Raw genomic sequence first — 226,609 nt, 5'->3', positions numbered from 1 at the left:
TGAGTCACCGGGCGCTGATCCACCGGGGGCTCCCGGCACCGCGATGCCGCGCCGCCCCCTCGCTCCGCCGGAGCGGAGGGGGCGGCGGGCTGTACGGGCTCCCGGCGCGATCGCGGTACCCGCCGTGGGCGACGAGCCGTCCGCCCCGGGGTTCGGCGCGCCCCCGCGGCGGTTCCGCTCCGCATGCGGCCCCGGGCCGCCCGCCGGACGGCATCCGCCGGACGGCATGCTCCGGCCCCGGGACACACGGGCCCGGGCCCGCTGCGGCCCGGCCCGGCCCCCGGCCGGGGAACCGGCCGACGTCCGTCCGCGGCGGAGCGGCGGTCGTACGGCCCGGCGGGCACGCCCGCGCCGGGCCGTGTCCTCGCGGCGTGGTGCGAGCGGGCACCGCCACAGCCGCGGCGGTCCGGGTTCCGCTCCCCGGTGCGGCCCGGGGCTCAGCGCACCGAGCGCGGTCCCGTCACCTCGGCGCCCAGTGCCGTCACCCGGGCACGCAGCCCGCGGTCGGCGGTGACCACCACACAGCGCCGCCCCGGCCCCTCGGCCGCCACCACCGCCACGATCGCGTCGTCCCCGCTGCCCGGGGCGGGCACCACCCGTACGCCCGGTACGGAGGCCACCCCGCGCGCCGCGCCCTCCACGACCAGCACGATCTCCTCCCCGTGCTCCCCGTGCTCCGCCCGGGACACGAGGCGGTCCCGCAGCCGCTCGGCCGCGCCGTGCCGGTCCCGCCACCAGCCGTCGGGTACCGATCCGACGACGTTGGCGGCGTCCACGACCAGGAGAGTGCGCTCGGGCATGCGCCCAGGGTGGCACGGGCGTCCCCGTCCCCGTATACGGGGACGGGGACGCCCGTCCGCACGGCGTCGTGCGGACGGGCGTCCCCAGGAGTGAGTGGGACGCGGCCGGTACGGCTCAGCGCGGCTCAGCGCGGAACACTGGCCACCCCCGGCTCCAGGAACCGCCTGCCGGTGACGCGCTCGGAGACGCCCTCGCGGTCCAGGTACGGCGTGATGCCGCCCAGGTGGAAGGGCCAGCCCGCACCGGTGATCAGGCACAGGTCGACGTCCTGGGCCTCGGCGACCACGCCCTCGTCCAGCATCAGCCGGATCTCCTGGGCGATCGCGTCCAGGGCGCGCTCGCGGACCTGCTCCTCGGTCAGCACGGTGTCCCCGGTCTCGAAGAGCGCGGCGACCTCCGGGTCCAGCTCCGGCTTGCCGGAGTCGTGGACGTACAGGCCGCGCTTGCCCGCCTCGACGACCCGGCCCAGGTTCTCCGAGACGGCGAAGCGGTCCGGGAACGCGGTGTGCAGGGTGCCCGCCACGTGGTGGGCGACCGCCGGGCCGACCAGCTCCAGCAGGACGATCGGCGACATGGGCAGGCCGAGGGGGGCCAGCGCCCGGTCGGCGACCTCGACGGGGGTGCCCTCGTCGATGGAGCGCAGCACCTCGCCCAGGAAGCGGGTGAGGACGCGGTTGACGACGAACGCCGGGGCGTCCTTCACCAGCACGGCCGTCTTCTTCAGCGACTTGGCGACCGCGAAGGCCGTCGCCAGCGAGGCGTCGTCGGTCCGCTCGGCGCGGACGATCTCCAGCAGCGGCAGCACGGCCACGGGGTTGAAGAAGTGGAAGCCCACCACCCGCTCGGGGTGCTTCAGCCCGCTCGCCATCTCGGTGACCGACAGCGAGGAGGTGTTGGTGGCCAGGATGGCGTGCTCCGGCACGACCGCCTCCACCTCGGCGAACACCTGCTGCTTGACGCCCATCTCCTCGAAGACGGCCTCGATGACGAAGTCGGCGTCACAGAAGGCCTCGGCCTTGTCCGCGGTGCCGGTCACCAGGGCCTTGAGGCGGTTGGCCTTGTCCTGGTTGACCCGGCCCTTCAGCAGCAGCTTGTCGATCTCCTCGTGGACGTAGCCGACGCCCTTGTCGATCCGCGCCTGGTCGATGTCGGTCAGCACGACCGGCACCTCCAGACGGCGGACGAACAGCAGGGCGAGCTGGGAGGCCATCAGGCCGGCGCCGACGACGCCGACCTTGGTGACCGGGCGGGCCAGCGACTTGTCGGGGGCGCCGGCCGGCCGCTTGGCGCGCTTGTTCACCAGGTTGAAGGCGTACAGGCCGCTGCGCAGCTCGTCGCCCATGATCAGGTCGGCCAGGGCCTCGTCCTCGGCGTCGAAGCCCTGCCCCGGGTCGCCGTTCTTCGCGGCCGCGATGATGTCCAGGGCGCGGTACGCGGCCGGGGCCGCGCCGTGCACCTTGGCGTCGGCGATGCCGCGGCCGCGGGCGACGGCCTGGTCCCAGGCCTCGCCGCGGTCCACGTCCGGCCGGACGACCTCGAGCTCGCCGCGGAGCACCGCGGAGGTCCAGAGCAGGGACTGCTCCAGGAAGTCCGCTCCGTCGAAGACCGCGTCGGCGACGCCCAGCTCGTGGACCTGCTCGCCCTTCAGCTGCCGGTTCTGGTTGAGCGAGTTCTCGATGATCACCGAGACCGCGCGGTCCGCGCCGACCAGGTTCGGCAGCAGGGTGCAGCCGCCCCAGCCGGGCACCAGCCCGAGGAAGACCTCCGGCAGGGAGAAGGCGGGGATGGCCCGGGAGACGGTGCGGTAGGTGCAGTGCAGGCCGACCTCGACGCCGCCGCCCATCGCCGCGCCGTTGTAGTACGCGAAGGTGGGCACGGCCAGGGACGACAGCCGCCGGAAGATGTCGTGGCCGCCCCTGCCGATGGCCAGCGCGTCCTCGCGGCGCCGGATGACCTCGACGCCCTTGAGGTCGGCGCCGACGGCGAAGACGAACGGCTTGCCGGTGATCCCGACGCCGGTGATCTCGCCCTTCGCCGCCTCCGCCTCGACCTGGTCGATCGCCCGGTCCAGGTTGCCCAGCGACTGCGGGCCCAGGGTGGTGGGCTTGGTGTGGTCGAAGCCGTTGTCCAGGGTGATGAGCGCGAAGCGGCCGGCCCCGGCGGGGAGGTCGAGATGGCGGACGTGGGCGCTGGTGACGACCTCGTCGGGGAAGAGCTCGGCGGCGCCCTTCAGCAGTTCGGCGGTGGTGGTACTCACTTGTCGGCCCCCTCGAAGTGCGGGTTCTCCCAGATCACGGTGCCGCCCATGCCGAAGCCGACGCACATGGTGGTCAGGCCGTAGCGGACGTGCGGCTGCTCCTCGAACTGCCGGGCCAGCTGGGTCATCAGCCGGACGCCGGAGGAGGCCAGCGGGTGGCCGTAGGCGATGGCGCCGCCGTACTGGTTGACGCGCGGGTCGTCGTCGGCGATGCCGTAGTGGTCCAGGAAGGCCAGCACCTGGACGGCGAAGGCCTCGTTGATCTCGAACAGGCCGATGTCGCCGATCGACAGCCCGGCCTTGGCCAGCGCCTTCTCGGTGGACGGCACCGGGCCGATGCCCATGACCTCCGGCTCCACGCCCGCGAAGGCGTAGGAGACCAGGCGCATCTTCACCGGCAGGCCCAGCTCCCGCGCCACGTCCTCGGCGGCGATCAGGGAGGCGGTGGCGCCGTCGTTGAGACCGGCGGCGTTGCCCGCGGTGACCCGGCCGTGGGTGCGGAAGGGGGTCTTCAGACCGGCCAGCTGCTCCAGGGTGGTGCCCGGGCGCATCGGCTCGTCGGCGGTGGCCAGGCCCCAGCCCGTCTCCCCGCCCTCCGGGCTGGTGCGGCGCACCGAGATGGGCACCAGGTCGGCCTGGACCTTGCCGTCGGCGTACGCCTTGGCGGCCTTCTCCTGGCTGCGCACCGCGTACTCGTCGGCGCGCCGCCTGGTCAGGTGCGGGAAGCGGTCGTGGAGGTTCTCCGCCGTCATGCCCATGAACAGGGCGGACTGGTCTACCAGCTTCTCGGAGACGAAGCGCGGGTTGGGGTCCACACCTTCGCCCATCGGGTGACGGCCCATGTGCTCGACCCCGCCCGCGACGACGACGTCGTACGCGCCGAAGACGATCGACCCGGAGGTGGTCGTCACGGCGGTCATGGCGCCGGCGCACATGCGGTCGATGGAGTACCCGGGCACCGTGGTGGGCAGGCCGGCCAGGATGCCGGCGGTGCGGCCGAGGGTGAGGCCCTGGTCGCCGATCTGGGTCGTCGCGGCGACGGCGACCTCGTCGATGCGCTCCGGGGGCAGGCCCGGGTTGCGGCGCAGCAGCTCACGGATGCACTTGACGACCAGGTCGTCGGCGCGGGTCTCGTGGTAGATGCCCTTGGGGCCCGCCTTGCCGAACGGGGTGCGGACGCCGTCGACGAAGACGACGTCCCTAGCGGTACGAGGCACGTTGGCTCTCCTCCAGATGCGGCCAGGGGTCCGGGGGCCCACGGCCCCCGGGGAAGCGTGCGGTCGCCGTGCGGCGTCTTCCCGCCCTCAATGCTACCGGTGGGTAACCATTTGCGGGCAAGGGGCTCTCCGAAGGGAGGGGCGCACGTCACACGCGGACCGGCCGCCCGGCCGCCGCGGACCGTGCGGAAGCCCCGTCTCCGGGCGGTGCGCTCCTCCGGGCGGCGAGCCCCGGAAGGGGCGGGCTCAGCCCGGCTGCGCGATCGCCGCCAGCGCCGTGGTGAGCAGCTCCGCGGTCTGCTCGATCTGCCACTCGCGGGCCCCGTACCCGCGCAGCGCCCGCGCCACCCCCTCGGCGGTCGGCTCCGCGGGCGGCTCCCAGCACAGCCGCCGGACCGTGTCGGGGGCGAGCAGGTTCTCCTGGGGCAGGTCCAGCTCCTCCGCCCGCGCCGTCACGGCCGCGCGCGCCGCGGTGAGCCGGGCGGCGGCGACCGGGTCCTTGTCGGCCCAGGCGCGCGGTGGCGGCGGACCGTTCGGCGCCAGGGTGGGCTGGGGCAGCTCGGACTCGGGCAGGGCCCGGGCCCGCTGGATCGCGGCGTGCCACTGCTCCAGCTGCCGCCGCCCCATGCGGTGCCCGTACCCCGGCAGCGCGGCCAGCGCGGGCACACCGGAGGGCAGGGCGAGGGCGGCCTCCACGATGGCCGCGTCGGTGAGCACCTTGCCCGGGGAGACGTCGCGCCGCCGCGCCACCTGGTCGCGGGCGTTCCACAGCTCCCGCACGACCGCCAGCTGCCGCCGTCTGCGGATCTTGTGCATGCCCGAGGTGCGGCGCCAGGGGTCCTGGCGGGGAGCGGGCGGCGGGGCCGCGGCGATGGCGGCGAACTCCTGATGCGCCCAGCCCAGCTTCCCCTGGCGGTCCAGCTCCTCCTCCAGGGCGTCGCGCAACTCGACCAGCAGCTCCACGTCCAGCGCCGCGTACCGCAGCCAGGGCTCGGGCAGGGGACGGGTGGACCAGTCCACCGCGGAGTGCCCCTTCTCCAGGGAGCGGCCCAGGACGTTCTCCACCATCGCGCCGAGGCCGACCCGGGCGAAGCCCGCGAGCCGCCCGGCCAGCTCGGTGTCGAACAACCGGGTCGGGCGCATCCCCGTCTCGCGCAGACAGGGAAGGTCCTGGGTGGCGGCGTGCAGGACCCACTCGGTGTCCTGGAGCGCCTCTCCGAGCGCGGACAGGTCGGGGCAGCCGACCGGGTCGACCAGGGCGGTCCCCGCGCCCTCGCGGCGCAGCTGGACGAGGTAGGCGCGTTGCCCGTAGCGGTATCCGGACGCCCGTTCGGCGTCCACCGCCACGGGGCCCCGGCCCGCGGCGAAGGCGGCCACGACCTCGGCGAGAGCCTCGGGGGTGGCGGTCACGGGCGGAATGCCCTCGCGTGGTTCCAGCAGGGGGACCGGCGCCGGGCCCGCGTCCGCACCCTTCGGGAGGGGCTGGGCTGCGCTGCTCATGGCGGTTTCTCGGGCGTCGGTCACGCGTCAAGGGTATCTGTGAGCACGCAGTGCGCAGCGCCCGCCGACGGAACGTCACGTCGGCGGGCGGCTCGCACGGCGGGTCCGGGAGCCGGGGCGGGGATGGAGTCAGGGCCCCGGGCCCGGGCCGGACGGGTGGACGGATGGGGTGGGGGGTGGGGGTGGTCTCTCAGGTGTGAGGGGGGCGGAAGGCGGGGGATCGAGGGGGGAGTGGGGGTGGGTGACGGGAGAAGGGCGTGAAGGAAGCGGGGAAGCGGGGAAGCGGGGGAGCGGGTGCTCAGTGGATGATGCCGGTGCGCAGGGCGACCGCCACCATGCCCGCCCGGTCGCCGGTGCCCAGCTTGCGGGCGATCCTGGCGAGATGGCTCTTGACCGTCAGGGCGGACAGGCCCATGGACACGCCGATGGCCTTGTTGGACTGGCCCTCCGCCACCAGCCGCAGCACCTCGATCTCCCGGCCGGACAGCTCGCGGTAACCGCTGTGCTGGCCGGGTGCGCCCGGCGGGCGGCGGTGCATACGGGCGGCCGCGGTGGCGCCGATGGGAGTGGAGCCGGGGCGGCCGGCGTGGCCGGGGTGACCGGGGTGGCCGGGGTGACCGTGGGCACCGCGGGTGCCGGTGACGACGTACCCCTTGACGCCGCCGGCGAGGGCGTTGCGGACCGCGCCGATGTCGTCGGCGGCGGACAGGGCGAGACCGTTGGGCCAGCCGGCGGCCCGGGTCTCGGAGAGCAGGGTCAGGCCGGAGCCGTCGGGAAGGTGGACCTCGGCCACGCAGATGTCGCGCGGGTTGGTCACACGGGGGCGGGCCTCCGCGATCGAAGACGCCTCGATCACGTCCCTGACACCGAGCGCCCACAAGTGGCGGGTGACAGTGGAACGGACCCGGGGGTCGGCGACGACGACCATGGCCGTCGGCTTGTTCGGGCGGTAGGCGACCAGGCTTGTGGGGTGCTCAAGAAGAACGGACACCGGGCCTCCTGGGGAGTGGAGAGCGGACGGAAGCCGACTATGGGGGGAGTCGGGATGGACCCCGGGAGGGGTCACAGAGTCCTTCGGCAGCTCTCCGGTCCGGCTTTAGGGAATGATCACGAATGAGTGAGTGGAAATTTCCGGCAAACCGGACGTAAACCCGTTCCGGGGAACCGTCAGAGTGGCTGCGGGCCACGGCGCTGCGGCAGTGGTACGACGGCCGCACCCGTCCCGTCCTCGGGCGGCAGCCCCGCGCACTGGGACAGCAGGTCGCACCAGGCGTACAGATGCCCGCCCGCCGTGTTCCCGGGCAGCTCACCGAGCTCCCGGGGGGCCCTGGGGCTCCCGGGGTCCCTCGCCTCGCGCGGCGTCCAGGAGGCGCGGATCTCGATCTCCGAGTGCGGTGCCTGCCCCGCCAGCTCCCCGAAGGAGTGTGAGCTGGCCCGCGTCACCGTGCCGCCCGGTTCGGCGTACGCCGCGCGCCGGGCCTGGAGGGCACCGGTCAGCCACGCCCAGGTGACCTCCGGCAGCAGCGGGTCCGCGGCGATCTCCGGCTCCAGCTCCGCGCGGGCCAGGGTCACCACCCGGAAGGTGCCCTGCCAGGCCTCCTGGCCGGCCGGGTCGTGCAGCAGCACGAACCGCCCGTCGGCCAGCTCCTCGCCGTCCACCTCGACCGCCGCCTCCAGGGCGTACGCGAACGGGGCCAGCCGCCGGGGCGCCGGCAGCGGGCCGAGCCGTACCTCCGGCCGCGGCCGTACCTCCGCCAGGGCCGCCACGGCCTGCCGGAAGGGACGCGGGGCCTCCTCACCGCCGGAACCCTCCATGCCGTCCGCCAGGTGTGCTCGCGCCGCTGCCATGGGCCGCAGCGTAGGCGGAACGGGGGCGCCGGGCGGGTAGGGACACGTGCGAGACTTCTGGTTGTGACCGCCGACGACCACAGCCCCGCCCAGAACCCCGCCGCCGACTCCGCGTTCCTGCGCGCGTGCCGCCGCGAACCCGTGCCGCACACCCCCGTGTGGTTCATGCGGCAGGCCGGCCGCTCCCTGCCGGAGTACCGCAGGGTGCGGGAGGGCATCGGGATGCTCGACTCCTGCATGCGCCCCGATCTCGTCACCGAGATCACCCTCCAGCCCGTCCGCCGGCACCGGGTGGACGCGGCGATCTACTTCAGCGACATCGTCGTCCCGCTCAAGGCCATCGGCGTCGACCTGGACATCAAGCCGGGGGTCGGCCCGGTCGTCGGCCGCCCCTTCCGGACCCGCGAGGACCTGGAGCGGCTGCGGCCGCTGGAGCCGGACGACGTGGCGTACGTGACCGAGGCCGTCGGCATGCTGACCGGGGAGCTGGGCGCGACCCCGCTGATCGGCTTCGCCGGGGCGCCCTTCACCCTCGCCAGTTACCTGGTGGAGGGCGGGCCGTCGCGCAACCACGAGCACACCAAGGCGATGATGTACGGCGCCCCGGAGCTGTGGGCGGACCTGCTGGACCGCCTCGCGGACATCACCGCCGCCTTCCTGAAGGTGCAGGTCGAGGCGGGCGCCTCGGCCGTCCAGCTCTTCGACTCCTGGGCCGGCGCCCTGGCCCCCGAGGACTACCGGCGCTCGGTGCTGCCCGCCTCCGCGAAGGTCTTCGGGGCGGTCGCGGGGTACGGGGTGCCCCGGATCCACTTCGGGGTCGGCACGGGGGAGCTGCTGGGGGCGATGGGCGAGGCGGGCGCGGACGTCGTCGGCGCCGACTGGCGGGTGCCGCTGGACGAGGCCGCCCGGCGGATCGGGCCGGGCCGGGCGGTGCAGGGCAACCTCGATCCGGCGGTGCTGTTCGCGCCGCGTGAGGCGGTGGAGGCGCAGGCGCTGCGGGTGCTGGAGGCGGCGCGGGGGCTGCCGGGGCACGTGTTCAACCTCGGGCACGGGGTGCTGCCGGACACCGATCCGGACGCGCTCACCCGGCTGGTGGAGTTCGTGCACGAGCGGACGGTGCGGTAGGGCGGGTTTGCGGTACGGCGCGGTGCCGGGTGCCGACCCGGTGCGGGTGCGCCCGGGGGGCGCGGGCGCGGTGGGTGCCGGGTGCGGGGCCGGTCCGGGGCGGGTACTCCGGACGGCATTATTTACGGCCGTGACCGTGCCACGTTTCCTGAGCCGCTCATTGGCCGCAAATAACGCTTGAGTGTCCGGAGCACCCGCCCCTCCCCGTCCCCTCCCGTCCGTCTCCCGGCTGCGGGCCGCGCGGCGTACGGCTCGCGGTGTGCTCGTCGACGGCCGGCCCCTGTTCAACGGGGCCGGCCGTCGGGTGTCCTACTTGGTGTCGTCGGCCGGGGTCTGGGCGGTGACCGGGGGCGGGGGCGTCACCGGGGCCGGGGGCGCGGGGCGGGTACGCAGCCGGGGGGCGGGCAGGAGGCGGGGGCGGACCGTCCGCCACAGCAGCCACAGCAGCAGGGCCGTCGCGGCGAACGGCAGGGCCGCGCCGAGGACGATGATGATCCAGCGCAGGGTCGCGGTGAAGGCGTCCCAGCCGCCGGCCAGGGCGTCGCCGATGGTGGTCTCGTCGTTCTTCTCGGGTGCGGGTTTCGCGTCCGGCTCGCGCAGGGCCAGGGTGACGGTCGCCATTCCGGTGCGGGACTCCAGGGACTCCAGCCGGGCCTGGAGGGCCTCCAGGTCGGCCTGCCTGCTGCTCAGCTCGGATTCGAGGGACACGACGTCGGACAGGTCCGTGGCCGAGTCCATCAGCTCGCGGATCCGGTCGACGCTGGCCCGCTGGGTCCTGATCCGGCTCTCCACGTCCACGACCTGGTCGGTGACGTCCTTCGCCGAGACCTTCCGCTCCACGGGTTTGCCGAGTCCGGCCAGGTCCTCGAGGAGGGCGTCGTACTCCTGCGGCGGCACCCGCAGTGTGAGGCGGGAGCGCTCGTTGCCGTCGGCGTCCCGGTCGGTGGTCTCGTCGGCGACGTAACCGCCGGCGGTCTCCACCGCGGTGCGGGCCTCGGCCAGGGCGCCGGGGACGTCGTCGGCCGTCACCGTCAGGGAGGCGGTGCGGATGATGTGGGTGGGGGCGGGAGCGGGGTCCTCCGCTTTCGCGGTGTCCTGCTGCTGGACGCTGCCGGCCTCCCGGTCCGCGGCCTCGGGGGCCGCGGCGTTCCGGTCGCTCCGGGTCGCCTTGCTGCCGTCACCGCCGCCGGAGCTGCAGCCGGTGAGGGCGAGGGCGGCGGCCAGCAGGGCGGTGGCCAGGAGTGCTGGGCGTTTCGCGGTCATCGTGGGTCCCCCCGACACGATCGTGGATGTCGGGGGTTGGACGGACGGTGCGGCGGTCCGGTTGCCGGTTCCGGTAGCGAGGGGATCACGGTCCGGACTCGGCTGGATCACCGCCGGAGGGATCCGGGTGGGGGTGGCGGAGTACGGCCGGGGAGGGGTGGGGTGTCTGGAAGAGTGGGGGCATGCACGTCATCGTCGTCGGCGGCGGTATCTCCGGGCTCGCCGCCGCTCACCAGTTGTTGTCGGACGGCGCGCGCGTGACCGTCCTGGAGTCCTCCGGCCGGCTCGGGGGCAAGCTGCACGCGGGGCGGATCGCCGGTGTGGCGGTGGACCTGGGGGCCGAGTCGATGCTCGCCCGCCGCCCCGAGGCCGTGGACCTGGCCCGGGCGGCCGGGCTCGGTGACGCCCTCCGGCCGCCCGCGGCGGGCACGGCCGCGGTCTGGACCCGCGGTGAGGTGCGTCCGATGCCCACCGGGCACCTGATGGGAGTACCGGGCGACCCCGCCGTGCTGGCGGGAGTGGTCTCCCCGGAGGGCGTCGCCCGGGCGGCCGAGGACGAGCGGCTGCCGCGCACCGAGGTCGGCGAGGACGCGGCCATCGGTACTTATGTGGCCGAGCGGCTCGGCCATGAGGTCGTGGACCGGCTCGTGGAGCCGCTGCTGGGCGGCGTCTACGCCGGGGACGTCTACCGGATCTCGATGCGCGCCGCCGTGCCCGCGCTGTACGAGGCGGCCCGGGCGGAGCGCTCGCTGCTCGCCGGGGTGCGGGATGTGCTGGGACGCGCCGCGGGGCGGGGGGACGGTCCGCTGTTCCTGGGGGTAGAGGGTGGAATGGGGCGGCTGCCCGAGGCCGTCGCCGAGGCCTGCCGGGCGGCGGGCGGGCGGGTCCTCACCGGTGTCCCGGCGACGGAGCTGCGCCGTACCGGGCGGGGCTGGGCCGTGACCGCGGGCGGGCGGGTCCGGGAGGCGGATGCGGTGGTGCTCGCCGTGCCGGCGCCGGTCGCCGCGCGGCTGCTGGCGCAGGAGTACCCGGCCGCCGCGGCCGGGCTGGGGGAGGTGGAGTACGCCTCGATGGCCCTGGTGACGATGGCCTTCCGCCGCGGTGATCTGGGGCGGGTGCCGGAGGGCAGGGGCTTCCTCGTCCCGTCGGTGGACGGGCGGAGCATCAAGGCGTCCACCTTCTCGTCCGCCAAGTGGGACTGGTGCGGAGCGCAGGACCCGGACCTGTTCGTCCTGCGCACCTCGCTCGGCCGGTACGGGGAGGAGGAGGTGCTCTGGCGGGAGGACGCCGACCTGGTGGAGCTGTCCCTGAAGGACCTGGGGGCGGCGGTCGGACTCACCGCCCGGCCGGTGGACACCGTGGTCACCCGCTGGGAGGACGGGCTGCCGCAGTACCCCGTCGGCCACCTGGAGCGGATCGCCCGGGTGCGGCGGGAGCTGGGCGCGCGGGCGGGGCTGGTGCTGTGCGGAGCGGCGTACGACGGGGTGGGCATCCCGGCCTGCGTCGCGAGCGGGCGGGCGGCGGCGGAGGCGGTGCTGGGGGCCCGGGGGCGGGACGCGGTGGAGGGCGGGGGAGAATAGTGCCATGACTGCTGAACTCCGCAGGACGCCCAACGCGGGCAAGAAGGCCAAGGACCTCAACGAGGTCATCCGCTACACGCTGTGGTCGGTCTTCCGGCTGCGCGAGGCGCTCCCCGAGGACCGCTCCGGTCACGCGGAGGAGGTCCAGGAGCTGTTCGACCAGCTCGCCGCCAAGGACGTCACCGTGCGCGGCACCTACGACGTCTCCGGGCTGCGCGCCGACGCCGATGTGATGATCTGGTGGCACGCGGAGACCGCCGACGCGCTGCAGGAGGCGTACAACCTCTTCCGGCGCACCCGGCTGGGCCGCGCCCTGGAGCCGGTGTGGTCCAACATGGCGCTGCACCGCCCCGCCGAATTCAACCGCTCGCACGTCCCGGCCTTCCTGGCGGACGAGGAGCCGCGCGCGTACGTGTGCGTCTACCCCTTCGTGCGCTCCTACGAGTGGTACGTGCTGCCGGACGAGGAGCGCCGCGAGCTGCTCGCCGAGCACGGGAAGATGGCCCGCGGCTTCCCGGACGTGCGCGCCAACACCGTCGCCTCCTTCGCGCTGGGCGACTACGAGTGGCTGCTGGCCTTCGAGGCCGACGAGCTGCACCGCATCGTCGACCTGATGCGCCACCTGCGCGGCTCCCGGGCCCGGCTGCACGTCCGCGAGGAGATCCCGTTCTACACCGGGCGCCGCAAGCCGGTGACCGAGCTGGTGGCCGGGCTGGCGTAGGGGGGCGGGGCCCGTTCGTCCGGGGAGGGGGGTGGAGTACGCCCGGGTGCCGCGGTCGAGTGCTCCGGGTGGCCGGGTCTCCGCCGCGGCGGTGTCGGAGGGCCGTGGGAGGGTGGCCGTATGACGCTGGAGGACCTCGTCCGGCTGCGCCGGGCCCGTGACCTGATGGACCGTGACTACGCGGAGCCGCTCGACGTCCCGGCGCTGGCGCGCTTCGCCCTCATGTCGCCGGGCCACTTCTCCCGCAGCTTCCGGGCGGCCTTCGGGGAGACGCCGTACGGCTATCTGATGACACGCCGGATCGAGCGGGCCAAGGCGCTGCTGCGGCGGGGCGACCTGACGGTGACGGAGGTCTGCTTCGCGGTGGGGTGCACGTCGCTGGGGTCGTTCAGCTCGCGGTTCACCGAGCTGGTCGGCGAGAGCCCGAGCGCGTACCGGGCGCGCCGGCACGAGCAGGGGGCGGCCATCCCGGCCTGCGTCGCCAAGGTCTGCACCCGACCGGTCAGGAACGGAGAAGCGGAACCCGCCCCCCGCCCCTAGCGTGGGGCGCATGGACATCAAGCTCTCACAGTGCTTCATCGCCGTCGACGACCATGACAAGGCGCTCGCCTTCTACCGGGACGTGCTCGGCCTGGAGGTGCGCAACGACGTCGGGTTCGAGGGAATGCGCTGGGTGACGGTCGGCTCGCCCGCGCAGTCCGATGTGGAGATCGTGCTGGAACCGCCGCTGGCGGACCCGAACGCCTCGCCGGCCGACCGGCAGGCCATGGCGGAACTGCTGGCCAAGGGCATGCTGCGCGGCGTGATCTTCTCGACCGAGGACTGCGACGCCACCTTCGAGCGCATCCGCGCGGCGGGGGGCGAGGTGCTGCAGGAGCCGGTCGACCAGCCGTACGGCGTCCGCGACTGCGCCTTCCGCGACCCGGCCGGCAACATGCTGCGCTTCACCCAGCCCCGGGGGCAGTGAGCCCGGCCCGCCGCCGCTCGGTGAGCCTCGCGCCGTGTCCGGGCGCGGCGCGAGGTGAACGGGCCGCCGGCCGTGAGCCGGTGCGTGGTGGCAGCCGGTCGGCCGTCGCATTACCCGACCCGCCCTCCGTGCGCCGGGCCGCCGTGAGCGCGGTTCGGCCGCTGGTGACGATCCGAAGCCGGAGGAGCCGGCCGGGAGGGTCCCGTATCGCCCTCCTACGGATCCGGGAGATCAGGGCGGAGAATGTCCGGGGAAGCTCGTCGAGCGGGCGCGGGACAGCGGTCCGGACGGGGCGACGCGCAGAGGCCCTTGGGGACAGGCCCGGTAGGACATGGGCGGAACGATCGCATCGGCGGCGCGGGAAATGCTTGGTTGACTGAGTTCACGCAACGACTGTGCGTATTCCGCCACTCCGGACGGGACAGGTCTCTAGGCTGACCCCGGCCCCGCCCGCCCGCGATCCGAGGACGCCCATGCCCCGACTCGCCCTCTCCGAAGACTTCGTCGCGGACCTGGTCTCACTCCAGAGGCCCGTCCAGAAGGAGGTCAGCGACGCGATCCAGATGTTCCGGAGCATGACCGTCCCCCAGCTCCACGCCAGCAAGGGCATGCACCTGGAGAAGCTGGAGGGGGCGCGCGACCCCCGGATCCGCACGATACGCATCACGAAGCTCCACCGGGGCGTCCTCCTGGCCCCCGACGACGGAAGCGACCTGTTCACCCTGCTGCGGGTCGCGCCCCACGACGACGCGATCAACTGGGCCTGCAAGCGCGCCTACTCGGTCAACGGCGCCACCGCGGCCCTGGAGGTGCGCAACGTCGAGATGCTGGAGCAGATGGAGAGACACCTGGAGACGAAGGCGGACACCACCCCCGTCCGCCTCTTCGCGGGGCACTCCGACACCGTGCTGCGCGACCTCGGCATCGACGACCAGGTCCTGCGCCTGGCCCGGGTCTGCGTCACGGCCGACGACCTGAAGGTCATGGTCCCGCCCACGATGCCCGCCGACCAGTACGAGGCGCTGGAGTACCTGGCACTCGGCTACTCCGCCGAGGAGGTGTGGGACCAGCTGATCGCCCCGCGGGGGCAGACCGTGCGCACCGCCCAGGGCCGGCCGGAGGTCACCCTCACCGAGGCGATCCTCAACACACCCGACCGCATCGTGGAGGTGACGGGCCCCGGCGAACTGGAACGCATCCTCACCGAGGACCTCGCCCGCTGGCGCGTCTTCCTCCACCCCGCCCAGCGCCGATACGCCTACCACCCCGGCTTCACCGGCCCCGCCCAGGTCACCGGCGGTCCCGGCACCGGCAAGACGGTCGTCGCCCTGCACCGGGTGCGGCATCTGCTGCGCAGCGGCCGCGCGGGCGACCGGATCCTGCTCACCACCTTCACCAACGCCATGGCGGCCGCCCTGCGCGACAGCCTGGCGCTCCTGCTCGGCGACACCGACGCCCACCTGCTGGAGCGCGTCGACGTCACGACGGTGGACTCCCTGGCGGCCCGGGTCGTCAGGGAGGCGCGCGGCACCTCGCCCAGACCCCTGTCGGCCGCCGCCGAGAAGAGCGCCTGGACCCGCGCCGTCGGACGCGAGGAGGTGCCGTGGACGGAGCGGTTCCTGTCCCAGGAGTACCGCAACGTCGTCCTGGCACAGGGGCTGCGCACCCCCGAGGAGTACCTGCGCTGTGCCCGCAGGGGACGCGGCACACCGGTCGGGCGGGTGCAGCGGGCCCGGCTGTGGCGCGTCATGGAACAGTTCGCGGCGGACCTCGCCTCACGCGGCTCGGCGACGTACACCCAGCTGTGCGACCAGGCCGCCCGCGTCCTGGCCGGGACGGGGCCGCGCTACCGCCATGTCGTCGTGGACGAGGCCCAGGACCTCCACCCGGCGCAGTGGCGGGTGCTGCGCGCCTGCGCCGCTCCGGGGGCCGACGACATGTTCCTCGTCGGCGACCCCCACCAGCGCATCTACGACTCCCGCGTCTCGCTGCGCTCGCTGGGCGTCGACGTCCGGGGGCGCTCCTCCGTGCTGCGCCTGAACTACCGCAGCACGGAGGAGATCCTGCGCTGGTCCGCGTCCCTCCTCGACGGGCAGCCCGTGGGCCGGCTCGGAGAGGACGACGACGAGGACGGCGGTGGGGACGGCGGCCGGGACTCGCTGCGGGGCTACCGCTCCCAGCTCCACGGGCGCGTCCCGGCGGCACGCGGACACGCGAACCAGGACGAGGAGCTGCGGGCCCTGGTCGGGCAGGTGCGGACCTGGATCGACCAGGACGGCGTCAAACCGTCCGAGGTGGCGGTGTGCGCCCGGTTCAACACGCTGGTCGACGCGGTCATCGCCCGCCTGCGGCGGGAGGGCGTGCCGGCGGTCGCGGTCAAGGACGACCCCGGGCCGGAGGTGTCCGGTGTGCGGGTGGCCACCATGCACGCGATGAAGGGGCTGGAGTTCCGGTGCGTGGCGGTGGTGGGCGTGACCTCGGGCGTGCTGCCCTTCGCCCCGCAGGTGACGCCGGTCGAGGTGGACCCCGTCCAGCACCGGTCGGACCTGCTGGCCGAGCACTGCCTGCTGTTCGTGGCCTGCACCCGTGCCCGCGACGCGCTGGCGCTCTCGTGGAGCGGGGAGCGCAGCCGGCTGCTGGACCCGGTCGCCGGGTGAGACGGCGGGGCGGGACCGGACATCCGGACCGGCCCCGCCGCCCGAGCACTCAGGCCCGGATCTCCCGGACGACGACGGTGCGCGTCTTCTCCGGGGAGACCTCGTAGGGGATCTCCCGCCCCGGCGGCTGCCACATCAGGGCGTGCCCCAGCGGGGACGACGGGGAGACGATGTCCGCCTCGTCGGCGGACAGTTCGGCGACCGTGTAGAGGGTGTCCCCGTCGGTCCGCCCGTCGAACTCCAGGACGAGCAGCGCGCCGGGGACCACGACCTCCGGGGCTGCCTCCGGGCCGACGCGGACGGCGTCGAGGAAGCTCCGCAGGAAGCCGATCCGCCCGGTGCGCCGCTCGCGCCGGTCGGCCTGCGTCTTCCGGAGGAAGGCGAGGTTCGCCGCGTCCACGCCCTCGGGGGTCTCTTCCGGGGCGTCGACGGCGGCCTGTAGTTGATGCATCTCGCGCACCAGCCGCTGGAAGACGGTGGCGGGGATCTCCTGGACCGGCAGCGGACCGCGGGCGGTCCGGGGCGACATCTGTGCCCGCTGTGCCGGGGCCGCGGTACGTGCGGCGGTCCCGGCCGCCACCACCGGATCCCCCGCGGCGGCCGGGGTCGGTGCGTACGGGGCTGCGGGGCCGGAGGCGAGCGGTGCCGGCCGGGCCGGGGCGCCGGCCGAGGGGAGTCCGGCCTGTGTGTCCCCGGCGGGCTCCGCCGGGGACACAGCCTCCCGGGGCCCCTCGGAATCCTCCCGGACCGGCTCGATCCCCTGCTGCTCCAGTGCCGCCCACAGCGGCGCGAGTGCCTGCTCGCGATCGAGGTGGAACCGGCTGCCGCGGATGCGGACGAAGGTCCAGTCGACGCGCTCCAGATCACGCTGCCGGGCGGCCGCGGTGGACGCGTCCTCGCCGTCCGTGAAGGCGTCGCCGTCGCAGGCGACCGCGAGCCTGCGCGTTCCGCCCTCGACGACCAGGTCGATCGTGTGGCGGCCGACGCGGTACCCCGGCCGCACCCGGTAACCGCGCGCGACCAGCTCCAGGTACACCTTCTGCTGGAACAGGCTCTCGAACGCCTCGTGCCGCACGCCGGGCAGCACCTCCCCCTCGGCCGCGGCGGCCTCCTCCTCCGCGGGCCGGGTGAGGTGGTCGAGCCACCGCCGCCGCAGATCGTCGGCGTGGAACTCCTCCACCCGTGCGCTGTGGAACACCCACAGCTGGTCCTGGGCCCGGGAGGCGGCGACGTTGAGCCGCTGCTCGTAGGCCTTGCCGTTGAAGCCGCCCCGCACCGTCCCGGCGGCGGTGGTGGCCGAGTCGACACAGGAGACGAACATGATGTTGCGCTCGTCGCCCTGGAAGTCCTCGGCGTCGCCGACCCGCAGACGCCGCGCCGCGCGCTGCTCGTAGTCGAGGCGCTCGGCGAGCAGGTTCTCCAGCTCCGCCAGGTGCGCCCTGCTGCCGCGGAGGCTGATGACGCCCATGGTCCTCCCCTCGTACGCGGGGTCGGCGCAGCAGCGCACGACCGCGTCGACGAGCGCCTCCGCCTCGGCGGGGTTGACCAGCCGGGCGCCGGTGCCGACGGCCTCGCCGCCTTCGACGTGCACGGTGCGGACCGGCGGTAGCCGGTCGGCACCGTACTGCCGCAGCGGCTGGAGCCGGCCGTCGTAGCACAGCTCGTTGGAGAAGGAGATGATCTCCGGCATGCACCGGAAGTGCTCCTTGAGCATGAGTGTGCCGCGGCCCGCGGAGAGCGCCTCGGTGAGGTCGAAGAAGCTGGAATCGGGGCCGAACAGACTGCGGACGTCCGGCTCCAGCGCGGTGAGCAGCCGGTCCCGCAGGTGGAAGTGCTCGTCCTGCTTGAGTCCGACGTTGGAGGGGCTGACCTGCCTGCTGTCGCCGACGACGACCATCCGGTCGGCGAGCCAGCTCAGCAGCATGGCCTCCAGGCCGGACTGGCTGGCCTCGTCGACGATGACGACGTCGAACAGGCCGGGCCGGTCCAGGGGCACGGTCTCCGCCACCTGGTGCAGCGGCATGATCCAGGCGGGCACCGCCGTCTGCGCCCTGCGTAGCGCGGCCTGCGCGTCGCGCCGGTAGCGGTGCTGGTACTTGCCCTTGATGCGGCGGACGGCCTGCTGGTACGCGCTGAGCGCCCGGGACTGGTCGCCGGTGAGGAGCCCGAGGCAGCGGTGCCAGGCGCGGGCGGCGGCCAGCCGTGCGAGCACGATGCGCGCCTCGCCGTCGGCCTCCGTCAGCCGCCCGCGCAGGGCGTGCTCGGCCTCCGGGTCGGTGAGCCGCTCCATGCGGTCGCGCCACGCGGACCAGGCCCAGGCCTCGGCGAGACGAGGCAGCCGGGTGTCCCAGGCGGGCTCCCCGGGCGCGTCGGTGATGCGCTCGGCGAGGGCGGGGAACGCCTCGCGGACGCGGGTGAGCGCCGTGTGCTGCTCGGCCCGCAGCCGGGCCGCCTCGCGCACCTCGGCGATCTCCCGGCTGAACTCGCGGTAGCCGTCGGGGTCCTGGGCGCGCACGGTGTCGAGCGCGCGCTCCACGGCGGGGGAGACACCGGGCCGGTCGGCCCAGGCCCGCAGCAGTTCCTCGGTGTCCGCGACGACCTTGCGCGAGCGCTCGGCGGCGCGCAGCGTGGTGGCCGCACGCAGCAGGGCATGTACGGCGTTCTCGACGGCCGGGTCGTGCCAGGCGGCGACGGCCAGCTCCGGCGCGGTGGCCACGGCGGCCGCCACCTCGATGCGGGCGGCGGAGACGGCGAGCAGCGCCGTGAGGACCTCGGCCTCCTGCCGCAGCCGGGCGACCCGCGGGCCGTGCCCCTGCCAGGGGCCGGCGGGGGCGCCCCACTCGGACTCGGTCTGCGCCAGGCGCAGCTCCAGCCGGACGCGGGCGAGGACGACGGCCGCGGTCGCGGCGTCCTCCGGGGCCCGCCCGTCGACCCGGACGGCCTCCACGAACGCGCCGACGTGCTTGGCCAGCTTCGAGCGGATACCGAGCGGCCCGCGCAGCCGCTGCCCCTGGACGAGCCCGTCGTGCAGGGCGGTGGCCCGGTCGAGCGCGTCGGCCGGGGCGTACTGCTCCAGACCGCTGACCAGCGCGGTGCCCAGTGCGGCGAGCGAGGTGTCGACCGCCGCGAGGGCGTCGGTCACGGCGGCCTGCCGGCTGCGCGCCTGCCAGTCCTGTCCCTCGGCCACCTCCCTCAGCAGGGCCGCGGCCCACTCGCCGACCGGCCCGGCCAGGGCCGCGGCGCGGACCCGGGCGGTGGAGAACGCGTCCAGGGCCGCCGAGAGCCGCCGCTGTCCGTCCTCGCCGAGACCGCGCACGGCCGTGTCGTACGTCCGGCTCAGCGGGTCCTGACGCACCGCCGCGTGTGCCTCCTCGGCCGCCCGCACGGTGGCGACGGCCTCGGCGAAGTCGCCGGGGGACGGCAGTTCGGCGGGGCCGGGCACCTCGGCGGCCAGCGCCCGGTGGTGCGGGTTGAAGGCGCGGGTGGTGTGCAGCAGGCGCAGCGCGTCGTCGGCGCCCAGGGCGGGCTGCTCGCCCGGGACGGGGCCGATCCACTCGTACCGCTCCGCCTCGGCGGCCAGGCGCCCGGCGATCTGCTGGAGGCTGCCGCGGTAGTCGCCGATCTCCGCCTCGAAGCGGTGGGTCTCCTGCTCGCGCAGGGCGGCCAGGTCGCGCAGCAGGGTCTGCTGGTCGGTCCGGGCCCGGGCGAGCCGGGCCTGGAGGGCGCGGATCCCCTGCCGGGAGGTCTCCGGGGTGAAGCCGGTGTACTCGCCGAGGATCCGCTGCACGGACGCCTCCAGCTCCCGCTGGGCGGCGGCGCCGTCCTCGGTGCGGCTGACGCACAGGTCGCGGACGGAGGGCGGCAGCTTGTCCCGCAGGACGCGCAGCGCGCGCGGGGTGTGGCTGGTGATCAGGACCCGCTTGCCCCGGGCGAGCAGGTCGGTGACCAGGTTGGCGATGGTGTGCGTCTTGCCGGTGCCGGGCGGGCCCTGGACGACGACGAGTCGGTTGGTCCGCAGGCGTTCGGCGATCGTGCGCTGCTCCTCGTTGGCGGGAAGCGCGAAGAACACCTCGCCGCCGCTGTCCCCGCCGTCCTCGGCCGCCGCGAGATCGGCGGCGGTCAGCGCCCCGTCGCGGCCGGCGATGTGGGCGAGCAGCTCGGTGGGCGGGGTACCCGTGTCGATCTGTCGGGCGATGGTCTTGAGGGCGTCCAGCACCGACCGGCGGCTGCGCTCGCGCAGCACGAGCGCGGGTGTGAACCCCACCTGCGGCACGTCCGAGGTCCGCGGCCTGACGCGCTCGACGGACGGCAGGTAACTCCCGGCGCTGTGCGCGGCGTTGACCCAGCTGCGCAGGGCCCGGTGCAGGGGGTCGAGGTGCGCGGGGTCCGTCACGTCACCGGCGTCCTCCAGCACCCGGACGATCCCCTCCCGCACGGGACCGGGGACGTGCTGGGCGCCGTCCAGCATGCCCTCCTCCAGCTCCAGACCGGGGCCGGCCGGGTCCGGGGCGGCGGTGAGGGTGCCGGTGGCCGGGTCGAGCCGGATGGCGGCCCGGTGGGTGACCAGGTGCCGCTCCACCCGCTGGCCGTCGGTCGTCTGCCAGGTCAGACGCCCGAAGCCGAGGACGAGTTCGTACGCCTCGCCGAGGCTGGCGGCGTCCTCGTGCATCTTGTGCAGCCGGTCGTACAGCCGGACGGCCGGGTCGATCTCGCGGCGCCGTCCGGCCCAGGTGAGCCACTCCTGCTCCCAGGCGGAGTACAGCTTCTCGATCTTCTCCCGCTCGGGGTGCTCGTCCAGCTCGTGGTAGGTCTTCTCCAGCGGAATGCCGCGGGAGAAGTCGGGGAACTGCGGCTCGATCCGGCGGCGCAGGTGCGGGGCGCGGGGCTGCCGGAAGTCCCGTACACGGCCCTCGTCCACCCAGGGGGCGAGCAGGGGCCCGGGGCGCGGGGCGTCCTCGCGCTCGGGACGTGCGACGGTCAGCCAGGCCGGGGCGTCGTCACCGAGCGCCCCGTCGAGCATGACCTCGACGCCGGGGGAGTGCGGCAACTCCTCGAACCACACGAGGCCGGCCGCGCTGTCCAGCGTGCGCACGGGCCGGGCCCTGGACTCCTCCGCCTCGGCGAGGAACCGGAAGATCTGCCGTACGCGCGCGGCGTCGGTCCCGTCCGCCGAGGGCTCCGGTGCCGGGGCGGGCGCGGTGCGCCGGGCAGCGGACGGTTGCGGCGGTACGGCCGCAAGCGGTGCCCGGCCCGTGGACGTGTGCCCGGACCCGGCTGTGCCGACGGGGCCGCTCGCGGCCATGGTGAAGGTGACGCTCTCGCGCCCCTGGTGCGAGGAGGGGAACCGCACCTCGATGTCCAGCTCCGCCGCGGTCCCCGCGGGAACGCTGTAGGCCCAGGTCGCCGACATCCCGCGGCCCGGGCGCAGGGTGCCTTCGAACTCGTCGTCGAGCACGTCGCCGCCGTGGTCGTGGACTTGGCGGGCCGTCTTGCCGTGCGGACCGCCCCGCACGAGCAGGCCGATGCCCCCGGCGTCGACGGGCCGTCCGGTGCCGTTGCTCAGGTACAGGGTGCACCGCACCAGGTCGTCGCCCTGTCGGTAACCGGAGACGTCCCCGGGATCGGCGGGCTCGTACGGCACCACGTCATCGACACGCACGTGCAGACCGTCGTCGTACCCGTAGTCGGAACCGATCGGCAGCACACCGCCGTTCAGGCCGCTCCCGCCCACGCCCACCCCCACTGGTGCCGGAGGCCACCCGGTGGCCCCGCCTCGCGAAGTCCCACTCCCGTCCACCCCGAACCCGGAGAGACACATCCCCATGAGCCAGATTGTATGTGAACTAAGTGCACAGTTTGAAAGTATCAGGCTCCGTTCGGTTCAGCGCGCTGCGTGGCGAAGTTGTTACACAAAGCCGTCACGACTCCCGGAATTTACCGATGAATCCCCGTTTCGGCGGCCCTGCGGGGGGCTCGGTCGTCCGTCTCGGTTCTCCGAATGACTCGGTGAACACCATTGATGGTTGACGCAGTTCACAGCAAAGGGGCAGGCTTGGCTCGGCTTCCCCGTACGAGCTCCCAGTGCTCCCGGAGAAAGGAACACGTGCCGTGCACATGGAAGCGCTCGACGTCTCGCCCCCGTCGGCGGCCGGGTGGCTCACCCGGAACACCGACAACCGCCCGCTCGGCAAGGGCGCCGGGCGGGAGCCGCGAGGCGCCGAGCCGGTCCACCCGTGCGGCGGCTCCGGAACCTGCGTGGACAACCTGAAATGCGAGTAACGTTCCTCGGAGGGGAGCACCACCCATGCGACTGTTGAACGATCTCAAGCTGTCGCGGAACAAGGAAACGCGCGCAAGGAGGACGGGCGCGACCTGCTCCGATGAACCATCCGTCACACGCCCCGTCGAGTGGAAGCTGAGCGTCCCCGGACGCCCGACGCTGACGGTGCACGACAACCGCTGGGAGAACGGCGAACGGGACCTGACCCTCTACCAGCCGACAGTCGTCCCCGAGATGCCCGCAGCCCTCTCCAACCTGCACAACCGGCTGCGCTCCGGGATCGCGGGCTCGCGGGGCCGTGCGGAACTGCGCATCATGCTGTACCCCACATACGTCGACGGGCGGGGGAGACCGCGGATCAAGAAGTCCCTCACCACGGAGGAGCTCGTGGGCTGGGTGGGGCTGCGCCCCCTCCGGAAGCTGACCGAGCGCGAGGGCGTCACGCTGGAGCCCGCGTTCGACCGGCCGGGTCTGCCCGACGTCGATCTGGAGAAGCCGCAGGACGAGAAGCCGCTTCAGCACGCCCTGTTCTTCCCCGCCGAGGACGACAAGACGCCGGTGACCGCCTTCGTCCACTTCCGGATCGTGCCCGTCCTGCGCCACATCGGCTGGTTGCGCCCGGACTGGAGCCGGCCCGAGGGGGAGGAGTAGCCATGGCAGGCCGACAGTGCGACGGCAGGGTCCACGGTCTCAGGGGACAGACGGTCTGCTTCACGGGTCATGCTCCCGTCGACGGCGAGTGGACGTTCAGGGACCGTTGCGCCGAGAGAGCCGAACGGCTCGGTGCGGCCGTCAAGAACGACTTCTCCGGCAAGGTGACCCTCCTTGTGTACGGTGATCTTGCGAGCAAGGCCGTGACCGACACCCGTCGGGCCTACAGTGGGAAGCTCGTGAAAGCCGAGAAGCAGCGCCGCCAGGGGCGGCATGTCTGTGTGGTGGACGGAGAAGGGTTCTCGGACCTCCTCCGCGGCCGCTCCGCTCCTTGCCTGGAGTTGCGCCCGGTCAGACCAGGGGACGTCCGTCCGGTGGCGCCTCCCGGGCACGGCGGGGCGACCGGTGCACGTTCGCGACCCTGACCAGGGACCCCGTCGGCCTTGACGAACCAGGGAGGCACACGCGGGCACCTCCGGACAGAGTGGCCTCTGCCCGGAGGCGGCAGTGGTGGTTCAGCGAGCGGAGTCGGCCGGGTTCTCCTCCTCTTCCTGGGAAGGCCGGACAGCCTCATAGGTGCGCGGGACCGCCGACCCGGGAGACCGGCCGCATGAGACGTCGGTTTCCATCCCCCTCCGGGAGGGGGAATTCTCCCGTCACGGCTCCACCCAGCGGGCGCCACCCGACCCGGGCGCGATCGGAAGAGCTCAGTACTCGGCCGACGATGCCCGGTACGCTCGGAAGCGTGAGACGCGGGCCTGTTCGGCAGTGAATGAGATGTTTTCGCCGACTCCGGACACCCGTACGTCGACGGAGCCCTGCGGATTCCTCGACAGTGTGACGTGGCAGTCCAGTTCCCTTGCCCACCCGTCGATCCTGAGGTCCCGCACACGAGTGAATTCGAGTGAGATCTCAAACGCATTGAACTGCTGCTCGGCCCACTCCCGCGGGGCTTCTTCGGGGGGAATTGAGAAGTCGAACCCCATCGCGACCACGGCACTTCCGTCGCGATCATCGACATGGAGACACGAAAGCGCCCTTCCGCTCAGGTCGGGAGGGGATGCAAAAGTATTTCTGAGTTCTTCCGATCCATCGAAGGCGAGTCGCCAGTCCGCGTCACCCATAAAACGTCCTTTCGTCGGTCCGAGGAAGTTCGTCGGTGAACCTTCTGCGGTCCAACGGGCTGGCGAAGAAGTGTCTTTCCTGCCCTTTGTGCGAGCGGTAGGCGCTCACATGTCTGACTGTGAGTGAGTCGTTGCTCGTGAAACCGCACCGCATCGCCTCCCCCTCCGCCTGGATGCGCAGCCGCCGCGGCTCAAGGGAGGTCACCGTTAGTTCCCCCTCACCCGCCCCGGCCCAACGTTCCAGGCGGAGATCTGCCACGTCCAGGAAGACGACGTGGCACTGGACGCGGTCGCAGCCGGCCTCGGCCCATTCCGGGCGCGGGGAAGCGGGGAATTCCGTCAGATCCAGGCGCATGACGACGGTAGGCCCTCGCCGGTTGAGATTGACCGAATGAAAGACCACAGGGCCTGAGGGGATGCCATCGGGATAGAACTCGGCCAGTACATTTGAGTTCCTGACGAATTCACCCCAGTTTCGGGTCGTAGTAATAGTGTTCCTCGCAACCGGGAATTTGACCGTTCCGTGGGTCGTCGAACGGCCTCACGTGTACATGGGGAGGCTGGTAGCCGGGCTCACCCGGCTTCTGGTGACCGAACCAGTGGTCCTGGTAGACGATCAGGTCGCCGGAAGGCGTCTCGTAGTACTCCTCACGGTAGTAGATCGGCTGGTGGTTGTCGTCCAGCAACTGCTTGCTGCCTTGCCACTCGGGACCGGTGGCGGGCACCCAGTCGTCCACGTCGATGGGCTCCGCCCCTTCCGGAATGCCGGCGTCCCTCAGCGCCTGGGCCTGGGCGTCCCCCCGCGTCCGCTGGACGTATTCGGGTGCGAGACCGAGGGGGTCGGTCCAGGTGTGGGGGTTGTGGGGGTAGGTGGCGGGGTTGGGGGCGGGTGCGAGGCCGAGGGGGTCGGGGGTTGCGTAGCGGGCGGTGGTGGGGTCGTAGTAGCGGAAGTAGTTGTAGTGGAGGCCGGTTTCGGGGTCGTGGTACTGGCCGGGGAAGCGCAGGGGTGTGTAGGTGGTGGCGTCGCGGTTCCAGGTGGTGGTGCCCCACAGGGTGGTGCGGGTGTGCCAGGCGAGGTGGCCTGATTCGTCGACGAGTTCGGTGGGGGTGCCGACCAGATCGGTGATGATGGCGAAGAAGCGCTGGTCGATCTCGGCCTGGGTGGCGTCGTCGGTGAGGCGTTCGGTCTGGGTCAGAGGCGTGAAACCGTCGTGCTCCCAGGTGAGGGTGACCGGGTGGGGGAGGTCGGGTGCGGTGGTGGTCTGTTCGATGAGGACCGGGCCGTCCCAGGTGAAGTCCACCTGTTCGGCCACGGTTTCGCCGCCCGGGGCGAGCCGTTGTTTGGCGATGCGGCGGCCCAGCGGGTCGTACAGGTAGCGCCAGACGGTGCCGTCCGGGGTGACCACCGAGGTGAGGCGGTCTTCGGTGTCCCAGGTGTAGTGCCAGGTGTCGGGCTTCTTCGACAGGCGGGTGCGTCGGCGCAGGGTGAGGCGGCCCGCTGGGTCGTGTTCGTAGCGGATGCGGCCGGCGCGGGTGAGGCGGGTGCCGGTGTAGGTGCGCTCTCCGGTGGCGTCCGCGGCTGCGTGGGTGGTGGGCCAGGCGGCGGAGGTCTGGTTGCCGGCGGCGTCGTAGGCGTAGGTCTCGGACCAGCCCTGGGCGTGGACGGCGGTGACGCGACCGGTGGCGTCCAGGTCGAGGACCCGGTGGCCGGTCAGGAGGTCGTCGACGGCGGTGAGGTAGCCGTCCGCGCGGTAGTGGTAACTGCGCTGCTGGACCGGGGCGCTGGGGTCGGGGCCGGTGAGGGTCTGATCGGTGAGGCGGCCCGCGGGATCCCACAGTTGGGTCAGGGTGAGGTCCTCGCCGATACGGCGGGCGGTCTCGCGGCCGATAGCGTCGTGGGTGAAGTCCAGGGTGTGGCCGCCGGTGGTCAGCGTGGTGCGGTTGCCCGCCGCGTCATACGCGTAGGTGGTGGTCGCTCCGGTAGGGGTGGTGCGGCGGGTGCGGCGGCCCAGCGCGTCGTAGGAGAACGTCAGGACCCGGCCATCCGCCATTTCGGTCTTGGTCCGGCCCAGCTTGTCCCGCTGCCAGCGCACCTCCGTGTCCGGGCCGATGGCCTCCACCGGGCGCCCCAGGGCGTCGTAGGCGAAGGTGGTGACCCGTTCCCCGGCCTCCTTGCGGACCAGTCGGCCCAACTCGTCCCGCTGGTAGGCGATGGTCTCGCCGAGCGGGGTGGTGCGGGCGGTGAGCTGCCCGGCCGGGTCGTGGGTGTAGGTGACGGTGCGGTCGTCGAAGTCGGTCTCGGCGGTCAGGCGCCCGGCCGGGTCGTAGACGTAGGACCAGGTCAGACCCTGGGGGTTGGTGACCTGGGCCAGCCGCAGTTCGGCGTCGTGGGCGAAGGTGTAGCGCGCCCCGTCCGGGCCGGTCCTCGCGGTCAGCAGGTCGAAGTGGGTGTACTCATAGGTGGTCACGCCGCCCGCCGCGTCGGTGTGGCGGACGCAGTTGCCCTCGCCGTCGTACTCCCAGCCCTCCTGTACCCCGTCCGGGTCGACGCGGCGGGCGAGCTTGCCCTCGGTCGTCCAGGTCAGGCGGGTGACCGCGCCCAGGGGATCGGTGAGGGCGATTGGGCGACCGAAGTTGTCGCGTTCGTAGCGAAGGACCGCGCCGAGGGGATCGGTGATCTCCACGGGTAGGCCGGCCGCGTCGCAGCGGACGCGGGTGGTGTCGCCCAGGGCGTTGGTGACCGAGGTCAGATGGCCATGGGTGTCGTAGGTGTAGCGGGTCGTCGCGCCCGCCGGGTCGGTGGTGGCGGTGCGGTTGCCGCGTTCGTCGTACGTGTGGCGCCACACCGAGCCGTCCGCCTCGCGGACCTCGGTCGGCAGGCCCAGCTCGTTGCGGGTGACGGTGATCTCCCGGCCGTCCGGACGGGTGACGGAGACGATGCGGCCGTGCTCGTCGTGGGCGTAGGCGACCGTGCGGCCCAGCGGATCGGTCTGGGAGACCAGCCGGTCGCGCTCGTCGTAGGCGAAGCGGGTCGTGTGGCCCAGCGGATCGGTGGTGGCGACCGTGCGGCAGCGGTCGTCGATCACATGGCGGGTCGCGTGGCCCTGGGGGGTGGTCAGCGTGGTGACCTTGTGACCGGTGGCCGGGTCGGTGCCGTCGTAGGTGATGCGCACCTGCATGTGGCCCTCGGTGCCGCCCTCGCCGATGCACCGGTGCAGGTTGTCGTAGACGTAGTCGTAGCGCCGGCCGTTGGAGTCGACCCAGGCGATGACCCGCGCCTCGTCGTCGTACTCGAAGCGCAGCGGACGGCCCGCGGAGTCGGCCACCTCGGTCAGGTGGCCGTCGGTGTAGCCGTAGCGCTTGATCACCTGGCCGGCCAGGGACAGGGCGGTGACCCGGCCGTCCTCGACGGTCAGGTGCAGGGTGTAGCCGCCGCTGTGCTCGATGCGGGCCGGGGCGCCGGTGGCCTCGTCGTGGACGAAGACGATCTGGTGGCCGGCCCGGTCGGTGAGCTGCTCCAGCAGCGCGGTGCCGTCGCCGCCGGGCTCCGCCCCGGCCGGCGGGGCGAAGTGCCGTACGTGGCCGGTCTCCGGATCGGTGAGGGTGTAGCCGCCGTCCGGGGTGCGCTCCAGCGGCATCCGCGCCGATCCGGCAGACGGCAGGGTCGGCACCCCCGGCGCGGGGTGCGGATAGGCCAGCAGCCGCCCGTCCTCGGCGACGAACACCACGCCCTCGGCGTCGATCTCCAGCCGCTGGTCGACGGTGGAGGCCCAGGACGGCCCGAACCACCGCCCGGCGGTGTAGCCGGACTCCACGTGCCGCCGGAAGACCAGCGGCAGGGCGCCGGGCAGGGAGACGTCCGTCTGCGGCAGGAACATCCTGCCCGTGGCCAGGTCCACCGGGTCCGTGCCGCCGGAGTTGCGGTCCCCGGGCTCGGTGCCGTGCTGCTCCGGGCCGTCGTTGTCGAGGGCGCGGCGGCCCCGGTTGGCGTCACTGGCGAGGTCCGCGGCCTCCGCCGCGATCCGGACGCCCCTGACGCCCGCTCCGGCGCCGCCGGTCGCGACGGTCAGCGCCACGTCGGGCGCCAGCCGCCCCAGCCCCTCGGCCGGGTCCTTCATGAAGTCGCTGACCATCTGCCGGCCCGTGCCCCACGGGTCGTTGGCGACCTGGACCAGTCCGGCGACCGTGCTGTTGAGGGTGGTGAGGTACTCGGCCGGGTGCGTGATGTTGTACGGATCGGTGGGGTTGATGCTGCGGGCGAAGGAGACCAGCCCGGTCGTGCCCTTGATGACCCCGCCGTAGAAGTGGGTGAGGTCCGTCCCCACCCCGATCACGCCGTACTTGGCCTGCTCGGCGTAGGACGGTTTGGCCGGTGCCGCGTCCCTCGCCGCCTGCACCGCCGTACGGGCCTTCTCCGCGGCCTCGTTGCGCTGCTTGCGGGCCTCGGCCAGGATCTCCTCGGCCGCCTCGGCCTTGGCCGGGCCGGGGTCCTTGAACTCCCCCGGCGGGGTCGGCTTCGCGCCCGGGTCCTCGCCCGCCTTCACCTTGGCGTTGTAGGCGTCGGCGGCCTTGTTGTACGCGTCGACCTTGCCGTTGTGCTCCTTTCGGGCGTCCTCGGAGGCCTTGAGGGCGGCCTTGTACTTGGCGATCGCCTCCTTGGCGCGGCCCTGGGCCCACTCCACCGTCGAGGCGAAGTCCTCCAGGGCGCCGGCGGCCTTCTCGCAGGCGTCGGCGGCCTTGAACCACCTGGGCGGCTCCTCGGCCGCCTTGGTCCGGAAGGCTTCTGCCGCCTCGCCCTCCAGACCTGAGGAGTCCAGCCCCTTGATGCCCTTGCCGACGTTGTCGAACGCCTGTCGGAAGTCCTTCAGATGGTCGGCCGTCGAGCGCAGCTTCGAGGCGCTGCCGTAGATCAGCTTCTTGGGGTCCTCGGTCTGCCCGAGCTGGAGCTCGTCGACGTCGGCGCCCAGGGCGTTGGCGGCGGAGCGGGACTTGTCCCGCACCCAGTCCGCGCCGCTCTCCCAGCCCGCGTCCTCCAGCAGGTCGGCACCGACGTCACCCAGTTCCTCGATGCCCTCGCCGACGAGTTCGACGCCCTCCTCGACCTTGTCCTCGATGACGTCGGGTACGAAGTCCCGCCAGCCCATCAGCCCTCACCCCCGCCGCCCTGCTGTGCCCGTTCCTCGGGGGAGGGACCGAAGGCCTCGTCCAGCCCGCGCTCGAACGTCTGGTCGTCGATGCCCAGGGCGTCGTTCATCAGGTCGGAACGCATTCCGCCCGCGCCCTCGGTCAGTACGGTGCGCCCGGTGTCCTTCCAGGTCTGGAGTGCCTCGTCACCGGCCTGCCGGAACGACTCGGCGCTGTAGTCGGGCCGGTAGTTCTCCAGGGAGACCAGCTCTCCCCACTCCCGCTCGGTGATCTCGTCCTCGGACAGGTGGGGGTTCCCGACGAAGGCGTTGGCCGCGACCTTGAAGGTGCCCTCGATGTACTGCTCCTCGGAGTAGACCAGCCCGGCCGCCAGGCCGAGCCGGGCCGCCAGCCCGTTGGCGTCCATGATCAGGGCGCGTACGCCCCACTCCCAGTCCTCGCAGAACCCCTCGAAGTCCTTGGCCAGCCCGGAGTGGCCGGCCTCCATGTTGCTCAGCGCCAGCTCGCCGAAGCCCGAGCCCTGTATGGAGCCGGTCGACGAGCCGCCCACCGCCTTCAGCTCGTCGATCGCCCCGTTCAGGCCCTTGGTGATGAGGCCCAGCGCCTCCTTGGAGAACTTCAGGTCCCCGTCGCCGCTCACCGCGCACCCCCGTCCGCATCGGTGTCCACGTCCACGTCCACCGCCGCCGCGTCCGGCACGACGCCCTTCACCGGCGGGAACAGCATCGAGCCGTCCTCGTCCGCGACGTTCACCGCCACCCCGGCCGGGCCGTCCGCCCCGGGGATCACCGCGTCCAGCAGCCGGGCGCCCAGCACCGCCTCGTACTCCCACTCCTGGCCCGGGGCGGCGTCCTTCGCCCGGGCGAAACGGGCCATCGCCGGCTCGTCGGTGAACGCGTAGATCCACCGGATCCCGCCGAAGACCCCCGTCAGCAGCCCGCCGTCCACCACCGGTACCAGCACGGCGGTGCGCCGGAACTCCCCCAGCATCGCGTGCGGGTTCCCCCGGCCCGCGCGCACCGCGGCTATCTCCTCGACGAGATCCACCCCGAACCCCCGTTCGACGCACTGTCCGGCACAGTCGGCAACACCATAAGTCCGTACGGCAGTCGGCCGCCCGGATTATGGCGATGCTGTTGCGACACCATGACACGGCACGGCCGAGAACCGCATGGCATGGGGACTCGGGCCTGCCGGGGATGAAAGGCCCTCATTTACGCTGGCAGCGATGACAACGGGGTGGGCCGCGGCCCGCCGCGGGGGAGGGGACGGGAGCCCGATGAGTCTGCGTCAGTTCGAGTACGCCCTGGCCGTCGCGGAGGAGGGCTCGGTGACGGCGGCGGCGGAGCTGCTGCACGTCGCCCAGCCGTCGGTGTCCCAGCAGATCCGCGGTCTGGAGCGGGAGCTGGGCGTGACACTCTTCGCCCGCACGCCGACCGGGCTGGTGCCCACCACGGTCGGCCGCGCGTTCCTGCGGGAGGCGGAGGCCGCGGTGAGCGCGGCGCGGCGGGCGCGGGCGACGGCGCGGGCCGGTGCGGACGAGCCGGCGGGCGAGCTGGTGGTCGCGGCGCAGATGGGTCTGGGCGCGCGGCAGCTCCCGGGCGCGCTGAGCGCGCTGCGCCGCCGCTTTCCGCGGCTGGACGTCACCGTCTTCGAGGAGCGGAACCCCGCCGAGATGGAGCGGCTGGCGCGCCGGGGCGTGCTGGACTTCGCCCTGACGGCCGCGCCGTGCGAGGAGGACGTGTACGAGGAACACCACCTCGGCGACGAGGAGTTCGTCGTGGTGCTGGGTGCCGGGCACCCCCTGCTCGCCGCGGATCGGATCGGCCTGCGCGACCTGGTGCGGGAGCCGTGGGTGCGGTTCGACCAGGGCAGCGCGCTCGACGACGTGCTGCTGGACGTACTGCGGGACAACGGGCCGGCCCCGGCCACGGTCGCCCGTGTGTCCCAGACGGCGACGGCCGTGCGCTGGGCCGTCCACGGGCTGGGGGTGGCCCTCGTCCCGGCCTCCGCGGTGCCCCACAACCACGAGCACCTCACGCGCCCGGTGTCCCCGGCCGTGTCCCTGCCCGTCGTCGCCGTGTTCCGGCCCGGCGCGGGCCCGGCGGAGACGGCCCTGCTCGAACTCCTGCGCCAGGAGGCCTGGTACAGGTCCCCTGCCCCCGTCACCGCCCCCGCCCCCGCCTCCGTGCCGGTGGTCTGACGCCGGGACCGCGGCACGGCGGCGGGACCGGCTCAGAGCTGGGTGCGGCCGCCGTCCACGGCGAGTTCGGCGCCGGTGGTGTACGTGGCGTCGAAGGCGAGGAACGCGGCGGCCCGGGCGATCTCCCCGGGGCTGCCGAAGCGCCCCATGGGGTTGTCCGCGAGCACCTGGGCCTTGAACCGCCCGGCCTCCTCCTCGGTCATCGTCTTCTCCAGGATACCCGTGTCGATGGGGCCGGGGCTGATCGCGTTGACCCGGATCCCGCGCGGCAGCAGATCGCGGGCGAAGCTGCGGGCCATCGAGCGCAGCGCCGCCTTGCCCGCCGCGTAGCCGCTGGTGTCCGGCATGCCGATGACGTTCGCGGCCGAGGTGGTGAAGACGATGCCGGCGCCCGGGTTCAGCAGCGGGGCGAGCTTCTGCACGGTGAAGTAGGCGCCCTTGACGTTGACCGCGAACAGTTCGTCGTACACCTCCTCGGTCGTCGCCTCGAAGGGTGTGGTGAGTGTGATGCCGGCGTTGACGAACAGGGCGTCCAGGGTGCCGAGTTCGCCCTTCACCCGGTCGGCCAGGGCGTCCAGGTCGGCCAGTGAGGACACATCGCCCCGGACGGCCGTCGCGTTCTCGCCGAGCCGTTCCCGCGCGGCGTCGAGCGCGGCCCGGGAGCGGCCGGTGATCACCACCCGCGCTCCGCCGTCCGCCAGCAGTTTCGCCACCGCGAACCCGAGGCCGCTGCCGCCGCCCGTGATCACCGCTTTCTTGCCGCCGTACTTCTCCATGCCGGTGTTTCCTCGTTGCTTTCTCTTGGAAGTCGGTGAGCTGTTTCGCCGGAAACGGCGTTCCGGAATCCGTCGGTGTCAGGCCCGGGGGAATTCGCCGCCGTCCACGACAAGATTGCTCCCGGTCAGCCAGTCCGCCCGGTCGGACACCAGGAACAGCACCGTGTGGGCGAGGTCGTCGGGCCGCCCGTCGCGTCCCAGCGGCACCGGGCCGCCGTCCTGGCTCTGCGCCTCCTGGCTCTGCGCCGGGTCCATGCGCGCCCACTGCTCCCGCGTCCGCACACCGCCGGGGGTGGTGACCCGGCCGGGACTCACGGTGTTGACCCGGATGCCGAACGGGGCCAGCTCCAGGGCCAGTCCCCGGCTGTAGTTCTCCAGCGCCGCCTTCGCCGCCGTGTAGTGCAGGAACGGTCCTCCCGGGGTGCGGACCGCGGCCGTGGAGACGTGCACGATCGCCCCCGAGCCCTGCTTCCGCATCCCCGGCACCAGCAGCGAGTCCAGCCGCACCGACGCCAGGTAGTTGAGGTCCAGCGAGTCCTGCCACACCTCGTCGGGGATGGCCGAGGTGCCCTCGTACGGCCGCGCCCCGCCCACGTTGTGGACCAGGACGTCCACCCCGCCGAGCGTCTCCCGTGCGGCCTCGGCGATCGCCGCCGCGCCGGCCCGGGTCCGTACGTCGGCCGCCACGAAGGCGGCACCCTCCGGCACCGTGTCCGCCGCCGTCCGGGCGGTCGTCAGCACCTCGGCGCCCGCGTCCAGGAGCCGGCGCACGACGGCCGCCCCGATTCCCCGGGAACCACCCGTGACCAGGGCCCGCTTTCCCGCGAGCTCCGGCTTTCCCGATCCGTTCTCGGTCGTGGCCATGCCACCGGTCCTCTCGACAACGTCTTCGTCCGCTCGACGGAAGAAAGGCGATGTGCGCAGCGCGCGAATCCCGGAGAAAACGAGGTGATCGCCCTTGTCGAGCCATTTGACGGTACGTCCGGGAAAGAGCGAGAGGCAAAGACGAAATATCGGCAGGGGGTATAGGGGATTCCTATGGCCCCGGCCGGCGGCCCGGTCCTTCCCACTCGTGGTCGGCGCGGCTCCGTCGTCCAGGACGACGCGGACGGTACGGCGGACGTCGCCGGAGCCGGCCCCGGCCAGTTGGGCCCGTGTGCGGCCGTAGACCCTGAGTGCCCTTCAGCGGGGTGATCTCCCGAACGCCTGGCCCCCTGCCTGCGAAGTGGCGGGCCGGGGGGCGGCGGATGCCGGACGATGACACGCGTCCTGGAGACCGGCCGCACCCGCACCACGCTGTGCCACGGCCCCTGACCGGAGGGGACGCCCCCTTGGCGAAGACCACGCAACTGCGCACGTACACCGTCCGGGACGGCATGCTCGACGCGTGGGTGGAGCGGTGGCGGAGAGAGGTCGTCCCGCTGCGTCCGAGGCTGGGGTTCACGGTCGACGGGGCCTGGGCGGACCGGGAACGCAGCCGGTTCGTGTGGCTGCTCTCCTACGACGGCCCGGGTACCTTCGCGGAGCGCAACGCCGCGTACTGGGCGTCCCCCGAGCGCGAGGCCATGGACCTGGACCCGGACGACTACCTCCTCCACACCGACGACCGCGTGGTCGAGCGCGTCCGCTGAGCGCACCGGGGACGCGAACGCCGGGCGGGCCCCCGGTCCGCGAGGGCCGTCAGCGGTGGCTCAGCACGTTGACCACCCGTCCGCTCGGGTCGCGGACGAAGAACCGCCGCACGCCCCACTCCTCGTCCTGCAGGGGATGGACGATCTCCGCGCCGCTCTCCCGCACGGCCGCGTAGGCCGCGTCCACGTCGTCCACCTCGACACTCATGTCGGGCACGACGGGAGCGGTCCTGTCGTCGGTCATGACACTGATCTGCGCCGCCGGGCTGGACGGTGAGGCGAGCGTCATGATCCAGCCGTGGTTCATGACCTCCTCGAAGCCCAGCAGGCCGTAGAACTCCCTGCTCTCCCGGACGGCCTCCGACCGGATGTTGGGCACGACACGGCGCACAGTCATCGACGACTCCAAACGAGAACGGACCTGTCTTCGCAACCTTCAGGAGTACTACGGCACGCCCGCCGTCGCACACGCTTTCGGTACATGCGCCGGTCGGGCGGCGGAAGGCACCGGCCCCTGGTCCCGCCCTGTGGTGGGTCCCGGCGACCGCGAACCGCGCGGCGGGCCGGGGTCACGGGACGGGGGTGGGCAGTGCCACCTCCGCCCAGACGGTCTTGGTGTACGCGTCGTGGACCTCGCACCCCCAGCGCCGGGCGTAGACGGCGACCAGGAGAAGCCCCCGCCCCGACGTCGGCTCGGCGGGCGGCGGCCCGGCCGCCGGGTGGCGGGGGAGACGGTCCGGGCGGGTGTCCGTCACCTCGATGCGGACGACGGGTTCGGGCGGCCGGTGCGGCAGGAGCAGCGTCACCCGGATGTCCCGGCCGGGCAGGCTGCCGTGCGTGACGGCGTTGGCCGCCAGCTCACCCGTGACGAGGGCGACGGCGTGCGCGGCGTCGCAGCCGTGTGGCAGCCCGGTCCACTCGGCGAACTGCTGGACGGCGAGCCTGCGCGTCAGCCGGGCGCCCCGCCCGGTGCCGCTGAACCGCAGGATCGTGTGGTGGGCGGGGGCGCCGGGCTCGCCGGCGGTCTGTCGGTGTGTCACCTCGCCAGCGTGGGCGGGTGGACGCGCCGCCGAACAGGGACGACGGCCGTACGACGTGGTCGTGGTACGGAGCGCGCCGGTGTCCGGCCGCCCCGGTTGTACGGCGGTTGTACGGGGCCGCGTCCGTGTCCCCGCCGTTCCGGGCCGCGTTGGACATTACCCCGCCGGTACGGGGGCGCAGCCGGAACGGAAGGACGTGAGTGGGGTGCGGGACGCGCGGAACAGTCGCACGGCGCGGAAGAAGGAGGGGAACGAGGACCTGCCCGGGGTGTGGGTGGCCTACGGCACGCTGCTCCAGCACCTGCGCAATCGGGCCGGGCTGAGCCAGCCGGAGCTGGGGGAGGCCATCGACTACTCGCTGGACCAGGTCGCCTCGGTCGAACAGGGACGGCGGCCGGCGAAGGCGTCGTTCACGGCGGGCGCGGAACGGGTGCTGGCGGCCGGGGGAGTCCTGGAGGTGCTCCAGGACGAGGTGGACCGGGCCAAACTGCCGCGCTTCTTCCGCGACTTCGCGCTCATCGAGGCCGAGGTGCTCAGCCGCTTCTCGTACGACCCGCTGCTGGTGGCGGGGCTGTTGCAGACGGAGGGCTACGCGCGGGCGCTGTTCGCCGGGCACTGCCCGCAGCTCGACCAGGAGACCATCGACCAGCACACGGACGCGCGGCTCGGCCGCCAGAAGTTGCTGATGCGGGTGCCGATGGCGGAGCTGTCGTTCATCATCAGCGAGGAGGCACTGCGCGATCCCGTGGGCAGCCCGGAGGCGATGCGCGAGCAGTATCGGCGGTTGCTGGAGGTGGGCACGCTGCCGAACGTGGAGGTGCAGGTCATGCCTGCTCGGCGAGGGCTCCACCTGGGCAGGAACGGCCCGTTCGTGGTGGTGGAGACGGAGGAACACCGGCGCATCGGATACTTCGAGTCCCAGGGCGTTGGGCATGTTGTCCGTAGCCCGGCAGAAGCCAGCACCTTCGGGCTGCGGCATGGCAAGTTGCGATCGCAGGCCCTGAACGCCGAGGAGTCTGCGCGACTCATCGAACGGATGGTAGGAGAGGCATGACCGTGGAGCGGATAACCGAGAACGTGGACGGGCTGCGTTGGTTCAAGAGCAGCTACAGCGGCTCGGACGGCGGTGACTGTGTGGAGGTGGCTGCCGGTTCGGGTGCTGTGTACGTGCGGGACTCGAAGGCTGCCGGTGACGGGCCTGTGCTGCGGATCGGCCGGGACGGGTGGGCCGCGTTCATGGAACGCGTGAGGTGAGCGAGTGCCCCGGAAAGCTGCATCGGATCAAAGTGACTGTGTTGCTTTCCGGGGGCACCGTTTGAGAGTGAGGGATCTCGTGGGGTGATCGGTCTACGACTCGATTTCCTCCACCTCTCTCAGGTATTTCTGATTGGTCTCGATGAGATGGTCGAGCGCGGACCTGGCGGCAGTAAGACTGTCCATCGCGAAGGACAGCCGGGCTCGCTCGTGATTCATTACTTCCAGAGCTTTCTGAGCCTTTTCCCTGCTGGGCTCCGCCATGCAGGGAACCATCGCGGCGATGCTGCTGCTGGACACGCCCGCGGCCAGGAACGCCTGTATGAGCCGGACTCGCCGGACATGCCCGTCGTCGTAGTGGCGCTGCCCGCTGGCGGAGCGTGAGCTGACGAGCAGGCCCTGGTCCTCGTAGTAGCGCAGCGACCGACGGCTGACTCCTGTCCGGGCGGACAGCTCACCGATTCGCATCCCGACTCCCCGCTGTGTACTGGGTCACAACGACTTGCCCCTCACATCGATGTGAAGGTCTAGGTTAACTCCTGCGGTTGCCTGTCATGCCACTTCGTGTCCAGTGCTCGGTGTGGCTCTGCGACAAGGGAGAAGTCGTTGATCAAGCTTGCCTTCATGATCAATCGTGTCGGGGGAATGTCCTTCGAGCGGTTCGTCGAGTATCACCGGGACCGGCACGGTCCGCTGTTCACCTCCATTCCGGAGGCGCGGCGCTACGTGCGGAAGTATGTCGTGTCGCACCCGGTGCCCGCCGAGAACTACCCGGGTCCCGCCTATGACGGCCTGACGGAGATCTGGTTCGACGACTGGGAGGACCACAACGCCTTCTTCTCCTCCGAGAACTACAGGAAGCTGGTCAACCCGGACGAACCGAAATTCATCGACATGAGCACAGTCGCGGTCATGGTCACCGAGGAGAAGGCCATGATCTGATCCGGATTTCGGTGGGCGGCGCTCAGGCGCCGGTCAGCAGGCGGCGCAGCAGGCGTCCGGCGGGGCCCCACCCCCGACGGGCCCCGCCGGAGCGCTCGCGGTACCAGCGGCGCAGCTCCCGCCGCTCGGTACGGGACGGGGTGCCGGACGCCAGCAGGTGCGCGGCGAAGCGCAGGGCGTCCTGGCGGTGGCCGCCGGTCAGCGGGCGGCCGTCGGCGTAGGAGGTGAACGCCGGGCGGTAGCCGTCACCCAGGATCCGGGGCAGCTCGGGCGCGACCCGGGCGACGACGGCGGCGCGCTTGGCGGTCAGCGCCCGGGCCTGGACGCGCAGCCGCTCGGGGTCGAAGCCCTCGGGCGCCGGTGCGCCGGCGGTCAGCGCCGCCAGCAGGGCGGTCTGGGCCGCGGCGAGGCGCCGCCGGGCCGCCTCGGTGTCGGGTACGCCGACGGCACCGGGGGTGGTGGTGCGGGCGGGGATGTCAGGCACGAGCCGTCGCCCCCTCGAAGACGGCGCGGACCGCGGACAGCTCCGCCGCCAGCTCGCGGCCGGGCGGAAAGGCGTCGTCGCGCTCCAGCAGCACCCCCGGCGGCGCGGTGCGCGCGCACAGCTCGGCCAGGATGCCCAGCACCGGCTCGGGCACCGGATGGGCGTGGCTGTCGTGCCACACCCCGTCCCGCTCCACCCCGCCCGCCACGTGCACGTACGCCAGCGCCTCCAGCGGCAGCCCGGCCAGGACAGCGGACGGGTCCTCACCGCGGTTGACGTGGTTGGTGTGCAGGTTGGCCACGTCGATCAGCAGGCCGACCCCGGTGCGCTCCACCAGTTCGGTGAGGAACCGCGCCTCCGTCAGTTCCTCGCCGGGCCAGCGGACCAGGGCGGCGATGTTCTCCAGGGCCAGCGGCACGGGCAGGGCGTCCTGGGCGACGGCGACGTTCTCGCAGAGCACGTCCAGCGCGTCGCGGGTGCGCGGCACCGGCAGCAGGTGCCCGGCCTCCATCGCGGGCGCGCCAGTCCCCGGGCCGCCGACCCGGACGAACGCGATGTGCTCGGTGACCAGCGGCGCGCCCAGCACCTCGGCCCGCCGCGCCAGCGTCGCCAGCCGGGCCGGGTCCGGACGGTGGGCGCCGCCCAGTCCGAGCCCCACCCCGTGCGGCACCACGGTGGTGCCGCGCTCGCGCAGCCGCAGCAGGGCCTCGGGCAGATGGTCCGGGCAGACGTTCTCCGCCACCACCTCGACCCAGTCGACGCCGGGCAGCGCGTCGATCACGTCGGCGATCTCCGGCCGCCAGCCGATGCCCGTGCCCAGCCGTGTCACCGCCTGCCGCATGGCCGCGCCCCCTCTCCGGCTCCTCCCGCCCCGCGGGTGTCATCTCCGGAGGGAGAGGACGCCAACCGCGCGGTGGCGGTTTCAGAGCTTCATTTGAGCTTGTCCGGTCGGGATGTGTCCTGTTCCGCGTGTTCTTTCCGCCTCCGGGGCCAGAAGGGAACAGAATCTGCTGACCCCCCACAGGAGACTTCCATGCTGGAGAAACTGCAGCGAAGGCTCGGCCTCCGCACCGATTCCGTCATCTTCTTCACCTCCGCGGCGCTCACGGTCGTGTTCGTCGTCACGGCGATCACGCTGACGGAGCAGGTGGACCGGACCTTCGCGGCGGCCTCGGACTGGCTCCTCACCAACCTGGGATGGTTCTACATCCTCGGGGTGACCTCCTTCGTGATCTTCCTGCTGTGGACGGCCGTCGGACGGTACGGCCATGTGCGGCTGGGAGGGCAGGACGAGCGTCCGGAGTACACCACGCGGGCCTGGTTCGCGATGCTGTTCGCCGCCGGGATCGGCACGATCCTGATGTTCTGGGGGGTCGCCGAACCCATCAGCCACTTCGCCGTACCGCCGCAGCAGGGCGTCGAGCCGCAGACGGTGGAGGCGGCCAGGATGGCCATGGCCTACTCGCTGTACCACTTCGGCCTGCACACCTGGTCCATCTTCTGCCTGCCGGCCCTGACCTTCGCCTACTTCGTCTACGTGCGCGGACTGCCGTTCCGGGTCAGCTCCGTCCTCCAGCCCCTGCTGGGCGACCGCATCAACGGCACCGCGGGCCGGATCGTGGACATCACGGCGGTGATGGGCACCCTCTTCGGCGTCGCGGTCTCCATCGGCCTGGGCACCCTGCAGATCAACAGCGGACTCGCGCGGCTGTTCGGTCTGCCGGAGAACTCCCTGGTCCAGGTCCTGCTGATCACCGTGATCACGGCCATCGCCACCACCTCGGTGGTCTTCGGCCTGGACAAGGGGATCCGGCGGCTGTCGAACATCAACATCATCATGGCCATCGGGCTGATGGTCTTCGTGTTCCTCACCGGGGCGACGCTGTTCCTGGCCAAGGGCGTCATCGAGAGCGTCGGCATCTACCTGTCCCAGCTGGTGTCCCTGGCGTTCTGGAACGACACCTTCGCCAACACCGGCTGGCAGGGCAGTTGGACGGTGTTCTACTGGGCCTGGACGATCACCTGGTCGCCGTTCGTGGGCATCTTCATCGCCCGGATCTCCAAGGGGCGCACGATCCGGGAGTTCGTCATCGGTGTCCTGGGCCTGCCGACGGCCTTCACCATCGTCTGGTTCAGCATCTTCGGACTGTCCGCCATCGACCTGGAGCTGGACGGCGAGAGCGAGCTCGTACGGACGGTCGTCGTGGAGGGCGACGTCCCCGGCGCGCTGTTCACCTTCCTGGAGAGCTACCCGCTGACCACCGCCGTCTCCGTCCTGTCGGTGCTGATCGTGGTCATCTTCTTCACCACCTCCTCCGACTCGGCGTCCCTGGTGGTGGACATGCTCTGCGCCGGACAGCGGGGCGAGGGCGGACCGACCCGGCAGCGGGTCTTCTGGGCGATCACCGAGGGCGTGGTCGCGGGCACCCTGATCGCCGCCACCGGCAAGAGCGGCCTCGACGCGCTCGCCGAGGTGATCACGGTCTTCGGCCTGCCGTTCTTCGTCCTGGCCTTCCTGATGATGTACGCGCTGCGGCGCGCGCTGCGCACCGACTTCCCCGAGCTCGCCGGCCCGCCCCCGGCGCTGCGCAAGCGGGCGGAGCAGGAAAAGGAGCAGGAGCGGGACCGGGCCGGGAACGGCGGGACGGACCGCGGGCCGCGCGAACAGGGGACGGGCCGGCTCAGCAGGCTGCGGGACCGGCGGACGGGCGGCACCGGGAAGAGGTGAGCGAGACCGCCTCACCGTTTCCCGGTGCCGGGCTCAGCGGCGCAGCGCCGGGTGGTCGGCGACGACCGTGGCCGACCCCGGGGCGATCTCGGTGAACCCGGCGTCGCGCACCACCGGCAGCCCCGCGGCCGTCAGCTCCGCCCACCGTCCGGGCGGGGCGGTACGGACGGCGAGCGGGAAGCCGGCCGCCCGCCAGGCGGTGCGGGCACCGTCGTCCAGCGCCCACCAGACGAACTGGGCGCCGTGCCCGGCCTGCGCCATCGCCTTGCCCGCGGACATCTCCAGCGCCGGGTTGAGCCACAGCACGGGCGTCCCGGGGGCGGGTGCGGCGGGCGGTGCGGGGTCGGTCAGCTCGGTGCCGGAGACCTGGAGCCGGGCCAGCTCCTTCGGCCAGCCGTCCAGCGGTACGGGCGGGAACACCCGCACCTCGGCCGGGGCGGTGCTCCGGGTGCCCTCGGTGCTCCCGCTGCTCCCGGCGCCTTCGGCGTCCACGGCGCCGGAACCGGTCACCGTGAGGCCCGGCAGGGCCTGGACCCGCCGCCACTCCGCGCCCCGCGCCCGCCGCACCACCTTGCGGATGCGCCCGTCCTGCCAGGCGCGCACCAGCGGGTGCCAGTCGCCGCCGGGATCGGCCGTCCGCTCGTCGGACAGCAGGGCGAGCACCGCCCGCGCCGCCGTCTCCAGCGCGTCGGCACGGGCCGGGGGGCCCGGCGGGACGGCCCGCTCGATCCGGACGACGAGCGGCAGGACGTACTGCGGGGCGGCGTCCCGGTCTGCGGGCGCGCGGTCGGCGAGGGGGGCGGGGGCGGCGAGGGAAGGGGCATCGGACGTGGTCACGGGGCCAGTGTGCCAGCCGGCATGAAGGGGGCCTTATACGTTCCTCAAGCGGGGGAAAGGGTTCCGTGAAGCGCGGACGGGGCCGCGGACCGGCGGCTATGGTCGGCCGTCATGAGACTGGAAGCCGTCGGCCGCCGCTACGGCATCGGCAAACCGTGGGTGCTGCGCGACGTGGACCTGGAACTGCGCCCGGGGACGCTGGTGCGGATCGAGGGGGCCAACAGCAGCGGCAAGTCCACCCTGCTGAGACTGCTCGCCGGGATCGACGCGCCCAGCGCGGGCCGGATCACCGGCCGCCCGCGCACCGCGTACGTGCCCGAGCGCTTCCCCGCCGCGCTGCCGTTCACCGCGCTCGGCTATCTGACGCACCTGGGCCGGATCCACGGGATGCGGCGCGGTCCCGCGGTCACCGCCGCCCGGCGGTGGCTGGAGCGCTTCGGCGCCGGAGGGCTGGCGGACATGCCCCTGGCGGAGCTCTCCAAGGGCGGCTGCCAGAAGGTCGCCCTCGCCCAGGCACTGCTGGCCGGGCCGGAGCTGCTGGTGCTGGACGAGGTGTGGACGGGACTGGACCGCCGGGCGAGCGCCGAGCTGGACCGGGCGGTCGAGCTGATCCACGGCGCGGGCGGGGTGGCGGTCTTCGCCCATCCGCTGGCCGCACAGTGCCGGTACTTCGTCACGACAACCGTGTGGACGTGCATGCGGAAGACGCGGTGACGGCCTGTACGGATGTTCTCATCGACGCTCATGGGCCAGCTGCGTAGCGTGATCGGTGTGCAGCTTCGGTACAGCTTTCGCCTGTACCCGAGCGCCGGCCAGCGCACAGCGCTGGCGAGGGCGTTCGGGTGCGTGCGGGTGGTCTACAACGACGCGCTGCGCGCTCGGGAGACCGCCCGCGGCGCCGGGCTGCCGTTCCCGAAGACCGGGGAGTTGTCCAAGCGGCTGATCACCGAGGCGAAGAAGACCCCGGAGCGGGCCTGGCTCGGCGAGGTGTCGGCGGTGATCCTCCAGCAGTCCCTGCGGGACCTGGACACCGCGTACAAAAACTTCTTCGACGGCCTCCAGGGCAAGCGCCCGCGGATGGGCGCACCGAGGTACAAGTCCCGCAAGGACACCCGGCAAGCGGTCCGGTTCACCGCGAACGCCCGCTGGTCGATCACCCCGGGGCACAAGCTGCGTCTGCCGAAGATCGGCGACGTCACGGTGAAGTGGTCCCGCGCTCTGCCGTCGCTGCCGTCCACGGTGACCGTGGTCAAGGACAGCGCGGGCCGGTACTTCGCGAGCTTCGTCGTGGAGACCGGGCCCGGGGAAGTCCTGCCCAAGGTGTCGCCCGAGCTGGGCATCGATCTCGGGCTCGGGCACTTCGCGGTTCTCTCCGACGGCACGAAGATCGACAGCCCGCGCTTCCTGCGCCGGGCCGAGAAGCGCCTGAAGAAGGCGCAGCGCGCCCTGTCCCGCAAGGAGAAGGGCTCCCGCAACCGGGACAAGGCCCGGGTCCGCGTCGCACGGGCGCACGCCCGTGTCGCGGACGCGCGCCGCGAATTCCACCACCAACTCTCCACCAAGCTGATCCGCGAGAACCAAGCGGTGGCCGTGGAGGACCTGGCGGTGAAAGGACTCGCCCGCACCCGCCTGGCCAAGTCCGTGCACGATGCCGGATGGTCGGCGTTCGTCGCGATGCTGGAGTACAAGGCCGCCCGGTACGGGCGCACCTTCATCCGGATCGGCCGCTTCGAGCCCACGTCTCAGGTGTGCTCGCAGTGCGGCGTCAAGGACGGCCCCAAGCCCCTGCACGTCCGTGTGTGGACCTGCCCGGCATGCGGGGCCGTCCTGGACCGGGACATCAACGCGGCGGTCAACGTCGCCAAGGCGGCCGGACTGGCCGTGACAGCCTGTCGAGCGCGAGTAAGACCAGGACTCCTCCCGGCACCGCGCGGCGAAGCAGGAACCCACCCGACACCGCAGCCACAGACGGCACGGTAGGCGAGAATCGCCGTCCCTCAGGGCGGCGAGGATGTCAAGAGACCTCCCTGCTGCTGCGCTCGCGCCGCTGGCTGCCGCCCCTGCTGCTGTACGCAGCCGCCCTGCTGGTCGGGGTCCGGGGCGGGGAGCCGGTCCTGGACTCGCTCGGCTACGCCGCCGCCGTGCTGCTGCCGGTGGCCGCCTGGCTGGCCAGGGCCTGTGTCACCGGCGAGCCGCCCGCCGCCCGCTGGTGCGCCGCGGCGGCGGCCGGTCCGGGCGCGGTCCAGCTGGCGTCCCTGCTGGGCGCGCTGCTCGTCTCGGCGGCGCTGGGCGCCGCCGGCGCGGTGGCCGTCGCCGTGATCGGCGGCCCGCACGGCGGCGACCGCGCCACCGCCGTACCGCCGGTGCCCGCGGCCGGTGCCGGGCTGCTGGCCGTGCTCACCTGCGCGCTGCTGGGCACGGCGGTGGGGGCGCTGTGCAACCGGCCGCTGCTGCGCGGCACCGGGCGGGCGGTGCCCGCCACCGTGCTCGCCTCGGTGGCGGCGCTGGTGGTCCCGTGGTCGCCGGCCAACGCGGCGGTCGGCGCGCTGGTCACCGGATCGCGCACCGCCGACGTCTCGGTGCCGCTGCTGCCGTGCGCGGCGGCACTGCTGGTGGCCGCCGGGGCGGTGGCGGTGAGCTGCCGGGCCGCCGCCCGCCGGGGGTAGCGCGGCGCTACGCTCGTCGGTATGGAGAACGAACCGGAGGACCGCGCCGGTCGTGCCGAGGGCGCCGGGCGCGAGGAGCGCGCCCGCTGTGTGCGGTGCGGCGAGCCCACCGAGTATCCGGCGAGCACGCCCGGCGCCACGCTGTGTCCGGTGTGCGGCTGGCAGGAGGCCGAGCGGGTCGCCTGCTCCGGCTGAGCCCGCCGCCGGGCGGACGGGCCGGGCGGACGGGCCGGGGGCTCAGCGGGACGAGGCGGGGGACGGGGCGGGCGCCCGGCCCATGGCCGCCGCGACGAGTTCCGAGACGTGGACGAGGCGGTAGCCGCGCCCGCGCAGTTCCGGGACCAGGCGGCCGACCGCCGCGGCGGTGGCCGGTGCCCGCTCGCGGTCCCAGCGCAGGATCACCACCGAACCCGGCCTGATCTTCTTCAGTACCCGCCCGGCGAGCTCCTCCGGATCGGACGCGCCGGTGTCCGCCGCGTCCACGTCCCCCGCCACCGCGGTCACCCCGGCCGGTGCGACGGCCCGCCGGGACCGGTCGTCGTGGCAGCCGCCGGGAAAGCGGAAGTACGGGGTGGGCCGCGCCACGCCCGCCGCGCGGATCTCCTTCAGCCCCTCGCGCACCTCCGCCAGGTGCCGGTCCGGGGCCAGGGCGGGCAGGTCCGCGCAGTCGGGGGTGAAGGCGTGGTGGGAGAGGGAGAGGCTGCCGACCTCGAACAGCCGGTCGCGGCCGATGGCGCGGGCCCGGTCCCGGTGGGTGCGGGCCCACACCCCGGTCATGAAGACGGTGGCGGGGGCCTTCGCACGGCGCAGGGCGGTGAACAGTGCCGGGTTGTCGTGGCGGACGCCGTCCTCGGCCGCGCGTTTCGCGTCCTCGGGTGACAGGGCGGCGTCGAAGGTCAGCGCCACCACCCGGTCCCCGGACGTCCGGCCCGCCGTGCCGCCGGGGCCCGCCGCTCCCTTCCCGCCCTCCGAGTACCGCGGCCCGTGCCGGAGGACGGGGACGCGGCCGCTGGCGGACAGCGGCAGGGTGAGGTATCCGCCGGGGGCCGGGGTGGCGGTGCCCGCGGAGCGGGAGGCGGAGGGCCGGGAATCCGGCTGGTCGGTGTCCGGGTCGGTGTCCGGGTCGGTGTCCGGGGTGGTGTCCGCCGCGCCGGGGGAGGGCGCGGCCCGGCCGCGGCCGTCGTCCGGTGCGCCGCAGCCCGCCACCGCGGTGGTGGCCAGGACGAGGGCGGTCAGGGCGGTGGCGGCACGGCGCACGGAGACGGTCGTGATCGGCATGAACGGAACATATCGGAACATAACGGCGTTCCGGTCCGTCCGCGCGGCACGCTGCTCCCGTCGGGCTACCGCCGCCCCCGGCCGGGGTGACCGGGCACCGGCCGGGGGACGGCGGCGGTCAGTGCCGCCACGGCCCGGTGACGGCGAACGTGGTGCCCGGCTCGTAGCAGTTGACGTACATGGTGCGGCCGTCGGGGGCGAAGGTGACGCCCGCGAACTCGCCGTACTCCGGCCGCTCGGCGGTGCCGGTGTTCTGCGCGTTGCGCGCCAGGGCGTACACCCGGCCGTGCCGGGTCAGGCCGTGAACGTACTGGGCGCCGCCGCCGTCCTCGCACACCAGCAGGCCGCCGCCGGGGGCGAGGCAGATGTTGTCCGGCGACTCGCCGGGCAGGTCGGTGCCGGTGTCCGGGCCGAAGACCACCACCAGGGTCAGCCGGCGGCGGGCCGGGTCGTACCGCCACACCTGGCCGCAGTGGTCGGCGGCCGAGCCCTCCAGGGCCCGTGCGTAGCTGGAGACGAAGTACACCGAGTTCCCGGCCCAGTAGCAGCCCTCCAGCTTCTGGCCGCGGGTGACGCCCGCCCGGCCGAAGTCCTGCAGCCGGACGGGGGTGCGGCGGGCCAGGGGGTCGGGCACCGGCACCCACTCGACGTGCTCCAGGACGGTACCGGGCTCCCGGACGGCCGACAGGTCCGGTACACCGCGCACCCGCAGGGCCTGGAGCTCCCCGCCCGCGCGCAGCGAGCCGAAGCCGCCCCGGGGGCGGCGGGGCAGGAAGCGGTAGAACAGGCCGTAGGGCGGGTCGAAGGCGTCCTCGGTCTCGTAGACGGCCCCGGTGCGCGGGTCGACGGCGACGGCCTCGTGCTGGAAGCGGCCCAGCGCGGTGAGCGGCTCGGGGACGGTGCGCCGGCCGGGGCCGGGATCCACCTCGAAGACGAAGCCGTGGTCCCGTTCGTAGCCGTTGGTCCCCGCCCGGTCCTCGTTCTCCTCGCAGGTCAGCCAGCTTCCCCAGGGAGTGGGACCGCCCGCGCAGTTCACGGCCGTGCCCGCCAGGCCGACCCGTTCGGAGAGCACCCGCTCCGCGGGCGGCGCCCCGTGCGGGGCGCGGTCCCGGGCGACCTCCAGGACGGTGCAGCCGCCCGTGGCACCCGGGTCGTACACCAGGCCGGGCACCGGGGGGACCGGGACCGGGGTGTCGTCCGGCTTGTTCTCGTGGTTGCGGACCAGCCACAGCCGCCCGGGGCGCGCACCGGGCAGGGCGGCCATGCCGTCGTGGTGGCCGGGCACCGGTCCCTGGCCGGAGAGCATCGGCTCGCCCTGGCGCGACAGCACCCGGTAGCGGAAGCCGGGCGGCAGGTCGAGCAGGCCGGCGGGGTCGGGGACCAGCGGGCCGTGACCGGTCCGGCCGGCGGCGAGCCGCGCGGCGGCGGGGCCGGTGAGCAGTTCGGTGACGGCGCCGGTGAGGGCGATGCCCGCCCCCACGGCGCCGGTTCCGGTCAACAGGCCCCCCAGGACCTGGCGGCGGGTTGCTGACATGGGCGGCTCCGGCTCCCTGCGGCGGACGGGCTGAGACCGGGACGTGTGTAACACGCGGTACGCCCGGGCCGGGCCGGGCGCGGCCGGGGCGGTGTCCGGCGCGACCCGTCCGGCGTACGGCGGGGCGGTCCACCCGGGGGCGGCCGGGCCGCCGTACGCGGGCCGAACGGGGTCCGTCAGGCGGTCCCGGACTCCGGAGCCCGGTCCTCGTCCCCGCGCCCGTGACCGCTGCCGTCCGCCCCGGCGGTCCTGTCGGTCCCGGCGGTCCCGTCCGTGGGCTCCCCGGTCAGCCGCCGGGCGTCGCGGGCGAGCGCGGTGAGCCGGGAGATCGCGCGGAAGTACTTCTTGCGGTAGCCGCCCCTCAGCATGTCCTCGCCGAAGAGCCGGTCGAAGGGCACCCCGGAGGCCAGTACCGGCACCTCGCGGTCGTAGAGCCGGTCGGCGAGGACGACCAGGCGCAGTGCGGTGGACTGGTCCGGCACCGGGCGGACATCCGTCAGACAGACGGCCCGCAGCCCGTCGCACAGCGCACCGTAGCGGCTGGGGTGGACCTGGGCGAGGTGCTCCAGGAGGGAGGGGAAGTGGTCGAGGGAGGTACCGGGGGTGCGGTGCGCGACGCCGGTCACCGTCGCCTCGTCGGCGGGCGGCGGGGCCTCGGGCAGGCCGCGGTGCCGGTAGTCCTCGCCGTCGATGCGCAGCGCGTGGAAGTGCGCGGCCAGCCCCTGTATCTCGCGCAGGAAGTCGGCGGCGGCGAAGCGGCCCTCGCCGAGCCTGCCCGGCAGGGTGTTGGAGGTGGCGGCCAGCGCCACGCCCGCCTCGACCAGGCGGCCCAGCAGGGTGGAGACCAGGACGGTGTCGCCCGGGTCGTCCAGCTCGAACTCGTCGATGCACAGCAGCCGGTGCCCGCCGAGCGTGTCCACCGTCCGCTGGAAGCCGAGCGCGCCCACCAGGTTGGTCAGCTCCACGAAGGTGCCGAACGCCTTGCGCTCGGGCGGCGCGTCGGTCGCGTGCCACAGGGAGGCCAGCAGATGGGTCTTGCCGACGCCGTAGCCGCCGTCGAGGTAGACCCCGCGGGGACCGGACGGCCGGGCGGGCCGGCCGCCTCCCCGGCGGAACCAGCGGCGTATGCCGCCTCCGTCGCCGTCCGCCGCCGGGTCGCCGATCCCGGCCGCGAACCCGCTCAGGACCCGTACCGCCTCGGCCTGGCCGGGCTGCTCCGGGTCCGGGTGGTAGTTGCCGAAGCGCACCGAGTCGAAGCGCGGCGGCGGGACCAGCTCCGCCACCAGCCGCTCGGCCGGGACGTGCGGGCGGCGGTCGCACAGGGACAGCGGGGCGGTCTCGTCGGTCGTCGGGCGTATCGAGGCGGTGGAGGACGGCACCCTACCCACTCTACGGGGCGTGGCGAGGTGCGAAGCGCGTCCGTGAGCCGTGCCACACTGCGCGGTATGCGACGTCTGTTCCCTGTTCCGGCGCCCCTGCCCGACGCCTCCCCCGGCTCCCCCGCGGCCGGTCCCCGGTCCCCGGGCGCCGGTGCCGCCGAGGGCCGGTGGAGCCTGGACGAGCTGGCCGACGCGTACGCCTACCCGCCCGCCGCGGGGCCGGGCGGGCCGGACCGGCCGGTGCCCTGGCTGCGCGGCAACATGGTCTCCTCGCTCGACGGCGCCGCCCACCACCGGGGGCGCTCGCAACCGCTCTCCTCGGACGCCGACATGCGGGTCTTCGGGGTGCTGCGGGGGCTGGCGGACGTGGTGGTCGTCGGTGCTGAAACGGTACGGCAGGAGGGCTACCGGCCCGCCCGCGCCCGCGAGGCGTTCGCCGCCCGGCGCGCGGCGGCCGGACAGGGGCCGGCCCCGGCGGTCGCGGTCGTCAGCGCCGGACTGGAACTGGACTTCTCCCTGCCGCTGTTCACCGGGCCGTTGGTGCCCACCCTGGTGATCACCGGCGCGGACGCCCCGGCCGGACGGCAGGCGGCGGCGCGGCGGGCGGGCGCCGTGGTGCTGCACGCGGGGGAGGGCGCCGCGGTGGACCCGGCGCGGGTGCCGGGGGTGCTGGCGGAGCGGGGCCTGACCCGGCTGCTCACCGAGGGCGGGCCGCGGCTGCTGGGGCAGTTCGCGGCGGCGGGCGTGCTGGACGAGCTGTGTCTGACCCTCTCGCCGCGGCTCGCCGCCGGGGACGCCGGGCGGATCGCCGGCGGCCCCGGTGTCCCCGGTCCCGAGGTGCCGCTGGCGTACGAGCTGCTGTCCCTGCTGGAGGAGGAGGGGTTCCTCTTCACCCGCTACGGCAGGGTCGGCACCATGACGGGACGACAGGAATGATCCGCCGATACCGGGAATCCGTACCGGAAGGTGTGACATGCACAGAATGAGATACGCAGAGTGAAATGCACGGTCCCCGCACGACGCGGGACGGGATGGTTTCGCACGGGTCACCGGACCCGCCAGGAGGAAGGGCGCCCGCAGTGTTCACGAGCGTATTGATGATCGAGAAGCCGCTGGTGCCCGCGGACGTGGAGCTCGTCACCACCCTCCACGGGGAGGAGCCGGTCTCCTTCGTGGTGCTGATGCAGCCGCGCGGCGACCAGGACCGGCTGCTGCGCGCCCTGGACGACGTGGCGCTCGGCGAGCTGGACGAGGCCGTGCGCGAGGCCGCCGGGGAGGAGGAGACGACGGCGGAGGACGGGCCGGTCTCCCCGGCCGAGCGCTCCCTGGAGCACTCGCTGGAGGCGCTGCGCGCCGCGGGGGCGGACGCCGTGGGGCAGATCGTCAGGAACCACCCGATCGATCTGCTCACCTCCGTGGTCCGCGAAACCCGGGCGGACGAGGTGATCGTCCTGACCGCGCCCCATCTGGTCGAGGAGTTCTTCCACCGTGACTGGGCCTCCCGGGCCCGCCACCGGGTCGGTGTCCCGGTGCTCAAGCTGTTCGCCCACAACGACTGACACCCCGCCGCCCCGCCGGGGCGGCGATTCCCGCCCGCCGCACCGTCCGCGGCCGCGGTGCCGGGCGGGTTCCCGTCTCCCCGCGCGGTGCCGGGGAGTGTTCCGGTCCCGCCTCGCGCCCCGTGCCCCGCGGGCCGTCGCGGCGGGTCCGGCCGCCCCGGCGATGCCAGCCGCCGCGCCGGGGTCCCGGCCGGGAGCGGCCGGGAGCGGCCGGGAGCCACCGAGGGCGCGGAGCCGGGGGCGGTGCGCCGGGCGCGTGGGCTGAGGACACCCCCGGCCCTCGCATAGGGTGGTAACGCGAGCCTCCGGTGGGTGCCGGCGTGCCGTGATCCGTGGAACACGTATGCCTGCGGGGCGCGGCACCGGGTTCCGGGAGCACTCCCGGGTCTCCGCGGGAGGTTCGGGCCGGGGACACCCCGGCCCCCGGAAGAACACCTCCCGGACACCCGGGCCCGAAAGGACACCGCATGGCACCCGGTCTGCCGCCCGTGCTGGAGCGACCCCACTTCATCGGCATCGGCGGCGCCGGAATGTCCGGCATCGCGAAGATCCTCGCCCGGCGCGGCGCCCGGGTCGCCGGAAGCGACGCCAGGGAGTCCGCCACCGCCGGCGCGCTGCGCGCCCTCGGAGTGAGGGTCCACATCGGCCACGCCGCCGGACACCTGGCCGTCGACGCCACCGCCGTCGTCGTCTCCAGCGCCATCCGCGAGGACAACCCCGAGCTGGCCGCCGCCCGTGAGCGCGGCATCGAGGTGGTGCACCGCTCCGACGCGCTGGCCGCCCTGATGGACGGCCTGCGCCCCCTCGCCGTCGCCGGCACCCACGGTAAGACGACCACCACCTCGATGCTCGCGGTCGCCCTGCGCACGATGGGCCTGGACCCCTCGTACGCGATCGGCGGCGACCTCGACGGCCCCGGCACCAACGCCCACCACGGCGAGGGGGAGATCTTCGTCGCCGAGGCCGACGAGAGCGACCGCAGCTTCCACAAGTACGCCCCCGAGGTGGCGATCGTTCTCAACGTGGAGCTGGACCACCACGCCAACTACGCCTCCCTGGCGGAGATCCACGAGTCCTTCGAGACCTTCGCCGACCGCCTCCGCCCCGGCGGCACCCTGGTGGTCTCCGCCGACCACGAGGGCGCCCGCGAGCTGACCGCCCGCCTCCGCGCCCGCAAGGCCCCCGGCGAGCCGCGGATCGTCACCTACGGCGAGGCGGCCGACGCCGACGCGCGGGTCCTCAAGACCGTCCCCCGCGGCCTGACCAGCGAGGTCACCGTCCGGCACGAGGGGGTGGAGCTCACCTTCACCGTCTCCGTCCCCGGCCGCCACTACGCCCACAACGCCGTCGCGGCGCTCGCCGCCGGAGCGGCCCTGGGCGTCCCGGCCGACCGGCTGGCCGCCGCCCTCACCTCGTACACCGGCGTCAGCCGCCGCCTCCAGCCCAAGGGCGAGGCGCGCGGCGTGCGGGTCATCGACTCCTACGCCCACCACCCCACCGAGATGGCCGCCGACCTGGAGGCCGTCCGGGACGCGGCTGAGGACGGCCGGGTGCTGGTGCTCTTCCAGCCCCACCTGTTCAGCCGCACCCGGGAACTGGGCGCCGAGATGGGCCGGGCCCTGGCCCTGGCCGACTCCTCGGTCGTCCTGGAGATCTACCCCGCCCGCGAGGACCCCGTCCCGGGCGTCACCAGCGCCCTCGTCGTGGACGCCGCCCGCGCGGCGGGCGCCGCCGTGCGGGCCGAGTCCGACCCGGAGCGGGCCGTGGCGGCGCTCGCCGGAATGACGGAGCCCGGTGACCTCGTTCTGACGATGGGGGCCGGCGACGTCACCGAACTCGGCCCGGCCCTCCTCGACCGGCTGGCGAAGTGACAGGAGGCACCCCCATGGCGTACGAGATCGACAGGACCGAGGAGCAGTGGCGGCAGGAGCTGAGCCCCGCTGAGTACCACGTGCTGCGCGAGGCGGGCACCGAGCCCGCCTTCACCGGCGAGTACACCGACACCAAGGCCACCGGGGTCTACCAGTGCCGGGCCTGCGGGACCGAGCTCTTCCGCTCGGACACCAAGTTCGAGTCCCACTGCGGCTGGCCCAGCTTCTTCGACCCGGCGGACTCCTCGGCCGTCGAACTGCGCGAGGACCGCTCCCACGGCATGGCCCGCACCGAGGTCCGCTGCGCCCGCTGCGGCTCCCACCTGGGCCACGTCTTCCGCGGCGAGGGATATCCCACCCCGACCGACGAGCGCTACTGCATCAACTCCATCTCCCTGCGGCTGGTGCCGGAGGAGAACTCCGGCCCGTGAGGCCGGCCCGGGCACGGCCGGATTCCGGCCTGCCGGGGGAGCCCGGACCGGAGCGCGCGTCCCGGCGCCCGCGCCGGCCCACCGCGACCCCTGTCGGCGCTGCGGGCGGCCCGTTCGGCCGGCTGCTGTGCCTGCCGTGTCCGGAGCGTGGGCGGGCCGCACCGTCTGGCCGGCCGCGCGGCCGTGTGCCGCCGTCCGGAGCGCGTCTCCGGTGCTGTCGGTACGCCCCCGGCCCGTGACACGAGGACCGCCGCCGGGCTCCGGTGGGCCCTGGGCGGCCCAGAACATCCACGCGGGAGCGTGTCTACCGCAGCACCGCCGCCGAGTGCGGGCCCAGTCGCAGCAGGCCGTCGCCCCGCGGGGGCTCGCACACCCCCCAGGAGGCCAGTTCGTCGGCGGTGTGCACCGTCAGGGGGATCTCGGCCGTGCCCTCGGCGGCCAGGTGCACCGCCAGGTGCAGCCCGCCGTGGCGCAGGTACAGCCAGCGCCGCTCCTCGTCGAAGGAGACGTGCACGTCGGCCGGTACCGTACGGGGCGAGACGTGGGCGCGGCGCAGCGCGATCAGCGCCCGGTGCCAGGCCAGCAGGGCGGCGTGCGGCTCGCGGCGCGGCTCGTCCCAGTCCAGACAGGACCGCAGCCGGGTGGCCGGGTCCTGCGGGTCGGGCACGTCCTCCTCGGCCCAGCCGTGCGCGGCGAACTCCCGCCGCCGCCCGCGCCGTACCGCTTCCGCCAGCTCGGGGTCGGGATGGTCGGTGAAGTACTGCCAGGGGGTGCGCGCCCCCCACTCCTCGCCCATGAACAGCATCGGCGTGTACGGCCCGCACAGCACCAGCGCCGCCGCGCAGGCCGCGAGACCGGGGGAGAGGTGGGCGGCGAGCCGGTCGCCCCGGGCCCGGTTGCCCACCTGGTCGTGGGTCTGGGCGTAGGCCAGGAAGCGGCGGGTCTCGGCGGCCGTACGGTCCACCGGGCGGCCGTGGCGGCGGCCCCGGAAGGACGAGTACGTGCCGTCGTGGAAGAACACCCCGGTCAGCGTCTTGGCCAGGGCCGCCAGCGGGGCGCGGGCGAAGTCGGCGTAGTAGCCCTGGGCCTCGCCGGTCAGCGCGGTGTGCAGGGCGTGGTGGAGGTCGTCGTTCCACTGGGCGTGGAGCCCCAGCCCGTTGGCGGCGCGCGGCGCGGTGGTGCGCGGGTCGTTCCGGTCGGACTCGGCGACCAGGAACAGCGGGCGGCCCAGCTCGTCCGCGAGCGCGTCCACGGCCGCCGACAGCTCGGCCAGGAAGTGCTCGGCGCGGTCGTCCACCAGCGCGTGCACCGCGTCCAGGCGCAGCCCGTCCAGCCGGTAGTCGCGCAGGAAGGCCAGCGCGCTGCCGATGAAGTACGCCCGCACCTCGTCCGAGCCGGGCGCGTCCAGGTTGACCGCCGAGCCCCACGGGGTGTGGTGGCGGTCGGTGAAGTACGGGCCGAACTCCGGCAGCCGGTTGCCCGAGGGGCCCAGATGGTTGTGCACCACGTCCAGGACGACGCCCAGGCCGTGCGCGTGCGCGGCGTCCACGAAGCGCTTGAGGCCGTCGGGCCCGCCGTAGGGCTCGTGCACCGCCCACGGCGCCACCCCGTCGTAGCCCCAGCCGTGGGTGCCGGGGAAGGAGTTGACCGGCATCAGCTCGACATGGGTGACGCCCAGGCCGGCCAGGTGGCCCAGCCGCCCGGCCGCCGCCTCGAAGGTGCCCGCCTCGGTGAAGGTGCCGACGTGCAGCTCGTACAGCACCGCGCCCGCCAGGTCCCGCCCGGCCCACTCGTGGCGCCAGGAGTACGCCCCGGTGTCCACCACCGCGGCCGGGCCGTCGGGCCCGTCCGGCAGCCGCCGGGCGCGGGGATCGGGCAGGACGGGCCCGCCGTCGAGCGAGAAGCCGTAGCGGGTCCCGTGCCCGGCGGACGCCTCGGCCCGCCACCACCCGGCGCGCTCCGGATCGCGCGCCATGGGGAACTCCTCGCCCCCCGTGTGCAGCGCGACCTCGCGCGCGTCCGGTGCCCACACCTCGAACAGCACTGGCGTCTCCCTGTGGCCGACGGCACGTCAGAGATCCAGCATGCCCGCTCGGGCGCCGTTCACCGCGGACCTCACGCGGGCACCGCCCGGCGTTCCCCGCCGCGCCGGGGCGCTTCAGTTGACGCAGACGCGCACCCGGCGGCCGGGGACGTGAGTACCGCGCGGACGGCCTTGCCGCCGGACGGGTGGTGGACGGCCTTCCCGTGGTCGGAGAGAGCGGTCACGAGCGCCGGGTCGCACCGGTCGGGGCGGACTGCGCCGGAATTCCGTATCCGTCGTGCCGCCGCCCGCCACCGGCGATACTGGACGCATGGACCCGATGACCACCGCCCCGCGCGCCGAGGTGCTGCGGGACCGCTACCGCAACCGGCTGCCGGAGCGCCTGCGGGAGCTGGCCGGCCCCGCCGAGGGCACCGTCGATCTGCCGCTCCACATCGCCTGGTCCGGGCGCACGAGCTACAGCCTGGACCGTCCGAAGTCCCGTATGACGCTCTATCGGACCGTCCTCGCGGAGGGCCTGCGCGAGGACCTGGAGGCATTCCTCCACCACCGGCTGCTCACCGAGCAGTGGCCCGTTCTGCGCCGCCTGGTCAGCCCGTACATCCGCGAGGTCTGGGAGGACGCCTTCCCCGAGCTGCCCCGCACCGCCCCGGCCGACACGACCGCCGCGACCGCCGCGTGAAGCTCACCCCGCTCCACCGGCGCCTCCTCGCCGACATCATCGACCTCGGCTCCCCCTACCCGCTGGTCCTCACCGGCGGATACGCGGTACAGGCCCACGGCCTGGTCGAACGCTTCAGCCGCGACCTCGACGTCGCCACCGAGAACCCCGCTCCGATGGACGAGATCGTCACCTCGCTCACCGCGGGCCTCATCGCGCGCGGATGGCGGACAACGTATGTCCGGACCGACCCGCTCAGCGGCCGGTTCCTCGTCACCGACCCGGAGAACGGCGAGGAGTGCGAGGTCGACGTCCTCAAGGAGCCGTTCTGGGCACCGCCCGCCCAGACCCCCTACGGCCCCGTCCTCTCCCTCGACGACGTGATCGGCACCAAGGTCCGCGCCCTCGCCGACCGCGGCACCGTTCGCGACCTCATCGACGTCCAGGCCGCCTCACGCCATCGCTCCACCGCCGACCTCGAAACCCTCGCGCCGCGAGTAGTTGACAGAATGCCCTGCCAGACGGTGGTACGCGCGTAGCGCAGTACGGTGTTGAGCCCCCACTGGGTGAGGACCACTGGTAAGTCCGGCAGCGACATCACACTCGAACTGTCCGACCTCCGGCCGTGCGGTTTGAGAGCGTCTTCGGTCGCTGAGCTGGGCCCCTGCTCCATGGATACGGGGGCAGGGGCGAGGTCGGCGTTTTGTGGTTACAGCTGTTCGAGCCCGTCGATGAGCCGTTGGAGAAACTCGGCGTCCAGGGCCTTGGCCGGTGGGCGGGTCGGCTCCTTGATTCTGTGGCGGTGCGGCAGGACGTGCATCTCGCCCCATACCACCTTTCCCCGCGGTGCGGGGTCGGTGCCCCATCGATACGTCAGGTTCTCGACGAGCGTCAGACCGCGTCCGTGCTCCGTGTCGAGGTCGTCTTCCTGCGGCACGGGATGCTCCGCCGAGGTGTCCCAGACCTCGATGATCACGGTTGAACGGAGCCCCAGGACGCGCACGCCGATGAGTCTGATGTCCCCGGCGCGTGTCCAGCCCTCTGCCTTCTCCCGCTCCCTGGTGGCTTCGACAGCGTTGGTCACCAGTTCTGAGACCACCAGGAGTGCGTCGTCAACGATCTGGTGAGCCTTCCATCTGATGAGTACCTTCTTCACGAACTCGCGTGACCAGCCGGCCGCCGACTTCGTCGCAACGAGCGACAACTCGTCGTAGGCGTACACACGAGAGGACGGATAAGGGCGGCCCGGAACGGGGCGCTCCGGCCCCGTTCGATCCGTCATCGCGGCGGCCGTCACGGTGCACCGGCTTCGTGGAGGTGGGCGCCCGTCCTCCTGGAAAGCTGACTGAGCATGATCGCTCGTAGCAGCGGACTCACCGACAGATGACTGAGGTTCGGTACCACGACCTGGCGTGCGCGGTGGTTGAGCAGTTCCAGGAGCAGTTCGTCGAATGCGATGTGCGAACCGGATACCTCTTCCTGGAAGACCTTGGCCAGCTCGTAGCCGCCGCGATCGGCGAAGCCGTGCAGGCTCTCTTCCAAGTGCTTGATGGTGTCGTCTTCCTGATGCGGCTCGATCCTCATATAGCCGTAGATCAGGGGTTTCACAGTTCGCGCTCCTTTCTGCGGCCCTTCGGGGGCCGGTCTCGTCGCGCTGCCCGGAGCAGCGGCCCGGCGGGCACATCTCACGCGTTCGACGGGCGGCTCCCGCTGCTTGAAGGCATCCGCCCTCACACGGTGTTTCCGGGTCAGGACGGTGTGTGCCCGCCTTGTGTGCGCTCAGGATGCACGTGCACACCAGTAGAATGCAAGGTATGCATATGCATTGAACGCATGTGCTGTTCGGGTTGCCCGGCAAGGCGGCAGTCGGCCACACTCGCCCCGACGAGCCATGCAAAGAAGGGACGAGGTGGATGCCTCCGAAGCGGCAGATGCCGACAGCTCGTCTTCGCAGACTTGCGCGGGAGATGCGCCGTCTGCGCAGCGGAAGCGGCCTGACCAGGGAAGAAGTCACGGCCAGGACAGCCGTCAACGAAGCCACCCTGTACCGGCTGGAGACAGGGAAAGGCCGACCGCAGCGCCGCACCCTGACCGCCCTTCTCGATACGTACGGTGTCGAGGAGGCGAAACGCGAAGCGATCCTGACGCTCTCAAGCCAGGCGGACGAACAGGGATGGCTCAGGCCGTACCACGCTGACCTGCCCGACGAGTACGTCGGATACATCAGCTTCGAGGCCGAGGCCCGGAGTGTGCGCAACTACGAGTCGTTGTTCGTCCCCGGCCTCCTCCAGACGGAGGACTACGCCAGGGCTGTAGTCCGGGGCGTTCTCCCGGCGGCCAGCGCCAAGGAGGTGGGTCAACGGGTACAGGCACGTGTCGAGCGTCAGGTCGTCTTCTCCAGGGATCCCTCGCTTGAGCTGTGGGCCATCGTCGACGAGGCGGCACTGAGGCGCGTGGTCGGCGGCCCCGGAGTCATGGCGGACCAGTTGAACCACCTGGCCGACATCGCTGCCGAGCCCTGTGTGACCCTCCAGGTCATCCCTTTCGGGAGCGGTGCGCATCCGGGAATGCCCGGCAGTTTCGTCGTGATGGACTTCCCGGACCCGGAGGACCCGATGCTCGTCTACATCGACAGCATGGCCGGTGATCTGTTCCTCGAAGCCGACGAGGACATCCGGCGGTACAGCCAGATCTTCGACCATCTGCGCGCCCTGGCCCTGAGCCCTGGTGACTCGGCAGACCTGATCACCACATTGGCGCAAGAGACCAAGTGAGAGAAGAGTCGCTATGACGGAGCAGATAGGCCTCGCACGAGCCGAGTGGAGGAAGAGCAGCCACAGCAGTGGTGACGGCCAGTGCGTCGAGGTCGCGTTCCTCGGTGCTGTGGTGGCGGTGCGTGACAGCAAGGACCCGGACGGCCCGGTACTGGTCTCCACCCCTGGTGAGTTCTCGGCCTTCGTCCGTGGCCTCCTGGACGGTGAGTTCACCCCGGCCTGAGTGCTGGGACGGCCGCCGGGCCCCGGTGCCGAAGAGCGCCTGACTCGTGGTCAGGCGCTCTCCGTACGCGGGTTTTCGCTCGCGGGACAGGCCGTCTCCGTCGTGCCCGGCCTGTCGTGCGGGGCACCGGGATTTCCACGACGACCCGGGCCCTCCAGCCGCCGCGAGCCCTTGCTCGCGGCGGCGGCGCGCGTCAGGGGGCCGGCATGCCCGGCCGCGGACCCTTTACTCCAGGCACACGCGGCGCTGTGTCACCGGATACCCGGCCCGGGCGAAGTGGGCGGCCATCGGGGTGTTGGTGACGTCGGTGGCCGCCGCGATGCTCCGCGCGCCCTCGGCGACGAGCTGGTGGGTGCACTCGACCAGCAGGTCGTAGGCGTAGCCGTGGCCGCGCCGCTCGGGCACCACGCCGATGAAGCCGACGCACGGGCCGGACGGGTTGCGGGCCGGAACCTGGATGCCGGCGAGCTCGCCGCCGGGCGTGTACGCCAGCCGCCACCAGGCGCGCGGCGAGGGGCACCAGCGGAAGAAGTCCAGCTCCTCCCGGGCCGCCCGCTCCACGCCGCCCGCGGCGATCGCGCGGCGGGCGTGCGCGTCCAGGGTGTCTGAGTGGACCCGGCGCAGCACCTCCAGGACCAGCTCGTCGCCCGCGTCGCCGTCCGGCACGGGGCGGAACTCCAGCCGCCCGGGCCGCTCGGGCAGCCCGCACCCGGGGGTCCACTCGTAGCGGTACCGCTCCACCAGGAACGTGTACCCGGCGGCCTCGGCCGCCTCGGTCCGGGCCTCGGCGGCGGCGCGGACCTCGTCCCGCTCGTGCCAGTCGGGCGGCAGCACCAGCTCGTACCCGGCGCGGAAGGGGGCGCGGCGCAGCAGTTCCACGGCGGCGTCGCGGTCGGTGAAGTCGAACCAGTCGAGTACGACCGGCTCGGTGTCGTGCGGCCCGCCCCAGAACGCGGCCCGCGCGACGACCGTGCCGCCGCGCAGGGCCACCCAGGTCCACTCGGGGCGGTACGCGCCGCCCTCGGCCACGGTGGTGTACGGGCGGCCCATGACGGGCGGGCCGATCAGGTCCGCGGCGGGGGCGGACAGGGAGGTGAACAGCTCGCGCGCCTCGCCCTCGGCGAGCGCGCGGACGACGGGGGAGGCCGGATGGGCCGGAGAGAACATGGTGGTGATTCCTTCGCGGAGAACGCGGACACCGCCGCGCTCCCGGTCAGAGAAGGAGGAACGCCCGGCGGACGGGGCGGAAGCGCGTGACGGCAGGGGTACGGACGGCGTGCACGGCTCTCACCTCCCTTTCCGGTGCAGGGGCGTGGCGGCACCGTAGCCCGGAGGACCGGTGGGCGTCCACGTGTTTTCCTGTCCCCCGTCCGTCGCGCGGCTTCCGTACCAGCCGTGTCCCGTCAGCCGTCCGCTGTACGGCGGGGACCGGGTGGCACCGGAACGGTCCCGGACCCCGGCGGCGGGCCGGCCGTCGGGGACGGCGGTGGCACACGGGCTTCCCCGAAGCCGGGCGTTCTGCTGTCGGCGGAGGCTGTCGTGGCTCCGATGGTGTGGACGACAGGATCGTCACATGCAGCCGGTCTTCGTTCTCGTACACAGCCCGTCGATAGGTCCCTCCACCTGGCGACCCGTGGCCGAACACCTGGTGGCGGCGGGATGCCGAGTGCGGGTGCCGTCCCTGCTGGGTATCACCGCTGGTGATCCGCCCTTCTGGCCTCGTGCCGTCAGCGCCGTCCGCGACGATCTGGGCCCCGTCCCGGCAGACAGCCCCGTCGCACTGGTGGCCCACAGCAACGCGGGCCTGCTCCTGCCGGTGATTCGCTCGGGCCTCGACCATCCGGTGACCGGATCGATCTTCGTCGATGCCGCACTGCCGGCCCGGACCGGGTCGGTCCCTGTCGCCCCGCCCGAGCTGTTGGAGTTCCTCCGCCCGATGGCCGTGAACGGCAGGCTGCCGCGCTGGACCGACTGGTGGGACGAAGCGGATACGGCGCCCATGTTCCCTGATCCGGTGATGCGGCGGACGGTCGTCGAGGAGCAGCCCGCCCTGCCGCTGTCCTACTACGAGCAGCGTGTCCCGGTCCCCAGCGGCTGGGACGACCATCCCTGTTCCTACCTGCTGTTCAGCTCCCCGTATGACGGCCTTGCCGCCGAGGCGCGCGAACGGGGCTGGCGTGTGGCGCACCTGCCCGGCACACATCTCCACCAGATCGTCGATCCTGTCGGTACAGCCCAGCGCCTCATCGAACTCGCCGCTGTGTCTTGATTTCTCCCGGTGCGCATTCCGGGCGGCGGAGTGCTCCGTCTCGGTGGCCATAGCACGGAAGGTCCCGCCCCGTGCTGGTCTCTGCCGCAGCGGTCGGTGAACGCACGGAGCGGCGTTACGGTCTCCCTGCGTTCTTGACTGCTGGGGTGTGCAGGCCGGCGGTGGGCTCGGGAGCGCTCGTGTTCGGGGGAGGACGATGCGCCGGCACAGCGAACGGAATCTCGGCGAGCAGGTGGCGGTTTTCGTGGACTTCGAGAATCTGGTGCTGGGAGCGGAGTCGGAGATTTCCGGCAGGACGAACCCCGTTCCGTACAAGGCGCTGACCCATCTGTGCCGCGATTACGGCAATGCATCGATCCGTCGTGCCTACGCCGACTGGGCCAACCCGCGTTTCGGCCGGTACCAGCAGGACCTGGGCATGAACGGTGTCGACCTCGTCCAGGTGGCACGGTTCGGGACCAACAGCAAGAACGCGGCCGACGTGCGGATGGCCGTCGACGCGATGGAGACTCTTATCGCCCACCCCGACGTGACGGTGTTCGTCCTGGTCGCCGGAGACGGCGACTACACCCCGCTCGTCCAGCGACTGCGTGAATACGGGAAATGGGTCGTGGGCGTCGGGACCGATGCGAGCGCGAGTCGGCGCCTGGTGTCCGTCTGCTCGGAGTACAAGTACTGGGGCACTCTGGTCGCCGAGGTGGATCCCGGTGCCCGGGCCGCACGGGATGCTGCTTTCGACATCGAGGCTGCCGAATCCCTGCTGGTCTCGGCCATGCAGCAGGCCACCACGGCCACGCCGACCGCCGCATCGGTGAAGAACAGGATGCTTGCCTTGGATCCGTCCTTCGACGAGAGGAACTACGGCTGCCCCAGCTTCCGTGACTTCCTCACCCGGCTGTCCCACCGAGTGAGGACCACCGGTGCTTCCGGCGGTGACATCACACTCGAACTCATCTGATCCAGGTCGTTCGCCTTGCTCTGACCCGGACATCCTGAGACCGGGGGAGCGGGAACAGTACGCTGGGCTCCAGCAGACCCGGGTCCGTCGCGCAGATTCAGGGAGGTCCTCATGACCGCCGAGCCGGTGGCTCCCGCGTGGATGCACGAGCAGATCACGGCGGAGCAGTACGACTCCTGGTCCGAGGAGCAGTGTGCGGGAATCGAAATCGTGGACGGGATGGTCGTCGTGAGTCCCAGCGCATCCAAGCGGCACAACCGCCTGGCCCGGATCCTCGCGAACGCGCTGGAGGCCGCCGCGGGACCGGAGTGGAACGCCGACACGGACTTCGACGTCCGGCTGCAGGACGTGCCGCTCACCAACCGCCGCCCGGACGTCGTCGTGTACCGCGCGGACACGATCGACATCACACCCACTCGCCCGGAGCACGTGCTGCTGGTCGCCGAGATCGTCTCACCGGGATCGGAGACCACCGACCGGATCGTCAAGACGGACCAGTACGCCAAGGCCGGCATCGCCTTCTACTGGCGGATCGAGCAGGCCGCCACTGGGGTTCCGCTGGTGTACACCTACCTCCTCGACCCGGCGGCCCGGGCCTACCGGGAGGGGGACGTGTTCACGGGCACGGTCAAGGCGTCGGCACCCTTCCCGGTGGAGGTCGAGCTCGGCCGGATCTGAGGCGCCGTGCCCGGACGCCCGTCTCCGGGGCAGGTGCGTGGGCGGCCGCCGGTCGCCCCGGTCCGGGCTGGACAGCCCGGGGCCGGGTCCGGAGAATGACCGGTCATGGCATCTCTGGAGTCGGGAGCGGTCCCGCCGCGCCCGTCGGACGAGGACCGGGAGCGCGCCCTGGAGGTGCTGCGGGAGAGCGCGGCCGTCGGCCGTGTGTCGCACCAGACGTTCGAGCGCCGGATGGAGCAGATCCTCGGCGCCCGCCGGGCCGACGAGCTGGCGGCGGCGGTCCACGACCTGCGCCCGGCCCCGCCGGAGCCGGCGTTGCTGAGGATCGTCGGCGGGCTCTCGGCGCTGCCCGGACGGCTGCGGCGGGCCTGGCGGACGGCCCGGCTGCCGGAGCTGATGCTGCCCCCGCCCGGCCCGTATCCGATGAGCATCGGCCGCGCGCCCGGCTCGATGCTGCGGCTGAACGACGGGACGGTCTCCCGGACGCACGCCCAGCTCCACAGCTCGGTGCGGGGCTGGACGCTGCGCGATCTGGGCTCCTCCAACGGCACCTGGGTCAACGGCCGCCGGGTGACCGGGGCGGTGAGCGTACGGCCGGGGGACCATGTGCGGTTCGGGCAGGTCAGCTTCCGGCTGAGCGGGCGCTGAGCTGCTTCCGGGTGCCCTTGGCGTCCGAGACGTCAGTCCGTCGGCGGCTGCGGCCGCGGCAGGCGCACAACCCCTCGCGTGCCGGTGCTCCTCCCGGCCGGGGCGGGAGGAGCACCGGCAGGCGGGTGCGGCGGCCCGCGCCGGGCGCGCCCGGATCCCGTGGCGGACCGGCCCGGCCGCGGGTCAGTCCCGGACCAGCAGCACGGCCGGGGAACCGTCCAGCAGCTCCGCCAGGGGCAGGCGCCCCGTCAGCTCCCGGCCGTCCAGCGCGTCCCGCCACCGGCCCGGCGGCAGCTGAAGGGCCGTGTCCCGCCAGCCGCCCGCCCCGGCCAGTCGCAGCGAGAGCCGGGTGACCACGGTGGCGACCGCGCCGGAGCGGGTGAACGCCACACAGTGGTCCGCCGCCGGCCCGGCGGCCCGCAGCGGCTCGTACGAGGCCGCGGCGCCGAACCACTCGGGGTGCTCGCGCCGCAGCCGCAGGGCGGCGACGGTCAGCCGCCGCTTCTCCTCCGACAGGCCGGGCGGCAGGGCGCCCGTCAGGTCCTCGGCGTCCCGGGCCGCGGTGTCCGCCTCGTGCGCGGCGCCCTCGGCGCCGTCCCCGTCCGGGAAGTCGGGCAGGCGGCGGTTGTCGGGGTCCACCAGCGCGGCGTACACCCGCTCGGTGCCCATGTAGAGATCCGGCACCCCGGGCATGGTCAGGTGCAGCAGCGCCGCGCCGAGCACGTTGGCCCGCACCGGCTCCCGCAGCTCCCGGGCGAAGGCGGTGACCGTGTACAGCGGCGGCCCGCCCGGCCCGGCCGCCGTGAAGCGTTCGACGGCCTCCTCGTAGCCGGGGTCCGGCTCCGTCCAGCTGGTGCGCAGCCCCGCCTCCCGCACGGCCTTCAGCAGCGCGGGCACCAGCCGCTCCTGCTCGGGGAAACCCATGCCGTACGCCGTCTGCCAGGCCGACCACGCCAGGTGGCGGTCCGGGGCCTCGACGCCGCCGGTGCGCAGCGTCTCCTCCGCCGCCTCCGCCAGCAGCCCGGCCCACCGCTCGGGGCACTCGCTCAGCACCGCGATCGCCGCCCGGACGTCCGCGCTGCGCTTGGTGTCGTGCGTGGACAGCACGGTGCCGGTGGCCGGCCAGTCGCGCTGGAGGCGCGCGCAGTAGGCGTGGAACTCCTCCGGCGCCACCAGGGGATTCCCCGGGCTGCCGCCCACCTCGTTGGCCGACAGCAGCGGGGTGTACCGGTAGAAGGCGGTGTCCTCCTCCGACTTGGCCCGCAGTGCCGCGCTCACCTGCGCGAACCGCGCGCAGAAGTCCCGCTGCGCCTCGCCGGTGCCCAGCCGGCCCAGCGCCAGGTCCCGCACCACGTCCACCGAGGCGGCCTCCTCCGGCACGGCGAACGCCGTCCGCGCCCCCTCGGCGGCCTCCTCCAGCATCGCCCGGTCCTCCGCGCTCACCGGCCCGCCCGCGGTGATGTACGGCCGGTACACCGGCAGCCGCACCAGCGTCTCCCGGATGGCGGTGCGCAGCGCCCAGGGCGCGTGGTCGCGCAGCGCCAGGCCGGGCGCGGTCTCGCACACCGCCGCGGCCGTCCGGGTGAGCCGCTCCACCTCGGCGGCCAGGTCGTGGGCGACGACCTCCCGCGCGGCCCGCCGCACCGTCGCCTCCCACGCCCCGCCCGTATCCGGCGCGGCGCCGGTGGACTCCCGGTGGAGCCGCACCAGCTCCGCGTGGCCCGCCGGGTCGGTGAACAGGCCGTCGAGGTGGCGCAGCGCGTCGTAGCCGGTGGTCCCGGCGACCGGCCAGGACACCGGCAGCCGCTCGGCGGGACCGAGGATCTTCTCCACCACCGTCCAGACGCCGCCGGTCTCCTCGCGCAGCCGCAGCAGGTACGCGCCGGGATCGGCCAGCCCGTCCGGGTGGTCCACCCGCAGCCCGTCCACCACGCCCTCGCGCACCAGCCGCAGCACGCACTCATGGGTGGCGGCGAAGACCTCCGGGTCCTCCACCCGCAGCCCGATCAGGTCGGAGATGGTGAAGAACCGCCGGTAGTTCAGCTCGGTGCGGGCCAGCCGCCACCAGGCCAGCCGGTAGTGCTGGGCGTCCAGCAGCTCGGGCAGCGGCAGGTCCTCGGTGCCCGCGCGCAGCGGGAAGCGATGGTCGTAGTAGGCCAGCGCGCCGTCGCGGACGGACAGCGCCCGCAGCTCGTCGCCGAGCCGTCCGCCGAGGACCGGCAGCAGCACCCGGCCGTCGCCGGCCTCCCAGTCGATGTCGAACCAGCGGGCGTACGGCGAGGCCGGGCCCTCGCGCAGCACCTCCCACAGCGGCTCGTTCAGCCGCTCGGGCGCGGGGACGCCCATGTGGTTGGGCACGATGTCCAGCACGATGCCCAGGCCGTGCTCCCGTGCGGTGCGGGCCAGCGCCCGCAGCCCCTCCTCGCCGCCGAGCTCCTCGCGCACCCGGGCGTGCCCGGTCACGTCGTAGCCGTGCGCGGAGCCGGGGACCGCCTCCAGCACCGGGGACAGGTGCAGATGCGACACGCCCAGCGAGGCGGCGTACGGCACCACCCGGGCGGCGGCGGCGAACGGGAAACCCGGCTGGAGCTGGAGCCGGTAGGTGGCGGTCGGCGGGGCGGTACGGGAGGCACCGGAAGGGGACGGGGACGGGAACGGGGACGACTCGGGAGGCAGATCGGACGTCATGGGCTTGGGTGTTCCCGGCGAGCCGCGCCCGAATCCGCCGCGGCTGTGGGCCGTGCGGTGGACCGCCCGGACGGCACGCGGATCCGGGCGCGGCCGTCCGGGCGGTCCACGGCCGCGGCGGGGCGTACGGCTACCGGCGGCGGCCGTCCGTCCGCGCGGCCGCCGTGCCGCGCTGGCCGGCCGGCCGCTGGAGCACCGTCAGGCTGCGGTCCACCAGGGTGACGCGGTCGCCCGCCTTGACCGTGGGGCCCGAGCCGGGCGGCACCGCGTCCTCCCGCGCGGTGTCCACCACGACCTGCCACTGGCTGCCGTGGTCGGCCGGGACCACGAAGGCGCGCGGGGTGGACTGGGCGTTGAACATCAGCAGGAAGGAGTCGTCACAGATCCGCTCGCCGCGCTCGCCGGGCTCGGAGATCGCGTTGCCGTTGAGGAACACCGTCAGTGCCCTGGCCTGCGCCTCCTGCCAGTCGCGCTGGGTCATCTCCTCCCCCTCGGGGGTGAACCAGGCGATGTCCGAGAGCTCGTCGTGGGTGCCCTCCACCGGCCGGCCGTGGAAGAAGCGCCGCCGCCGGAAGGCCGGGTGCTCGCGCCGCAGGCCCACCATGGCCTGTACGAACTCGCACAGCGGATGCTTCTCGTCCGGCTCGGGCCAGTGCACCCAGGACAGCTCGCCGTCCTGGCAGTATGCGTTGTTGTTGCCCCGCTGGGTGCGGGCGAACTCGTCGCCGTGGCTGAGCATCGGCACGCCCTGGGAGAGCAGCAGGGTGGCGATGAAGTTGCGCATCTGCCGACCGCGCAGGGCGCGGATGTCCGCGTCGTCGGTGTCGCCCTCGGCCCCGCAGTTCCAGGAGCGGTTGTGGCTCTCGCCGTCCCGGTTGCCCTCGCCGTTGGCCTCGTTGTGCTTCTCGTTGTACGACACCAGGTCGTGCAGCGTGAAGCCGTCGTGGCAGGTCACGAAGTTGATCGAGGCCAGCGGCCGGCGCCCGTCGTCCTGGTACAGGTCCGAGGAGCCGGTCAGCCGGGAGGCGAACTCCGCCAGGGTGCGCGGCTCGCCCCGCCACAGGTCCCGCACGGTGTCCCGGTAGCGGCCGTTCCACTCCGTCCACAGCGGCGGGAAGTTCCCCACCTGGTAGCCGCCCTCGCCCACGTCCCACGGCTCGGCGATCAGCTTCACCTGGCTGACCACCGGGTCCTGCTGCACCAGGTCGAAGAACGACGACAGCCGGTCCACCTCGTGGAACTGCCTCGCCAGCGTCGCCGCCAAGTCGAAGCGGAAGCCGTCCACGTGCATCTCGGTGACCCAGTAGCGCAGCGAGTCCATGATCAGCTGGAGCACGTGCGGGGAGCGCATCAGCAGCGAGTTGCCGGTGCCGGTGGTGTCCATGTAGTAGCGGGGGTCGTCCGTCAGCCGGTAGTACGAGAGGTTGTCCAGGCCCCGGAAGGAGAGCGTGGGGCCCAGGTGGTTGCCCTCGGCCGTGTGGTTGTAGACCACGTCCAGGATCACCTCGATCCCGGCCTGGTGCAGCGCCTTGACCGCCTGCTTGAACTCCAGCACCTGCTGGCCCCGGTCCCCCCAGGAGGCGTAGGCGTTGTGCGGGGCGAAGAAGCCGATGGTGTTGTAGCCCCAGTAGTTCGCCAGCCCCGCGTCGGCCAGCCGGTGGTCGGTGACGAACTGGTGCACCGGCATCAGCTCCAGCGCGGTGACGCCCAGCCGGGTGAGGTGCTCGATGATCGCCGGATGGCCGAGCGCCGCGTAGGTGCCGCGCAGGTCCTCCGGCAGCTCCGGATGGAGCATGGTCAGGCCCTTCACATGGGCCTCGTAGATCACCGTCTGGTGGTAGTCGGTGCGCGGCGGCCGGTCGTCGCCCCAGTCGAAGTAGGGGTTGACGACCACGGACGCCATGGTGTGCGGCGCCGAGTCCAGGTCGTTGCGCCGTTCGGGGTCGTCGAAGTGGTAGCCGTAGACCGACTCGTTCCAGTCGATGGCCCCGCTCATCGCCCGGGCGTAGGGGTCGAGCAGCAGCTTGGCGCTGTTGCACCGGTGGCCCTTCTCCGGCTCGTACGGCCCGTGGACCCGGAAGCCGTACCGCTGGCCGGGCATCACGCCCGGCAGATAGGCGTGCCGTACGAAGGCGTCGGACTCGCGCAGCTCGACGGCCGTCTCCGAGCCGTCGTCGTGCAGCAGACACAGCTCGATGCGTTCCGCCGCCTCCGAGAACACGGCGAAGTTCGTTCCCGCGCCGTCGTACGTGGCGCCGAGGGGATAGGCCCGTCCCGGCCAGACCTGCATGTCGACTCTTCCTGTCGCGTTGCTGCCGCGGTTCTGTCGCGGTTCCTGTCGGGATCCCTCTACCCGCTGCTGCCGAATCCTCGCGCAGTACGGGCGCGCCGAGCGGACGCGGCGTTTATCTTCCCCCGGATGAGCGTACGAGCAAAGGAACTTGGTCCCGGGATACGGCTGCGCGCCCTCCCGCGGGCACAGTAGGCTCCTTGATCGACAGAGCGCGGGTCCGGAAGGCGGTGCACAGGCAGGTGAGCTCGGGAGGGCTTGAGCTCCCCCCAGGCGGTGGGAGCGAGGGCGGTGCCGGCCCGTCCGGGATGCCGTCCGGAGCACCGCCCGGAGTGCCGCCCGGCACGGTGTCCCTGGCGCGTCCGATGGAGATCGGCGCGGACCTGGCCTGGGGCGCCGGGGACTGGGCGGAGGTGCGGCAGCGCGCCCAGCGGGCGGGGCGGGCGTACATCTGGCTCAACCTCGTCGAGCAGCGGCTGCGCGCGGTGGTCGCGGCGGTCCTGCGGCCGGTCTACGAGCCGGTGCACGGCGAGGAGTGGGTGGTGGCCGCGGCCGGGCCGGCCGGGCAGGAGTGGGTCCAGCGGGCGGTGGCCGTCCGCGAGGTCAGCCGCCGCAAGGGCTATCTGCTCGACCCGGCCGACGACAATCTGCTGTCCTTCCTCACCCTGCCGCAGTTGCGCGAGCTCATGGTGCAGCACTGGCCCTGCTTCGAGCCGTACTTCGAGGCGCGCCGCGAGCTGGAGCTGGCCCTGGACGAGCTGGAGGTGGCCCGCAGCGCGGTGGCCCGCAACCGCGCGCTGTCCCCGGCCGTGCTCGCCCAGGCCGAGCGGATCTCGGCCCGGCTGCTGGACCTGCTGGGCGCCGGCCGGGACGTCCCCTCCGCCCGCCGGCTCCCGGTGGACGCGGTGGAGGAGCTGGTCGGCGACCGCTTCGCGGACGTCGTCGGCGTCCACCCGGACCGGGTGCGCCTCCAGCGCCAGCTCCCGGCCGAGGACCTGTTCGGCGGCGCGCGGCGGCTGGACGCCATCGGCATCGGCCTCAACCTGCTGGTCCAGAACTACTCCGGCCGCCGGCTGATGCGGCTGGCCGACTCCGGCTGCCGGGTGCGGCTGCTCTTCCTCAACCCGGCCAGCAGCGCGGTACGGCGCCGGGAGCGGGAGCTGGGGCTGAAGAAGGGCGAGCTGAGCCGTTCGGTGGAGACGAACATCCTCCACATGCGCCGGGTCCGCACCCGGGTGCGGGACACCGGGGCCTTCGAGATCCACGTCTTCGACGAGACGCCGCGCTTCACCGCCTACCTCGTCGACGGCGACGGGCCGGACGGCGTCGCCGTCGTCCAGTCGTACCTGCGGCGGACCCGCGGCATGGAGGCCCCGGTGCTGGTGCTGCGCGGCGGCGGCCGGGATCTCGTGCACGGGGGCGCGTACGGCGGTCCCGGGCCGGTGGGGGAGGGCAGCGAGCACGGGCTGTTCCATCTCTACCGCGAGGAGTTCGAGTCGGTCTGGACGGACTCCCGGCCGGTGTCCTGAGCCGCCGGTCCCGAGCCGCCCGCCGATGGGACCGCCGTGCGGCGCGGTCCACCGGACCGCGCCGCACGGCGCCGGGAGCGGCGGGGGCCGTCCCGCCGGTCACATCCGGACGGGCTCCCGCTCGTCGCCGGACCGGGGACCCGGCCCCCGGTCCGGCGCGGCGGCGGGTCCGCCGGAGGGCGCGGTGCGTGTCGCCGGGGGCTCGTCGTGCGTCAGGTCCGGCAGCCACCGCAGCACGCGCGGGAAGTACCAGTTCCGCTCGCCCAGCAGCGCCATCGCGGCGGGCAGGACGACCGCCCGGATGAGCGTGGCGTCGATGAGCACCGCGGCGGCCAGCCCGACCCCCATCTGCTGCATGCTCTGCATGGAGAGCGTTCCGAAGATCGCGAAGACGCCGACCATGATGGCCGCGGCGCTGGTCACGACGCCCGCCGTGGTGGCGATGCCCCGCCGTACCGCCTCGTGCGTGCCGTGGCCGAGCGTCCACGCCTCGCGGATCCGGGAGACCACGAAGACGTGGTAGTCCATGCTCAGCCCGAACAGGATCACGAACAGGAACAGCGGCAGCCAGGAGACGATCGCCCCGGCCTCCTCGGCGCCCACCAGCCAGGCACCCCAGCCGTACTGGAAGACGGCGGTGAGGATGCCGTACGCCGCACCCACCGACAGCAGGTTGAGCACGATGGAGGTGAGCGCGATCGTCAGGGAGCGGAACGACATCAGCATCAGCAGGAAGGAGAGGGCAACGACGAAGGCGAGGACCGGGAGCACCGACCCGGAGATCTGGTCGGTGAAGTCCTTGGACGCGGCGACCGCCCCGCCGATCGGCGCCTCGACGACCTCGACCGCGCCCAGGGTGGCCGGGCGCACCTCCTCGCGCAGCACGGTCAGGCTCCGCTCCGCCCGCTCCTGGTCCGAGCCGCCCACCAGGGGGACGTTGATGACGGCGAGGTTCTCCGCCTCGTGCACGGTCACCTCGACCGGCCCCTCGGAGGCGCCGGAGGACAGCGCCCGCTCCCGGAAGTCCGCGATGGCCGCCCGCACCGGGGCGGCGCCGATGTCGTCCGCCGCGACGACCACCTCGGCGGGCTCGGAGCCGCCGGGGAACGCCTCGTTGACCCGGTTGTAGGTCTGGACGATCGGCAGGGAGTCGCCGAACTCCTGGTCCAGTGTCAGGTTCTCGGTCCGCATCCCGAGCGCCGGGAGGGCGACGGCCACCAGGAGGCCCACCGAGACCGCCAGCCACACCGCGGGACGCCGCAGCACCCGGCCGAGCACCGCGCGCCAGACCCGGCTCTCGCCGTCCGCACCACCGGTACGGCCGGCTCCGCCGGCCCGCCGTCCGAGCCGGTCCAGGAACGGCACCCGGCCCTTGTCGACACGCTCGCCCAGCAGCGACAGCAGCGCGGGCAGGACCGTCACCGAGCCGACCATGGCGACCCCGACCACCATCAGCGAGGCCAGGCCCATCCCCTCGAAATCGGCGACCCCGGTGAGCATCATCCCCACCATCGCCACCATGACCGTGACACCGGAGACCAGGATCGCCCGGCCGGAGGTGGCCGCCGCGGTCTCCAGGGCCGTACGGGCGTCCCGGCCCGCCCGCCGCTCCTCGCGCTCGCGGCGCAGGTAGAACAGGCAGTAGTCCACTCCCACAGCCAGGCCCACCAGCAGCATCACCGAGTTGGCGTTGTCACCCATCGGCACGACATGGCCGGCCACGCCCATCAGGCCCATGGTGGCGGCGATCGCCATGAGGGCCAGGACGACCGGCAGCAGCGCCGCGACCAGCGCGCCGAAGGCGATCAGCAGGATGCCGAAGGCGATCGGCACCGCCGAGAACTCCGCCTGCCGGAAGTCGTCGCCGAAGGCGTCGTCGAAGGCCTTCCCCATGCTGGCGCCGCCGATCTCCGCGATCCGCAGCTCGCCCTCGTGGCGGTCCTGCACCTTCGCCACGGCTCCGACCACCGGGTCGATCCGCTCGGCGGCGGTCTCCGGATCACCGCGCAGCGTGTAGCGCACGAGCGCCGAGCGCCCGTCCGGGGAGATCGTGCCGGTCTCGTAGGGGGAGGCCACCGAGGAGACCTCGCCCGAGTCCCGGACCGCGGCGGCCACCTCGTCCACCGCGGCGCGGAACTCGCCGTCCGTCGCCTTCGTTCCCCTCCCGACGGCCTGCACGAGGACGCTCCCGGCCGACGGCTCCGTCAGCCCGGCCTCCTCGATCAGCCGGGCCGCCTGCCCGTACTCGCCCGGGAGCCGTTCGCCCTCTCCGGTCTCCGCCTTCCCCGCCACACCGCCCGCGCCCAGGGCCAGTACGACGAACAGCACCCAGATCCCCACCGCGGCCCAGCGGTGCCGGACGCTCCACCCCCCGACGCGTGCGGCCACCCCACGCGGTCTTCTGCGTTCCGCTGTCCCGGTACGCGGGTTGTACGACACGGCCCATCCCCCTGACACGCGGCGACGGCCCGGTGCCGTCACCTTCCGCACCGACGCTATGGCGGGGGGAGCGCGCGGCCCATCCCGCCCACCGGTGAGCCGGGTGGCTGCCACCCCCCGCCCGGGGGTGGGGAAACCCCCACCCCCGGAGAACCCGTGTCCCTCACCGGTAACGTGCGGTTCCGCGGGAACCGCAGCGCGCGGATCCCCCGGGGACCGCCGGAAAAGCGGGTGCGGGGTGTTCGCCGACGACCCTAGAGTCGGATCATGCCCGCTTCCCGCCCCGCCCACATCGCCATGTTCAGCATCGCCGCCGCCGGCCATGTGCACCCCTCCCTGGAGGTGATCCGCGAGCTCGTGCGGCGCGGGCACCGGGTCAGCTACGCCATCCCCGAGTCCTTCGCGGAGGTGGTGGCGGACACCGGCGCCGAGCCGAGGATCTACTCCTCCACCCTGCCGACCGACGACGACCCGGACGACTGGGGCACCGAGCTGATCGACAACGTTGAGCCGTTCCTGGACGACGCGATCCAGGCGCTGCCCCGGCTCGCGAAGCTGTTCGAGGGTGACGAGCCCGACCTCGTCCTGGCCGACATCACCTCCTACCCCGCCCGGGTCCTCGCCCGGCGCTGGGGCGTGCCCCACGTCCAGCTCTCGCCGAACCTGGTCGCCTGGGAGGGCTACGAGGAGGAGGTGGCCGAGCCGATGTACGCCGAGCTGAAGCGCACCCCGCGCGGCATCGCCTACTACGAGCGCTTCGAGCGCTGGCTGGCCGGCAACGGTGTGGCGATGGACCCCGACCGCTTCGTGGGACGGCCCGACCGCTGCCTGGTGCTGATCCCGCGGGTGCTCCAGCCCCACGCCGACCGGGTGAACGAGGACGTCTACACCTTTGTCGGCGCCTGCCAGGGCGACCGCGCCCACCAGGGGCAGTGGCACCGGCCCGAAGGAGCCGAGGGCAGGAAGGTGCTGTTGGTCTCCCTGGGGTCGAGCTTCACCAAGGAGCCCGCCTTCTACCGGGAGTGCGTCGCGGCCTTCGGCGATCTGCCCGGCTGGTACGTCGTACTCCCGATCGGCAGGCATGTGGACCCGGCCGAGCTCGACCCGGAGGGGCGCGGCCTGCCCGGCAACGTCGAGGTGTGCTCCTGGGTGCCGCAGCTTGCGGTCCTGAAGCAGGCCGACGCCTTCGTCACCCACGCCGGAGCCGGCGGCAGCCAGGAGGGGCTGGCCTGCGAGGTGCCGATGGTCGCCGTACCACAGGCCGTCGACCAGTTCGGCAACGCCGAGATGCTGCGCAGCCTGGGCGTGGCCCGGTACCTGCCCAAGGAGGAGGCCACCGCCGGCGCCCTGCGCACCGCCGTGCTGGAGCTGACCGGCGACCCGGCCGTCGCCGGGCGGCTGCGCGAGATCCGCGCGGGGATGGCCGCCGAGGGCGGCACCTCCCGCGCGGCGGACCTGATCGAGGCGGAGCTGGACCGGGCCGGTACGCGGGCCGGGGCGGTACGGGACTGACCGCCGCCGTCGCACTCCGGGCCGGTGCCGTGACCGGGAGGGCCCATCGGCTCGCGCCCCCGGCCCGGCGCCGGGCCGCCGGAGCCGCTGGAGCCGCCGGGCGCGAAGGCGGCCCCTCGTCCCGCGGCACCTTTCCCGCCTCCGGCGAGGGACCCCGGCGGACCTCCCCGGACGGAACGACTAGGGTCCCGGTATGACGGGACAACCGGGACAGCCGCAGAGGTATGTGGCGCTGCTGCGCGGGATCAACGTGGGCGGGCACCGGAAGGTGCCCATGGCCGAGCTGCGCGAGACACTGACGGGGCTGGGCTGGGACGGCGTACGCACCCACCTGGCCAGCGGAAACGCCGTCTTCACCACCGCAGGGCGGGACACCGGGGAGCTGGCGCGGGTGCTGGGGGCCGCGCTCGCCGAGCGGTTCGGCTTCACCGTCGACTGCCTGGTCCGTACCGCCGGCGAGCTGCGCGCGGCGGCCGAGGCCTGCCCCTACCCGGCCGACAGCGACCCGGCGAAGCTGCTGGTCCTCTTCCTCGACCGGGCCCCGGACGCCGCGCGGCTGGCGGCGGTGGACGCGGCGGCCTTCGCGCCGGATGAGTTCCGGGCCGGGGAGCGCGAGCTGTACTGCTGGTTCCCCGGCGGCATGGGCCGCAGCAAGCTGCCCGGCGCGCTGGAGGCCGCCTGCCGGGGGCGGACGGTCACCGGACGCAACTGGCGCACGGTCACCGCCCTGCTGGACATGCTCGCCCGGTAGGAAGGACGAGCCCCGGCAGGCGGGGAGCCGGTCAGGCGCTGATGGGCAGGCCCCCGGCCGTCGGCGACACCGTCTCCGGCCACGCCGCCGCGGCCTCGTCGTAGCGGCGGGCCAGCAGCGCGGCCAGCTCCGGGGCGTCGCCCAGCACCGGGGCCAGCACGTCCGCGCCCGCCTCGCGGGCGCCCGCGGCGATGCGGTCCGGCAGGAAGCCGGGCGCGATGACGTACGGGGCGACGGCCACCCGCCGTACGCCCGCCGCGCGCAGCTCCCGGACCGCGTCGGCGGTGCGGGGAAGGGCAGCGGAGGCGAACGCGGGCCGCACGGCGCACCAACCGGCGGTACGCCGCCACTCCCGCGCGATTTCTGCGATCACCGCGATCGCCTCCGGGTCACTGGAGCCCGCCGAGGCCAGGACGACTCCGGTCGAGCACTCGTCGCCGGGCCGCAGCCCGGCCTGGCGCAGCCGCCGCCGCAGGGCGGCCGTCAGCAGCCGGTCCGGGCCCAGCACCCCGGCCTGGCGCACCGCCAGCCGCGGCAGGCGGGCGGCCGTCTCGCCCAGCACCTGGGGGATGTCCGCCTTGGCGTGGAAGGCGCGGGTGAGCAGCAGCGGCAGGGCCACCACCCGGCGCACCCCCTCGTCGTGCAGCCGGGCGAGCGTCCGGGGGACGGACGGCGCGTTGAAGTCCAGATGGCCGACCTCGACCCGCACCCCGGGGCGCAGGGTCCGCAGCCGCGCGCACAGCGCCGCCACGGTCGCGGCGTGCCGGGGGTCGCGGCTGCCGTGGGCGACGACCAGCAGGGCCGGCCGGCCGGCACCGCTGCCGGTGCCGGCGCGGTACGGGGAGGGCGGGGGAACGGTCCGCACGGGCCGGCTCACCTCCCGGCCGCGGCCAGCCCGCGGCTGTGCAGGACCCGGCGTTCCACCGGCGAGAACAGCGCCGACTCGACGGCCACGCCCACGGCCAGGATCAGCACCACAGAGGCCAGCACCAGGCTCATCTCGCCGCTCTGCCGCCCGGCGTCCAGCATCCGGCCGATGCCGGGCAGCGGAGTGGCGGTGATCAGCTCGGCGGTCATCAGGGCGCGCCAGCCGAAGGTCCAGCCGTGCCGCAGCGCGGTGACGAAGCCGGGCAGGGCGGCGGGCACCAGGACGTGGACGGCGCCGGTCAGCCCGCCGGCGCCCATCGAACGGCCCGCCCGGAGCAGCAGCGGCGGCACCTGGTCCACGGCGGCGGTCACCCCGACGGCGATCGACGGGACGGCGCCCAGCAGCACCACCGCGTACACCGCGCCCTCGGAGTTGCCCAGCGCGATCACCGCGACGGGCACCAGCGCGGCGGCGGGCAGCGACTGCACGGCCGACAGGATCGGTCCCAGCACCGTGCGCAGCATCGCCAGCCTCGTCAGCAGCAGCCCCAGCGGAACACCGATGGCCACCGAGGCGGCGAAGCCGGTCAGACAGCGCAGCAGGCTGTGGCCCAGCGCGGGCAGCAGGGTGCCGTCCGACCAGGCACCGGCCAGCTCGCGCCACACGGCGGCCGGGGCGGGCAGGGTGGCCGACCAGCCCAGCGTGTGGGCCGTCTGCCACAGCGCCAGCACCAGGGCGATCGCCGCCAGCGGGGGCGCGACCTTGGCCAGCACCCGCCGGGAGGCGGCCCCGGGCGTGGAGGCGGGGGACTCCAGGGCGTCCAGACCGGACGCCATCTCGTCGGAGTCGTCGGAGGCCCCGGAGACGCCGGAGGTGCCGCCGGGGCCGGCCGGATCGTCGGCGTCCGCCGCCTTCCGCAGGCCCTGCCGGGAGTCCTCGGTGTCAGTGGCGGGCATGGCGGACGATCTCCTCGTGCAGATGGCCGGTGATCTCCCGGGCGAGGGAGGTGACCGAAGAGTCCTCGATACGGCGCGGGTGGGGAGCGTCCACCCGCCACTCGTGCGCGATCCGGCCCGGACGCGAGGACAGCAGCACCACCCGCTGGCCCAGCCGCACCGCCTCGCGGACGTTGTGGGTGACGAACAGGACGGTCAGCTCCCGCTCGCGCCACACCCGGGTCAGCTCCTCGTGGAGCAGGTCGCGGGTGATGGCGTCCAGCGCGGCGAAGGGCTCGTCCATCAGCAGCACCCGGCTGCCCTGCGCCAGCGAGCGGGCCAGCGCCACGCGCTGCCGCATGCCGCCGGAGAGCTGGTGCACCCGCTTGCCGTAGGCGTCCGGCAGCCGCACCAGCCGCAGCAGTTCCTCGGCCCGGCCGCGCCGCTCGGCCCTGGGCACCCCGGCCAGCTTCAGCGCCAGCTCCACGTTGCGGCCGGCGCTCAGCCACGGGAACAGGGCGTGGTCCTGGAACATCAGCGCGGGCCGCCCGTGCGGCACCCGCACCTCGCCCGAGGTCGGCCGGTCCAGCCCGGCGACCAGGTTGAGCAGGGTGGACTTGCCGCAGCCGGAGGCGCCCAGCAGGCAGACGAACTCCCCGGGCGCGACCCGCAGCCCGATGTCGTCCAGCACCTGCTGGCCGCCTCCGCCGCCGCGGTGGGGACCGAAGCTCTTCGACACGTGCTCGAGCCGCACCGCGTACGGGCCGTGCTGCCCGGTCTGCTGCTCGGTGTGCGGCCCGTCCTGCTGACCGGTCTGCCGCCCGGCCCCGGCGCCGGTGACGGACGGCGCCGGGGCGGCGGTGGCGAGTTCGGTGGACACAGCGGAGTCCTCTCGTCGTTCGCCACCCGGGGGCGGGCGGCGCTACGGCTGGGGTGCGCCGACGTGCGCGGCGGGGACGTGCGGGGCGTGCGGCAGGAGGTGTCGCGGGGCGTGCGGCGGGGGTACCGGGGTCACCGACGGCATCCCGCCAGTCCGCCCTGCCCGCTGCCCACGGCGCCGCTGCCGATGCGGCCGCCGGTGAGGTCGAAGGTGGCGAAGGCGTTCTCCGGCGCCCCGGCCGCCGTCCTCACCGTCACCGTCACCGTCACCGTCGTCGTCATGGTCAGAAGTCCCATCCGTCGTCGGCACCGGTGCCGGCACCGTCGGCGGCGGTTCCGGCCGTCCTGGCGGCGGCCTCGGCGAAGGCGTCACCGGCCATGCCGGCGGTGAGGGTGGCGCCGTCGGCGGGGTCGATCAGCAGAAACGATCCGGTGCGCCGGGAGAGGGCGTAGGCGTCCAGCGGCAGCGGCTCGGCGGTACGGATCCGCACCCGGCCGATGTCGTTGGCCGCCAGCTCGCCCGGCTCGGGGTGTTGGGAGAGGTCGTCCAGGGTCAGCCGGGAGGGGATCTCCTTGACGATCGCCTTCACGGTGCGGGTGGTGTGCTTCAGCAGCACCCGCTGGCCGACCCGCAGCGGGGTGTCGTGCAGATGGCAGACGGTGGCGGTGACGTCCTGGGTGGTGGTCGGGGCCTCCTCGGCGGGGGCGATCAGGTCGCCGCGGGAGATGTCGAGGTCGTCCGCCAGCCGGAGGGTGACGGACTGCGGGGCCCAGGCGTTGGCCACGGACTGGCCGAGCACGTCGATGCCCTCGACGGTGGAGGTGCGGCCCGAGGGCAGCACCGTCACCCGCTGGCCGACGCGGAACGCGCCGGAGGCGATCTGGCCCGCGTAGCCGCGGTAGTCGGGGTGCTCGGGCGTCTGGGGGCGGATGACGTACTGCACCGGGAAACGGGCCGCGCAGGCCGCCAGGTCGTGGCTGACCGGGACGGTCTCCAGATGCTCCAGGACGGTCGGGCCGCTGTACCAGTCCATGTTCGCGGACGGGGTCACCACGTTGTCGCCGACCAGCGCCGAGATGGGGATCGCGGTGATCTCGGGGACGCCCAGGGAGGCGGCGTAGGCGGTGAACTCGTCCGCGATGGCCGAGAAGACCGCCTCGCCGTAACCGGCCAGGTCCATCTTGTTGACGGCCAGCACCACGTGCGGGACGCGCAGCAGGGCGGCGACCGCGGCGTGCCGGCGGGTCTGCTCGACCACGCCGTTGCGGGCGTCGACCAGGATGATGGCCAGTTCGGCGGTGGAGGCGCCGGTGACCATGTTGCGGGTGTACTGCACATGGCCGGGGGTGTCGGCCAGGATGAACCGGCGGCGCGGGGTGGCGAAGTAGCGGTAGGCGACGTCGATGGTGATGCCCTGCTCGCGCTCCGCGCGCAGGCCGTCGGTCAGCAGGGCCAGGTCCGGGCCCTCGGCGCCGCGGCTGCGGGAGGCGTGCTCGACGGCCTCCAGCTGGTCGGCCAGGACCGACTTGGAGTCGTGCAGCAGCCGCCCGACCAGGGTGGACTTGCCGTCGTCCACGCTCCCGGCGGTGGCGAAGCGCAGCAGCGAGGTGGTCGCGAGCAGCTCCGCCGCGGCGGAGGCGGTGCCCGTCCCGGTGCCCGCTGCGGTGTCGTTGACGGTGTCGTTGGCGGTGTCGGCGGTCATCGGATCAGAAGTACCCTTCACGCTTGCGGTCCTCCATGGCGGCCTCCGACAGCTTGTCGTCGGCCCTGGTCGCGCCCCGCTCGGTGAGCCGGGATGCCGCGATCTCCGCGATGACCTGCTCGATGGTGACGGCGTCGGAGTCCACCGCACCGGTGCAGGACATGTCGCCGACGGTGCGGTAGCGCACCTGGCGCGTCTCGACCGTCTCGCCCTCCTTCGGGCCGCCCCACTCGCCCGGCGCCAGCCACATGCCGCTGCGGCGGAAGACCTCGCGGGTGTGGGCGTAGTAGATGGCCGGGAGTTCGATCTTCTCCCGGGCGATGTACTGCCACACGTCCAGCTCGGTCCAGTTGCTCAGCGGGAAGACCCGTACGTGCTCCCCGGGCGCGTGGCGGCCGTTGTAGAGCTGCCACAGCTCGGGGCGCTGGCGGCGCGGGTTCCAGCCGCCGAACTCGTCGCGCAGCGAGAACACCCGCTCCTTGGCGCGGGCCTTCTCCTCGTCGCGGCGCCCGCCGCCGAAGACCGCATCGAACCGGCCCGTCTCGATCGCGCGCAGCAGCGGCACCGTCTGCAGCGGGTTGCGGGTGCCGTCCGCGCGCTCGCGCAGCTCGCCGCGGTCGATGAACTCCTGCACGGAGGCCACGTGCAGCCGCAGCCGGTGCTCGGCCACCACGCGGTCCCGGTAGGCGATCACCTCGGGGAAGTTGTGGCCGGTGTCCACGTGCAGCAGCGCGAAGGGCACCGGCGCCGGGGCGAACGCCTTCAGCGCCAGGTGCAGCATCACGATGGAGTCCTTGCCACCGGAGAACAGGATCACCGGCCGCTCGAACTCACCGGCCACCTCGCGGAAGATGTGCACCGCCTCGGACTCCAGCGCGTCCAGGTGGGTGAGTGTGTACGGGGCTCCGGTGTCCCCGGCGGGCTCGCTCTCCCCGGTCGTGGCGGGCCCGGTCGTCCCAGTCGCCCCGGTCGCTTCGGTCGCGGTCGTCACGCCAGTCCCCTCTCGGCGAGCAGTGCGTACAGCCTGGCTGCGGAGTCCTGAACGGTCTCGGTGTGCGCCTCGATCCGCAGATCGGGGTCGGCCGGCGGCTCGTAGGGGTCGTCCACTCCGGTCAGCCCGGTCAGCTCGCCCGCGGCCTGCCGGGCGTACAGCCCCTTCACGTCGCGCTCGGAGCACACCTCGACCGGGGTGGCCACATGGACCTCCAGATACGCGGTGCCCTCCGCCTGGTGGCGCTTGCGCACCGCCTCGCGGCTGTCGGCGTACGGCGCGATCACCGGGACCAGGGCCTTCACCCCGTTGGAGGCGAGCAGTTCGGCGACGAAGCCGATCCGCTGCACGTTGGTGTGCCGGTCCGCCCGGGAGAAGCCCAGCCCGGCGGAGAGGAACTCCCTCACCTCGTCGCCGTCCAGCACCTCCACCCGGTGCCCCTCCTCGCGCAGCCGGCCGGCCAGCGCGTGGGCGATCGTCGTCTTGCCGGCGCTCGGCAGACCGGTGAGCCAGACCGTGGCCCCCTCGCCGGTCCCGCCCGCGCCGGGGGCGGTCGCCCCGCTCATCCGCAGCTCCTCGTCCGTCGGGTCATCTGTCGGGTCATCGCCGTGTCATCCGTCGGGTCATCCGTCCGGCCTTCCGGGTCGGCCATCAGACGTGCAGTCCGCACTCGGTCTTGCCGCGCCCGGCCCAGCGGCCGGCCCGGGCGTCCTCGCCCGCCGACACCCGCCGGGTGCAGGGGGCGCAGCCGACGGAGGCGTAGCCGTCCATCAGCAGGGGGTTGGTCAGCACACCGTGCTCGGCGACGTAGGCGTCCACGTCGTCCTGGGTCCAGCGGGCGATCGGCGAGACCTTGACCTTGCCGCGCCGCTCGTCCCAGCCGACGACCGGGGTGTTCGCCCGGGTCGGGGACTCGTCGCGGCGCAGGCCGGTGGCCCAGGCGTCGTACGCCCGCAGCCCCCGCTCCAGGGGGGCGACCTTGCGCAGCGCGCAGCACAGGTCCGGATCGCGGTCGTGCAGCCGCGGCCCGTGCTCGGCGTCCTGCTCGGCCACCGTCTGCCGCGGGGTGAGCGTGATGACGTTGACGTCCATCACCTCCGCCACCGCGTCCCGGGTGCCGATGGTCTCCGGGAAGTGGTAGCCGGTGTCGAGGAACACCACGTCCACCCCGGGCATCGCCCGCGAGGCGAGGTGCGCGACGACCGCGTCCTCCATCGAGGAGGTCACGCAGAAGCGCGGTCCGAAGGTGTCGGCGGCCCAGCGCAGGATCTCCAGGGCCGGGGCGTCCTCCAGCTCGTGGCCCGCCTTCTCGGCGACGTGCCGCAGTTCGCCGGCGTCCCGCCGCAGGTCCGGCCGGTCGTCGGTGGGGGTCATCGGACGCTCCCTTCGTTCTCGCCCGGGCCGGACCGCCGCAGCCCCTCGGCCAGCAGGCCGAGGAAGGACAGCTTGAAGGCGCGGTTGCAGGAGGCGCACTCCCAGGCGCCGTGGCCGGCCTCGGACGGGCGCAGGTCCTCGTCCCCGCAGTAGGGGCAGTAGAACGGCGCGGCCCGCTCGCTCACTTGAGGTCCCCCTCACCGGCGCGGGCCGCCCACTGGGCGAACCGCTCGCCGTCCTGCCGCTGCTCCTGGTAGCGGGTCAGGACGCGCTCGACGTAGTCGGGCAGCTCGGTGGCGGTGACCTTCAGCCCGCGGACCTTGCGGCCGAAGCCGGGGTCCAGGCCGAGGGAGCCGCCCAGGTGCACCTGGTAGCCCTCGACCTGGTTGCCGTCGGCGTCGGTGACGAGCTGGCCCTTGAGGCCGATGTCCGCGGTCTGGATGCGGGCGCAGGAGTTGGGGCAGCCGTTGACGTTGATGGCGACCGGTTCGTCGAACTCCGGCATCCGGCGCTCCAGTTCGTCGATGAGCGAGGACGCGCGGCCCTTGGTCTCGACGATGGCCAGCTTGCAGAACTCGATGCCGGTGCAGGCCATGGTGCCGCGCCGGAAGACGGACGGACGCGCGGTCAGGTCCATCGCCTCCAGCCCTTCCACCAGGGACTCCACCTGGTCCCCGGGCACGTCCAGGACGAGCATCTTCTGCTCGACGGTGGTGCGGACCCGGCCCGAGCCGTGCGCCTCGGCCAGCTCGGCGATCTTGGTGAGGGTGGTGCCGTCGACGCGGCCGACGCGGGGGGCGAAGCCGACGTAGTACCGGCCGTCCTTCTGGGCGTGCACACCGATGTGGTCGCGCCAGCGCCGGTCGGGGAGCTCGGGGGCGGGGCCGTCGGCCAGCTTCCGCGTCAGGTACTCGTCCTCCAGCACCTGGCGGAACTTCTCCGGTCCCCAGTCGGCGACCAGGTACTTCAGCCGGGCGCGGTTGCGCAGCCGGCGGTAGCCGTAGTCGCGGAAGATCGAGACGACGCCCTCCATGACGTCCGGGACGTCCTCCAGCGGCACCCAGGCGCCCAGCCGGACGCCGAGTTTGGGATTGGTGGACAGGCCGCCGCCCACCCACAGGTCGAAGCCGGGGCCCAGCTCGGGGTGGCGGACGCCGACGAAGGAGACGTCGTTGATCTCGTGTGCCACGTCCAGCAGCGGGGAGCCGGAGATGGCGGTCTTGAACTTGCGCGGCAGGTTGGAGTACGCCGGATTGCCGACGATGCGGCGCTTGGCCTCCTCCAGGGCGGGGGTGCCGTCGATGATCTCGTCGGCGGCGATCCCGGCGACCGGCGAGCCGAGGAAGGCGCGCGGGGTGTCGCCGCACGCCTCGGTGCTGGACAGGCCCACGCTCTCCAGCCGGCGCCAGATCTCGGGGACGTCCTCGATCCGCACCCAGTGGAGCTGGATGTTCTGCCGGTCGGTGATGTCGGCGGTGCCGCGGGCGAACTCCTGGGAGATCTCGCCGATGACGCGCAGCTGCTCGGTGGTCAGCCGTCCGCCGTCGATGCGCACGCGCATCATGAAGTACTCGTCGTCCAGCTCCTCCGGCTCCAGGACCGCGGTCTTGCCGCCGTCGATCCCGGGCTTGCGCTGGGTGTACAGGCCCCACCAGCGCATCCGGCCGCGCAGGTCGGAGGGGTCGATGGAGTCGAAGCCCCGGTGGGCGTAGATCGTCTCAATGCGTGTCCGCACATTGAGACCGTCATCGTCCTTCTTGACCTGCTCGTTGCCGTTGAGAGGGGTGAAGTGTCCGGCGGCCCACTGACCTTCGCCGCGGTGGCGGCCGGCCTTGCGGCGGGTCGGGGCAGCGCTGGCTGGCTTGCGGGTGTCGGCCATGGCGGTGTCTACGTCCTTCGGCTGGACTCGGCTGCGCCGGTGCGGGGCGGATCCGCGCGGGGCGCGCGGACGTGCGCGCTCTCCGGCGCGGAGCGTGGGGCGGGGATCGCCTGCCCGCGGTGTCGGGGCGGCGGGGGTGCGGCGGTGCTGGGACTGTCAGCCCGCCGGACAGATGGCGCTGGACATGCGGCCGAGGTCGACGTGCCGCCGACTCACCAAGGCAATTCCAGCTCGAGACATGACAGAAGCGTGGCACGCGTTTCTCGCGGCAGTCCACCGCTATCCGAGATATGGACAAAGCCGTCCCGCCTGGTGAGACGCTGTGGTGTCGCTCACAGCTCCGGGGGATGTGGGGCGAACGCTTTCGGCCACGGACCCGGCGCGGGCACGGCCGGCTCCCGCGTCACCCTGGTGCCGAAGAGCCGGAAACCGCGCCGGGTGTAGTTCGCCCGCGCGTGGGGGCCGTCCTTGGAGCAGGTGTGCAGCCACACCCGCCGGGTGGGCTCCCGCCCCGGCGCGCGCTCCGCCAGGTCCCAGGCGCGCGCGGTCGCGTACGACAGCAGATGGCCGCCGATACCCCGCCCCCGGAAGGCCGGGATCAGGCCGAAATAGGCGATCTCCACCACGCCGCCCGGCTGCGGGTCCAGTTCGGCGTATCCGGCCGGGGTGCCGTGCTCGAACGCCGCCCAGGTCTCCACACCGGGCCGGGCCAGGTACGCCTGCCACCGCGCGTACGGCCACCCCAGCCGGTCCGTCCAGGTGACGTCCCCGCCGACGGCGGTGTAGAGGAACCGGCTGAACTCCGGGCTGGGGACCCGGGCCAGGGCGATCCGGACGCCGGACCCGGGATCCGGGACGCGGGCGGGGGAGAGGTCCTCCGGTGCGGTCTGCTCGAACGACCAGGTGGTGACGGTGACGGTCCCGGTGGTCCCGGTCGTCGCCGCGTGTTCGGGGTTCTCCACGCCGCCCAGTGAAGCACGCCGCCGGAACACGCGTCCGCCGGCCCGTTTGCGGCCCGGTCCCGCTCCGGTTCCCGCCCGGATCCGGTCCGGGCCCGCCGGGCGCGGGAGAAGCGGGCGGACCCGGGCCACAATGACCGGCATGCCCACGATCAGCAGCGCCCCGAAAGGCGGCCGGGCCGACGGCTCCGCCCCCGCGCCCCCCGTCGCCGTCCTCGGCGAGTGCGTCGCCGACGCCTTCACCGTCCCGGCCGACAGCACCTCCGGGACGGGCAACGGGCCGGACCTGCCCACACTCGGCCTGGAGGTCCTGCCCGGCGGCGGCCCCGCCAACACCGCCGTGGCGCTCGCCCGGCTCGGCACCCCCACCCGCTTCCTCGGCCGGCTGTCGCAGGACGTCTTCGGCAGGCTCTTCCGCGCGCACCTGACCGCCTCCGGGGTGGACCTCGGCGCGGCGGTGACGACCGGTCGGCCCGCCACCCTGGCCGTCGCGGACCTCGATGCCGAGGGCCGTGCCGACTACTCCTTCCACGCCGAGGGCACCGCCGACTGGCAGTGGACGGACGAGGAGCTGGCGACGGCCGCGGCGGCCCCCATGGCCTGCCTGCACACCGGTTCGCTGGCGCTGGTGCGGCCACCGGGCTCGGAAGCGGTGGAGCGGCTGCTGGAGCGGGCGCGGGAGCGGGCCACCGTCTCGCTGGACCCCAACGTCCGGCCGCTGCTGGTGGACCCGGCCGTCTACCGGGAGCGGCTGCCGCGCTGGTGCGCGGCGGCCGACATCCTGCGGCTGTCCGACGACGACCTCGGCCACCTCCTGCCCGGCCTGGACCCCGGGGCCGCCGCCGACGTCTTCCACGGCCACGGCGTCCGGCTGGTCGTCGTCACGCTCGGCGGCGACGGCGCCCTGGCCTCCCTGGACGGCGAGCGGCTGCGGGTACCCGCCCCGCCCGTGGAGGTGGTCGACACCGTCGGCGCGGGCGACTCGTTCATGGCCGGTCTGCTCCACGCCCTGCACACCGGCGGGGCCCTGGGCGGACGGCTGGACGGCCTGACCCCCGGCCTGCTGGCGGAAGCTCTGGCCACCGGGGCCGCGGTCGCCGCCGCGACCTGCGCGGCCCGCGGTGCCAACCCGCCCTGGAAGCACCAGATGGGCGGGCAACGGCGCGGCTGAGCGGGCCGGTGGCGGGGCCGGACGGGGAAGGCGGGACCTTGGTCCCGGGGCCGGTCCGGGGCCGGGACCTTCGGCCTGCGGCAGGGGTCCCTTCGGCGGCTGCGGCACCGGGTGCCCAGGGCGTGCAATGGAGGTACCGAAGCCCCCGCGTTCAGGAGTGAGCCCCCATGGCAGCAGCCGCCGCACGTCCCACCGTCCCGTCGGACGCCAAGGCCGCCATGACCGCCGAGATCGCTGTCGACACGCTGGTGGCGCACGCCGTCAAGGCCCTGGACGAGTACGCCTCGTTCACCCAGGAGCAGGTCGACCACATCGTGCGGAAGGCCTCGCTCGCCGCGCTGGGCAACCACTGCGAGCTCGCCGAACTCGCGATCGGCGAGACCGGCCGGGGCGTCTTCGAGGACAAGGCGATGAAGAACCTCTTCGCCTGCGAGCACGTCACCCACTCGATGGACGGCCTGAAGACGGTCGGCGTGATCCGCCGCGACGAGCTGAACGGCATCACCGAGATCGCCGAGCCGGTCGGCGTCGTCTGCGCCATGACCCCGGTGACCAACCCCACCTCCACCACGATCTTCAAGGCGCTCATCGCGCTGAAGACCCGCAACCCGATCGTCTTCGCCTTCCACCCCTCGGCCCAGCGGTGCAGCGCCGAGGCGGCCCGGATCGTGCGGGACGCCGCCGTGGCGGCCGGTGCCCCCGAGCACTGCGTGCAGTGGGTCGAGGAGCCCTCGATGGCGGCCACCGGGCGCCTGATGAACCACCCGGACGTCTCCACCGTCCTGGCCACCGGCGGCAACGCGATGGTCAAGGCGGCCTACTCGTGCGGCAAGCCGGCGCTCGGCGTCGGCGCGGGCAACGTCCCCGCCTACGTCCACCGCACCGCCGACGTACCGCGCGCCGTGCACGACATCGTGCTCTCCAAGGCCTTCGACAACGGCATGATCTGCGCCTCCGAGCAGGCTGCCGTCCTGGACACGGACATCTACGAGCGGGCGATCGCGGAGTTCCGCAAGCTCCACGCCCACCTGGCCACCGCCGAGGAGAAGGAGAAGCTGGAGAAGTTCCTGTTCGGCGCCACCGCCCGCGGCGCCGGCTGCGCCGGGGCGAGGCTCAACGCCGACGCGGTGGGCCGGCCGGTCACCTGGATCGCCGAGCAGGCCGGCTTCACCGTCCCCGAGGACGCCTCCGTCATCCTCGCCGAGATCTCCGGCGTCGGCCCGGCCGAGCCGCTCAGCCGCGAGAAGCTCTCCCCGGTGCTGGCCGTGCTGCGCGCCGAATCCACCGAACAGGGCATCGAACTGGCCGCGCAGATGGTGGAGTTCGACGGACTGGGCCACAGCGCCGTCATCCACACCGACGACGAGGAGCTCACCGAGCGCTTCGGCCGCCGCGTCAAGGCGGTGCGGATCATCGCCAACGCGCCCTCCAGCCTCGGCGGCATCGGCGACGTCTACAACTCCTTCCTCCCCTCGATGACCCTGGGCTGCGGCTCCTACGGCCACAACTCGGTCTCCGGCAACGTCACCGCCGTCGACCTGCTCAACATCAAGCGGGTGGGACGCCGGAACAACAACATGCAGTGGTTCAAGGTCCCCCCGAAGATCTACTTCGAGCGGCACTCGCTGCGCTACCTCGGCGACATGCGCGGCATGCGGCGCGTCACCGTCGTCACCGACCAGAACATGGACCGCCTGGGCTACCTCACCCGCGTCAAGGACATCCTCCGCTCGCGCCGCGAGCCGGTGAACCTCCAGATCATCGACGACATCGAGCCCAACCCGGAGCTGGCCACCGTCGAGCGCGGCGCCGCGAAGATGCGCGAGTTCGAGCCCGACACCATCGTCGCCCTCGGCGGCGGCTCGCCGATCGACGCCGCCAAGGTCATGTGGCTGATGTACGAGCACCCCGAGATCGCCTTCGCCGACACCAAGGAGAAGTTCTCCGACATCCGCAAGCGGGCCTTCACCTTCCCGCCGCTGGGGGAGAAGGCGAAGCTGATCGCGGTGCCCACCACCTCCGGCACCGGCGCCGAGGTCACCCCGTTCGCGGTCATCTCCGACCCGGCCGCGGCCCGCAAGTACCCGCTGGCCGACTACGCGCTCACCCCCGACGTCGCCATCGTCGACCCGGTGCTGACCGCCACCCTGCCGCCCGCCGTCACCGCCGACTCCGGCTTCGACGCCCTCACCCACGCCACCGAGGCGTACGTGTCGGTCTACGCCAACGACTACACCGACGGGCTGTGCCTCCAGGCCATCCGGCTGGTCTTCGAGAACCTGGAGAACTGCGTCACCCGCGGCGCCGAGGACCCCAAGGCCCGTGAGCGGATGCACAACGCTTCCACCATCGCCGGCATGGCCTTCGCCAACGCCTTCCTCGGCCTGGTGCACGCCATGTCCCACACCCTGGGCAACACCTTCCACCTCACCCACGGGAGGACCAACGCGCTGCTCCTGCCGCACGTCATCCGCCACAACGGCCGCATCCCCACCAAGCTGACCGGCTGGCCCAAGTACGAGACCTACCGGGCCCACGAGCGCTTCCAGGAGATCGCGGGGACGCTCGGCCTGCCGGCCGCCACCCCCGAGGAGGGCGTGGAGTCCTACGCCCGGGCCGTGGAGGACCTGCGCGCCCGGTGCGGGATCCCGGCCTCCTTCCAGGAGGCGGGCGTCGACGAGAAGGAGTTCCTCGCCGCCCTGCCCGAGCAGGCCCGCAACGCCTACGCCGACCAGTGCGCACCCGCCAACCCCCGGATGCCGATGCTCGGCGAGATGCGGACGCTGATGCGCCAGGCCTACTACGGCCGCACCGCCGGGGCCTGACCCGGTCCCGCCGCCCACCACCGCCTGACCCACCCCTTCAGGAGCCAGCGATGACCACCATTCCGCAGCCGCAGAGCCCGCACCGCTCCACCGGCGACGACCGCGACGCCACCCCCGGCACCCCGGCCACCCCGGCAGCCGACCCGGCCGCCACCCCCGCCCGGCACACCGTCGAGGGCGCCTGGAAGGGCTTCCGGGGCGGCCTGTGGCGGGACGCGATCGACGTCCGCGACTTCGTCCAGCACAACTACACCCCCTACGAGGGCGACGGCGCCTTCCTCGCCGGCCCCACCCACCGCACCACCGCCGTGTGGGAGAAGCTCCTGGCGATGTTCCCCGCCGAGCGGGAGCGCGGCATCCACGACGTGGACACCGCCACCCCCTCGGCCATCACCGCCTTCGGCCCCGGCTACATCGACAAGGACCTCGACCTGATCGTCGGCCTGCAGACCGACACCCCGCTCAAGCGGGCGATCATGCCGGCGGGCGGCTGGCGGATGGTCGAGGCGGCGCTGAAGGCGTACGGCCACGAGCCCGACCAGCGGGTGAAGGAGATCTTCACCACCTACCGCAAGACCCACAACGACGGCGTCTTCGACGCCTACACCCCCGAGATCCGCGCCTGCCGCTCGGCGGGCATCATCACCGGCCTGCCCGACGCCTACGGCCGCGGCCGCATCATCGGCGACTACCGCCGCGTCGCCCTGTACGGCGTGGACCGGCTGATCGCCGACAAGCAGGCCGACCGGCGGCTGCTCGACGACCGCTGGCCCAGCGAGGAGGTCATCCGCGACCGGGAGGAGAACGCCGAGCAGATCAGGGCGCTGCGCGAGCTGAAGGAGATGGCCGCCTCCTACGGGTACGACATCTCCCGGCCCGCCGCCACCGGCCGCGAGGCCGTCCAGTGGCTGTACTTCGGCTACCTGGCCGCCGTGAAGGAGCAGAACGGCGCGGCGATGTCCATCGGCCGGCTCGACGCCTTCCTCGACGTCTACCTCCAGCGCGACATCGAGCAGGGGCTGCTCACCGAGAGCGGCGCACAGGAGCTGGTCGACGACTTCGTGATCAAGCTCCGCATCGTCCGCTTCCTGCGCACCCCCGAGTACAACTCGCTCTACTCCGGCGACCCGACCTGGGTCACCTGGTCGCTGGCCGGGATGGGCGAGGACGGCCGCCCGCTGGTCACCCGCACCACCTTCCGCGCCCTGCAGACCCTCTACAACCTGGGCCCGGCCCCCGAGCCCAACCTGACGGTCTTCTGGTCGCAGGCGCTGCCCAGGGGCTTCAAGGACTTCGCCGCCAAGGTCGCCGTCGACACCAGCGCCCTGCAGTTCGAGTCCGACGAGCTGATGCGCCCCAGGTACGGCGACGACACCGCCATCGCCTGCTGCGTCTCGGCGATGGCCACCGGCAAGCAGATGCAGTTCTTCGGTGCCCGCGTCAACGTCGCCAAGGCCCTGCTCTACGCCATCAACGGCGGCCGCGACGAGCTGACCGGCGAGCTGGTCGTCAAGGGCTTCCGCCCGGTCGAGGGCGAGTACCTGGACTACGCCACCGTCGCCGAGCGCTACGACGCGATGCTGGAGTGGCTGGCGAGGACCTACGTCCACGCCCTCAACGTCATCCACTACATGCACGACCGTTACGCCTACGAGCGGCTGGAGATGGCCCTGCACGACCGCGCGGTGCTGCGCACCATGGCCTGCGGCATCGCCGGCCTGTCGGTCGCCGCCGACTCGCTCTCGGCGATCAAGCACGCCAGGGTGCGGGTGATCCGCGACGCCACCGGGCTGGCCGTCGACTACGCCGTCGAGGGCGACTACCCGGCGTACGGCAACAACGACGACCGGGCCGACGAGATCGCCCGCGGCCTGGTCCACGGCTTCATGGCCAAGGTGCGCCGCCATACCACCTACCGCGACGCGGTGCACACCCAGTCGGTGCTCACCATCACCTCCAACGTCGTCTACGGGAAGAAGACCGGCAACACCCCCGACGGCCGCCGCGCCGGCACCCCCTTCGCGCCGGGCGCCAACCCGATGAACGGCCGGGACCGGCACGGCTACATCGCCTCGGCCCTGTCGGTGGCCAAGCTGGACTACGCCGACGCGGAGGACGGCATCTCGCTGACCAACACCATCACCCCCGACGCCCTGGGCCGCACCCCCGAGGAGCGGGCCGGGAACCTCGCCGGGGTGCTGGACGGCTACACCGCCTCGGGCGGCTTCCACATGAACGTCAACGTCCTGGACCGGGACACCCTGCTGGACGCCATGGCGCACCCGGAGAACTACCCGCAGCTGACCGTCCGGGTCAGCGGCTACGCGGTGAACTTCGTCCGGCTCACCCGCGAGCAGCAGCTCGACGTCATCAACCGCACCTTCCACGGAGCACTGTGATGACCGCACCCGTCAACACGGGACCCGGCACGGGACCCGGCACGGGACCGGGCACGGAGCGCGTCCGGGAGACCGCGCCGGCGGGGGCCGCGACCCCCGCCGGGGCGGCCACCCGCCGCCCGGTGACCGGCTCGGTGCACTCCTGGGACCTGTCCACCGGCGTGGACGGTCCCGGTGCCCGCTTCGTCACCTTCCTGGCCGGCTGCCCGCTGGCCTGCCTGTACTGCCACAACCCCGACACCTGGCAACTGCGCAACGGCCGCCGCACCGCCGCCGACGAGATCGTCGCCGAGGCCGCCAAGTACACCGCCTTCATCCGCGCCGCGGGCGGCGGCGCCACGCTCAGCGGCGGCGAGCCGCTGCTCCAGCCGGTCTTCGCCGGGGAGCTGCTGCACCGCTTCAGGCACGAGCTGGGGCTGCACACCGCCCTGGACACCTCCGGCTTCCTCGGCGCGCGGGCCTCCGACGCGCTGCTGGCCGACACCGACCTGGTGCTGCTGGACATCAAGTCCTGGGACCCGGCCCTGTACCGGAAGGTCACCGGCGGCCGGGGCGAGATCGGCCCCACCGTCGACTTCGCCCGCCGGCTGGCGCTGCTGGGCAAGGAGGTGTGGGTGCGGTTCGTGCTGGTCCCCGGGCTGACCGACGACCCCGGCAACATCGAGGGCGTCGCCGCCTTCACCGCCTCGCTCGGCAACGTCTCCCGGGTGGACGTGCTGCCCTTCCACAAACTGGGCGCCGCCAAGTGGAAGGCCGTCGGCCGCACCTTCCCGCTGGCCGACACTCCCGCCCCCACCCCCGGACAGGTGGCGCAGGCCCGGGGGATCTTCGCCGCGCACGGCCTGTACGCGGTGTGAGCGACGCGGGCCGGGGGCGGGCCGGCCCGGCCCGGGCCCGCACCGTACACCGGGAGAGCCCGCAGGTGGGCCACGGTGTGAACCGGCCGCGGCGGGCCGGATACGTTAAGGGCGTGCAAGCAGCCCCGACACCTCCCCAGCAGTCCCGGAGCACCCTGCGCAGGGCCCGCGCCCTGTACCGCGACGTCCCCAAACGGAAGCTCGCCTGGCTGCTGCTGAAGGACACCGTCAACTCCGCCATGGAGTACCGGATCCTGGGGCTGGCGGCCGAGGCCGCCTTCTTCACCCTGCTGTCGCTGCCGCCGCTGCTGCTCGGCCTGATCGGGCTGCTGGGCTACCTCGACGCCTGGATCGGCACCGACAGCATCGACAGCGTCCGCACCAACCTCCTGAACGCCTCCGCCACCGTCCTGTCCGACCGGGGCGTCAGCCAGCTGGCCGAACCGCTGATCGACGACGTGATCGAGGGCGGCCGGCCCGACGTGATCTCGGTCGGCTTCGCGCTGGCCCTGTGGTCCGGCTCCCGCACGATGAACGTCTTCATCGACACCATCACCGTGATGTACGGGCTCGACGGCCACCGGGGCATCGTGGCGACCCGGCTGCTGGCCTTCGTGCTGTACCTGGCCGCCCTGCCGCTGGGCGCGGTCGCCCTGCCGCTGCTGATCGTCGGCCCGGACGCGCTGATCGGCTGGATCCCGCAACTGGAACTGCTGCTGCCGCTGCTGTACTGGCCCGTGGTGGTGGTGGCGTCCATCGCCTTCCTGACCACCCTCTACCACGTCTCCGTGCCCGTCCGCTCGCCCTGGGTGGAGGACGTCCCCGGCGCCCTGGTGGCCCTGCTGATGTGGATCCTGGGCAGCGCCCTGCTGCGTTTCTACCTCACCCGCACGGTGGACGGCCCGACGCTGTACGGCTCACTGGCCGCGCCGGTGGCCGTACTGCTGTGGATCGGCGTCTCCGCCTTCGCCGTCCTGGTCGGCGCGGCCGTCAACGCCGCCATCGACCACGTGTGGCCCTCGGTGTCCACGGCCGCCGCCCGCCGTGCCACCGAGCGCGCCCGGGAGCAGGCCGCCGCCGAGGTCGTCGCCGCCGCGGCGGCGCGGCGCGCGATGCGGGGAGCCGAGGGCGGCGACGGTGACGGCGAGGAGGCGGGCGAGCCGCCCGCGGAGTTCCCCGAGCGCTGGACGAAGTTCCTGCCGCCCGCCGACGTACGCTCCCGGCTGCGGTCCCGGCTGCGCTCCCGCCCCAGGGACGACTGACCGGCCCGGGGCCGCGAGCCGGCCCGGCGGGACCGCCACGGCGGCCGGTGCCCGGGCCCGGTGCCCGGCCGGTCCGCTCCGCGCGGGCACCGGACCCGTTCCGGTCGTGGTGTGCCGCTCATCCCCTCCCGCGTCAGCCGTTCTTCTTGCCGCCCTTCCTGCCGACGGCCAGGAGCGCCAGTCCGAGGAGGAAGACGATGCCTCCGGTGATCACGTTGGTGAGGATCGTCCGGGTGGTGTCCACGTTGCCCGACACCAGCCAGGGGGAGAGGACCGTCCAGGCGCCGAGCGCGCACACGGCCCAGCTCAGACCGTAGGCGCGCTCGAAGGCCACGCCGAGGGCCAGGCCGATCACGGCGAGTGCGATGCCGGTGACGAAGTTGTTGACGGTCAGCGCGTCGAACCGGGTGAAGCCCACGATCCAGGGCGAGACCAGCAGGAACAGCCCCGCCAGCAGGGTCAGGGACTCCAGCCCCTGTGCCGTCGGCGTCGTCGACGCCCGTGCGTAGCGCGCCCGCATCCCCACCAGGTCGGGGTGTTCCTCGATGCGCGACGTGGGTGTGGCCATGTGAGCCACCTCCTCTGAGGTTTTAATCCTTACGCTCCAATTTTCACCCGGATGACCTCTTATGTCTCCCTCGCCGGGCCATCCGGACCACCTCGCGGGGAGAAAACGCCGGAGAAAGCGCCGGAGAGAACGCCGGAGAGAAACCGGAGAGAAAAGGAGTGGTGCCGGGGCGCCGCGCTCTCCTAGAGTCGCCCGCGGCACGGGAGCGCCGCTCCCCGCGCATCCGTACACACCGTCGCCGACCGGAGAACAGGAGGTGGAGACCATGGCCGCCGTCGCCGCCGTGGGGCCCGCCCACGGCCAGCAGCCCGCCAGTCCCACTTCCGCGGTCTCCGGCTGACACCCCTTCTCTCCGGGTTCTCTCCGGGTTCTCTCCGGGCTCCTCGCCAGGAGCCCCATCCGCCGGGGCCGCCCTTCCCGAAGGGCCATCCGCGTTGAGCTTTTCCGACGCCACCCACGCCACCCACGCCTCTCACTCCTCCGCACACCCGCTCGCCCGCTACGGCTGGGACGAGCGCACCGCCGAGTCCTTCGCCCCCCACGGGCGGCAGGGCCTGACCCCCGCCCGGGTGGTCCGGGTGGACCGCGGCCGGTGCGACGCCGTCACCGCCGACGGCACCGTACGGGCCGACAGCGCCTCCGTCACCGGCCCCGACCCGGTGCGCACCGTCTGCACCGGCGACTGGGCCGCCCTCGGCCCCGGCACCCACGGCCTGCCCGAGGTACGCGCCCTGCTGCCCCGGCGCACCGCCTTCGTACGGTCCACCTCCTCCAAACGCGCCGAGGGCCAGGTGCTGGCCGCCAACGTCGACCACGCCGTGGTCGCCGTCTCCCTCGCCGCCGAACCCGACCTGGGCCGGCTGGAGCGCTTCCTCGCCCTGGCCTGGGAGAGCGGCGCCCAGCCGCTGGTCGTCCTCACCAAGGCCGACCTCGCCCCGGACACCGGGCATGTCGCCGCCGACGCCGAGACCGCCGCGCCGGGGGTACCGGTGCTGCCCGTCAGCGCCCGCACCGGCGCGGGCCTGGACGCGCTCGCCGCCGCCCTGCGCGAGGGCACCGCCGTCCTGCTCGGGCAGTCCGGCGCGGGCAAGTCCACCCTGGTCAACGCACTGGTCGGCCAGGAGGTGACAGCCGTGCGGGAGGCCCGGGACCGGGACGGCAAGGGGCGGCACACCACGACCAGCCGCGAACTGTTCCTCCTCCCCGGCGGCGGCGTCCTCATCGACACACCGGGACTGCGCGGCGTCGGACTGTGGGACGCCGGGGACGGCGTCGACCGCACCTTCGCCGACATCGGGGAACTGGCGCGCGAGTGCCGCTTCCCCGACTGCGCGCACACCGCCGAACCCGGCTGTGCCGTCCTCGCCGCCGTCGACGACGGCACCCTGCCCGGGCGCCGCCTGGACAGCTACCGCAAGCTGCTGCGCGAGAACGAGTACCTCGCCGCCCGCGCCGACGCCCGGCTACGGGCCGAGCTGCGGCGCGACTGGAAGCGGAAGCAGGCGCTCGGCCGGCACATGGCGGAACGCAAACGCGGCCCGCGGCGGTAGGCCGGACCGTTCCCGGACCGTTTCCGGAACGCGCGGGGCGGCGGTGGTCCGGCTGCTACCGTCGCTCCCGTGCTCCTCTGGATCAACGGACCGTTCGGCGTCGGCAAGACGCACACCGCCCACGAGCTGGCGCGGCGGCTGCCGGGCAGCACCGTCAGCGATCCGGAGCTGCTGGGCTTCGGCATCCACCGCATGCTGCCGCGCGCCCTGCGGGACGACTTCCAGGACTTCCCCGTCTGGCGGCACGGTGTGCGCGAGGTGCTGGACCATCTGCTGCGCCGGCACGACGGCCCGGTGATCGTCCCGATGACGCTGGTGGTGCCGCAGTACTTCGAGGAGATCGTCGGGGCCCTGCGCACCGGCGGTCACCAGGTGCGCCATGTGACGCTGCTGGCCGAGCGGGAGACGGTGCTGCGCCGGCTGCGCGGGCGCGGGCCGCTGCCCGGGCTGGCGGCCGACCGCTGGGCGGCCGGGCAGCTGGACCGCTGTCTGACGGCGCTGCGCGGACCGGAGTTCGCCGAGCACGTCCACACCGACGACCTCCCCCTGCCGCGCGCCGCCGAGGCGGTCGCGGCCGCGGCGGGGCTGCGGATCGCCCCGTACACCGGCGGCGCGCTGCGGCAGCGGATGCGCCGGGCCCGGACCACGCTGCGCAGCGTCCGGTTCGACTGATTCCGGCCCGCTCCCGCCCCGATCCCGCCCGAGGAGCCCCCCGTATGACGCCCACCGCGCCGCGCGGCACCCCGGCCGGACCGTTCGGCCCCCGCGAGTTCCAGCTCGTCCTGCTGCGCCGGATGGCCGACTTCCAGCCCGGCCTCGTCCTGGACGCGCTGCGCGCGCTGGACGCCGACCGGGCCGAGCTGCGCGAGGCCAACCGCCGCTGGCAGGCGTGGAACCGGTCGAACCGCTCCCCGCGCGCCCGCGGCGCGGCGGCCCGTTACCGGTCCGTCCTCGGCGAGCCCGAGACGGACGAGCCGCGCCGCGTCGGCGACCTGGAGTGCCGGGCGCTGCGCTGGCCGGTGCCGCTCTGGCCCGACCTGCGCTTCGAGGTGCTGACCGCGCCGGGCGGCGCGGTGTGGAACGAGTGGCTGGTGCGCGCCCCGGGCGCGCCCGGCCCCGAGCTGCGCACCGTGGAGGACCTGCTGCCGTGGAGCTGCACGGTGGACGAGGCCGCCCGCGCCTTCGCCCCCGCCCGTCCCCTGGAGGGCTCCGCCCCGACCCGGTGGCGGCTGTCCTTCACCGCCCCGGACCGCTCCGGAACGCGGCATGCGGTGCTCGCCGAGTTCACGTGGGGCCTGCTCCAGCGCCTCCCGGAGCACTGACCCCGGTCTTTCCGCGGCCTCTCTCCACCGGGCGGTCCATCGCCCGCCAGACGGGGAGGACCAGCGGGCTCAGTGTCGCCGCCAGATAGAGCCCGCCGGTGACCAGCAGCGCGGGTACGAGCCCGGCCCCCTCCACCGCGGCCCCGGCGGCGAGCCCGCCCAGCGGCAGCACCGTCAGCACCCCGGCCGTGGTCACGCTCAGTACCCTGCTGCGCAGGGCTTCGGGCACGGTCTCGAACAGCACCGTGGTCAGGATGGGATTGAGGGCGCCCGCCGCCAGCCCCGACAGGACCAGCACCGGGGCGAGCGCGGCGAAGCCGTCGGTGAGGGCGGCCACGGTGAACTTCGGCGCTCCGGCGATCAGGAAGCACACCGTGAACACCGGCCGGCGCGGCAGGCGGTGCCCGAACGCCCCGTACAGCAGCGCCCCGGTCAGCGCCCCGCCGCCCGACAGGGCCACCAGCAGACCGAGTTCCCCCGCACCGCCCAGTGTCCGGTCGGCGTGCACCGGCAGCAGGACGGAGCCCCACGCCTGGTCGAGGCCGTTGGTGACCGTGACCATCAGGACGACGGCCAGGAGCAGCGGGGTGTGGAGCACATGGGCGTATCCCTCGCGCAGCTCGGCGCGGTAGGCACGGTAGGTGCGCCGGGAGCGCCGCGTGCCCGAGGGGGCCGCGCGACGCGGGGCGGCGGCGGGCAGCGCGCGCAGCCCGGCCGCGATCAGCAGCGCGGAGCCGGCGAAGGTGGCGGCGTCGACCAGCAGCACCGTCTCGGCGCCCAGCAGCGCGATGAGCACCCCGCCGGCCGCGGCGCCCAGCATCCGGGCGCCGCGCGAGACCCCGTCATGGAGGCTCGCGGCCCTGGACAGGGCCGTCCCGGCCCGCTCCGCCAGATCGGGCAGGAGCACGGTGCGCGCGGTCTCGCCCGGCGCGTGGAACAGCCCGCCGACCGCCATCAGGGCGCAAAGATGCCAGAACTCCAGCGCCCCGGTGTGGTGCAGCAGCGGGACGGTGCCGACGGCCGCCCCGCAGACGGTGTCCGAGACGACACTCGCGCGCAGCCGTCCCAACCGGTCGATCACCGGCCCGCCGACGAGGGCCGAGACGACGACGGGCAGCGTGGCGCAGAACGCCACCAGCCCGGCGCGGGCGGCACTGCCGGTGGTCTGCAGGACGAACCAGGGGACGGCGATGAGCGTCAGCGAGTTGCCGGCGACGGACACCGCGTGGGCGGCCAGGAGGAACGTGAGCGGTCGCCGGTCGGCGGAGGCGCTCGGGGAAGTGGGGCCGCCGGTCACGGCGCGGTCGCGCTCCGGCCGGAGTGGACCAGGCGCAGCCCCGTCTCGACCAGGGCCCAGCCGATCCGGCGGCGTACGGCGGTCCGGCGCGGGCGTGGGCGGGGCCCGTGTGCCGGGCGGGGCCCGGCCGTGCGGGCCAGGCGCCAGGTGTCGGCCTCGTGCCGTAACTCGGCCGAGCGCGACCGGGCGACGAAGAGGTGGGCGTCGGGGTGGAAGGGATGCACGGATGCCTCCGCCGGTGTCGGGTGCCGGATCAGTCCCCGGCACGGGGGAAGGAGTGCAGGTGGACGCGGAACCGCTCGGCCCGTTCGTCCTCGGTGGCCCGGTCGCGGTAGCTCTCGACCAGCACGCGGAGCCGTTCGTTCAGCTCGCGGGCGAGCTCGGGGGTCAGCCGCAGGCTGAAGTCGCTCAGCTCGGAGGCGCCCCGCCACTCCTCGGTCCACTCGAAAGCCGTGGCCAGCCAGGTGTCCAGCTCCCGGGCGTGGATGGTGGCCACCTCGTGCAGCAGCAGGCCGAGCGCGCCGCGCACCTCCGGGTCGGGGTGCCGGAGGAACTGGTCGACGTCGCTGACCTGCGTGCCCCGGTGCACGGCCTTCCACCAGCGCTCCCGCGCGGTGCCGCGTCCGGTGTCCTCCTCGGTGAAGCCGTACGCGGCGAGCTGACGCAGGTGGTAGCTCGTCGCGCCGCTGGACTCGCCGAGCCGGTCGGCCAGCCGGGAGGCGGTGGCCGGGCCGTACTCGCGCAGCGCGCCGAGGATGCGGATGCGCAGAGGGTGGGCGAGGGCGCGCAGTGAGCGCGGGTCGAGGACGCGGACGGAGTCCTGTGGATCGGGACGCAGCGAATCGGAGCGTGGATCGTCGGGCATGGGACGACGGTAAGGGTGCAAAGGAAGCTTTGCAACATGTTTTTGCAAAGAGTTCTTTGTGCTTTGTCCCGGCCTGGTGCGGAGCCGCCCACCACCGTGTCCGATTTCCGCCAGTGGCACGGCGCCGCGCGGCGCACACTGGATCCCGTGATGGACGACGACAGCAGGTACGAGGCGGTACGCGGCCGGGACGAGCGGTTCGACGGGGTGTTCTTCACGGGGGTGCTGACCACCGGCATCTACTGCCGTCCCAGTTGCCCGGCCGTCACCCCCCGACGGCACAACGTGCGCTTCTTCCCCTCCGCGGCCGCCGCCCAGCGGGCCGGGCTGCGGGCCTGCCGCCGCTGCCGCCCGGACGCCGTGCCCGGGTCGGCCGAGTGGAACGTGCGGGCCGACCTCACCGGCCGCGCGATGCGGCTGATCGCCGACGGGATCGTGGACCGCGAGGGCGTCGAGGGGCTCGCCCGGCGGCTGGGCTACAGCGTCCGCCAGATACGCCGCCAGCTCACCGCCGAGCTCGGCGCGGGGCCGGTGGCCCTGGCGCGGGTGCGGCGGGCGCACACCGCCCGGGTGCTGCTCCAGACGACCGAACTGCCCGTCACCGAGATCGCCTTCGCCGCCGGGTTCGCCAGCGTGCGGCAGTTCAACGACACCATCCGGGAGATCCACGCCCGCACCCCGCGCGAACTGCGGGCCCGGGGCCGCACCCGGTCCGGGGCGTCCGCCGCCGGGACCGGGGGAGTGGCGCTGCGGCTGGCCTGCCGGGGGCCGTACGCCACCGGCGCCGTCCTCGACTTCCTGGCGCGGCGGGCCGTACCCGGGATCGAGGAGGTCACCGGCACACCGGGGCGGCGCGTCTACCGGCGCACCCTGGCACTGCCGTACGGGCACGGGATCGCCGAGGTCCACGAGAGCGGCGGCACCGCGGCCGACGGCGGCACCACCGACGGCGCCGCGGGCGGCGGCTGGCTGCCGTGCCGTCTGCACCTGGCCGACCTGCGGGACCTGACCACCGCCGTCCAGCGGATACGGCGGCTGCTCGACCTGGACGCCGACCCGTACGCCGTCACCGAGCGGCTGGGCGCCGACCCCCTGCTGGGCCCCCTGGTCCACCGCCGGCCGGGGCTGCGCTCCCCGGGCGCGGCCGACCCGCACGAACTGGCGGTGCGCGCCGTGCTCGGCCAGCAGGTCACCGTCGGCGCGGCCCGCACCCTGGCGGGCACGCTGGTGGCGGCGTACGGCAAACCGCTGCCCGCCCCCGACGGCACCCTCACCCACCTCTTCCCCGAACCGGGCAGCCTGGCCGACGCACCCCTGACCGAACTGGGCATGCCCGCCGCCCGCCGCGCGGCGCTGCGCACCCTGGCCGCGGCCCTCGCCGACGGCGCCCTCGTCCTCGACCCCGGTGCCGACCGCGACGAGGCCGAGCGCACGCTGCTCGCCCTGCGCGGCATCGGCCCGTGGACGGCCGGCTACATCCGGATGCGCGCCCTGGGCGACCCGGACGTCTTCCTGCCGGGCGACGCGGGCGTACGGCATGCCCTGGCGCGGCTCGGTGCCGGGGCGGACCGGGCCGGGGACTGGCGGCCCTGGCGCTCCTACGCCCTGCACCACCTGTGGCACTCGACCGAGATCACCGAACCGGCCGAGACGGCCGGGACACACGAACCGGAGAATCGATGAGCACCCTCTACACCGTCCACCCCAGCCCGCTGGGCGACCTGCTGCTCGCCGGTCCCGAGCCCGGTGTGCTGGCCTCGGTCACCGTGCCCGGCCAGAAGGGCGGCGCACGGGTGCTGCCCGACTGGCGGCGCGACGACGCCGCCTTCGCCGAGGCGGTTCGGCAGTTCGACGCCTACTTCGCCGGTGAGCTGAAGGAGTTCGACCTCACCCTGGCCACCCGGGGCTCGGAGTTCCGCGAGCGGGTCTGGGCCGCCCTGGAGCGCGTCCCTCTCGGAAGCACCGTCACCTACGGCGAACTCACCGTCATGGCCGGTCTCCAGGCGCGGTCGGCGCGGGCCGTCGGCGGCGCCGTCGGCGCCAACCCGCTGACAGTGGTGCGGCCCTGCCACCGCGTCATCGGCACGAGCGGCGCGCTGACCGGTTACGCGGGCGGGCTGGAGCGCAAGCGGTGGCTGCTCACCCACGAGGGGGTGCTGTGACCGGCCGGTGAGCCCGACACGCCCGCGCCCCACCCGTCTCGGCCGGTGGCCGGCCGGCCACCGGCGTGGACAATGAAGGCATGGGTCAACAGGGTGAGCGGGCCGGCGGGGCGGACTGGTGGGGCCGGCTCTACGACGAGGACGCACCGGACACCGGCCGTACGCCGGCGCGGGACAGCGTGGACGAGCGCTTCGACTCCGCGGCCCGTACGGTCGGCCTGTTCCGCCGGGAAGCCGGGGACTCCGGGGCAGCCGGGGCACCGGAGGCGGCGGACTCCGCACCGGAGGCCGCCGCGCCGGAGGTCCCCGCTCCGAGAGCCCCCGCGCCGGTGACCGGCTCCGCCCCCGCGGCGCCCGCCGCCGCCCTCGTCCCGGACTTCGTCGGCGACCGCCCGCCCACCTACGAGTCCGAGCCGACGGCCCTGCCCGCCGCCGATCCCGAGGAGCTGGCCGAGGCGGCGGCCGGGACGGTCCTGGTCCCCGGCGCGGCGCCCGACACCGTCCTGGACGGGGCCCGCTACGGCTGCTTCACCCTGCGCGCGGTGTCCCTGCGCGGCGACTCGGCCCGCTACCGGGGCGAGCCGCGCCGCGACGCCCTGCTCACCGCCCGGTTCGGCAGTGGCCGGCACGCCCTGGTGCTGGTCGCCGTCGCCGGCGGATCCCCCACCGCCGGGGAGGCGCACCGGGCGGCGCGGGAGGTGTGCCGCTGGATCGGGGCGTACGTCGGCCGCAGCCACACCCGGCTGTCGGAGGACATCCGCTCCGCCCGCCGTGACGAGCTGAAGTCCGGTCTGCACCGGCTGACCGGCCGCGGTTACGGCAGGCTGGCGGCCCGCGCCGCCGAACTGGACCTGGACGCCGCCGAGTACACCGCCGACGTGCGCTGTCTGCTGCTGCCCGCCGACCCCGGGTGCCGGACCCGGGTGTTCTTCGGCACGGGCGGCGGCGGGCTGTTCCGGCTGCGGGACGGCGCCTGGCAGGACATCGAGCCCGACGCCCGGGAGGAGGACGGCGGCGCGGCGGACACCGGGGACATGCCCGCGCCCGTCGAGGGCTTCCCCGCCTCGGGGGCCCCGGCCACCGCGATGCCCGGCCCGTTCCGCTTCCGGACCTCCGTCGCCCGTCCCGGTGACACCCTGCTGCTGTGCAGCGCGGGCCTGGCGGAGCCGATGCGAGGTGAGCGGGCCTTCGCCGACCGGCTGGCCGGGCGCTGGGCGGGTGCCGAACCGCCGGGACTGGCGGGCTTCCTGGCCGACGCCCAGCTGCGGGTCAAGGGGTACGCGGACGACCGTACGGCCGCCGCGGTCTGGGAGCACTGACCGCGGCGGCCGTACGGCGCCGCAGGACACGGCTGCCCGGTGGTGTGCCGGGCCGGGAGTGTCAGCCGAACTGCTTCTCGATGTCGGCGAGTTTCGCCTCCAGCGAGTCGAGCCGGGGGCTGGTGAGGCTCTCGCCGTCGCCGAGCAGCGAGTCCGACGGGCGGCGGGGCGGCTCGACCTTGCGCAGCCCCTCCGGTCCCGTCCCGGTCCCGCCGCTCTCCTCCGCGGCGGGCTGGAGCGCCGCGCGCGGCACCGTGCCGCGCTCCAGTTCGGCCGGCTGGTCGCTGCCCCGGGGCAGCATCCGGCCCCGGCTGATCGCCTTGAGCCGGGCCCGCTCCAGCTTCTGCTGCTCACGCCGGCGGATCCGCTCCTCCTCCTTGCGGCGCCGGTCGTCGCGGACCTCGTCGACCGCCTCGTCCAGCGTCCGCACGCCCTCCAGCAGCATCAGCGACCAGGCCGCGTAGGTCTCGCGCGGGGCGCGCAGCCACCGCACGACGCGGATCTGCGGCAGCGGGCGCGGCACCAGACCCTGCTCGCGCAGGGCGGAGCGGCGGGTCTGCTTGAGCGCGCGGTCGAAGAGGACGGCCGCCGCGATGGACATGCCGGCGAAGAACTGCGGGGCGCCCGCGTGCTCGTCGCCGCGCGGGGCGTGCACCCAGTTGAACCAGGCCGCGGCACCCGCGAACAGCCACACCAGCAGCCGGGAGCCGAGGGAGGCGTCACCGTGGCTGGCCTCGCGGACGGCGATGACGGCGGAGAACATCGCCGCGCCGTCCAGGCCGAAGGGGACGAGGTACTCCCAGCCGCCGCTCAGCCCCAGGTTCTCGCGGCCGAAGCCGACCAGGCCGTGGAAGGAGAGGGCGGCGGCCACTCCCGCACAGCAGAACAGCAGTACGTAGGAGGCGATGGCGTAGACCGTCTCCTTGCGGCGGCGGCGCTCCTCCATGCGCTCCCAGGAGTCGGAGCTCTGTTCCTCGTCCCTGTGCTTGCCGCGGCCGCGGCCCATCAATACGACCGCGACCAGGGCGCCGACGAGCAGTACGGCGCTCAGCAGCACCCAGGTCATCGATATGTCCGTCAGATTCATCCGGGGGTGTCCCTTGCCTGGCGGCCTGCCGTGGACCGGCCCCGCCGTACTCGCATTGGCTACTGATGCGCAGCATCCTGGCGGAAGAACATACTGTCCGGCAGACCTTTCGGGTCGGAAAACCGGCGAACGGGAACCAGGACGCGCGACCAGGAGTGTAGCGACCCGGAATTACCGTCGATAACCGGTCAGGCACCCGAACGGGTCAGACGGTTGACGCGCTCGGTGTCGCAGGTGCGCGGACAGGTCGCGCAGGTGTCCTCGGGGCGCAGCGTGTAGAACAGGCAGCAGCTCGCCCGGTCCCGGGTGGGGAACCGCTCGCCGTCCGGCCCGGTCAGCTCCCGGAAGCCCGCCCCCTGCGCGTACGGGGTGACGGAGCCCGGCAGCAGCAGCTCCACCTCGGCCCGGGCACGCCGCTCCTCGCCCAGCAGATGGCCGACGTACCACAGGCCCTCGGTGATCTCGTCCGTCGCCATCCCCCACAGCGCCCGCGGTCCGCGGCGCATGCGCGGCCGGAAGGCGTCGAGCACGGGGGAGAGGTGCTCGGCGGTGGCCTCCCGGACGGCCGCGCGCAGCGCCTCGGCGTCCGGCACCACCCGGGCTCCGGGCAGGCGGGCCGCCGGGTCGCCGGGCAGGCAGGAGAACTCCTCGATCCGGACCGCCATCCGCCCCTCGGCGCGGTCGAAGGCGACCGCGTCCACCGGGACGCGGGGGACCCGGCGGTGCAGGAACCAGGGGACGGTGACCAGCAGACAGGCAGGCCAGGCGTAGCGGTGCAGCCCGAAGCTGGCGATCACGTCGGGGCGGGCGGGCTGCCCGTAGTCGCGCCGCACCTGCTCGTCGTCCCAGGCCAGGAAGGAGTCCAGGGCGGCACCGCCGCCGGCCAGCTCCGCGGCCCGCACCCAGTGGCCGCCGCGCGGCAGCTCGCCGCCGACGCCGGTCTCCACGACCCGCAGGCTGGGGAGGACCTCCGCCAGCCGGGTGTAGGACGCGGCGAAGGGTGACGCGGCGGACGCCGTGGGCGCCGGGGCGAGGGTGCACATAGCCATGCGGGTACCACCGGATCGACGGGTCTAACAGGTAAGGCTTACCTTACCCCAGTCGCGCGCCGGGGACTCCAGTCCCCTCGCCGGTGGAGTGACGCACGTCACTCCACCGGCGAGGGGCGGGGACCGGCGGGATCAGCCGCCGGGCTGGTCGGTGAGCTGGTCGGTGAGCCAGGTCGGCACCCCGCCCAGCAGCCGGAACAGCCGCCGTGCCTCGGCCCGCAGCCGGTCCGCGTCCGGTTCCGGCTGGACCTGCGCCAGGGCCACCAGGGCCGGGGCCATGCCCACCAGGTAGCCCAGCTCCTCGCGGATCCGCAGCGACTCGGCGAAGCCGTGCCGCGCCTCGGCGTGTTCCCCGGCGCGCAGGGCGAGCCCGGCCAGATGCCGCCAGGTGAAGGAGCGCAGCAGGGCGTCCCCCTGCGCGGTCGCCCCGGCGTGCGCCCGGCGGTACGCGGCCCGGGCCGACTGCGGACTGTCGCCGAAGTGCTCGGTCGTCAGCCCGCGCCGGAAGTCCAGCAGCGCCCGCCGCGGCGACGCGGGCGGGAGCAGGGCGGCGGCCCGTCCGAGCGCGGCGCGGGCCTCGTCGGTCCGGTCCCGTACACCCAGCACCGTGGCGGCGTAGGCCAGGTGCCCGCGTTCGCAGGCGGCCGCGCCGCGCTCCTCGTCCGTGCCCGCCATGGCCTCGGCCGTGCGCAGCGCGTCCTCGGCCCCGGCCCAGCCGCCGGCGGTGAACATGCAGTGCTCCACCAGCAAGGCCGCCCGCCGCAGCGCGGCCTGGGTGTCCCCCCGGCTGATGTGCGGTTCCAGCAGCGCCGCCGCGTCCTCCCAGCATCCGCGCGATCTCAGCCGCCACACCGCGTGGTCCAGCGGATCGCCGTCCGTATCACCGCCCGCACCCGTCGTCCGTGCCGAACGTGAGATGGCGGTCTCCGCCACAGTGCCCTCCCCAAGCGCGCCGTCGAGCCGGATGTGAGCGCATCTCAGCACGAAGTCGAGGGTCCAGCCAAGAGGAAAGTGTGAAAGATTTCACAATCTTGAGCGGTTCTTGGCACGAACGGCGGAACACCCCCCACCTGCGCTCCCGCCGGCCGGGGGCCGGCGCCGGGCCCGTGCGGCGTACCGGCTCCCGGACGAACGGGCGGCGCGCCCCGGAGGGTACGGCGCCGGGCTCCCGTGCCGTCCGGTGCCCTCAGCGGCCGGCCGGGTCGCGGTGCGCGCCGTCGCCGGGGGTGAGCAGCGCCAGCCGGCCGCCCTCGTCCAGCGGGCCGGGCAGCGCCAGCCGGGCCCGCTCGGTGCCGCTCGCCGCGTCGAACAGATGGACCTCGCCGTGCCCGCCCCGGGAGACGGCCACCCACGGCGCGCCCGGGGAGGCGGCGACGGCCCGGCGCTGCGCCCCGTCGTCCCAGGGGGTCCGCCCGCGCCGGGGCGCGCCCGCCATGGGCGGCAGCGGCACCCGGGCGCTGATCCGGGGTGCCCCGTCGCCGGTGGCCAGCAGGACCAGCTCGTCGCCGTCCGGGTGGCAGCGCGCGTACGCCACGTGGTCCGCGGCCACCGCCATGCGGAACACCAGTCCCTCGCCCAGCCCGATCCGGCCGGTGCGGCCGGTGTCCAGGTGGTGCCACCAGGCGTCGTTGGTCCAGGCGGGCCAGTCGGCGGGACCGGCCGGGCCGCCGCGCAGACAGGACCACAGCAGCCGGTGCCGTGCGTCGATCCGCAGGAAGTAGCCGCGCCCGCCCGCGCGGCCGTCCGCCGCCCAGGACAGCGGTGGGGCGGCCGCCAGCCCTCCGCCCGACCGGCGCGCCCGGTGCACCCCGGAGCCGGTGGCGGTGAACAGGTACCCGGTGACCGGGTCGTGGGCGTCGCCGTGTCCGTCGTCGGGCAGCGGCAGGCGCGTGCGCGGTGTCACGACCGGGCAGCCCGGCGCGGCGGCCAGCAGGCCGGCGAGGCTGTGGAGGTCCAGGGAGCCGGGCTCGCGGTGCCGCAGGACGGCCAGCGGGCCGTCCGCCCGGCCGCCGTCCAGGACCGTGACCCCGGGCTCGCCCGCCCGCGTCCGTGTCCGGACGGCGTACGGGCCGCCCGGCGCGGCCAGGTCCACGGCGGTCAGCAGGTCGCTCCACGGCTCGGCGGCGGCGCCCAGCCCCGTGGTGACCACCAGGAACCGTCCGTCCGGGTCGGCGGCGAGCTGCTCGGCGGGTACGGCCACCGGTGCCGCGGCGGCGACCAGGGCCCCGCCGCGTGCCGCCTCGAAGGGGGCCAGTACCAGCAGTTCGCCCGCCCGGTCGTCCACGCACGCCACCCGGTCGCCGGGCAGGGTCAGGAAGCCCGCGTGCTCGGAGAGGTGGCGGCCCGTCAGGCGGGCCAGCGGCCGGCCCCCGGGGAGGTCCAGCAGATCGACGGTGCCGGCGACATGGTCGGCGGCCAGTAGCACAGCGGCTGCGGTCATGGGCGGAGAACCTCCGGAACGGGAGTGGCGCGTCAACTGGTTCTGATAATGATTATCGTGTGCCAATCTGGTGCGGGGTGTTCCGGGGGCCCGTACCGGGGCCGTACCTCCGCTCGCACCCCGGGAGTTGACGAGGACTGGGAGCCACCGATGACGCGTCCACCGCGCCGCACCACCGCCCGCGCCGTACGGGCCGCCGCCGTACCGGTCCTGCTGGGCGCCGTACTCGCCGGGCTCGCCGGCTGCGGCACCACCGGCGGGAACGCCTCCGACGACGGGAACGCCGGGGAGACCGGCGCCGGACCGCGCACCGAGGTCACGGTCGAACCGATCGAGCCCGCCCGCCGGGTCACCGGCCCCGACGGCGCCGCCGTCACCACCGACGCCGAACCCCGGCGCGTCGTCTGCCTGGTCGCCCTGTGCGACGACATGCTGACGGAGCTGGGCATCACCCCGGTGGCCACCAACTCCGCCCTGCTGGCCCACCCGGACTTCCTCGGCCCCGAGAAGGCCGGGAAGGTCCCGGTGATCCCCGGCGGCTTCCTCGCCCCCGAGGTCGAGGCGGTCCTCTCCCACGAGCCGGACCTGGTGATCGGCCTGGGCGACACCCACGGCAAGCTCGCCCCCGCCCTGAAGGGCGCCACCGTCTTCTGGCCCGTGCAGCCGGAGAAGTGGCAGGACAGCGTCGGCTACCTGCGCGCCCTGGCCGCCCTCACCGGCCGCATCGATCAGGGCGAGGCCGCCGAGCAGCGCTTCCGCGCCAAGCTGGCGGCGGCCGAGGAGAAGCCCAGCGGGAAGACCGCGCTGATCATCTACGGCAGCGACGAGAACTTCGGCGTCGCCACCCCCGGCACCGACGTGGCCGCCGGGCTCTTCCCGAAGATCTCCCGCTACCCCTGGAAGTCCCGCGGTGTGGAGGGCAGCTACAGCCTGGAGGAGATCCTCGCCCGCGAGGTGGACGTGCTCTTCGTCGAGACCCTCTCCTTCGGCGACAGCGACGGGAAGCTCTCCGAGAAGCTCGCCGGCAACCCCCTGTGGTCGAGGATCCCCGCCGTCGCGAACGGCGAGGTGCACGAGGTGAACTCCGAGGTGTGGGCCAAGGGCCGCGGCACCCGTTCGCTCGGCATCGTCCTCGACGAGGCCACGGCCGCGCTGCGGTGAGGGCCGCGCGGCAGTGGACGGCCGTCGCCCTGCTGCTGGCGGCGGCCGCCGGATGCGCCCTGTGCCTGGGCACCCCCGCCGTACCGCCGTGGGAGCTGCCCGCGGCGCTGGCCGGCGGCGGGGAGGGGTTCGCGGCGGTGGTCGTCACCGAACTGCGGCTGCCCCGGCTGGTGCTGGGGCTGGTCGCCGGGGCCTGCCTGGGCGCGGCCGGACTGGTGCTCCAGGAGGCGCTGCGCAACCCGCTGGCCGTCCCCGAGATGCTCGGCGTCTCCTCCGGGGCGGCCCTGGGCGTGGCCGCGCCGCTGGTCCTCGCCCTGTCCGTGCCGGCGCTGCTCCAGCCGGTGCTCGCGCTGGCCGGCGCGGCGCTGGGCGGCACGCTGACGCTGCTGGCGGCCGGGTTCGGGCGCAGCCCGTCGGCCGTGCTGCTCACCGGGGCCGCGGTCGCCGCCGCCCTGCAGGCCGGACTGCTGGTGCTGATGGTGCTCGCCGACCAGCTCGACCTCCAACTGCTCTACCGCTATCTGCTGGGCAGCCTGTCGGCCCGCACCTGGGACGACGTCGAGGGGCTGTGGCCCTGGCTGCTCGTCTCGGTGCCCGCGCTGGTGCTGTGCGTGCCGGTGCTCGCCGTCCTGCGGCTGGGTGACGACGACGCCCGCGCCCTGGGAGTGCGGGTGCGGCGGGCCCGGCTGGGCGCGCTGGCCGTCGCGGTGATGCTGATCGCCCCGGTGGTGGCGGTGTGCGGACCGGTCGCCTGGGTCGGCTTCCTTGCCCCGCACCTGGCCCGGCGGCTGCGGCCGGACGCCGGTGCGGTGCGGTGGCTGCCGCTCGCCGCCGTCTGGGGCGCGGCGGTCGTCGTCTGCGCCGATCTGCCGGCCCGGCTGGCGCTGGCCCCGGTCGAGACCCCGGTGGGCGCCTGGACGGCGCTGCTGGGCGTACCGGCGGGGGTGGTGCTGCTGCGCACCGGGCGCGGCGGGCGTACGGACCGGCCGGCGCCCGTCCCGGCCGGCGGCCCGGTGCCCGGGCGGGAGCGCCCGGCGGGGACGGAGGCGGTCCGGTGAGCGCGCCGGTTGTGCCCGGCACGGAGGGCGGGACCAGTGCCGGGGCCAGCCCCGGGAAGAGCGCCGGGAAGGCCGTTCGCCCGGGGCGGCGGCTGCTCCTGCTGCTGGCCCTCGTCGCCGTCCTGGCCTGTGCCGACGCCCTGGCCGGGCGCTCCCCGGCCCCCGGCCGGGTGGGGGAGGTGCTGCTGGGCGGCGGGGATCCCACCGCGCGCCATGTGGTGCTCCAGCTCCGGCTGCCCCGGCTGCTGGTGGCGCTGGCCGCCGGAGCCTGCCTGGGGGTGGCCGGACTCGTCCTGCAGTCGGCGCTGCGCAACCCGCTGGCCGGGCCGGAGGTCACCGGAGTCACCCCGGGCGCCGTCCTGGGGGCGGTGACCGCGACCGGGCTCGGCCTGGCGGGCTGGGAGTCCCCCGCGGCGGTGGTGGCCGCCGCGTGCGCGGGCGGTTTCGCCGGGGCGGGGCTGCTGTGGCTGCTGGCCGGCCGGGACCGGGGCGACCCGGCCGCGACGGCCGTGCACGGGGTGCTGGTCTCGGCCGTGCTGTCCGGGCTCACCGCGATGGTCCTGCTGGTCGCGCCGGGGGAGCTGGGCAGTGTCGTGCAGTGGCTGATCGGCACCACCGAGGGCCGGGTCTGGCAGCACTGGCACCTGCTGTGGCCCTGGGCCCTGCTCTGGCTGACGGCCGCCTGGCTGCTGACCGGGCCGCTGACGCTGCTGCGCTGCGGCGACGAGCAGGCCGCGGCGGCCGGACTGGCCGCCGGCCGGGCCCGGGTGGCGGCGCTGGTGTGCGCGGTGGCGCTGACCGCCGGCGCCGTCGCGTCCGTCGGGGCGCTCGGCTTCGTCGGCCTGCTGGTGCCGCATCTGGCCCTGGCCGTCGCCGGCGCGGACCTGCGGGTGGCGCTGCCGTGCGCCGCGCTGACCGGCGCGGCGGTCGTCTGCGGCGCCGACGCCGCGGCCCAGCTGCTGTCCCGGCTGCTCGCCGCCGCGCTGGCGGCCGACCGGCTCACCCTGCCCGTCGGGGCGCTGACCACCTGTCTGGGCGCGGTCCTGCTGCTGCTCGTGGTGCGCCGCGCGCCCGGCCACACGTACTGAGCCACACGTACCGAGCCACACGTACCGAGAAGGGCGGCACGACCGAAGTGAGTGAAGTGACCGAGCCCGTGGTGGGCGGCCCGGAGCCGTCCGCCGCCGCGTCCGGCCCGGACGGCGGGACGGGCGGTGGCACGGACATCGCCGTCGAGGGTGTCGGCTTCGGCTATCCCGGGCGGCCGGTGCTGCGCGGTGTGGACCTGCGGATCACGGCGGGCGAGCTGGTGGCCCTGGTCGGCCTCAACGGCTGCGGGAAGTCCACCCTGCTGCGGCTGGCCGCCGGACTGCTGCGGCCGACCGCCGGACGGGTGCTGCTCGGCGGGGACGACCCGGCCCGGCTCTCCCGGCGGGCCACGGCCCGCCGGGTGGCGCTGCTGCACCAGTCCGCGCCCGCCGTGCCGGGGATGACGGTGCGGCAGTTGGTGCGGCAGGGGCGGTACGCCGTCCGCGGCCCGCTCGGCATGCTCCGCGAGGGCGACGACGCCGTCTGCCGCCGCGCGATGGCCGATGTCGGGGTGGCGGACTGGGCCGACCGGCCGGTGGACTCCCTCTCGGGCGGTGAGCGGCAGCGGGTGCGGCTGGCGATGGCGCTCGCCCAGGACACCCGGGTCCTGCTGCTGGACGAGCCCACCACCTACCTCGACCTGCGGCACCAGCTGGAGGTGCTGCGGACGGTGGTACGGCTGCGCGCCGAGCGCGGTCTGACGGTGGTGATGGTGCTGCACGACCTCGGCCACGCCGCCCGGTTCGCCGAGCGGCTGGTGGCCCTGCGCGGCGGCCGGGTGGCCGCCGACGGGCCGCCCGCCGAGGTCGTCACCCCCGGACTGCTTGCCGGGGTGCTGGGGGTGGCGGGCCGGGTGGGGCGGGATCCCGAGGGCGGCTGGCCGGTGTGCTACCCGGACCACCCGATCCCTCTTGAAGACGGTAACCATTTTCATTAGTGTGTGGGTGCGGCATCCGAACGGATGCCGTACCGACTGACGATCACTCAGGAGGCTTGTCCATGGAGAACCTGGAGCACGAGAAGGTCTTCACCCCGATCGCCGACCCGGGCCAGCTCGCCCACGCCTCGGCCACCCACTCCAACGCGCTCGTCGAGAACCCCTTCGACGACGAGGAGTGACACGGGGCGAAGCCCCAGGGTCCGCCCGGTCGTCTCTTCCCGCCCGGGCGGGCCCGCCCCGTACCGCGTCCGTCCACCGCGTCGCGTCCTGTCCGCCGCCGGCGGCCGGGACGCCCCGGAGAGCCGGACGGTACTTCCGGTGAACCGCCGAAGGCGGGGATCCGACAGCCACCCGAGGCCCTTCCGGGCCGCCCCGCACCTCACGGAGGAAACCGTGACCGGCACCCGCCTCGCACCCGGTGTCACCGTCGTCGCCGTCCCCGGCCGGGGCGCGGCCGTCCGTACCGCCGACGGGGAGTTCCTGCGGGTGGCCACCGGGGACGTACCGGTGGCGGACCTGCTGGACCGGCTCTCCGGCGACGGCGCGGACATGGAGCCGGAGCCCGCGCTCGCCCGGCTGCTCGGCGCGTTCGCCGCCGCCGGGTACACCCGCGCCGGCGCCGCCCCCGAGCCCCCGCGCGACCGGTGGCCCGCCCGGCTGCGCACGGTGTGGCTGCTGGGGGACGCGGTCCTCACCGAGCCCCTGGGCGACTGCCTGCGGCGGGCCGGAGCGGCACCCCGTCCCGCCGCGCCGGAGGAGGTCGCCGCACTCGTACGGGACGCGGCACCCGGCGGGGACGGCCGGCCCGCCGCGGTGGTGTGGTGCCTGGACGGGCCGGTGCCCGCCGGACTGTGGGACGATGCCGACCGGCTGCCCGCCCTCGGCGTCGCCTGGCTGCGCTGCCACCGGGAGGGCCGGCAGCTCTGGCTCGAACCCCCGGCCGTGGCACCGGGCGACGTCACCGCCGCCCAGGTCCGGCTGCGGCGGCTGGCCGCCACCCCCGCCCACCGCGAACTGGCCGCCTACTGGGCGGGCGAGCGGGTCACGGGGGACGACCGCTTGACCACACCCGCCTCGGCCGCGCTGGCCGCCGCCCTGCTCACCGCCGACCTCGCCGACTGGGCCACCGGGGCTCCGGCCGCCCGGGAGGCCCCGGCCCCCGGTGCCCTGCCCGCCCGGCGGCGGCTGCGCCGGGTGGACCTGCGCGGCCTGACCGTCACCGAGCACCCCGTCCTGCCGGTGCCCGACGTGGCGCCGCTGCCCGCCCCGCGGGGCGCGGCATGAACCCCGCGATACCCGGCGGGTCCGTCCGCACCGCCCTGGTCCCCGCGCCCGACGGCACACCGCTGGCCACCGACCTGTGCCTGCCGGACGGCCCGGGCCCGCACCCCGCCGTACTGGTCCGCACCCCCTACGACCGCCGCCGCCACCACGCGGAGCTGCGCGGCTGGGCGCGGCGCGGCTTCGCGGCCGCCGCCCAGGACGTCCGCGGCCGGTACGGCTCGGCGGGGCGGTGGCGGCCCTACGGACCGGAGGCGGACGACGGGGCGGCGACCGTCCGCTGGATACGCGAGCGGCCCTGGTCCGACGGCACCCTCGTCGCCTGCGGCGCCTCCTACGCCGCCCACTGCGCCCTGGTCACCGCGCTGGCCGCCGACCCCGCCGGACGGGCCGACGCGGTGCTCGCCGCGGTGCCCGCCCTCGGGCTCGCCGAGACCGCCCGCGAACCCTCCGGCTGTGAGCGGCTGCTGGCCCGGGCCGGCTGGTGGGCCGCCCACGGCGACCGCCGCGACGGCGACGAGGACGCCCTCGCCCGGGCGCTGGCCGGCGACCCCGGCCTGCTCGAACACCTCCCCCTCACCGACCTGCCCCGGCGGCTCGGCCGCGCGCTGCCCACCTGGCCCGAGCTGTGGCGGGCCCGCCCCGCCCCCCTGCCCGCCGCGGCGGGCACCGTGCCGCTGCTGGCCGTCGGCGGCAGCCACGACCCCTTCGCCGCCGACCTGCTGCGGCTGTGGCGCCACTGGGGCGGACCGGCCCGGCTGCTGCTCGGCCCCTGGGGGCACGGGCTGACCGCCGACCCCGGCCCCGACGCCACGGGCCCGCACCGCGTACGCCTCGGCGAGCTGTACGCCGCCTGGGCCCGGGCCGCCCTCGCGGGGCGGCTCGCCCCCGGCCGGGCCGGGGCCGTGGCACTGGGCGGCAGCGGACGGTGGCTGCCGGCCGCCGCGCTCGCCCGGCGCGGCACCCCGTACCGCTTCACCGCGGACCGGACCGGCACCGGCACCGGCACCGGCACCGCTGACGGCGCTGACGGCACGGATGGCGCGGACTGCGCGGACGGCACCGGCGGGGAGCTGCGGCTGCTGCGCGGCCGGGAGTTCACCGCCGACCCGCTGCGGCCGGTGCGTTCCGACGACCTGGCCGTGCCCGCCACCGGCGTCCCCGACCGCTGCCTGCTGCTGACCGCGCCCCTGCCCCGCCCCCTGGACCTGCTGGGCGAGGCCGAGGTGCGGCTGTCCGCCGCCGCCGACACGGCCGACGCGGACTGGGCCGCCCGGCTCGTCGCCCTCGCCCCGGACGGCCGGGCCGCGCCCCTGGCGGCGGGCATCGGGCGTCGCCGCGGTGCTCCCGGGCGGACCACCGCGGTACCCGTCCCGCTGGGTGTGCTGGCCCGCCGGCTGCCCGCCGGGACCCGGCTGCGGCTGGAGATCGCCGGACACCACTTCCCCGCCCACGCCCGCAACCCGCACACCGGCGAGGACCCCGTCACCGCCACCGCGACGCGCCCCTCCCGCCGCACGGTGCGCACCGACGGCAGTGCCCTGCTGCTGCCGGTGATCGCGCCCCACCCGTCCGCCGACCCCTTCCGGGAGATCCGCCGATGACCGCCGCCCCGACCGGCGCACCCCCGACCGGCGCCCCGACCGGCGCACTGCCGGTCGACGCCCTCGTCGACCCCGTGTGCGGAATCGTCCGCGCCGTCGGCCCCGTCGAGCACCCAGACGGCGCCCCGCCCCGCTACACCGCCGTGACCGCCGACGTCGGCGACGCCCGGCGGCTGGGCGCCTGGCCCGCCGACCGGGTCGCGCTGGGCACCACCTTCGGCGACCCCGGCGGTGCCCGGATCGCCGCCGTGGCCGAGGCCGTCGAGCGCTACTGCGGCAACCGCGTGCCGCCGCCCGGCCACCCCGCCGCGCCCCTGCGCGCCACCGCACGGGAACTTGCGGAGCAGGGGCTGCGCCGGTACGGGCCCGAGGACGTACCGGTCCACGCCGACTGGCAGTACGGGCGCCCCCGTTTCCCGTACCGCCGTCTCACCGCGGACACCCCCGCGCTGTGGACGCGCGGCACGGAGCACGCGGCGGACGGCGGCACCCGGGAGTGCTGGGCGCCGGTGGCGCTCACCCACCTCAACTGGCGCCAGGGCGAACTGCGTTCGCTGCCCCGCACCCACCACCTCAACTACGCCGGGATCGCCACCGGGCAGGGCCTGGCCGACGCGGTCGAACGCGCGCTGCTGGAGGTCGTCGAACGCGACGCGCTGGAGCTGTGGTGGCATCTGGGCGGGCCGGCGCGCGGCATCGACCCCGACAGCGTCCCGGGGCTCGCCGACGACCTGGCCGGGTCCGGGCTGCGGGTGTGGATCGTGGAGATGCCCTCGGAGTTCGCCCCCTGCATGGCCGCGCTCGTCCACGACGCGCGGCGCGGCATCCACGCCGCCGGTTTCGCCTGCCGCTTCGACCCGGCCGAGGCCGCCCGCAAAGCCGTCCTGGAGGCGGTGCACACCTGGGTCTTCACCCTCGGACTCACCGAGGCGGACGGCTGGGTGTTCCGGGCGATCGAGGCCGGGCTGCTGGCCCGCGGCCTGTATCTGGACCACCGCGCCGACCGCCGCTACCTGGACGACTGCGGGACGGACTTCGCGGCCGTGCGGGATCTGGGGGCGCACGTCCAGGTGTGGCTGGACGAGCGCGCGGCCCCGCTGGCGGGACGTTTCACCGATCCGGCGCACGGCACGGCCGGGATCGGCGAGGTGGCGCCCGGCAGCCGCGCGGAACTGGACGCCCGGCTGCGCGCGGGCGGCCACCGCACCGTCACCTTCGACCTGACCACCGAGGACGTGGCCGAGACCCCGCTGCGGGTGGCCCGGGTGCTGGTCTCCGGGCTGGTGCCCAACGCGCCGGCCGCCTTCGCCTACTACGGCTGCCCCCGCTTCGCCGAGGCCGCGCTCGCCCGCGGCTGGCGGACCACCGCCCCGAGCGCGCCGGACGACTTCACCCTCGCCCCGCCGCCGCACATGTGAGACACGACCGGGAACACGGGACATGACGACCTCCAGGACAGCACCCGGGACACCCCCCGGGCCGGCCGCCGCGACGGCGGCCGGGACGGCAACGGGGACAGCGGGGCCGGGCCGCGGCACGGATCCGGCCCGCGCGGTGGTGACCGCCGCCCTGTCCCGGGCCCGCTCGGCCGCCGAACCCGGCCCGGACCGCGCCCCCGGACCCCTCGCCCCCGCCCGACCGGGCCCGGGACTGCCGATCCCCGCGGCCGGCCCCGGCGAACTGCCCCTGGAACCGCTGCTGCGGCTGTCCCTGGCCGCCCAAGGCGCCACCGGCCGGGGCGGCCGGGGCAGACTGCGGCCCCACGCCTCGGCGGGCGGGTGCCACCCGGTGAGCGCCCACCTGCTGATCGGCCCCGGCTGTCCGCTGCCGCCGGGCCGCTATGCCTACGACCCGCTCGCCCACCGCGTCCACGCCCGCGGCCCGGCGCCCGGTGGCGTCCCGGCGGGCGCGGTCGCCGTCCTGACCGTCACCCCCCGGCGGACCGCCGCCCACTACGGGCACCGCGCCTGGCCCCTGCTGCTGCTTGATGCCGGGCACGCCGCGGCGGCGCTGGTGCTGGCGGCCCGCGCCCACGGCGGGACGGTCGGGCACCCGGCCGTCCGCCCGGCCGTCTGCCGGGACGCCGCCGGGCCGCTGCTGGCCGCCGCGGCCGGACTGGACCACCCGGCGGGGGAGGCGGACGAACACCCCCTGGCCGCCGTACGGCTGATGCCCCCGGACCCGTGCCCCGAGCCGTGGTCGCTGGCCCGCTGGGCGGACGGCACCGGCGGCACCCCGTGGCCCGTGGCGGACAGCGGCCGCTGCGCCGGCGGCGCAGCGGCCGACGACACCGGCGTCGTGCTGCGGGCCCTGACCGCCGCCCCGCACCCCGGCGACGGCCGGGAGAACTGGTGGACGCCGCCCCCGGCGCTCCCCGCCCCCGCCGGGCACGACCTGCTCGCCCGCCGCAGCGCGCCCCCGCCCCTGTCCGGCGCGCCGGACCGCGCCCACCTGGCCGCCGTCCTCGCCGCTGCCGCCGCCGCGGGCCCCGGCCTGCGGTGGTACGCGGCCACCGGCGGCCCGCCGGGGACGCCCGGGCCGGGGCTGCTGGCCCCCGGCCCGGCCGCCCCCGGCGGCCTGCGCCGGGTGGCCGCGGGGGAGGCCCGCCCCACCCTCGCCGCCTGGGCCGCCGGGCAGGGCTGGATCGCGGACGCCGGAGCCGTCCTGCTCGCCTGCGGCTGCCCCTCCGGCGCCCCGCCGCACCGGGTGCGCGCCGACCACCTGACCGCCGGACACGCCGTGGGCACCGCGCAGGCCGTCGCCACCCGCCTGGGACTGCGGTCCCGTCCGCTGGGTTCCTGGCAGGGCGCCGACCTCGGCGCGGCGCTGGGGGAACCGCCGGGCCGCGACTGGGTGGTCCACGGTCTCGCCCTGGCGGCACCCGGTACGCCCGGTACGCCCGGCGGGGGTGACCGCCCGTGATGCTGCACCGGGAGCTGCTCACCGCCGCACGCACCGCCCGCGCCCCGCTGGCCGGCGCCACCGCCCTCCTCCTCGCCGTCGCCGCCACCCATCTGGTCCAGGCGCTGCTGCTCGCCCTCGCCCTGTCCGCGATCGCCCGCGGCACGGCCGGCGAGGTGCCCGCGCTGCTGGCGGCCGTGCTGGGCACCGTCGCGGTCCGGGCCCTGCTGGGCTGGTGGCAGCGGCGGGTGGCGGCGGACGCCGGGGCGCTGGTGCGGGTGCGGCTGCGCGACGCGCTGCTGGCGCGTCTGGGGCGGCTGGGCCCGGCCTGGTCGGCGGGTTCCCGGGCGGGCGCGGTCCGGGCCGCGGTGGTGGACGGCGTGGAGGGCGTGGACGCCTATGTCTCGCGCTATCTGCCGCAACTGGCCGCCACCTGTCTGCTGCCGCTGCCGCTGCTGGCGGCGGCCTGGGCCGTCGAGCCGTACGCCCCGCTCGTCCTGGCCCCCGCCCTGGCCCTGGCGCTGCTCGCCCCCCGCTGGTGGGACCGGCTGCTGGCCCGGCGCGGCGGCGAGCACTGGGACACCTACGAGGCCCTGGGCGCCGACTACCTGGAGGCCCTCCAGGGCATGCCCGCGCTGCGCGCGGCCGGTGCCGTCGGCCGCACCCGCGAGCGGCTGGAGGAGCGGTCGGCCGCCCTGCACCGGGCCACGGTCGCCAAGATGCGGGTCTCCCTGGCGGACACCGCCCTGACCGATCTGGCCGTCCAGGGCGGCACGGTCGCCGCCGCCCTGCTGGCCTGCGCCTCGGCCGCCTCCGGACGGGCCACCGCCACCGGGACGTACCTGCTGCTCCTGCTGGCCTCGGAGTGCTTCCGGCCGGTCCGCGACCTGGCCCGGGAGTGGCACGCGGGCTACCTCGGCGTCTCGGCGGCCGACGGCATCGCCGCCCTGCGCCGCGCCGAGCCCGCGGTGCCGGACACCGGGGTGCGCACACCCGCGTGGGCCGGCCGTCCGCAGGACCGCCCGCACGGTGCCCGGCAGGCGCCGCCCGAAATCCGCTTCGAGGACGTGGACCTGACCTACCCCGGCGCGGCCCGGCCCGCCCTGTGCGGGGTGACCTTCACCGCCGAGGCCGGCCGCACCACCGCGATCGTCGGCCCCTCCGGCGCGGGCAAGACCACCCTGCTGGCGCTGCTGCTGCGGCACCGCGACCCGGACGGGGGCCGGATCACCCTGGACGGCGTCCCCACCACCGGGCATCCCCTGGAGGCGCTGCGCCGCGGCATCGCGGTGGTCTCCCAGGAGACGTACCTGTTCCCGGCGAGCATCGCCGAGAACCTGCGGCTGGCCCGTCCGGAGGCGGACGAGGCGGAGCTGGAGCGGGCCGCGCGGGCCGCGGGGATCCACGACGAGATCGCCGCGCTGCCCGACGGGTACGCCACCGTCCTCGGCGAGCGCGGCGCCACCCTCTCCGGCGGCCAGCGGCAGCGCCTGGCGCTGGCCCGGGCCCTGCTGGCCGACGCGCCCGTCCTCGTCCTGGACGAGGCGACCAGCGCCGTCGACGAGCGGCGCGAGGCCGCCATCACGGCCGAACTGCTGCACGCCGCCCGCGGCCGCACCCGGCTGGTGGTCGCCCACCGGCTGCGGACGGTGCGGGACGCGGACCGCATCGTCGTCCTCGACGGCGGCCGGGTCGAGTCGGTCGGCGACCACCGCGGGCTGCTGGACCGGGGCGGGGTGTACGCGGATCTGGTCGCGGCCGGGGAGACGGACCGGGGGCGCGCGGCATGACCCGCGCCACGGCCGCCGTCACCGGCGCCTCGCGCGCCGCAGCCGGGTCCGCCGCCCGGGAGACCGCGGCCCGGGAGACCGCGGCCCGCCGGCCGGTGCCCGGCTCCGCGTACGCCGTGCCCGGCCGGCCGGGCACGCTACCGGTCCGGCGCGCCGGAGGCCGGCGGTTCCCGGTGTCCGTCGGCGGCCTCGGCGGTCCCCGACGGCCGCCGTGCCGCAGTGGGTACGGTGACCGCCGCCGCCCGCGGCTCCGCGGCGGCGCGCACCGCGTCCCGGCGGTGGACACCGCACCGGGGGGCCGGCGGTTCCCGGAGCCGTCGGCGGTCTCCACAGCCTCCGCCGACAGCCGTGCGCCCGTTCCCGGACGTCCGGCAGGGGCGGGCAGGACCGTCGGCGGCACCACAGCGGACACGGTGACCGCCGTGCCGGAGACCGGCGGGGCGGCCGTGGTGAGGCCCGGAGGCCGACCACTCCGGGCCCTCGCACCGGCCGACACCGGCCCGCACCGGCCGGTGCGCCGGCGGGCCGTGAGCCTCCCGAATCCCGTGGCAAGACCCGATACCCGCAGAGAGAAGGGCCCACCAGTGACCGCGACCGCACCGGCGGGGCACCCCCTGGCGTCCCCCGCCCCGTCCGTGCCGCCCGGCGCGCTGCGCGCCCTGCTGCCCGCGCTGGCCGGGCACCGGGCCATGATGGCCCGCACCTGCGCCGCCGCCCTGACCGAGCAGGCGTCCCTGGTCGCCCTGGTGGCGCTGGCCGCGCACACCGCCGGCGCCGCCGTGCTGCGGGGCGCCGCCCCCGCACCCGGCACCGTCGCGGCGCTGATCGCACTGGTGCTGGTGCGGGCGGTGACCACCTGGCGCGAGATGGACCTCTCCCACGACCTGGCCTACCGCGTGCTGGCCGCACTGCGGATACGGGTCTTCGACGGCCTGGCCCGCAGCGCGCCCGCCCGGATCGCCGGGCGGCGCAGCGGCGACCTGGCGGCCACGGCCATGGCGGACGTGGAGGCGCTGGAGTTCCTCTATGCCCACACCACCGCCACCCTGCTGGCCTCCGGCACGGTGTTCACCGCCGGGGCGGCGGTGTGTGCCGCCGCGGAGCCGTGGACGGCGGCGGTCACCGTGCCCGCGGCGGTGCTGCTGACGGCCCTGCCCCTGCTGGACGCCCGGATCCGGGCCGAGCGCGGGGCCCGCACCCGGGAGCGGGCGGCACGGCTGTCGGCGGAGGCCGTGGAGACCGTCGACGGGCTCCGGGAACTGCTGGCCTTCGGCGCGCTGGACCGGTACCGCGCCCGGCTGGCCGACCGGGGCCGGGAACTGGGCGCCGCCCAGCGGGCCGAGGTCTCCTGGGAGGCGGGCACGGCGGCGGTGCGCGAGGCGCTGGTGACGGCGGCCGTGGCGGGGACGGTGGCGGTGGCGGCCTGGTCCGTCGCCGCCGGACGGCTGCCGGGGGAGTGGGCCCCGGCGGCGGTGGCCCTGGCGCTGGGCATCCTCGGTCCGGTCGCCGAGTCCTCCGCCGCGCTGGGCCGGGCGGCCGGTCTGCGGGCGGCGGCGGCCCGGGTGGGTGCGGCTGCCGGGGCCCCGGCGCTCGCCCCGCCGCCGCGCGAGCCCCGCCCCGTACCGGACGGTCCGCTGGGCGTGCGGCTGCTCGGGGTGCGCTTCGACTACGGCGGCGCCCCCGTCCTGGACGGCCTCGACCTGACCGTGCCCGCCGGGCGGACGGTCGCCCTGGTGGGTGCCTCGGGCGCGGGCAAGTCCACCTGTGCCCAACTGCTGGCCCGCTTCTGGGACCCGGGCCGCGGTGCGGTCGAGCTGCTGCCGCGCACCGGGCCGCCGCTGGATCTCCGCGAGATCTCCGACGCCGAACTGCGCCGCACCGTCGCCGTCGTCGGCCAGGACGCGCCGCTGTTCCACGGCACGCTCGCCGACAACCTCCGGCTGGCCGCGCCCGGGGCCGGGGACGAGGAGCTGTACGCGGCCGCCCGCGCCTGCGGTGTCGACCGGATCGCCGCCGCGCTGCCCGACGGGTACGCCACCGTCCTCGGCGAGCGCGGCACCGGCCTCTCCGGCGGCCAGCGCGCCCGGGTGGCGCTGGCCCGCGCCCTGCTGGCCCGGCCCCGGGTGCTGGTCCTGGACGAGACCACCGCCCAGCTCGACACCGCCGCCGACGCCGAACTGGCCGCCGCTCTGGCCGGGGACGCCGCGCGCCGCGCCACCCTGGTGATCGCCCACCGCGCCGCCACGGTCCGCCGCGCCGACCGGATCGCCGTCCTGGCGGGGGGCCGGATCGCGGCGGAGGGCACCTGGGCGGAGCTCACCGCCTCCGGCGCGCTCTCCCGCGTGCTGCCCGAGGTGCGGGACTGATTTCGCGGCGGGACCCCGCCGCGAAATCAGTCCCGCTCCCGGGGACGGGGCCCGCACCCGGGAGCGCGGGTCAGCCCGGCGGCCCCTCGCCCCACCAGCGGCCGTCCGGCCCGCGGCGGTTGGCGACGACCGCCGCGACGGGCGGGATGGCCGCGGCGACCACGCACATGGCGATCGCCAGCGGCACCGACCACAGCCGTACGAAGGCCCAGGCGCCGACGAACAGCAGCAGGCACAGGGTCATCAGGGCGAAGTAGCGGCGGCGCCGGCGTGCGTACACAGCTCCAGCGTAGGACCGGCCCGGCGGGAGCGGGTGCCGGCCGTGCGCCCCTTGTTGCATATGATGTGCAAGTGCATGACTATCGCATCAGAACGGCGACCGAGGCGGACCTCGACGGGGCGCGGGCGGTGATGCTCGACGCCGTGTACCGGGACTTCGGCACCGGATACGTGCCACGCTGGCACGCCGACATCGTCGATCCCGGCGCCTTCTACCTCGCCCCGCCCCGGCACACCCTGCTGGTCGCGGCCGACGGGACGGGCGGGACGGTCGTCGCCACGGCCGCCCTGGACGCCCGCGGCCCCGCCCATCCGCCGAACCCGCGATGGCTGGCCGAACGCTACCCGTCCGGGGAGACCGCCCAGTTGCGGCGGGTGTGCGTGCGCCCGGAGCACCGGCGGCGCGGACTGGCCCGGCGACTGGTGGGCGAACTGCTGGAGTTCGCCCGGGCGGACGGCGGCTACCGCTCGGTCTACCTGCACACCCATCCGCACTCGCCCGGGGCGATGGACCTGTGGCGGTCCCTGGGCAAGGTCGTCTGTGACGAGCGGGACGGCCGGCGTGAGGAGGTGTCCGGCGGCGGGAGTGGGGCCGTGCACTTCGAGATCCCTCTTGCGTGAATGAAAACCATTTTCATATAATCTGTGGTCAACAACCTGCCCCGAAAGGCAAGAACCCAAGACCATGAGATCTCTCCGCCGTCGGTCGGCCGCCGGCCTGCTGCTCCTCCCACTGCTCTCCGGCTGCTTCGCCTCCGGCGGCGACCCGGGCTCCTCGGACTCCTCCGGCTCCGACGGCTCCGGGGACGGCAAGCGGCTGCGGGTGGCGCTCGCCTTCCCGCCGACGCAGAACCTCTCCCCCCACGGCCAGGACGCCCTGCTCCTGTCCCGCCTCGGCGTCGCCGAGGGGCTGACCCGGCTGGACGCCAACGGCGCCGCGGCGCCCGCGCTCGCCGAGTCCTGGAGCAGCGAGAAGGGCGGCCGCGACTGGCTGTTCACCCTGCGGGACGCGCGGTTCCACGACGGCGCCGAGGTCACCCCGGAAGCCGTCGCCGGCGCCCTCACCCGCGCGGCCCGGGCCACCCCGCCCCCCGCCGCACTGACCGGTGTGGAGCTGACCGCCGAGGCGGTGGGCGAGGACCGGGTACGGGTGAGCACCGCCGGGGCCGACCCGGTCCTGCCGCTGCGGCTGTCCAACCCCTCCCTGTCGGTGTTCTCCCCGAAGGCGTACGGGGAGAAGGGCGCCGTGGACCCGGCGGGCACCGCCACCGGCCCCTTTGAGCTCACCGAGGTCACCGGCGACACGGCGGTCCGCCTGGACCGCTTCGACGACCACTGGGGCGGCCGGGCCCAGGCCTCCGGCATCGACGCGAGGTTCGTCGCCGACGGCACCGCCCGGGCCAACGCCCTGCGCACCGGCGAGGTGGACATCGCCGAGTCCCTGCCCGTCGCCCAGCTCGCCTCCCTCGACGCGGACACCGTCCGCGCCAACGCCACCGCCCGCAACACCGCCCTGCACCTCAACACCTCCTCCGGCCCCTTCGCCGATCCGAGGCTGCGGGCCGCCGCCCGGGAGGCGGTCGACACCTCCGCCCTCGCGAAGGGCGTGTACGAGGGCCGCGCCGAGCCCGGCCGGGGCGTCTACGGCCCCGCGCTGACCTGGGCCGCCGGAAAGCGGACCGAACCGGCGGGCCGGGCGGAGGCCGCCGACCCCGACGGCACGCGCATCACCCTGGCCACCTACGACAACCGCCCCGAACTGCCCGAGACCGCCCAGGTGCTGCAGCAGCAGCTTCAGAAGGCCGGCTTCGAGGTGGAGCTGGAGGTGCGCGACTACTCCCGGCTGGAGGCCGACGCGCTGGCCGGGAAGTTCGACGCGGTCGTGCTCTCCCGCAACACGATGCTCGACACCGGCGACCCCGTCGCCGTCCTCGCCGCCGACTTCACCTGCGAGGGCGGCTACAACCTCGCGCGGCTGTGCGACGAGAAGGTCGACGCGGCCGTCGCCCGGGCCCAGGCCACCGCCGACCCCGACCGTCGCCGGGACGCGGCCATGGCGGCGGAGACCGCCGTCCTCGGCACCGACGCGGTGGTGCCGCTGGTGCACCTGGAGGTCGTGGCGGGAGTCGCCACCCCGGTGCGGGGCGTACTGCTCGACCCGTACGAGCGCACCCTCGTCGGCACGGGGACCCGGCGCTGAACCGCGCGCCCGACGCCCCGTGGAAGGCGCCGTGAAGGACTCCCCGAGAGGCACCGCGGCCGGTGCCGCCGCCCTGCTGTGGCGCACCGCGCTCGCCGCCGTCCTGGTGTGCGGCATCGGCCTGCTGCCGTGGCTGTCGCGCACCGACCCGGCGCTGACCGTCCTCAAGGCCCGGTCGGCCGAACGCGACCCGGCGCCGAAGGTGCTGGCCGCGGTCCGGGCCGAACTCGGCCTCGACGACGGTCCGCCGCGGCTGCTCGGCCGCTGGCTCGGCGGGCTGCTGCGCGGCGACGCGGGACGCTCCTGGGTCTCCGGCACCGAGGTGCTGCCCGCCGTCCTCCAGGCCCTCGGCGTCTCGCTGCTGCTGATGGCCGGGGCGCTGGCGGTCGCCGGCTGCACGGCGGGCGCGGTGTGCGCCCGCACCCTGTGGCTCGGCTCCCGGCGGCGGATCGCCGGACGCGGCACCGGCGGCAGCGCGGCGGCGGTGCTCGCCGCGCTGCCCGAGTTCCTCCTCGCCGCCGTGCTGGCCGCCGTGGTCGGCGTACGGCTCGGCTGGCTGCCCGCGCTGGGCTGGTACGGGCCGAAGTGGACGGTGCTGCCCGCCCTCGCGCTCGGCCTGCCCGCCGGAGCGGTTCTGGGGCGGCTGCTCGGCGACCAACTGCCCGGCACCTTCGCCGAGCCCTGGGCGAGGGCCGCCGCCGCCCGGGGCCTGCCGCCGCGTCGCGCCGCCCGGTACGCGCTGCGCCGCTGCCTGCCCGGACTGCTGCCCAACCTGGGGCTGTTCGCGGTCGGCCTGACCGGCGGCGCCGTCGCCGTGGAGCAGGTCTTCGACATCCCCGGCCTGGGCCGGCTGACCCTGCGCGCCGCCCTCGCCCAGGACCTGCCCGTCCTGCAGACCGGCATCCTCGCCCTCGTGGCGCTCGCGGCCCTCGCCGGAGCACTGGCCGGTCTCGCCGCCCGCCGACTGCTGGGCCCCGCGCTGCGCGACGGCGCGCTGACCTCCCCGCACCGGCCCGAACCGCCCCCCGCCCGGGCACTGCCGCTGCTGTACGGCGCACTCCTGACCGGCACCGTCTGCCTCGGCCTGCCGCGCGACCCGCTCGCCGTGGACACCGCCGCCCGGCTCCGCCCGCCGTCCGCCGCGCACCCGCTGGGCACCGACGCGCTCGGCCGCGACCTGCTGGCCCGGATCGCGCACGGCGCGCTGGACACCCTCGCGCTCGCCCTCGCGGTGAGCGCGGCTGCCCTGATCGCCGGGGTGCTGCTGGGGCTGCTGCCGAGGCTGTCCGCGCCGCTGGTCGACACCGTCAACGCCGTACCGCCCGTCCTGGCCGGGCTGCTGGTGGCCGGGGTGGCGGGCGGCGGACCGTGGACACCGGCGCTCGCGGTGGCCGCCGTCGCCTGGTCCCCGCTGGCCGCCCACACCTCCGCCCTGCTGCGGCAGGAGCGCGCCACCACCCATCTGGCCGCCGCCCGCGCCCTGGGCGCCGGGCGGCGGCACCTGCTGCGCCGCCACCTGCTGCCCGCCGTCCTGCCGCCCGTACTCCGGCACGCCCTGCTGCGGGTGCCCGGCATCGCCCTGGCCCTGGCCGCCCTGGGCTTCCTCGGCCTGGGCGCCCAGCCGCCGTCACCCGAGTGGGGCCTGCTGCTGGCGGAGAACCTGCCCTACGCCGAACGCGCCCCCTGGGCGGTACTGGCACCCGCCGCGGTGCTCGCCCTGCTGGGGGCGCTGGCGGTGACCGCGGCGGACGGGGTGCGGCTGCCGCGTCCGCCCCGCCTGCCGCGGCGGGCCCGGCGCGCCGGACACCCGCCCGCCCGGCCCCCGTTCCCGTCCGTACCGCCGCAGGCCGGGCCGCCCGCCGCGGCCCGGGAGCCCGTGCCCGCCACCGTCCGCGAGGACCCACCGTGACCGACCGGACCTCCCGACCCGCCGCGTCCTCCCCGGACCGGGCCCGCCCCCGGTCCCCGCGCCTCCGGCGCGAACGGATCTGGCCGACCCTCTCCCCGTTGCTGCGGCTGCTGATCCTCACCCAACTCGCCTTCAACGTCGGCTTCTTCGCCGTGCTGCCGTTCCTCGCCGAGCACCTCGGCGGCGCGCTGGGCATGGCGGGCTGGCTGGTCGGGCTCGTGCTGGGACTGCGCACCTTCAGCCAGCAGGGACTGTTCGTGGTCGGCGGCGCGCTCACCGACCGCCACGGGGTGCGCCCGGTGGTGCTGACCGGCTGCGCGCTGCGGATCGCCGGGTTCGGCTGGCTGGGGTACGCGGAGCGGACCTGGTCCGTGCTCGGCGCGGTACTGCTGATCGGTTTCGCCGCCGCGCTGTTCTCCCCGGCCGTGGAGTCCGAGACGGCCCGGCAGGCGGTGCACTGGGAACGGGCGGGCCACGGCCCCCGCACCCGCGTCCTGGCCCTGTTCACCGTGGCGGGCCAGGCCGGGGCGTTCACCGGACCGCTGCTGGGCGCCCTGCTGCTGGCCGTGGACTTCCGCACCGCCTGCCTCGCCGGTGCCGGGGTCTTCGTCCTCGTCCTGGCCGGCCACCTGCGGCTGCTGCCGCGGCACATCCCCGGCCGCACCCGGGCACCGGTGCGGGGCGGCGCGGGCGCGGTGCTGCGCAACCGCCGCTTCCTGGCGCTGTGCGGGGCGTACGGCGCCTACCTGCTCTCCTACAACCAGCTCTATCTGGCGCTCCCGGCGGAGGTGGAGCGCGCGACGGGCTCCCAGGCGCCGCTGGCCTGGCTGTTCGCGCTCTCCTCGCTGCTGGTCGTCCTCGCCCAGTTGCCGGTCACCCACTGGGCGGCGGAGCGGCTGGACCCGCGCCGCTGCCTGGCCGCCGGGCTGCTGCTCGTCGCCGCCGGGTTCGCGGTGGTGGCCGCCGCCCGCCCGGCCGGGTGGACGGGCGCCGGGGGGCTGGTGCCCGCGGCCGGGTTCGTCGTGCTGCTCACCCTGGGCCAGATGCTGGTCGTCCCGGCCGCCCGCGCCTGGGTGCCCGACCTCGCCGAGGACGGCCGCCTCGGTCTCTACACCGGGGCCCTCTCCTCCCTCTCCGGCCTGCTGGTCCTCCTCGGCAGCTCGGCCACCGGCGCCCTGCTGGACGGCGGGCTGCCCCCGGCCGTGCCCTGGCTGATCCTCGCCGCCGTCCCGCTCCTGGCCCTGTGCGCCCTGCCCCGCCGCCCGGAGCACCCCGGCGGCGGGCCGGGCACGGCGGCTGCCCGCTGAGGGCCGCGCCGGTCAGGCGGGGCTTCCGCCGAGCGGAAGGCGGTCGTAGACCAGCTCGATGCGGTCCGCCGGGGCGATCACCCGCAGCACCTCCAGAGGTGTGCCGTCCACCGCCCGGGTCAGGCGCTGGACCCGGAGGACGGGGACAGCCGTCCCGATCTGGAGCTGCCGTGCCTCGTCGGCGGTCGGCAGGCCCGAGGTGACGCGCTCGTCCGCCTCGGCGGGTGCCAGGCCGGCGCCGGTGAGGGCGCCGAACACACCGCCTACGACCTTCCCGCCCTCGCCGAAACCCGTCCGGTCGGCCAGTTCCGCCGGGTACCAGGCCCGCTGCACCTGGACGGTCTCCTGGCCGACCAGCGCGTGCCGCCGCCGCTGGACCAGCTCGCTGCCCGGCGCCACCTCCAGGAGGGCGGCGAGATCGTCGGGTGCGCTCATCCGCTGGACGTCCATCAGGCGCATCTCGCCGTCGAAACCCTGCTGGGCGCAGGCCGTCTCCCAGGGACCGCGCGTCCCGCCCGGCCGCAGGACGCTTCCGTAGCGGCTGAGGGGCACCCGGACCGGCCGTCTGTCGCGCACGAGCGTGCCCAGTTTCCGGCGGACGACCACCAGGCCCTGGTTCGCCAGTTCGGCGAGGGCCGCCCGCACGGTCTGCCGGGCCATGCCGTACTCGTCCATGAGGTCGGTGATGGGCGGCAGGGTCGTCCCCGGCGGGAACTCGCCCTCCTCGATGCGTCGCCGCAGGTCGTCTGCGAGATCACGGTAACCGCGCACACCAACCTCCTTACCTTTCGAACGAGTTTCCCCCAAGGCTAGCCCTTGCTCCCGAAAGGGCTAGCCTTGAATATTTCCTCAAAGCTAGCCCTTTGAGTGGAGGTCCCATGACGACGAACCCGCCCGGCGAGGACGGGAGCGGACGGCTCACCCAGGACGCCCGTCCGGGCACGGTCCCCTACATCGCCGCCTGGAGCCGGGAGCGGACGTACCGGCCCGCCGTGGCGCGGCGGGCGGTCGGAGGCGTTGAGGGCGTCGGGTATCTGGACGAGACCCCGTACGACCGGGACGGGCATGGAGTGCTGTGGGTGCGTCAGGCTCTCGCCCGGGGCAGCGGCAGGCCGCAGTTCCAGAACGTGCACGTGCTGCGGCAGCGGCGGGCGGTGCGGCGCATGCTCTGCCAGGTGTGCGGCGGGCCGTGGCTGTTCGTGCTGCGGGACGTGGGCCGCCCGGTGGAGGAGGGCGAGCGGACCACCGCGCCGCCGGTGTGCGTACCGTGTGCCCGCGTCTCGGTGCGGCAGTGCCCGCGCCTGCGGGAGGGGTATGCCGCCACGCTGGTGGGTCGGCCGTCTCCCTGGGGTGTCGCCGGGATCGTCCACCACCCGGCCACGCTGGAACCCGTCGGCGGCTCCCTGCACGAGGTGGCCCACGAGGACCCCGCGATCCGCTGGGTCACCGCCCACCGACTGGTCCTGGAACTGCGCGAGTGCGCCCCCGTGGACCTCGGCCACCTCACCACCTGACCGGACCGTCCCGCCGTCCCGCCGCCCCGCGGGCCCGGAAAACCCGGATCGGAGCGGCCGGGAAAGCCCCCGTGACGGCCCTCGGCAGGGGTGCGGGCGGCACTTCGCGCCCGTCCGTGAGGGCGGGCCTTCCCGTATCCGTCCCGGACCGCGATACGGCCGAACGAGCTGTCTCAGCAAAGCGCCTGACCAGGCATCGGAAGGCGGTCCGGCCTACGATCCCGGGCGGGGAAAGGGGGCCCGGATGGACCGGAGCATCCGCACTGTGGAGGACGTGTTCAGGCTGCTGGACGGCCTGTTCGTGCCGGACGCCGACCGCTGGACGGACGGCGCGGCCGGCTGGTGGGACGGCTTCTACGCGGACCGCACCAGGCCGGTGCCGTTCTTCGCGGCGAAGCCGGACGAGAACCTGGTCTCGTACCTCGAGCGCGGACTGGTCACCCCGGGGCGCGCCCTCGATCTGGGCTGCGGCCCGGGGCGCAACGCGCTCCACCTCGCCGCGGCGGGTTTCGAGGTGGACGCCGTGGACCTCTCCCCGGCGGCGATCGACTGGGCCCGGGACCGCGCCCGGGAGGCGGGCGCCGAGATCGGGTTCCGGTGCGGCGACGCCTTCGCCCCCGCCGGGACCGGGCCGCGCGGCCCGTACGACCTGGTCCACGACTCCGGCTGCTTCCACCATCTGCCGCCGCACCGCCGCGTGAGCCATCTGGCCCTCCTGGACCGGGTCCTCGCTCCCGGCGGGCACTTCTCCCTCACCTGCTTCGCGGCCGGGGCGATGGGCTCCGAGCTCGACGACGCCGACTTCTACCGGCAGTCCCGGCTCCACGGCGGCCTCGCCTACGCCCCCGACGACCTGCGCCGGATCTTCTCGGGCCTGGAGGTGGTGGAGCTGCGCCGCATGCGCGACGAGCCGCCGCGGTCGCCGCGCTTCGGCGAGCCCTTCCTGTGGACGGCCCTCTTCCGCCGCCCCGTGAGCCCGTCGTGACCCGTCACCGGCGGGGTGTTCCGGCGCCCGTCGCCGGGCACCCTCGAGGACATGCCGCACGAGGAGACTCCGCCGCCCCCGCCCGCCGACGTGCTGCGCGCGTCCTACCGCGCCTTCGGCGCCGTCGTCGCGCGCGTCGACGAGGAGCGGTCGTGGCTGCCGACCGGCTGCACCGGCTGGGCGGTGCGCGATCTGGTCCTCCACTGTCTGGGGGACGCCCGGCGCGGACTGGTGGCGCTCCACACCCCCGCCGGCCGGGAGCCGGACCGCGACGCGGTCACCTACTGGGAGCTGTGGCGGCCGGGGGCGGCGGGCGGTTCCGCCGGCCGGGCGGTCCCGCGGGTGATCGCCGGACTGTTCGCGGAGTTCGCGGAGCTCCGCGACCTGTACCTGGAGACTTCCGCCGCGGTCCTGCACGCCGCCGACCGCGCGGACACCGGAGAACCAGTGGCCACCCAGGGCCATGTGCTCACCGCGGGCGACCTCGTGCGCACCCTCGCCGTCGAGGCCACGGTCCACCATCTGGACCTGATCGTCTCGCTCCCCGGTGCTCCGGGGCCGTCCGGGGAGGGGCTCGGGGAAGTGCGCCGCACCCTCGACGGGCTCCTCGGCCGCCCGGTGCCGCTGGGCTGGGACGACGCCCACTACGCGCGCGCCGCCACCGGACGCGCGCCCCTGACGGAGACCGAACGGGAACGGCTCGGGGCGGACGCCGGCCGTTTTCCGCTGTTCGGCTAGCGCCGCCGGCAACGGTGGCGTGAACCCGGTCTTTTCACACGGCGGCTCGTGGTGGTGTCCTTCTCCCACCACGAGCCGAGGAGGCACGCCCCATGCTCGACCTGGCCGCCGAACTGCACCGGTGGTGCGAGCAGGGCCGCGACTTCGCCGTCGCCACGGTGGTGGCGGTCGGCGGGAGCGCGCCCCGGCAGCCGGGCGCCGCGCTCGCCGTCGACTCCGGCGGCGCCGCCCTCGGCAGCGTCTCCGGGGGCTGTGTCGAGGGCGCCGTCTACGAGTTGTGCCGTACGGCGCTGGAGACCGGACGGCCGGCCACCGAGCGCTTCGGGTACGCGGACCCGGCGCCGGATCCGGAAGCGCCGCCCGGCCCGGTGGACGGCGATCCCTTCGCGGTGGGACTGACCTGCGGCGGGACCATCGGGGTGCTGGCCGTCCCGGTCACCGTGCGCTTCGGCCGCGGCGCGGACCGCGCCACCGTGGCCGAAGCGCTGGCCACCGCTGCCTCGGGCGGCACGGCGGCGCTGGTCCGGGTGGTGGCCGGACCGGGAGAGTCGCCGGGTGAGTTGCTGGGCCGCCCGCTGCTGGTGCGTCCCGACGGCACCGTCTCGGGCGGCCTCGGCGGCGGGGCGGAGCTGGACCGCGCCGCGGCGGCCGAGGCGCGCGCCCTGCTGGCGGCCGGCCGTACCGCGGCGGTGGAGGTGGGCACGGGGGCGGCAGGTGGTCGCTGCGGGCGGCCGGTCACCGTGCTGGTGGAGTCCAGCGCGCCGCCGCCGCGCCTGCTGGTCTACGGCGCGGTCGACTTCGCCGCCGCGCTGGTGCGGATGGGCCGGTTCCTGGGCTACCGGGTCACCGTCTGCGACGCCCGCCCCGTCTTCGCCACCCCGGCCCGCTTCCCGGAGGCGGACGAGGTCGTCGCCGACTGGCCGCACCGCCATCTGGCCGCCCAGGCGCCGGACGCCCGCACCGCGGTCTGCGTCCTCACCCACGACCCGAAGTTCGACGTGCCGCTGCTGGAGCTCGCCCTGCGGCGGCCCGCCGCCTACATCGGCGCCATGGGCTCGCGCCGCACCCACGCCGACCGGCTGGCGCGGCTGCGCCGGGCGGGGCTGACCGAGGGGGAACTGGCCCGGCTGCGCTCCCCGATCGGCCTGGACCTGGGCGCCCGTACCCCCGAGGAGACGGCGGTGTCCATCGCCGCCGAACTCGTCGCCGCCCGGCACGGCGGCTCCGGCGCCCCGCTCACCGGCGGCGCGCTTCCCATCCACCACGATTCCGTGCCCCGGGGCGGCGCGGGCCCGCGGCCCGTGCGCTCCGCACGGGCCGCGGGCGGCGGGGCTACCCCGCCTGCTCCTGCTTCTGCTTCTGCTCCCTGAGCATGTCGGCCCAGCCGCGCTGGGCCATCGTCTGGAAGACCCACCCGCCCTCCTGGCGGACCAGGATGTCGGCGTAGTTCATCCGGTGCTCCTCGCCCCCGGCCCGCATCACCGACGAGGAGAACACCACGGCCATGGACGGGGAGAGGAAGAACGGGGTGCGGACCGACTCGAAGCTCAGGTCGCCGCCCGCCTCGCCGCCCAGCACGGCGTTCATCGTGCGGACGTACTGCTCCCGGTCCCACTGGCCGGTCCAGGGCTCGCCGTCCGAGCCGTCGGTGACCAGGTTGAGCGGGAAGACGGCCATGTCGGCCATGCGCTCGACGTTCTCCGGCGTGGGGTCGGAGCTGCGGGCGTCGTAGGTCTCGAACCACTCCCGCAGACCGCGCAGGTCCTCCTCGGTGGGCGTGTAACCGGTGAGGGCGGCGGCGGTCTCGATGTTCCGGAACAAGGGCTCTCCCATTCGTCAAATTTGACTAGTGAGGTCGAAGGTAACTCCCGGCACGGCGCGGGTCAAACGGAAGAAGCAGGAAAGGCGTCCCGGCCGGTTCCCGCCGCTCCCGCGAACGAGGACCGAAGCCGTCCGCAACGGCCCCTAACCTGACCCCATGACGCAGCCGAGGCAGCAGACGCAGCGCCCACCGCAGGCACCGCCGCTCAGTACCCGCCAGCTCAACCGGGCCACCCTGGCCCGGCAACTGCTGCTCGGCCGTGAAGGCCGGGATCCGGCCGAGGTCGTCGAGCATCTGGTGGGCCTGCACTCCCAGCTCCCCGGCAACCCCTACACCGCGCTGTGGAGCCGGATCGAGGGCTTCGACCCCGAGGAGTTCTCCCGGCGCATCGAGCGGCGCGAACTCGTACGGATCAGCCTCCAGCGTTCCACCCTCCACATCGTCACCGCCCGCGACTGCCTGGCGCTGCGCCCCGCGCTCCGGGCGCCGCATGACCGCCTGCTGACGCCGGCCTTCGGCAGGCGGCTGGCCGGCGCGGAACCGGCGGAGGTCGCCGCCCGGGCCCGGGAGCTGGTCGAGGAGCGCCCGCTGACCTTCCAGGAACTGGGCTCCCTACTGGCGGCACAGTGGCCCGGCAGCGATCCGCAGGCCCTGGCGATGATCGCCCGCCAGTTCCTTCCGCTGGTCCAGGTGCCGCCGCGCGGGCTGTGGCGGCGCGGCGGCGCGGCCCGCCACACCACCGCGGAGTCCTGGCTCGGCACGGGTCTGCCGTCCGGCGCCGCTCCCGACGCGCTCGTCCTGCGCTATCTCGCCGCCTTCGGGCCCGCGTCGGTGAAGGACGCCCAGACGTGGAGCGGACTCACCCGTCTGGCGGAGGTCTTCCGGCGGCTGCGGCCCCGCCTGGTGGCCCTGCGCGCCGAGGACGGCACGGAGCTGTACGACCTGCCCGACGCGCCCCGCCCCGGTCCCGACGTCCCCGCGCCGGCCCGCTTCCTGCCGGACTACGACAACCTCCTCGTCGGGCACGCCGACCGCACCCGGGTCGTCGGCGCCGCCGCCCGCACGGCGATCTGGACCGGCAACGCGGCCCGTCCGGCCTTCCTCACCGACGGCTTCGTCAGCGGCACCTGGCGGCTGGAGACCGACACCCGCCGCACCCGGGCCACCCTCGTCCTCCGTCCCCTCGGCCCGCTGCCGCGCGCCGCGCGCGCCGCACTGGAGGAGGAGGGCGCCGCCCTGCTGGCCTTCCGCGCACCCGGCGCGGACCATGAGCTGACCTGGGAGGCGCCCTGGCACGGCTGATCCGCGCACGGTGACTCCGCACGGTGGCCCCGCACCACGTGCCCGCGCCGGTTCCGGTGCCGTCCGTCGCTATGATCGGCGGCCGGGCGCACCCCGTCGGAAGACGGGCCCGGGAGACCACCCCGGCGCCCGCGGCGAACGACCGGGCGAGAGCAGGGGATGGGCCAGTGAGCCGTTGGAGCGAGATCCGGGACGGCGCGGCCCTCTACGAGGACGAGGCGATCCTGGTGCTCAACAAGCCCGCCGGGATCTCGGTCATGGGCGAGCGCCACGAGACCGACCTCGTCCGGCTGGCCGAGGAGGAGGGCGAGACCCTCTATCCGGTCCACCGGATCGACAAGGTGACCTCCGGGGCGGTCCTGTTCGCCAAGGAGGTGCGCTTCCACTCCGTGCTGACCCGCCAGTTCAACCGGCGCACCGTCGACAAGTCCTATCTCGCCGTCACCCGCTCCACCGGACTGCCCCAGGCCGGCACGATCGACCTGCCGCTCGGGGTGGGGCGCAAGAACCGGGTGCGGGTGGCCGGCAACCGCGGCGACATCGTCGCCGACGAGAAGGACGGCGGGGACGGCAGGGACGGCGAGGAGGTGCGCTGGTCGCTCGCCCCGGGCGCCGGCTTCGGGGAGAAGAGGAGCTATCCGTCGCTGACCGTCTTCGCCCGCGTCGGGGACGACGGCCGGCACACCGTGCTGGCGGTGCGGCCGGTCACCGGGCGGCGCCACCAGATCAGGGTGCATCTGGCGTGGACCGGCCACGCCATCGAGGGCGACCCGCTCTTCGACCGGGAGAGCGCCGCGGCGGGGGCCCGCACCTGTCTGCACTCCTGGTGGCTGGCCTTCGACGCGCCCTGGGCGGGCTCCGGGACCCGGCTGGAGTTCCAGGCACCGCCGGACGCGGACTTCTGGGCGCCGCTGGGCGGTGACCTCGCCGGCGGCCCCGCGGCGGACGAACTCGACCGCGCCCACCGGCTCCTGGCGGAGCGGGCGGCGGCGGAGGCCGACCGGTGGGACGGGACCGGGGCGTAGCCCGCGGCCGGGGCGGGCACCCGGTCCGGTGACCGGCGACGGCCGGGAATCCAGCCCCCAGGAGGCACCGTGAGCGAGACCCCGCACCGCGACGGCATCCCGAAGGCACTGGCCGGTGTCGTCCTCGACGCCCCCGATCCCCGGGCCCTGGCCGGCTTCTACCGGCGCCTGCTGGAGTGGGAGGTCGTCGAGGACGGAGCCGACTGGGTGAGCCTGAAGGGCCCGGACGCCACGAAGCTCTGCTTCCAGACCGAGCCGGAGTACCGGCCGCCGACCTGGCCGGGGAAGGCCGACCGTCAGCAGATGATGCTGCACCTGGACTTCGAGGTCGACGACCTGGCGGCGGCCGAGCGGCGCGCGGTCGGTCTCGGCGCCCGTGTCGCCGGCTTCCAGCCCCAGGACGGCGTACGGGTGCTCCTCGATCCGGCCGGGCACCCGTTCTGCCTCTTCACCGAGGGGTGACCCGCGAGGGGCGACCCGCCCTCGCGGGCGGGCCGGCCGTCAGCGGGGGGCGCCGGTGCGCACCAGTTCGCGCGCCGCGTCGTTGACCGGCTGCGGCGTGCCCGTCAGGTCCATGACGAACAGGGGCAGCCGCAGGACGTCCGCGCGCGCTCGGGCGGCGGTGGTGTAACCCGCCAGGGAGAAGCAGAGGGCGGCCGCCGACTCGTTGAGGCCGTGCAGCCACAGCGTCTCGACGGTGGCGGGCCCGACCGGTGAGGTGGTGGGGTCCACCCGGGCCAGCACCTCGGGCCCGCGCAGGTCGACACCGGAGGCGGGGTGGCTCTCGGTGGTGGTGCGCACCCGTTCGAAACCCAGCCAGTCCAGATAGCGGGCGGCGGCCGTCACGGCGTCCCGCGCGGTGCGGATGGTGACCGGGCGGAAGGCGGGCCGTTCCCGTGCCGCGGTCCGGGGTACCGCGCCCGGCGGCGGGGGCGGCTGCGGCGCCGGGTACCCGGCGCCGGGGGTGTCGACGCCGTCGGCGAGCCCGGCCGTGCCGGTCGGCGGGCCGGTGAGGGAACCGGCCGGGGCGGCGCCGGGGACCGGGGAGGCGTGGTCGTGGGCCAGCGGCAGCCGCAGCAGCGCGCCGCACGGGCAGCCCAGCTCCGGCCGCGGCCACTCGTCGTACCGCCCGCAGGACGCGCAGCGCAGCGTCAGCCAGGAATCCGCCCACACCCGGTGGTGGATCCGGACGGGGACGCCGCCGCGCAGCAGCGGCGGCGCCACCGGGGCGCCGCACGGGCACGGGTAGACGGGCGGAACGTAGTGGTGCTCCCGGCGGCAGACCGGGCACCGCACCGGCAGGTTCTCCGTCATCGGCGGCTCCAGCGCGGACAGTCGGGCCCGAGGGCCACGGGCCAGGGTTCGCGCTCCATCGTCCCCGATGGCCGTGGCGGTGGGGAACGGCCCGGGAGAATCCCGTCGCTCCGGGGCACCGGCGGACGGCCTCGCCGTCAGTTCGTGAAGCGGTCGAAGTCCGTGACGTTGATGTCCACTTCGGTCGTGTCGAGCGTGGTCGGCGACTCCCCGGTAGCCGTCTGCCCGGGGCGCACATCGGTGACGTACTCGGTGGAGTTGGCCACGCGTGTGCCGGTGGAGTCGACGGCCTCCCAGGTCCAGACGTAGTCGGACACCTCGGAACTGCCGTTCCTGACCGTCCAGGTCACCCAGATGTTCGTGAATCCGGCCTGCGAGCGGTCGTCGAGGGCGAAGTCGACCAGATCGGCCCGCTCGTTCTCCTGGGAGGCCTCCCGGTCCTCCGATGTCTCCCGCGTCTGGGTCTCCTCCGCGGGAGCGGGAGCGGGAGTGGGCTCGTCCCCGTACGAGCCGCAGCCGGCGAGCGCCAGACCGCAGGCCGCCGTCAGCGCCGCACACTTCACCGCCACGTTCCGTCGTTTCATTTCGCACACCTCTTTGCCGCAGTTTGTCCATTCTTGCACCATTTCGGGCATGTGTTCGACCTGGTGTGCTCGGCCGGTGGACGGACCGGCCCGTCAGGCTTGCCGAGTCGGTGTGGCGGCGGCCCGGAGGACGGGAGGTGACCGGAGGATCAACTTCCGGCCGTTTCCCCCCGCCGGGGGCCCTCCAGCAGAGCCAGGTCGCCGGGGGTGTCGACATCGGCCGGGTCGGCGATGTCGCCGCACTCGACGAGCACCACCTCCGCGGCGTGCTCCCGCAGGTGGTCACGGGCTCCCCGGTCGCCGGCCGCGCGGTGCGCGACCGCCGTCCAGTGCCCGGCGCCCAGCAGCACCGGATGCCCGCGGTGCCCGCCGTACGCGGCGGCTGCCAGGTCCGCGCCCCGCTCGTGCGCCGTCCGCAGCCGGGCAACCGCCGCCGGGCCGATCCCCGGCTGGTCGACGAGCGCGACGACCGCGGCGCCGGCGCCCGTACCGGCGAGGGAGGCCAGACCGGCGCGCAGCGACGATCCCATGCCCTCCTCCCAGGCCGGGTTGTCCAGCAGGACGCAGCCGGGCAGGACGGCCCGCTCCCGCACCTCGGCGGCCGCCGCACCCAGTACCACGTGCACCGGGGAGCAGCCGCCCGCCCGCAGTACCCGTGCCGCGTACTCGACCAGGGGGCGGCCGCGGTGGGGGAGCAGCGCCTTGGGGCGCCCGCCCAGCCGCCGCCCGCCGCCCGCGGCGAGCAGCAGTCCGGCGACCCGGGAGGCGGGCCGGGCGGTGCCGTTGGGGGAGCCGCCGGGGGCGGTGACGGGAGAGTCGGCGGCAGTGCCGGGGGAACCGGGGAAAGGCGAGGACATGCCCCACTCCTGCCCACCCGGGGGCGCCGCCCCCTTCCGCGGGCAGCGGATTTACCGGAGACTGGCATATGCCAAAAGGGGGGTGCGGCGCTGACCCGGATGGCTTGAAACACACCCCGGTTCTCGCCCTCCGTGTGGCGTGATGTGCGGAGCGTGCCGTTTACTGTGCGGACCCCTTCCGTCCGGCTGGTGTGGGAAGCGGGGTGGACAGGCTCGACCGCGAGGGCGGGCACTCGTCGCCCGACAGCGACGAACGGCGAACGAGGACGACAACCGACGGTGGACACAGCATCCGTGTGGGGGGAGCTGCGTTGCGAGAGGAAACGGTAGAGCGGCGTACGGTCGTACCCGGGCAGGACGATCCCCGGGTCACCGAGCTGAACCGGGCAGTGACCCGCTTACACCGGGAACTCGCCGGTTACCGTGGTCAGCTGGCGGACCGCGGGATAGCCGAGGAGGAACTGAGGGCCGTGGACACCGCGCTTCGCACGGGAGCGCCCGAGGTCGCCCGGCTGCGTCACTCGTTGCTGCTGATCGCGGGAGCGATCGGTTCGGTGAGCGCCCTCTCGGAGCCGCTGGGGGAGTTCCGCAACGCCGTCGAGCTGTTCGGACGGCCCGCGCGCTGACCCCGGAGGACCGCCTTCCGGATCTTTGGGCCCCGGCCTTCCGGCCGTGCCGCCGCGATGCCCGCAGGACCTCCGCCGGCCGTGCGCGATCGCCCGGATCCGGCCGATTCCCCGGTGGAACGGCGCTGTTGGCCCCGGGCCGCGGCCCGGGCATCATCGGGGACACCCCGTGATCGCAGGGAGGCGCGGCGCATGAGCACCGACGAACGCGTACCGGTCGACCTGGCGGCGCTGGGCGAGGACTTCGCCCGCGACCCGTACCCCGTCTACGCCGGACTGCGCGCCCGCGGCCCGGTGCACCGGGTGCGGACCCCCGAGGGCACCCTGGCCTGGCTGGTCGTCGGCCACGACGAGGTCCGGGCCGCCCTCACCGATCCCCGGCTCTCCAAGGACTGGGAGAACGCCTCGCCCGCCCTGGGGATGAGCGCTCCCGCCGCCGGGATCACCATGCTCAGCTCCGACCCGCCGGTCCACACCCGGCTGCGCAAGCTCGTGGCCCGCGCCTTCACCGCACGGCGCGTGGAGGCCCTGGAGCCCCGGGTGCGGGAGATCGCCGGCGGCCTGCTGGACGAGATGCTGCGGGCTCCGGAGCGGCGGGCCGATCTGGTCGACGCCTACGCCTTCCCGCTGCCCATCACGGTGATCTGCGAGCTGCTGGGCGTGCCGTCCCTGGACCGGGAGTCCTTCCGGAAATGGTCGGGGACGGCCGTGGGCAGTGCCCCCTTCGAGGAGAAGAAGGCCGCCAAGGAGGCCGTCACCGACTACCTCGCCGGACTGTTGGCGACGAAGCGGGAGCAGCCGGGCGAGGACCTGCTGAGCGCCCTGCTGCACACCGCCGACGAGGACGGCGACCGGCTGTCGGCCGACGAACTGCTCGGCATGGCCTGGCTGCTCCTGGTGGCCGGCCACGAGACCACCACCGGCCTGATCGCCAACGGCGTCCTCGCCCTGCTCACCCACCCCGACCAGCTGGAACTGCTCCGCTCGGACCCGTCCCTGACCGAGAACGCCGTCGAGGAGATGCTCCGCTACGACGGCCCGGTCGAGACGTCCACCACCCGCTTCACCACCGAACCGGTGGAGATCGGCGGGACGGTGATCCCCGGCGGCGGCGAGCTGGTGCTGGTCGCCACCGCCGACGCCGACCGCGACCCGGACCGCTTTTCCGGGTTCTCCGGGCCGGACCGCTTCGACATCCGCCGCCCGACACGGGGGCACCTCGCCTTCGGGCACGGCATCCACCACTGCCTGGGCGCGCCGCTGGCCCGGCTGGAGGGCCGGATCGCCGTCCGGATGCTGCTGGACCGCTGCCCCGCCCTCGCCCTCGACGCCGACCCGGCCTCCCTCACCTGGCGGCAGGGCATGCTGATCCGCGGCCCGCACCGGCTGCCGGTGCGCTTCTGACCCCCGCCCACGCCACCCCCTCCGGCGGGTGGCGGACTGGAACAGCTCCGTCACGAATCGGGCCGCGCCCCGCCCTCGGGGCCGGGCGGGGAGCGCGCATAAGGCAGAATCGACCCGATGAGTACGTACCGTGACCGTGCCCGCCGCGGATCGGCCAGAGCGACGGTGCTGAGGACCGTCGCCACGCGCGAGCGGCGCTCGCACCTGTCCGCGCCGCGCGTGCCGACGGTGGGCGTCGACATCGGTGGTACGAAGGTGATGGCGGGCGTCGTGGACGCCGACGGCCACATCCTGGAGAAGGTCCGGGCCGAAACCCCCGACAAGTCCAAGAGTCCCCAGGCCGTCGAGGACACCATCGCCGAGCTGGTCCTGGACCTCTCCGACCGCCACGACGTGCACGCCGTCGGCATCGGCGCGGCCGGCTGGGTGGACGCCGACCGCTCCCGGGTGCTGTTCGCCCCGCACCTGGCCTGGCGCGACGAGCCGCTGCGCGACACGCTGACCGCCCGGCTGGCCGTCCCCGTGATGGTGGACAACGACGCCAACACCGCCGCCTGGGGCGAGTGGCGGTTCGGCGCCGGCCGCGGCGAGGACCATCTCGTCATGATCACCCTCGGCACCGGCATCGGCGGGGCCATACTGGAGGACGGCCGGGTCAAGCGCGGCAGGTACGGGGTGGCCGGGGAGTTCGGCCACATGCAGGTCGTGCCCGGCGGCCACCGCTGCCCCTGCGGCAACCGCGGCTGCTGGGAGCAGTACAGCTCCGGCAACGCCCTGGTCCGGGAGGCCCGCGAGCTGGCCGCCGCCGACTCCCCGGTGGCGTACGGGATCATCGACCGGGTCGGGGGCAACGTCCGCGACATCACCGGACCGCTCATCACCGAGCTGGCCCGCGAGGGCGACGCGATGTGCACCGAACTCCTCCAGGAGATCGGCGAGTGGCTCGGGATCGGCATCGCCAACCTGGCCGCCGCGCTGGACCCCTCCTGCTTCGTGATCGGCGGCGGGGTCAGCGCCGCCGACGAGCTGCTGATCGGCCCGGCCCGGGACGCCTTCCGCCGCCAGCTGACCGGCCGCGGGTACCGGCCCGAGGCCCGCATCGTCCGCGCCGAGCTGGGGCCGGAGGCCGGGATGGTCGGCGCCGCCGACCTCGCCCGGCTGGTCGCCCGCCGCTTCCGCCGCGCCAACCGCCGCCGGGTGGAGCGGTACGAGCGGACCGGGGTCGGTCTGCTGGTGACCCGCGGCTGGGTGACGGGGAGGTGACCGCGACCGTGCCCCCGTCCGCCTCCCCGCCCGCCGTCCCGCCGCCGGAGCGCCCGCCGCACCGCCCGCGGCACCGCCTGCTGACCGCGATCGTGGTGGTGCTGCTGATCGCGATCCCGGCCGGCTACCTGGTGCTCTCCGCCGCCCAGAGCCGGGACAGCGGCCAGGACAAGCAGCGGGACGCCGCCGCCCCCGGCCTGATGTGGCGATGGCCCAGCAAGGTGGAGCGCCGCGTCTACGAACTCCCCCTTCCCGGCGACACCACCTATATGGCGCACTACGAGCACAACTCCTGGCAGCGGAGCTCCTTCTACGTGCAGTTCCGCACCTCGCCGGAGGGGCTGGACACCTTCCTGACGGAGGCCGGCGGCGATCCCGCCGGACTCGCCGCCGGGCGGCCGGGCGTGAGCGACCGGCACGCGGACGTGGTGGGCTGGGACTTCGACGTCCCGGGCCACCGGTACGCGGGCACCCGGATCGACCGGCCCGGCGAGCGGCCCGACCTGCAGATCACCGTGGACGTCACCAGCGAGGACCGGCCGCAGGTCCATGTCGTCTCCACGATCGAGTTCTGAGCCGGGCGGGGTGCACCGGCACGGCGACCGTCACAATGGCCGCATGGAGCTCACGAAGAAGGGCCACTCCTGTGTCGCCCTGCGCCACGACGGACGCACGCTCGTCATCGACCCGGGCGCCTTCAGCGAGGCGGACGCCGCCGTCGGCGCCGACGCGGTCCTGGTCACCCACGAGCACCCCGACCACTTCGACGAGGGCAGGCTGCGCGCCGCCCTGGAGGCGGACCCGGCCGCGGAGATCTGGACCCTGCGCAGCGTCGCCGAGAAACTGACCGCCGCCTTCCCCGGCCGGGTCCACACCGTCGGCGGCGGCGACGCCTTCACCGCGGCGGGCTTCGAGGTGGAGGTGCACGGCGAGCTGCACGCCGTCATCCACCCGGACATCCCGCGCGTCACCAACGTCGGCTACGCCGTCACCGTCCCGGGCCCGGACGGCGCGCCCGGCGCGCTGTTCCATCCCGGCGACGCCCTGACCGTGCCCGACCGTCCGGTGGACACCCTGCTGCTGCCGGTGCAGGCCCCCTGGAACAAGGTCGCCGAGGTCATCGACTACCTCCGCGAGGTGCGGCCGAGGGTGGCGTACGACGTCCACGACGGACTGCTGTCGGACTTCGCGCCGCCCGTCTACGGCCGGATGCTCGGCCCCGACGGGCCGGGGGTGGGCGGCGCGGAGCACATCCGGCTGGTGCCCGGGGAGCGCGTCGAGCTCTGAGCGGGCCCCGGCGGCCCCGGCGGTACGGCGGTACGGAGGTCCGGTGGAGCCGGTGGGACGGTCCGGCACCGGACCGTCCCACCGTTGTCGGCGGCGGACGGTAGATTCGCCGTCATGCGCATCGCCACCTGGAACGTCAACTCGATCACTGCCCGGCTGCCGCGGCTGCTGGCCTGGCTGGAGAGCAGCGGCACGGACGTGCTGTGCCTGCAGGAGCTGAAGTGCGCGGCGGAGGCGTTCCCGGCCGAACCGCTGCGCGAGCTCGGCTACGAGGCGGCGGTCAACGCCACCGGCCGCTGGAACGGGGTGGCGGTCCTCTCCCGGGTCGGGCTGGCGGAGCCGGTGACCGGTCTGCCCGGCGGCCCGGCGTACGAGGGCGTCACCGAGCCCCGCGCGGTGGGCGCGACCTGCGGCGGGGTGCGGCTGTGGTCGGTGTACGTGCCCAACGGGCGCGAGGTGGGGCACCCGCACTTCGAGTACAAGCTCCAGTGGTTCGCGGCGCTGCGGGAGCTGGCGGTGCGGGAGCCGGGCGAGCGGCCGTTCGCGATCCTCGGCGACTACAACGTCGCGCCCGCCGACGAGGACGTCTTCGATCCGGCCCTCTTCGAGGGCGCCACCCATGTCACCCCGGCCGAGCGGGCGGCGCTGGCGGAGCTGCGGGCGGCCGGCCTGGCCGACGTGGTGCCGCGTCCGCTGAAGTACGACCGCCCCTACACCTACTGGGACTACCGCCAGCTGGCCTTCCCCAAGAACAAGGGCATGCGCATCGACCTGGTCTACGGCAACCCGGCCTTCGAGGCGGCGGTGCGGGACGCCTACGTCGACCGTGAGGAGCGCAAGGGCAAGGGCGCCTCCGACCACGCCCCGGTCGTCGTCGACCTCGAGGTGTGACCGCCCTTCCCGCCCGCCCTCCGCACCGGCGAGCCCCGGCCGGGCCGGGGGCGTTCGCGGGTGTTCGTCGGGAGTCCGCCCCGCGTGCCGGTGGTGTTCACCGCCTTCGCGGTGTCACCCTGAGGGCATGAACATCCCCTTCCTGGACAACTGGCGCAAGCGGCACGGCATGTCCCGCGGTGTGGCGGTGATGACGGGCGGCGGGCACGACAACGAGGGTGTGTCCGAGTTGCTGTCCGAGTGCGAACTGCTGCGCGGGCAGGCCGGATCGGCGGGGATCGAGCTGGACGACACGGCCGCTTCCCTGGCGGCCATCGACCAGCTTCTGCCACGCTGGCGCGACGACTCCGAGACCCAGCAGTGGCTGGGCAACGACGCCGGTCTGTACCTGGGCACGGTCATCGTCCGCACGGTGCCGGGAGCGGCCTGGCAGGTGTGGCCCAACGGCCGGCCGGTGGTGCGGCTCGCCTCCGGCCGGGAGATCGACGTGGTGGCGGCCGGCCACGACTGGGCGCTCAGCGGCAGCCCGGAGCTGTCGCAGCTGTACGCGGAGGCGTCCGAGGCGTGAGGAGGGCCGGGCCCCGGGGAACGGGACCGAGGAGACACGGGGGACAGGGGAAGGCCGGGATCGGTCCTCAGAAGGTGATGCGGTACTCCAGCCGCCAGCGGTCCGCGCGCACCACGATGTCGGAGGTCTCCACGGCCCGGCCGTCCGCCGTGTGGTGGGTGCGTTCGATGACCGTCACGCACTGCCCCGGCGAGCAGCCCAGGACCTCGGCCTCCGCGCTGGTGGCCGGGCGCGAGCCGACCAGTTCGGTGGCGCCCGCCACCCGCACGCCGATGGCCGCGAACCTTTCGCGCACCCCGCGCCGGGCGTACGGGCCGCGTTCGGGGGAGACCACCTCGGTGCCCTCGGTGAGCGCCAGGGGTTCCCAGCTGGTGGCGAGCTGGAGCGGCCGCCGGTCGGTGAGGTACTCGTAGTGGGTGCACATCACCCGCTCGCCCACGGTGACGCCCAGCCGCTCGGCGATCCGCGGGGGAGCGCCCGTGGTGGTGGAGGTGGCCTCCCACAGCAGCGCGGTGACGGACTCGCCGCCGTTGATCCGGGCGGCGAACGGCGAGTCCACCGCCTCACCACCGGTCCGCAGCAGGCTCCCGATGGGGCTGCGGTCGGTGACGAACACCCCGCGCCCGAACTGGCCCTCCGCGTAACCCGCGGCCTTGAGCACCCGTACCGCCCGGTCCACGGTCTGGTCGCTGGCCGCGTAGGTGCGCTTCAGCTCCGAACGCGACGGTATCCGGGCACCCACGGCCAGCACTCCCTCGTCGATCTGCTGCCGCAGGTCGTCGGCGATCCGCTGGTAGACCGGCCTGCTGTCGCCCATGCGGGGACTCCTCTCCGTGCTGCCACCTGTGCCGGGTACGGGGAGTGATCTTCGTACCTAGGTCAACAGGGTAGAAGGGTGGCCCCCCTCGCACCGGGTACCGCCGGCAACATCATCGCGGCATCCGTGCCGCGGGTGGGGGAAAGTCCGCGGACCCGGGGCGACTTGATCGGTTCAGTCGGTGATCAGCCCTGTGCCCGGTGCTGCCTGCGGCCGCCGGACGCGGGAGCGGGCGAGGGGACGGGAGTGGGCGGCGGGCTGGTGGCCGCCTGGGTGACGTCCGAGACCAGCTCGACGACATCGGGGCCGTACGCCTGGGAGTTGATCACCTTCAGCAGCAGGCAGAAGTCGCCGTTCCGGCCGTGCCTGCGGGCCAGCTCCCGGTGGTGGCGGGCGAGATGGCGGGCGGCGGCCTGGTTGGTGACGGCCCGCTGGCCGCACAGGACGAACACCGGATGGGAGCCCTCGCCCGCGGTGAGCCGGGCGAGGAGGACGTACTCCACCGAGCCCTTCGCCATCCGGTAGCGCTCGCTGCCGATGGTGAACGCCGCCTGGTCCGGGCCCGGTTCGGGATCGGTGTTGACCCGCACCCCCGGCAGCAGGGAGTGGAGGTGCGCGGCCGTCCGCCGGTTCGCCGCCGGCCCGCCGATGCAGAACTCGGTCCGTTCACCGAACCCCTGACGGGCCGCCTCGTGGGATATCACCTGCGCGTTGGCGCCGCAGTCCTTGATCAGGGCGGACAGCTCCAGCAGGGCGAACACGTCGTCGCGGGAGACGGCGCCCTCGCCCGTGGCGGCCTTGCGGCCGACCACCAGCAGGCACTCGGAGTGCTCCGGCAGCCCGAAGAAGCGCTGCTTGCGGCGGAGCCCGCGGCGCCACAGGTAGGTGCGGCCGAACCAGCCGAGCGACGTGGTGAGGCCGGCCGCGAGTACGCCCAGCACGATCTCGCGCAGGTTGTCGTTCATGGGGCGGAAGCGTAGCGCCGCGCACGCGGTGGGTTCGAGGGCCGCGGACCGGCGGAAGGACTCCTTCCGGCGGTACCGGGGCGAAGACCGCGGGCACGAGGAAAACGGCGGGAAGCGGGCGGGAAGCGGGCGGGAAGCGGATGAGGAAGGGCGGGCGAAAACTGTTCGTAGCACGGCGGTCACCCTGACCGAAACATTCCGGGTGTGGCATGTCCGCCATGCCGATGACGCAACAGGCCGACGGTGTCCTCGATGTCGCGGGCACCGCCGGTGTCCGGGCCGTGTCCCGCTCCCGGGAGGGCCCCCGGGTTCCCGAGGCCGTCGCGTTCGCGGCCGCGCTGGGTGAACTCGCCGGCGCCCTCGACCCGGAGGCGGGCTGGTACGGGGTCTTCGGCCGCCGGGACCCCGACGGGCTGGCCGCCTGCCTGGCGGGTCACCGGACACCGCCCTGGGACGTGGTCGCGTCCCTGCTGGACGACTTCGCGACGTACCACGGCCCCCGGCGGGCAGGCCCCCGGGCCGCCCGGCTGCGCGCGCTGCACCGGGCGGCGGTCCTCGCCCGGGACCGGGCCGCCGGTGATCCGGGGGAGCTGAGGGAACGGCTGGCGGCGCTGCGGCACGAGCGGTGGCGGGCGGTCCGCCGGGAGCAGGCGCTGGCCCGGGCGCAGGCGGCGGGCGGCCACCCGGCGGGTACCGGCCGGCCGGCGGCGGATCTCGCCTGGGCGCGCGACGACCGGGCCCGCGCCACCGCCCGCTGCCAGGAGCTGAGTGACCGGCTGGCGGCCCTGGAGGCCGCGCCGGAACCCGCGCGGGAGCCCGGCTCCGGGCGGGAGCCCGTACACCCCGCGCCGGAACCGGTCACTCCGGAACCCGGCGCCCCGGCCGCGGAGCCGCCGTCCGTGCCGCTCGTGCCGTCCGTGCCGTCCGCGCCGTCCGAGCCCGTACGGCCCCGGCTGCGCGGCGCCCGGTTCGCGGGGTTGGAGGCCGCCTCCCCGGAGGAGTCCCCGGAGGAACCGGCCGCCGTACTCCCTCCCGTGGCCCCGCCCGCTCCCGCCCGGCCGCGCGGTGCCCGGTTCGCCGGGGCGCGGGACGACGCGGACGCGCACCGGGAGGAGCGTGCCGAGACGGCCGCCCGGGAGGCCCGGATCCGGCGGGAGTGCGACGAGATCGTCGCCCGGCTGGCCGGACTGCGGGCCCTGGGCCGTACCGGAGAGGAGCACATCGCGCTGTGCGAGGCCGCGCACCGTCCCGCCGGCCTGCTGCCGGTGCTGGCCGGACGGCTGGAGGACACCGGACGGGCCGCCGATGTCGCCACCGTGCTGTGGGAGGTGGCCGCGCTGCCGCCCGCCCGGCTCGCCGCCGCCGCCGACGCGCTGACCGCGGCCGGGCGGCAGGAGGAGTGCCTGCGGACGCTGCGGCAGTCGGCCGCCAGGCCGGCCGGCGAGGTGGCCGCCACCGCGCTCGCCCTGGCGGCGGCGGGCCGCCGTACCGAGGCCCTCGAACTGCTGTCGGCCCTGGTGCGGGCCCGGCGGCCCGAGGAGGCGGCCGAGGTCGTGTCCGGCGACCCGGCCGTGCTGACCCCCTTACTGCTCGCGGCGGCGGCCCGGGTGTCCGACCGCCGCCGGCGCGATGTCGAGGGATTGCTGGCCCGCGGGTACCCGGCGGGGTCCTGACGGGTCCGGCGGGGTGGCCCCGCCCCGGTCCGAGGGGGCGTGCCCGGCCCCGCGTCCGGCCGGTGCCCGGGCCGTCGGCCGAACTCCGAGGAGCCGGCGCCGTCCCGGTCCGCCGAGTCGTACGGGCGGGCCCGCGGTCGCATCCGGGGCGTGGCTGCCCGGCACCCGGTCGGCCGGGAGCGGCTCACGAGAACCGGCTGCTCGCCTCCGGAAGCATGTGGGCCGCCGTCCGGGCCGCCGACGAGTCGGTGTCCTCCCGGGGGAGCGGCAGGTGGCGCGGGGGCCGGTACGGGCCCCTCCCGGTCCGCGGCCACCGCGACCGTGCCCCGGGTCCCGTGCCCGCGCGGTCCCGCTCAGCTCCGCGTGAACTCCGCCAGCAGCACGGGCAGCGACCGCCCGATCGGCTCGCGGACCACCCGGTCGGCCAGGGCGTCGTACGGGGTGGGGTCGGCGTTGACGATCACCAGCCGCGCGCCGTGCTCGGCCGCGACGCGGGCCAGCGAGGCGGCGGGCTCCACCTGGAGGCTGGTGCCGACCGCGAGGAAGACCTCGCACGCCCTGGCGGTGCCCAGCGCCTCCGCCAGCACCGCCGGGTCCAGTGCCTCCCCGAACATCACGGTGGCCGGCTTCAGGATGCCGCCGCAGCGCAGGCACTCCGGATCCGCCACCCCGGCCCGCACCCGCTCCAGGGCCTTCTCCATCTCCGAGCGCGCCCGGCAACGGGTGCACACCACGGTCCGCGCGGTGCCGTGCAGCTCCAGCACCTTCCGCTCGGGCAGCCCGGCCAGCTGGTGCAGCCCGTCCACGTTCTGCGTGATCACCCGCACCGGAACCCCGGCGCGCTCCAGCCGCACCACCGCCTCGTGCCCGGCGTTGGGCCTGGCCCGCAGCGCCGGACCGGTGAGCCGCAGCCGCCAGGAGCGGCGGCGGATCTCCGGGTCCGCCATGTAGTACGAGTAGGTGACGAGCTTCTCGGCGTCCGGGTCCGTCCGCCACAGGCCGTTCGGCCCGCGGTAGTCGGGGATCCCGGAGTCGGTGGAGATGCCGGCGCCGCTGAGGATGGCCACCAGGGGCCTGTGGCCGCCCGGGCCGCTCCCGCCGCCGGCGCCCCGGATGTCCTCGGTGCTCATGCCTTCGAGCCTAAGCGGTCGGGGCGTCCCGCTTCGCGGGCTGTCCGCCGCATCGTCCGGTTGTGCGGCGGTTCCGTCCCGTTTCGCTCCGGGGTGCCGCCTCCCGGCCTCCCGCGGTCCTCCTGCCGTTCTCCCGCCGCCCGGCGGGAACACCGCCGGACGTGCTTCCATGGGGGGATGATCACTGATGAGCTGGTGTCCTCGGTCGAGGCGGTGGTCCGCGAGACGGCGGACGAGGAGGTCCTGCCCCGCTGGCGGCGGCTGGCCGATCACGAGGTCACCCGGAAGACCGGTCCGCACGACCTGGTCACCGTCGCCGACCACCGGGCCGAGGAGCGGCTGACCACCGCCCTGACCGCGCTGCTGCCCGGCTCGGCGGTCGTCGGCGAGGAGGCGGTGCACGCCAACCCGGCCACCTACCAGGTGCTGCGCGGCGACGGCCCGGTGTGGATCGTGGATCCGGTGGACGGCACCCGGCAGTTCGTCCACGGCGACCCGGGCTTCTGCACCCTGGTGGCCCTCGCCCACGGCGGCGAGGTGCTGGCCTCCTGGACGTACGCCCCCGCCCTGGGGGAGATGGCCGTCGCCCGGCGCGGCGGGGGAGCGTACCTGAACGGCGAGGCGCTGCGCTCCGGCGGCCCGGGACCGGACGAGGCGCTGGAGGTCGCCCACTCGCACCCGGACTTCACCACCGACGCCCAGAAGCACGCCCTGCTCGGGCTGCGCGCGGAGGGGGTCAAGCCCCGGCCGTGCGGCTCGGCGGGGCTGGAGTACCTGAACGTGGCGCGCGGCACCCTGGACGCGGTGGCGTTCTCCTGGGAGAGCGCCTGGGACCACGCGGCCGGTCTGCTGCTGGTGGCCGAGGCGGGCGGCGGCCACGCCACCCTGACGGGGGAGCCGTTCCGCCTCGCGGGCGGCAACGCGCTGCCGTTCACCGCGGCCCGGGACGCGGTGACGGTGCGTCGTATCCTCTCCCTGCTGGCCCATGCCGGCTGACCTCAGGGCCGAGGGGAGAGAACCGAACGTGCCGTCGATGCGTGACGTGGTCGTGGTGGGTGCCGGGCCGAACGGGCTGACCGCCGCCGTCGAGCTGGCCAGACGGGGTTTCTCCGTCGAGCTGTTCGAGGCGATGGAGACGGTCGGGGGAGGGGCGCGCACCGAGGAACTGACCCTTCCCGGCTTCCGCCACGACCCCTGCTCGGCCGTCCATCCCCTGGGTGTCGGCTCGCCCGCCTTCTCGGCGATGCCCCTGGTGGAGCGCTACGGGCTTCAGTGGCTGCATCCCGAGCTGCCCCTGGCGCATCCCTTCCCGGACGGCACCGCCGGGGTGCTGGCCCGCTCCCCGGCCGAGACGGCCGCCTCCTTCGGGCCGCGCGACGCGGGGACGTACCGCCGGATGATGGCGCCCTTCCTGGGCCGCTGGGACACCCTGGTCCCGGACTTCTTCAAGGTGCCGTGGGACGGGCTGCCGCGCGATCCGGTCACCCTGGCCCGCTTCGGGGCGCTGGGGCTGCAGCCGGTGGACTGGCTGGGGCGCCGCTTCCGCGACGACACCGCCCGCGCGCTGCTGTTCGGGCTGGCCGCCCACGCCATCGGTCCCACCACCTCGCCCGCCACCGGCGGTATCGCCCTGGTCTTCGCGCTGGCCGCGCACGAGGTGGGCTGGCCGGTGCCGCGCGGCGGCTCCCAGTCGCTCTCCGACGCGCTCGCCGCCTACCTGCGCGACCTGGGCGGCGAGATCCACACCGGGGTGGAGGTGAAGCGGCTGGACGAGCTGCCGCCCGCCCGCGCCTACGTCTTCGACACCTCGCCCACCGCGCTGGCCCGGATCGCCGGACTGGGCGACTTCTACCGGAACTTCCGGTACGGCGCCGGGACTTTCAAGATCGACTACGCCCTGTCCGGACCGGTCCCCTGGACCTCCGAGGACGCCCGCCGGGCCGGTACCGTCCATCTGGGCCCGTCCAGCGCCGAGGTCGCCGGTGCGCTGCGCGCCGCCGCCATCGAGAGCCGGCAGCCCGACCCGCCCTTCCTGATCACCTCCCAGCCCACCCTGCTGGATCCGGGCCGGGCGCCGGAGGGCAAGCACGTGTTCTGGGCGTACGGCCATGTGCCGCGGGGCTGGAACGGGGACGCCACCGAGGCGATCGAGCGGCAGATCGAGCGCTTCGCGCCCGGTTTCCGGGACCTGGTGCTGGCCCGTGCCACCGCGGGCCCGCCCGAGCTTGCCACCCGCAACGCCAACTACGTCGGCGGCGACATCGCCTGCGGCGCCTTCACCGGTCTGCAGACCCTGCTGCGGCCGAAGCTCGCCCGCGTCCCGTACGCCACCCGGCACCCGGCCGTCCACCTGTGCTCCTCGGCCACCTGGCCGGGGCCCGGGGTGCACGGCATGTCCGGGCACAACGCGGCGAAGGCGGTCTGGCGGCGGCTGCGCGCCGCGCGGTAGCGCGGGGCCGTCCGCGCCCGGGCCCGGGCCGGGGCCGCCGTCCGCGCCGGGGCCGGCCCCGCGCTGCCGCGGAGCCGGCCGCTCCGGCGCCGGGGCCGCTACGCCGCGCGGCGCAGCTCGGCGATCACCCGGGCCCGCACGGTCTTCGGGTCCAGGCCCAGCCGGGCGAACAGCTCGCCGACGAGCCGGTCGCCGGAGCGCAGCACCCCCAGTACCAGGTGCTCCACGCCGATGTGGTTGTCCTTCAGCGCGAGCGCCTCGCGCAGGGACAGCTCCAGCGACTTCCTGGCCTGCGGGGTGAACCGGAGGTGCCGCCGGTGCCGCCGGTTCCGGCCGCCGCGCCGGAACGGCAGGACCGAACGCGGCCCGCCGCGCTCGTCCGGCGGCTCGGTGAGCCGGTCCAGTGCCCCGGGGCCGAAGGTCTCCTCGGCGCGGCGCCGTACCTCCGCCAGGTCGATGCCCAGAGCCCGCAGCACCTCCGCGTCGGTCTCGTCGACCCCGTCCCCGCCGCGGTCCGTGAGCCGTTCCGAGGCCGCCCGTACCGCCTCGGAGTCCAGGCCCAGCCGGGCCAGTGTCGCCGCGCCCGGCTCGTCCGGCCGCCGCAGCACGGCGAGCAGCAGATGCTCGGTGCCGATCCAGCCGTGCCCGAGTTCGCGGGCCTCCTCCTGCGCTCCCACGACCGCCGCACGGGCCTCGCGGGTGAACCTTTCGAACATTCCCGTCTACCTCCTCGCGTGTTTCTTGTGCACGGCCTGCCTGCTCACGCCCAAGGCGGCCCCGATCTCCTCCCAGGACCAGCCCTGCCGGCGCGCGTTGTCCACCTGCAGCGCTTCCAGCCGCTCCACCAGCCGCCGCAGTGCGGCGACGGCCCGCAGGCCCACTCGGGGGTCGCGGTCCATGGCGGCCTCGGCGGTGTCGACCGCCTCTCTTGCCTCTGATCCGGCCATGTGTGTCAATTTACGTTGACAGTGCGCAAGTGTCAACCTTGGTTGACGAAGGGGAAGGTGCCGACGTGGCGAAGGTGCAGGTAGTGCTCGACGCGGAACTGGTCGTCGAGGTCATGGTGCTGGCCGGGATCAGCAATCCGCAGGACGCGGTCGAGGCGGTCGTCCGCGACTACATCGCCCGCGGCCACCGTACGGAGATGCGTACGGGGGAGGTGTCCGGGCGGCTGCGGGAGGTCGACGGGGAGCCCAGGATCCAGGAGGGGTAGCCGGTCCGCGCGGACCGGGCGGTGTCCGGCCGTGTTCCGCCCCGCCGGGGCGGAACACGGCCGGACGCCTTTCTCGTGTTCGCGGCCCGTGTGGGCGGCCCGCCGGCCCGCGAGTGCGGTGGGCGGGGTCCCGCCTGTTCTCGGGGAGTCGCCGACTCCACTGCCGGGCTGGGTGTTTGACAGCTTCCCGGCCCGCCCTTCATTATTCCACTACTCAACTAGCTAAATAGGTGATGGTGTGGAGTTCCGGATTGACAGACGGAACGGGACTGCCGCCTACCAGCAGATCGTCCAGCAGGTCGGGCAGGCCCTCAGGCTGGGAATCCTGGCCCCGGGTGACCGGCTGCCGACCGCCCGGGAGGTGGCGGAGTCCTGCGCGGTCAACCCGAACACCACGCTCAAGGCGTACCGCGAGCTGGAACGGGAGGGCCTGGTCGAACCGAGACCGGGCCTGGGCACCTTCGTGCGGCGCTCGCTGGCCCGCCCCCAGGCGGCGGCGGACTCCCCGCTGCGGGCGGAACTGGAGGCATGGACGGACCGGGCCCACGAGGCGGGCCTGGAGCGTGAGGACGTGGCCGCCCTGGTCGCGTCGGTGCTGGAGGAGCGGTACGCCGCCGGGGCGCGGCCCCGGGGGGCGCCGGGCGCGCCGGCGCATCGAGAACACCGAGCGCATCGAGAGCACGGAGTGAGGAGAACGGATGAGTGACGGCACGGGGCACGGGGCCCGACCCCCCGCGTCCGCGATCGAGGCCCGCGGACTGGGCAGGAAGTACCGCCGGGGCTGGGCGCTGCGGGACTGCTCCTTCCGGCTGCCCGCGGGCCGGATATGCGGGCTGGTGGGTCCCAACGGCGCCGGCAAGACCACCCTGATGGGCATGGCGGCGGGCCTGCTGGAGCCGAGCACCGGGAGCATCCGGGTGTTCGGCGCGGGACCGGGCTCGCCGGAGGCCGACCACCGGGTCTCCTTCCTCTCCCAGGAGAAGCCGCTGTTCAGGCGCTTCACCGTGGCCGAGACCCTGCGGCTGGGCCGGGAGCTGAACCCGCACTGGGACCAGCGGGCGGCCGAGGACATCGTCCGGGCCGGCGGCATCCCCCTCCACGCCAGGACGGGCACCCTCTCCGGCGGCCAGCGCACCCGGGTGGCCTTCGCCCTCGCCTTCGGCAAGCGGCCCGGGCTGCTCATGCTCGACGAGCCGATGTCCGACCTCGACCCGCTGGTGCGCCGCGAGCTGATGGGCACCCTGCTGGCCGAGGCCACCGAGCACGGCACCACCGTGCTGATGTCCTCCCACATGCTCACCGAGCTGGAGGAGGTGTGCGACTACCTCCTCGTCGTCGCCGCGGGCGGACTGCGGCTGGCGGGCGAGGTGGACGAGCTGCTCTCCGCGCACACCCTGGTCACCGGGGTCGGCACCGGCGGCGCGCTGCCGCCGGAGCTCGCCCGCCACACCGTCGTCGAGTCCCGCACCGTCGGGCGGCAGATCAGTGCCCTGGTCCGTCCCCACGGCCCGGTCCAGGGCGCCTGGCAGACGGCCGAGCCGAACATGGAGGAGCTGCTGCTCGCCTATCTGCGTACTCCCGGGGCACCCCCGATGATCAGCCCGGACTCCCGGCTCGACGACCCGGGCAGCGACCCCCACCACCTGCGGAGGACCGCGGCATGAGCGCCCTGACCCAGCCCCCGGCCGCACCGGCCGCCGCGTCCCGCCGCGGCCCGCGGCTGCGCGGCATGACCTGGCTGGTGTGGCGCCGGCACCGGGCCGCCTTCTGGACCGTTCTCACCCTCACCGCGGTGGGCGCCGCCTGGATGGTCCACCAGCGCGGACAAGTGGTGGACCAGCTCCAGGGCTTCGGCTGGCCCGGCGAGCTCGAGAAGGTGTGGTTCGAGGAGTTCGACGGCGGCCCGCTGGACCAGACGGGCTTCGCGCTCGCCGTCGCCCACCTGCTGACCGGCGTCTTCCTGGGCGCGCCGCTGTTCGCCGGGGACCTGGAGAGCGGCACCGCCAAGCTGGTCCTCTCACAGTCCGCCGGCCGCACGCGCTGGCTGGTGACGAAGCTCGCCATGACCGGGGCCGCGGTCGTGGCGGCGGCCGCGGTGCTCTCGTCCTTGTACGGCTGGTGGCTCTCCCCGGTGGAGAAGGAGTCCGCCGTCATCGACTGGACCTCCCCGCTGTACTTCGACACCAGCGGTCCCGTCCTGGTGGGTCTCACCCTGTTCACGACGGTGACGGGCGCGGCGATCGGCCTGCTGGTGCGCCGTGTCCTGGCGTCGATGGTCGTCACCTTCGGGTTCTGTCTGGGGCTCACGGCGGTGTGGAGCAGACTCCGGCTCGAGTTGGGCAGCCCGGTCCGGGTCACCACCGAGCAGGGGGTCGGGGAGGAGGCGCCCTTCCCCGAACTCCCCACGGGCGCCCACGAACTCGACCAGTCCTACCTCACCGCCTCCGGGGAGACCCTGGGCTGGAGCACCTGCACCCTGGAAACCGAGCGGGGGAGCCAGGCCTGCCTGGAGAAGAACGAGGTGGTGGGCTGGGCGGTCGACTACCTGCCCCACTCGCAGATGGCGGCCATGCAGTGGACCGGCGCGGCGATCCTGTTCGCCCTGAGCGCGGCCGTCGTGGCGTTCATCCTGATCCGGGGCCGCACGTACGTCCCCTGACCCCACCGCGGCCGGGCGGCGCCCGCGGACCTCACCGTCCGCGGGCGCCGCCGCGCCGCCTCACCGCTGCTCCTCCCGGTGGCGGCGGGCGGTGTGCTCCTCCATGGCCTCGCCGACCATCCGCCGCACCGCGTCGCGCATCCCGTGCGCCGGCTGGCGGCGCGGCGGCCCGGCACCGGGGTCCGTGCGCAGTTCCCGCAGCAGTGCCCAGCACAGCGCGATCATCACCAGCGTGAACGGCAGCGCCACCAGGATCGTCCCGGTCTGCAGACCCGTCAGCCCGCCGGCCAGCAGCAGTACGGCGGCCACCGACGCCATCAGCACACCCCAGGTGACGACCAGCCAGTTGCGCGGGTGCAGGGCGCCGCCGGAGGTCAGCGAGCCCATCACCAGGGAGGCGGAGTCGGCGCTGGTGACGAAGTAGGTCATCACCAGGACCATCGCGACCACGGAGGTGACCGTGCTCAGCGGCAGCGCGTCCAGCAGCCCGAACAGCGCCGACTCCACCCCCTCATCCAGCCGCCCGGCCAGTTCGGCCTCACCGGTGGCGTCCATCCGCATGGCGCTGCCGCCCATCACGCTGAACCAGACGACGGTCGCCCCGCTGGGCACCAGCAGCACGCCGGCGAGGAACTCGCGGACGGTGCGGCCCCGGGAGATGCGCGCGATGAAGGTGCCCACGAACGGCGCCCACGACAGCCACCAGGCCCAGTAGAAGATCGTCCAGGTGCCCAGCCACTCCTTGTTCCCGAAGGCGCCGGTCCGTGAGGAGAGCACCACCAGGTCCTGGAGGTAGGCGCCGACTCCGGCCGGAATCGCGTCCAGGACGAACACCGTCGGGCCGAGCAGGAAGACGAACAGCATCAGCAGCGCCACGAGCACGACGTTGGTGTTGCTCAGCCACTTGATGCCCCGGTGCAGGCCGGAGAAGGCCGAGAGCACGAACGCGGCCGACAGCACCGCGATGACCAGCAGCTCCAGCTCCCTGGTGGCTTCCCAGCCCACTGTCAACTCGAGGCCCCTGGCCACCTGGAGGGCGCCCAGCCCCAGACTGGTGGCCGTGCCGAAGACGGTGGCGAGGACGGCCAGCAGGTCGATGGCCCGGCCCGGCCGGCCGTTCGCGCGTCGCTCGCCGAGGAGCGGCACGAAGACGGAGCTGATGCGGTTGCCGCGTCCCTTGCGGAAGGTCGCGTACGCCAGCCCCAGCCCGGCGACGCCGTAGATCGCCCAGGGGTGCAGCGCCCAGTGGAAGAAGGAGTACTCCAGCGCGGTGCGCTCGGCGCCGCCGGTGCCGCTCTCGACGTCCGCGAACGGCGGCGGGTCGGCGTAGTACGTCAGCGGCTCGCCGACCCCGTAGAACATCAGCCCGATGCCCATGCCCGCGCTGAACATCATCGCGATCCACGCCAGGTTGGTGAACTCCGGCTTGTCCGTGTCGGCCCCCAGCCGGATCCGGCCGAAGCGGCTGAGCGCGAACACCGCGCACATCACCAGGAAGAGGTTGGCGGCCAGGGTGAACAGCCAGCCGAAGTTGCCCAGCACCCAGTCGAGCGCCTCGCCGGAGGCGGCGGAGAAGGAGTCCGTGCCGATGGCGGCCCAGCCGACCACGGCCAGCACCATCGCCACACCGACGGCGATCAGGGGAATGTCCGGCGGCGGGTCCGTACGGGTGGTCCCCGGGTCCGGTTCGGGCTCCGGTCCCCGGGCGGAGGTGGTCACTTCGCTGCTCATGCCATCCCACTATGGTGTGATCTTCTCCGGCCCGTTGGCGACGCGCCGAGTGGGTGGTGGAAGTGTTTCCGGCTCCGGTTCCGGTTCCGTTCGCCGGCCCGTCACCCCGTCACCCCGTCGGCACCGGAACCGCGTCGGGCAGGGGCGCCCGCCTGCGTCGGCCGTAGCCCCGGGCGGGTGCGGTGACGGGGAAGGCGCACCGGATCGCGACTCCCCGCCCCGGCGACCCGGGACGGCTCGGGCACAACCTCCCCGGGACCGCTGCCGGAAGGTGCTGCCATGCCGCCATCCCCGGGGACCGGTACGCGCGCGGTGGGGGACGGCCTCGCACCGGGGCGTGCCCGGCAGGCCCCGGCGGCGCGGTGACCGCGGGTGCCGGACGGCGCGGACCCGCCGGGAGAGCGGGGGCACCCTCTAGAGTGCCGGGTACCCGGGTACGGCGACAGCCGGTGCGAGGACGAGAGAGACGACGTGGACGGAACACACACCCAGACGGGACGCGTGCTGATCGCCGCGGACAAGTTCAAGGGCTCCCTCGACGCGGTGGAGGTCGCCGGGCATGTCGCGGCCGGTATCCGCCGGGTCCGCCCGGGGGTGGCCGTCGAGGCGCTGCCGGTCGCGGACGGCGGCGACGGCACCGTCGCCGCCGCGGTCGCGGGCGGCTTCACGCTCCGTCAGACAGCGGTCACCGGGCCGCTCGGCAAGGCGGTCACCGCCTCGTACGCGCTGCGGGACGGCACCGCGGTGGTGGAGCTGGCCGAGGCCTCCGGGCTGCGGAAGCTGCCCGCAGGGGTCTTCGCCCCGCTGTCGGCCACCACCTACGGCACCGGCGAGCTGCTGCTGGCGGCCATGGACGCGGGAGCGCGCACCGTCGTCCTGGGAGTCGGCGGTTCGGCGACGACCGACGGCGGCGCGGGCATGCTCACCGCGCTGGGCGCCCGTCTCCTCGACCGCGACGGGCGACCGCTCGGCCCCGGCGGCGGCCCGCTGCGCGGGCTGGCGACGGCCGATCTGACGGGGCTGGACCCACGGCTGCGGGACACCCGGATCGTCCTCGCCGGCGACGTCGACAACCCGCTCACCGGGGAGACGGGCGCCGCGGCCGTCTACGGCCCGCAGAAGGGCGCGAGCGCCGCCGACGTCGAGCTCCTGGACACCGCGCTCGCCCACTACGCCCGGGTGCTGGCCCAGTCCCTGGGCCACCGGGCCGCCGAGGCCGCCCGGTGGCCCGGCGCGGGCGCCGCGGGCGGGGTGGGCTACGGGGCGCTGGCCGCGCTGGACGCGGTCTTCCGGCCCGGCATCGAGGTGCTGCTGGAGGTGCTGGGCTTCGCGGACGCCCTGGAGCGGGCCGATCTGGTGATCACCGGCGAGGGATCGCTGGACTCCCAGACCCTGCGCGGCAAGGCCCCCGCCGGGGTGGCCGCCGCCGCCCGCCGGGCGGGCCGCCCGGTGGTCGCGGTGTGCGGCCGGCTGGTCCTCGGCGCCGGGGAGCTGCGGGCCGCCGGGATCGGGGCGGCGTACCCGCTCACCGATCTGGAGCCGGACCCGGCCGTCTGCATGGAGCGGGCCGGCCCGCTGCTGGAGCGGGTCGCCGAGCGCCTGGCGGCCGAACACCTCTGAGCCGCTCTGAGCCTCTCTGAGCTTCTCCGGGCCGCTCCACGTCGCGGCCCCGGCCGCCTGCCCGGCGCGGCGGTCGGGGGTGTGACACGCGCCGGGCGGGGTAGCGGGGCAGGCGGACACATGCGTCCGGGGCGCCGGGGAGACCAACTGGTCTCCCCGGCGCCCCGGTTGACGAACCGTCCTGCGCCGGCGGCCCCGCCGGCTACGCCTTCGCCGCCGCCCGCGCCTCGCGCCGGTTGTCGCGGAAGGCGTTGACCCGCCGCGCCGTGGCGAACAGCGGAATCACCGCGCCCAGCACCAACTGCAGCGCGCAGCCGGTCTGCAGCAGCAGCTCACCGCCCGGGGCGTCGAACGCCCAGGCCGTCAGCAGGCCCATGCTCAGCACGATCCAGCCCAGCATCGCCACGGCCAGCAGACCGCGCGGCTTGGGGTACTCCACCCGGCTGACCATCAGCCAGGCCACTCCGACGATCGCCAGGAGCGTCGGGACGAAGGGCAGCTCCAGCAGCACGATGGAGACGACCGTCAGCGCCCCGAAGGGACTGGGCATGCCCTGGAACACCCCGTCGGGCAGGGTGACGCAGGAGAACCGGGCGAGCCGCAGCACCACCGCCAGCACCACCACGATCCCGGCGAGTGCCGAGACCCCCTGGTGCGCGTCGTTGGCGACCATCCCCCACACCAGCACGAAGTACGCGGGCGCCAGCCCGAAGCTGATCAGGTCGGAGAGGTTGTCCAGCTCCGCGCCCATCGCCGAGCTGCGCAGCTTGCGCGCCACCAGCCCGTCGAACAGGTCGAACACCGACGCCAGCAGCATCAGCATCACCGCGGTGGCGGCGCTGTGCCGCGCCATGCCGCCGACCTCACTGCCGGTCAGATGCGGGATCAGCACGCCGGTGGTGGTGAAGTAGACGGCCAGGAAGCCGCAGGTGGCGTTGCCGAGGGTGAGGGTGTCGGCTATCGACAGCCGCATCGACAGCGGCATGTCGCCCATCTCGTCGTTGTCGTCGGCGATCTCCGCCTCGGGCACCCAGGCGCGGTTGCCGGAATCAATCACGGTCAAGACGAGTCACCCCCGCGGTGGTGGGCTGGCCGACCTCGACGGCGACCTCGACGCCCTGCGGGAGGTAGAGGTCCACCCGGGAACCGAAGCGGATCAGACCGATCCGCTCGCCCTGCTCGACCTTCGCGCCCTCCTCGGCGTACGGCACGATCCGCCGTGCCACGGCACCGGCGATCTGGACCATCTCGATGTCGCCCAGTTCGGTGTCGAAGTGCCAGACGACCCGCTCGTTGTTCTCGCTCTCCTTGTTGAAGGCGGGAACGAAGCCACCGGGGACGTGCTCGACCGACGTCACCGTGCCCGCCAGCGGGGCGCGGTTGACGTGGACGTTCAGCGGGCTCATGAAGATCGCGACGCGGGTGCGTCCGTCCTTCCAGGGCATGATGCTCTGCACCACGCCGTCGGCCGGGGAGATGACACGGCCCTGTGCGGTCTCGCGCTCGGGATCGCGGAAGAACCACAGCATGCCCGCCGCGAGGGCGGTGACGGGCACGGCGGCCACCGCCGCGCCTCTCGAACGCCTGGCGCGGGCCAGGGTGAGGGCGGCGGTGGCCACGGTCGGGAGGAGCCACGGCGATGCTCCGCGCGCGAGACGGATTCGGCCGCGTGGTGCAGAGGATGGGCTGTGGGGCATGGAAGACCTTCGTAGCGGAGGGGTGCCGCGTATACGCGGGGGACGGCGGCTTTCCCGGGATGCTATCGGTTACCGGTGGCAACTGGGCAAGCCAGTGAGCCGGTCCGGATCGGGAGCCCCCGGAAGGCCCCCTGCCGGGGTGGTGTCCCCTTTGTGGAAAAACACCCCGAAGAAGGAACCTTACCCCTGGAGGCGGTATTCCTCCAGAAGCCGACGTCCCACGATCATTTTCTGGATCTCGGCGGTGCCCTCACCGATCAGGAGCATCGGGGCCTCCCGGTAGAGCCGTTCGATCTCGTACTCCTTGGAGAAACCGTAACCGCCGTGGATCCGGAACGCGTCCTCCACCACCTCCTTGCAGTACTCCGAGGCGAGGTATTTGGCCATGCCCGCCTCCAGGTCGTTGCGCTGCCCGGAGTCCTTCTTCCGCGCGGCGCCGACCATCAGGGCGTGCGCGGCCTCCACCTTGGTGGCCATCTCGGCCAGCTTGAACTGGATCGCCTGGTGCTGGGCGATCGGCCTGCCGAAGGTGTGCCGCTGCTGGGCGTAGGAGATGCCCAGCTCGAAGGCGCGCTGGGCGACACCGCAGCCGCGCGCGGCCACGTTCACCCGGCCGACCTCGACGCCGTCCATCATCTGGTAGAAGCCGCGGCCGGTGGTGCCGCCGAGCACCCGGTCGGCCGGGACGCGCAGGCCGTCCAGGATCATCTCGGTGGTGTCGACGCCCTTGTAGCCCATCTTGTCGATCTTGCCGGGGATCGTCAGACCCGGTTTGACCTCGCCGAAGCCCGGCTCCTTCTCGACCAGGAAGGTGGTCATCGACCGGTGCGGCGGGGCGTCGGCCGGGTGGCCCTCGTCGGTCCGGCACAGCACCGCGACCAGCGAGGACGTACCGCCGTTGGTGAGCCACATCTTCTGGCCGGTGAGCACGTACCCGTCGCCGTCGCGCACCCCCTTGGTGGTGATCGCCGACACGTCCGAGCCCAGCCCCGGCTCGGACATCGAGAAGGCGCCGCGGATCTCGCCGGCCGCCATCCGGGGCAGGAAGTACTCCCGCTGCTCGTCGGTGCCGTGCTGTTTGAGCATGTACGCGACGATGAAGTGGGTGTTGATGATGCCGGAGACGCTCATCCAGCCGCGGGCGATCTCCTCGACGCACAGCGCGTAGGTGAGCAGCGACTCGCCCAGGCCGCCGTACTCCTCGGGGATCATCAGGCCGAACAGGCCCAGCTCCGTCAGGCCCTCCACGATCCGCGTCGGGTACTCGTCCCGGTGCTCCAGCTCGGTGGCGACCGGGAGGATCTCCTTGTCGACGAAGTCGCGGACGGTGGAGACGATCTCCCGCTGGACGTCGGTCAGCCCCTCGGTCTGTGCCAGGCGCCCCATGTCACTCACTCTTCTTTCCGTCGGTCCCGGCCCCGCCGGCGCCGGACCCGCCGGGGTTCCGCCCGGGTTCGCGGAGTTCGGGACGGCCGGGCTGCTCCCCGCCGCGCGCCTCGGTGTACTCGGCGGTGGGCACCATCACCTTGCGGCGGAAGACGCACACCAGCGTGCCGTCCTGCTTGTAGCCCTTCGTCTCGACGTGGACGATGCCGCGGTCGGGCTTGGAGCGGGACGGCGTCTTGTCCAGGACGGTGGTCTCGCCGTAGACCGTGTCGCCGTGGAAGGTGGGGGCCACGTGCCGCAGCGACTCGATCTCCAGGTTGGCGATCGCCTTGCCGGAGACGTCCGGCACGGACATGCCCAGCAGCAGTGAGTAGACGTAGTTGCCGACCACCACGTTCCGGCCGAAGTCGGTCGTCCGCCCGGCGTAGTTCGCGTCCAGGTGGAGCGGGTGGTGGTTCATGGTCAGCAGGCAGAAGAGGTGGTCGTCGTACTCGGTGACCGTCTTGCCGGGCCAGTGCTTGTAGACGGCACCGATCTCGAACTCCTCGTAGGTGCGGCCGAACTGCATGGTGTGACTCTCCGGTGGGTTACGGCCCTGCGGGCCGGTGGAGTTGGGCCCTGCGGGCCGGGGGGGGGGGTGGGGCTGTGGCACGGTCCGGTACGCGCCTCGCCGTCCCGGCGGGTGGTACGGCCGCCGGCCGGGCTGCCGGGCTGCCTGCCCGGCGCCTCCGGGGCGCTCAGGGCGGCGCCGGAGCGCGGGCCCGGGCCGGGCCGTCTGTCCGGCGTGGCCGGGCCGCCCGTCCGGCGCGTCCGGGGCGGCCGGTCCCGGCCGGACCGCTCAGGCGGCCGGCGGCTCGAACTTCGAGGTCCGCTCCAGGCCGGCGGCCCGGCCCTTGCCCGCGACGACCAGTGCCATCTTGCGGCTGGCCTCGTCGATCATCTCGTCGCCGAGCATGGCCGAGCCCTTCTTCCCGCCCGCCTCGGAGGTGAAGTACTCGTACGCGTCGAGGATCAGCTCGGCGTGGTCGTAGTCCTCCTGGGAGGGGGAGAAGAGCTCGTTGGCGGCCTCGACCTGGCCCGGGTGCAGCACCCACTTGCCGTCGAAGCCCAGCGCCGCGGCCCGCCCGGCGACGGCGCGGAAGCCGTCCACGTTCCTGATCTGCAGGTAGGGGCCGTCGATGGCCTGGAGGTTGTGGGTCCGGGCGGCCATCAGGATGCGCATCAGGATGTAGTGGTAGGCGTCGGCCGGGTAGCCGGGCGGCTGTTCGCCCACGACCAGGGACTTCATGTTGATGGAGGCCATGAAGTCGGCCGGGCCGAAGATGATGGTCTCCACCCGGGGCGAGGCCGCCGCGATCGCGTCGACGTTCACCAGGCCCCTGGCGTTCTCGATCTGCGCCTCGATGCCGATACGGCCGACCGTGAAGCCCATCGTCTTCTCGATCTGGGTCAGCAGCAGGTCCAGCGCGGTGATCTGGGCGGCGTCCTGCACCTTCGGCAGCATGATGCAGTCCAGGTTGGGCCCCGCGCCCTCGACGACCGTGACCACGTCGCGGTAGGTCCAGTGGGTGGTCCAGTCGTTCACCCGCACGACCCGCGTCTTGCCCGTCCAGTCGCCCTCGTTGAGGAACTTCACGATCGTGTGCCGGGCCTCGGGCTTGGCCAGTGGCGCGCAGGCGTCCTCCAGGTCCAGGAAGACCTGGTCGGCCGGCAGGCCCTGGGCCTTCTCCAGGAAGCGCGGATTGCTGCCTGGCACGGCCAGGCAGGAACGGCGCGGCCGCAGCCGGTTCACAGGAGCGGAAGCGCTGCCGGACGTGTCGTCGGACGCGCTGCCGGGTGTGGTGTCGGGGGCGGTCATGCGGGGACCTCCAGGGGATCGAGCTTGTTCGCGGTGCGGATCTCGTCGACGATACGGCCGATGATCTCCGTGATGCCGAAGTCCTTCGGGGTGAAGACCGCGGCCACTCCGGCGGCGCGCAGCGCCTCGGCGTCGGCGCGCGGGATGATGCCGCCGACGACGACCGGGACGTCGCCGGCGCCCGCGTGGCGCAGCCGGTCCAGTACGTCGGGCACCAGCTCGGCGTGCGAGCCGGAGAGGATCGACAGCCCCACGCAGTGCACGTCCTCGGCGACGGCCGCCGCGACGATCTGCTCCGGGGTCAGCCGGATGCCCTGGTAGACCACCTCGAAGCCCGCGTCGCGGGCCCGTACGGCGATCTGCTCGGCGCCGTTGCTGTGCCCGTCCAGACCGGGCTTGCCGACCAGCAGCCGCAGTCTGCCCGCCCCCAGGTCGGCGGCGGTGGCGGACACCTTGGCGCGTACCGCGGCCAGCGCGGAGCCCGCCTCGGCGGGGGTGGCCAGGGGGGCCGAACTCACCCCGGTGGGGGCCCGGTACTCGCCGAAGACCTCCCGCAGCGCTCCGGCCCACTCCCCGGTGGTCACCCCGGCCCGGGCGCACTCCAGGGTGGCCGGCATCAGGTTGCCGTCCCCGGCGGCGGTCCGCCTCAGCCCGTCGAGCGCCCGCCGGGCCCGGTCCTCGTCCCGGTCCCCGCGCCACCGCCGCAGGGCGGCGACCACGTTCCGCTCCACGGCCGGGTCCACGGTCAGGACGGCCGTGTCCAGATCGGCGGTGAGCGGGCTGGGCTCGGTGGACTCGAAGCAGTTGACCCCGACGACCTTCTCCTCGCCGGACTCGATCCGGGCCCGCCGCTCGGCGTGCGCGGCCACCAGCCGCGCCTTGAGGTAACCGGACTCCACGGCGGCCATGGCGCCGCCCATCTCCTGGACGCGCCCGATCTCGGCCCAGGCGGCCTCGGCCAGCTCGGCGGTCCTGGCCTCCACCACGTGCGACCCGGCGAACAGGTCTTCGTACTCCAGCAGGTCGGACTCGTGGGCGAGGACCTGCTGGATGCGCAGCGACCACTGCTGGTCCCAGGGGCGGGGCAGGCCGAGCGCCTCGTTCCAGGCCGGCAACTGGACCGCGCGGGCGCGGGCGTCCTTGGAGAGCGTGACGGCCAGCATCTCCAGCACGATCCGCTGGACGTTGTTCTCCGGCTGCGCCTCCGTCAGCCCCAGGGAGTTCACCTGGACGCCGTACCGGAAGCGCCGGTGCCGGGGGTCCTCGATGCCGTAGCGCTCGCGGGTGATCCGGTCCCAGACGCGGGTGAAGGCCCGCATCTTGCACATCTCCTCGACGAAGCGGACGCCCGCGTTGACGAAGAACGAGATCCGCCCGACGACGTCGCCCATCCGCCCGGCCGGGACCTGCCCGGAGTCGCGCACCGCGTCCAGGACCGCGACGGCCGTGGACATGGCGTACGCGATCTCCTGCACCGGGGTGGCCCCGGCCTCCTGCAAGTGGTAGCTGCAGATGTTGATCGGGTTCCACTTCGGCAGGTGGGCCACGGTGTAGGCGATCAGGTCGGTGGTCAGCCGCAGGGAGGGGCCCGGCGGGAAGACGTGCGTCCCGCGCGAGAGGTACTCCTTGACGATGTCGTTCTGCGTCGTCCCCGACAGCCGGGAGACGGCCTCCCGGTCCAGCCCCTGCTCCTCGGCGACCACCTGGTACAGCGCCAGCAGCCACATGGCGGTGGCGTTGATGGTCATCGAGGTGTTCGTGCGCTCCAGGGGGATGTCCTGGAACAGCCGCCGCATGTCACCCAGGTGGCTGACCGGGACCCCGACCCGGCCGACCTCGCCGCGGGCGAGGACGTGGTCGGGGTCGTAGCCGGTCTGGGTGGGCAGGTCGAAGGCGACCGACAGCCCGGTCTGGCCCTTGGCGAGGTTGCGCCGGTACAGCTCGTTGGACGCCTCGGCGGTGGAGTGCCCGGCGTACGTCCGCATGAGCCACGGACGGTCGCGCTCTTTTTGTGTTCGGCTCGCCTCCGGGAGCTCTGGTCCGGTGCCGACGTTCCTCAGCGCTGCGCTCCGCTCGTTCCTCGCTGCGCTTGGCTTCGTCTCTTTCGGCACCGGCGCGCCCTTTGGCTCGCTCACGTCACGGGGTGCGCCGTGCTCGCCCATGGCGACCTCACACGTTCCGGAAGCGGTTGATGGCGCCGAGGTGCTTCTCGCGCAGCTCCGCGTCGCGCACGCCCAGCCCCTCCCGCGGCGACAGGCACAGCACGCCGACCTTGCCCTGGTGGGCGTTGCGGTGCACGTCGTGGGCGGCCTGGCCGGTCTCCTCCAGGGAGTACGTCCTCGACAGCGTGGGGTGGATCCTCCCCTTGGCGATCAGCCGGTTGGCCTCCCACGCCTCGCGGTAGTTGGCGAAGTGGGAGCCGATGATGCGCTTCAGCGACATCCACAGGTAGCGGTTGTCGTAGCTGTGCATGTAGCCGGAGGTGGAGGCGCAGGTGACGATCGTGCCGCCCTTGCGGGTGACGTAGACGGAGGCGCCGAAGGTCTCCCGGCCGGGGTGCTCGAAGACGATGTCCACGTCCTCCCCGCCGGTCAGCTCGCGGATGCGCTTGCCGAAGCGCTTCCACTCCTTCGGGTCCTGGGTGTGCTCGTCCTTCCAGAACCGGTAGTCCTCGGCGGTGCGGTCGATGATCGCCTCGGCGCCCATGGCGCGGCAGATCTCGGCCTTCTGCGGGGAGGAGACCACGCAGACGGGGTTGGCGCCGCCGGCCAGGGCGAACTGGGTGGCGTAGGATCCCAGGCCGCCGCTGGCGCCCCAGATCAGCACGTTGTCGCCCTGCTTCATCCCGGCGCCGTTGCGGGAGACGAGCTGCCGGTAGGCGGTGGAGTTCACCAGGCCCGGGGCGGCGGCCTCCTCCCAGGACAGGTGCTTCGGCTTGGGCATCAGCTGGTTGGACTTCACCAGGGCGATCTCGGCCAGGCCGCCGAAGTTGGTCTCGAAGCCCCAGATGCGCTGCTCGGGGTCGAGCATGGTGTCGTTGTGGCCGTCGGCGCTCTCCAGCTCCACCGACAGGCAGTGCGCGACGACCTCGTCGCCCGGCTGCCAGGCGCCCACGCCGGGGCCGGTGCGCAGCACCACACCCGCCAGGTCGGAGCCGATGATGTGGTACGGCAGGTCGTGCCGTTTGGCGAGCTCGGAGGTGCGTCCGTACCGCTCCAGGAAGCCGAAGGTCGGCAGCGGCTCGAAGATCGAGGTCCACACCGAGTTGTAGTTCACCGAGGAGGCCATGACGGCCACCAGGGCCTCGCCGGGGCCGAGTTCGGGCACCGGCACCTCGTCCACGTGCAGTGACTTGCGCGGGTCCTTCTCGTGGGTGGGCAGACCGGCGAACATCTCGGTCTCGTCCTTGTGCACGGTCACCGCGCGGTAGGACTCGGGCAGGGCGAGGTTGGCGAAGTCCGCCGACGTGCTGTCCGACGCGAGGATCGCGTCCAGGATTTCCTTCATGGGAGCCTCCGGCGAGCGTCGTGGACGCTGAGGGTCGCTGGGGTCTGGATCGGTTGTCGTGAGCTGCTGTGCCGTCGGTCCGGCGGTGGTGCTGCGGCTCGGCGCGGTAGCGCTGAAGGCCTGTGACGCAGGCGTCCGGACACGCGGAGGTGACCGCGGGGACAGTGCCCGGACACCCCTCACGGTATGGCACTGCGTGCCAGCCGACAAGACACCGCGTGCCAAAAACTTCTCTCACCTGTCGCGGATCGCGCACGGATGAGCGCCTGTGGCCGCCTCCCGGAGGAGACGGCCACAGGCGCTCGTCATGTTCGTCCGCGCGGTGCGCCGCGGTGCGCCGCGGGGCGCGGTCAGTCCTGGCGCAGTGCCCGCTCGATCGTGCGCATGATCTGCTCCGGCGGGGCGCCGGTGCGGGCCACCGCCACCAGCACGGTGTTCTCGGTGGTCCCGGCGTTTCCGGCGTTTCCGGCGTTTCCAGTGGTCCCGGCGTTCCCCGCCCGGACCACCGCGGAGGACGCCCGGCCGGCCGCGGCCCGGTTGGCGACGAAGCCGGTGCCGAAGGTCCGCCGCACGACCGCGAAGGCCCGGTCGAGCTGCGCCTCCACATCACCCCGGCCGCCCGCGCGCAGCCAGCGCCGCAGCACGTGGTTGTGCGCGGTGACCACCGCGGAGGCGGCGACCTCGGCGAGCAGCGGCTCGTCCAGCCCTTCGTCGAGCCCGTCGTCCCCGTCCCGGTGGGCCGCGGACTCGTCGAAGTGGCCCAGCAGATAGCGCGTGAACAGCCGCTCGTAGCGGGCCACGGAGGCGATCTCCCGCTCCCGCAGGGTCGGCACCTCACGGGTGAGCCGGTAGCGCTCCACCGAGACCGCCGGGGAGGCCGCGTACATCTTCAGGACCTCCTTGATGCCCCGGCACACGGTGTCCAGCGGGTTCTCGTGCGCGGGCGCCGCGTCCAGCACCGCCCGGGCCCGCTCCAGGGTGTCGTCGTGGTCCGGGAAGATCGCCTCCTCCTTGGAGCGGAAGTGCCGGAAGAAGGTGCGCCGGGCCACCCCCGCCGCCGCGGCGATCTCGTCGACGGTGGTCTCCTCGTAGCCCTTGGTGGCGAAGAGCTCCATCGCCGCGGCGGCCAGCTCCCGGCGCATCTTCAGCCGCTGGCTGGGCGGGTTGGGACGGGCTGGTTTCACCGACTGGGACATGTGGGGAACGTTACACGCCGCGCCGCTTCCCGCGGGCGGGCCGCCGGGTTCCAGCAGCCCGCCCCACCCGGAGCCGGCGTGGGGCGGGAACGCCGGGGGCGCGGGGGTCACCGCCGCGTGTACTCGCGGAAGCCGCGCCCGGTCTTGCGGCCCAGGCAGCCCGCCGCCACGAGGTGCTCCAGCAGCGGCGCGGGCGCCAGACCCGGCTCGCGGAACTCCTGGTGCAGCACCCGCTCGATCGCCAGCGACACGTCCAGCCCGACCACGTCCAGCAGCTCGAACGGACCCATCGGATAACCGCCGCCGAGCTTCATGGCCGCGTCGACGGCGTCCATGTCGGCGTAGTGCTCCTCGACCATCCTGACCGCGTTGTTCAGGTACGGGAACAGCAGCGCGTTGACGATGAAGCCCGCCCGGTCCCCGCAGTCCACCGGGTGCTTGCGGACGGCGGCGCACACCTCGCGCACGGTGGCGTGGACGTCGTCGGCGGTCAGCACGGTGCGCACCACCTCGACCAGCTTCATCGCCGGTGCCGGGTTGAAGAAGTGCATCCCGATCACGTCCTGCGGACGCGAGGTGGCGCGGGCACAGGCGACGACGGGCAGCGAGGAGGTGGTGGTGGCCAGCACCGCGCCCGGCCTGCACACCTCGTCCAGCGCCGCGAACAGGTCCTTCTTGACCTGGAGGTCCTCGGCCACCGCCTCGACGGCCAGATCGACCTCGGCCAGCGCCGACAGCGAACCGGCCGGGGTGATCCGGGCCAGCGCCTCCCGGCGGGCCTCCTCGGTCATCCGGCCCTTCTTCACCGACCGGGCCAGCGAGGCGGCGACGGCCTCCCTGGCCTTCTCTGCCTTCCCGTCGCTGCGGGCGGCGAGCACCACCGGGTAGCCGGCCTTGGCGAACACCTCGGCGATGCCGCTCGCCATCGTGCCCGAGCCCGCCACCCCGACGGAGCGCACCGTGCGCGGCCCGGCGGCCCGCTCGTCCGCGCGGGGCGTCAGGGCGTCCGGCACGACCGTCGCCGAGCCCGGCGCCTCGTAGGTGTAGAAGCCGCGCCCCGCCTTGCGGCCCGTCAGACCGGCCGCGGTGAGCTGCCCCAGGATCGGTGCGGGGGCGTGCAGCCGGTCCCGGGACTCGGCGTACATCGCCTCCAGCACGGTGCGGGCGGTGTCGACGCCGATCAGGTCCAGCAGGGCGAGCGGGCCCATCGGCAGACCGCAGCCCAGCCGCATCGCGGCGTCGATGTCCTCCCGGGTGGCGTACCGCGACTCGTACATCGCCGCGGCCTGGTTGAGGTAGCCGAACAGCAGCCCGTCGGCGACGAAACCGGGCCGGTCGCCGACCGCGATCGGTTCCTTGCCCAGCTCGCGGGCGAGGCCGGTGACCGCGGCCACGGCCTCGGGGGAGGTCAGCACGCTGGAGACGACCTCGACCAGCCGCATCGCGGGCGCGGGGTTGAAGAAGTGCATGCCCAGCACCCGCTCGGGGTGCGCGGAGTCGGCGGCGAGCCGGGTGACCGACAGGGCGTTGGTCCCGGTGGCCACGATCGCCGACGGCTTGAGGACGCCGTCCAGCTCGCCGATCACCCGGTGCTTGAGCGCGTACTCCTCCGGCACGACCTCGATGGCCAGATCGGCCTCGGCGGCCGCCTGGAGATCGCCGTAGGTACGGAAGCGGGCGAGGACGTCCTGCCGCTCCCCCTCGGTGAGGCGCTCGCGCTCCACGGCGCGGGCGGTGGACGCCTCCAGGGCCGCGACGGCCCGGCGGGCGGCTTCGGTGTCGGGGTCGATGCCGATGACCTCGCGTCCGGCACGGGCCAGGACCTCGGCGATGCCGGTGCCCATGGTGCCGAGGCCGATCACGGCGACTGTGGAGAGGGTGGGACGGTCCATCACGGGACTCCAGACGGAGAAGGGACGGGTGACGACTGGCGGATGACCGCGGGGCGCCGCGGAGAGACGTCGAAAACGTCGAAAACGTCGAAAACACAGAGCGGGGGGAAGCGGGGGCGGGTGTGCCCGGCGGTACCGGCCCGCGCCGTACGCGGGCGCGCGGGCGGAGGGTGAGGTGAACCGAACGGCCCTGTCCCGGGGCCGTGTTCGGCATGGGTGCGAGCGCTGAACCGACAGCGGCTCGCGGCGGCCGCGTCACCAGGCCGCCTGAGCGGGGGTGCCGCTCCTATGAGCAGGCTAACTTCCGGGTAGCACGAACACCAGAGGGTAAAACGCCCCAAGGGGTGTGGTGCGGGCCACACGAAGGGAGCAGGCGGTGGAGACCTCAAGGGCCCCGAACACGGTGGGCGCGGAGCGGACGGCCGGTACGGAGAGCGGCTCGCGCACGGCGCGCGCACCGCGCACGCCGGAGACGGTGGACTACGAACTGGCGCGGCGGCTGCGCGTCGAGGCGGATCCCCCCGCATACCGGCGGCTGCTGGCGCTGGCCCGCCAGAACACCCCGGCGGCACGCGACGCGCTCGTCGCCGAACTCACCGCCCCCGGCCGCCCGCTGTGGGCCCGGGAGCTGGCCGCCTGCACCCTGGGGCGGGCCGGCGACCCCCGGGCCTTCGAAACCCTGGTGTTCCTGCTCAACCACCGGGACCCGCCCCGCTGCGCGGCCGCCGCCCGGGCCCTGCTCCGCCTGAACGACCCGCGCACCGCCCGCGCCGCGGCGGCGCTGGCCAACAACGAGCTGCGCACCGCGTACGCCCTCCACCCGGTCCGGCTGCTGACGGCGCTGCGCGCGCCCGAGTCGGCGCCGACCCTGATCCGTGTCCTGGACCGGATCCTGGCCGGTCCCGCCCCCCACTGGCAGGTGGCCCGGGCCTGTGTGGAGGGGCTGGGGGTGCTCGGCGACTCCCGGGCCCGGTTGGTGCTGATCGCCGCCCGGGAGCACAAGGAGCTCCGCCCCGCGGCGCAGGAGGCGCTCCGTCTGCTGTGAGGCCGGTGCCCGCCCGCCTCCCGGTCCCGTGATCCCGGGGTGGGCCCGGGGCGATCCCGGTGCGGCGCCCGGGGAGCGCGGGAGGTGTCACCGCGTCAGGTCGCGCACGGTCTCGCCCAGGACGGCCACCGCCGTGCCGATCTCGCCCGGTGTGCGGGCGGCGTAGCCCAGCACCAGCCCGGGCGGGCCCGGCCGCAGCCGGTGCCAGGACAGCGGATGCGCCTTCACGCCCCGTTCCAGCGCAGCCGCCGCCAGGACCGTGTCGTCGCCGGCGGTGAGCCCGGCGCCGGGCGGGGACTCCAGGACGACCGTCAGATGCAGGCCCGCCGCCGCGCCGTGCACCACCGCGCCCGGCAGGTACTCCCCGACCGCCGCCACCATGGCGTCCCGGCGGCGCCGGTGGCGTCCGCGCAGCAGCCGCAGATGGCGCTCCAGCGCGCCCGACTCCATCAGCCGCGCCAGCGTGAGCTGCGGCAGCGCGGCGTTGCCCAGATCGGCGTACCGCTTGGCGTCGGCCATCGCGTCCCGGTACCGGGACGGCGCCAGCACCCAGCCCACCCGCAGCGCGGGCGCTGGGCACCCTGCGCCGTCTGCTGCGGCCCGGGGCACGGTCACCGTGATCGAGGGGGACCACGGCTCGGCGCTCCTCCACCCCGACAGTTCCCACGCCCGTGCGGCGATCGACTGCCTGGTCCGTCTCCAGGCGGCGGCCGGCGGCGACGCCCTGCTCGGCCGCCGGCTCCAGCCGCTGCTGACCGGGGCCGGTTACACCGGTGCGGCGGTGCGTCCGCGGACGGTCTACGCCGACCGGACGGTGCCGGAACTGGTGAAGGGCTTCACCCGCGACACCTTCGCCGCGATGGTGGAGTCGGTGCGGGACGAGGCGCTGGCCGCCGGCCTGACCACCGAGGCCGGCTAGGACCGGGGCATCGCCGACCTGCACCGCACGGCGGAGGACGGCGGCACCTTCCGCTACACGTTCTTCAAGGCCGTCGCCGTCAACCCGCCCGGGGGTGGGCCGGGTTCGGCGTGAGGGCGGTGTGGGACGCCGTCACGCCGTGGGATCGGTGCGCGGCGGTTCGTCGCCGGTGCCGCGGCGGAGCACGCGCACCGGCCGGCCCGGACGCCAGGTGCGCAGCACCAGATCGTCGCCCTCCACCGTCACACGCACCACCTCGGTGAGGTCGGCGTGGAACAGATGGAACGGTTCCGGGGCTCCGGCCTCCTCGGCGAAGCGGGCGAGCACCGTCGGGTCGGTCACCTCCACGGCCCGCCCGCCGATCCGGGCGTCGCCGTCGGGCATCGTCTCGTCCGGGCCGGGGTTGGCGTACAGCGCGAACCGGGGATCACGCCTCAGGTCCAGGGCCTTGCGGGAGTTCGGCATCATGCCGAGCCACAGTCCGCCGGAGCGGAAGGTCGTCTCCAGCCCGGTCAGCCGTGGTGCTCCGTCGGCGCGGAGGGTGGCCAGGACATGGTGCCGGTACTGCTCGAACCGCGCCCGGACCGCCGGGGCGAGCGCGGGCTCGGCCTTCTCGAAGTCTGCCCAACTGGTCGTCATGCGGCCATGTTCGCCGGGATACCGGACATCTATTGTCGGGTTTGGTGCGGCGTTCGCCGGGAAGTGCGGGCATTCACCCGGATGCGGGCGGGAGATTCCGGAAAAGGCGTGCGTGGGGCGTTGACGTCCTGCCCGGGGTGCCCCTACTAATTTTGAGAGCGCTCTCAAAACTTCCCGGACAGCGCCTCCCGTACCCGTCCGGCCGGCGGTGCGGGCTGCTCGGCGCTGTCACCCCCCACCAGCAGGAGGTGCTCCGGCTTGAGCACGTACGGCATCACCCCGTCGATATCCCGGCGCAGCCCCGGCCGCAGGCCGGGGGCCGCACTCGCGGTCCTGGCCACCACCGTTCTCGCCCTGCTCGCCTCCGGGCTGCTGGCGCCGTCCGCCGCGCGCGCCGACGTGCCGTCCCCGGCGGGCTGGGACCCGGTGTGGAGCGACGACTTCGACGGCCCCGCCCGCTCGCTGCCGTCCGACGCGAACTGGCAGATCGACACGGGGCACGGCTACCCCGGCGGGCCCGACAACTGGGGCACCGGCGAGGTGCAGCGCTACACCGCCTCGCCCGACAACATCTCCCTCGACGGCACCGGCAACCTGCGCATCACACCGCTCCGGGACGGCGCGGGCAACTGGACCTCCGGCCGCGTCGAGACCCGCCGCGCCGACTTCAAGGCACCGGCCGGGGGAGTGCTGCGCATCGAGAGCCGGCTGAAGCTGCCGGACGTCACCGGTGAGGCCGCCCTCGGGTACTGGCCCGCCTTCTGGGCGCTGGGCTCCCCCTACCGGGGTGACTACTGGAACTGGCCCGCCATCGGCGAGTTCGACTTCATGGAGAACGTCAACGGCCTCAACGCCGTCCACGGCGTGCTCCACTGTGGCGTCAACCCCGGCGGCGACTGCAACGAGACCGAGGGGCTGGGCGCCAGCACCCCCTGCCCGGGCGCGACCTGCCAGGAGGCCTTCCACACCTACCGCTTCGAGTGGGACCGCAGCACGACGCCCAACGAGCTGCGCTGGTACGTGGACGACCAGCTCTTCCACCGGCTCACCCAGGACCAGTTCTCCGCCACCACCTGGGCGGACATGACCGGGCACGCCGGGTACTTCCTCCTGCTGAACGTGGCCATGGGCGGCGCCTTCCCCGACGGGGCCGCCGGGTTCCCCACCCCGACCTCCGCCACCGTCCCGGGCCACCCGATGCTGGTGGACTACGTCGCCGTGTGGACCCGCGGCGGGTGACACCCGGCCCACCGCCCGCCGCCGTCGCGCACCCTCCACCTGTGCCGGAGGCGCGGCCCCGGCCGCCCCGCCCTTCTCCGGGCGGGGCGGCCGGGGCCTGCCGTACGGCCCGGCGGGAAACCGGCCGGAACCTGTCCTGACGTGAGAACCCGCCCCGGTGCGGGAGGCGGGAGGCGGGAGCGGCCGGCGGGCGGTGACTCGCGGGCGGACACCCGGCGGCGGCACGCGAGCCGTGACGTCCGCGGCATCCGGCCGGCGCTTTGGACGGCGGGAACGCGCCGGGACGCCCGCCGGTCACCGGCCCGCCGGGCCGGTGACCGGTACGCGGCCCGCCGTCAGTAGCTCCACCAGCGGCCCTCGGCGGGCTGCGGGATCCAGGTGTAGATGCCGCTCTCGGCGGGGCCGCGCCGGTAGACGGCCCGCACGGCCTCGGCCGGGTACTCCTCCAGGCAGTCCCAGACTCCCAGGGAGTCGGTGTCCTCGATGACGATCTGGCCGTCGGCGGTCCGTCCGGCCCGCCCGGCCTCCACCAGCCTCTCCCGGCCATCTTTGAGGTGCAGCTTGAAGACGGCCATCACGTGCCTTTCTGCCGGCGGTCCCGATGCGGCTCGACGGCTCGGCGGGACCGGAATCCTGTGGGTCCGTGCTCGTTCTCAGGGGGCCACCCCCGAGGCGCCGGACGACGACGGAGCGGTGGCCCCGGAGGTGGCGTGGAAGCAGGCCGGCCGTGGGCCGGCGAGCAGGGCCACTCTAACGCAGGGGAAGAATTGCGGGCGCCCTTCCCGGCCCGGCGGAGGCGTCCGAACGGGGTACGAGGGGGCGTCGGCGCGCGGCCGGGGAGCCGTACGGGCGGCGGCGCCGGCGGAGTCAGAGCAGCGTCAACTGGGTGGGCCCCGGGTCGGGTTCGGGCGCGCAGCGCGGGGCGCCCCCGGTGCCCGCCGCGCCCCGGTGCGCGCCGGGCCGGGAGGGGCCGATGCCGTACTCCTCGGCCAGTTCGTGCACCTGCCGGGTGATGCGGCGCTGGTACCACTTGGGGGCGTAGGCGCCGTCGGCGTACAGCGCCTCGTAGTGGCGCACCAGGCCCGGATGGTGCCGGGCGAGCCAGGCCGTGAACCACTCGCGGGCGCCCGGCCGCAGGTGCAGGGCGAGGGGGGTGACGGAGGTGGCGCCGGCCGCGGCGACCGCCCGTACGGTCGCGCGCAGTTGCGCCGGCCCGTCGGAGAGGAAGGGGATGACCGGGGCCATCAGCACCCCGCAGCCGATGCCGTGTCCGGTGAGGGCGCGGACCACGTCCAGGCGCCGTTCGGGTGCGGGGGCGCCGGGTTCGACGGTGCGCCACAGCTCCTCGTCGAGGAAGGCGACCGACACCGATATCCCGACGTCCGTCACGGCGCAGGCCGAGCGGAGCAGTTCCAGGTCGCGCAGGATCAGCGTGCCCTTGGTGAGGACGGAGAACGGGTTGGCGAAGTCGCGCAGGGCCGACAGGATGCCGGGCATCAGCCGGTAGCGGCCCTCGGCGCGCTGGTAGCAGTCGACGTTGGTGCCCATCGCGATGTGCTGGCCGCCCCAGCGGGGTGAGGCCAGTTCGCGGCGGAGCAGCCGGTCGGCGTTGACCTTCACCACGATCTGGGTGTCGAAGTCCGTCCCGGCGTCCAGGTCCAGATAGCCGTGGCTGCGGCGGGCGAAGCAGTAGACGCAGGCGTGCGAGCAGCCCCGGTAGGGGTTGACCGTCCACTCGAACGGCAGCCGGGAGGCGCCCGGCACCCGGTTGACGATCGACCTCGCCCGTACCTCGTGGAAGGTGATGCCCCGGAACTCGGGGGTGTCGAACGTACGGCTCACCACGCCCGGGCCGAAGAGGGCGGCCGTGGTGCCGCTCGGGTCCGGTCCGTCGTGGCTCAGGCTGTCCCAGCGCATGCGGCCTCCTCGTGCTGCCCGTCAAGAATAGAACACCTGTTCCCGTGGTGGGGTGTCAATCCCGTATCGGCCGGGCGCGGCACGCGCCGGAACGGACGACCGGGCCGGGAGCACCGGGAGTACCGCGGCGGACAACAGGCACGAACCGCGCGGAACGGGGTAGAAGGGCTGTCCCGGTGGCCGTGTCCGCGGCCGGCGGCCCGCGACAGGGGGAGGTAGTCAGACCCGTGAACGCCACGCTCCGAGACGGCGACGCCTGGGAAGGCATCTGGAGCACCGATCCAGCGATCACGGCCGCCGTCCACCTCCCGATCTTCGAAAAGCACCTGGACCCCGGACTGCCGTTGGTCGACGTCGACTGCGGCAACGGCGCCCGGACGGTCTTCCTGGCCGGCCGCTTCCACCCCTGTGTCGGGATCGACCGGTCGGCCGGGGCCCTGGAGCACGCCCGGACGGTCGTGGGGGAGGGCAGCGGCGGCCGTGCCGCCCCCGACTTCCGACAGCTCGACATCACCGACCCCGGCGCGATACGGCGCCTCCACGAGGAGCTGGGGGACGCCAACGTCTACCTGCGCGGCGTCCTCCAGCGCAGCGAGCCCCACCACCGCCCGCGGGTCGCCGAGTCCGTCGCCGCCCTCGTCGGCGACCTCGGCCGCGCCTTCGTCGTGGAGGCCGCCCAGACGGCCCGCGACGCGCTGTCCCGGGGCGCGGAGGCGGCCGACGCCAGTCAGCTCCCCGGGCCGCTGGACTCGCCCGGGCTGTCGGACCTGCCGCACCTGGCCCATCCCTCCGGCCCGTCCGGAGAGAGCCTGGCGGACCTGACCGCGCTGTTCGGCGCGGCCGGACTCCGGGTGTGCGCCAGCGGCTCCCTGCCGCTGTCCACGACGGAGTTCGAACCGGACGGCTCACGGCTGGAGCTGCCGGCGAACTGGCTGGTGGTGGGGCGCCCTCGCTGAACCCGGCCGGGTCTTTGACCTGGCCCGGGCGGCGCGTAACGTGGCCTGTCGTGACGAAGATCCTGATCAGTGCCGACATGGAGGGCGCCACAGGGGTGACCTGGCCCGCCGACGTCCTGCCGGGCACCCCGCAGTGGGAGCGCTGCCGGGTGCTGTTCACCTCCGACGTCGACGCGGCGGTCACCGGGTTCCTCGCCGGGGGCGCGGACGAGGTGCTGGTCAACGAGGCGCACTGGACCATGCGCAACCTGCTGCTGGAGCGGCTGGACGAGCGGGCGCGGCTGCTCACCGGCCGCCACAAGGCGCTCAGCATGGTCGAGGGCGTCCAGCACGGCGACGTGGACGGCGTCGCCCTCGTCGGCTACCACACCGGCGCGGGCGAGGAGGGCGTCCTGGCCCACACCTACCTCGCCAACTCGATCACCGGGGTGTGGCTGGACGGCGAACGGGCGGGCGAGGGACGGCTGAACGCCGCGGTGGCCGCCGAGTACGGCACCCCCGTGGTGCTCGTCACCGGCGACGACCGCACCTGCGCCGACGCCCGCGGCTGGGCCCCCGGCGCGCTCGCGGTCGCCGTCAAGGACCATGTGTCGCGCTACGCCGCCGTCTGCCGCACCCCCGCCCGCACCGCCGCCGACATCCGGGCCGCGGCCGAGAGGGCCGCGGCACTGGCCGTCCGGCACGCACCGGCCGCGCCGCGGCCCCGCACCGTGGAGGTGGAGTTCGACGCGGAGCACCTGGCCGGCGCGGCGACCGTCGTGCCCGGCGTGGAGCGGACGGGTGAGCGCCGGGTGGCGTACACATCGCCGACGATGTACGAGGGCATCCGCTGCTTCAAGGCGGTGACCACAGTCGTCTCGGCCGCAGTGGAGGAGCAGTATGGCTGAGGGAACCGGAACCACCGACACCACCACCGACACCACCGATACCACCGGTCTCGCCGGCGCCGCCGCCGACGCGCACCGGATCGACGGACGGGCCCTGGAGGAGGCGGTCGCCTTCACCTCCGAGCTGATCCGCATCGATTCCGTCAACCTCGGCAACGGGGACGGCACGGAGCGCCGCGCCGCCGAGTACGTCGCCGAGCGCCTGGCCGAGGCCGGGATCGAGCCGGTGCTGCTGGAGAAGGTCCGCGGCCGCACCAACGTCGTCGCCCGTATCGAGGGCACCGACCCGGACGCCGACGCGCTGCTCGTCCACGGCCATCTGGACGTGGTGCCCGCCGAGCCCGCCGACTGGGCCGTGCACCCCTTCTCCGGCGAAGTCCGCGACGGCGTGGTCTGGGGACGCGGCGCGGTCGACATGAAGAACGCCGACGCGATGGTCCTGGCCGCCGTCCGGGCCTGGGCGCGGACCGGGGCGCGTCCCCGCCGCGACATCGTGCTCGCCTTCACCGCCGACGAGGAGGACACCGGCCAGTACGGCTCCGACTTCCTCGCCGGCGAGCACCCCGAGCTGTTCGAGGGCTGCACCGAGGGCATAAGCGAGTCCGGTGCCTACACCTTCCACGCCGGCGGCGGCCTGCGGCTGTACCCGGTGGCGGCGGGCGAGCGCGGCACCGCCTGGATGGAGCTGACGGCCACCGGCCGCGCCGGGCACGGCTCCAAGGTCAACCGCGCCAACGCGGTCAGCCGGCTGGCCGCCGCCGTGCACCGCATCGGCGAGCACACCTGGCCGGTGCGGCTGTCGGAGACGGTGCGGGCCGCCCTCACCGAGCTGTCCCGGCTCAACGGGCTGGACGCCCCGGACTTCGAGGACCCCGGCTTCGACGTGGACGCCCTGCTGGCCAAGCTCGGCCCGTCCGCCAAGCTGGTCGAGGCGACCGTCCGCAACAGCACCAACCCCACCGGCCTCAAGGCCGGTTACAAGATCAACGTCATTCCCGGCACCGCCGTGGCGCATGTGGACGGCCGGATACTGCCGGGCACCGAGGAGGAGTTCACCGCCACCGTCGAGGAGCTGACCGGCCCGGACGTGGACTGGGAGTTCTACCACCGCGGCCCGGCCCTCCAGGCGCCGGTCGCCTCGCGCACCTTCGCCGTGCTGCGCGAGTCCCTGGAGCACTTCGACCCCGGCGCCCACGTCGTCCCGTTCTGCATGACCGGCGGCACCGACGCCAAGCAGTTCGCCCGGCTGGGCATCGCGGGCTACGGCTTCTCGCCGCTGCGGCTCCCCGAGGGCCTCAACTACCAGGCGATGTTCCACGGTGTCGACGAGCGGGTCCCGGTGGACGCGCTGCACTTCGGCGTACGGGTCCTGGACCGCGCGCTGTTCAGCCTCTGAGGACGCCGTCCGCCGAGGCCGCCGTCCGGACCTTCTCCCCCAGTCCCCAGTCCCCAGTCCCCGAACCGCGAGGAGCCGTCTCCGATGACCCCCGCCGCCGCTCCCTGCGGCACCTGGCCCTCCCCGGTCGGCGCCCGTCTGGTCGCCGCGCACGACGGCCGCCCGGAGTACGTGGACACCGTGGGGCAGGAGGTGTGGTGGACCGAGCCCCGCCCCGCCGAGGACGGACGCCGGGCGCTGCTGCGGCTGCGCGCCGGGGACGCCGGGACCGCCGGGAAAACGGAGCCGGAGTTCGTGCTGCCCCCGCCGTGGGACGTCCGCAGCCGGGTGATCGAGTACGGCGGACGGCCCTGGGCCGGGGCGGAGCGCCCGGCGGCCGGCCCGCTGGTCGTCTTCGTCCACCACGCCGACCAGCGCATGTACGCCCTGGAGCCGGACGTCCCCGGCGCCCGGCCGTACCCGCTCACCCCGCTCCCGCCGGCCGGGGAGGGGCCGCGCTGGGCCGACCCGGTGGTGCTCGTGGCGCGCGGCGAGGTGTGGTGCGTGCTGGAGGAGTCCACCGGCCCCGCGCCCACCGACGTGCGCCGGGTGCTCGCGGCCGTCCCGCTGGACGGCTCGGCCGCCGCCGACCGCTCCCGGGTGCGCGAACTGACCGACGGCACCGACCGGTTCGTCACCGGCCCCCGGCTCTCCCCGGACGGACGGCACGCGGCCTGGCTGGCCTGGGACCACCCCCGGATGCCCTGGGACGGCACCGTGGTCCGTCTCGCCGAGGTCACCGCGGAGGGCACCCTGGCGGAGGTGCGGGCCGTGGCCGGGGGCGAGGCGGAGTCGGTGGCCCAGGCCGACTGGGCGGCGGACGGCACGCTGCTGTTCAGCGGCGACGCGAGCGGCTGGTGGAACCTGTATCGGCTCAATGACCCGGCCACCGCCCTGTGCCCGCGCGAGGAGGAGTTCGGCGGGCCGCTGTGGAAGCTCGGCCACCGGTGGTTCGCGCCGCTGGCCGACGGCACCGTCGCCGTCCTGCACGGCCGCGGTCCGCTGCGGCTGGGCGTCCTGGACCCGGTCACCGGCCGGCTCGCCGACGTCCCCGGCCCCTGGACCGAGTGGGCCCCCGCCCTGGCCGCCGCCGGCACCCGTGTCACCGGCGTCGCCGCGGGACCGCGCGGCGGGTACGAGGTGGTGGAGCTGGACACGGCCACCGGCCACACCCGGGTCGTCGGCGCCGCGCCCCCCGGTCCGGTGGACCCGGCGTACCTGCCCGAGCCCGTCGAACGCGTCGTCCGCGGCCCCGGCGGGCGCGAGGTCCACGCCCTGCTGTACTCGCCGCGCAACCCCAGGTACACCGTGCCCGAGGGGGAGCTGCCGCCGTACGTCGTCCGCGCCCACGGCGGCCCCACCGGGCGGGCGGCGGCCGTACCGGACCTGGAGACTGCCTACTTCACCTCGCGCGGCATCGGCGTGGTCGAGGTGAACTACGGCGGCTCCGCCGGCTACGGCCGCGCCTACCGCGAACGGCTGCGCGGGAGCTGGGGCGTGACCGACGTCGAGGACTGCGCGGCCGTCGCCCGCGCCCTGGCCGCCGAGGGCACCGCCGACCCCGCGCGGCTGGCCGTGCGCGGGGGCAGCGCGGGCGGCTGGACCGCCGCCTGCTCCCTCGTCTCGCCCGCCGCCGAGGACCTGTACGCCTGCGGGGTCATCGCCTACCCCGTCCTGGACCCGGAGGACTGGGCGGGCGGCGGGACCCACGACTTCGAGTCGCGGTACCTGGAGGGGCTGCTGGGATCCCCGGCCGAGCACCCCGAGCGCTACCGGGAGCGCTCGCCCCTGCGCGGCGCCGACCGGATCACGGTGCCGTTCCTGCTCCTGCAGGGGCTGGACGACCCGGTCTGCCCGCCCGCCCAGTGCGACCACCTGCTGGCGGCGGTCGCCGGGCGCGGGGTGCCGCACGCCTACCTCGCCTTCGAGGGCGAGGGCCACGGCTTCCGGCGTGCGGAGACCGTCGCGCGGGCCGTCGAGGCCGAACTCGCCCTGTACGCCCGCGTCTTCGGCTTCGAACGCGGGGACGTGCCGGCACTGGAGCTGACCGAGTGACCCCACAGTCCCCGCCCGTGCCGCCCGTGCCGCCCGTACGGCCCCGGCGGCTGCGCCCCGGCGACCGGGTGGCGGTCGTGGCGCCCAGCGGGCGGGTCCCGGCCGAGCGGCTGGCGGCCGGACTGGACGTGCTGCGCGGCTGGGGCCTGGACCCGGTGGCCATGCCGCACGTCCTGGACGTCCACCCGCGCCTGCCCTACCTCGCGGGCACCGACGCCGACCGCGCCCGCGACCTGACCGACGCCTGGTGCGACCCGTCCGTCGCCGCGGTCCTGGCGGCGCGCGGCGGCTACGGCACCCAGCGCATGGTGGACCTGCTGGACTGGACGGCGCTGCGGGCTGCCGGCCCGAAGGTCTTCGTCGGCTACAGCGACCTGACCGTGCTGCACGAGGCACTCGCCGCCCGGCTGGGCCTGGTCACCGTGCACGGCCCGATGCCCGCCACCGCCCCCTTCCTGGCGGACCCCGCGAGCCGGGAGCACCTGCGCCGCACCCTCCTGGAACCGGAGACGGTCACCGAACTCACCTCGCCCGCCGCCCGCGCCCTGGTGCCTGGCCGCGCCTTCGGCACCACCTTCGGCGGCTGCCTGTCGATGCTGGCCACCGAGGCCGGGGTACCGGGGCGGGCGGCCGTCTGCCCGCCCGGCGGCGGCATCCTGCTGCTGGAGGACGTCGGGGAGGAGCCGTACCGCATAGACCGCTGGCTCACCCAGCTGCTCCGCTCCGGGATCCTGGCGGGCGTGACGGGCATCGCCCTGGGCTCCTGGCACGACTGCGGCCCCTACGAGGACCTCCGCCCCCTGCTGCTGGACCGGCTCGCCCCGCTCGGCGTCCCCGTGCTGGAGGAGCTGGGCTTCGGCCACGGCCCCACCACCCTGACCGTCCCGCTCGGCGTCCCCGCCGCCCTGGACGCCGACGCCCGTACCCTGACCCTGAAGGAGCCCGCGCTGGCCTGAGGCGCCCGGCCCGTGCCCGGCCCGCGGCCGAGCGGCCGGCGACCGGGCCTACAGCCCCGCCAGGTCCGCCAGGATCCGTGCCTCGCGCATGATCGCGGCGCCGGCCCCCGGGTCTCCCCGCCGGTCCACCGCCCACAGCGCCGACTCCACGCGCCGCGCCACCGCCCACGCCTGGAGGCGGGCCACGTCCGCGCCGAGCACGTCGGCGACCAGCGCGCACCGGGCGGCGACCACCGGGCGCGGGCCGGGGCGGGCGAAGGGGTCGTCGATCTGCTCGACCAGCGGCCAGGGGTCGTACAGCGGATCGCCCACCATCGGCTTGGCGTCGATGGCCAGCCAGCCCCGCCCCGCGGCCAGCAGGTTGCCGGGGTTGAAGTCGCCGTGCACCACCACCTCGCGGCCGGCCGTGGCGGGCAACTCGCGCAGCAGCCGCACCCCCAGCGCCACCAGTGCCGGGTCGAAGCCGGGCGGCGACAGCCGCGCCATCCGCTCCTCGGCCGTCCCCGCCCACGCGGCGGTCACGTCCGCCACCCGCTCCAGCCCCGCGCTGCCGGGCGGTACGGGTGCCTCCCACAGCCCGCGCAGCGCCCTGGCACCGAGCGCCAGCCGCTCCTCGGCGGGCAGTTCGTCGGCGTCGCCCAGTTCGGTGCCGGGCTCGCAGCGCTCCAGCAGCAGGGCGTACCGCTCCGGGTCGTGCTCGTACAGCCGGACGGCTCCCCGGCCGTCCCACAGCCGCAGCGCCTCGCCCTCCCCGGCCGCTTCCCGGTGCGGCCAGCCGATCTTGAGAACCGCCGGGGAGCCGTCCGCCCGCCGCACCGGCGCCACCCAGGAGCAACTGCCGCCGGCGAACGGCCGGCCGGGTGTGAGCTCCCAGCGCGCGGTCAGCTCCCCGATCAGGCCCGGTAGCCGGTCCAGCCACGCCCGGCCGCCCGGATAGCCGGAGACGGTGCGCACGACGGGCAGGGCGGGCGGCACCAACTCGGCGGCGGACATGCCCCGAGAGTAGGGAGCCGTACGGCATGGCGTCGAACGCGACGTCCGAATGCCGCCGGACCTCGCGGGCGCGGCGCACCAGGATCGAGTCATGTCCACGAACACGACCGACATCAACGGTATGAACGGTATGAACGGCATGAGCGACACGAACGACCTGTACGGCAAGGTGGCCCTGGTGACCGGCGGCAGCCGGGGCATCGGGGCGGCGGTGGCACTCCGCCTCGCCCGGGACGGCGCCGATGTGGCGATCACGCACCGGGACTCCGCCGGGAGCGCCGAGCGGGTGGTGGAACAGATCAAGGCGATCGGCCGCCGCGCCCGCGCGCTGCGCGCCGACAACGCCGACCCGGCCGCCGTACGCGCGGCCGTGGCGGACACGGTGGCGGAGTTCGGACGGCTGGACATCCTGGTCAACAACGCCGGGGCCGGCGTCCTGGGGCCGATCGGGGAACTGACCGAGGAGGACGTCGACCGGGTGCTGCACGTCAACGTCCGCGGCACCTATCTCGCCTGCCGGGCCGCCGCGGCCCACCTGGGGGAGGGCGGGCGGATCATCACCATCGGAAGCTGCATGGCCGAGCACGTCGCCTTCCCCGGCGGCACCCTCTACGCCACCGGCAAGGCCGCCCTGACCGGTCTGACCAAGGCCCTGGCCCGGGAGCTCGGCTCGCGCGGCATCACCGCCAATCTCCTCCACCCCGGCCCGATCGACACCGAGATGAACCCGGCGGACGGACCCGGCGCCGAGGCCCAGCGGGTCCTGACGGCACTCGGCCGCTACGGGCGTCCGGAGGAGATCGCCGCGACGGTGGCGCATCTGGCCGGGGCCCAGGGCGGCTACCTCACCGGCGCGGCCATCGCGGTGGACGGCGGCTTCGCCGCCTGATCCGGGGCTGCCCGTGTGACGGCGGGGGCCCGGAGCGGGAGCGCGTACGTCCGCCGGGCGTACCTCCATTCTCGCGGCTCCGGGCCCCGCCGTCACCGTTCCCCGGAACGATCTTTCCGCCGTCCCCGGCGGCTACCGTCGGCACCGGACGGAAGTGCCGTACGGACACGGAGGGCAGGAGCGTGGCGGAGCCGGCGGAACTGGCCGAACTGGCGGCGGAGCTGCGCGCGACGGGGGAGGAACAGACCCGTGCGGCGCCGTCGGCGCACAGCGAGGACTTCGCCGGACAACTTGCCTGGCGGCGGCTGACCGCCGAGCACGGCGACCGGCTGGACCGGATCATGGACGAGTACGGCCGGCCGACCGCCGCCGCGGTCGGTGCGGCGGCCGCCACCGCCGCCTGGCGCGTCGCCCAGCACGCCGACCACCAACTCGGAGTCCAGCGCCGGGCGCTGCGGCTGCTGGGGGAGGCGGTGGAGCGGGGCGGGGCGGACCGGCGTCACCTGGCCTTCCTCACCGACCGGGTCCTGGTCAACGAGGGCCGCCCGCAGCTCTACGGCACCCGGACCGCGGGGGTGCGCGACGGCGCCCCCGTGCCCTGGCCGTGCGCCGACCCCGACCCGGAGCGGGTGGACGCACTGCGTGCCCGGGTCGGCATCGCGCCGTTCGCCGAGCACACGGCCCGCCACGCGCCCCGCGCCCGGTAGCCCGGACGGCGGTGTCCGCCTGCCTACTTGAGGTAGACGAGGCCGTCGGTGGTGATGGTGGGCCGGCCCTTGGTGCCGACGACCACGATCTTCACCGTGTGCTTCCCGCTGCTCGTCCAGGACTTGGTCCAGATCGCCTGGCGGTACTTGGTGGTGGACGACTTCAGGTCCACCGTGGCGGCCTTGACGCCGTCGACGTAGACGTGGACCTGGCCGGAGGAGGAGGCGCGGGATACCGTCCAGGCGGCCGAGCGTCCGGTGAAGGTCCAGGTCAGCGAGGCGTTCCTGGCGGAGCTGGAGTAGGACTTACCGCCCAGGTAGCTGCTGGAGGACCGGGTGCTCCAGGTGCCGGACTTCTTCGCCGAGGACTCCTGGAGGATCACCGGGGTGCCGGTCACCGAGGCGGTGGCGGCGTTGCCGGCCTGGTCGCGGACGGTCAGCGACCAGGCGGTGGCGGTGCCGGACCTGGCGGTGTGGGAGGCGCTGGTGGTGGTCGGCCCGTAGGTCCTGGCCACCGGCTTGGTCAGCTTCACCTCCTTCAGCGCGGCGTTGTCGGACGCCTTCCAGCGCAGGGTGAGGGGGACGGCGGCGGTGTTGACCGTGCCGGTGCGCAGGACGAGGTTCGGCTTGGTGGTGAAGATGGGCGCGGTGGTCTCGGCGACCACGGTGGCGGCCGCGGAAGTGGCGGACCTGCCGGAGACGTGGACCGCGCGGACGGCCACCTTGTGGGTGCCCGCCGGCAGGGTGGCCTTGGCCGAGGCGGCGGTGTTCGCGGCGGTGGCGACGACCTTGCCGTCCACCAGCAGCTCGTAGCGGGTGAGCAGGGTGGCGGGGGTGCTCGCCTTCCAGCCCACCGTCACGGCGGCCCTGGTGTAGTAGGCGGTGCCCGCCTTTCCGGCGCCGGTGACGGAGGTGAGGGCCAGGCCGGTGGGGGGCCCGGCGGCGTAGGCGCGGATGGTGGACAGCTGGCCGTAGAGCCGGTCGCCGGGGCACTGGGTGTTGTAGCCGTCACGGTGCCCGTGGACGGCGGGGAAGGAGAGCCTGGCGCCCTTGGCCCAGGTCCTGCCCGCGTAGTTGCGCCCGGAGTCACCGGCGGTGAGGGTGACGGTGGCGGACGGGGCGACGCCGTACTGGCCCAGCTTCCAGGCGGCGATCCGGGCCACCGAGGTCAGTGCGGCGGTGGAGGCCGAGGTGCCGGTGTAGGTGCCCAGGACCGAGATGCCGGTGGTCTCGGAGTTGAAGCCGTAGGCGTGCGCGCCCATCACCGGGCGGTCCACACCGCCCTTGCGGCCCTCGTAGATCTTTCCGCACTTGTCGACCAGGAAGTTGTAGCCGATGTCCTTCCAGCCCAGCGTCCTGACGTGGTACGCGTAGATGCCGCGCACCACCGCCGGGGCCTGGTCGCAGGTGTAGGAGTTGGACTCGGCGGTGTGGTGCACGGTCACCGCCTTCACCTTGCCGTCGGGCAGGTAACCGGGCTCCTCCGGGCTGATCGACTCGTCCGCCCCCCAGCCCGCGCGGGCGGTCACCGGCGGCCGGGGCGCGGTGGACGGCGGCGCGGGCGGGACGCTCACCGAGGGGGACGGGCTCGCCGTCGTGGACGGCTCGCCCGTCGCGGTCGGCGGGGCGGAGGTGGCGGGGGGTGCGCTCGTCGGCGCCTCGCTCGCCGGAGGGGTGTCCGTGGCCGGTGCGCCGTCGGTCGCGTCCGGCTCCGGCTCCTGCGGGGACGCCTCTCCGGGTGACGGCTCGGCGGGCTCGGCCGGGCCGGTCGGCTCCGTGCCGGTGGGCTCGCCGGTGGCCGGGCCGGTGGGCTCGTCCTCGGTGAACGCGGCCGGTTCCAGGTCCGTGACGGTGACGCCGCCGGGGTCGACCATGTCCAGACGCAGGCCCTCGGGCAGCCCGGCGGTGGACTTCCCCCCGCTCCGCACCCGCACCTCGACGCCGTCGGAGGGGCCCACCCAGGCGGGCTCGGTGCCACCGCGTCCGGCGCCGGACTCGCCCTGTCCGCTGTCGCCGTCCAGCACCAGCCAGCCGGACCACTTCCCGGTCCCGGCGGCGCGGGTCCGCGCCTCGACCGTGCCCTCGACCCGGGCTCCGGGGTCGGTCCAGGTCACCCCCAGCATGCTGAACGGCTTGACGTCCCGCCTGCCCGACTCGGCGCTGCGGCCGTCACCGGCCACCTTCAGCGCGGCCGAGTGGATTCCCGACCGGACCGGTTTCCCCGTCCCGCCGCTCTTCCCGTCGTCACCGGCGCCCCCCACGGGAGAACCGATCACTCCCTGGGCCACCAGCACCCCCGCGACCCCCGCCGCCACCGCGGCGCCCGTGCCCCATATTCGACGCGATCTCATACCGCACCCTGTTTTCTTGTGTCCTGGCCGCACCGGTGCGGCCACCCACCCCGTCGAAGCGGCACAGTAGCGGATGGATGGGTCGTGCATCGATGGCGGGAAGGGGATGGCCTGTCGGTCTGCCGGGAGTGCGGCGGAAAACGCCTGGCCGCCCGTGCGACGCCCGTGCCAGGATCACCCCGTGGCAGCCGACCCCGGAACCGACCCCGAGCCCTGGATGATCGACGAGGCGGCGTACGCCGGCCCCGAGCATCTGGACGCAGCCTTCGTCGCGGGCTTCGACCGCAAGCAGGGGCACCCCGACCCCGCGCCGGACGTGGCCGCGCTGCGCCGGCACGGCGTGGGGGAGGACGCCACCGTGGTGGACCTGGGCGCGGGTACCGGCCGGTTCGCGCTGGCGGCGGCCCGGGAGTTCGCCCGGGTGGTGGCCGTGGACGTCTCGCCCGCGATGCTGGCGCACCTGAGGGAGCGGGCCGCCGCGGCGGGGGCGGGGAACGTGGCGTGCGTACGGGCCGGGTTCCTCACCTACCGGCACCCCGGACCGCCCGCCGACGCCGTGCACACCCGGCACGCCCTCCACCAGCTGCCCGACCTCTTCAAGGCGGTGGCCCTGGCCCGGATCGCGGCCCTGCTGCGGCCCGGCGGCGTGCTCCGGCTGCGCGACCTGGTCCTGGACTGCCCTCCCGCCGAGACCGGTGCCGTCGTGGCGCGGTGGCTGGCCGGTGCGGCGGACGACCCGGAGCGCGGTTACACCCGTGCGGACTACACCGAGCACCTGCGCACGGAGTACAGCACCTTCCGCTGGCTGCTGGAACCGATGCTGGAGCAGGCCGGTTTCGAGATAGTGGAGGCGGAGTACGAGGGGCGCCTGTTCGGCACCTACACCTGCCTGCGGCGTCCCTGACCCGCGCACCGTCCCGCCCGATCCGTCCGCCCCGTGGAGGAAAGCGTTGAAACTGCACGTCCTGCGGGTGTCCGAGCACGCGGCCGCGGCGCGCGACGGCGCGGTCCTGTCCGAGGAGGAGCGGGCCCGTGCCGCGGCGTTCCTGCGCGAGGCCGACCGCGACCGCTACCGCGTCGCGCACACCGCCCTGCGGCACGAGCTCGCCGCCCACCTGGGCACGGCTCCCGCCGACGTGCCCTTCGTCCGGGAGCCGTGCCCGCTGTGCGCCCGGCCGCACGGCCGGCCGGCGGTGCCCGGCAACCCGGTGCACTTCTCGCTGTCGCACGCGGGCGATGTGGTGCTGCTCGCCTTCGACGACGCGCCGGTGGGGGCGGACGTGGAGAAGCATCCCTCGGCCCGCGCCGTCGCCGAGACGGCCGGCGCCCTCCACCCGCGCGAGCGCGCCGAGATCGGCGCGCTGCCGGCCGCCGGCCGCCCGGCCGCCTTCGCCCGCTGCTGGACCAGGAAGGAGGCGTACCTCAAGGGCACCGGCACCGGGCTGGGCGAGGCCCCGGACGTCACCTACGTCGGCACCCTCGCGGTGCCCGCCGAGGTGCCCGGCTGGTCCCTGGCCGACGTCCCGGTCCCCGAGGGGTACGCGGCGGCCGTCGCGGTGGCCGTCCCCCGTCCGGCCGATCCGGGCCCCCCGTAGGGGCGGTTCACCGGGCGGCCCGTGCCCCGCGCCCCCAGGCTGGGTCCATGGCGCACAGCAGGAGAGGCGGCGGGCGGGACGCGGACGGCGGCGGGCGCGGCTTCGTGACGCCCGGCAGGCTGGCGGTGCTGCTCCTGACCGTCCTCGCCCTGGTCTTCGTCTTCCAGAACACCGAGCAGGTCCGGGTGCGGCTGCTGGTCCCGGTGGTCACCATGCCGCTGTGGGCGGCGCTGCTGATCCCGGGCGTGGTCGGGGTGCTGGCCGGGATGTACCTCGTCCGCCGCAGATAGCCGCGGATGGCGGACGGCCGCATCCGGTTCCGTCCGGCCGGGAAGGCGTACGGGGCAGAGGACGGAACGATCATCGCGGCCACGGCATTGGACTGAGCATGAAGGCAATCGCACTGAACAACTACGGCGGACCCGACGACCTGGAACTCATGGAGCTGCCCGAGCCCAAGGTCGGCCCGGACTCGGTGCTGGTACGGGTGAAGGCGGCCGGGGTGAACCCGGTCGACTGGAAGATCGGCGCCGGATACCTGGACCAGATCATCGACGCGCACTTCCCGCTGGTCCCCGGCTGGGACGTGGCGGGCGTCGTGGAGCGGACCGGGCCCGACGCGACGGAGTTCGCCCCCGGGGACGAGGTGATCGGCTACGTCCGCAAGGACTGGGCCCAGCACGGCACCTGCGCCGAGCTGGTCGCCGCGCCGGTGCGGACCCTGGCCCGCAAGCCCGCCGCGCTGGACTGGAAGCAGGCGGCGGGGGTGCCGCTGGCCGGGCTGACCGCGTACCAGTCGCTGGACCGGCTCGGCGTCGGCGAGGGCGACACGGTGCTGGTCCATGCCGCCTCCGGCGGGGTCGGCTCGTTCGCCGTGCAGCTCGCCGCCGCCCGCGGCGCCCGGGTCATCGGCACCGCCGGTGAGCGCAACCACGGCTACCTGCGGGAGCTGGGCGCCGAGCCGGTGGTCTACGGCGACGGGCTGGCGGACCGGGTCCGCGAGCTGGCGCCCGAGGGTGTGGACGCGGCCTTCGACTTCGTCGGCGGCGAGGCGATCGACGTCTCGCAGCAGGTGCTGAAGGACCGGTCGAAGGTGCTGTCGGTCATCGACCCGGGAGTGCTGCAGAAGGGCGGGCGCTACCTGTTCGTCCGGCCGGACCGGGACGACCTCACCGCGCTGGCCGACCTCGCGGACGCCGGGAAGCTGACGGTCGCCGTCGACCGGGCGGTGCCGCTGGAGCAGGCCGCCGAGGCGTGGCGGCACAGCCAGTCCGGCCACACCCGGGGGAAGGTCGTCGTCGAGGTCTCCTGACCCGGTCCGGTCCGGCGCGTTCCGGCCCGGCCCGGTGTGCGCGCCGGTCACGGCAGGAGGGGCGGGGCGGCCCGGCCGTCCCGCCCCTCGTCCTCCGGCGCGGTCCGGGAGGAGAACCCGTCACGCCTCCCGGCGGTCGACGTACTCGAAGACCGAGCCGTCGGGGTGGCGGGCCACCAGGTTCCGGCCGATCGGGCTCTGTGCCGGGCCCGCGATGATCTCGGCACCCACCGCCTTGAGGGTGTCCGCCGCCTCGTCCACGCTGGGCACCGCCAGGGTGGCGGCCACCTTGCGCAGCACCTCCATCGGTCCGGGCGGGCCGCTCATCAGCAGGAAGGGGCCGACCGCCGCCGCCGACACGGGCCCCTGCGCGAACCGCATGGCCTCGGCGCCGGTGAGCCGCTCGTACACCCCCACCGCCGCGTCGAGGTCGTCGACACACACCCGCAGTGAAGTCCCCAGAATCTCCATGCGGACGAGCCTAGTTGGGGGCGCGTACGGTGTCAGGCACGCCCCGCCCGGGCACGCCCGTCACACCCGGCACAGGATCTCCCCGTGCGGTACGGAGAACCAGCCGTCCGGATGCGCGCCCCACTCCCGCCAGGCGGCGGCCACGCGCTCCAGCCCGGCCCGGTCCGTGTGCCCGCCCCCGACGGCGAGGGAGGCGTAGGAGGAGGCGACCGTGCGGTCCGCCCACAGCCCGCTCCACCAGGCCCGGTCGGCCTCGTCGGCGAAGCACCAGACACCCGCGGAGGCGGTGACTCCGGTGAGGCCCGCGCGGTGGGCCCAGGACAGCAGCCTGCGGCCGGCGTCCGGTTCACCGCCGGCGCCCCGGGCCACCCGCCGGTACAGCTCCCGCCACTCCGACAGGCCGGGCACCTCCGGGTACCAGAACATCGCCCCGTAGTCGGAGTCCCGGGCCGCGACCACCCCGCCCGGGCGGCACACCCGGCGCATCTCCCGCAGCGCCCCCACCGGATCGGCGAGGTGCTGGAGGACCTGGTGGGCGTGGACGACGTCGAAGGAGCCGGCGGGGAAGTCCAGGGCCATGACATCGGCCCGCACGAAGCGCACGTTCGTCAGGCCCCGGGCGGCGACGGCGGCGCGCGCCTCGTCCAGCACGCCCTCGGCGGCGTCCACCGCCGTCACCGTGCCGGGCGCCACCAGGGCGGCCAGGTCGGCGGTGATGGTGCCCGGGCCGCAGCCCACGTCCAGCACCGACCGGCCCGGGGCCAGCGAATCGAGGAGATAGGCGGCGGAGTTGGCGGCGGTACGCCACCGGTGGGAGCGCAGTACGGACTCGTGGTGGCCGTGCGTGTACACGGCGTCAGGTCTCGACATGTGCCCAACGTACCGCCGCGTCTCGCCATCCGAGCAAATTCATTCCATTATATGGACACTAGGTCCGTCGGGCGCGCTATGCCGCCGGTGCCGAACCACCCGTCGCGCCCTCCGCCGGCGGCCCGCCGTACGGCCAGCGCAGCAGCGCGCCGAGCCCGCCCACGGGCAGTCCCTCGGGAGTGCCCGGCTCGTCGGCGAGCGGTGCCACGGAGATCACCTCGGCGCCGGTCGCCACGGCCGCCCGCAGCAGCGCGTCGTCGGCGCGGGCGCCGACGGGGTCGCCGCCCAGGGCCGTCAGATCACCGCGCCGCGCCGCCACCTGGTCCGGATCCCGGCCCACCCACACCTCGCGGTGCAGATCGGGGCCGTCGGGGCGGACCAGCAGTGCGGCGATCCGGTGCTCGCGGGCCGCGTCGACGAGCGCGGGCACCCCCTCGGCGGCACCCACCCTCCCGTCGTCGGTCGGCACCCGTGCGGCCTGGAACCGCTCCATGACCTCGGCGGTGCGGCGGCGCAGTTCCCCGGCCCGGACCGCCTCCACCTCCGCCACCAGCTTCCGCTCGCCCGCCGCCTCATTGCGGCCCGGCGCGCGGACCCCGTGCCCGGCGATGACGGACGCGCCCTGCAACTGGGGGGCGAGCCGGTCCCGCACGGCGTGGCACTCGCGGTCGTCCCCGGCCAGCACCACCAGCTCGGCGCCGGTCTCGGCGCGGCACTTGCGCAGTTCCTCCGCGATGAGCCCGGCATTGTGCTCCCAGGTGTTCTCCACCGCGTTCTGGTGGTGCCGCTCGCTCCAGGAAGCGGACGGGGTCTGGTGCAGGGGGCGTTCCTCGCCCTGGATCTGGCCCACCTCCCGGGAGCCGAACGGACCGCGCAGCTCCAGGTCCGCCCCGGTGCGGTCCAGCCGGGCCACCAGGGCGGTCGGCGCCGTGTCCAGCAGCCGCAGCAGGGGACCGGTGTGGGGGAGCAGGCTCCAGGTGGCCTCCGCGCCCCCCGGTGGCGGCGCGGCCAGCTCCGTGTCCAGCACCACCTCGCCCCCGGTGGCGAACAGCGCCCTCCCGGCCGGCCGGGAGGTGCGGGGCAGCGCCAGGAGCGCGTCGCGGACCGCCCGGCAGGTGGGTTCGTCGGCGCCCTGGCTCCTCAGGCGGTCGCAGGTCTCGCGGACGCCGAGTTCATGGCGGGCGGCCGAGTCCTCGGTGGCGGTAGGGGTGGCGAAGTAGACCGAGGCCCACGGGCCGGGCCGTTCGAAGACCGGGCTCAGGAATCCGAGTTCCATCAGCTTTCCTTTCGAAAGGGGACCTCCGGCTTTAGCCGGAGGGGGAATTTCGTCCTCGGGCCGGAGGCGCGCAGCGCCGGAGCCCGCTCCGCTTCCGTCCTCGGCGCATAGCCGCAAAGTGGTAGCATCTTGGCTGTGGCGAGAGGTGACCGCCGGGAGTCGCTGAACCTACGTGTGCCCCCGGACTTGAAGCGGCAGATCGAGGCGTACGCCGAGCGCGTAGGCATCTCGATCAACGCTGCCGCGTGCGTGCTCCTTGTCGAAGGACTCCGCACCGAGCGGAGGCGTGAGCGGTGATCCGCGCGTACAAGTTCCTCCTGCGCCCCACGGCCCGTCAGACGGTCGCACTGGGTGAGATGCTGCGCGACCACTGCTCGCTCTACAACGGCGCCCTTCAAGAGCGGCGCGACGCCTACCGGCACACCTCGAAGACGAGCATCAAGTACGGCGACCAGTCCGCCCAGCTCAAAAGCATCCGCGCATTCGACCCGGAGCGGCAGGGCCGCTGGTCCTTCTCCTCCCAGCAGGCCACCCTGCGGCGCCTGGACAAAGCGTTCGCCGCGTTCTTCCGCCGCGTCAGGGCCGGGCAGACTCCGGGCTACCCCAGGTTCAAGGGCGCAGGGCACTTCGACACCGTCACCTTTCCCAAGGACGGTGACGGCTGCCGCTGGGACTCCACCCCGCACGATGCGCAGACCCGCGTCCGCCTCCAGGGTGTCGGGCACGTCCGCGTGCACCGGCACCGGCCCGTACAGGGCCGCGTCAAGACGATCACCGTCAAGCGCGAAGGCAACCGCTGGTACGTCGTCCTCGCCTGCGACCAGGTGCCCGCTGAGGAGCTGCCGCCCACCGGGAGAAGTGTCGGTATCGACATGGGCACCGTCCACTTCCTGACCACCTCCGGCGGCGAGCACGTCGCCAACCCGCGCTTCCTTACCGCGATGGCCGACGAACTGGCCCAGGCGCAGCGCCACCTCGCGACGTTCCCCCAGCGGATCCGGCAGCGCACCAAGGCACACCGTGCCGCGGCCCGGAAGGTCGCCAAGCTGCACGGCAAGATCCGGCGTCAGCGCACCGACTTCCACCACAAGACCGCCCGCGCGCTGGTCACCGGCCACGACGTGATCGCGCACGAGCGGCTGAACACCGCGGGCATGACCAAAGCCCCCGCACCCAGACCCGACCCCGACCGGCCCAGCGGCTTCCTGCCCAACGGTGCCGCCGCGAAGGCCGGGCTCAACCGCAGCATCCTCGACACGGGCTGGGCGCAGTTCCTCAAAATCCTGGCGAACAAGGCTGAGAGCGCCGGTCGCCGCACGGTTCCCGTGGACGCGCGCAACACCTCCCGCACATGCCCCGCATGCGGACACGTAGCGAAGGAGAACCGCGTCACCCAAGCAAGGTTCCGGTGCACGGCGTGCGGGTTCGCGGCGAACGCGGACCACGTCGGCGCGACGAACGTCCTCAACAGGGCCGGGCTGGCCCTCTGCGCGGCGGCCTAGCCGCCGACGCAGGAAGCCCGCGCGTTCACGCGTGGGTGGAGTCACGTCTCCCTCCTCTGTGGGTGGCGGGATCTCGAACCAGGTACCCGAAGTGGTGCGAAAGACACGAAGTGACCAATGCCGAATGACGGGGAACGCGTGTCGGGGAGAGATCTGGGCAACGACTGGACAAGGACCCCCGACGACAGCGAAGCGAGGTCACGGGCCATGGGAATCGATCCGGAGAAGCTGTCCGACAGCCAGCTGCTGGAGGAGCTGCAGTCCCTGCACCGCACCCGGCACGACACCCTGCTGCACGGCTCCTCCGACGCCTTGGAGGCGCACACCAGGCGCACCGCCGAGCTGGAGGCCGAGTACCTGCGACGGCATCCGGACCGCGCGGTCTCGGCGGGCCGCACCCGGGAGGGAGCCCGGGCGCGGACCGAGTGAGGGAGGCGGGACCCGCCGGGACGCCCGGGAGAGACGCCCGGAACGCGTAGGAAGAATCCGATAAGGCGGGTGTTTGCCCCTTCGGGGCGGGGGCACCCGGAGCGCGGCCGAGCGAGCGGCCCTGTGGGGGAATGAGAGGGCTCCGGGCACGGAGGTCAGGGACCGTGCCCGGGGCCCCTCCGCGTCCGGGGCCGCCCCGCGTCCGGGGCCGTACGGGCGGCCGTTAGCGGTGGGCCGCCCCGGGTACGCGGGCCGTATGAGTGACAGGAACCCCGACAGGAAGCCTGACCGGCAGGGAGACGGAACCGGCGGGGAGGGGCCGCGGGTCTCCCCCGCGGACCTGGTCCCCGGCGAGGCACCCGAGCAGCCCGCGACCCCGCCGAGGGTCCCGCCGGCGGGACCGGTGGGACGGGCCCGGAAGCGACCCGGGGAGGCCGGGACCCCCGGGGACGACGACTCCGGACACGCCGGAAGCGCCGAGGACCCCGGCAGCGGCGAGGACCCGGAGGGCGGGGGAGCGCGGTAATGGCGCTCCGGCCACCGCGGCCCGGGGAGTCCGGGGAGTCCGGGGACGCCGCGAACACCGAAAACCCCGTGCGCGCCTCCGTGCGCACGGGGGAGGGTGGGGACATGAGTCGAACCTCCCCGGCGGACACGACCGTCCTGACACCGGGCGACGAAGTGACCGTCGTCCTGCTCAAGTCCCATGACCGGCAGGTGCGCTACCCCGCGACGGTGGAACGCGACGACGGTGTCCACGCGGTGGTCCGGGGCCCCTGGGCCGGACCGCCGGTACGGGACTTCGGGTTCGTCCGCTTCGAGCAGGGCGACGTCTTCACCGAGCACTACTGGCGCGACCGCTGGTTCTCGGTGAAGGAGGTGCGCGCCCCGGACGGCGGCCTCAAGGGCTGGTACTGCGACATCACCCGGCCCGTCACCGTCTCCGGTACCACGCTGACCAGCCGGGACCTGGAACTGGACCTGTGGGTGTCGGGCGACCGGACCGCGGTGCTGCGCCTGGACGAGGACGAGTTCGAGGCCAGTGGGCTGCCCGAGCACGACCCGGAGACCGCCCAGCACGCCCGCCGGGCACTGAAGGAGCTGGAGAGCCTGGCCAACGGCATCGGGCTCGGCGGTCTGCTGTCCTGAGAGGCCCTGAGCCCTGAGCCCTGAGCCCTGAGAGCCGCGGGGCGTGGGCGCGAGGGAGCCCGAAGAGCGCGGACCCGAAGAGGAGCGCGGAGGGGCGCGAGGAGAACCGAGGAGCACGAAAGGAGGGGGTGTGGAGGGCCGCACCCCCTCCACACCCCCCGTCTTCGGGCGGCGCGGGCCGTCCCGCGCGGACGGCCCCTCCCGACGGCCCGGTCAGCCGTCGCGCCGCGGGCCGCCGCCTCCCGGCAGGAACTCCTGGGCCTTCGCCTTGACCCCCTGCGTGATCATCGAGAAGCGGTCGGAGTCGCCCTTGAGGATCGACGTGAGCGTCGCCTCCATCTGGTCCCAGGTGGCGTGCGGCGGGATCGGCGGCATCGCCGGGTCGGTCAGGAACTCCACGACCGCCGGGCCGTCGGCCGCCAGCGCCTCCCGCCAGCCGCGCTCGACGTCCTCCGGTTTCTCCACCCGGATGCCGGTCAGGCCCAGCGAGGTGGCGAAACGCGCGTAGGACACGTCGGGAATCTGCTGGGAGGGCAGGAACTGCGGCGAGCCGCTCATCGCGCGCATCTCCCAGGTGACCTGGTTGAGGTCCTGGTTGTTCCACACCGCCACCACCAGCCGCGGGTCGCTCCACTCGGAGCGGTACTTGGCCAGGGTGATCAGCTCGGCCATCCCGTTCATCTGCATGGCACCGTCGCCCACCAGCGCGATCACCGGGCGGTCCGGGTGGGCGTACTTCGCGCCGATCGCGTACGGCACGCCGCAGCCCATGGTGGCCAGCGTCCCCGACAGCGAACCGCGCATGTCGCCGCGCATCCGGATGTGGCGGGCGTACCAGTTGGTGGCCGAGCCCGAGTCGGCGGACAGGATCGCGTTCTCCGGCAGCAACGGGTCCAGGCAGTGGGCCACGTACTGCGGGTTGACCGGATCGGACTCGACCTGCGCCTGCCGGTCCATCACCTGCCACCAGCGCTCCACGTTCGAGACGATCCCCTCCTGCCAGGAGCGGTCCGTCTTGCGCTCCAGCATCGGCAGCAGCCTCCGGAGCGTGGCGCGGGCGTCGCCGACGAGGTTCACCTCGTACGGGTAGCGCAGCCCGATCATGTGCGGATCGATGTCGATCTGCACCGCGCGGGCCTGCCCGAACTCCGGCATGAACTGGGTGTAGGGGAAGTTCGAGCCGACCGTCAGCAGGGTGTCGCAGTCGCGCATCAGCTCGTAGCTGGGCCGGGTGCCCAGCAGGCCGATGGCGCCGGTGACGTACGGCAGCGTGTCGGGCAGCGCGTCCTTGCCCAGCAGCGCCTTGGCGACCCCGGCGCCGAGCAGGTCGGCGACCTGCTCCACCTCGGCACGCGCCCCCCGGGCGCCCTGGCCGACCAGCAGGGCGACCTTCTCGCCCGCGTTGAGGACCTCCGCGGCGCGCCGGAGCGCCTCGTCCGACGGGGCGGTCGAGTATTCGCTCATCCCCAGGCTGGAGGGCACCATCTTGAACTCGTGCGAGGGCGGCTCGTAGTCCAGCTCCTGCACGTCCGCCGGGATGATCACGGCGGTGGGGCAGCGGCGGGAGTACGCCGTGCGGATCGCCCGGTCCAGCACGTTCGGCAGCTGCTGGGGAACGTTGACGGTCTCCACGAACGGGGAGGCCACGTCCTTGAAGAGGGACTGGAGGTCGACCTCCTGCTGGTAGGAGCCGCCCATGGCGCTGCGGTTGGTCTGGCCGACGATCGCCACCACCGGGACGTGGTCCAGCTTGGCGTCGTACAGGCCGTTGAGCAGATGGATCGCCCCGGGGCCGGAGGTGGCGGCGCACACCGCGACCCGGCCGCTGAACTTGGCGTAGCCCACGGCCTCGAAGGCGGACATCTCCTCGTGCCGGGACTGGATGAAACGGGGCCGGTTCCCGGCCCTCTCCCAGGCGGCGAGCAGACCGTTGATGCCGTCCCCGGGATAGCCGAAGACGTACTCCACTCCCCACTCGCGCAGCCGGGAGAGCACGCGGTCGGACACCTTCTCGCTCATACAGTGGGCTCCTCTCCTCCGCCGCGGCCGACCGGTCATCCGGTCAGCCGCGGCAGTACCTCGGTTCGGTAGAAGTCGAAGAATCCGCGCAGGTCGGGGCCGATCTGGTTGACGTACACCACATCGAACCCGGCGTCGGCGAACTCCTTCAGGGCCTTGGTGTGCTCCTCCGGGTCGTCGCCGAGCGGCAGGCCGGCCCGTGCCACCCGCTCCCGGGTCACCAGCTGCGACGCCTGCTCGAAGTGGGCGGGGGTGGGCAGCACCTGCCCCAGCTCGCCGGGCAGGAACATGTTCGGCCAGCGGTGGTGGACGGTGCGCAGCGCCTCGTCGCGGTCGGTGCCGTAGCAGACCTTCGTCCCGGCGAAGGCGGGCCTGCCCCCGTCACCCTCTTGGCCGTCCTCCCGGCCGTCCTCCCGGCCGGCCGCGCGGAAGCGGGCCAGGCCCTCGGCGTCCGGCATCGTCGTGATGAAGCCGTCGGCGATCCGTCCGGCCAGTTCGATCGCGGCCGGACCGAAGCCGGAGACGTCCACCGGGACCGGCTGCTCGGGCACGTCGTACAGCCGGGCGTTCTCCACCGTGTAGTGCCTGCCCCGGTGGCTGACCTCCGCACCGGTCAGCAGCCGGCGGATGATCCCGACGGCCTCCTCCAGCATCTCCAGCCGCACCGCGGCCCGCGGCCAGGGATCCCCCAGGATGTGCTCGTTCAGCGCCTCGCCGCTGCCCACCCCCAGCCGGAAGCGGCCGTCCAGCAGCAGGGCGCTGGTGGCCGCGGCCTGGGCGACCACCGCCGGATGGGTGCGCACGGTCGGACAGGTGACCGCGGTCTGCACCGGGAGCGACACCTCCCGGGAGAGCGCGCCGATGACGGACCAGACGAACGGACTGTGGCCCTGGACGCCGGTCCAGGGGTGGTAGTGGTCGGAGATCCACAGGGCCTCGAACCCGGCCTCCTCGGCCATCCGGGCCTGCTCGACCAGTGCCTTCGGTCCGTGGTCCTCACTGGCCAGAAAGTAGCCGTACCGGGTCATCGAGGGAGTCCTTCCGCCGCCGGGCACCGCGGGGACCGGGTAACCGGGTGCCGGTATGAAAAACATCGTTTGAAGGGGTGGGGTCCGGGCATCCGAACCCTCGTGCTTCGGACCGCAGGCACATCCGCGGGAGCGGCCTGATCGGTGTGATCAGCGCGTTTCTCCGCCCCGGGGCCCACGCCTCGGCCCGGGCTGTGCGTGTTCCCGGCCCGTTCCCGCGGTATCCCCCACCGCCACGTCCACAGTTCGGGAGAACCGCACATGACCCCCGTACGAGCACGAGCCAAGCACGCGCGGCACCCACACGACGACGCCCCTGACACCACCGCCGAGTTCCGGCGCATCGCCGAACTCCCCGACGGTCCCGAACGCGACGAGCTCCGGCAGCGGGTCGTACGGGCCTGGATGCCCATGGCCGAGCGGCTGGCCCGGCACTTCCGCAACCGCGGCGAGTCCCTGGAGGACCTGGAGCAGGTGGCCGCCCTCGGCCTGGTGAAGGCGGTCACCCGGTACGACCCCGCGCGCGGCAGCGCGTTCGAGAGCTTCGCCGTGCCGACCATCGTCGGCGAGATCAAGCGGCACTTCCGCGACCACATGTGGGGCCTGCACGTGCCGCGCCGGGTGCAGGAGCTGCGCAACCGCGTGCGCGCCTCCTCCCGGCAGCTCAGCCACTCGCTCGACGGCCGCACCCCCGGCGTCAAGGAGATAGCGGAACACAGCGGGCTGACCGAGGAGGAGGTCCGCATCGGCTCCGAGGCACTGGAGAGCTACAGCACCCTGTCCCTGGACGCCGAACTGCCCGGCGCCGACGACGGCTACGCGCTGGTCGACACCCTCGGCAGCGCCGAACCCGGCTTCGACCTCGTCGTCTACCGGGAATCCCTCAAGCCCCGGCTGCGCAACCTGCCCGAGCGCGAGCGCCGGATCCTCTACCTGCGGTTCTTCTGCGACATGACGCAGAGCAGGATCGCCGAGCAGCTCGGCATCTCCCAGATGCACGTCTCCCGGCTGATCAGCCGCACCTGCCACCGGCTCCAGGCGGAGGTCGAGGCCGACCAGGAGCAGCAGCGGGAGCAGCGGGAACAGGAGCGGGTCTACGCCGGCTCACAGGCCGCGTAGCCCGGAAGCGCGCCGGCGGGGGCCGGCGGGGGCCGGCGGGGGCCGGCGGGGGAAGACCTGCGGGGTGGTGCCGCCTGTCCGGGCGGCACCACCCCGCACCCGTTCGTGTGCCGTACCGCCGGACGGCACGGGGCGCCGTGCGGCAGCGCCCGGACCCGGGCGCCCGGCCCGGCGCGGGGGCCGTCGGGATACGTGCCCTTCCCGCCGACCGCGGCGCCGGGCGGCCGCGGCCGCCCGGGCGGGGCCCCCGGGAGCCGGCGGCCGGACCGGTGCGGTGCGGTGCGCCACCCGCCGCGGGCCGGGCGGCACCGGTGATCCGGCCCGTCCGGGGTGGGAGCGGCTCACGCGGCCCGTGTCAGTGTCCGTGCCCGGACACGGCTGCCGCGGCGGGCGACCCCCGTGCGCACGGTCCGGTGGGCGGGCGAGCCGTTCCGGTGCTGCCGGACGGGAACCCGAGGCGGCCGGGCACCCGGATACGGGCCCTCCCATCGGTACGGGCCGGGCGGCCGCACGTCCGCCGACCGCCGCTCACAGGCCGCGCAGTGCCAGGGCTACGTGCCGGGCGATCCGCTCCACGGCGGCGGCCTCCGCCAGTTCGAACGCCCGGCGTCCACCGGTGCGCAGCAGCGTCAGCGTCCCGAGGACCGGGCCGCCCGCCCCGTCGGCCAGCGGCACGCACAGCAGGGAACCGGCCCGGGCCCCGGCCAGTACGGGCGCCCCGGCGGCGTCCCGGCCCAGGATCCCGGGATCGTCGAGGTGCGGCCGCAGGACGCCGCCGTGCCGCAGCGCGTCCACCACCAGCGGGCACGAGGCCGGGTCCTGCCGGGCGACCGCGTCCCGAGGCCGCCCGGCCGGGGCGAGCACGGCGGCCCGCCGCAGCCCGCCGCCGGGCGCCGCGACATCGACCACCACCCAGTCCGCGAGCCGCCCGTAGAGCACCTCGGCCGCCCGCTGCGGCACCTCCTTGGGGGAGTCCGCCAGGATCAGCGCCGCCGCCGACTCGTCCAGCAGATCCATCAGCTCGGCGTTGCGGGTGGCCTCGGCCAGGTCCGGATGCGGTACGGCGGGCACCGCCGGCACGGTCGCCGCCGCGGCCGGCTGGAAGACGGCGAGCACGACCGCACGCGGCTCGCGCGGCGGGCGCAGCGCGGTCAGCGTGGCCCGCAGCTCACCGCCGTCCGGCCGCCCCGGATCCGGCGGGCGCAGCGGACGGACCACCACACTGCGGTCGCCCTCGCCGCGGGCGACGGCCGCCACCTGGGAGCGGAGGACCGCCCGGGAGCCGTGGGCCAGCCAGCCGGTCAGCGCCCGCCCGGTGGCGTATCCGGCGCGTACTCCGAACAGCAGGGTCGCGGCGGGGTTGAACCGCCGTACCACCCCGTCCCGGTCCAGCAGGACCACCGCGACCGGCAGCCGCTGGAACAGCGCGCGCAGCAACTGGTGCTCGTGGTGCTCCTCCCGGCCGCCCCGGTGCCGCTCGGCGGCGGCCAGTTCCTCGTACCGGGGCCACAGCGCCTCGGCCATGTGCCGGAGTTCGAGGAGGGCGGTGTCCAGGACGGGCAGCGGGTCGGCGCCCGGCAGCGCGCGGGCAGACCGCAGTTCCTCCACCCGTCGGCGGAAGTCCGCCAGCTCGGCTCCAAACTCCTCCACCTGCGCCATCAGTCTCCTAGCGAGGGGACCACCGGCTTCAGCCGGCGGTGGGGTCGCCCCTGCGGCCTCTCCCCGGACGGGGCCCGGGGAGAGGCCGCGGAGGAATCGTTTCCCCCCGGTCCGTGGTGGTCCCCGCCCGTCCCGGAAGGGATCGGTTCGGTCCGGACGGCGGCCTTCGGGCTGGAAGCCCGTTCCTCCGGGCGGAGGAACGGGAGCCATGGACAACAACGTAACCCGCGGACGGCCACCGGTCCCGTCGGCCGCCGGGAAAACGCCGCCGGCTGCCTCCCGCCGCCCGGGCGGCGGGAGGCAGCCGGCGGCGTTTTCCCGGCCGGTGCCCGGGGCAGCCGCTCCTCAGGGCCGCACGGACCGCACGGACCGGGCGGCGCCGATCGGGCCGGGCGGCCCCGCGTCCGAGCCACGGAAAGGACCGAGCACGGCCATGCCGGACGAACGCGAAGCGATTCCCCCCGGGCCCGCCCCGGCCCGGCCCGAACCGGTCATCGACGCGGCTCTGTCCGCCCAGAGCCCTGTCCGGAGCCTGGCCCGGCTGGCCGAGCGGGTCGTCCGGCACACCCCCGGCTGCTGCGGCGCCGCCGCGACCGCCCACACCGGTGAGGAGGGGGGCGAGGCGCCCGCCGCGGTCACCCATCCGGACCTGTCCGAGCTGCTGGCCGTCCAGTGGGAGACCGGGGAGGGGCCCGTACTCCAGGCCCTGCGCACCGGACACCCGGCCGGAGCCGACGACCTGCTGATGGAAGAACGCTGGCCGCACTACCGCGCCCGGGCACTGGACATGGGGTTGCGTTCCAGCGCCACCCTGCCCTACCGCCGCGACGGACTCACGCTCGCCGTCACCGTCTTCGGCTTCCGGCCCCGGCCCCTGGCGGACACCGTCGACTGCCCGGCGGCGCTGCTGGGCGAGCTGGCCGCCGCCGGACTGGCCCGGGACCTCCGGTTCCGCGAGGCGCTGGCGGAGGTGGAGCAACTGGAGGGCGCGCTGCGCAGCAGACCCGTCGTCGACCAGGCGTGCGGCATCGTGATGTACGTGCTCGGCTGCGACGCCGAGGAGGCGTTCGCCCTGCTGCGCAGGATCTCCCAGCACACCAACCGCAAGCTCGCCGAGCTGGCCCGGGCCCTGGTCCGCACCCGGGGGCACGGGATAGAGCGCGAACTCCGGCGGTTCCGGCCGGGAACCAGGGAGCCCCGGGAACCCGCGGAGTCCCGAGAACCCCGGAAACCCCGGGAGCCCAGCGAGAGCTGAGGGAACGCGGAAACACCGGAGGCAGGGAACACACGGGACAGGACACGGCCACCAGGACACCGGCGGAGGTACGGATGCGGCAGACCCGACCGGACACCCACACCCACCGCAACCCCCGCCGGCCGGACGGCCCGGCGGACGCGGCGGAGGCGGCCGACCCCGTGTCCGGGGCCGCCTGCGGCTACTGGCGGCGGCGCGGACTGCCCACGGCGTCCGACCAGGTCGTCGCCGCGCCCACCGCCGCCCTGCTGCTCCTGGCGCTGCTCGCCGCCTGCGAGGACGGGGACGGGGCCGGGCCGGGCGACGGAGCCGGCTGCGGGGTGGTGCTGCCCCGGCCCGGCCCCGGGTGGCACGCCGCGCAGGCCCGGCTGCTGGGCCGCCCCCTGCACCGCGTCCCCGTGCCGGCCGAGTGCGGCGGGGTGCCCGACCCCTTCGCGCTGCTGGAGACCGTGAGCCGGGCCCGCGCCGCCGGCGGGAGCCCGCGGCTGCTGCTGCTGTCCGTGGCCGACGACGTCACCGGGACCGCCGCTCCGCCCGAGCTGCTGCACGAGGCGTGCGAGGCGGCCACCCAGGAGGGGCTGCTGGTCATCGGCGACGAGAGCCTGCGGAACGCCTTCCACGACCCGCACGGCACGGTCCCGGTCAGCCCCGCCGAGATCCTCCACGGAACCGGACCCGGCACCGGCGTCGGCACCGGCACCGGCACCGTCCCGGACGGCGGCGGTGTCCGCCCGGGCACGGCCGCCGAGTCCACCGTGGTGCTCGTCGACCTCGGTGCCGACCCGGACCCCGGGCCGTGCCCCGGCAGCCGGGCGGGCGTCGCCCGTCTCCCGGCCACCGCGGCCGGCCGGGAACTGGCCGAACGGACCCGCACCGTCCTGGCCGCTCTGCGGGCCTCCCTGTCCGGCCCGGAGGCCGCGGCCGCCGCCGGGGTCCTGTCCGAACCGGAGCCGCTGCGCGAACACCGCGCCGCCGCCAACCGGGCGCACGGCACGCTCGCCGCCGCCCTCCACCGCGCCCTCACCGGGGCGGGCGCGGTGTGCCGTCCTCCGCGGGCAGGGCGGCACCTGTACCCCGACTTCGAGGCGCTCCGCCCCGGCCTGGCCGCCCGCGGTGTCACCGACGCACCCCGGCTGGAGGCGGAGCTGGTGCGTCGGCTGGGCCCGTACGCCCTGGGCGGCCACCGTTTCGGGGACGATCCGCACGCCCTGCGGGTGCGGCTGTCAACCGATGTGCTCACCCGCGGCGTCTCCCCGGCCGTCACCGCCCCCGCCGCTCCCACCCGAGATCCCGCCCAACAGCCCGGTACCGAGGAGGCGCTGACCCGGGTGGTGGAGGCCCTGACCGGGCCGGCCACCGGGTGACCGGCCGACCGCACACCCCCGTGAAGACACCGGACACCGGAATCCGTACACCGAACAGTTGGGAGCCCGCATGACGGAACAGACCGAGCAGCCCGCCCCCCTCGACGCCCCCGACGCCCGCAGCACCCGCAGGACCCGCGGCGTTTTCAGAGTGCCGGGTGTGCCGGGTGTATCGGGTGTATCGGGTGCGTCCGGCGCTCCCGGCGCCTCCGCCGTCCGCACGGCCCCCGGCGCCGCGGCTTCCACCGCCCCGTCGGCCGCCCCGGCCACGTCCCCGGCGCCGTCCTCCGTACTCCGACCGGTGGGCGAGCGCCGCACCTGGCCGCGCTCCTTCGCCGACCGGCTCACCGAACCACTGCCCGGTCTGCGCTCCGTGGCGCGGGTGGCCCGCGAGGGCAGCACGCGCCCCGACCCGGAGTCACTGCGCGAGGTGTCCGCCCTGCCCTACGACCCCGCCCCCCTGCCGCGTGTCGACGCCGGCACCGTCGCCGTCACCTGGGCCGGGCACGCGAGCTGGGTGGTGCGCATAGGCGGCCTGACGGTGCTGACCGACCCCGTCTGGTCCCGGAGGATCCTCGGCACCCCCGCCCGGGTGACCCCCGTCGGGGTCTCCTGGGAGGACCTGCCGCCCGTGGACGCCGTGGTGATCTCGCACAACCACTACGACCACCTCGACTGGCCCACCCTGAAGCGGCTGCCGCGCGACACCCCGCTGTTCGTGCCCGCCGGACTGGGCGCCTGGTGCAGGCGCCGCCGCTTCACCCGCGTCACCGAACTGGACTGGTGGGAGGCCGCCGAACTCCCCTCGCCGGACGGCGGCACCGTCCGCTTCGACTTCGTCCCCGCCCACCACTGGTCCCGGCGGACCCTGACCGACACCTGCCGCTCCCTGTGGGGCGGCTGGGTGCTCACCGACCACCGCGGACAGCGCGTGTACTTCGCCGGCGACACCGGATACGGCCACTGGTTCGCCGAGATCGGCCGCCGCCACCCCGGCATCGACCTCGCCCTGCTGCCGATCGGCGCCTACGCCCCGCGCCGGATGCTCCGCCCCGTGCACACCGACCCCGAGGAGGCCGTCGCCGCCTGCCGCGACCTGGGCGCCAGGCGTATGGCCCCCATGCACTGGGCCACCTTCCTGCTCTCGGCCGAACCGCCGCTGGAGCCGCTGGTCCGGGTACGGGCGGCCTGGGCGGCGGCCGGCCTGCCCGCCGAGGACCTGTGGGACCTGTCGGTGGGGGCCTCCGCGGTGCTGGAGTGAACACCGCAGGGACGACACCGCAGGGGCCGGCCCCCGGGACGCGGGAGTCGGCCTCAGGCGGGCCGCAGCCGCTGCCACACCGAGGGCGCCGCGCCGACCAGCAGCGTCAGCGCGACCGCCGCGGCCACCCCCTGCCACGGCTCGGGGAACAGCGCCCCGCCCAGCACACCGATCAGCTGGTAGGTCACCGTCCACGCCAGGGCCGCCGGGGCGGCGCCGCGCACGAAACGGCCCATCGGCATCCTCGACACCAGACAGGCCACCATCACCGGGATCCGCCCCGCGGGCACCAGCCGGGAGAGCACCAGCACCGTCACACCGCGCTCGTCCAGCTTCCGGCGGGCGACCGCCAGCCGGTCCGGCGCGGCCCGGGAGCGCAGCCACCCCAGCCAGCGGGCGCCGATCTCCGACCGCTCCCCGCGCAGGCCCAGCCAGTACAGCGTCAGATCGCCGAGGAACGCCGCCAGCGAGGCCAGTGCGAACACCAGCAGCAGCGGCAGCGCCGGCGGACTGCTGTGAAAGGCCACCGCCGCCGCCCCGCTGACCACCGCCCCCGTCGGTACCACCGGCACCAGCGAACCGAACACCACCAGCAGGAACAGCGAGGGGTAACCCGCCTCCCCGGGCACCACCTGCGCCGGGAGTTCCCGGACCGCGGCGAGCACCCCCTCGATCACCCCACCGCCCCCAGTCCCAGCCGTACGCTCTCGCCGTGCCCCAGCCGGTGCACCGCCGAGGCGGGCGCCGCACGGGCCGCCAGCCGCACGAACTCGTCACCGGGGGAGTGGAACTCGTGCGGCCGCACCGCGTCCAGGCCGATCGGCCAGTACGTGCCGTAGTGCACCGGCACCGCGCAGGCCGCCGCCAGCCGGGCCAGCGCCTCCGCCGCCCGGCCCGCGTCCAGGTGCCCCTCGCCCAGGTACGGTCCCCAGCCGCCGACCGGCAGCAGCGCCACGTCGACCGCGCCGACCTCCTCCGCCATCGCGTCGAACAGGCCCGTATCCCCAGCGAAGTACGTCCGTGCCTCACCCTCGATCACATAGCCCAGCGCGGGCGCCCGGTGCCGCGCCACCGGCAGCCGGCGTCCGTCGTGCGCCGCGGGCACCGCGCGGACGGTCAGCTCCCCGACGCGCACCCGGTCGCCCACACCGACCTCCTCGATCCGCAGCCTGCCGCGCAGCCGCCGCAACCCGGCCACCGCGGCGAGCGCGCCGCGCGGCACCAGCACCCGGGTGCCGGGGGCCAGCCGCGCCAGGGACCGCGGGTGCAGATGGTCGGCGTGCAGGTGCGAGACCACCACCGCGTCCACCTCGGCCACCGAGTCGGGCGGCAGCTCCCCGCGCCGTCTGCGCAGGTGAGCCAGCCGCCGTGCGAACAGCGGATCGGTCAGCAGGGTGACCCCGGAGTCCCGGACCGTGGTCGTGGCATGGCCCCACCAGGTGATCTCCACCGGCATCCCGCGCCTCCTTCCGTCGGCCGTCCGCCCGTCCGCCCGTCCGTCCGTCCGTCCGTCCCGCACCGATCCTCTCATTCTCCCCGCAGCCGGCGCCGGGCCGCGGGAGCGCCCCCGAACCGGTGCCGGACGGGTGCCTCGCTGTGGAAGAGTGGAACGTGCCGCTCTGAGCAGTGGAATCCCCAGGGGGAACCGCCGGGCCGGCACCCGGTGCCCGGCCCGGACGGGAGAGGGCGAGGAGCACAGGCGGCCAGGCGGAGAGGCAGGCCGCGGAGGCAGGGTGCGGAAGCAGGGCGGAGAGGCGGGACGGCATGCGGATGGCGGCCTGGCGCAGGGCGGGCGGCGCGGTGCTGCGCCTCCTGGTGGTGTGGGCCGTGAGCACCCTCACCATGCTGGTGCTGGCCGGCGTGCTGCCCGACTTCCGGCTCCAGTCCCCCGACGGCGACACCGCCACCCGCATCGCGATCACCGCCGCGCTGGGCGCCGGCGCCTTCGGCCTGCTCGGCGCCCTGGTGTGGCCCCTGCTGGTACGGGCGCTGCTGCTGGTGCCCGCCCTGGTACTGGGCCTGCTGGTGTTCTTCCTCAACGGCTCGCTGCTGTGGCTCGCCCTCGGCCTCATCCCCGAGGGCCGCGGCGAGGCCGACCCGCAGACCGCCGTGGTGGTCGCCGCGGCGATGTCCGCCGCCTCCTCGGCGGCCAGCACCTTCCTGGCCGTCCGCGACGACAGCGCCTACCGGCGGCGGCTGGCCCGGCTCGCCGACCGCCGCTGGCGCCGCGCCGGCCGCCGGGCGGTGCCCACTGCCCCCGGCACCGTCTTCCTCCAGCTCGACGGCCTCGGCCACGACGTGCTGTGCGACGCGATCCGGCCCCCCGCGGACCGCCCGGACGGCGAACCGCTGATGCCCGCCGTCGCCGCCCTGTGCCGCGACACCCACCGCCTGACCCGGTGGCACACCGACTGGTCCAGCCAGACCGGCGCCAGCCAGCTCGCCATCCTGCACGGCACCAACGAGGACGTCCCCGCCTTCCGCTGGTTCGAGAAGGAGACCGGCGAGGTCATGGTCAGCAACCGCCCCAGCAGCGCCGCCGAGCTCCAGCGCCGCGCCGTCGCCCGCACCGGCGACCCCGGACTCCTCGCACACGACGGCGCCAGCCGCGGCAACCTCTTCAGCGGCGGCGCCGCCCAGGCGGCCCTGGTGCTGTCCGTCTCCGCCCGGCGCGGCCGGCACAACCGCTCCCGGGCCGGCTACTTCGCGTACTTCTCCGACCCGGCCAACGCCACCCGCACCGCCGTCTCCTTCACCGCCGAGGTCGTCCGGGAGATCCTCCAGGCCCTCCGGTCCCGGCTGCGCGGCGAGCGGCCCAGGGTCTCCCGCGGCGGGCTCTACCCCTTCATCCGGGCCTTCGCCACCGTCGTCGAGCGGGACGTGGTGGTCGCCGCCGTCCTCGGCGACATCCTCAGCGGCCGCACCGCCGTCTACGCCGACCTGGTCGCCTACGACGAGGTCGCCCACCACTCCGGCCCCCGCGGCCGGGACACCCACCAGGTGCTGCGGCAACTGGACCGGGCCGTGGCGCTGATCGCCCAGGCCGCCGAGCGGGCCCCCCGCCCCTACCGCCTGGTGCTGCTCTCCGACCACGGGCAGAGCCCCGGCGAGCCCTTCGCCGCGCGCTACGGACTCACCCTGGAGGACCTGGTGCGCGTCGGCTGCGGACTGCCCGTCTCCCGCCGGGCCCGCCGCTCGGCCACCGGCGCCGAGGCCCGCACCACCGCCCGCGCCGCCCTGCACCGCCCCGAGGACGGGCCCGGCGCCGAACCCCACCACGTCACCGGCCCCGGGCCGGTGGTGCTCGGCTCGGGCAACCTGGGCCTGGTCTCCTTCCCCGGCATCCCCGGACGGGCCTCCCGCGAGGAGATCGAACGCCGCCACCCCGCCCTGCTGCGCACCCTCGCCGACCACCCCGGCATCGGCTTCCTGCTCCTCCACAGCGAGACCTGCGGGCCGGTGGTGGTCGGCGCGGACGGCGGCGAGCACCGGCTGGACACCGGGGAGATCGTCGGAAAGGACCCCCTGGCGCCCTACGGGCCCCTCGCCGCCGACGCCGTACGGCGCACCGCCGGCTTCCCGCACGTCGCCGACATCATGGTCAACTCGGCCCTGGACCCGGCCACCGGGTCCGTCCACGCCTTCGAGGAGCAGATCGGCTCCCACGGCGGCCTCGGCGGCGAGCAGTCCCGGGCGTTCCTGCTCTCCCCGCTGCTGCTGTCCCCTCCGGAGGGGGACGGTGAGCCGGTCGGCGCCGAACAGGTCCACCGGGTGCTGCGCCGCTGGCTGCGCGAGGCGGAGACGGCCCCGGCCATGACCGCCCCCTTCTTCCCGGACCGCGTGCCGCTGCGCTGAGCCGCGCCGGCGTCCGGCCGACCGGGGGAGAGGGCAGCCGGAGGACAGAAGAAAGAAAAGTGTGCCAAGCGACTCCAAACAACCAGACGAAAGGCGGCCCGGCCGCTGACCGGGCACGATCGGACGGCGAACGGCCGACAGCACCCCGCCGTTCATCCCGGTCGATTACCCCGGCGGTAATCGACCGGAGGACGAGGCCCCGGCAGGCTGGGGGAACCGGGGTCCGGCCGGCGCACTCCGGCCGGAAACCGGCCTTCGACCAGCGTTTCCCACCGGTGCGCCCGCACCGGTGCGACCATCACCGGGAAGGCCGACACCACCATGCCCGCGACATCCGCACCTTCCTCCGGCGCTCCCGGCGCCGTCCGTCCCGCCGTTCGTCCCGGCATCCGTTCCGGGGGCGCCGGTCCGCTGCGACTGCTGCGCCGGCTGCTCGCCCTGGACGCGGTCGCCACCGTCGTCTACGCGCTGGCCTGCCTGGCCCTGGCCGACCCCCTCGGCAGGCTGCTGGGGGTGGACACGGGGCTGCTCGTGGGACTCGGCGCCTTCCTGCTGCTGTACGGCACGGCGGTCGGCCTGCTGGCGAGCCGCCCCGTGCCGCCCGTCCTCGGGGTGCGCGCGGTGGTCGAGGTGAACGCGCTCTGGGCGCTGGCCAGTGGCGCCGTCCTGGTCGGCCCCCTCGGCGGACTGCTGGAGCCGACGACCGCCGGGCTGGTGTGGATCCCCTTCCAGGCGGTGGTGGTGGCCATCCTCGCGGCGGCCCAGCACCTGGCGCTGCGCGCGGTGCTGCGGTCCGCCGGGCGGTGACCGGACCGCCGGGCGCCCGGGTCCCCGGACCGCCGGGCCGCTACGGGGCGCCCTCCGGTCCGTCCCGCTGCCCGTCCTCCTGCCGGGGGACGAGGACGGGCAGCAGGGCGGCGGTCTCCGCGTCGGCCGGGACGAAGGTCTCGATGGCCAGCTCGGAGACGGTCACGTCCATCGGGGTGTTGAAGGTGGTGGTCGTGGAGAAGAACGACAGCGTCCGCCCCCGGTGTTCGATCACCATGGGCAGCGCGAAGGGGCCGTCGAGCCCGCGCCGCTCGGTGCCGTCCTCCGGCAGCGGATAGGCGGAGACCTCCTCGTACAGCTCGCGCAGCGGCACCGACCGCAGCAGCGCGAGCTGCCGCCGCATCTGCTCCAGCAGGTGCTCGCGCCACTCGCGGAAGTTGCGGATGCGCGGGGCCAGGCCCTCGGGGTGGAGGGTGACGCGCATGGCGTTCAGCGGGGGCCGCAGCAGGTGCCCGGCCACGCCCTCCAGCACGAGGGTGATGCCGCGGTTGGCGGCCAGCACCTCCCAGCGGCCGTTGACCACCAGGGCGGGGTAGGGCTCGTAGGCCGTCACCATCCGCTCCAGGCTGCCGCGCAGGGCGGCCAGCGCGGCGTCGTCGACGGGGGTCTCCGGGTAGTGCGGCGCGTGGCCCGCGGCCGTCAGCAGCGCGTTGCGCTCCCGGACGGGGACGGCCAGGTGCTCGGCCAGCCGCAGCACCATCTCCCGGCTGGGCCGGGAACGCCCGGTCTCGACGAAGCTGATGTGCCGGGCCGAGGAGTCGGCGCGCAGGGCCAGCTCCAGCTGGCTGAGTCCGGCGCGTTCCCGCCAGTGGCGCAGCAGGGGGCCCACTCCGGTGGACGTGTCGGCTGTCGCGGAACCCATGCGGCGACCCTAGGCTGGTGCGGGTCGTCCACGGAAGGGATTGCCGCCATGTCGCCCAGACCGCTGACCCCGGAGGAGATCGACGGTGCGCTGGCGGAGCTGCCCGGCTGGCGGCTGGCCGGGGACCGGCTGGAGCGCACCTACTCCTTCGCCCGGCACCTCCAGGCGGCGGTGCTGGTCGTCCATGTGGCGCGGCTCCAGGACGAGCTGGACCACCACGCCGATCTGCTGCTCGGCTACAACACGCTGCGGGTGTCGGTGAACACGCACAGCGTGGGCGGGAAGGTCACCGGGCTGGACGTGGGGCTGGCCCGCCGGATCGAGGAGATCGCTCCGGCGCACGGGGCGGAGGCAGGGGCTCCGGCGCACGGGGCGGAATGAGGCGGACCCGGCGCGCGGGAGCGGTGGAGTACCGCTCCCGCGCGCCGGGTGGGGGAGAGGAGCGCAGGGGCCCGCGCGGCCCCGAGGCGTGCGGCGGGTCAGCCGGTGACGAGGGTGAGGCCGTACTCCTCCAGGATCGGGTTGACCGGCTGGAAGTAGGTGGTGCCGCCGATGCTGCAGTTGCCCGAGCCGCCGGAGGTCACGCCCTGCGCCTGGTCGCCGGAGACGTAGGGGCCGCCGGAGTCGCCGGGCTCGGCGCACACAGTGGTCCTGGTCAGGCCGGACACGTCGCCCTGCCCGTACTGGACGGTGACGTCGTACTGCTCGATGGTGCCGCAGTGCCAGCCGGTGGTGGAGCCGGAGCGGCAGACGGTCGAGCCGACGGGCGCCTCCTCGGAGCCGGTGACGGTCACGTCGCCGTTCTCGCCCTTGACGAAGGGGGTGGCGGTCCAGTTGCTGTTGGTGGCGACCCAGCCGTAGTCGTTGCCGGGGAAGGAGGAGCCCTCGAAGCTGCCCTGGTCGGCCCGGTCGTGACCGGCGGTGGGGTCGCCGGGGACGCCGCAGTGGCCGGCGGTGACGAAGCCCTGCCGGTCGCCGCCGGTGACCGGGAAGCCGACCGAGCAGCGGCTGCTCTGGTTGATGTAGTAGGCGTCGCCGCCGCGCAGGTCGGCGTAGGGGCGGGGCTGCTCGGCGGAGCGCACGACCTTCACCAGGCCGCTGTCGACGCCGCCGGCCTCGACGAGGGAGCGTGCTTTCGCCGGGTCGGCGGCGTGGACGACGACGCTGTTGCTGCGGACGTCGACGTACCACAGCGGCGCGGCGGTGGGGGAGAGCTGCCGCGCGGCCCGGTCCAGGTTCTTCTTGGCGGCCTCCAGTTCGGCCATGCTGTGTTCGACGATCTTCGCCTTCGCGCCGGCGGCGGTGATGGCGTCGGCCGCGGCGCGGTCGGTGGTGGCGACGACCAGGGTGGCGTCGGTGCCGCTGACCCAGGCTCCGGCCCAGTCGGCGGCGAGGTCCTCGCGGATGGCGGGTGCGGTCTTGGCGGCGCGGTACTCGCCGGCGACGCGTTCTCTCGCCTCGTCGGGGGTCAGGCCCAGGTCGCGTCGCAGGGCCCGCAGCGCTTCGGCGGGGAGGGCCTCGGCCGCCCGCTCGGCCTCGGCGTCGAGGGTGTGGGTGCGGGTGTCGGCGGCGGTTTCGGCGGGGGTTTCGGCCGTGACCGCCCCGGCTATGGAGGGCAGGACCGTCAGTGCCAGGGCACCGGCCGCGAGGGCCGATAGGGCTGTCACACCACGGGTGTGGCGCATGTGTGCTCCTCGGGAGTGTCGTGGGGGGATTCGCGCCGGCGCGGTGGTCGCCACCGGCGCGTAACTGGAAGTTATCCGCCGTCCATCGCGATGGAACCGTGTGGCGGACCCCTTCACCGAAGAGCCACGTCCTTTGGAGGAACGTCACAGCAGGCGCCCGTTCTCCGGTGCGGCTTGCCCGTTTTCCGGATGCCCGGACGCCGGTACGCCGCCCCGCGCGGGCGGGGCGGCGTACGGTGGGACGACGTCGTCGGCGTCGTCGGGGCCGTCGGGGCGTGCTGTGCCGCTCAGTTCATGGTGTCCGGGTCGGCGCCGAGCCGGTTCCCGCTGTCCAGTCCGGCCAGTTGCCGCATGTCGTCCTCGTCCAGGGTGAAGTCGAAGACGTCGATGTTCTCGTCGATCCGGGAGGGGGTGACGGACTTGGGGATCACCAGGTGGTCCATCTGGAGGTGCCAGCGCAGCACCACCTGGGCGGGGGAGCGGCCGTGCTTGCGGGCGAGCGTGCCGAGCACCGGGTCGTCCAGCAGCCCCTTGCCCTGGCCGAGCGGCGACCACGCCTCGGTGGCGATGCCGTGCTCGGAGTGGAAGGCGCGCGCCTCGGCCTGCTGGAACCAGGGGTGGAGCTCGATCTGGTTGACGGCCGGGACGATCTCGGTCTCCTCCATCAGCCGCCGCAGATGGGTGGGCTTGAAGTTGGAGACCCCGATGGCCTTGGCCCGGCCGTCGGCGTACAGCTTCTCGAAGGCCTTCCAGGTCTCGACGTACTTGTCCAGCGCCGGTGCCGGCCAGTGGATGAGGTAGAGGTCCACGTAGTCCAGGCCCAGCCGCTCCAGGGAGGCGTCGAAGGTGCGCAGGGTGGAGTCGTAGCCCTGCTGGTGGTTCCAGATCTTGGTGGTGACGAAGACGTCCTCGCGGGGCAGGCCGGACTCGGTGATCGCCTTTCCGGTGCCCCGCTCGTTCCGGTAGGCGGCGGCGGTGTCGATGCTGCGGTAGCCCGAGGCGAGCGCGTGCCCGACGACGGAGGTGGCCTCCTCGTCCGCCACCTGCCACACGCCGAGGCCGAGCTGCGGCATCCGGACACCGTTGTTGAGGATGATGTTGGGAACGTTGCTCACGGGCGTTCGGTCCTTACTGGGTCGGTTGGCGACACATGTACCCGGCCGCTCAACGATCATGGCCGGGAGGGTGTTCCGGTGCGGCTCCCGGGGGCCGCACCGGGCCGGCCCTGAGCCGTTTTGGCCGGTCAGCGCCGGTAGAGTGCCTCGATCTCGGCTGCGTACGCCTTCTCGACGGCCCTGCGCCGCACTTTCAGGGAGGGGGTCAGCAGTCCCTCCTCCTCGGTGAGGGAGGAGCCCAGGATCCGGAAGGTGCGGATCGCCTCGGCGTGGGAGACCAGGGTGTTGGCGGCCACCACCGACCGTCTGATCTCGGCCTCCAGCTCGGGGTCGCGGACCAGCTCGGCGGGGCCCGGCAGCGGTCTGTCCCGCATGGCCGTCCAGTGCCGCACGGCCTCGTGGTCGAGGGTGATCAGCGCGGCGACGTACGGCCGGTCGTTGCCGACGACGACGCAGTGCGCCACCAGCGGATGTGCCCGCACCCGGTCCTCCAGGACCGCCGGTGACAGGCTCTTGCCGCTGGAGGTCACCAGGATCTCCTTCTTCCGCCCGGTGATCGTCAGGAAGCCGTCCTCGTCCAGAGAGCCGAGGTCGCCGGTGGCCAGCCAGCCGTCGCGCAGGGCCTCGGCAGTGGCCCGGGGGTTGTTCAGATAGCCGGCGAAGACCTGGCCGCCGCGCAGCCACACCTCGCCGTCGTCCGCGATGTGCACCGTGGTGCCCGGCAGGGGGAGGCCGACGGTGCCGAAGCGGGTCCGCTCGGGCGGGTTGACGACGGCCGCGGCGGTGGTCTCGGTCAGCCCGTACCCCTCGAGGATCCGGATGCCGGCGCCGTCGTAGAACAGCCCCAGCCGCCGTTCCATCGCGGAGCCGCCGGAGACCGCGTACCGGCAGCGGCCGCCGAGCGCGGCGCGCAGCCGGGCGTAGACGGCCCGGTCGAAGAGCTGGTGCCGTATCCGCAGGGCCGTACTCGGGCCGGGGCCGGTGCCGAAGGCCTTGTGCTCCGCCGCCTCGGCGTAGTGGACCGCGGTGTCCACGGCCTTGTCGAAGGGGCCCAGCCTGCCCTCGGCCTCGGCCCGGCGCCGGGCGGCGTGGAAGATCCGCTCGAAGACGTAGGGCACCGCGAGGACGAAAGTCGGGCGGAAGGACGCCAGGTCGGGCAGGAGCGCGGCGGCGGTCAGGTCGGGCTGGTGGCCGAGCCGTACCCCGGCGCGGACCGCCCCGACCTCGATCATCCGGCCGAAGACATGGGCGAGGGGGAGGAAGAGCAGGGTGGAGGCCTGGGCGCCGGGTCCGGTGGGGAAGACGGCCTCGTAGCGCTCGATGATGTTGTCGCACTCGGCCATGAAGTTGCCGTGGGTGAGCACGCAGCCCTTGGGGCGTCCGGTGGTGCCGGAGGTGTAGATGACGGTGGCCGGGGTGTCGGGGGTGACCGCGGCCCGGTGCCGGTGCACCGTCTCGGAGGGGAGGTGCGTCCCGGCGGCGGACAGGTCGCGTTCGGCTCCGGCGTCGAGCTGCCACAGCCGGCGCAGCCGCGGCAGCCGGTCGATCACCGAGCCGACGGTCATCGCGTGGTCCTCGTGCTCGACGACGGCGGCGGAGACCTCGGCGTCGTGGAGTATCCAGTGGACCTGCTCGGCCGAGGAGGTGGGGTAGACCGGTACCGGCTGGGCGCCGACGGACCACAGGGCGAAGTCGAACAGGGTCCACTCGTAGCGGGTGCGGGACATGATCGCGACCCGGTCGCCGAACCGCACCCCCTCGGCGAGCAGTCCCCTGGCCAGGGCCAGCACCTGGTCGCGGAACTCGCCCGCGGTCACGTCGCGCCAGTGGCCCGAGGCGTCCTTGCGGGCCAGCATCACCTGGTGCGGATCCCGTTCGGCGCGCTCGTGGACGGCGTCGGCCAGCCCTCCGCTCCGGGGGGCCGCCGCCAGAGCGGGGACGGTGATCTCACGCAATTGCCGCTCCTTGCCGTGCCGTACCGTGCCGCGGCGGGGTGTCACAGCGGGGCGACCGTATCCGATCGGCGGCGTGCCCGGAAGGGCAGCGTTGGCTGCCCGCGGCGCCCGTACGGCCGCCGCAGGTGCCCGGTGGCTACCCGGAGTCCCCGTGCGGGACCGGCTCGGTGCGCTCCAGCGCGACGCGGTGCCCGCCGGCGTAGACGTTCATCGAGGTGCCCCGCAGGAAGCCCACCAGGGTGAGCCCGGTCTCGGCGGCCAGGTCCACGGCGAGGGAGGACGGCGCGGAGACGGCGGCCAGCACCGGTACGCCCGCCATCACGGCCTTCTGCGCCAGTTCGAACGACGCCCGTCCGGAGACCAGCAGCACCGTTCCCGACAGGGGGAGCCGGCCCTGTGTCAGGGCGCGGCCGACCAGCTTGTCGACGGCGTTGTGGCGGCCGACGTCCTCGCACAGGTCCAGCAGCTCCCCGGTGGGGGAGAACAGCCCGGCGGCGTGCAGGCCCCCGGTCCGGTCGAACACCCGCTGGGCGGCGCGGAGCCGGTCGGGCAGCCCGGCCAGCACGCCGGGCTCGACGCGCAGCGCGCCGTCGCCGAGCGGCCAGCGGGCCGTGGTGCGGACCGCGTCCAGGCTGGCCTTGCCGCACAGGCCGCACGAGGAGGTGGTGTAGACGTTCCGCTCCAGGGTGATGTCGGGCACCGGGACTCCGGGGGCGAGGCGGACGTCGACGACGTTGTAGCTGTTGCGGGTGGTGCCGTCGGCCTGCTCGGTGGCACCGGCGCAGTAGACGATGGTGGCCAGCTCCTCGGGGCGGGCCAGTACGCCCTCGCTCACCAGGAAGCCCGCCGCCAGCGCGAAGTCGTCGCCGGGGGTGCGCATGGTGATGGCCAGCGGCCGGCCGTCGAGCCGGATCTCCAGCGGTTCCTCGGCGACCAGGGTGTCGGCGCGCTCGCTCACCGCGCCGTCGCGGAGGCGGACGACGCGGCGGCGCTCGGTGACTCGGCCCATCAGATCCGTCCTGCCTCGCTCGGTGCTCCCGGTGCGTACGTGCCCGGGCCGCGGTCCCCGTGCCGCGGTCCGTCCATTGTGCGTTCCCGCTGCGCGGCCGGGTACGCCGAGCCCGGCCCCACCGGTGCGGCCCGTGCACGGGCCGCACCGGTGGGGCCGTACGGCGGCGCACCCGCCCCGGTACCCGCCCCGGTACCCGCCCCGGTATCCGTCCGGCACCCTGCCGGACCACGGCTTATACGGGTGAGAGGCACCCCGGGGACTTGGTATGGTGGACCCAGTCGCCGCGGCTCCTGGGCTGCGGTCGCGCACCGGTCCGGGTGGCGGAATGGCAGACGCGCTAGCTTGAGGTGCTAGTGCCCTTTATCGGGCGTGGGGGTTCAAGTCCCCCCTCGGACACAAACCATTTCCCCACGGTTTCGTTGAGACCGTGAGGTTTTCGCGTTCGAAGGGCTGATCGCCGCGGTTCTGCCGCCGGTACTGCTCGGGCCTTGGGCCAAGGCCCCTGGGCGAACCGGTGGAGACTGGGCAAGTCGGTAGCGGTCGTGGATGCTCCTCGCCCCCTTTACCCGGCCTTCGAGCTGTGTGAGGAGGATGGGGACCGAAAAGCGTTTCTTGATCACCGGTATGTAGGTTCCGGCCATGGCTGGTGACTGGCGGATGGACCGGATCGGGGCTGCGCTGAGAGGCGAGAACCCCACTGTGCTGCGGCGGCTGACGGCGGGGTTCGCGGTGATCGGGGACGTTCAGTTTCTGCCGGGCTACTCGGTTCTGCTCGTGGACGAACCGGATGTGCAGCGGCTGTCGGACCTGCCGAGGCCGAAGCGGCTGTCGTTCCTGTCCGACATGGACCAGCTCGGTGAAGCGGTCGAGCGCGCCTGCCGGCGGCTGGACCCGGCTTTCCGCCGGGTCAACCTGGAGATCCTGGGGAACACGGATCCGTTCTTGCACGCGCATGTCTGGCCGCGGTTCGAGTGGGAGCCGGCCGACATGGTGGGCAGGCCGGTGTGGCTCTACCCGCGTGAACGGTGGAGCGACGGGCAGTTCGCGCTCGGTCCGCGGCACGACGCACTGCGGGACGCGATCGGCAGCGAACTGGACCGGCTGCGCTCGGGGACCTGACTGTTGCGGGCCCGCCGACCGCCAGATCGGCGGGCCCGGTGATCGGGGACGATCAGCCGATGCTCGCCTGAGGCGTCTGAGCGGGGTGGTGTCGGTGACGCGGTCGGTGGTTGGGGGCGAGCAGGGCGATGATCGTGACAGGCCAGCGAAGTGCGGGCAGTCCCGGACGGCAGGCGCGTGGGCTGCTCAGGCTTGTTCGGGGGTCTCCCAGTAGTCCCGGAGCATCTCGGTGGGCCAGCTCGGCTGCCGCACATCACCGCGGGGGCCGAATTCGGCGAACCAGGGGGCGAGGTCGATGACCGGGGTGCCGTCGACGGCGTCCAGGTCGGTGACGTGCAGGTCGCGTCCGTCGACCTTGAGAAGGCGAGGGAAGGCGAGACCGAGCCGGTTGGGCCGGCGCATGTTGCGGTGCACGAAGGTGCCGGTCTCGGGCCAGTCGGGGTTGTTCCGGGGGCTGCGGACGCCGATGTGCTCCTCGGACCGGCTGACGAGGTGGAAGTGGAAGACCACCGTGAGGTGGCTGAACTCCTCGATGCCCTGGAGGGTCTCGACGGGGTACTCGGGGTGGAGGCGGATGACGGCCCGGGTGCCGCCCCAGAAGTCGTCGGTGGGCTCCTTGCGTCCGCCCACGACGGTGGCGATGCTCCGTACCTCGAACGTTTCCGCCGACATGCAGCTGGCCTTCCTGCTGTGTGGGTGACCGGGGCGGGACGCCTCGGCCGTGGTCGGATGGGGCCGGGTCAGTTTCCCGTGCGTAGCAGGGAAGCGGTCCGGGCGTCGAGTTCGGTGACCGCGCCGATGCCGCGGTTGCGGAAGGACGAGATGACCCGGCGCATGGTCAGTACCGTCTCGCGTGCTCGTCCGGACTGGACTCCGCTCATCGCGTCGAGCGCTCGCGACCAGGTGGCGCAGGCGGCCTCGACGTTGCCCTGCCGGGCCTCGATGGCTCCGAGACAGCCCATAGAGGGGCGTGATCGGCCATGCATCGGCCCGGTCGAGGTGGCGCCCCGGTACTACTGGGGGCAGCGCGTCTTCCTCCAGCCGTGGGGCTGCCGGAGTCAGGAGGAGGTCAGGAAGTCGGTCGCGCGTTCGTCGAGGGCAGTGGCGCAGCGTACTCCGCGGGTGCGGAATCGGCGCAGATTGCGACGCATGTTCCTGACGGCTTTGAGGGTGCGGGCGGACTGCACGCCGTCCATGCGGTCCATTGCCAGGTTCCAGGTGGCGCACGCCTGCTCGATGCCGCCCTGCTTGAGCTGCATCTCGGCTTGGGCGACCAGGTCCAGGGCGACGATGCGGGCGTAGGTGCCGGCGGGACGGGAGGAGGCGGCGCGAGCATATTGTTCGGCGGCGTTTCTGTGGTCGCCCAGGGATTCGAACACCTTCGCGGTACGGGAGTACACCGATGCGGCCGGCGGGCCCCAGGCCAGAGCCCAGAACGGCACCTCGTCCTCTGCGCCGCCGTCCAGCAGTGTGCGGGCATGGTCGGCTTCGGCGAGAGCGAGGCGAGTGTGCCCTGCCCTGGCCAGGGTGTGGGCGTGGACCACCCGGAAAAGTGCCTCGGTTTGGCAGTCCACCCTGCCCTTGGCGCGGTTCAGTCCCGTCTCGGCCAGGCCGAGGCAGTGCTCGGGTCGGTGCAGCTTGAGGCCCTGCATTGCCATGGTGCGCATCACGAAGCCGTCGTGCCCGGCGATACCGGACTCGACGGCCAGAGCGTAGGACTGGAGGTAGTAGCGCTGGGCCAGGCCCTGCTGCCCGGCGTCGTACGCCTTCCATCCCAGCAGGTGCACGCCCCGGGAGGCGGCCGAGAGCATTTGCCGGTGGGTTTCCTCGGTGCGGAACCGGCCTCTGCACAGCGGCGCGACATCATCGCGGAGGTACTGGACCAGGGCGCTGCGGCCGTGCTGCCCGCCGTGGCGTTCGTCCATCTCCGACAGCATCCGCACCATGTCCCGGACCGCGGCGACCTCGGCCATGCCGACGATGCGGCCGGTGCGTGCTGCCGCAACACGGTCGGTCATCTCTCGCACATGGGACAGGGGCAGAGCGGCGGCGGCCACCGAGTAGGCGGACGTGGTCAGGAAGTGGCGCCGGTCCAACTCGTCCCTCCACATTGCCAGTAGGGCTTCCACCGGATCGGGGCCGAGGCCAGTCCGATGCTGTCATCCTCGCTGTCGGTGGCAGGCAGACCAAGGTCGCCCTCGGTAAGAATGCGCCCCAGCCGCCGGGACAGAGCGATGGCCAGGTAGCAGCCGGTTTTTCCGGCCGGGATCGTTCCGGAGAGCCAGTGCTCGACTGTGGATTTGTTCGTCCGCAGCGTCTCGCCGTGCTCGGCGGCCACCACTCGCACGGCGCGCGCCAGAGCGGCGTAGGTCCATCCGGACTCGGTGACGAACTGCTTGAGCTCGGCGTTTGCTGTGCGCTTGGCCATGGAGGACCGCCCCGTATACCCGATATACCGTTCCGCTTCCCTGTCACCGTACCGACACAGGGTCACTTTCTGTTGACTGATTGTCACGACCGGCGTCGGGCGGGCTCGCCTGCTGAGAGGGCGGCTGTGGCACGACAACCAGTCCTGGCGCCTTCGTCTGTCAGGCCACCCACAGGACACACGCGTAGGAGGAACGGCACCGATGTGGTGGAGCGCGAGATGGTACGGCCCTTCGGACGGTGATCGGCACCCGGAGGAAGGGCAGCAGATCACGACATCCGACACCCTCGCCAAGGGGGTGCCGCGGTGATCGCTCTGGCAGAAGTGGACCCGGGCTGCGCGGTGAGCGGCGCTGAGCGGGATGTGGCTGTTGCGAACTGGCTGATGTCCGCGGCGGATGACCGGGAGCGGGTCCGCGCGGCGTGGGAGAGCACCAGGACTGCCCCGTTGCGGTGCGGGGCCCTGTTCGCGGCGGTGCGTATCCCGGTGGAGCTGGTGTACGCGGCCGCGGGCGCGCGGGAGGTCGGCGCGGTGGACCGGTACCTCGGCGAGGTGCTGGCCGGGCCTGCGTTCCTGGACACCTACTGGCAGCACTACTGGGCCCTGGTGCACCCGGGCGCGGCCGGACTGTGGAGGGACGAGGGGATCGCCTGCCTCGGGACCGGCACCGAGGTGGAGGTGCCGCACCCGCGATTGACCGACTGCGGCGACGCTGGCTGCTCGTACTGGGCGGTGCCGCCGCGCCGTCCGGGGCACCTGTGCGCGTCCTCGGCGGTGCTGCACCTGGTGATGTACGGCCGGCACCGGCTGGTCGTGGACCGGGGCGGTGAGGGCCGGTGATCCTCGCCGCTGTCCCTGTGCAGGCCGATCGGATGGACCACCACCGTCACTGCCCCGCCGGGCGGGTACGGCGCGGGGTGCCGGACAACCTTCTGGAGCCCACCGGCCGTCTGTCCAATGTGCTCGCGGCGTGGGCCCGGGGTGGGCCGGCCGAGGTCCCGGCCGGGATCGGTTTCGACGTGCTGCGCATGCCGGCCGGTCTGGCGCGGCCGGCCCTGGCCCGGATGCGGGCGTACGGGACGCGGACCGGACCGGTCGTCTTCGGCCCGTCCGGTGCCGAGTTCCTTGTCCGTGTCCACTCGGCCGGTGGCTGGCGCGAGCCGGACGCGGCGCTGCTGCCGCGGGGCGAGCTGGTGCTGCTGCCGCCTCCCGAGGCCGGGCCGGACCGGCCGGTGGGGGAGCGGGCCTGGCTGGTGCGGCCGGTGCACCACTGTGCGGGCATGGCGTCGGGCTGGGGCGTGGCGTGGGGCGGGGAACTGAGCGAGCCGTACCGCGAAGCGCACGCCGCCCGGGCCGAGACGGCTGCCGATCCGGCGTCCTGAACTGCCGCCCTTGCCCGGTCTCCGGGCTTGCCGGCCCCGGTGGGCTGACGCCCTTTTTCTTTCCGTTACTGCTGTGATTGCCACGATGAGGAGCGTGCTGTGACCGCGTCGTTGTTGCGTCTGATCTCCTGTACCACCCGGCCGGACCTGGGGGAGAAGTCATCGGCGGTCTGTGAGTGGATCGCCGGGCAGAGCCCCGCTGTCGTCTTCTGGCAGGGCCTGCACCCGGACGAGGTGCTGGAGGTGGAGCAGGCGCTGGGCATGGACGCCTACGTGGGCGGCCCGCGACCGTTGACCCGGCACGACATCGCCCTGCTGGTGCCCGCCGACGGACCGGTGGTGGTGGAGGAGATGCCCTGGCACCGGCAGACGGCGCCCGGGGAGATGCCCGCGCACGCCGTCGCCCGCCTGCGGGACCCGGGCGGGGAGCCCGGTCCGGGGAAGATCAATCTGGTGTCGGTGCGGGCCTGCGCGTGGGATGCCGGTCTCCGCCGGACGCAGGCGAGCTGGCTGACCACCCTGGTGTGCCCCGGCCGGCACACCATCGTGGCGGGGCTGTTCCACGACGCCCCCGCCGACATGTCACCGGACTGGGAGCGGACCGGTGACCCGGCGCTGGTCATGCAGCGCACCTACCCGGTCGCGGGTGGCCGCAACAGATGGGTCGACGACCTGGCGGACCGGGCCCTGACCTCCGGCGGGTATGTGGACGCCGCCGCCTGGTCGACCTGCGCCCACGGGCACGGATACGAGGTGCTCGCCCCGACCTGGACGGCCACAGCCCCGCGGATGTGGAGCGCTGGCGGGTATGGACGGAACAGGTCTGGGCGGACGGCGCCACGGCGGAGGCCGTCGAGGTCGCCGGCCCGCTGCTGGCCGAAGCCGTGCACGGCGTACTCAGCGGCCACCTCCAACAACCCCGCGCCGTCCGGCGGACCGTGATGTCCCTGATGCGCTACCTGCTGCGGATGCGGCACCGCGCCACCCCCTTCGGGTTGTTCGCCGGCCCCGCGCCCGTACACCTGGGCCGCGCCCCGGAGGTCCGCTGGGGCAGCCGGCACTGGGCGTTCGCCCGCGCGGACGCCCAGTGGACGGCAGAGCTCGTCTCCGCCCTGGAGAAGAACCCCGGCCTGCTGCGGCGCCTGCCGGTCATGGCCGACCCCACCTGCACGCTCCGCGGCACCCAGGCCACAGTGCCCCACCAGCCGGGCAAGGACGGGCCCGCACAGGTGAGGCTGCGGCGCACCCCGGCCGTGGAGAGGATCCTCGCTCTCGCCCGCCGCCCCATCACGGTCGGCGACCTCGTGGCCGAGCTGCACACCGACTACCCGGCCGCCCCCGGCGCGGTGATCGAGGACACGGTGCGGAACCTGATCGCGCACCGCGTCCTCCTCACCAGCCTGCGGGCGCCCATGACCGACGACGACGCTTTCGGGCACCTGGTGGACCAGCTCGACACCGTCGGCGCCGGGGCCGTTCCCGAGGTCGCCGCCACCGCCGATCGGCTCCGGCACATCCACCGGCTCCTGGCCCGGCACGACGCCGCACCACCAGGCGGCGAGCAGCGGGCCGTCCGCGCCGAGGCAGCACGGCGGATGACGGCCATGGCCGGGGCCGGGGCGTCGGACCGCACTCTCGCGGTGCACCTGCGCCCCGACTGCCGCATCGTCCTGCCCCGGGCCGTCGCGCGGGAAGCCGAGCGCGCCCTGGCGGTCATGGCCCGCATCACCCCGTACCCCGCCGGATCCCCGGCGTGGCAGGACTACCGCGCCCGCTTCCTGGAGCGGTACAGCATGGGCGCGCTGGTGCCGGTCCGCGACCTCACCGATCCCGACACCGGCCTGGGCTTCCCGGCCGGCTACCGGGACTCGGCCCTCCCTCGCCCCGTCCGGGCCACGACCGGCCGGGACGAACACCTCCTCGCTCTGGTCCAGGACGCCGCGGTGCGCCACGTGCGCGAGATCGTCCTCACCGAGGAGGACCTGGCCGCCCTGGCCGTCGATGAACCCGCCCAGGTGCCCGCCCACATCGAGCTGTGCTTCACCGTGCTCGCCACCTCCCTGGACGAGCTGCGGCGCGGCCGGTTCACGCTGAGCGCCGCGGGCCTGTCGCAGGCGGCCGGCACCACGACCGGCCGCTTCCTGGCCCTGCTGGAGCAGCCCGACCGCGACCGCATGACGGCCGCCCACGCCGCCCTGCCCACCCTCGCCGCCGACGCGGTCCGCGCCCAGATCTCCAGCCCGCCGCTGCGGCTGCGCACCCAGAACGTCGGCCGGGCCCCCGCCGTCGTGCCGCACGTGCTCTCCGTCGGCGAGTACAACCCGGCCGCCACCCTCGACCTGGAGGACCTCGCCGTCGGCGCCGACTCCCGGCGCCTCTACCTGGTGTCGCTGTCCACCGGCAGGCTCGTCGAGCCGTCGGTGATGAACGCCGTGGAACTCACCAACGCCACCCACCCCCTCGTCCGCTTCGTCACCGAGGTGCACCGCTCGCACACCGCCGTCCTGACACCGTTCGCCTGGGGAGCCGCCGCCCGGCTGCCGTTCCTGCCCGAAGTCCGCACCGGCCGCACCATCCTCTCCCCGGCGCTCTGGCGGCTGCGGCTGCGCGACGTCGGCCCCCCGGACGGGGCCGGCTGGCTGCGCCGCTTCACCGACTGGCGCTGCCACTACGGAGTGCCCCGCACCGTCTGTGCGGGATCCGACGACCGGCGTCTCCGGCTCGACCTCGACGAGGCCGCCCATCTGCAACTGCTGCGCGCCGAGCTGGAGCGCACCGGCACCGTGACCCTGCACGAGGCACCCGAGGACGACGCGCTCGGCTGGCTGGGTCACGCCCACGAGATCACCATGCCGTTCGCCTCCACCCTGCCGCCCGCCCCGGCCCGCACCACCGGCGCGCCGGTGGTGGTCCGCCGCGATGCCGGGCGGCTGCCCGGCACTTCCCCGTGGGCGTACCTGAAGATCTACTGCCACCCCGACCGCGCCCAGGAGCTCCTGACCACGCACCTGCCCACCCTGTTCCGGCAGTGGGAGGGCGGCACACCACTGTGGTGGTTCACCCGCTACGGCGACCCGGACACCCACCTGCGGCTACGCATCCGGCTGCCGCACCCGCACGCCTTCGGCGACGCCGCCCGGTGCACCGGGGCCTGGGCGGCGGCGCTCCGCGACGACGGGCTGATCAGCCGTATCCAGTGGGACACCGACCAGCCGGAGACGGGCCGCTACGGCACCGGCCACGTCCTCGAGGCCGCCGAACGCTGCTTCGCCGCCGACTCCACCGCCGCCATCGCGCAGCTGGCCCTGCCGATGGCACCCGGCCTGCGCCCGGCCGTGACCGCGGCCGGCTTCGTGGACATCGCCGGCGCCCTCACCGGCAGCCCCGAGAAAGGGCGCCGCTGGCTGATCGACCACCTGCTGAAGACGGAGGGCCCGGCACCCGAGCGCGACGTCCAGGCCGCAGCCATCCGCTTCAGCGCACCCGACGCCGACTTCACCGCCCTACGCGCCCTGCCCGGCGGCACCCGCGTCCTGGACGCATGGCGGCAGCGGCGCGAAGCCCTGGAGCGGTACCGGACCGCCCTCACCGCCGCCGGCGCCGAACCGGCCGCTGTGCTGCCCTCCCTGCTGCACATGCACCACAACCGCGTCGCAGGCATCGCACCCGGCAGTGAAGCCACCTGCCGCCGCCTGGCCCGCGCCGCCGCCCTGTCCTGGACCACCCGCACCCGCCCCGAAGGAACCCCACGGTGACCACCGCCCCACCCCGCCCCGCCACGGAGACCGCCGCGCGGCAGTCCCTCGCGCACGGCCCCCTCGGTACCGCCCTCCTCCACACCGACCGGGCCCACCGCGGCACCGGAACGTGGCAGGCCGTCCACCGGCAGCTGGCCACCATCGGCCCGCTCATCGACACGGACGACGCGAGCCTGTTCCTCGGCGCCCCCGCCATGGCGTACGTCCTGCACCTGGCGGCCACCGACGGCAACCGGTACGCAGGCGCCCTGCACACCCTGGACGGCATCGTGGCCGCACACACACGCCGCCGCCTGGACGCCGCCCACGCCCGCATCGAGCAGGGCCACCATGCCACCTTCGCCGAGTACGACCTGTTCCGGGGACTGACCGGCCTCGGCGCTCTCCTGCTGCGCCGCCGGCCGACCGGCGAGGAGACCAGGCGGGTGCTGGAGTACCTGATCCGGCTCACCGAACCGGTCACCGGCCCCACGGGGAGACCGGCACCCGGCTGGTGGGTCGGCCACGCCCCCGCCGGCCCCACAGTGACCTCATCGGGCGGCCACGCCAACGCGGGCCTCGCCCACGGCATCGCCGGACCACTCACCCTGCTCGCGCTGGCCAAACGGCGCGGCATCACCGTGGACGGCCACGACACCGCCATGGCCCGGATCTGCCGCTGGCTCGACCAGATCCGGCAGAGCGACCACCGCGGAACCCGCTGGCCCCGGTGGATCAGCAAGGCAGGCCCGGCGCCCGCGCTCCCGGCCGCACCGTCGTGGTGCTACGGCACCCCCGGCCTGGCCCGCGCGCAGCAACTCGCCGCCATCGCCCTGGGCGACCAGGAACGCAAACAGATGGCCGAGCGCGCCCTGCTGTACTGCCTGAGCGATCCGTACCAGCTCGACCAGCTCACCGGCCGCGGCCTGTGCCACGGCATCGGCGGCCTCCTGCGCACCGTCCAGCGAGTCGCCCAGGACGCGGAGGTCCCACACCTGTTCACCGACCGGCTCCCGCAGATCAGCCGCCGCTTCCTCGCGGCCGGCCCCCCGCAGGAGACCGGCTTCCTCGAAGGGGCGGCCGGCGCGGTCCTGGCCTTCCAAAGCGCCGAGCCGAACGCCGTGCCCGCCACGGACTGGGACGCCTGCCTGCTGCTGAGCTGAGGAGCGCCCACATGCCCCAGCACGATGCCGACGCGGCCGAGACCGCCGTCTTGTCCGTCCTGCGTGGAACACCGATCGAGGAAGCCGCCGGACGAGCGCGCATCGCCCCCGCACGGCTGGCCGCCGCGGTCGAGCGCTACCGCGCCGCCGGCCGCGCCGCACTCGAAACCCGGCCCACCGAATGGCACCAGGTGAACATCGAGTTCGCCCACTACCCCACCGCGGAGCGGACCTTCCGCGCCTACCTCCTGCCCTCCCTGCGCGGCGAGCCCGTCGGAGCGTGGTGGTTCGTGCGCAAGTACCCCTGCTGGCGCCTGCGGGTGCGCCCGAACCCGGACACACCGCCCGAGGACACCGCGGCACACCTCGCGAAAACACTCGATGCCGCGGTGTCGTGGGGCGTGGTGAAAAAGTGGTGGCCGTCCCTGTACGAACCGGAGACCGTGGCGTTCGGCGGCCCGAAAGGCATGGCCATCGCCCACGACCTGTTCCACCGCGACAGCGTCGGCGTACTCGACTACCACCAGCACACCGACGCGGGCACCGACGGATTCCCCGACGCCAAGGCCACCTCCCTGCTCATGGCCACCGTGCTGCTGCGGGCCGCCGGACTGGAATGGGGGGAGCAAGGCGATGTGTGGGGGCAGATCGAGGCCAGGCGTTCACTCCCCGACGACGTGCCCCCGGACAAAATCAGCGCCATGACCGGCCCCATGCGGCGCCTCCTGACCGCCGATGTCGGCCACGCACTCGACAGCGGCCCGCTCTCACTGCTGAAGACCTGGGCGACCGGCGTACAGCAGAGCGGCCGGGCACTGGAGAAGACGGCCCGTCAGGGCAGCCTCCGCCTCGGCCTGCGCGGTATCCTCGCCCGACACCTCCTCTTCCACTGGAACCGCATGGGCTTCCCTACCCGACAGCAGGCCATCTGGGCACGCGCCACCAGGGAGACGGTCCTGGGCTGGTGACCGATTCCCTCGTAGTGCCAAGGGGGATCGCTCCAGTGAGCTTCTTCGAGGTGGCCACCGATCAGGTGATGGTCCTCAAGCCGCAACGAGCGAGGCACCCGGGCTGTTGGTTGGGATGCCTGACGTCTCAACCACGCTGCTCGGGGGTCTCGTTGGTCATCTATCCTGCCGCGCTCGGCCTACCCCACGCGCTCGTGGAGTGGGTCACCATGCTCATCGGCACCCCGCCGAAGTGCGCGAGCGCGGCCCGGTGGCAGACGAAGAACGTGGGCAGGTCCTGGCTGGTGGTGAAGCAGCAGAACGGGTCGCGCGAGTATGACAGCGTCATGTGGAAGGAGTAGACCTTCGGAATCCCGACATGGGCCAGGATCCTGCCCTCATCCCCCAGTCGACCTGGGCCTGAGCACCCGGGACGACCTCGAAGCGCCGGTGCAGGCCCGCCAGCTCACCCGGGCTGATGCCCAGTTCCTCCGCGATCCGGGGCCGGGCTTCCCGCAGGTAGAGCTTCACCCGCTGGTAGTTGATCGCGACCCCGTACTCCTGGGCCAGATGCTCGTGGATCACCCTTCCCTTGAGCAGGATCTCGGACCTGAGCATCGCGTCGATCCGCGGCGCGACCTCGTCCACCACCCGCCGAGGCCGCTGATCTGCTGTTTCTCTCTTCGGCGGTGTGACCGATGCGGGGTACTTGAGGTACTTGCCGACCGTCCGGCGGTTCAGCCCGGTCTCCTTCGCGATCTCCCTCAGGCTCATCGCACCGGACTCATACAGCGGACGAAACCGCCTTAGCTTGGCGTTTAACCTAGGCCGTTCACCTGACCCGCTGATCTTGGTTCGTTCCCGGGACAGCAGGGCGGCCGTTCTTCACGCTTCGAGGTGTCGAGCAACGTCGCGCGAAGGAACGGCCGCTGGTGAAGAGTCTCGCCGCTGAACAGTCCTCTGACGCCGCGTTGGGTGTCCTGTCCCACTTTCGTGTCCAGTTCTACGACTGCCTCTACACGCGGGCGGATGCGCTCTTCGAGCTCACCGACGCGGTGCTGTGCTCGGACGGCCCGGTGACGTCGCTGGTCGAGTTGACGCTCACGGCCGAGCACCGGCGTGGGCACGGAGCGATGTACGACGCGGTCAACCACGGCTGGCTGGAACCGCGCCGCCTGCGCAGGCTGCTGGCCTTCACGCCGCTGCCGCGTGCCGCTGACGGGCGGATCGTGCTCGCGGTGGATGTGAGCAACTGGCTGCGTCCTGACGCCCCCACGAGCCCGGAGTTGCTGTTCTGCCACGTCTAGGGGCGAGGCCGCAGCGCGGATCAGTTCATCCCCGGCTGGCCCTACTCCTTCGTCGCCGCGCTGGAGACGGGGCGCACGTCCTGGACGGCCGTGCTGGACGCGATCCGGCTGGGGCCGGCCGACGACGCCACCGCGGTGACCGCCGCCCAGCTGCGCGAGGTGGTCACCAGGCTGGTGCACGCCGGGCAGTGGCGGCCGGGCGATGCGGACATCCTCGTCGTGATGGACACCGGCTACGACGTCACCCGCCTCGCCTACGTCCTGGCCGACCTGCCCGTCGAGCTGGTCGGCCGGCTGCGCTCGGACCGGGTCATACTCCAGGATGCCGGCCCTCGCCGCTCCACCCCTCGTGGCGGGCAGCCCCGCAAGCACGGCGGCGTCCTGACCTTCTCCAAGCCGGAATCCTGGCACACCCCCGACCAGGCCACGGTGTGCGACACCACTCGCTATGGCACGGCCGAGGCCCTCGCCTGGGACCGAATGCATCCCCGCCTGCAGGCTCGTGGCCCCTGGCTCGACCACTGCGGTGAACTTCCCTTGATCCACGGCACGTTGATCCGGCTGAAGGTCGACCACCTGCCTGGCGACCGCGACCCCAAGCCGGTGTGGCTGTGGTCCTCGCGCACCGGCATGACCGGGGAAGACGTCGACCTGCGCTGGCAGGCGTTCCTCCGCAGATTCGATCTTGAACATACCTTCCGGCTGTTCAAGCAGACGCTCGGGTGGACCGTCCCCAAGGTCCGCGATCCGCACACGGCCGACCTGTGGACCTGGCTGATCATCGCCGCCCACACCCAGCTCCGCCTCGCCCGGCCCCTCGCCGAGGACCTCCGCCGTCCCTGGGAACGGCCCGCCGAGCTGCGCCGGCTCACCCCCGCCCGGGTCCGTCGGGGGTTCCGCCACCTCCGCGTGAAGACCGCCCGTCCCGCTGGCGTGCCCCAACCCTCCCGGCCCGGGCCAGGACGCCCACCCGGCTCGAAAAACCGCAGGCCAGCCCCACGTCACGAGCCTGGGAAGACCGTGAAACGAATCGAAACCCTCACCGAACACGTCCGCCTGAAACAGCAGCGAGGATAAAGATCAAG

205 protein-coding genes, 1 tRNA gene and 6 pseudogenes (1 of these 212 cut by a window edge) are annotated in these 226,609 nt (G+C 74.4%); 117 read left to right on the top strand and 95 right to left on the bottom strand.

Going from position 1 to position 226,609, the window contains the following annotated elements; translation table 11 throughout:
• Positions 1–3, top strand: the 3' portion of a protein-coding gene (gene dxs, locus CUT44_RS32145; protein WP_100205522.1) for a 1-deoxy-D-xylulose-5-phosphate synthase. Its footprint begins 1,935 nt before the window's first position; the window shows 3 of its 1,938 coding nt (coding positions 1,936–1,938); its start codon lies off the left edge, out of view; its stop codon occupies positions 1–3.
• 434 nt (positions 4–437) lie between these two features.
• Here dxs and CUT44_RS32140 read toward each other — a convergent pair whose 3' ends face one another.
• The 6 genes from CUT44_RS32140 to CUT44_RS32115 form a co-directional block, all read right to left on the bottom strand.
• Positions 438–800, bottom strand: a complete 363-nt coding sequence (locus CUT44_RS32140) for a PIN domain-containing protein (protein ID WP_100205521.1) — start codon at positions 798–800, stop codon at positions 438–440.
• 125 nt (positions 801–925) lie between these two features.
• Complete coding sequence (locus CUT44_RS32135; RefSeq protein ID WP_100205520.1) at positions 926–3,058, bottom strand: 3-hydroxyacyl-CoA dehydrogenase NAD-binding domain-containing protein; 2,133 nt, start codon at positions 3,056–3,058, stop codon at positions 926–928.
• Positions 3,055–4,275: a thiolase family protein gene (locus CUT44_RS32130; RefSeq protein ID WP_100205519.1), complete on the bottom strand. Its 1,221-nt coding sequence runs from the start codon at positions 4,273–4,275 to the stop codon at positions 3,055–3,057. Before CUT44_RS32130 ends, CUT44_RS32135 begins: the two co-directional genes overlap by 4 nt.
• A gap of 246 nt (positions 4,276–4,521) precedes the next feature.
• Positions 4,522–5,799: an HRDC domain-containing protein gene (locus tag CUT44_RS32125; RefSeq protein WP_199185925.1), complete on the bottom strand. Its 1,278-nt coding sequence runs from the start codon at positions 5,797–5,799 to the stop codon at positions 4,522–4,524.
• A gap of 274 nt (positions 5,800–6,073) precedes the next feature.
• Positions 6,074–6,766 carry a response regulator transcription factor gene (locus CUT44_RS32120; protein ID WP_100205517.1) on the bottom strand — a complete coding sequence of 231 codons (693 nt, stop codon included), beginning with the start codon at positions 6,764–6,766 and terminating at the stop codon, positions 6,074–6,076.
• Positions 6,767–6,942: 176 nt separating this feature from the next.
• Positions 6,943–7,623 (bottom strand): DUF3000 domain-containing protein, encoded by a 681-nt coding sequence (locus tag CUT44_RS32115; RefSeq protein WP_100205615.1) that lies wholly within the window; start codon positions 7,621–7,623, stop codon positions 6,943–6,945.
• A gap of 63 nt (positions 7,624–7,686) precedes the next feature.
• Here CUT44_RS32115 and hemE point away from each other — a divergent pair, with 63 nt between their 5' ends.
• Positions 7,687–8,748, top strand: coding sequence for a uroporphyrinogen decarboxylase (gene hemE / locus CUT44_RS32110; protein ID WP_233221820.1), 1,062 nt, complete (start codon positions 7,687–7,689; stop codon positions 8,746–8,748).
• Positions 8,749–9,057: 309 nt separating this feature from the next.
• On the opposite strand, the gene CUT44_RS32105 is transcribed toward hemE, so the two are convergent.
• Positions 9,058–10,011, bottom strand: a complete 954-nt coding sequence (locus CUT44_RS32105) for a DUF4349 domain-containing protein (RefSeq protein WP_100205516.1) — start codon at positions 10,009–10,011, stop codon at positions 9,058–9,060.
• Between the two features lie 182 nt (positions 10,012–10,193).
• Between CUT44_RS32105 and hemG the strand changes: the two genes are divergently transcribed.
• From hemG to CUT44_RS32080, 5 genes are all read left to right on the top strand, one after another.
• Positions 10,194–11,591 (top strand): protoporphyrinogen oxidase, encoded by a 1,398-nt coding sequence (gene hemG, locus CUT44_RS32100; protein WP_100205515.1) that lies wholly within the window; start codon positions 10,194–10,196, stop codon positions 11,589–11,591.
• Positions 11,592–11,595: 4 nt separating this feature from the next.
• Positions 11,596–12,312 carry a hydrogen peroxide-dependent heme synthase gene (gene hemQ / locus CUT44_RS32095; RefSeq protein WP_100205514.1) on the top strand — a complete coding sequence of 239 codons (717 nt, stop codon included), beginning with the start codon at positions 11,596–11,598 and terminating at the stop codon, positions 12,310–12,312.
• A 120-nt stretch (positions 12,313–12,432) separates the two neighbouring features.
• Positions 12,433–12,852 carry a helix-turn-helix domain-containing protein gene (locus tag CUT44_RS32090; protein ID WP_100205513.1) on the top strand — a complete coding sequence of 140 codons (420 nt, stop codon included), beginning with the start codon at positions 12,433–12,435 and terminating at the stop codon, positions 12,850–12,852.
• Between the two features lie 10 nt (positions 12,853–12,862).
• Positions 12,863–13,279 carry a VOC family protein gene (locus tag CUT44_RS32085; RefSeq protein ID WP_100205613.1) on the top strand — a complete coding sequence of 139 codons (417 nt, stop codon included), beginning with the start codon at positions 12,863–12,865 and terminating at the stop codon, positions 13,277–13,279.
• A gap of 473 nt (positions 13,280–13,752) precedes the next feature.
• Entirely contained in the window at positions 13,753–15,936 is a 2,184-nt protein-coding gene (locus CUT44_RS32080) for a UvrD-helicase domain-containing protein (RefSeq protein ID WP_100205512.1), read from the top strand.
• Between the two features lie 49 nt (positions 15,937–15,985).
• On the opposite strand, the gene CUT44_RS32075 is transcribed toward CUT44_RS32080, so the two are convergent.
• On the bottom strand, positions 15,986–21,667 hold the full coding sequence (locus tag CUT44_RS32075) for an AAA domain-containing protein (RefSeq protein ID WP_408646830.1): 5,682 nt from the start codon (positions 21,665–21,667) through the stop codon (positions 15,986–15,988).
• A gap of 377 nt (positions 21,668–22,044) precedes the next feature.
• On the opposite strand from CUT44_RS32075, the gene CUT44_RS33340 reads away from it, so the two are divergent.
• A complete protein-coding gene (locus tag CUT44_RS33340) occupies positions 22,045–22,215 on the top strand; it encodes a hypothetical protein (RefSeq protein WP_158239702.1) in 171 nt (56 codons plus the stop codon).
• Positions 22,216–22,240: 25 nt separating this feature from the next.
• A complete protein-coding gene (locus tag CUT44_RS32070) occupies positions 22,241–22,867 on the top strand; it encodes a hypothetical protein (protein ID WP_233221819.1) in 627 nt (208 codons plus the stop codon).
• A 707-nt stretch (positions 22,868–23,574) separates the two neighbouring features.
• On the opposite strand, the gene CUT44_RS32060 is transcribed toward CUT44_RS32070, so the two are convergent.
• From CUT44_RS32060 to CUT44_RS32040, 5 genes are all read right to left on the bottom strand, one after another.
• Entirely contained in the window at positions 23,575–23,991 is a 417-nt protein-coding gene (locus CUT44_RS32060; RefSeq protein ID WP_100205510.1) for an Imm50 family immunity protein, read from the bottom strand.
• Entirely contained in the window at positions 23,984–24,394 is a 411-nt protein-coding gene (locus tag CUT44_RS32055; protein WP_158239701.1) for an Imm50 family immunity protein, read from the bottom strand. Before CUT44_RS32055 ends, CUT44_RS32060 begins: the two co-directional genes overlap by 8 nt.
• Positions 24,395–24,455: 61 nt before the next feature.
• Positions 24,456–29,135 (bottom strand): putative T7SS-secreted protein, encoded by a 4,680-nt coding sequence (locus CUT44_RS32050; protein ID WP_100205508.1) that lies wholly within the window; start codon positions 29,133–29,135, stop codon positions 24,456–24,458.
• Complete coding sequence (locus tag CUT44_RS32045) at positions 29,135–29,776, bottom strand: hypothetical protein (RefSeq protein WP_100205507.1); 642 nt, start codon at positions 29,774–29,776, stop codon at positions 29,135–29,137. The genes CUT44_RS32050 and CUT44_RS32045 overlap by 1 nt, the downstream gene beginning before the upstream one ends.
• Complete coding sequence (locus CUT44_RS32040; protein WP_100205506.1) at positions 29,773–30,183, bottom strand: SseB family protein; 411 nt, start codon at positions 30,181–30,183, stop codon at positions 29,773–29,775. Before CUT44_RS32040 ends, CUT44_RS32045 begins: the two co-directional genes overlap by 4 nt.
• A gap of 232 nt (positions 30,184–30,415) precedes the next feature.
• Here CUT44_RS32040 and CUT44_RS32035 point away from each other — a divergent pair, with 232 nt between their 5' ends.
• Positions 30,416–31,339, top strand: coding sequence for a LysR family transcriptional regulator (locus CUT44_RS32035; protein ID WP_100205505.1), 924 nt, complete (start codon positions 30,416–30,418; stop codon positions 31,337–31,339).
• 32 nt (positions 31,340–31,371) lie between these two features.
• Here CUT44_RS32035 and CUT44_RS32030 read toward each other — a convergent pair whose 3' ends face one another.
• Together CUT44_RS32030 and CUT44_RS32025 are read right to left on the bottom strand one after the other, a co-directional pair.
• Positions 31,372–32,115 (bottom strand): SDR family oxidoreductase, encoded by a 744-nt coding sequence (locus CUT44_RS32030; RefSeq protein WP_100205504.1) that lies wholly within the window; start codon positions 32,113–32,115, stop codon positions 31,372–31,374.
• 78 nt (positions 32,116–32,193) lie between these two features.
• Positions 32,194–32,979 carry an SDR family oxidoreductase gene (locus CUT44_RS32025; protein ID WP_100205503.1) on the bottom strand — a complete coding sequence of 262 codons (786 nt, stop codon included), beginning with the start codon at positions 32,977–32,979 and terminating at the stop codon, positions 32,194–32,196.
• Positions 32,980–33,446: 467 nt separating this feature from the next.
• Here CUT44_RS32025 and CUT44_RS32020 point away from each other — a divergent pair, with 467 nt between their 5' ends.
• Positions 33,447–33,746: an NIPSNAP family protein gene (locus CUT44_RS32020; RefSeq protein ID WP_100205502.1), complete on the top strand. Its 300-nt coding sequence runs from the start codon at positions 33,447–33,449 to the stop codon at positions 33,744–33,746.
• Positions 33,747–33,795: 49 nt separating this feature from the next.
• On the opposite strand, the gene CUT44_RS32015 is transcribed toward CUT44_RS32020, so the two are convergent.
• The gene (locus CUT44_RS32015) at positions 33,796–34,143 is read right to left on the bottom strand and encodes a VOC family protein (RefSeq protein WP_100205501.1); all 348 of its coding nucleotides are present in this window, start codon (positions 34,141–34,143) and stop codon (positions 33,796–33,798) included.
• Between the two features lie 172 nt (positions 34,144–34,315).
• The gene (locus CUT44_RS32010) at positions 34,316–34,786 is read right to left on the bottom strand and encodes an ATP-binding protein (RefSeq protein WP_100205500.1); all 471 of its coding nucleotides are present in this window, start codon (positions 34,784–34,786) and stop codon (positions 34,316–34,318) included.
• A gap of 205 nt (positions 34,787–34,991) precedes the next feature.
• Here CUT44_RS32010 and CUT44_RS32005 point away from each other — a divergent pair, with 205 nt between their 5' ends.
• Both CUT44_RS32005 and CUT44_RS32000 read left to right on the top strand, forming a co-directional pair.
• The gene (locus CUT44_RS32005) at positions 34,992–35,840 is read left to right on the top strand and encodes a helix-turn-helix domain-containing protein (protein WP_100205499.1); all 849 of its coding nucleotides are present in this window, start codon (positions 34,992–34,994) and stop codon (positions 35,838–35,840) included.
• Positions 35,837–36,040, top strand: coding sequence for a DUF397 domain-containing protein (locus CUT44_RS32000; protein WP_100205498.1), 204 nt, complete (start codon positions 35,837–35,839; stop codon positions 36,038–36,040). The genes CUT44_RS32005 and CUT44_RS32000 overlap by 4 nt, the downstream gene beginning before the upstream one ends.
• A 93-nt stretch (positions 36,041–36,133) precedes the next feature.
• On the opposite strand, the gene CUT44_RS31995 is transcribed toward CUT44_RS32000, so the two are convergent.
• Positions 36,134–36,508, bottom strand: a complete 375-nt coding sequence (locus CUT44_RS31995) for a MerR family transcriptional regulator (protein WP_100205497.1) — start codon at positions 36,506–36,508, stop codon at positions 36,134–36,136.
• 138 nt (positions 36,509–36,646) lie between these two features.
• Between CUT44_RS31995 and CUT44_RS31990 the strand changes: the two genes are divergently transcribed.
• Positions 36,647–36,982: an EthD domain-containing protein gene (locus CUT44_RS31990; protein WP_100205496.1), complete on the top strand. Its 336-nt coding sequence runs from the start codon at positions 36,647–36,649 to the stop codon at positions 36,980–36,982.
• Positions 36,983–37,004: 22 nt separating this feature from the next.
• On the opposite strand, the pseudogene CUT44_RS31985 reads toward CUT44_RS31990, so the two are convergent.
• Positions 37,005–38,307, bottom strand: a pseudogene (locus tag CUT44_RS31985) (DUF692 domain-containing protein).
• Positions 38,308–38,499: 192 nt separating this feature from the next.
• Between CUT44_RS31985 and CUT44_RS31980 the strand changes: the two are divergent.
• Positions 38,500–40,194 (top strand): BCCT family transporter, encoded by a 1,695-nt coding sequence (locus CUT44_RS31980; protein WP_100205495.1) that lies wholly within the window; start codon positions 38,500–38,502, stop codon positions 40,192–40,194.
• Between the two features lie 33 nt (positions 40,195–40,227).
• Here the strand turns inward: CUT44_RS31980 and CUT44_RS31975 are convergent, their stop codons facing one another.
• The gene (locus tag CUT44_RS31975; protein ID WP_100205494.1) at positions 40,228–41,031 is read right to left on the bottom strand and encodes a peptidyl-tRNA hydrolase; all 804 of its coding nucleotides are present in this window, start codon (positions 41,029–41,031) and stop codon (positions 40,228–40,230) included.
• A gap of 111 nt (positions 41,032–41,142) precedes the next feature.
• Here CUT44_RS31975 and CUT44_RS31970 point away from each other — a divergent pair.
• From CUT44_RS31970 to CUT44_RS33695, 4 genes and pseudogenes are all read left to right on the top strand, one after another.
• Positions 41,143–41,670, top strand: a pseudogene (locus CUT44_RS31970) (ABC transporter ATP-binding protein); the annotation flags it as partial.
• 132 nt (positions 41,671–41,802) lie between these two features.
• The gene (locus tag CUT44_RS31960; RefSeq protein WP_100205611.1) at positions 41,803–43,011 is read left to right on the top strand and encodes an RNA-guided endonuclease InsQ/TnpB family protein; all 1,209 of its coding nucleotides are present in this window, start codon (positions 41,803–41,805) and stop codon (positions 43,009–43,011) included.
• Positions 43,012–43,058: 47 nt separating this feature from the next.
• Positions 43,059–43,697, top strand: coding sequence for an ABC transporter (locus CUT44_RS31955; RefSeq protein ID WP_100205610.1), 639 nt, complete (start codon positions 43,059–43,061; stop codon positions 43,695–43,697).
• Positions 43,698–43,718: 21 nt separating this feature from the next.
• The gene (locus CUT44_RS33695; protein WP_199185924.1) at positions 43,719–43,892 is read left to right on the top strand and encodes a hypothetical protein; all 174 of its coding nucleotides are present in this window, start codon (positions 43,719–43,721) and stop codon (positions 43,890–43,892) included.
• 42 nt (positions 43,893–43,934) lie between these two features.
• Here the strand turns inward: CUT44_RS33695 and CUT44_RS31950 are convergent, their stop codons facing one another.
• The 3 genes from CUT44_RS31950 to zapE form a co-directional block, all read right to left on the bottom strand.
• On the bottom strand, positions 43,935–44,975 hold the full coding sequence (locus CUT44_RS31950) for a polysaccharide deacetylase family protein (RefSeq protein WP_233221818.1): 1,041 nt from the start codon (positions 44,973–44,975) through the stop codon (positions 43,935–43,937).
• A gap of 118 nt (positions 44,976–45,093) precedes the next feature.
• Positions 45,094–46,509: an alkaline phosphatase PhoX gene (locus tag CUT44_RS31945; protein ID WP_100205492.1), complete on the bottom strand. Its 1,416-nt coding sequence runs from the start codon at positions 46,507–46,509 to the stop codon at positions 45,094–45,096.
• Between the two features lie 176 nt (positions 46,510–46,685).
• Positions 46,686–47,888 (bottom strand): cell division protein ZapE, encoded by a 1,203-nt coding sequence (gene zapE / locus CUT44_RS31940; RefSeq protein WP_100205491.1) that lies wholly within the window; start codon positions 47,886–47,888, stop codon positions 46,686–46,688.
• 66 nt (positions 47,889–47,954) lie between these two features.
• On the opposite strand from zapE, the gene CUT44_RS31935 reads away from it, so the two are divergent.
• The 4 genes from CUT44_RS31935 to msrB all read left to right on the top strand — a co-directional run bounded on the left by CUT44_RS31935 (position 47,955) and on the right by msrB (position 51,749).
• Positions 47,955–48,824 (top strand): dihydrofolate reductase family protein, encoded by an 870-nt coding sequence (locus tag CUT44_RS31935; protein ID WP_100205490.1) that lies wholly within the window; start codon positions 47,955–47,957, stop codon positions 48,822–48,824.
• A gap of 143 nt (positions 48,825–48,967) precedes the next feature.
• Complete coding sequence (locus CUT44_RS31930; RefSeq protein ID WP_100205489.1) at positions 48,968–49,447, top strand: indole-3-glycerol phosphate synthase; 480 nt, start codon at positions 48,968–48,970, stop codon at positions 49,445–49,447.
• A 467-nt stretch (positions 49,448–49,914) separates the two neighbouring features.
• The gene (gene murC, locus CUT44_RS31925; protein ID WP_100205488.1) at positions 49,915–51,318 is read left to right on the top strand and encodes a UDP-N-acetylmuramate--L-alanine ligase; all 1,404 of its coding nucleotides are present in this window, start codon (positions 49,915–49,917) and stop codon (positions 51,316–51,318) included.
• Between the two features lie 14 nt (positions 51,319–51,332).
• Positions 51,333–51,749: a peptide-methionine (R)-S-oxide reductase MsrB gene (msrB, locus tag CUT44_RS31920; RefSeq protein WP_100205487.1), complete on the top strand. Its 417-nt coding sequence runs from the start codon at positions 51,333–51,335 to the stop codon at positions 51,747–51,749.
• Between the two features lie 304 nt (positions 51,750–52,053).
• Here the strand turns inward: msrB and treZ are convergent, their stop codons facing one another.
• Positions 52,054–53,793: a malto-oligosyltrehalose trehalohydrolase gene (gene treZ / locus CUT44_RS31915; RefSeq protein ID WP_100205486.1), complete on the bottom strand. Its 1,740-nt coding sequence runs from the start codon at positions 53,791–53,793 to the stop codon at positions 52,054–52,056.
• Positions 53,794–54,103: 310 nt separating this feature from the next.
• Here treZ and CUT44_RS31910 point away from each other — a divergent pair, with 310 nt between their 5' ends.
• Both CUT44_RS31910 and CUT44_RS31905 read left to right on the top strand, forming a co-directional pair.
• Positions 54,104–54,475, top strand: coding sequence for a hypothetical protein (locus CUT44_RS31910; protein WP_100205485.1), 372 nt, complete (start codon positions 54,104–54,106; stop codon positions 54,473–54,475).
• Positions 54,472–54,951 (top strand): annotated as a pseudogene (locus tag CUT44_RS31905) (nucleotidyl transferase AbiEii/AbiGii toxin family protein); the annotation flags it as partial. The gene CUT44_RS31910 and the pseudogene CUT44_RS31905, both read left to right, overlap by 4 nt.
• 212 nt (positions 54,952–55,163) lie before the next feature.
• Here CUT44_RS31905 and CUT44_RS31900 read toward each other — a convergent pair.
• Together CUT44_RS31900 and CUT44_RS31895 are read right to left on the bottom strand one after the other, a co-directional pair.
• Positions 55,164–55,676 (bottom strand): ATP-binding protein, encoded by a 513-nt coding sequence (locus CUT44_RS31900; RefSeq protein ID WP_146252336.1) that lies wholly within the window; start codon positions 55,674–55,676, stop codon positions 55,164–55,166.
• Between the two features lie 71 nt (positions 55,677–55,747).
• Entirely contained in the window at positions 55,748–56,062 is a 315-nt protein-coding gene (locus tag CUT44_RS31895; RefSeq protein ID WP_100205482.1) for a recombinase family protein, read from the bottom strand.
• A gap of 305 nt (positions 56,063–56,367) precedes the next feature.
• Between CUT44_RS31895 and CUT44_RS31890 the strand changes: the two genes are divergently transcribed.
• Positions 56,368–57,228: a helix-turn-helix domain-containing protein gene (locus CUT44_RS31890; RefSeq protein ID WP_100205481.1), complete on the top strand. Its 861-nt coding sequence runs from the start codon at positions 56,368–56,370 to the stop codon at positions 57,226–57,228.
• A 13-nt stretch (positions 57,229–57,241) separates the two neighbouring features.
• Entirely contained in the window at positions 57,242–57,451 is a 210-nt protein-coding gene (locus tag CUT44_RS31885; RefSeq protein WP_100205480.1) for a DUF397 domain-containing protein, read from the top strand.
• A 225-nt stretch (positions 57,452–57,676) separates the two neighbouring features.
• Here CUT44_RS31885 and CUT44_RS31880 read toward each other — a convergent pair whose 3' ends face one another.
• Positions 57,677–58,618, bottom strand: coding sequence for a GNAT family N-acetyltransferase (locus CUT44_RS31880; RefSeq protein ID WP_100205479.1), 942 nt, complete (start codon positions 58,616–58,618; stop codon positions 57,677–57,679).
• A 466-nt stretch (positions 58,619–59,084) separates the two neighbouring features.
• Here CUT44_RS31880 and CUT44_RS31875 point away from each other — a divergent pair, with 466 nt between their 5' ends.
• From CUT44_RS31875 to CUT44_RS31860, 4 genes are all read left to right on the top strand, one after another.
• A complete protein-coding gene (locus tag CUT44_RS31875; protein ID WP_233221816.1) occupies positions 59,085–59,720 on the top strand; it encodes an alpha/beta hydrolase in 636 nt (211 codons plus the stop codon).
• Positions 59,721–59,964: 244 nt separating this feature from the next.
• Entirely contained in the window at positions 59,965–60,678 is a 714-nt protein-coding gene (locus tag CUT44_RS31870; RefSeq protein ID WP_199185923.1) for an NYN domain-containing protein, read from the top strand.
• 111 nt (positions 60,679–60,789) lie between these two features.
• Complete coding sequence (locus CUT44_RS31865; RefSeq protein WP_100205476.1) at positions 60,790–61,356, top strand: Uma2 family endonuclease; 567 nt, start codon at positions 60,790–60,792, stop codon at positions 61,354–61,356.
• A gap of 105 nt (positions 61,357–61,461) precedes the next feature.
• Positions 61,462–62,004, top strand: coding sequence for a DUF1707 and FHA domain-containing protein (locus CUT44_RS31860; RefSeq protein WP_100205475.1), 543 nt, complete (start codon positions 61,462–61,464; stop codon positions 62,002–62,004).
• A gap of 183 nt (positions 62,005–62,187) precedes the next feature.
• Here the strand turns inward: CUT44_RS31860 and treY are convergent, their stop codons facing one another.
• Both treY and glgX read right to left on the bottom strand, forming a co-directional pair.
• Positions 62,188–64,692 carry a malto-oligosyltrehalose synthase gene (gene treY, locus CUT44_RS31855; RefSeq protein WP_100205474.1) on the bottom strand — a complete coding sequence of 835 codons (2,505 nt, stop codon included), beginning with the start codon at positions 64,690–64,692 and terminating at the stop codon, positions 62,188–62,190.
• 130 nt (positions 64,693–64,822) lie between these two features.
• Positions 64,823–66,982: a glycogen debranching protein GlgX gene (glgX, locus tag CUT44_RS31850; protein WP_100205473.1), complete on the bottom strand. Its 2,160-nt coding sequence runs from the start codon at positions 66,980–66,982 to the stop codon at positions 64,823–64,825.
• A 242-nt stretch (positions 66,983–67,224) separates the two neighbouring features.
• Between glgX and CUT44_RS31845 the strand changes: the two genes are divergently transcribed.
• A complete protein-coding gene (locus tag CUT44_RS31845) occupies positions 67,225–68,511 on the top strand; it encodes an SAV2148 family HEPN domain-containing protein (RefSeq protein WP_100205608.1) in 1,287 nt (428 codons plus the stop codon).
• A gap of 99 nt (positions 68,512–68,610) precedes the next feature.
• Here CUT44_RS31845 and CUT44_RS31840 read toward each other — a convergent pair whose 3' ends face one another.
• Positions 68,611–70,899 carry an MMPL family transporter gene (locus CUT44_RS31840; RefSeq protein ID WP_233221815.1) on the bottom strand — a complete coding sequence of 763 codons (2,289 nt, stop codon included), beginning with the start codon at positions 70,897–70,899 and terminating at the stop codon, positions 68,611–68,613.
• A 318-nt stretch (positions 70,900–71,217) separates the two neighbouring features.
• Between CUT44_RS31840 and mgt the strand changes: the two genes are divergently transcribed.
• The gene (mgt, locus tag CUT44_RS31835; protein WP_233221814.1) at positions 71,218–72,462 is read left to right on the top strand and encodes a macrolide-inactivating glycosyltransferase; all 1,245 of its coding nucleotides are present in this window, start codon (positions 71,218–71,220) and stop codon (positions 72,460–72,462) included.
• Positions 72,463–72,655: 193 nt separating this feature from the next.
• The gene (locus CUT44_RS31830; protein WP_100205470.1) at positions 72,656–73,213 is read left to right on the top strand and encodes a DUF1697 domain-containing protein; all 558 of its coding nucleotides are present in this window, start codon (positions 72,656–72,658) and stop codon (positions 73,211–73,213) included.
• A 31-nt stretch (positions 73,214–73,244) separates the two neighbouring features.
• Here the strand turns inward: CUT44_RS31830 and CUT44_RS31825 are convergent, their stop codons facing one another.
• The 12 genes from CUT44_RS31825 to CUT44_RS31780 all read right to left on the bottom strand — a co-directional run bounded on the left by CUT44_RS31825 (position 73,245) and on the right by CUT44_RS31780 (position 82,804).
• Positions 73,245–74,078, bottom strand: a complete 834-nt coding sequence (locus CUT44_RS31825; protein WP_100205469.1) for a sirohydrochlorin chelatase — start codon at positions 74,076–74,078, stop codon at positions 73,245–73,247.
• Positions 74,079–74,086: 8 nt separating this feature from the next.
• Positions 74,087–75,037: an ABC transporter permease gene (locus CUT44_RS34650; RefSeq protein ID WP_100205468.1), complete on the bottom strand. Its 951-nt coding sequence runs from the start codon at positions 75,035–75,037 to the stop codon at positions 74,087–74,089.
• Positions 75,024–75,770, bottom strand: a complete 747-nt coding sequence (locus CUT44_RS31815; RefSeq protein WP_233221837.1) for an ABC transporter ATP-binding protein — start codon at positions 75,768–75,770, stop codon at positions 75,024–75,026. Before CUT44_RS31815 ends, CUT44_RS34650 begins: the two co-directional genes overlap by 14 nt.
• 257 nt (positions 75,771–76,027) lie before the next feature.
• Positions 76,028–76,177 carry a hypothetical protein gene (locus CUT44_RS33690; RefSeq protein ID WP_199185922.1) on the bottom strand — a complete coding sequence of 50 codons (150 nt, stop codon included), beginning with the start codon at positions 76,175–76,177 and terminating at the stop codon, positions 76,028–76,030.
• A 2-nt stretch (positions 76,178–76,179) separates the two neighbouring features.
• On the bottom strand, positions 76,180–77,598 hold the full coding sequence (locus CUT44_RS31810) for a sulfate adenylyltransferase subunit 1 (protein ID WP_100205466.1): 1,419 nt from the start codon (positions 77,596–77,598) through the stop codon (positions 76,180–76,182).
• 4 nt (positions 77,599–77,602) lie between these two features.
• On the bottom strand, positions 77,603–78,589 hold the full coding sequence (gene cysD / locus CUT44_RS31805; protein ID WP_100205465.1) for a sulfate adenylyltransferase subunit CysD: 987 nt from the start codon (positions 78,587–78,589) through the stop codon (positions 77,603–77,605).
• The gene (cysC, locus tag CUT44_RS31800; protein ID WP_100205464.1) at positions 78,586–79,155 is read right to left on the bottom strand and encodes an adenylyl-sulfate kinase; all 570 of its coding nucleotides are present in this window, start codon (positions 79,153–79,155) and stop codon (positions 78,586–78,588) included. Before cysC ends, cysD begins: the two co-directional genes overlap by 4 nt.
• An 85-nt stretch (positions 79,156–79,240) precedes the next feature.
• A complete protein-coding gene (locus CUT44_RS31795; protein ID WP_100205463.1) occupies positions 79,241–79,963 on the bottom strand; it encodes a phosphoadenylyl-sulfate reductase in 723 nt (240 codons plus the stop codon).
• The gene (locus tag CUT44_RS31790) at positions 79,960–80,148 is read right to left on the bottom strand and encodes a hypothetical protein (protein ID WP_100205462.1); all 189 of its coding nucleotides are present in this window, start codon (positions 80,146–80,148) and stop codon (positions 79,960–79,962) included. Before CUT44_RS31790 ends, CUT44_RS31795 begins: the two co-directional genes overlap by 4 nt.
• Positions 80,145–81,842, bottom strand: a complete 1,698-nt coding sequence (locus CUT44_RS31785; RefSeq protein ID WP_100205461.1) for a nitrite/sulfite reductase — start codon at positions 81,840–81,842, stop codon at positions 80,145–80,147. The genes CUT44_RS31790 and CUT44_RS31785 overlap by 4 nt, the downstream gene beginning before the upstream one ends.
• A gap of 156 nt (positions 81,843–81,998) precedes the next feature.
• The gene (locus CUT44_RS34775) at positions 81,999–82,082 is read right to left on the bottom strand and encodes a putative leader peptide (protein WP_309471194.1); all 84 of its coding nucleotides are present in this window, start codon (positions 82,080–82,082) and stop codon (positions 81,999–82,001) included.
• Between the two features lie 92 nt (positions 82,083–82,174).
• Complete coding sequence (locus tag CUT44_RS31780) at positions 82,175–82,804, bottom strand: GNAT family N-acetyltransferase (RefSeq protein WP_233221813.1); 630 nt, start codon at positions 82,802–82,804, stop codon at positions 82,175–82,177.
• Between the two features lie 139 nt (positions 82,805–82,943).
• Here CUT44_RS31780 and CUT44_RS31775 point away from each other — a divergent pair, with 139 nt between their 5' ends.
• The 5 genes from CUT44_RS31775 to CUT44_RS31755 all read left to right on the top strand — a co-directional run bounded on the left by CUT44_RS31775 (position 82,944) and on the right by CUT44_RS31755 (position 91,315).
• Positions 82,944–83,972, top strand: a complete 1,029-nt coding sequence (locus CUT44_RS31775; protein ID WP_100205607.1) for a carbohydrate kinase family protein — start codon at positions 82,944–82,946, stop codon at positions 83,970–83,972.
• A gap of 167 nt (positions 83,973–84,139) precedes the next feature.
• A complete protein-coding gene (gene adhE / locus CUT44_RS31770) occupies positions 84,140–86,797 on the top strand; it encodes a bifunctional acetaldehyde-CoA/alcohol dehydrogenase (protein ID WP_100205459.1) in 2,658 nt (885 codons plus the stop codon).
• A 50-nt stretch (positions 86,798–86,847) separates the two neighbouring features.
• Entirely contained in the window at positions 86,848–89,196 is a 2,349-nt protein-coding gene (gene pflB, locus CUT44_RS31765; protein WP_100205458.1) for a formate C-acetyltransferase, read from the top strand.
• Positions 89,196–90,053 carry a pyruvate formate-lyase-activating protein gene (pflA, locus tag CUT44_RS31760; RefSeq protein WP_100205457.1) on the top strand — a complete coding sequence of 286 codons (858 nt, stop codon included), beginning with the start codon at positions 89,196–89,198 and terminating at the stop codon, positions 90,051–90,053. Before pflB ends, pflA begins: the two co-directional genes overlap by 1 nt.
• 113 nt (positions 90,054–90,166) lie before the next feature.
• Positions 90,167–91,315, top strand: a complete 1,149-nt coding sequence (locus tag CUT44_RS31755) for a YihY/virulence factor BrkB family protein (RefSeq protein WP_233221812.1) — start codon at positions 90,167–90,169, stop codon at positions 91,313–91,315.
• 133 nt (positions 91,316–91,448) lie between these two features.
• On the opposite strand, the gene CUT44_RS31750 is transcribed toward CUT44_RS31755, so the two are convergent.
• Positions 91,449–91,883 carry an SPW repeat protein gene (locus CUT44_RS31750; protein WP_100205456.1) on the bottom strand — a complete coding sequence of 145 codons (435 nt, stop codon included), beginning with the start codon at positions 91,881–91,883 and terminating at the stop codon, positions 91,449–91,451.
• A 434-nt stretch (positions 91,884–92,317) separates the two neighbouring features.
• On the opposite strand from CUT44_RS31750, the gene rsgA reads away from it, so the two are divergent.
• The 3 genes from rsgA (at position 92,318) to CUT44_RS31735 (ending at position 94,755) form a co-directional block, all read left to right on the top strand.
• Complete coding sequence (gene rsgA / locus CUT44_RS31745; RefSeq protein WP_100205455.1) at positions 92,318–93,433, top strand: ribosome small subunit-dependent GTPase A; 1,116 nt, start codon at positions 92,318–92,320, stop codon at positions 93,431–93,433.
• A gap of 69 nt (positions 93,434–93,502) precedes the next feature.
• Positions 93,503–94,105, top strand: coding sequence for an AAA family ATPase (locus CUT44_RS31740; RefSeq protein WP_100205454.1), 603 nt, complete (start codon positions 93,503–93,505; stop codon positions 94,103–94,105).
• A 44-nt stretch (positions 94,106–94,149) separates the two neighbouring features.
• Positions 94,150–94,755: a hypothetical protein gene (locus tag CUT44_RS31735; protein ID WP_100205453.1), complete on the top strand. Its 606-nt coding sequence runs from the start codon at positions 94,150–94,152 to the stop codon at positions 94,753–94,755.
• On the opposite strand, the gene CUT44_RS31730 is transcribed toward CUT44_RS31735, so the two are convergent.
• Genes CUT44_RS31730 through CUT44_RS31720 form a run of 3 tightly spaced genes read right to left on the bottom strand, consistent with a single transcriptional unit; the run spans position 94,718 to position 96,917 of the window.
• Positions 94,718–96,052 carry an MFS transporter gene (locus tag CUT44_RS31730; RefSeq protein ID WP_100205452.1) on the bottom strand — a complete coding sequence of 445 codons (1,335 nt, stop codon included), beginning with the start codon at positions 96,050–96,052 and terminating at the stop codon, positions 94,718–94,720. The genes CUT44_RS31735 and CUT44_RS31730 overlap by 38 nt on opposite strands.
• Positions 96,049–96,276 (bottom strand): hypothetical protein, encoded by a 228-nt coding sequence (locus CUT44_RS31725; protein WP_100205451.1) that lies wholly within the window; start codon positions 96,274–96,276, stop codon positions 96,049–96,051. Before CUT44_RS31725 ends, CUT44_RS31730 begins: the two co-directional genes overlap by 4 nt.
• A 29-nt stretch (positions 96,277–96,305) precedes the next feature.
• Positions 96,306–96,917 carry a winged helix-turn-helix domain-containing protein gene (locus CUT44_RS31720; protein WP_100205450.1) on the bottom strand — a complete coding sequence of 204 codons (612 nt, stop codon included), beginning with the start codon at positions 96,915–96,917 and terminating at the stop codon, positions 96,306–96,308.
• 150 nt (positions 96,918–97,067) lie between these two features.
• On the opposite strand from CUT44_RS31720, the gene CUT44_RS31715 reads away from it, so the two are divergent.
• The 3 genes from CUT44_RS31715 to CUT44_RS31705 all read left to right on the top strand — a co-directional run bounded on the left by CUT44_RS31715 (position 97,068) and on the right by CUT44_RS31705 (position 100,398).
• Positions 97,068–98,600, top strand: a complete 1,533-nt coding sequence (locus CUT44_RS31715) for a DNA-3-methyladenine glycosylase 2 family protein (RefSeq protein WP_100205605.1) — start codon at positions 97,068–97,070, stop codon at positions 98,598–98,600.
• Positions 98,597–99,079 (top strand): methylated-DNA--[protein]-cysteine S-methyltransferase, encoded by a 483-nt coding sequence (locus CUT44_RS31710; RefSeq protein WP_100205449.1) that lies wholly within the window; start codon positions 98,597–98,599, stop codon positions 99,077–99,079. The genes CUT44_RS31715 and CUT44_RS31710 overlap by 4 nt, the downstream gene beginning before the upstream one ends.
• Positions 99,080–99,159: 80 nt before the next feature.
• On the top strand, positions 99,160–100,398 hold the full coding sequence (locus CUT44_RS31705; protein WP_100205448.1) for a protein phosphatase 2C domain-containing protein: 1,239 nt from the start codon (positions 99,160–99,162) through the stop codon (positions 100,396–100,398).
• Between the two features lie 61 nt (positions 100,399–100,459).
• Here CUT44_RS31705 and CUT44_RS31700 read toward each other — a convergent pair whose 3' ends face one another.
• The 4 genes from CUT44_RS31700 to CUT44_RS31685 all read right to left on the bottom strand — a co-directional run bounded on the left by CUT44_RS31700 (position 100,460) and on the right by CUT44_RS31685 (position 104,974).
• Positions 100,460–101,485, bottom strand: a complete 1,026-nt coding sequence (locus tag CUT44_RS31700; protein WP_100205447.1) for a DUF2637 domain-containing protein — start codon at positions 101,483–101,485, stop codon at positions 100,460–100,462.
• Between the two features lie 188 nt (positions 101,486–101,673).
• Positions 101,674–102,534 (bottom strand): (2Fe-2S)-binding protein, encoded by an 861-nt coding sequence (locus CUT44_RS31695; RefSeq protein ID WP_100205446.1) that lies wholly within the window; start codon positions 102,532–102,534, stop codon positions 101,674–101,676.
• Between the two features lie 132 nt (positions 102,535–102,666).
• Positions 102,667–103,467, bottom strand: coding sequence for a hypothetical protein (locus CUT44_RS31690; protein WP_233221811.1), 801 nt, complete (start codon positions 103,465–103,467; stop codon positions 102,667–102,669).
• Between the two features lie 253 nt (positions 103,468–103,720).
• A complete protein-coding gene (locus CUT44_RS31685; protein WP_100205445.1) occupies positions 103,721–104,974 on the bottom strand; it encodes a hypothetical protein in 1,254 nt (417 codons plus the stop codon).
• Positions 104,975–105,124: 150 nt separating this feature from the next.
• Here CUT44_RS31685 and CUT44_RS31680 point away from each other — a divergent pair, with 150 nt between their 5' ends.
• The 11 genes from CUT44_RS31680 (at position 105,125) to CUT44_RS31635 (ending at position 119,164) form a co-directional block, all read left to right on the top strand.
• Positions 105,125–106,135 carry an ABC transporter substrate-binding protein gene (locus tag CUT44_RS31680; RefSeq protein WP_100205444.1) on the top strand — a complete coding sequence of 337 codons (1,011 nt, stop codon included), beginning with the start codon at positions 105,125–105,127 and terminating at the stop codon, positions 106,133–106,135.
• Positions 106,132–107,193, top strand: coding sequence for a FecCD family ABC transporter permease (locus CUT44_RS31675; protein WP_233221810.1), 1,062 nt, complete (start codon positions 106,132–106,134; stop codon positions 107,191–107,193). Before CUT44_RS31680 ends, CUT44_RS31675 begins: the two co-directional genes overlap by 4 nt.
• Positions 107,194–107,285: 92 nt before the next feature.
• Complete coding sequence (locus CUT44_RS31670) at positions 107,286–108,281, top strand: FecCD family ABC transporter permease (RefSeq protein ID WP_100205602.1); 996 nt, start codon at positions 107,286–107,288, stop codon at positions 108,279–108,281.
• A gap of 137 nt (positions 108,282–108,418) precedes the next feature.
• Positions 108,419–109,219: an ABC transporter ATP-binding protein gene (locus CUT44_RS31665; protein WP_100205601.1), complete on the top strand. Its 801-nt coding sequence runs from the start codon at positions 108,419–108,421 to the stop codon at positions 109,217–109,219.
• Between the two features lie 71 nt (positions 109,220–109,290).
• A complete protein-coding gene (gene amiA, locus CUT44_RS34645) occupies positions 109,291–109,401 on the top strand; it encodes a streptamidine family RiPP (RefSeq protein ID WP_269846264.1) in 111 nt (36 codons plus the stop codon).
• A 214-nt stretch (positions 109,402–109,615) separates the two neighbouring features.
• The gene (locus tag CUT44_RS31660; RefSeq protein WP_100205443.1) at positions 109,616–110,506 is read left to right on the top strand and encodes a hypothetical protein; all 891 of its coding nucleotides are present in this window, start codon (positions 109,616–109,618) and stop codon (positions 110,504–110,506) included.
• The gene (locus CUT44_RS31655) at positions 110,503–112,107 is read left to right on the top strand and encodes a CocE/NonD family hydrolase (protein ID WP_100205442.1); all 1,605 of its coding nucleotides are present in this window, start codon (positions 110,503–110,505) and stop codon (positions 112,105–112,107) included. Before CUT44_RS31660 ends, CUT44_RS31655 begins: the two co-directional genes overlap by 4 nt.
• On the top strand, positions 112,104–113,525 hold the full coding sequence (locus CUT44_RS31650) for a YcaO-like family protein (protein ID WP_100205441.1): 1,422 nt from the start codon (positions 112,104–112,106) through the stop codon (positions 113,523–113,525). The genes CUT44_RS31655 and CUT44_RS31650 overlap by 4 nt, the downstream gene beginning before the upstream one ends.
• Before the next feature lie 22 nt (positions 113,526–113,547).
• Positions 113,548–115,029 (top strand): nitroreductase family protein, encoded by a 1,482-nt coding sequence (locus CUT44_RS31645; RefSeq protein WP_146252335.1) that lies wholly within the window; start codon positions 113,548–113,550, stop codon positions 115,027–115,029.
• Positions 115,026–116,798 (top strand): ABC transporter ATP-binding protein/permease, encoded by a 1,773-nt coding sequence (locus tag CUT44_RS31640; protein ID WP_100205439.1) that lies wholly within the window; start codon positions 115,026–115,028, stop codon positions 116,796–116,798. The genes CUT44_RS31645 and CUT44_RS31640 overlap by 4 nt, the downstream gene beginning before the upstream one ends.
• A gap of 584 nt (positions 116,799–117,382) precedes the next feature.
• Complete coding sequence (locus tag CUT44_RS31635; RefSeq protein ID WP_233221809.1) at positions 117,383–119,164, top strand: ABC transporter ATP-binding protein; 1,782 nt, start codon at positions 117,383–117,385, stop codon at positions 119,162–119,164.
• 70 nt (positions 119,165–119,234) lie between these two features.
• Here CUT44_RS31635 and CUT44_RS31630 read toward each other — a convergent pair whose 3' ends face one another.
• Positions 119,235–119,444, bottom strand: a complete 210-nt coding sequence (locus tag CUT44_RS31630) for a DUF3099 domain-containing protein (RefSeq protein ID WP_100205438.1) — start codon at positions 119,442–119,444, stop codon at positions 119,235–119,237.
• A 71-nt stretch (positions 119,445–119,515) separates the two neighbouring features.
• On the opposite strand from CUT44_RS31630, the gene CUT44_RS31625 reads away from it, so the two are divergent.
• From CUT44_RS31625 to CUT44_RS31610, 4 genes are all read left to right on the top strand, one after another.
• A complete protein-coding gene (locus tag CUT44_RS31625) occupies positions 119,516–120,064 on the top strand; it encodes a GNAT family N-acetyltransferase (protein WP_100205437.1) in 549 nt (182 codons plus the stop codon).
• Between the two features lie 64 nt (positions 120,065–120,128).
• A complete protein-coding gene (locus CUT44_RS31620) occupies positions 120,129–121,643 on the top strand; it encodes an ABC transporter substrate-binding protein (RefSeq protein ID WP_100205436.1) in 1,515 nt (504 codons plus the stop codon).
• Positions 121,644–121,674: 31 nt separating this feature from the next.
• Complete coding sequence (locus tag CUT44_RS31615) at positions 121,675–123,552, top strand: ABC transporter permease subunit (RefSeq protein WP_199185919.1); 1,878 nt, start codon at positions 121,675–121,677, stop codon at positions 123,550–123,552.
• Positions 123,549–124,859, top strand: coding sequence for an MDR family MFS transporter (locus CUT44_RS31610; protein ID WP_199185918.1), 1,311 nt, complete (start codon positions 123,549–123,551; stop codon positions 124,857–124,859). Before CUT44_RS31615 ends, CUT44_RS31610 begins: the two co-directional genes overlap by 4 nt.
• 12 nt (positions 124,860–124,871) lie before the next feature.
• On the opposite strand, the gene CUT44_RS31605 is transcribed toward CUT44_RS31610, so the two are convergent.
• The gene (locus CUT44_RS31605; RefSeq protein WP_158239699.1) at positions 124,872–125,630 is read right to left on the bottom strand and encodes a GntR family transcriptional regulator; all 759 of its coding nucleotides are present in this window, start codon (positions 125,628–125,630) and stop codon (positions 124,872–124,874) included.
• A 107-nt stretch (positions 125,631–125,737) separates the two neighbouring features.
• On the opposite strand from CUT44_RS31605, the gene CUT44_RS31600 reads away from it, so the two are divergent.
• From CUT44_RS31600 to CUT44_RS31585, 4 genes are all read left to right on the top strand, one after another.
• Complete coding sequence (locus tag CUT44_RS31600) at positions 125,738–126,373, top strand: hypothetical protein (protein ID WP_233221808.1); 636 nt, start codon at positions 125,738–125,740, stop codon at positions 126,371–126,373.
• A gap of 244 nt (positions 126,374–126,617) precedes the next feature.
• Positions 126,618–127,358, top strand: a complete 741-nt coding sequence (locus tag CUT44_RS31595; RefSeq protein ID WP_100205434.1) for a class I SAM-dependent methyltransferase — start codon at positions 126,618–126,620, stop codon at positions 127,356–127,358.
• A gap of 51 nt (positions 127,359–127,409) precedes the next feature.
• Positions 127,410–128,096 (top strand): maleylpyruvate isomerase N-terminal domain-containing protein, encoded by a 687-nt coding sequence (locus tag CUT44_RS31590; protein ID WP_100205596.1) that lies wholly within the window; start codon positions 127,410–127,412, stop codon positions 128,094–128,096.
• A gap of 92 nt (positions 128,097–128,188) precedes the next feature.
• Positions 128,189–129,466 carry an XdhC family protein gene (locus CUT44_RS31585; RefSeq protein ID WP_100205433.1) on the top strand — a complete coding sequence of 426 codons (1,278 nt, stop codon included), beginning with the start codon at positions 128,189–128,191 and terminating at the stop codon, positions 129,464–129,466.
• Here the strand turns inward: CUT44_RS31585 and CUT44_RS31580 are convergent.
• Positions 129,429–129,929, bottom strand: a complete 501-nt coding sequence (locus CUT44_RS31580) for a hypothetical protein (RefSeq protein WP_100205432.1) — start codon at positions 129,927–129,929, stop codon at positions 129,429–129,431. The two genes, CUT44_RS31585 and CUT44_RS31580, sit on opposite strands and share 38 nt — an antisense overlap.
• Before the next feature lie 145 nt (positions 129,930–130,074).
• Here CUT44_RS31580 and CUT44_RS31575 point away from each other — a divergent pair, with 145 nt between their 5' ends.
• The 3 genes from CUT44_RS31575 (at position 130,075) to CUT44_RS31565 (ending at position 132,707) form a co-directional block, all read left to right on the top strand.
• A complete protein-coding gene (locus CUT44_RS31575) occupies positions 130,075–131,220 on the top strand; it encodes a winged helix DNA-binding domain-containing protein (RefSeq protein ID WP_100205431.1) in 1,146 nt (381 codons plus the stop codon).
• Between the two features lie 167 nt (positions 131,221–131,387).
• Positions 131,388–132,245, top strand: a complete 858-nt coding sequence (locus CUT44_RS31570) for an RluA family pseudouridine synthase (RefSeq protein ID WP_233221807.1) — start codon at positions 131,388–131,390, stop codon at positions 132,243–132,245.
• A 69-nt stretch (positions 132,246–132,314) separates the two neighbouring features.
• Positions 132,315–132,707 carry a VOC family protein gene (locus CUT44_RS31565; RefSeq protein WP_100205429.1) on the top strand — a complete coding sequence of 131 codons (393 nt, stop codon included), beginning with the start codon at positions 132,315–132,317 and terminating at the stop codon, positions 132,705–132,707.
• Positions 132,708–132,746: 39 nt separating this feature from the next.
• On the opposite strand, the gene CUT44_RS31560 is transcribed toward CUT44_RS31565, so the two are convergent.
• The 3 genes from CUT44_RS31560 to CUT44_RS31550 all read right to left on the bottom strand — a co-directional run bounded on the left by CUT44_RS31560 (position 132,747) and on the right by CUT44_RS31550 (position 135,000).
• Positions 132,747–133,559, bottom strand: coding sequence for a hypothetical protein (locus CUT44_RS31560; RefSeq protein ID WP_100205428.1), 813 nt, complete (start codon positions 133,557–133,559; stop codon positions 132,747–132,749).
• A 137-nt stretch (positions 133,560–133,696) separates the two neighbouring features.
• On the bottom strand, positions 133,697–134,143 hold the full coding sequence (locus tag CUT44_RS31555; protein WP_100205427.1) for an LptM family lipoprotein: 447 nt from the start codon (positions 134,141–134,143) through the stop codon (positions 133,697–133,699).
• 149 nt (positions 134,144–134,292) lie between these two features.
• Positions 134,293–135,000, bottom strand: coding sequence for a nucleotidyltransferase family protein (locus tag CUT44_RS31550; protein ID WP_100205426.1), 708 nt, complete (start codon positions 134,998–135,000; stop codon positions 134,293–134,295).
• Between the two features lie 191 nt (positions 135,001–135,191).
• On the opposite strand from CUT44_RS31550, the gene CUT44_RS31545 reads away from it, so the two are divergent.
• The 7 genes from CUT44_RS31545 (at position 135,192) to CUT44_RS31515 (ending at position 141,039) form a co-directional block, all read left to right on the top strand.
• Positions 135,192–135,626 carry a DUF5955 family protein gene (locus CUT44_RS31545; RefSeq protein WP_332888304.1) on the top strand — a complete coding sequence of 145 codons (435 nt, stop codon included), beginning with the start codon at positions 135,192–135,194 and terminating at the stop codon, positions 135,624–135,626.
• Between the two features lie 192 nt (positions 135,627–135,818).
• A complete protein-coding gene (locus CUT44_RS31540; RefSeq protein WP_100205424.1) occupies positions 135,819–137,030 on the top strand; it encodes a cytochrome P450 family protein in 1,212 nt (403 codons plus the stop codon).
• Positions 137,031–137,147: 117 nt separating this feature from the next.
• On the top strand, positions 137,148–138,293 hold the full coding sequence (locus CUT44_RS31535) for an ROK family glucokinase (protein ID WP_100205423.1): 1,146 nt from the start codon (positions 137,148–137,150) through the stop codon (positions 138,291–138,293).
• Complete coding sequence (locus CUT44_RS31530) at positions 138,290–138,868, top strand: hypothetical protein (protein WP_100205422.1); 579 nt, start codon at positions 138,290–138,292, stop codon at positions 138,866–138,868. The genes CUT44_RS31535 and CUT44_RS31530 overlap by 4 nt, the downstream gene beginning before the upstream one ends.
• A gap of 43 nt (positions 138,869–138,911) precedes the next feature.
• Positions 138,912–139,580 carry an MBL fold metallo-hydrolase gene (locus tag CUT44_RS31525; protein ID WP_100205421.1) on the top strand — a complete coding sequence of 223 codons (669 nt, stop codon included), beginning with the start codon at positions 138,912–138,914 and terminating at the stop codon, positions 139,578–139,580.
• A 114-nt stretch (positions 139,581–139,694) separates the two neighbouring features.
• The gene (locus CUT44_RS31520) at positions 139,695–140,471 is read left to right on the top strand and encodes an exodeoxyribonuclease III (protein ID WP_100205420.1); all 777 of its coding nucleotides are present in this window, start codon (positions 139,695–139,697) and stop codon (positions 140,469–140,471) included.
• Between the two features lie 127 nt (positions 140,472–140,598).
• Positions 140,599–141,039 (top strand): DUF6278 family protein, encoded by a 441-nt coding sequence (locus CUT44_RS31515; RefSeq protein ID WP_100205419.1) that lies wholly within the window; start codon positions 140,599–140,601, stop codon positions 141,037–141,039.
• 67 nt (positions 141,040–141,106) lie between these two features.
• On the opposite strand, the gene CUT44_RS31510 is transcribed toward CUT44_RS31515, so the two are convergent.
• Together CUT44_RS31510 and CUT44_RS31505 are read right to left on the bottom strand one after the other, a co-directional pair.
• Positions 141,107–141,856: a GntR family transcriptional regulator gene (locus CUT44_RS31510; protein ID WP_100205418.1), complete on the bottom strand. Its 750-nt coding sequence runs from the start codon at positions 141,854–141,856 to the stop codon at positions 141,107–141,109.
• Between the two features lie 185 nt (positions 141,857–142,041).
• Positions 142,042–142,821: a hypothetical protein gene (locus CUT44_RS31505; RefSeq protein WP_100205417.1), complete on the bottom strand. Its 780-nt coding sequence runs from the start codon at positions 142,819–142,821 to the stop codon at positions 142,042–142,044.
• A 218-nt stretch (positions 142,822–143,039) separates the two neighbouring features.
• Here CUT44_RS31505 and CUT44_RS33335 point away from each other — a divergent pair, with 218 nt between their 5' ends.
• A complete protein-coding gene (locus tag CUT44_RS33335; RefSeq protein WP_158239698.1) occupies positions 143,040–144,494 on the top strand; it encodes a hypothetical protein in 1,455 nt (484 codons plus the stop codon).
• A gap of 353 nt (positions 144,495–144,847) precedes the next feature.
• Here the strand turns inward: CUT44_RS33335 and CUT44_RS31495 are convergent, their stop codons facing one another.
• The gene (locus CUT44_RS31495; protein WP_100205416.1) at positions 144,848–145,624 is read right to left on the bottom strand and encodes an SIR2 family NAD-dependent protein deacylase; all 777 of its coding nucleotides are present in this window, start codon (positions 145,622–145,624) and stop codon (positions 144,848–144,850) included.
• A gap of 177 nt (positions 145,625–145,801) precedes the next feature.
• On the opposite strand from CUT44_RS31495, the gene CUT44_RS31490 reads away from it, so the two are divergent.
• Both CUT44_RS31490 and CUT44_RS31485 read left to right on the top strand, forming a co-directional pair.
• The gene (locus CUT44_RS31490) at positions 145,802–146,620 is read left to right on the top strand and encodes an inositol monophosphatase family protein (protein ID WP_100205415.1); all 819 of its coding nucleotides are present in this window, start codon (positions 145,802–145,804) and stop codon (positions 146,618–146,620) included.
• Between the two features lie 28 nt (positions 146,621–146,648).
• Positions 146,649–148,073, top strand: coding sequence for a phytoene desaturase family protein (locus tag CUT44_RS31485; RefSeq protein WP_100205414.1), 1,425 nt, complete (start codon positions 146,649–146,651; stop codon positions 148,071–148,073).
• A gap of 98 nt (positions 148,074–148,171) precedes the next feature.
• Here the strand turns inward: CUT44_RS31485 and CUT44_RS35005 are convergent, their stop codons facing one another.
• Together CUT44_RS35005 and CUT44_RS31475 are read right to left on the bottom strand one after the other, a co-directional pair.
• On the bottom strand, positions 148,172–148,789 hold the full coding sequence (locus CUT44_RS35005; RefSeq protein WP_100205413.1) for a Clp protease N-terminal domain-containing protein: 618 nt from the start codon (positions 148,787–148,789) through the stop codon (positions 148,172–148,174).
• A 6-nt stretch (positions 148,790–148,795) separates the two neighbouring features.
• The gene (locus tag CUT44_RS31475) at positions 148,796–149,020 is read right to left on the bottom strand and encodes a hypothetical protein (protein ID WP_100205412.1); all 225 of its coding nucleotides are present in this window, start codon (positions 149,018–149,020) and stop codon (positions 148,796–148,798) included.
• A gap of 65 nt (positions 149,021–149,085) precedes the next feature.
• On the opposite strand from CUT44_RS31475, the gene CUT44_RS31470 reads away from it, so the two are divergent.
• The 4 genes from CUT44_RS31470 to CUT44_RS31455 all read left to right on the top strand — a co-directional run bounded on the left by CUT44_RS31470 (position 149,086) and on the right by CUT44_RS31455 (position 151,945).
• The gene (locus CUT44_RS31470; RefSeq protein WP_100205411.1) at positions 149,086–149,286 is read left to right on the top strand and encodes a type II toxin-antitoxin system VapB family antitoxin; all 201 of its coding nucleotides are present in this window, start codon (positions 149,086–149,088) and stop codon (positions 149,284–149,286) included.
• Between the two features lie 238 nt (positions 149,287–149,524).
• A complete protein-coding gene (locus tag CUT44_RS31465) occupies positions 149,525–149,992 on the top strand; it encodes a GntR family transcriptional regulator (protein ID WP_233221806.1) in 468 nt (155 codons plus the stop codon).
• Positions 149,985–150,950, top strand: a complete 966-nt coding sequence (locus CUT44_RS31460; protein ID WP_100205409.1) for an ABC transporter ATP-binding protein — start codon at positions 149,985–149,987, stop codon at positions 150,948–150,950. Before CUT44_RS31465 ends, CUT44_RS31460 begins: the two co-directional genes overlap by 8 nt.
• Positions 150,947–151,945 carry an ABC transporter permease gene (locus CUT44_RS31455; protein WP_100205408.1) on the top strand — a complete coding sequence of 333 codons (999 nt, stop codon included), beginning with the start codon at positions 150,947–150,949 and terminating at the stop codon, positions 151,943–151,945. The genes CUT44_RS31460 and CUT44_RS31455 overlap by 4 nt, the downstream gene beginning before the upstream one ends.
• A gap of 60 nt (positions 151,946–152,005) precedes the next feature.
• Here CUT44_RS31455 and CUT44_RS31450 read toward each other — a convergent pair whose 3' ends face one another.
• On the bottom strand, positions 152,006–153,676 hold the full coding sequence (locus tag CUT44_RS31450) for a BCCT family transporter (protein ID WP_100205407.1): 1,671 nt from the start codon (positions 153,674–153,676) through the stop codon (positions 152,006–152,008).
• 471 nt (positions 153,677–154,147) lie between these two features.
• Here CUT44_RS31450 and CUT44_RS31445 point away from each other — a divergent pair, with 471 nt between their 5' ends.
• Complete coding sequence (locus tag CUT44_RS31445) at positions 154,148–155,296, top strand: glycerate kinase (RefSeq protein WP_233221805.1); 1,149 nt, start codon at positions 154,148–154,150, stop codon at positions 155,294–155,296.
• A 202-nt stretch (positions 155,297–155,498) separates the two neighbouring features.
• On the opposite strand, the gene pssA is transcribed toward CUT44_RS31445, so the two are convergent.
• The 9 genes from pssA to CUT44_RS31400 form a co-directional block, all read right to left on the bottom strand.
• Complete coding sequence (pssA, locus tag CUT44_RS31440) at positions 155,499–156,326, bottom strand: CDP-diacylglycerol--serine O-phosphatidyltransferase (RefSeq protein WP_408646835.1); 828 nt, start codon at positions 156,324–156,326, stop codon at positions 155,499–155,501.
• Positions 156,327–156,345: 19 nt separating this feature from the next.
• Positions 156,346–156,993, bottom strand: coding sequence for a phosphatidylserine decarboxylase (locus CUT44_RS31435; protein WP_100205406.1), 648 nt, complete (start codon positions 156,991–156,993; stop codon positions 156,346–156,348).
• 180 nt (positions 156,994–157,173) lie between these two features.
• Positions 157,174–158,379 (bottom strand): acyl-CoA dehydrogenase family protein, encoded by a 1,206-nt coding sequence (locus tag CUT44_RS31430; RefSeq protein ID WP_100205405.1) that lies wholly within the window; start codon positions 158,377–158,379, stop codon positions 157,174–157,176.
• Position 158,380: 1 nt separating this feature from the next.
• On the bottom strand, positions 158,381–158,947 hold the full coding sequence (locus CUT44_RS31425) for a MaoC family dehydratase (RefSeq protein WP_100205404.1): 567 nt from the start codon (positions 158,945–158,947) through the stop codon (positions 158,381–158,383).
• A gap of 270 nt (positions 158,948–159,217) precedes the next feature.
• The gene (locus CUT44_RS31420) at positions 159,218–160,237 is read right to left on the bottom strand and encodes an HpcH/HpaI aldolase/citrate lyase family protein (RefSeq protein ID WP_233221804.1); all 1,020 of its coding nucleotides are present in this window, start codon (positions 160,235–160,237) and stop codon (positions 159,218–159,220) included.
• A complete protein-coding gene (locus CUT44_RS31415; RefSeq protein ID WP_269846261.1) occupies positions 160,234–162,297 on the bottom strand; it encodes a protein meaA in 2,064 nt (687 codons plus the stop codon). The genes CUT44_RS31420 and CUT44_RS31415 overlap by 4 nt, the downstream gene beginning before the upstream one ends.
• A 109-nt stretch (positions 162,298–162,406) precedes the next feature.
• Positions 162,407–163,744: a crotonyl-CoA carboxylase/reductase gene (ccrA, locus tag CUT44_RS31410; protein ID WP_100205402.1), complete on the bottom strand. Its 1,338-nt coding sequence runs from the start codon at positions 163,742–163,744 to the stop codon at positions 162,407–162,409.
• Between the two features lie 350 nt (positions 163,745–164,094).
• Complete coding sequence (locus CUT44_RS31405; protein ID WP_100205401.1) at positions 164,095–164,940, bottom strand: TetR family transcriptional regulator; 846 nt, start codon at positions 164,938–164,940, stop codon at positions 164,095–164,097.
• A 107-nt stretch (positions 164,941–165,047) separates the two neighbouring features.
• Complete coding sequence (locus CUT44_RS31400) at positions 165,048–166,832, bottom strand: 3-hydroxyacyl-CoA dehydrogenase family protein (protein WP_100205400.1); 1,785 nt, start codon at positions 166,830–166,832, stop codon at positions 165,048–165,050.
• 475 nt (positions 166,833–167,307) lie between these two features.
• Here CUT44_RS31400 and CUT44_RS31395 point away from each other — a divergent pair, with 475 nt between their 5' ends.
• Entirely contained in the window at positions 167,308–167,877 is a 570-nt protein-coding gene (locus CUT44_RS31395; protein ID WP_100205591.1) for a PBS lyase, read from the top strand.
• A gap of 87 nt (positions 167,878–167,964) precedes the next feature.
• Here the strand turns inward: CUT44_RS31395 and CUT44_RS31390 are convergent.
• Positions 167,965–168,450 (bottom strand): annotated as a pseudogene (locus tag CUT44_RS31390) (aminotransferase class I/II-fold pyridoxal phosphate-dependent enzyme); the annotation flags it as partial.
• A gap of 43 nt (positions 168,451–168,493) precedes the next feature.
• Here CUT44_RS31390 and CUT44_RS34770 point away from each other — a divergent pair.
• Positions 168,494–168,796: a hypothetical protein gene (locus tag CUT44_RS34770; protein WP_332888303.1), complete on the top strand. Its 303-nt coding sequence runs from the start codon at positions 168,494–168,496 to the stop codon at positions 168,794–168,796.
• A 132-nt stretch (positions 168,797–168,928) separates the two neighbouring features.
• Here the strand turns inward: CUT44_RS34770 and CUT44_RS31380 are convergent, their stop codons facing one another.
• Complete coding sequence (locus CUT44_RS31380) at positions 168,929–169,435, bottom strand: pyridoxamine 5'-phosphate oxidase family protein (RefSeq protein ID WP_100205399.1); 507 nt, start codon at positions 169,433–169,435, stop codon at positions 168,929–168,931.
• 333 nt (positions 169,436–169,768) lie between these two features.
• On the opposite strand from CUT44_RS31380, the pseudogene CUT44_RS31375 reads away from it, so the two are divergent.
• Positions 169,769–170,671 (top strand): annotated as a pseudogene (locus CUT44_RS31375) (glycoside hydrolase family 16 protein); the annotation flags it as partial.
• A gap of 338 nt (positions 170,672–171,009) precedes the next feature.
• On the opposite strand, the gene CUT44_RS31370 reads toward CUT44_RS31375, so the two are convergent.
• Complete coding sequence (locus tag CUT44_RS31370; protein ID WP_100205398.1) at positions 171,010–171,249, bottom strand: hypothetical protein; 240 nt, start codon at positions 171,247–171,249, stop codon at positions 171,010–171,012.
• 292 nt (positions 171,250–171,541) lie between these two features.
• On the bottom strand, positions 171,542–172,591 hold the full coding sequence (locus CUT44_RS31365; RefSeq protein WP_100205397.1) for an Rv2578c family radical SAM protein: 1,050 nt from the start codon (positions 172,589–172,591) through the stop codon (positions 171,542–171,544).
• A 227-nt stretch (positions 172,592–172,818) separates the two neighbouring features.
• Between CUT44_RS31365 and CUT44_RS31360 the strand changes: the two genes are divergently transcribed.
• From CUT44_RS31360 to CUT44_RS31340, 5 genes are all read left to right on the top strand, one after another.
• Complete coding sequence (locus CUT44_RS31360; protein ID WP_100205396.1) at positions 172,819–173,547, top strand: class I SAM-dependent methyltransferase; 729 nt, start codon at positions 172,819–172,821, stop codon at positions 173,545–173,547.
• 50 nt (positions 173,548–173,597) lie between these two features.
• Positions 173,598–174,434: a M55 family metallopeptidase gene (locus tag CUT44_RS31355; protein ID WP_269846245.1), complete on the top strand. Its 837-nt coding sequence runs from the start codon at positions 173,598–173,600 to the stop codon at positions 174,432–174,434.
• Positions 174,427–175,830, top strand: coding sequence for a M20/M25/M40 family metallo-hydrolase (locus CUT44_RS31350; RefSeq protein ID WP_100205395.1), 1,404 nt, complete (start codon positions 174,427–174,429; stop codon positions 175,828–175,830). Before CUT44_RS31355 ends, CUT44_RS31350 begins: the two co-directional genes overlap by 8 nt.
• A gap of 84 nt (positions 175,831–175,914) precedes the next feature.
• On the top strand, positions 175,915–177,924 hold the full coding sequence (locus CUT44_RS31345; protein WP_100205394.1) for a prolyl oligopeptidase family serine peptidase: 2,010 nt from the start codon (positions 175,915–175,917) through the stop codon (positions 177,922–177,924).
• The gene (locus CUT44_RS31340) at positions 177,921–178,880 is read left to right on the top strand and encodes a S66 peptidase family protein (RefSeq protein WP_233221802.1); all 960 of its coding nucleotides are present in this window, start codon (positions 177,921–177,923) and stop codon (positions 178,878–178,880) included. Before CUT44_RS31345 ends, CUT44_RS31340 begins: the two co-directional genes overlap by 4 nt.
• 48 nt (positions 178,881–178,928) lie before the next feature.
• Here CUT44_RS31340 and CUT44_RS31335 read toward each other — a convergent pair whose 3' ends face one another.
• Positions 178,929–179,873: an aminoglycoside phosphotransferase family protein gene (locus CUT44_RS31335; protein ID WP_100205392.1), complete on the bottom strand. Its 945-nt coding sequence runs from the start codon at positions 179,871–179,873 to the stop codon at positions 178,929–178,931.
• A gap of 139 nt (positions 179,874–180,012) precedes the next feature.
• On the opposite strand from CUT44_RS31335, the gene CUT44_RS31330 reads away from it, so the two are divergent.
• Both CUT44_RS31330 and CUT44_RS31325 read left to right on the top strand, forming a co-directional pair.
• Positions 180,013–180,762: an SDR family NAD(P)-dependent oxidoreductase gene (locus CUT44_RS31330; RefSeq protein WP_100205589.1), complete on the top strand. Its 750-nt coding sequence runs from the start codon at positions 180,013–180,015 to the stop codon at positions 180,760–180,762.
• A 182-nt stretch (positions 180,763–180,944) separates the two neighbouring features.
• Positions 180,945–181,469 (top strand): DUF6624 domain-containing protein, encoded by a 525-nt coding sequence (locus CUT44_RS31325; RefSeq protein ID WP_408646829.1) that lies wholly within the window; start codon positions 180,945–180,947, stop codon positions 181,467–181,469.
• Between the two features lie 23 nt (positions 181,470–181,492).
• On the opposite strand, the gene CUT44_RS31320 is transcribed toward CUT44_RS31325, so the two are convergent.
• Complete coding sequence (locus CUT44_RS31320; protein WP_100205391.1) at positions 181,493–183,820, bottom strand: N-acetylmuramoyl-L-alanine amidase; 2,328 nt, start codon at positions 183,818–183,820, stop codon at positions 181,493–181,495.
• Positions 183,821–184,001: 181 nt separating this feature from the next.
• Between CUT44_RS31320 and CUT44_RS31315 the strand changes: the two genes are divergently transcribed.
• The 4 genes from CUT44_RS31315 (at position 184,002) to CUT44_RS31300 (ending at position 186,727) form a co-directional block, all read left to right on the top strand.
• Entirely contained in the window at positions 184,002–184,724 is a 723-nt protein-coding gene (locus tag CUT44_RS31315) for a class I SAM-dependent methyltransferase (protein WP_199185915.1), read from the top strand.
• A gap of 46 nt (positions 184,725–184,770) precedes the next feature.
• Positions 184,771–185,415, top strand: a complete 645-nt coding sequence (locus tag CUT44_RS31310) for a 4'-phosphopantetheinyl transferase family protein (RefSeq protein WP_332888302.1) — start codon at positions 184,771–184,773, stop codon at positions 185,413–185,415.
• Between the two features lie 47 nt (positions 185,416–185,462).
• Positions 185,463–185,705, top strand: a complete 243-nt coding sequence (locus CUT44_RS31305) for a DUF1049 domain-containing protein (protein ID WP_100205389.1) — start codon at positions 185,463–185,465, stop codon at positions 185,703–185,705.
• A 98-nt stretch (positions 185,706–185,803) separates the two neighbouring features.
• Complete coding sequence (locus CUT44_RS31300) at positions 185,804–186,727, top strand: NADP-dependent oxidoreductase (protein ID WP_100205388.1); 924 nt, start codon at positions 185,804–185,806, stop codon at positions 186,725–186,727.
• Between the two features lie 120 nt (positions 186,728–186,847).
• On the opposite strand, the gene CUT44_RS31295 is transcribed toward CUT44_RS31300, so the two are convergent.
• The 3 genes from CUT44_RS31295 to CUT44_RS31285 all read right to left on the bottom strand — a co-directional run bounded on the left by CUT44_RS31295 (position 186,848) and on the right by CUT44_RS31285 (position 189,344).
• Positions 186,848–187,198 carry a VOC family protein gene (locus CUT44_RS31295; protein ID WP_100205387.1) on the bottom strand — a complete coding sequence of 117 codons (351 nt, stop codon included), beginning with the start codon at positions 187,196–187,198 and terminating at the stop codon, positions 186,848–186,850.
• A 60-nt stretch (positions 187,199–187,258) separates the two neighbouring features.
• Positions 187,259–188,068, bottom strand: coding sequence for a methyltransferase domain-containing protein (locus CUT44_RS31290; RefSeq protein WP_100205386.1), 810 nt, complete (start codon positions 188,066–188,068; stop codon positions 187,259–187,261).
• A 76-nt stretch (positions 188,069–188,144) separates the two neighbouring features.
• Entirely contained in the window at positions 188,145–189,344 is a 1,200-nt protein-coding gene (locus tag CUT44_RS31285; protein WP_100205385.1) for a baeRF2 domain-containing protein, read from the bottom strand.
• A gap of 135 nt (positions 189,345–189,479) precedes the next feature.
• Here CUT44_RS31285 and CUT44_RS35000 point away from each other — a divergent pair, with 135 nt between their 5' ends.
• The 5 genes from CUT44_RS35000 to CUT44_RS31265 all read left to right on the top strand — a co-directional run bounded on the left by CUT44_RS35000 (position 189,480) and on the right by CUT44_RS31265 (position 192,424).
• Complete coding sequence (locus CUT44_RS35000) at positions 189,480–189,641, top strand: toxin-antitoxin system HicB family antitoxin (RefSeq protein ID WP_158239697.1); 162 nt, start codon at positions 189,480–189,482, stop codon at positions 189,639–189,641.
• Entirely contained in the window at positions 189,638–190,846 is a 1,209-nt protein-coding gene (locus CUT44_RS31280; protein ID WP_100205384.1) for an RNA-guided endonuclease InsQ/TnpB family protein, read from the top strand. Before CUT44_RS35000 ends, CUT44_RS31280 begins: the two co-directional genes overlap by 4 nt.
• A 207-nt stretch (positions 190,847–191,053) precedes the next feature.
• A complete protein-coding gene (locus CUT44_RS31275) occupies positions 191,054–191,275 on the top strand; it encodes a DUF6158 family protein (RefSeq protein WP_100205383.1) in 222 nt (73 codons plus the stop codon).
• Positions 191,276–191,531: 256 nt separating this feature from the next.
• A complete protein-coding gene (locus CUT44_RS31270) occupies positions 191,532–191,801 on the top strand; it encodes a hypothetical protein (protein ID WP_100205382.1) in 270 nt (89 codons plus the stop codon).
• A 104-nt stretch (positions 191,802–191,905) separates the two neighbouring features.
• Positions 191,906–192,424, top strand: a complete 519-nt coding sequence (locus CUT44_RS31265) for a DUF402 domain-containing protein (protein WP_100205586.1) — start codon at positions 191,906–191,908, stop codon at positions 192,422–192,424.
• Between the two features lie 213 nt (positions 192,425–192,637).
• Here the strand turns inward: CUT44_RS31265 and CUT44_RS31260 are convergent, their stop codons facing one another.
• Both CUT44_RS31260 and CUT44_RS31255 read right to left on the bottom strand, forming a co-directional pair.
• Positions 192,638–194,443 (bottom strand): thiamine pyrophosphate-requiring protein, encoded by a 1,806-nt coding sequence (locus CUT44_RS31260; protein WP_100205381.1) that lies wholly within the window; start codon positions 194,441–194,443, stop codon positions 192,638–192,640.
• A 35-nt stretch (positions 194,444–194,478) separates the two neighbouring features.
• Entirely contained in the window at positions 194,479–195,471 is a 993-nt protein-coding gene (locus CUT44_RS31255; protein WP_100205380.1) for a TIGR03557 family F420-dependent LLM class oxidoreductase, read from the bottom strand.
• Positions 195,472–195,732: 261 nt separating this feature from the next.
• Between CUT44_RS31255 and CUT44_RS31250 the strand changes: the two genes are divergently transcribed.
• Positions 195,733–196,590 (top strand): SigB/SigF/SigG family RNA polymerase sigma factor, encoded by an 858-nt coding sequence (locus CUT44_RS31250; RefSeq protein WP_100205379.1) that lies wholly within the window; start codon positions 195,733–195,735, stop codon positions 196,588–196,590.
• 528 nt (positions 196,591–197,118) lie between these two features.
• Here CUT44_RS31250 and CUT44_RS31245 read toward each other — a convergent pair.
• Positions 197,119–198,249 carry a PAS domain-containing protein gene (locus CUT44_RS31245; RefSeq protein WP_100205378.1) on the bottom strand — a complete coding sequence of 377 codons (1,131 nt, stop codon included), beginning with the start codon at positions 198,247–198,249 and terminating at the stop codon, positions 197,119–197,121.
• Positions 198,250–198,682: 433 nt separating this feature from the next.
• On the opposite strand from CUT44_RS31245, the gene CUT44_RS31240 reads away from it, so the two are divergent.
• The 3 genes from CUT44_RS31240 to CUT44_RS31230 all read left to right on the top strand — a co-directional run bounded on the left by CUT44_RS31240 (position 198,683) and on the right by CUT44_RS31230 (position 202,129).
• On the top strand, positions 198,683–199,504 hold the full coding sequence (locus CUT44_RS31240; protein ID WP_100205377.1) for a GAF and ANTAR domain-containing protein: 822 nt from the start codon (positions 198,683–198,685) through the stop codon (positions 199,502–199,504).
• Positions 199,505–199,578: 74 nt separating this feature from the next.
• Positions 199,579–200,868: a hypothetical protein gene (locus tag CUT44_RS31235; RefSeq protein WP_100205376.1), complete on the top strand. Its 1,290-nt coding sequence runs from the start codon at positions 199,579–199,581 to the stop codon at positions 200,866–200,868.
• Between the two features lie 70 nt (positions 200,869–200,938).
• Positions 200,939–202,129 carry an MBL fold metallo-hydrolase gene (locus CUT44_RS31230; protein ID WP_408646828.1) on the top strand — a complete coding sequence of 397 codons (1,191 nt, stop codon included), beginning with the start codon at positions 200,939–200,941 and terminating at the stop codon, positions 202,127–202,129.
• A gap of 53 nt (positions 202,130–202,182) precedes the next feature.
• Here CUT44_RS31230 and CUT44_RS31225 read toward each other — a convergent pair whose 3' ends face one another.
• On the bottom strand, positions 202,183–202,806 hold the full coding sequence (locus CUT44_RS31225; protein WP_100205375.1) for a DedA family protein: 624 nt from the start codon (positions 202,804–202,806) through the stop codon (positions 202,183–202,185).
• Positions 202,803–203,585: an MBL fold metallo-hydrolase gene (locus CUT44_RS31220; protein ID WP_100205374.1), complete on the bottom strand. Its 783-nt coding sequence runs from the start codon at positions 203,583–203,585 to the stop codon at positions 202,803–202,805. The genes CUT44_RS31225 and CUT44_RS31220 overlap by 4 nt, the downstream gene beginning before the upstream one ends.
• A 308-nt stretch (positions 203,586–203,893) precedes the next feature.
• Between CUT44_RS31220 and CUT44_RS31215 the strand changes: the two genes are divergently transcribed.
• Together CUT44_RS31215 and CUT44_RS31210 are read left to right on the top strand one after the other, a co-directional pair.
• Positions 203,894–205,984, top strand: a complete 2,091-nt coding sequence (locus CUT44_RS31215) for a phage holin family protein (protein ID WP_100205373.1) — start codon at positions 203,894–203,896, stop codon at positions 205,982–205,984.
• 321 nt (positions 205,985–206,305) lie between these two features.
• The gene (locus CUT44_RS31210) at positions 206,306–206,791 is read left to right on the top strand and encodes a hypothetical protein (protein ID WP_233221801.1); all 486 of its coding nucleotides are present in this window, start codon (positions 206,306–206,308) and stop codon (positions 206,789–206,791) included.
• A 40-nt stretch (positions 206,792–206,831) separates the two neighbouring features.
• On the opposite strand, the gene CUT44_RS31205 is transcribed toward CUT44_RS31210, so the two are convergent.
• Positions 206,832–207,674 (bottom strand): helix-turn-helix domain-containing protein, encoded by an 843-nt coding sequence (locus tag CUT44_RS31205; protein ID WP_100205372.1) that lies wholly within the window; start codon positions 207,672–207,674, stop codon positions 206,832–206,834.
• A 48-nt stretch (positions 207,675–207,722) separates the two neighbouring features.
• Here CUT44_RS31205 and CUT44_RS31200 point away from each other — a divergent pair, with 48 nt between their 5' ends.
• Positions 207,723–208,055 carry a 4a-hydroxytetrahydrobiopterin dehydratase gene (locus CUT44_RS31200; protein WP_100205371.1) on the top strand — a complete coding sequence of 111 codons (333 nt, stop codon included), beginning with the start codon at positions 207,723–207,725 and terminating at the stop codon, positions 208,053–208,055.
• Between the two features lie 98 nt (positions 208,056–208,153).
• On the opposite strand, the gene CUT44_RS31195 is transcribed toward CUT44_RS31200, so the two are convergent.
• From CUT44_RS31195 to fdhD, 4 genes are all read right to left on the bottom strand, one after another.
• Positions 208,154–209,359 (bottom strand): S1 family peptidase, encoded by a 1,206-nt coding sequence (locus tag CUT44_RS31195; RefSeq protein WP_100205370.1) that lies wholly within the window; start codon positions 209,357–209,359, stop codon positions 208,154–208,156.
• A gap of 287 nt (positions 209,360–209,646) precedes the next feature.
• Entirely contained in the window at positions 209,647–210,474 is an 828-nt protein-coding gene (locus tag CUT44_RS31190) for an aldo/keto reductase (RefSeq protein WP_100205369.1), read from the bottom strand.
• Positions 210,475–210,602: 128 nt separating this feature from the next.
• Positions 210,603–212,429, bottom strand: a complete 1,827-nt coding sequence (locus tag CUT44_RS31185; protein ID WP_100205368.1) for an AMP-dependent synthetase/ligase — start codon at positions 212,427–212,429, stop codon at positions 210,603–210,605.
• Between the two features lie 136 nt (positions 212,430–212,565).
• A complete protein-coding gene (gene fdhD / locus CUT44_RS31180; RefSeq protein ID WP_100205367.1) occupies positions 212,566–213,438 on the bottom strand; it encodes a formate dehydrogenase accessory sulfurtransferase FdhD in 873 nt (290 codons plus the stop codon).
• A gap of 314 nt (positions 213,439–213,752) precedes the next feature.
• On the opposite strand from fdhD, the gene CUT44_RS31175 reads away from it, so the two are divergent.
• Positions 213,753–213,837, top strand: a tRNA-Leu gene (locus tag CUT44_RS31175).
• Positions 213,838–214,080: 243 nt separating this feature from the next.
• Complete coding sequence (locus CUT44_RS31170; RefSeq protein ID WP_100205366.1) at positions 214,081–214,560, top strand: HIT family protein; 480 nt, start codon at positions 214,081–214,083, stop codon at positions 214,558–214,560.
• Between the two features lie 186 nt (positions 214,561–214,746).
• Here the strand turns inward: CUT44_RS31170 and CUT44_RS31165 are convergent, their stop codons facing one another.
• The 4 genes from CUT44_RS31165 to CUT44_RS34375 form a co-directional block, all read right to left on the bottom strand.
• The gene (locus tag CUT44_RS31165) at positions 214,747–215,232 is read right to left on the bottom strand and encodes an SAM-dependent methyltransferase (RefSeq protein WP_100205365.1); all 486 of its coding nucleotides are present in this window, start codon (positions 215,230–215,232) and stop codon (positions 214,747–214,749) included.
• A 68-nt stretch (positions 215,233–215,300) separates the two neighbouring features.
• The gene (locus CUT44_RS31160) at positions 215,301–215,522 is read right to left on the bottom strand and encodes a hypothetical protein (protein ID WP_100205364.1); all 222 of its coding nucleotides are present in this window, start codon (positions 215,520–215,522) and stop codon (positions 215,301–215,303) included.
• A gap of 96 nt (positions 215,523–215,618) precedes the next feature.
• Positions 215,619–216,656 carry a hypothetical protein gene (locus tag CUT44_RS31155; RefSeq protein ID WP_158239696.1) on the bottom strand — a complete coding sequence of 346 codons (1,038 nt, stop codon included), beginning with the start codon at positions 216,654–216,656 and terminating at the stop codon, positions 215,619–215,621.
• Positions 216,635–216,988, bottom strand: a complete 354-nt coding sequence (locus CUT44_RS34375; protein ID WP_100205362.1) for a hypothetical protein — start codon at positions 216,986–216,988, stop codon at positions 216,635–216,637. The genes CUT44_RS31155 and CUT44_RS34375 overlap by 22 nt, the downstream gene beginning before the upstream one ends.
• A 306-nt stretch (positions 216,989–217,294) precedes the next feature.
• On the opposite strand from CUT44_RS34375, the gene CUT44_RS31145 reads away from it, so the two are divergent.
• The 6 genes from CUT44_RS31145 (at position 217,295) to CUT44_RS35070 (ending at position 224,579) form a co-directional block, all read left to right on the top strand.
• On the top strand, positions 217,295–217,828 hold the full coding sequence (locus tag CUT44_RS31145; RefSeq protein ID WP_146252332.1) for a hypothetical protein: 534 nt from the start codon (positions 217,295–217,297) through the stop codon (positions 217,826–217,828).
• Between the two features lie 32 nt (positions 217,829–217,860).
• A complete protein-coding gene (locus tag CUT44_RS31140; protein WP_100205360.1) occupies positions 217,861–218,370 on the top strand; it encodes a hypothetical protein in 510 nt (169 codons plus the stop codon).
• 791 nt (positions 218,371–219,161) lie between these two features.
• Positions 219,162–222,125 carry a lantibiotic dehydratase gene (locus tag CUT44_RS31135; RefSeq protein ID WP_233221800.1) on the top strand — a complete coding sequence of 988 codons (2,964 nt, stop codon included), beginning with the start codon at positions 219,162–219,164 and terminating at the stop codon, positions 222,123–222,125.
• Complete coding sequence (locus CUT44_RS31130) at positions 222,122–223,270, top strand: lanthionine synthetase C family protein (RefSeq protein WP_100205358.1); 1,149 nt, start codon at positions 222,122–222,124, stop codon at positions 223,268–223,270. The genes CUT44_RS31135 and CUT44_RS31130 overlap by 4 nt, the downstream gene beginning before the upstream one ends.
• An 11-nt stretch (positions 223,271–223,281) precedes the next feature.
• Positions 223,282–224,238 (top strand): thiopeptide-type bacteriocin biosynthesis protein, encoded by a 957-nt coding sequence (locus CUT44_RS31125; RefSeq protein ID WP_100205357.1) that lies wholly within the window; start codon positions 223,282–223,284, stop codon positions 224,236–224,238.
• Between the two features lie 152 nt (positions 224,239–224,390).
• A complete protein-coding gene (locus CUT44_RS35070) occupies positions 224,391–224,579 on the top strand; it encodes a hypothetical protein (RefSeq protein WP_456300522.1) in 189 nt (62 codons plus the stop codon).
• Here CUT44_RS35070 and CUT44_RS31120 read toward each other — a convergent pair.
• A complete protein-coding gene (locus tag CUT44_RS31120) occupies positions 224,563–224,991 on the bottom strand; it encodes a hypothetical protein (protein WP_456300521.1) in 429 nt (142 codons plus the stop codon). The two genes, CUT44_RS35070 and CUT44_RS31120, sit on opposite strands and share 17 nt — an antisense overlap.
• A 158-nt stretch (positions 224,992–225,149) precedes the next feature.
• Here CUT44_RS31120 and CUT44_RS31115 point away from each other — a divergent pair.
• Positions 225,150–226,601: pseudogene (locus CUT44_RS31115) on the top strand (NF041680 family putative transposase).
• Positions 226,602–226,609: the final 8 nt, after the last annotated feature.

The organism is Streptomyces carminius, assembly GCF_002794255.1.
In the GTDB taxonomy this organism is placed as follows: Bacteria; Actinomycetota; Actinomycetes; order Streptomycetales; family Streptomycetaceae; genus Streptomyces; species Streptomyces carminius.
This window is presented reverse-complemented; position numbering and strand designations above follow the sequence as displayed.

Coding starts and splice junctions, on each gene's coding strand:
- CUT44_RS31255 (WP_100205380.1), bottom strand. CDS start 195,471: ATGACCCGGTACGGCTACTTTCTGGCCAGTGAGGACCACGGACCGAAG.
- CUT44_RS31265 (WP_100205586.1), top strand. CDS start 191,906: ATGAGTCGAACCTCCCCGGCGGACACGACCGTCCTGACACCGGGCGAC.
- CUT44_RS31380 (WP_100205399.1), bottom strand. CDS start 169,435: ATGACGACCAGTTGGGCAGACTTCGAGAAGGCCGAGCCCGCGCTCGCC.
- CUT44_RS35005 (WP_100205413.1), bottom strand. CDS start 148,789: ATGTTCGAAAGGTTCACCCGCGAGGCCCGTGCGGCGGTCGTGGGAGCG.
- CUT44_RS32115 (WP_100205615.1), bottom strand. CDS start 7,623: ATGGCAGCGGCGCGAGCACACCTGGCGGACGGCATGGAGGGTTCCGGC.
- CUT44_RS31215 (WP_100205373.1), top strand. CDS start 203,894: ATGCGGATGGCGGCCTGGCGCAGGGCGGGCGGCGCGGTGCTGCGCCTC.
- CUT44_RS31590 (WP_100205596.1), top strand. CDS start 127,410: ATGCCGCACGAGGAGACTCCGCCGCCCCCGCCCGCCGACGTGCTGCGC.
- CUT44_RS31705 (WP_100205448.1), top strand. CDS start 99,160: ATGGGTCAACAGGGTGAGCGGGCCGGCGGGGCGGACTGGTGGGGCCGG.
- CUT44_RS31170 (WP_100205366.1), top strand. CDS start 214,081: ATGGCTGGTGACTGGCGGATGGACCGGATCGGGGCTGCGCTGAGAGGC.
- CUT44_RS31935 (WP_100205490.1), top strand. CDS start 47,955: ATGCGACGTCTGTTCCCTGTTCCGGCGCCCCTGCCCGACGCCTCCCCC.
- CUT44_RS31525 (WP_100205421.1), top strand. CDS start 138,912: ATGGAGCTCACGAAGAAGGGCCACTCCTGTGTCGCCCTGCGCCACGAC.
- CUT44_RS31655 (WP_100205442.1), top strand. CDS start 110,503: ATGAACCCCGCGATACCCGGCGGGTCCGTCCGCACCGCCCTGGTCCCC.
- CUT44_RS31650 (WP_100205441.1), top strand. CDS start 112,104: ATGACCGCCGCCCCGACCGGCGCACCCCCGACCGGCGCCCCGACCGGC.
- CUT44_RS32030 (WP_100205504.1), bottom strand. CDS start 32,115: ATGGAGAAGTACGGCGGCAAGAAAGCGGTGATCACGGGCGGCGGCAGC.
- CUT44_RS32105 (WP_100205516.1), bottom strand. CDS start 10,011: ATGACCGCGAAACGCCCAGCACTCCTGGCCACCGCCCTGCTGGCCGCC.
- CUT44_RS31885 (WP_100205480.1), top strand. CDS start 57,242: ATGACGGAGCAGATAGGCCTCGCACGAGCCGAGTGGAGGAAGAGCAGC.
- CUT44_RS34775 (WP_309471194.1), bottom strand. CDS start 82,082: ATGTCTCGAGCTGGAATTGCCTTGGTGAGTCGGCGGCACGTCGACCTC.
- CUT44_RS31405 (WP_100205401.1), bottom strand. CDS start 164,940: ATGTCCCAGTCGGTGAAACCAGCCCGTCCCAACCCGCCCAGCCAGCGG.
- CUT44_RS31860 (WP_100205475.1), top strand. CDS start 61,462: ATGGCATCTCTGGAGTCGGGAGCGGTCCCGCCGCGCCCGTCGGACGAG.
- CUT44_RS31585 (WP_100205433.1), top strand. CDS start 128,189: ATGCTCGACCTGGCCGCCGAACTGCACCGGTGGTGCGAGCAGGGCCGC.
- CUT44_RS31550 (WP_100205426.1), bottom strand. CDS start 135,000: ATGTCCTCGCCTTTCCCCGGTTCCCCCGGCACTGCCGCCGACTCTCCC.
- CUT44_RS31270 (WP_100205382.1), top strand. CDS start 191,532: ATGAGTGACAGGAACCCCGACAGGAAGCCTGACCGGCAGGGAGACGGA.
- CUT44_RS31250 (WP_100205379.1), top strand. CDS start 195,733: ATGACCCCCGTACGAGCACGAGCCAAGCACGCGCGGCACCCACACGAC.
- CUT44_RS31520 (WP_100205420.1), top strand. CDS start 139,695: ATGCGCATCGCCACCTGGAACGTCAACTCGATCACTGCCCGGCTGCCG.
- CUT44_RS32060 (WP_100205510.1), bottom strand. CDS start 23,991: ATGGGTGACGCGGACTGGCGACTCGCCTTCGATGGATCGGAAGAACTC.
- cysC (WP_100205464.1), bottom strand. CDS start 79,155: ATGAGCGGGGCGACCGCCCCCGGCGCGGGCGGGACCGGCGAGGGGGCC.
- CUT44_RS32070 (WP_233221819.1), top strand. CDS start 22,241: ATGCGACTGTTGAACGATCTCAAGCTGTCGCGGAACAAGGAAACGCGC.
- CUT44_RS32085 (WP_100205613.1), top strand. CDS start 12,863: ATGGACATCAAGCTCTCACAGTGCTTCATCGCCGTCGACGACCATGAC.
- CUT44_RS31320 (WP_100205391.1), bottom strand. CDS start 183,820: ATGAGATCGCGTCGAATATGGGGCACGGGCGCCGCGGTGGCGGCGGGG.
- CUT44_RS31775 (WP_100205607.1), top strand. CDS start 82,944: ATGCCCACGATCAGCAGCGCCCCGAAAGGCGGCCGGGCCGACGGCTCC.
- CUT44_RS31420 (WP_233221804.1), bottom strand. CDS start 160,237: ATGACCGCCCCCGACACCACACCCGGCAGCGCGTCCGACGACACGTCC.
- CUT44_RS31575 (WP_100205431.1), top strand. CDS start 130,075: ATGACGCAGCCGAGGCAGCAGACGCAGCGCCCACCGCAGGCACCGCCG.
- CUT44_RS32080 (WP_100205512.1), top strand. CDS start 13,753: ATGCCCCGACTCGCCCTCTCCGAAGACTTCGTCGCGGACCTGGTCTCA.
- CUT44_RS31495 (WP_100205416.1), bottom strand. CDS start 145,624: ATGAGCACCGAGGACATCCGGGGCGCCGGCGGCGGGAGCGGCCCGGGC.
- CUT44_RS32000 (WP_100205498.1), top strand. CDS start 35,837: ATGACCGTGGAGCGGATAACCGAGAACGTGGACGGGCTGCGTTGGTTC.
- ccrA (WP_100205402.1), bottom strand. CDS start 163,744: ATGAAGGAAATCCTGGACGCGATCCTCGCGTCGGACAGCACGTCGGCG.
- CUT44_RS31785 (WP_100205461.1), bottom strand. CDS start 81,842: ATGGCCGACACCCGCAAGCCAGCCAGCGCTGCCCCGACCCGCCGCAAG.
- hemQ (WP_100205514.1), top strand. CDS start 11,596: ATGACTGCTGAACTCCGCAGGACGCCCAACGCGGGCAAGAAGGCCAAG.
- CUT44_RS31245 (WP_100205378.1), bottom strand. CDS start 198,249: ATGGCGCAGGTGGAGGAGTTTGGAGCCGAGCTGGCGGACTTCCGCCGA.
- CUT44_RS31425 (WP_100205404.1), bottom strand. CDS start 158,947: ATGCAGTTCGGCCGCACCTACGAGGAGTTCGAGATCGGTGCCGTCTAC.
- CUT44_RS31750 (WP_100205456.1), bottom strand. CDS start 91,883: ATGGCCACACCCACGTCGCGCATCGAGGAACACCCCGACCTGGTGGGG.
- CUT44_RS31275 (WP_100205383.1), top strand. CDS start 191,054: ATGGGAATCGATCCGGAGAAGCTGTCCGACAGCCAGCTGCTGGAGGAG.
- CUT44_RS31430 (WP_100205405.1), bottom strand. CDS start 158,379: ATGGGGCGCCTGGCACAGACCGAGGGGCTGACCGACGTCCAGCGGGAG.
- CUT44_RS31880 (WP_100205479.1), bottom strand. CDS start 58,618: ATGTTCTCTCCGGCCCATCCGGCCTCCCCCGTCGTCCGCGCGCTCGCC.
- CUT44_RS31305 (WP_100205389.1), top strand. CDS start 185,463: ATGGCGCACAGCAGGAGAGGCGGCGGGCGGGACGCGGACGGCGGCGGG.
- CUT44_RS34650 (WP_100205468.1), bottom strand. CDS start 75,037: ATGCCCGCCACTGACACCGAGGACTCCCGGCAGGGCCTGCGGAAGGCG.
- CUT44_RS31140 (WP_100205360.1), top strand. CDS start 217,861: ATGGACCACCACCGTCACTGCCCCGCCGGGCGGGTACGGCGCGGGGTG.
- CUT44_RS32050 (WP_100205508.1), bottom strand. CDS start 29,135: ATGGGCTGGCGGGACTTCGTACCCGACGTCATCGAGGACAAGGTCGAG.
- adhE (WP_100205459.1), top strand. CDS start 84,140: ATGGCAGCAGCCGCCGCACGTCCCACCGTCCCGTCGGACGCCAAGGCC.
- CUT44_RS31890 (WP_100205481.1), top strand. CDS start 56,368: ATGCCTCCGAAGCGGCAGATGCCGACAGCTCGTCTTCGCAGACTTGCG.
- CUT44_RS31290 (WP_100205386.1), bottom strand. CDS start 188,068: ATGTCGAGACCTGACGCCGTGTACACGCACGGCCACCACGAGTCCGTA.
- glgX (WP_100205473.1), bottom strand. CDS start 66,982: ATGCAGGTCTGGCCGGGACGGGCCTATCCCCTCGGCGCCACGTACGAC.
- CUT44_RS31595 (WP_100205434.1), top strand. CDS start 126,618: ATGGACCGGAGCATCCGCACTGTGGAGGACGTGTTCAGGCTGCTGGAC.
- CUT44_RS31330 (WP_100205589.1), top strand. CDS start 180,013: ATGAGCGACACGAACGACCTGTACGGCAAGGTGGCCCTGGTGACCGGC.
- CUT44_RS31490 (WP_100205415.1), top strand. CDS start 145,802: ATGATCACTGATGAGCTGGTGTCCTCGGTCGAGGCGGTGGTCCGCGAG.
- CUT44_RS31830 (WP_100205470.1), top strand. CDS start 72,656: ATGACGGGACAACCGGGACAGCCGCAGAGGTATGTGGCGCTGCTGCGC.
- CUT44_RS31200 (WP_100205371.1), top strand. CDS start 207,723: ATGTCGCCCAGACCGCTGACCCCGGAGGAGATCGACGGTGCGCTGGCG.
- CUT44_RS31945 (WP_100205492.1), bottom strand. CDS start 46,509: ATGTCAGCAACCCGCCGCCAGGTCCTGGGGGGCCTGTTGACCGGAACC.
- CUT44_RS31980 (WP_100205495.1), top strand. CDS start 38,500: ATGCTGGAGAAACTGCAGCGAAGGCTCGGCCTCCGCACCGATTCCGTC.
- CUT44_RS31195 (WP_100205370.1), bottom strand. CDS start 209,359: ATGCGCCACACCCGTGGTGTGACAGCCCTATCGGCCCTCGCGGCCGGT.
- CUT44_RS31450 (WP_100205407.1), bottom strand. CDS start 153,676: ATGAGCAGCGAAGTGACCACCTCCGCCCGGGGACCGGAGCCCGAACCG.
- hemG (WP_100205515.1), top strand. CDS start 10,194: ATGCACGTCATCGTCGTCGGCGGCGGTATCTCCGGGCTCGCCGCCGCT.
- CUT44_RS31735 (WP_100205453.1), top strand. CDS start 94,150: ATGACGCCCACCGCGCCGCGCGGCACCCCGGCCGGACCGTTCGGCCCC.
- CUT44_RS32140 (WP_100205521.1), bottom strand. CDS start 800: ATGCCCGAGCGCACTCTCCTGGTCGTGGACGCCGCCAACGTCGTCGGA.
- CUT44_RS31560 (WP_100205428.1), bottom strand. CDS start 133,559: ATGACGGAGAACCTGCCGGTGCGGTGCCCGGTCTGCCGCCGGGAGCAC.
- mgt (WP_233221814.1), top strand. CDS start 71,218: ATGCCCGCTTCCCGCCCCGCCCACATCGCCATGTTCAGCATCGCCGCC.
- pflB (WP_100205458.1), top strand. CDS start 86,848: ATGACCACCATTCCGCAGCCGCAGAGCCCGCACCGCTCCACCGGCGAC.
- CUT44_RS31210 (WP_233221801.1), top strand. CDS start 206,306: ATGCCCGCGACATCCGCACCTTCCTCCGGCGCTCCCGGCGCCGTCCGT.
- CUT44_RS31540 (WP_100205424.1), top strand. CDS start 135,819: ATGAGCACCGACGAACGCGTACCGGTCGACCTGGCGGCGCTGGGCGAG.
- CUT44_RS32035 (WP_100205505.1), top strand. CDS start 30,416: ATGAGTCTGCGTCAGTTCGAGTACGCCCTGGCCGTCGCGGAGGAGGGC.
- CUT44_RS31645 (WP_146252335.1), top strand. CDS start 113,548: ATGACGACCTCCAGGACAGCACCCGGGACACCCCCCGGGCCGGCCGCC.
- CUT44_RS33335 (WP_158239698.1), top strand. CDS start 143,040: ATGCCGATGACGCAACAGGCCGACGGTGTCCTCGATGTCGCGGGCACC.
- CUT44_RS31910 (WP_100205485.1), top strand. CDS start 54,104: ATGGACCCGATGACCACCGCCCCGCGCGCCGAGGTGCTGCGGGACCGC.
- CUT44_RS31260 (WP_100205381.1), bottom strand. CDS start 194,443: ATGAGCGAGAAGGTGTCCGACCGCGTGCTCTCCCGGCTGCGCGAGTGG.
- fdhD (WP_100205367.1), bottom strand. CDS start 213,438: ATGGGCCGAGTCACCGAGCGCCGCCGCGTCGTCCGCCTCCGCGACGGC.
- CUT44_RS31235 (WP_100205376.1), top strand. CDS start 199,579: ATGCGGCAGACCCGACCGGACACCCACACCCACCGCAACCCCCGCCGG.
- CUT44_RS31165 (WP_100205365.1), bottom strand. CDS start 215,232: ATGTCGGCGGAAACGTTCGAGGTACGGAGCATCGCCACCGTCGTGGGC.
- CUT44_RS31365 (WP_100205397.1), bottom strand. CDS start 172,591: ATGCGCTGGGACAGCCTGAGCCACGACGGACCGGACCCGAGCGGCACC.
- CUT44_RS31695 (WP_100205446.1), bottom strand. CDS start 102,534: ATGGCTATGTGCACCCTCGCCCCGGCGCCCACGGCGTCCGCCGCGTCA.
- CUT44_RS31345 (WP_100205394.1), top strand. CDS start 175,915: ATGACCCCCGCCGCCGCTCCCTGCGGCACCTGGCCCTCCCCGGTCGGC.
- CUT44_RS31510 (WP_100205418.1), bottom strand. CDS start 141,856: ATGGGCGACAGCAGGCCGGTCTACCAGCGGATCGCCGACGACCTGCGG.
- CUT44_RS31995 (WP_100205497.1), bottom strand. CDS start 36,508: ATGCGAATCGGTGAGCTGTCCGCCCGGACAGGAGTCAGCCGTCGGTCG.
- CUT44_RS31515 (WP_100205419.1), top strand. CDS start 140,599: ATGAACATCCCCTTCCTGGACAACTGGCGCAAGCGGCACGGCATGTCC.
- pflA (WP_100205457.1), top strand. CDS start 89,196: ATGACCGCACCCGTCAACACGGGACCCGGCACGGGACCCGGCACGGGA.
- CUT44_RS33690 (WP_199185922.1), bottom strand. CDS start 76,177: ATGACGACGACGGTGACGGTGACGGTGACGGTGAGGACGGCGGCCGGG.
- CUT44_RS31535 (WP_100205423.1), top strand. CDS start 137,148: ATGAGTACGTACCGTGACCGTGCCCGCCGCGGATCGGCCAGAGCGACG.
- CUT44_RS31555 (WP_100205427.1), bottom strand. CDS start 134,143: ATGAAACGACGGAACGTGGCGGTGAAGTGTGCGGCGCTGACGGCGGCC.
- CUT44_RS31220 (WP_100205374.1), bottom strand. CDS start 203,585: ATGCCGGTGGAGATCACCTGGTGGGGCCATGCCACGACCACGGTCCGG.
- CUT44_RS31125 (WP_100205357.1), top strand. CDS start 223,282: ATGCCCCAGCACGATGCCGACGCGGCCGAGACCGCCGTCTTGTCCGTC.
- CUT44_RS31795 (WP_100205463.1), bottom strand. CDS start 79,963: ATGACCCCCACCGACGACCGGCCGGACCTGCGGCGGGACGCCGGCGAA.
- treY (WP_100205474.1), bottom strand. CDS start 64,692: ATGACGTCCGATCTGCCTCCCGAGTCGTCCCCGTTCCCGTCCCCGTCC.
- CUT44_RS31580 (WP_100205432.1), bottom strand. CDS start 129,929: ATGGGAGAGCCCTTGTTCCGGAACATCGAGACCGCCGCCGCCCTCACC.
- CUT44_RS31455 (WP_100205408.1), top strand. CDS start 150,947: ATGAGCGCCCTGACCCAGCCCCCGGCCGCACCGGCCGCCGCGTCCCGC.
- CUT44_RS32015 (WP_100205501.1), bottom strand. CDS start 34,143: ATGACTGTGCGCCGTGTCGTGCCCAACATCCGGTCGGAGGCCGTCCGG.
- CUT44_RS31295 (WP_100205387.1), bottom strand. CDS start 187,198: ATGGAGATTCTGGGGACTTCACTGCGGGTGTGTGTCGACGACCTCGAC.
- CUT44_RS31160 (WP_100205364.1), bottom strand. CDS start 215,522: ATGGGCTGTCTCGGAGCCATCGAGGCCCGGCAGGGCAACGTCGAGGCC.
- msrB (WP_100205487.1), top strand. CDS start 51,333: ATGGCGTACGAGATCGACAGGACCGAGGAGCAGTGGCGGCAGGAGCTG.
- CUT44_RS31950 (WP_233221818.1), bottom strand. CDS start 44,975: ATGCCGATCACGACCGTCTCCGTGCGCCGTGCCGCCACCGCCCTGACC.
- CUT44_RS31680 (WP_100205444.1), top strand. CDS start 105,125: ATGACGCGTCCACCGCGCCGCACCACCGCCCGCGCCGTACGGGCCGCC.
- CUT44_RS31720 (WP_100205450.1), bottom strand. CDS start 96,917: ATGCCCGACGATCCACGCTCCGATTCGCTGCGTCCCGATCCACAGGAC.
- CUT44_RS34375 (WP_100205362.1), bottom strand. CDS start 216,988: ATGGCCAAGCGCACAGCAAACGCCGAGCTCAAGCAGTTCGTCACCGAG.
- CUT44_RS31240 (WP_100205377.1), top strand. CDS start 198,683: ATGCCGGACGAACGCGAAGCGATTCCCCCCGGGCCCGCCCCGGCCCGG.
- CUT44_RS31120 (WP_456300521.1), bottom strand. CDS start 224,991: ATGAGCCTGAGGGAGATCGCGAAGGAGACCGGGCTGAACCGCCGGACG.
- CUT44_RS31620 (WP_100205436.1), top strand. CDS start 120,129: ATGAGATCTCTCCGCCGTCGGTCGGCCGCCGGCCTGCTGCTCCTCCCA.
- CUT44_RS31810 (WP_100205466.1), bottom strand. CDS start 77,598: ATGACCGCCGACACCGCCAACGACACCGTCAACGACACCGCAGCGGGC.
- CUT44_RS31865 (WP_100205476.1), top strand. CDS start 60,790: ATGACCGCCGAGCCGGTGGCTCCCGCGTGGATGCACGAGCAGATCACG.
- CUT44_RS31685 (WP_100205445.1), bottom strand. CDS start 104,974: ATGACCGCAGCCGCTGTGCTACTGGCCGCCGACCATGTCGCCGGCACC.
- CUT44_RS31335 (WP_100205392.1), bottom strand. CDS start 179,873: ATGTCCGCCGCCGAGTTGGTGCCGCCCGCCCTGCCCGTCGTGCGCACC.
- CUT44_RS33695 (WP_199185924.1), top strand. CDS start 43,719: ATGGAGAACGAACCGGAGGACCGCGCCGGTCGTGCCGAGGGCGCCGGG.
- CUT44_RS31475 (WP_100205412.1), bottom strand. CDS start 149,020: ATGGCCGGATCAGAGGCAAGAGAGGCGGTCGACACCGCCGAGGCCGCC.
- CUT44_RS31230 (WP_408646828.1), top strand. CDS start 200,939: ATGACGGAACAGACCGAGCAGCCCGCCCCCCTCGACGCCCCCGACGCC.
- CUT44_RS31350 (WP_100205395.1), top strand. CDS start 174,427: ATGGCTGAGGGAACCGGAACCACCGACACCACCACCGACACCACCGAT.
- CUT44_RS31400 (WP_100205400.1), bottom strand. CDS start 166,832: ATGGACCGTCCCACCCTCTCCACAGTCGCCGTGATCGGCCTCGGCACC.
- CUT44_RS31435 (WP_100205406.1), bottom strand. CDS start 156,993: ATGCCCCACAGCCCATCCTCTGCACCACGCGGCCGAATCCGTCTCGCG.
- CUT44_RS31300 (WP_100205388.1), top strand. CDS start 185,804: ATGAAGGCAATCGCACTGAACAACTACGGCGGACCCGACGACCTGGAA.
- CUT44_RS31700 (WP_100205447.1), bottom strand. CDS start 101,485: ATGAATCTGACGGACATATCGATGACCTGGGTGCTGCTGAGCGCCGTA.
- CUT44_RS31205 (WP_100205372.1), bottom strand. CDS start 207,674: ATGGGTTCCGCGACAGCCGACACGTCCACCGGAGTGGGCCCCCTGCTG.
- CUT44_RS32090 (WP_100205513.1), top strand. CDS start 12,433: ATGACGCTGGAGGACCTCGTCCGGCTGCGCCGGGCCCGTGACCTGATG.
- CUT44_RS31460 (WP_100205409.1), top strand. CDS start 149,985: ATGAGTGACGGCACGGGGCACGGGGCCCGACCCCCCGCGTCCGCGATC.
- murC (WP_100205488.1), top strand. CDS start 49,915: ATGGCACCCGGTCTGCCGCCCGTGCTGGAGCGACCCCACTTCATCGGC.
- CUT44_RS31710 (WP_100205449.1), top strand. CDS start 98,597: ATGAGCACCCTCTACACCGTCCACCCCAGCCCGCTGGGCGACCTGCTG.
- CUT44_RS31505 (WP_100205417.1), bottom strand. CDS start 142,821: ATGAACGACAACCTGCGCGAGATCGTGCTGGGCGTACTCGCGGCCGGC.
- CUT44_RS31600 (WP_233221808.1), top strand. CDS start 125,738: ATGACGACGAACCCGCCCGGCGAGGACGGGAGCGGACGGCTCACCCAG.
- CUT44_RS32025 (WP_100205503.1), bottom strand. CDS start 32,979: ATGGCCACGACCGAGAACGGATCGGGAAAGCCGGAGCTCGCGGGAAAG.
- CUT44_RS31285 (WP_100205385.1), bottom strand. CDS start 189,344: ATGGAACTCGGATTCCTGAGCCCGGTCTTCGAACGGCCCGGCCCGTGG.
- CUT44_RS31715 (WP_100205605.1), top strand. CDS start 97,068: ATGGACGACGACAGCAGGTACGAGGCGGTACGCGGCCGGGACGAGCGG.
- CUT44_RS31370 (WP_100205398.1), bottom strand. CDS start 171,249: ATGGCCGTCTTCAAGCTGCACCTCAAAGATGGCCGGGAGAGGCTGGTG.